Raw genomic sequence first — 230,686 nt, forward strand, 5'->3', positions numbered from 1 at the left:
CAGAAGGACCAGCGGTCGGGAACGTGGGGCGACTGCGGCGATCTGCTGCGGCCACTGGTCCGACCGGGGGAGCATCGTGGCTGGTTAGGGGGTTGAGTTAGGGGGTTCGACCGTAGCTAGCCTGGCCCGGACCTTGCGCCCACAACGGTGTTGCGCACGCTGCGGTGCGCGCCCTTCGACGTGGGCGGAACCGGTCCTCAGGGAGGCTTCGGTGCAGCAACTACTCCAAACGATCATGTCCGATGACGCCGAGCCAGACGACTTCGCGAACGTGGAGATCCCGGAGCACTATCGGGGCGTCGGTGTTCTGGCCGACGAGACCGAGATGTTCGTGGGCGTCGCGTCGGAGGAACGCAGTCCGGCGAAATCCCTGCACCTCCAGTCGGTGGCCACGCCGCAGCCGGGGCCCGGCGAGGTGTTGGTGGCGGTGATGGCCAGCAGCATCAACTACAACACCGTGTGGAGCGCGCTGTTCGAGCCGAGGCCCACCTTCAAGTTCCTCGCCCGCTACGCCCGCGAGATGCCCGAGGCGGCCCATCACGATCAGCCGTTCCACGTGGTGGGTTCCGATCTGTCGGGCGTCGTGCTGCGGACGGGCCCGGGGGTGCGTGGATTCCAGCCGGGGTCGCGGGTCGTGGCCCACTGTCTGTCCGTCGAGTTGTCCTCCTCAGACGGGCACAACGACACGATGCTCGATTCCGATCAGCGGATCTGGGGATACGAGACCAACTACGGGGGCCTGGCCGAGTTGGCGTTGGTCAAGGCCAATCAGCTGATGCCCAAGCCCGACCATCTGAGTTGGGAGGAGGCCGCTGCCTCGCAGCTGGTCAACTCGACGGCCTATCGGCAGCTCGTGTCGCGCAACGGGGCCGACATGAAGCAGGGCGACCTGGTGTTGATCTGGGGTGCGGCGGGTGGTCTGGGCTCGTATGCCACCCAGCTGGTGCTCAATGGCGGTGGCATCCCGGTGTGCGTGGTGTCCAGTCCGGGCAAGGCCGAGCTCGTTCGCTCGATGGGCGCCGAACTGGTCATCGACCGGTCGGCCGAGGGCTACCGCTTCTGGAAGGACCCCGACACCCCCGATCCGAGCGAGTGGCGGCGTTTCGGCAGCCAGATCCGCGAGCTGACCGGCGGCGAGGATCCCGACATCGTCTTCGAGCATCCGGGTCGGGAGACCTTCGGGGCGAGTGTGTACGTGGCGCGGCGCGGCGGCACGATCGTCACCTGCGCCTCCACTTCGGGCTACGAGCACACCTTCGACAACCGCTACCTGTGGATGCATCTCAAGCGCATCGTCGGGACGCACTTCGCCAACTATCGCGAGGCGTGGGAGGCGAATCGGCTCATCCGCCGGGGCATGGTTCATCCCACGTTGTCGCGGGTCTTCCCGCTGGCGGAGGCCGGGCTGGCCGCGGAGGCGGTGTATCGCAACACCCACAGCGGCAAGGTCGGCGTGCTCGGTCTGGCGCCCCGGGAGGGGCTCGGCGTCCGTGACCATGCCCTGCGCGAACGGGTCCTGCCGCAGTTGAACCGCTTCCGGGAGTCCCGTCTCGGGTCGTGATAGCCCGTGATCCGGCCGTCGCCGGTAGTCCCGCGACGCCTCGCTTCGAACTCACCCGCACATGACTGTTCGCCCAGCCGAAGGAGCATCTGTGTCCACCGAAGACATCGCCGGGACCGAGGAGCAGGTTGTCGGCCAGGAGCCGCAGGAGCCTGTCGTGTTCACCGCTCCGAAACCCGCCGAGCAGCTCCATGAGCTCGACTTCCTGCTCGGTGCGTTCCGCGCCGAGTACGCCGAGGTCAGCTTCGATCCGCCGAAGACGGGCGTCTCGTTCTGGACCACCGAGACGGCCATGGACGGCCACGTCTACGAGATGGTGCAGGACGTGCCGGGCCCGGGGATCCTCGCGCGTTGGACGTTCGGTTGGGACACCGTCGGGCAGAACTACTTCACCACCTACTACGACAACTGGGGCAACCACGGCTCCACGCGTTGCCAAGGGTGGGAGGACGGGAAGCTCAACTTCAGCGGCGAGTACTTCGCCTTCGGCAGCAAGTTCGTCTTCAACGAGCAGTTCACCATCGTGGACGCCGACCACTACCGCAAGGAGGGTTCGGTGAAGGAGGGCGACGACTGGCGGCTGCTGGACGTCATCGAGTGCTACCGGATCACCGACCCCGAAGCCTGATCTGCTGCGCGAGCGAAGGGACTGGCGATGTCGGTAGCTGCCCAGGGCCGTGGTGGCGCGGTCGCGGTGATCGGCGTGGCCTGCCGATTGCCCGGAGCGGACGGACCGGAGGCCTTCTGGTCGTTGCTGCGTGACGGCGTCGACGCCATCACCGACACGCCGGAGCAGCGCTGGGACCGCGAGTCCGACCCGGCGGGTGGCCGCCCACCGGGCACCGATCGGGGCGGCTACCTCGATCGGGTCGACGAGTTCGACGCCGCCTTCTTCGGGATCTCGCCGCGCGAGGCCGCCGCCACCGACCCGCAGCAGCGCCTGATGCTCGAACTGACCTGGGAGGCCTTCGAGGACGCGGGCATCCGGCCCGCCGAGCTGCGTGGCGGGCGGGTGGGTGTCTTCACCGGCGCGATCCGCGACGACTACGCCCTGTTGTTGCATCGGCGGGGTCTGTCGGCCGTCACTCCGCACAGCAACACCGGGGTGCAGCGCGGCATCATCGCCAACCGCGTGTCCCATGTGCTCGGGTTCGCCGGTCCCAGTCTCACGGTGGACACGGCGCAGTCCTCGTCGCTGGTGGCCGTGCATCTGGCGGTGGAGAGTCTGCGTCGAGGCGAGTGCAGCACCGCCGTGGCGGGTGGGGTGAACCTCAATCTGGCACCGCAGTCCTCGGTGGCGGGCGCCCGGTTCGGTGGTCTCTCCCCGAGTGGCCGCTGCGCCACCTTCGACGAGTCGGCCGACGGGTATGTGCGCGGCGAGGGTGGCGCGGTCGTGCTGCTCAAGTCGTTGGACCGCGCGTTGGCCGATGGCGACGACGTGTATGCCGTGATCCGGGGCAGCGCGGTCAACAACGACGGGGACACTGACACGCTCACCGCGCCGAGTCGGGCCGCGCAGGCCGAGGTGTTGCGGGAGGCGTATGCGGCGTCCGGGGTGGATCCCGCGGAGGTGCAGTACGTCGAACTGCACGGCACCGGGACCCCGATGGGTGATCCGGTGGAGGCCGCCGCCCTCGGCGAGGTCTTCGCCTCGGTCCGCGAGCCGGGTCGGGCCGTCGTGGTCGGTTCGGTCAAGACCAACATCGGACACCTCGAGGGTGCGGCGGGCATCGCCGGTCTACTCAAGACGGTGCTGGCGATTCGGCACGGCAGCATCCCCGCGAGTCTGAACTTCCATACTCCGAATCCCCGGATCGATCTCGACGGCCTCCGGCTGCGGGTGCAGACCGCGACCGGTGGCTGGACGGATCCCTCGACACCGCTCGTGGCGGGCGTCAGCTCGTTCGGCATGGGCGGCACCAACTGTCACGTCGTCCTCAGTGCGCCGCCCGAGTCGACGACGCAGGCCCCGACGGGGGGTGGTCGGGTCCCGGCGGCCGTTCCCCTGCTGCTGTCCGCGCGGACGCCTGCCGCGTTGGAAGGGCAGGCCGCCCGGCTGCGCGACGCGCTGGCCACGGGCGTGGATCGGCGCGATGCGGCGTTCTCGCTGGCGACCACCCGGACGCACTTCGCGCATCGAGCCGTGTTGCTGGGCGACGAACTCGCCACGGCGGTGCGGGGCGTGGCCGACCAGACGGGCGATCCGGTGTTCGTGTTTCCCGGCCAGGGTTCGCAGTGGGTCGGCATGGGCATCGAGTTGTGGGACAGCGAGCCGGTCTTCGCCGAGATGATGCAGCGCTGCGCCGAGGCGCTCGCCCCCCATGTGGACTGGTCGCTGCGTGCGGTGCTCGCCGATCCGGCGGCTCTGAGTCGCGACGACGTGGTGCAGCCCGCGTTGTGGGCGGTCATGCTCTCGCTCGTCGAGTTGTGGCGTTCGTATGGTGTTCGCCCGGCAGCGGTGGTCGGGCACAGTCAGGGTGAGATCGCCGCAGCCTGCGCGGCGGGCATCCTGTCGCTGGCCGAGGGCGCCATGGTGGTGGCCCGGCGCGGTCGGATCATGCGGGAGCTGGCCGGGATCGGCGGCATGCTCTCGATCGCCGCTCCGGTGGCCGAGGTGCGGCCGTTGCTCGACGACGAACTCGCGGTGGCCGTGCTCAACAGCCCGACCCAGACCGTGGTCAGCGGACCCTGGGAGCCGCTGGAGCGGTTGCGGGCCGCGTGTGGGCAACGGGACTGGCGCACCCGCACGGTGCCGATCGACTATGCCTCGCATTCCTCGGTGGTCGAGCAGATCGAGGAACGGCTCGTCGCCGAGCTCGACGGTCTGAACCCCGCCGACGGGGGGATCCCCCTGCATTCCACGGTGACCGGGCAGGTCGTCGACGGCCGCTCGCTCGACGGCGGCTACTGGTATCGCAATCTGCGTTCGACCGTGCTTTTCGGGCCGACCACCGCGTCGCTCGTGACGGCGGGCCATCGGGTGTTCGTCGAGGTGAGCACCCATCCGGTGTTGACGCTCGCGGTGCAGCAGGCCGGTGACGATCTCACCGTCACCGGCACGCTCGGCCGGGATCACGGTGGGTTGGATCGGTTCCTCGGTTCGGTGGCCGCGCTGCACGTGCGCGGGGTGGACGTCGACTGGACGGCCGCGTTCCGGGGCACCGGGGCGCGCACGGTCCGCCTTCCGACGTACGCCTTCGACCGTCGTCGTCACTGGTTGGCCGACGGCGACGGCCGCGCGACGCCCGCGAGTGCCCCACCGGTGCCGCAGGCCGCGCCGAGTGCCGAACCGGCACCGGTTGCGCAGGGTCTGCTGGAGTTGGTCCTCGGCCAGGCCGCTGCGGTGCTCGGCCATGCGGGCCCGGCCGAGGTCGATCCGTCCGCCACATTCCGCGACCAGGGCGTGGAATCGCACACCTCGGTGGAGCTGCGCAACCGGTTGACCTCGGTCACCGGTCTGCGGCTGCCGTCCTCACTGTTGTTCGACCATCCGACGCCGATTGCTCTCGCCGAGCACCTGCGTGCGCTGTCCGAGGCGCCGCAACCACGGCGGTCCGTGGCCGCCTCGGCGCCCGACACCGACGAGCCGATCGCCATCGTGGCCATGAGCTGCAGGCTGCCCGGCGGTGTGCACACTCCCGAGGCATTCTGGGAGCTGCTCGTCGAGGAACGCGACGCCACCGGCGACTTCCCGAGCGATCGAGGGTGGGATCTCGCCGCGCTGCGCGATGCCCAGCACGGCGAAGCGGGCACCAGCAGCACGGCGCGGGGCGGGTTCCTCGCCGACCCGGCCCGTTTCGACGCGGAGTTCTTCGGTATCTCGCCCCGCGAGGCCCTCGCCATGGATCCGCAGCAGCGGTTGCTGCTGGAGACCTCGTGGGAGGCGTTGGAACGCGGCGGCATCGTCCCGGGAGTTCTGCGCGGCTCGGACACCGGTGTCTTCGTGGGCGTCATGTACCACGATTACGCGGCCCGACTCGACCACACCGACGCGCCGATCGAGGGCTACGCGCTCACCGGCACCGCAGGCAGTGTGGCCTCGGGGCGGCTGGCCTACACCTATGGTCTGCACGGCCCGGCGATCACCGTGGACACGGCCTGTTCGTCGTCGCTGGTGGCCCTGCACCTGGCAGCCCAGTCGCTGCGCGCGGGGGAGTGCTCGTTGGCGCTTGCGGGCGGGGCGACGGTGCTGGCCACTCCCGGCATCTTCGTCGAGTTCAGCAGACAAAACGGGCTTTCGGCCGACGGTAGGTGCCGGTCCTTCGCCGAGGACGCCGACGGCACCGGGTGGAGTGAGGGCGCGGGCATGCTCGTGCTCGAACGGCTCTCCGATGCCCGCCGCAACGGCCATCCCGTTCTGGCGCTCGTGCGGGGCACGGCGGTGAACTCCGACGGCGCCTCCAATGGGCTCACCGCCCCGAACGGTCCCGCTCAGCAACGGGTGATCCGGGCGGCGTTGGACCGCTGTGGGTTGGCCGCGGCCGATGTGGATGTGGTCGAGGCGCATGGCACCGGGACGCGGCTCGGTGATCCGATCGAGGCCGAGGCCCTGCTGCGGACCTACGGCACGGATCGGGGCGGCGCGGAGCCGCTGTGGCTCGGTTCGGTGAAGTCGAATATCGGGCACACCCAGGCCGCGGCGGGCGTGGCGGGCGTCATCAAGATGGCGTTGGCGTTGGAACACGGCATCGTGCCCCGGACCTTGCACGCCGATGAGCCGTCCCGTCACATCGACTGGGACAGCGGGTCCGTGCGGCTCGCCTCCCGATCGGGGTCGTGGCCCGTCGCCGACCGGCCGCGCCGGGCCGGGGTGTCGTCGTTCGGTATCAGCGGAACCAATGCGCACGTCGTCATCGAGCAGGCCCCGCAGGCCACCCCGCTTCAGGCCGGGTCCACTCGGGTCGGTCCGGTGCCGTGGGTGTTGTCGGCGCGGACGCCCGAGGCGTTGCGGGCGTTGGCCCGGAGTCTCGCCGCCGCCCCGGCGGCCGACCCGGTCGAGGTCGGTCGTGCTCTCGCGTCGGCCCGCACCACCGATTTCGAGCATCGAGCCGTGCTCCTCGGTGACCATCTCGACGGGCTGCGTGCGCTCGACGCGGGCACACCCGGTCCGATCACCGGGACGGCTCGCGCCGGTCGGGTCGCGTTCGTGTTCTCCGGGCAGGGCAGCCAGCGCGTCGGCATGGGCCGGGAGCTGTATGTCGGCTATCCGGTGTTCGCGGCCGCTTTCGACGAGGTGTGCGCCGCGTTCGACGGCCTGCTGCCCCTGCCATTGCGCGAGGTCGTCTTCTCCGACGAGGCCGCACTCGACCGCACCGAGTTCACCCAGCCCGCGCTCTTCGCCGTGCAGGTGGCCCTCTACCGGCTCGTCACCTCGTGGGGGGTGACCCCGGATCTCCTGGCGGGTCATTCGATCGGCGAGATCGGGGCCGCCCACGTCGCCGGTGTCCTGAGCCTGGGCGATGCGTGCACGATGGTCGCCGCCCGGGGCAGGCTCATGCAGGGGTTGCCTTCGGGCGGGGCGATGGTGTCGTTGACCGCGCCCGTCGCGCGGGCTCGCGAACTCGTGGCCGAGCACGCCGACGTGGTGGGGATCGCCGCCGTCAACGGTCCGGCCTCGACGGTCGTGGCGGGAGCGGCGGACGCGGTCGAGCAGATCGCGCGGCGCTGGCGCGACGAGGGCGGTAAGGCCAGGCGGCTGCGGGTCGGCCACGCCTTCCACTCGCCGTTGATGGACCCGATGCTCGACGAGTTCGCCGAGGTGCTCGCCGGGCTCGACTTCCACCGACCGACGGTGGAGATCGTCTCGGGCACCCCGGGCGCGGATCCGACCGATCCCGCGCACTGGCTGCGGCATGTGCGCGAGCCCGTGCTGTTCCACGACTCGGTGCGGGAGTTGGAGTCCCGGCGGGTCACCACGTTCCTGGAGATCGGGCCCGACGGCACCCTCAGCTCGATGGCCGAGGGCGCCGGTTGGATTCCGATGCTGCGCTCCGATCGGGCCGAGCCCACGGCGTTGCTGACGGCCTTGGCCGCCGCCTACGTCGAGGGTGTGTCGGTGTCCTGGGCCGCCGGGTTCGGCGCGGGCGCCACCGCGTCGCTGCCCACGTATCCCTTCGCCGACACCCGCTATTGGCCGGTCGCGCCGCTGCTCGACGCGCCGGTGCCACTCGCCGACGCCCACTCCGGCGCGGAGGCAGGCTCCGACGAGGTGCTTCTCACCGGCCGGTTGTCGGCGGCGGACCGGCCCTGGCTGCTCGATCACGTCGTCGAGGGCACCGCGCTCCTGCCGGGGGCGGGTTTCGTCGAGCTGGCTCTTCGCGCGGGAGCGACGGCGGGGTTGGACACGGTGGCCGCGTTGACGGTGCACGCGCCGCTGCCGGTCACCGCCGACCGGCCGGTGCCGATCCAGCTGCGCCTCGGTGGAGGCGACGCCACCGGTGCGCGGCGGCTGACCATCTCGGCCCGGGACACCGTCGGCGACTGGACCAGGCATGCGAGCGGGGTGCTCACCGCTGCGGACGCACCGGCCGTCGCCACCCCGACGGCGTGGCCGCCCGCCGACGCGATACCGCTCGACATCGCGGGGATCCACGAGCGGCTCGACGCGATCGGACACCGATACGGCCCCGCCTTCCGGGGGCTGCGCGGGCTGTGGCGTGCCGAGGACGGCTCGCTGTTGGCCGAGGTGTCCTTGCCTGCGGAACTGCGCACCGAGGCTTCCGGATATGTGCTGCACCCGGCGTTGTTGGACGCGCTGCTGCCCGCGCTCGACGCGGGCCTGCCGTCGGCTCCGGAGGCCGGTCCGCTGCTGCCGGTCGACTGGACGGGTGTCAGTGTCACGGCTCACTCCGCGACCATGTTGCGCGCGCGACTGTCCGAGGTCGGCGGTGGCTACGCCATCACGGCCACCGATGAGGCCGGGCTGCCGGTGATCGCCGTCGAGTCGTTGACCCGGAGCACGGTGGGCCCGGTGACCCTCGGCGAGCGTGATCTGTACGTCGTCGAGGCGGTCCCCGTGACGCTGCCTTCGGCGCGGGACCGCGAGGTGCCGGTGCTGGACCTGCGCGATCGAACCGAGGTGCACGCGGCGACGCACACGGCCTTGGCCGCTCTACAGCGACACCTCGCAGGCGAGGGCGTCGCCGTGGTGCTGACCGGCGACGATGTGGCCGGGGCGGCCGTTCGAGGGCTGGTCCGCTCCGCGCAGACCGAGAATCCGGGGCGGTTGGTGTCGGTGTCGACCGACGGCCCGGTGGATCTCGGCGCGGTGCTGGCCAGCGGTGAACCCGAGGTGCACGTCCTCGGTGGTGTGGTGACGGTTCCGCGCCTACGACCCGCAGGCGGCGCCCCCGGCGGTGCGGCCGGGTTCGGTCCCGACGGCCGGGTGTTGTTGACCGGGGGCACCGGTGGCCTCGGGGCGTTGCTGGCCCGGCACCTGGTCATCGCGCACGGCGTCCGAGATCTGGTGCTGCTGGGGAGAAGCGGGCCGCCGGCGGCGGGCGTCGCGGACTTGGTCGCCGACCTGGCGGCCCTCGGGGCGACGGTCACCGTGGTGGCGGCGGACGCGGCCGAGCACGCGGCACTGGCCGCCGTGCTCGACCAATGGCCGCCTACGGCCGTGGTGCACGCGGCGGGCGTGCTCGACGACGGTGTCATCGAATCCCTGACACCCCAACGCCTCGACATCGTGCTGCGAGCCAAGACCGATGCGGCCCACAACCTGCACGAGGCGACCGCAGACCTGGACCTCACGGCGTTCGTGCTGTTCTCCTCGATCTCCGGTTCGGTCGGGCTGGCCGGACAGGGCAACTACGCCGCCGCCAACGCGAGCCTGGACGCCCTCGCGAGGACCCGCCGGACACAGGGTCTGCCCGCCACCTCGCTGGCCTGGGGTCTCTGGGCGCAGCCCACCGGCATGGGCGGCACGCTGGCCGAGGCCGACCGGGCCCGGTTCGCCCGCATCGGGATCTCGCCGCTGCAGGCCGCCGAGGGCCTGGCGCTCTTCGATGCGGCGCTGCGCCGGAACGAACCGGTGTTGGTGCCGGTACGGCTGGACGCGGCCGCGATCTCCGTCGACGAGCCGCCTGCGGTACTCCGGGGGTTGCGCCGTGCACCGGTGCGTCGAGCGGCGAGCACCGCCGGTGCCGCCGATTCCGCCGGGTCGCTGGCCGATCGGCTCGCCGCCCTGCCCGAGGAGCAGCGATCCGAGGCCGTGAGGGACCTGGTGCGCGGCCAGGCTGCAGCGGTTCTCGGTCTGGCGGGCGCTCGATCCGTCGATCCGGAACGGGCGTTCCGCGAGAGCGGCTTCGACTCGTTGACCTCGGTGGAACTGCGTAACCGCCTCGCTGCCGTGCTCGGCGTGCGACTGCCCACCGCCATCCTCTTCGACCACCCGACTCCGGCGCGGCTCGGCGCCCGACTCGTCGAGCTGCTCGCAGGCGAGGACGCCACCCGGGAACGCCCCGCAGCCACCACCTCCGACGCCGGGCAGGCAGGCGAGGACCCGGTGGTCATCGTGGCCATGGCCTGCCGGTTCCCCGGGGATGTGCGCACGCCCGAACAACTGTGGGAGGTGGTCGCGGACGGGCGGGACGTCATTACTCGATTCCCCACCGATCGCACGGGGAATCCGGCCTTGGTCGACGCCACCCTGGCAACCCCGGGCAGCACCTACACCGACCGAGGCGGTTTCGTCACCGAGGCCGACCGCTTCGACGCCGACTTCTTCGGGATCAGCCCCCGTGAGGCCCTGGCCCTGGATCCGCAACAGCGACTGTTACTCGAAGTGGCCTGGGAGGCCGTCGAACGCGGTGGGATCGCGCCCGCCTCGCTGCGGGGCAGCGACACGGGTGTCTTCGTCGGCTCCTCCTTCACCGACTACGGCACGCTGATCGACTCGGCGGCGGCTCGTGAGGCCGGGGGATATGCCCTGACCGGTGGTCTGGCCAGCGTCGCCTCCGGTCGGCTCGCTTACACCTTCGGTTTCGAGGGCCCGGCCGTCTCCGTCGACACGGCCTGCTCCACCTCCTTGGTGGCCATGCACCTGGCAGCCCGCTCGCTGCGCGCGGGGGAGTGTTCGCTGGCTTTGGCCGGTGGTGTCACCGTGCTCGCCACCGGACAGGTCCTCGCCGAGTTCTCCAGTCTTCGTGCGCTGGCCACCGACGGTCGCTGTCGGCCCTTCAGCGCCGACGCCGCCGGATTCGGCATGGCCGAGGGTGCGGGCGTGCTGGTACTCGAACGGCTCTCCGACGCCCGTCGCAACGGGCATCCGGTGCTGGCCGTGCTGCGGGGTAGCGCGATCAACTCCGATGGAGCGTCCAACGGGTTGACTGCGCCGAACGGACCCGCTCAGGAGCGGGTCGTGCGGGCCGCGCTCGCCGACGCGGGCCTGGCGCCGTCCGAGGTGGACGCCGTCGAGGCACACGGCACCGGCACGACCCTGGGCGATCCCATCGAGGCACAGTCCCTGCTGGCCACCTACGGCGTGAACCGTTCCGAACCGCTGTGGCTCGGGTCGATCAAGGGCAACATCGGCCACACCCAGGCCGCGGCGGGTGTTGCGGGCGTCATCAAGATGGTCGAGGCCATCCGGCACGGTGTACTGCCCCGCTCGCTGTACGCCGAGAATCCCACCCCGCACGTCGATTGGGACAGCGGCGCGGTGCGGCTGCTGGATACCGAGCGGCCGTGGGAACCCGGCAGGCCACGTCGGGTCGGCGTCTCCTCGTTCGGGATCAGTGGCACCAATGCCCACGTCGTCATCGAGCAGCCGCCTGCCGCCGACCTCGACCGCGAGCAGCGGGCGGATCCGGGGGTGTTGCGTTCCTCGCTGGTCGCCCTTCCGCTGTCGGCCCGGTCCAGAGACGCCCTGCGTGCCCATGCCGAGCGGATCGCGGGCACCCTGGCGCCTGCGGAGGTCGCCGTGGCCGATGTGGCCCGCGCGCTGGGTACACGGCAGGACTGGGAGCACCGGGCCGTGCTGGTTGCCGACGACTCGACCGACGCCGCGACCGCGTTGTCCGACTTCTCCGACGAACTCGTGACCGCAACGGCCCTCGGCGATGCCCGCGCCATCTGGGTCTTCCCCGGCCAGGGCGCCCAATGGCGGGGCATGGCCCGAGAACTACTCGACGCCTCGCCGGTGTTCGCGCAGCGGATGCGTGACTGCGCCGAGGCCCTGCGGCCGTATGTCGACTGGGATCTGGCCGCCGAAGTGGACGGACCGCTGGACCGGGTCGACGTGCTGCAGCCGGTGTCCTGGGCGGTGATGGTCTCGCTCGCCGCCGTGTGGCGGAGCGCGGGCGTGCGACCCGCGGGTGTCGTCGGGCACAGCCAGGGCGAGATCGCGGCCGCCGTCGTGTCGGGGGCGCTCAGGCTGGACGATGGTGCGCGCATCGTGGCCCTGCGCAGCGCACTCATCCGCGACCGGCTCTCCGGCCTCGGCGGGATGGTCTCGGTGGCGTTGCCCGTGGACGAGACCACCGCCTTACTCGCACCCTGGTCCGACACGGTGTCGGTGGCCGCGATCAACGGGCCCAGGGCGACGGTGGTCGCGGGTGCCCCCGACGCCCTTCGCGCGCTGGTCGCCGAATGTGAGCGCCGCGAAATCCGGGCCCGCCGCATCGACGTCGACTACGCCTCGCATTCGTCGCAGGTCGGACTGATCGAGGACGAGCTGCGCACCGCGCTGGCCGACCTCGCCCCGCGACCCGCGCAGGTGCCGTTCTTCTCGACCACCCGGCCGGGGCGGCTCGACACCACCGAGCTGACGGCGGGCTACTGGTACACCAACCTGCGGGAATCCGTCCATTTCGGACCCGTGGTCGCCACGCTGCTCGACGCGGGATACGGGGTTTTCACCGAGATCAGCACCCATCCCGTGCTGGTGCCCGCCATCCGCGATCTCATCGAGGACGGCGAGTACACGGCCCATGTCTCGGGCACCCTGCGGCGGGACGAGGGCGGAGATCGGCGGTTGCTCACCTCCATCGCCGAGGCGTGGGCGCACGGGGTGGCCGTCGACTGGGCGGCGCTGCGACCGGCGGGCAGACGGATCGTGCTGCCCACCTATCCGTTCCAAGGAAGGCGGTTCTGGCCCGAGGGTCCCACCGAGACCGACCGGGTGGGCTCGCAGCTGTGGCGGGCCGTGGACACGGGCGACATCGCGGGTTTCGCGGCGGCCTTGGGTCGGCCCGCCGACACCCAGGTGGCGAACACCCTCGAGGTTCTCGGGGCCTGGCGGCATCGTGCGGCGGACTCGTGGCGCTACGAGGTCGAATGGCAGCCGTGGCACGCGCCCTCGGCTCCCGCACTCGACGGAACCTGGCTGGTGGTCGGGCCCGCAGCCACCGGGATCGACGCGTTGCGCGAGCGGATCGAGGCGGCGGGCGGCGCGGTTCGAACCGTCGTCGAGGACGGCGGAACGCCCTTGGTCGAACGCGTTCGCGCGGCGGGACCGGCGGCCGGAATCCTGGTGCTGCTCGACGAATCCGAGCCCGAACAGGCGCTCGGCACGATCCAAGCCGTGTTGGCTGCCGGCGGCGGGCCGCTGTGGTGTGTCACCCGCAACGCCGTCGCCGTCGAACCCGGCGATCCCGTTCGGCCCGCCCAGGCGGCCTGTTGGGGCCTGGGCCGGGTGGTCGGCCTGGAACATCCGGATTCCTGGGGCGGGATCGTCGACCTGCCGGCCACCGACTCGACGCGCTGCCTGGATCTGCTCTGTGCCGTGCTCGCGCGGCCCGGCGCCGAACAGGAACTGGCCGTACGCCAGACGGGCGTGACCGTGCGGCGTCTCGTGCCCGCGCGGCCTCGGCCTGCGGGCACGCCGTGGCGGCCGTACGGCACGGTCCTGGTGACCGGCGGCACCGGTGGTCTTGCCCGCAGGGTGAGCCGCACGCTCGCCGAAGCGGGCGCGCAGCGACTGCTGCTGGTGGGCCGTCGGGGCGCCGACTCGGCCGGTGTGTCCGAACTGGTCGCCGAACTCGCGGGCATCGGCACCGCCGTCGAGGTGCTCGCCGCCGATCTGGCCGACCGCGACGCGGTGGCCGGGCTGCTCGCGGCGGCCGATCGCGGTGGTCCGCCCCTCACGGCCGTCGTGCATGCCGCCGGGGTGAGCCGCGATGAGCCGATCGCCACCCTGGACCAGAAGCACTGGGCGCAGGTCTACGCCGGGAAGGCCGACGGGGCCCGACACCTCGACGAACTACTCGGCGATCGGGAACTCGACGCCTTCGTGCTCTTCTCCTCCGGCGCGGCGATCTGGGGCGGGGCGGGCCAGGGTGCGTATGCGGCGGGCAACGCCTACCTCGACGGGCTCGCCGCGTACCGGCGTTCCCGAGGCCGGACGGCCACCTCGGTGGCCTGGGGCAGTTGGGACGGCGGTGGCATGGTCGACGCCGCCACCCGGGAACGGCTGGCCCGACAGGGTGTGCGACCGATGGACCCGACCGCCGCGGTCGGCGCCCTGCTGGCGGCCGTGGCATCCGACGAGACGGCCGTGACCGTCACGGACATGGACTGGTCGGTGTTCGCCGATCTCTACTCGGTCGCTCGCCATCGCCCGCTGCTCGACGCCCTTCCCGGAATCACACCCTCGGGTGGGGGCGCGGCGGTCGAGGACGCCGCGCTGCGCGATCGGCTCACCGGGTTGACCGGTCGCGACCGGGAGCGGGCGGTCCTGGAGATCGTGCTGGCCGTCACCGCGCGGACCCTCGGACACGCCGATTCCGACGCCGTCACCGCGACCCGCCCCTTCAAGGACCTCGGAATCGACTCGTTGACGGCCGTCGAACTGCGCAATCGGTTGGGCGGGGCGACCGGGCTGAGCCTGCCCGCGACCCTGGTGTTCGATCGGCCCACGCCGTTGGCCGTCGCCGGTCTGGTGCTCGAACGGGTCGACGGAACCGGCGATGCCGAACCGGAACGGGTCATCGCCGCTGCCGCGCCCGCCGCCGATGATCCGGTGGTCGTCGTCGGCATGGCCTGCCGCTACCCGGGAGCGGCCGACTCGCCCGAGCAGCTGTGGGACGCGCTGGCCGCGGGCGTCGACGCCATCGGCGCGTTGCCCACCGATCGTGGCTGGGATTCCGCGATCGAGCTGGGTGGTGCCGCGCCCGTCGGCGGGTTCATCGACGCGGCGGCCTTCGACGCGGCGTTCTTCGGTATCTCGCCGCGTGAGGCCGTCGCCACCGACCCGCAGCAACGACTGATCCTGGAAACCTCATGGGAGGCGCTGGAGCGGGCCGGCATCGACGTGCACTCGTTGCGCGGCAGTGCAACCGGGGTCTTCGTCGGGGCGGGCGCGCACGACTACGAACACCTGGTCAACGCGACGGGCGAGGGCAAGGACTACGCGTTGACCGGCGCGGCCGCCAGCGTGCTGTCCGGCCGGATCGCCTACAGCCTGGGTTTGGAAGGCCCCGCGATCACGGTCGACACGGCGTGTTCGTCCTCGTTGGTCGGTATGCACCTGGCCATGCAGGCCCTGCGTAGCGGCGAATGCGACCTGGCGTTGGCGGGCGGGGTGGCGGTGATGGCGACCCCGTTCGCGTTCGAGGCGTTCGCCCGGCAGCGCGGGTTGGCCGCCGATGGTCGGTGTAAGTCCTTCGCCGATGCCGCCGATGGGACGGGTTGGGGCGAGGGCGTCGGTGTCGTGGTGTTGGAACGCCTGTCGGACGCGCGGCGTCACGGCCACCGGATCTTGGCCGTGCTGGCGGGTTCGGCGATCAACCAGGACGGCGCATCGAACGGGTTGACGGCCCCGAACGGCCCCTCCCAGCAGCGGGTGATCCGGGCCGCGCTGGCCAACGCCGGTCTGTCGCCTGCGGACGTCGACGTCGTCGAGGCTCACGGCACCGGTACTCGGCTGGGTGATCCGATCGAAGCGCAGGCCGTGCTGGCCACCTACGGTCAGCCACGTTCGACGCCGTTGTTGCTGGGTTCGGTGAAGTCGAATCTGGGCCACACCCAGGCGGCCGCGGGCGTGGCCGGGGTCATCAAGATGGTCCTGGCCCTGCAACACGGCCTGGTACCCGCCACCCTGCACGTCGACGATCCCAGCCACGAGGTCGACTGGTCCTCGGGCGCGGTCGAGCTGGTGACCTCGACCCGGCAGTGGCCTGCGGTGGATCGGCCGCGTCGAGCCGGGGTGTCCTCGTTCGGCATCAGCGGCACCAACGCGCATCTCATCATCGAGCAGGCTCCCGCGTTCGAGGCACCGGAGCCCGCAGCAGGTGGCCCGTTGTTGCTGACGACCTCGGCCCGCAGCTCCGCCGGGCTGGCCGCCCAGATCGGCCGACTCGACCGGTGGCTTGCCGAGCACCCCGACCTCTCCGAGTCCGATGTGGCCTGGTCGTTGGCCACGGGCCGCGCGGCCCTGGAACACCGGGCGTTCTCAACCGGCGCGGGCTGGCAGACCGGCGGCCCGGTGTCCTCGGGCGCGGTGGCGGTGTTGTTCACCGGTCAGGGCTCGCAGCACGAGCAGATGGGTTCGCATCCGCTGCTCGTCGAGGAATACGACCGGGTGAAGGCCCTGTTCGACCCGGCGGTGTTCGGCGGAGACCTCGACTCGACCGGCGTTGCGCAACCCGCCGTGTTCGCTTTGCAGATCTCTTTGTGGAAGTTGTGGCAGTCCTGGGGATTACGGCCCGACCGCCTTATCGGCCACTCCGTGGGGGAACTCGCCGCCGCCGTGGTCGCCGGGGTGTGGTCCTTGGAGGACGCCTGCCGCGTAGTGGCAGCGCGAGCCCGATTGATGCAGGCCCTACCCGCAGGCGGGGCGATGCTCGCGGTGGACCGACCGGTCGACGAGGTGCCCGACGGTATCGCCATCGCCGCCGTCAACAGTCCGACCTCCACGGTGCTGTCCGGACCGGAGAACGAGATCGAGGCCATCGCCGCGACCCTGAAGAAGTCCGGCGCAAGGGTCAAGCGTCTCAAGGTCTCGCACGCCTTCCACTCCGCCCTGATGGAACCGATGCTGACCGAGTTCGCCGCCGTGCTGGAGACCGTCGCCCTTCATCCACCGGAGATCCCGATCATCACCACGAGCGGCGCGGGCGGCGAGATCGACACTCCGCAGTACTGGGTCGACCAGGTCCGCGCCACCGTCCGCTTCGCCGACGCGGTACGCACCGCCGTGGCAGACGGCGTGGACACCTTCCTGGAACTCGGACCCGACGCGGCACTCGCCCCCATGACACTGGAGACCGCGCCCGACGTCGTCGCGATCCCGGTCCAACGCAGGGATCGAGAGCAGCTCCTCGACGCCCTCGGCCGGATGTGGCAGCGCGGCCTGGACCCCGACTGGACCACGATCCTGCCCCGAGGCGCCCAGATCGACCTGCCCACCTACGCCTTCCACCACCTGCGCTACTGGCCTGGACCCGCCCGACCCACCGGCAACCTGAGCTCGGCGGGCCTGCACGACACCGGCCATCCGATCCTGCAGGCCTGCGTTCCCGCCGCCGACGGCGATCGCACCGTCTTCACCGGTGTCCTCTCCTCGGCGACCCACCCGTGGATCGCCGACCATCGGGTCTTGGACACGGTGTTGTTCCCCGGCACCGGTTTCGTCGAACTGGCCCTCACCGCAGGCGCCGCGCTGGCAGTCCCCCGCCTCGTCGAGCTGACCCTCAGCGTTCCGCTGGTCCTGCTCGGCGAGGCACGGCACCGCATCCAGGTAGTGCTCGGCGCGGCGGACGAGCAGGGCGAACGAGTTCTAACGATCTTCTCCGCCCCCGAGAACGAGACCACGGGCTGGACCACGCATGCGACCGGCCGCCTCGGCCCGGCGACGTCACCCGTCGCGGCAGTGTCCTGGCCGCCCAGTGCCCCCGAGCTCTCCGTGGCCGATTTCTACTCGATGCTCACCGAGGCGGGCTTCGACTACGGGACCGCTTTCCAGGGACTCACCCGAGCCTGGCGCGGCACCGGCCAGGTCTTCGCCGAGATCACCCTCGACGCCCAGACCGACATCGACGGCTACGCCCTGCACCCCGGTCTGTTCGACGCCGCCCTGCACGCGATGGGGCTGCTTCGCGACGCCGCGCCCGCGACCCGGCTGCCCTTCGCCTGGCACGGCGTCCAAGTGCACGCCACCGGCGCCCGGACCCTGCGTGTCGTGCTCAGCGAACAGAACGACGGGTCCGTCGCGCTGCTCGCCGCCGACGGCGAGGGCTCGATCGTGGCCGAGATCGACGAACTCGTCCTGCGTCCGGTGGGCCGCGAGCAATTGGCCCCCACGCCCACGAGCATCGACGATGCCCTGTTCGAGATCGACTGGCAGCCGGTGGACGTCGCCGCCCCGCGCCACCCGACCGGTGTCTGCGCGGTGCTCGGCGCCGCCGTGCCCGGCCTGGTCGATCGACTGCGCCGCCACGCCACGGTCACCGAGCACGCGCGGCTCGCCGACATCGGTGCTCCCGACACGGTGTTCGCCTGCGCCCCACCGGCGTCAGACGATCCCGCCGTCGCCGCGCACATCGCGTCCGCCTGGGCGCTCAGCCTGCTGCGCGACTGGTTGGCCGCCGATCGACTGGCCAACAGCCGTCTGGTCCTGTTGATCCGCAGCGGTCTGGCCCACGCAACGCTCGCCGGACTGGTGCGCACGGCGCAGACCGAGAACCCCGACCGAATCCTGCTGGTGCACCTCGATGACGAGACACCGCCCGTCGATTCCCTGGCCACCGACGAACCCGAGATCCTGGTGCGCGGCGGCAAGACCTACCGGCGGCGGCTGGTCCGGTCCCGTCCGCCGCTGTCGCGGCCCGCAGGGCACTGGCGGCTCACCTCGGGCGAGCGGGGCTCGCTCGCCGATCTACGCCTCACCCCGGACGTCGAGGAGTCCACCCCGCTCACGCCGGGTCGGGTTCGGATCGCGGTGCGCGCCGCCGGACTCAACTTCCGCGACGTGCTGATGGCGGTGAATCTGTACCCGGGCGCGGGGGAGATGGGCATCGAGGCCGCGGGCGTGGTCGCCGAGATCGCCGAGGACGTCACCACCCTGGCGGTGGGCGACCGGGTGTTCGGCATGGTCGACGGCGCGTTCGGCGACCGGGCGACCGCCGATGTCCGTGCGCTGACTCGAATCCCCGCCGGCTGGTCCGACGAGCTGGCCGCCGCCACACCGATCGCCTTCCTCACCGCCTGGTACGCCCTCGTCGACGTGGCCGCCGTCCAACCCGGCGAACGCGTCCTCATCCACGCGGCCGCAGGCGGGGTCGGCACCGCGGCCGTGCAGGTCGCGCGGCTGCTCGGCGCCGAGGTCTTCGGCACGGCCAGCCCCGCCAAACACGATCGGCTCCGCGCGGCCGGTCTGGACGCCGACCACATCTGCTCATCGCGCGCCCTCGACTTCGCGGCCGAGATCCTGGCCGCGACCGCAGGCCACGGCGTCGACGTGGTCCTCAACTCGCTGACCGGCGAGTTCATCGACGCCTCACTGGCCACCCTGCCGCGTGGCGGCCGGTTCGTGGAGATCGGCAAGACCGACCTGCGTGACGCCACCGCCATCGCCGACGCACACCCGGGAATCCGCTACACCCACTTCGATCTGGGTACCGCCGGGCTCGACCGGGTCGCCGAGATGCTGGGCGAGCTGGTCGTCCACTTCGACAGCGGTGCGCTCGTCCCGCCGCCGCACACGGTCTGGGATGTCACCCGCGCCCCCGACGCCTTCCGCGCGGTGAGCCAGGCCGCCATCGTGGGTAAGGCGGTACTGCGGGTCGGCCCGCTGTTCGAACCCGACGAGACCGTGCTCATCACCGGCGGCGCCGGTTCCCTGGGCAGGTTGATCGCCGGTCATCTCGTGCGTCGACACGGCGTCCGCCGTCTCACGCTCGTCGGCCGCAGCGCCGAACCCGGTCCCGAGGTGGACGAGCTGCGCGCCCAGCTGGCCGAGTGGGGTGCCGAGATCACCGTGACCGCCTGCGATGTGGCCGACCCGGTCGATCTCGAACGTCTACTGAAAGCGCAGACGCGCCTCACCGGTGTCGTCCACGCGGCAGGGGTGGTGGCAGACGGCGTGGTGGGCGCGCTCGACGAGGCCCGTCTCGCGCTGGTTCTGCGCCCCAAGGTCGACGGTGCCTGGAACCTGCACCGACTCACGAGCGGACTCAAGATGTTCGCGCTGTTCTCCTCCGCCTCGGCGGCGTTCGGGAACGCAGGTCAGGGCAACTACGCGGCGGCCAACGCCTTCCTCGACGCACTCGCCGAGCAGCGACGGGCCCACGGGCTGCCCGCCGTCTCACTCGCGTGGGGCCCCTGGGAGCAGACCGGCGGCATGACCTCGGCGTTGAGTGCCGACGACCACCGGCGGATGCGCAGACTCGGCGTCGAACGGCTCACCACCGAGACCGGCCTGGAGCTGTTCGATGCGGGAATCGCCGCCGAGACACCGGTTCTCGTCACGACCAGACTCGATCTCGCCGACCTGCGGCGCCGCGAGGAGGACGTCCACCCACTGCTGCGGGCCCTGGTGCCGCCCGCCCGACGTCAGGCCTCGGCGACACCCGCCGCGACCGAGGGCGGCTGGGCGGATCGCCTGACCGGTCTGTCCCCGGCCGACCAGACGCTACTGCTCGTCGACCTGGTGCGCGCCGAGGCCGCCGCCGTCCTCGGCCATGCCTCGCGCACCGACGTCGAACCCACCCAGGCTTTCAGCGAACAGGGCTTCGACTCGCTCACCGCGGTCGAACTACGCAACCGACTGCGCTCTATCACCGGCATCGCACTGCCACCCACCGTGGTCTTCGACGAGCCCACCCCACAGGCCCTCGCCGCCCACCTGCTCGCACGGCTGGCCCCCGCCGAACAGGACCCGGCCGAGGCCCTGCTGCGCGGACTCGCGGCACTGGAACCCGCGGTGGAGGCCGTCACCTCGGCGGGCGGCGACCACGGCGCGGTGACCGAGCGTCTACGGCGGATGCTGCACCGCCTGCAGGTCGTGAGCGCCGCGCACGCCGACCAGGAGCAGTCGGATCTCGAGGGTGCCAGTACCGACGAGGTACTGGCGTTCATCGACAGCGAGTTCGGCGATCTGGCCGAGGACGGAGCCGACTAGACCGTGGTCATCGACGAACGAGTTCCCGGCTGCCCGCCGATGCGATCCACCGTGGGCGGCCCGAACACGAGCACCGACGAAGTCCTCGCCTGTCGCGACAGCGAGTGCGGCGAGTTCGCAGAGAACGGAGCGGAATAACGTGGCCACTGACGAGCGCGTCGCGCAGTACCTCAAGAAGGTCACCGCCGATCTGCAGCGGACTCGCCAGAAGCTGCGCGAGTTGGAGTCGGCGAACAGCGAGCCGATAGCGATCGTGGCGATGTCCTGCCGCTATCCGGGAAGCGTCGGTTCTCCCGAGCAACTCTGGGAGTTGCTCGCCGACCAACGTGACCCGCTCCAGCCGTTCCCGACCGATCGAGGGTGGGACAGCGGGCGACTCGGCCCCGAGGTCACCCGCCGGGGCGGCTTCCTCGACAACGCAGGCGACTTCGACGCGGGCTTCTTCGGCATCAGCCCCCGCGAGGCTTTGGCGATGGACCCGCAGCAGCGGCTCTTGCTGGAGACCGCCTGGGAGGCGGTGGAGCGCGCGGGCATCGACCCGGCCGCTCTGCGCGGCAGCGATACCGGCGTGTTCGTCGGACTCGCCGACCAGCACTACGGGCCGCGTGACGCGGCGGCAGGCGACGAGGTCATCGGCAACCTGTTGACCGGCACCACCAACAGCGTGGCCTCCGGCAGGCTCGCCTACGTACTCGGCACCGAGGGCCCAGCGCTGTCGATCGACACCGCGTGCTCGTCGTCGCTGGTCGCCCTGCACCTGGCCATCCAGGCGCTCCGAGGCGGCGAGTGCTCCGCCGCGTTGGTCGGCGGCGCCGCCGTGATGGCCAACCCCGATCTCTACGTCGAGTTCGCCGAGCAACAGGGCCTGGCCGCCGACGCCCGGTGCAAGTCGTTCGCGGCGGCGGCCGACGGCACCGGATGGGGCGAGGGGGTCGCCATGCTGCTTGTGCAGCGGCTCTCGACGGCTCGGGCCGCAGGCAACCCGGTGCTGGCGGTGGTACGCGGCAGCGCGATCAACTCCGACGGCATCTCCAACGGGCTCACCGCCCCGAACGGACCCTCCCAACAGCGACTCATCCGGCAGGCCTTGGAGGACGCGCAGCTGAGCGCGGGACAGGTCGACGCCGTCGAGGCACACGGCACCGGCACCCGGCTGGGCGACCCGGTCGAGGCACAGGCCCTGCTCGCCACCTACGGGCAGGACCGCGACCAGCCGTTGCTGCTCGGCTCGATCAAGTCGAACATCGGCCACACCCAGGCGGCTGCAGGCCTGGCCGGTGTGATCAAGATGGTGCTGGCCCTGGGCCACGGGCGGTTACCGGCGACCCGGCACGTCGACGCGCCCACCCCACAGGTGGACTGGACGACCGGCAGTGTCGAGCTGACCACCGAGGCCCGTGACTGGCCCGAGACCGGGCGCCCGCGCCGGGGCGCGGTCTCCGCGTTCGGCATCAGCGGCACCAACGCGCATGTCATCCTCGAACAGGCCCCCACCCGACCCGACGACGAACCCGCGAGCCCGGTGGAGCGCCCGGTTCGTGCGCTGTTGCTCTCCGCCCGCGACGACGGGGCACTGCGCGCCCAAGGCGCCCTGATCGAGTCCTACGCCCGAACCCACCCCGACCACGATCTCAGCAGCGCGCTGGCCACCACCCGGGCCCGCCTGACACACCGGGCGGTGGTGGTCGGAGCCGACGACGAGAGCCTGCTGACCGGGCTGCGGTCGGTCGCCGACGGCGAGCCTGACCCGGCCGTGGTCCGTGGCCGTACCAGGGCACCGGGCAGACTCGCCTTCCTGTTCAGCGGCCAGGGCAGCCAACGCCCGGGAATGGCGGCCGGCCTGCGGGCCGCGTATCCGGTCTTCGCCGAGGCCTTCGACGAGATCGCGGGTCATTTCGATGCGCTGCTGCCGCAACCGCTGGCCGAGGTGATCGACGACCCGGAGCTGCTCGACCGCACCCGCTACACCCAGCCCGCGTTGTTCGCGGTCGAGGTCGCGCTGTGCCGGTTGCTGGCCTCCTGGGACGTCGTGCCGGATGTCCTGCTCGGCCACTCCATCGGCGAGATCGCCGCCGCCCACGTCGCAGGCGTGTTCTCCCTCGCCGACGCGTGCCGACTGGTTGCCGCGCGCGGTCGGTTGATGGACGAGCTGCCCGACGGCGGGGCGATGGCCGCTGTGGAGATCCCCGAGGGCGAACTGCCCGCGCTGCTGGCCGAGACCGGCTGCGACGTGGAGATCGCCGCGGTCAACGGGCCGTCCTCGTTGGTCGTGGCCGGGGACGTGGACTCGGTGGCGGCGGTCGTGGCCGCCTGCATCGGCCGGGGTGGGCGGGCGCGGCGACTGCCGGTCAGTCACGCGTTCCACTCCGCCCGGATGGAGCCGATGCTCGAGCGATTCCGCGAGGTCGCCGCCACGATCGCGTACTCGGCGCCGACCCGGACCATCGTCTCCGATCTCACCGGCAGCCCGGTCAGCGCCGCCGAGATCGGTACCCCCGACTACTGGGTGCGGCAGGTGCGCCAGACGGTGCGCTTCGCCGAGGGAATGGGCAGGCTCGCCGCCGACGGTGTCACCGGGTATCTGGAGATCGGGCCCGGCGGTCTCACCCCGATGGCCTTGGAGAACCTGGCGGAGGCCGACACCCCCGCCGCCGTGGCCGTCACCCTGCGCCGTGACCAGCCCGAGCCCGAATCGCTGCTCACCGCCCTTGCCGAGCTCTACGTCGCGGGCACCCCGATCGGCTGGGATCGCATCGTCGCCGCTCCGGGGGCGCCTCGACTGGACCTGCCCACCTATCCGTTCCAGCGGGAGCGGTACTGGCTGAACAGCGGCACCGAGACCAGCAGGCCTGCCGTGATCGCCGCCGCCCCACGTCGATCGGGTCGTCCGGAGCACCCGCTTGCCGGACTCGACGCCGAGGAACTGACCCACCGGCTGTTGGCGGGGGTCCGCTCGGCCGCCGCGGCAGCGCTGGGACACCGCGACCGATCGGCGATCGCCGCCGACCAGGCCTTCGTCGAGCTGGGCATGGATTCGCTGGCCTCGGTTCGGCTGCGCGACATGTTGGTGCAGGACACCGGATTGGCCCTGCCCGCCACCCTGGTCTTCGACCATCCCACGCCTGCGGCGGTGGTGGCCTTCCTACGCGAGGAACTGCTCGGCGGGGCACAGCGGGTCGTCACCCGTCGTCGAGCCGCCGCCGACGACGATCCGGTCGTCATCGTGGGCATGTCCTGCCGTTTTCCCGGTGGGGTCCGCAACGCCGAGGACCTGTGGCGGTTGCTGAGCGAGGGAACCGACGCGGTGGGTCGTTTCCCGACCGACCGAGGCTGGGACACCTCCACACTCGGCGACGACGTCGCTCGGCTGGGTGGCTTCCTCGATTCGGTCGCCGACTTCGATGCCGGTTTCTTCGGGATCTCGCCGCGCGAGGCACTCGGCATGGACCCGCAGCAGCGACTCCTGCTCGAGACCGCGTGGGAGGCCTTGGAACACGCGGGCATCGACGCGGCCGATCTGCGTGGCAGCCGAACCGGGGTGTTCGCCGGGGTCGCGGGTTCCGACTACGCCGATCTGCTGACCGGGGTCACCGAGGCCGAGGGCTACGTGATGACCGGTACCTCGACCAGTGTCGTCTCCGGTCGACTCTCCTATGTGCTGGGTCTGGAGGGCCCGTCCGTCACCGTCGACACCGCCTGCTCGTCCTCGCTGGTCGCGCTGCACATGGCCGCGCGAGCGCTGGGCGAGGGCGAATGCGACCTCGCGCTCGCCTCCGGCGTGACGGTGATGTCCACGCCTGCGGGGATCTCGCTGGTCTCCCAGGTGGGTGCCCTGGCGGGCGATGGACGGTGCAAGGCGTTCGGCGCGGACGCCGACGGCACCGGTTGGGGCGAGGGCGTCGGCGTGGTCGTCCTGCAACGCCGCTCCGAGGCGCTGCGGGCGGGCAACCCGATCCTGGCCACGGTCGCGGGCACCGCGATCAACTCCGACGGCGCCTCCAACGGGCTCACCGCCCCGAACGGACCCTCCCAACAGCGGGTGATCCGCGACGCCCTGGCCGACGCGGGCCTCGACCCGGCCGACGTCGACCTGTTGGAGGCCCATGGCACCGGCACCGCGCTGGGCGATCCGATCGAGGCGCACGCACTGCAGGCGACCTACGGTGCCGACCGCACCGAACCGCTGTGGTTGGGCTCGCTGAAGTCCAACATCGCGCACACCATGGCGGCCGCCGGAATCGCAGGCGTGATCAAGTCCGTGCTCGCGCTGCGACACGCCAGGATGCCCCGGACCCTGCATGCCGAGGAGCCCAGCACGAAGATCGACTGGTCGGCGGGCACGCTGCGGCTGCTCACCGAGGAACGCGCATGGCCCGACCCGGGGCGCCCCCGCCGCGCTGCGGTGTCGGCGTTCGGGATGTCCGGCACCAACGCGCACGTGATCCTCGCCGAGGCCGATCCCGTCGAACCGTCGGAGGCCCCGGCCGATTCCCCGGACACCGACTCGGGTGCGCTGCCGCTGGCGTTGTCCGGCCGGACACCCGAGGCGCTACAGGCACAGGCCGTCGGGCTGGCCGCATATCTGGACCGGCGGCCGGACGTGAACCTGCCCGCGGTGGCGCGCACCCTGCTGCGGCGCACCGCTTTCGAACACCGGTCGGTGGTGATCGGCCAGGATCGTCACCGCCTGCTCGACGGGGTACGCGCGGTCGCCGAGGGCCGCCCGCACGACGATGTGGTCACCGAACCTGCCAAGGCGTTCGACCGTGGCCCGGTCTGGGTCTTCCCCGGCTACGGCGCCCAGTGGGACGGCATGGCGGTCGAACTCCTGGACACCGCGCCGGTGTTCGCGGCCCGCTGGGCCGAGTGCGACGCCGCGTTCGCCGCGCAGCTGGGGTGGTCCATCACCGACGTGGCGCGGGGCGCGGCGGCACCCGAGGACGTCTCGGAGATCCTGGTCAACCAGGCGTTGCTGTTCTCCACCATGGTGTCGCTGGCCGAGTTGTGGCGCTCCTACGGGATCACGCCCGCCGCCGTCATCGGTAGTTCGCAGGGCGAGGTCGCGGCGGCCTGCGTCGCCGGAGTGCTCTCGTTGTCGGACTGCGTGACGATCCTGGCCCGCCGAGTCTGGCGGGCGGTGGCGCTGAGCAGGCCCAGTGGTCTGGCCACGTTGGCGGCGTCGGTCACCGAGGTCGAATCCTGGACCGCCCGTTTCGAGGGCGTGGAGATCGGCGTCGTGAACAGCCCCCAGGCGGTCACCGTCAGCGGCGATCAACAGGCCATCGAGGAGTTGGTGGCCGAGGCCCGCGAGAACGGGGTGCGGGCGAAGCTGATGGCCGCCACCTATGCCTCGCACTCGGCCCACATGGAGCCCCTGCGCGATGACCTGCTCGTCGACCTCGCCGAGGTCACCCCGCTGACCGGGACGGTCCCGTTCTTCTCGACGGTCACCGTGGACTGGACACAGCCGGGTGAGGTGGACGGCGAGTACTGGTATCGCAACATGCGCGAGCGGGTGCAGCTCGCCCCCGCCGTCACCGCCCTGCTCGACCAGGGCTTCCGGGCGTTCCTCGAGGTGAGTGCGCATCCGCTGCTCGTCGGGCCGATCAACGAGACGGCGGAGGCATCCGATGTGGCCGCCACGGTCGTCGGGAGTCTGCGCCGCGACGAGGGCGGCCTGCGTCGGATCCTGACCTCGCTGGCCAGGTTGCACGCCGAGGGCGTGCGCGCCGATCTCGGCCGGTCCTTCGACGGCGGCGGCCATCTCGACGACCTGCCGAGCTATGCGTTCCAGCGCCGCCGGTTCTGGCCTGCCGAGACCGATCGGCCGCGTGGCACCGGGGATCCCGCCGACGACCGGTTCTGGCAGGCGGTCACCGATCACGACGTCGACACCCTCGCCGCGACGCTCGGGATGACCGAGAAGTCCGGTTTGGACACCGTCGTTCCGGCGTTGGCCGACTGGCACCGCAACCGCAGCGAGCGGGCCCAACTGGATTCCTGGCTGTACCGCGTCGACTGGGCGCCGCTGCCTGCCGCGCCGCCCGGCCGTCTCACCGGCACCTGGTTGGTGCTGGTCTCCGATGGACACGGCTGCCCTGCAGCGGTGGACATCGTCGCGGATCGGGCGGACCGCGCGATCGTGGTGCCGGTTCCCGAGCCGGGCACCGACACCGGTGCCGACGCGGCCGAACTGGGCGAGAGCATCCGGGCCTCGGTCGGCGCCGACCCGCTGGCCGGGGTGCTCTGTCTGACCGGGCTCGACGAGCGGCCGGTGACCGCCTACCCCGACACGACCCGGGGTGCGGCCGCGCTGCTGGTCGTCGTCCGGGCCCTCGATGCCGCGGCGCAGACGGCGCCGCTCTGGTGCGCCACCTCCGGTGCCGTGGCGGTCGAGGCGACCGACGGCCCCGCCGCCCCACTGCAGGCGATCGTCTGGGGACTGGGCCGCTGCATCGGCTTGGAGAAGCCCAAGACCTGGGGCGGGCTGCTCGACCTGCCAGCCGAGTGGGACGAGTCCACCGCCGCGCTGGCCGCTGGCACCCTGATCGGGACCGATGGCGAGGATCAGGTCGCCATCCGCGCCGAGGGTCGCTACACCAGCCGGGTGCACCGGGCGCCGGACCTCGCCGCCACCCCCGGGTGGAGCGCTGCGGGCGCGACCGTGTTGATCACCGGCGGCACCGGCGCGCTCGGTAGCCAGGTTGCGCGATTCCTCGCCGATCAGGGCGCCCGCCGAATCATCCTGACCAGCAGGCGCGGCGCTGCTGCGCCCGGCGCGGCGGAACTCCTCGCCGAGGTCCGCGACATCGGCGCCGAGGCCGTCGTCCTCCCCTGCGATACCGCCGACCGGGCCTCGGTCGCGGCGATGCTGCGCGAGGCCCAAGGCGACGGTGTGCTGATCGACGCGGTCATCCACGCGGCCGGGGTCGGCGACGGTGGACCGATCGAGGAGGCCGAGGTCCAACAGCTCGCCCGAGTCTCGGCGGGCAAGGTCACCGGCATCGTCAACCTGGAGGCCGAACTCGACCCCGGCCAACTCCGGGCCGTCGTGTACTTCTCCTCCGGCGTCGCGGTGTGGGGCGCCGGTGACCACGGTGTCTACGCGGGTGCCAACGCCTATCTCGACGCGCGGGCCGCGCAGCGCACCGCCGAAGGCGTGCCGACCTGGTCGATCGCCTGGGGTCCGTGGGCGGGCGAGGCGGGCATGGTCTCCGTCGAGGCCTACGACACGCTGCGCCGCACCGGTCTACCGGTGATGGACCCGGAGGCCACCGTCCGAGCCCTGGGCCGGGTGCTCACCGGCGACGGGGGAGCGCTGCTGGTCGTCGAGGTGAACTGGTCGAACTTCATCTCCGTGTTCACCGCCCAACGGCCGAGCGCGCTGTTGGCCGATCTCACCGGTGCGCTACCGACGGATGCCGCGCCGAAGACCGGTTCCGGGCTGGCCGCGAAACTGGAGGGACTGGATCCGCAGGCCCGTACGGAGGCCGTGCGCGACGTCGTTCACCAGCAGGTGGCCACGGTGCTCGGGCACACCGACAAGAACGCCGTCGACTCCGGACGTGCCTTCTTCGACATCGGATTCGACTCGCTGACCGCCGTCGAGCTGCGCGACCGGCTCGTCGCCGCCATCGGGGTGCCCCTGCAGAGCACGCTGATCTTCAACTACCCGAGCGTCGACGAGCTCACCCGCTACCTCGACGAGGAGGTGCTCACCACCCGGTCCGCACCGGCCGAGCCGACCATCATCCGGGCGGCCGTCGCCGACCAGTCGGATCCGATCGTCATCGTGGGCATGAGCTGTCGCTTCCCCGGCGGCATCGACACCCCGGAACGGATGTGGGAGGCACTGGAGGCGGGCTCCGACATGGTTGCCGGGCTGCCGGAGAACCGTGGCTGGCCACTCGGCACGCTCTACGATCCCGACCCCGACACCCCGCGCAAGACCTATATCGAGCGCGGCGCCTTCCTCTACGACGCCACCGAGTTCGACCCCCGGTTCTTCGGGATCTCGCCGCGCGAGGCGGCCACGATGGACCCGCAGCACCGGGTGCTGCTGGAGACCTCCTGGGAGGCCTTCGAACGCAGTGGGATCGACCCGCATTCGCTGCGCGGCACCCGGACCGGCGTCTACCTGGGTATGACGCACCAGTTCTACGGCGAACGGGTCCGCGCTGCAGGACCCGAACTGGAGGGCTACCTGGTCACCGGGGGCGCCGCCGCCGTGGGCTCCGGGCGGATCTCCTATGTGCTCGGCCTGGAGGGACCGTCCATCACGGTCGACACCGCCTGCTCCTCCTCGCTGGTCACGCTGCACATGGCGGCCCAGGCACTGCGGGCGGGCGAATGCGACCTGGCGATCAACGCCGGGGTGGCCGTGATGTCCGACCCGACGTCACTCCTGGTCTTCAGCAGGCAGCGCGGCCTGGCCCGAGACGGCCACTGCAAGGCCTTCGACGCCGCAGCGGACGGATTCGCGCTGGGGGAGGGCGCCGGAGTGATCGTGATGGAACGGCTCTCCGACGCGCGCGCCAACGGCCACCGGGTATTGGCGACGGTGCTGGGCTCGGCGATCAACCAGGATGGCGCGTCCAACGGCCTGACCGCCCCCAGCGGTCCGTCCCAGCAGCGGGTGATCCGCGCCGCGCTCGCCAACGCGGGGCTGGGCACCGCCGATGTCGACCTCATCGAGGCACACGGCACCGGAACCAAACTCGGCGACCCGATCGAGGCGGACGCGCTGCTGGCCACCCACGGGCAGGGCCGCACCGAACCGGCGTGGCTGGGTTCCTTCAAATCCAACGTGGGCCACACCCAGGCCGCCGCAGGCGTGGCAGGCGTCATCAAATCCGTGCTGGCCATGCGCCATGCGGTGATGCCACAGACCCTGCACGTCGAGGAGCCCACGCCGCACGTCGACTGGACCGCGGGGCAGGTGCGACTGCTCACCGAGGCACGCCCCTGGCCGCAGGGTGCACGGCCGAGGCGGGCGGCGGTGTCGGGCTTCGGCATCAGCGGCACGAACGCCCACGTGATCCTCGAGGAGGCCCCGCCCGAGGAACCCGACGCCCGCGAGAGCATCGCGGCGGTGCCGACGCCGATCGTGCTCTCCGGCCGCAATCCGGAAGCGCTGCGGGCCCAGGCCGGTCGACTACGCGACCTGCTCGCCGAGCCCGACGCGCTGCCGTTGGACGTCGGCTACTCCACGGTCACCACCCGCAGCGTCTTCGAGCACCGACGCGTCGTCACCGGCCACGACGCCGAACAGCTCGTCGAGGAGCTGTCCAGGGTGGCCGCCGAGGTCGGGCCCGAACTACCGGATGCGGCGGGCCGCGTCGCGTTCCTGTTCACCGGGCAGGGTGCGCAACGCCCCGGAATGGGTTCGGCGCTGTACCGGGCGTTCCCGGTGTTCGCCGAGGCCCTCGACGAGGTGTGCGCCGAACTGGACGGTCTGCTCGGCCGTTCACTGCGGGAGATCCTGTTCGAGGGCTCCGACGACCTGCATCGCACCGAGTTCACCCAGCCCGCGCTGTTCGCCTACGAGGTCGCCCTGTTCGCCCTGGTCCGCTCCTGGGGTTTGACGCCGGATGTCCTGGCAGGGCATTCCATCGGCGAGGTGGCGGCCGCGTACTGCGCCGGGCTGTGGTCGCTGCCCGACGCGTGTGCCGTGGTCGCCGCGCGGGGCAGACTGATGCACGCGATCACGGCGCCGGGGGCGATGGCGGCGATCGGCACCACCGAGGACGAGGTCCGGGCCGCGTTGGAGGCGGACGCCGAGGCCGTCGACATCGCGGCCGTCAACGGCCCCCGGTCGGTCGTGATCTCCGGCGACGCCGACCGGGTATCGGTGCTCGGCGAGAAGTTCGCCGCCTCGGGTATCCGTGTCAAACGACTGCAGGTCTCACACGCCTTCCATTCGCCGCTGATGGAGCCCATGCTCGACGACTTCGCCCGGGTGCTGTCCGAAGTCACCTTCAGCACACCGACGATGGACCTGGTCAGCGGCTTGACCGGCCGGGCGGCGGTCGAGGAGGTCCGCACGGTCGAGTACTGGGTGCGACACGTCCGGCACGCCGTCCGTTTCGCCGACGTGGTCGCCACCCTGACCACGGCAGGCACCGGGGCGTTCGTGGAGATCGGGCCGGACGGCGTCCTCACCGGAATGACCGCCAACTGCCTGCCCGACGACACCACCGCCGTGGTGACCGCGACCCAACACCGCGAGCGCGAGGAGACCATCACCCTGATCGCCGCGTTGGGCGGGCTCTACTCCCGAGGCGTCGACGTCGACTGGGCGGCCTATTTCGCCGGTACGGGTGCTCGCCGAACCGACCTGCCCACTTACCCGTTCCAACGCCAGAGCTACTGGCTGCACACCGCGATCCCGGGCGTCGACGACACGCCGGACGACCGTGGCGCGTTGTACGAACTGCGGTGGACCCCGGTCCCCGAGGCGCCCGCGGTCCCGTCGGTGTCGGCAGCCGAGGTGGTCCGCGTCGACCTGCCCGCCTTCGACGGTGATACGGGCCTGGCCACCCGGACGGCCGTGCTGGACGCGCTGACCAGGGTGCGGACGCTGCTCACCGACGAGGAACAGCTCGACAAGCGCGTCGTGGTGTGCACCGAACAGGCCGTCGCCATCGGCGACGAGCCGATCGACCCGGTCCGCGCGGCGGCGCGTGGCCTGTTGCTGTCCGCGCAGTTGGAGAACCCGGGACGGCTGATCCTGGTCGACACCGACGATCCCGAGGACCTGGATCCGGGGGTGCTCCGGGCCGACGAACCACAGCAGGCGGTGCGCGCAGGCGCGGTGCTGCTACCGAGACTCACCCGACTTCCCGCCACCCGCCCGGCGCCCGAGACGACGACGGGACCCGCGCCGGAGGGCACCGTGCTGATCACCGGCGCGACGGGGGCACTCGGTGCACGGCTGGCGGTCCACCTAGCTCGGACCGGTCGCGCCGCCCGGCTCCTACTCCTCAGCCGCAGCGGCCCGACCGCGCCCAATGCCGACGGGCTGCTGGCCGAGTTGGCCGCCACCGGGGTCCCCGCCGACCTGGTTGCGGCGGATGTCGCCGACCGGGCGCGGCTGGACGAGCTACTGGCCGCGATTCCCGCCGAGCAGCCGCTGACCTCGGTGATCCATGTGGCCGGTGTCAACGACGACGCCCCGTTCACCCATCTCGCCGCCGAGCAGGTGACCAACGTCCTGCGTTCCAAGACCGACGCCGCATTGGCGCTGCACGATGCGACCGCCCATCTCGAACCGAGGCGTTTCATCCTCTTCTCCTCGGCGGTCGGCTCCCTCGGTAGCGCCGGACAGTCCAACTACGCCGCCGCCAACGCCTCACTGGACGCGCTGGCGGTGCACCGCCGAGCAAACGGACTGCCTGCGACGTCGCTGGGTTGGGGCCTGTGGGAGACCGACGACGGGATGGCCGGACAGCTCCGCGAGGTGGACAAGCTTCGGGTGACCCGAGCCGGAATGCTGGCCCTGAGCCCCGAGGAGGGCATGGAGCTGTTCGACCTCGCGTGGGACAGCGACGCCCCGGTGCTGCTGCCGCTGCGCATGGATCCGACGACGATGGCGGACAACGCCGCAGCGGGCACCCTGGCGCCCGTGCTGCGTTCGCTCGTGCCCGCGAGCGCTCTGGCGGCGACCCCCGCCGCCCCGACGGCCACCGCCGATCCGGCGCCGGGGTGGGCGGCCCTGCCCGCCGCCGACCGGCGCAGGCAACTGTTGGAACTGGTTCGACAGCGGGCCGGGGTGGTGCTCAACCTGCCCACCGAGGAATTCCAGGACAGCAAGAGGCTGTTCCGGGACTTCGGTTTCGACTCGCTCACCGGGGTCGAACTGCGCAACGCGGTCTCCTCGGCGGTCGGCGTGCCGCTGTCGGCGGCGATGGTCTTCGACCACCCCACACCGGACGAGCTGGTCGACCACATCGAGGACGAGATCCTGCGGCGGGCGGCACCGACGGCGTTGCCGATTCTGGCCCAGCTCGACCAGCTGGAGGCCGCCGTGGCCGAGCTCGACCCGTCCGAGGGCGTCCGCCAAGAGGTCGAATCACGGCTGCGGGACCTGGTCGCAGCCTGGAGCGCCACCCCGGCCGCCACCGTCGCGGCCGAGACGGACCCCGACACCGGAACCGTCGATGACCGGCTCGCCGACGCCAGCGACGACGACATCCTCGCCTTCATCCGTAACGAGTTCGGCAAGCAGTGACGTGTATGAGCTCGACGAGCGGGAGTGAAACCGATGGCCACTGACAACGAACTCCGGGACGCCCTCAAGTGGGTCACCGCGGACCTGCACAAGTCGAAGCGGCGGATCAGCGAGCTGGAGTCGCAGCACGACGAACCGGTGGCCATCGTCGGCATGGCCTGCCGTCTGCCGGGCGGGGTGCGCTCTCCGGAGGACCTCTGGAACCTGGTGCACACCGGTACAGACGCGATCGGCGAGTTCCCGGCCGACCGTGGCTGGCCCCTCGACGAGCTCTATCACCCCGACCCGGACAACCCCGGTACCTGCTACACCCGCGAGGGCGGCTTCCTCTACGACGTCGCCGACTTCGATCCGGAGTTCTTCGGTATCTCCCCGCGCGAGGCCACCGGGATGGACCCGCAGCAGCGTCAGCTGTTGGAGGCGTCCTGGGAGGTCCTCGAACGGGCGGGCATCGACATCGCCGGTCTGCGAGGCAGCCGCACCGGTGTCTTCGCGGGCATCTCCCAGCAGGATTACGCGCTGCTGCTGAACGCAGCACCGGGCGGCATGGACGGACACGCGACCACCGGCACGTCCAACAGCGTGGTCTCCGGGCGGATCTCCTATGTGCTCGGTCTGGAGGGACCGTCCATCACGGTCGACACCGCCTGCTCGTCCTCGTTGGTGGCGCTGCACCTCGCCGTGCGAGCGCTACGCAGCGGGGAATGCGACCTGGCGTTGGCGGGCGGGGTCACCGTCATGTCCAGCACCGCAGCGCTGGTCACGCTGTCGCGGCAGCGGGCCCTCGCCCCGGACGGCCGTTCCAAGGCATTCAGCGACGACGCCAACGGCACCGGCTGGGGCGAGGGCGTCTCGGTGCTGGCGGTGGAACGGCTGTCCGACGCGCAGCGCAACGGGCACCCGATCGTCGGGATCATCCGGGGCACCGCCGTGAACTCCGACGGCGCCTCGAACGGCTTGACCGCGCCGAACGGACCGTCGCAGCAACGCGTCATCCGAGCCGCCCTGGCCGACGCCAAGGTCGCCGCGGGCGACATCGACGTGGTCGAGGCGCACGGCACCGGAACCTCTCTCGGCGACCCGATCGAGGCCGACGCGCTGTTGGCCACCTACGGACGGACCCGAGGACCGGACCGGGCACTGTGGCTGGGCTCCATCAAATCCAACATCGGCCACACCCAGGCCGCAGCGGGCATCGCGGGTGTGATCAAGATGGTGCAGGCGATGCGGCACCAGACGATGCCGCGCACCCTGCACGCGGAACGACCCTCCACCTTCGTGGACTGGTCGGCGGGCACGGTGCGATTGCTGCAGTCCGAACGGGACTGGCCCTCCGACGGGCGGCCGCGCCGAGCCGGGGTGTCGTCCTTCGGGATCAGCGGCACCAACGCGCATGTGATCGTCGAACAGGCTCCCGTCGCCGAGGAACCGGCGGCGGCCGTTGTCCCGGCGGAGGAGATCGGCGCGACGCTGCCGTGGGTGCTGTCCGCGCGCTCGGAGCCCGCGCTGCGCGGCCAGGCCCGGCGACTGCTCGCCCACCTCGCAGACCGGCCGGAGCTCTCGGCTGCCGACGTCGGCCTGTCGCTGGCGACCACCCGAACCGCACTGGAACATCGGGTCGCCCTGCTCGGCGGTGACCGGGACGAACTGTCCACCCGACTGACCGCCTTCGCCGAGGACACCGCAGATCAGGACGCCGACGTCATCGAGGCCGCCGCCACGCCGGGCCCGGTGGTGTTCGTCTTCGGCGGACAGGGTGGCCAGTGGCCGGAGATGGCCCATGGATTACTGGCGGAGTCCCCGGTCTTCGCGGCCGAGGCGGCCCGCTGCGCCGAGGTGCTCGCCGAGTTCCTGGACTGGGATGTGCTCGACGTGCTGCGTGGCGCGCCGGATGCGCCGTCGATGAGCCGGACCGATGTGATCCAGCCCGTGCTGTTCACGCTCATGGTCAGCCTGGCCGCCCTGTGGCGCAGCGCCGGGGTCCACCCGGCCGCGGTGGTGGGTCATTCCCAGGGCGAGATCGTCGCCGCGTACGTGGCGGGCGGGATCAGTCTGCGCGACGCCGCACGGGTGGTCGCGTTGCGCAGCAAGGCGATGAGCCTGGTGGACGGCCGGATGGCCTCGGTGGTGTTGAGCGCCGAGGACACCCGGGCCAGGTTGGCCCGCTACGAGGGCCTGCTGTCGTTGGCCGCGGTCAACGGGCCGAGCTCCTCCACGGTGGGCGGGGACCCCGAGGCGTGCCGGGAGTTCGTCGCCGAATGCGAGCGAGACGGCATCCGGGCCCGCATCATCACCGGTGTCGCCACCGCAGGCCACTCCGTGTTGCTCGACCCGTTGCGGGACGGGATGTTGGAGACCCTGGCCCCGGTCCAGCCGATGACCGGCACCATCCCGTTCTACTCGACGCTGACCGGCGCGGTGATCGACACCGCGACCCTGGACGCCGACTACTGGTACCGCAACGCCCGACACACCGTGTTGTTCGAGCCCACCGCCCGGACGCTGCTGGCCGACGGGCACACGGTGTTCCTGGAGATCTCGCCGCATCCGATGCTCGCCGTGCCGGTCCGGGAGATCATCGAGGACACCGGCCACGCCGCGTCGGCCACCGGCACCCTGGTCCGTGGCTGCGGTGGGATGAGTCAGTTCCGCCGTGCGTTGGCGCGTGTGTTCGTCCACGGCGGCACCGTCGACCTCTCGGGGCTGTTCCCCGGCGGCGACCGCGTCGAACTGCCGACGTACGCCTTCCAGCACCAGCACCTCTGGGCCACGATCCACGCCGGTACCGGCGACGCGGGGGCGCTGGGCCTGCGGTCCCTCGACCACCCCGTACTCGGGGGCGCGATGGTGCTCGCCGACGGCGACGGTGTGGTGCTCACCGGGCGACTCGATCTGTCCCGCCAACCGTGGTTGGCCGACCACCCGGTCGGCGACCGGATCCTGTTCCCTGGCACCGGTCTGCTCGACCTCGCCGTGTTGGCGGGCGATCAGGTCGGCTGCGCCCAGGTGGACGAGCTGACCCTGCAGGTGCCGATGGTGCTGCCGACCACGGGTGGACTGGTCGTCCAGGTCCGGGTGGAGGCGCAGGCCTCGGACGGCGCCCGCGAGTTCGGTATCTACAGCCGCCTGCGGGACGAGACCACCGAACTGGGCTGGACCCGACACGCCTCCGGTGTGCTGGCACAGCCGACGAACGCACCCGGGGTGGACGGGCTGACCGCGTGGCCGCCCGCAGGGTTGGACGAGGTCGACGGCGCGGCGCACTACGAGCGGATGGCCGCCGCCGGTTACGGCTACGGCCCGCTCTTCCAGGGGCTACGGCGGCTGTGGCAGGGCGACGGCGAGGTGTACGCGGAGGCGGCCCTGCCGGAGGCCGCGCATTCCGACGCGGGTCGCTTCGGTCTGCATCCCGCGCTGCTCGACTCGGCGCTGCATGCCTCGTTCGTGCTCGGCGACGGCCAGGACGACGTCCGGCTGCCCTTCTCCTGGCGAGGGGTCCGCCTGCACGCGGGCGGCGCCACCCTGATCCGGATCCGCATGACGTTGACCGGCCCGGATTCGGTCTCGATCGAGGTCGCCGACACCACCGGCGAGCCGGTGCTGACCGCCGAGAACCTCGTGGTCCGGCCCCTGGGCAAGGGCGACGTGGTCCCCGCCCGCGACGAGGCGCTGCACCAGGTGCGCTGGCCGGAGTTGGCGACACCCATCGAGCAGACACCGGTCGCCAGGGCGGTGCTACGTGTCGAGGGCCCGCAGTTGCCCGACGGCGTGCTTCCCGGAGCGGCCGTCGCCACCGGACTCGATGACCTGGCTGCGGTGTTCGAGGGCGTGGGAACGCCTGCGGACGTGGTGGTCGCGGCGGGCGGCGACGAGTCGTGGCCGCCGGTGCTGGCCGCTCTGGACCTGTTGAAGAGCTGGCTGGCCGATCGCCGCTTCGATGATGCGCGTCTGGTGTTCGTCACCACCGCAGCGGTCGGCGTGGAACCGGAGTCGACGGTCACCGACCTGTCGGGCTCCGGTGTGTGGGGGCTGCTGCGCTCGGCCCAATCCGAGCACCCGGGCCGATTCGCGATCGTCGATGTGGACGACACGGCCGACTCCTGGACACAGCTGCCCTCGGCGCTGGCCACCGGGGAGGTGCAGGTCGCGGTCCGAGGTGGGGTGCTGCGGGTTCCTCGACTCGGACGCTGGGACCGCGCGGGCGTGATGCTGCCGCCGCCCGGCGAGGCGGCCTGGCGGGTCGGAAACCGCCAGCCGGGCACCATCGAGGGCTTGGAACTGGAGCCGTACCCGGAGGTGCTCGGCGCACTGACCGAGGGCGAGATCCGTGTCGACATTCGGGCCGCAGGCCTGAACTTCAAGGACGTCGTCGTCGCGTTGAACCTGGTCCCCGGCCTGTCCGGGCTCGGTGGCGAGGTCGCGGGCGTGGTCGGCGCCGTCGGACCGGGGGTGACCCGGTTCGCGGTGGGCGACCGGGTGATGGGCATGACCGCCGAGTCGCTCGGTCCGGTCGGGATCACCGACGAGCGGCTTCTCGCGCCGATGCCCGCGGGATGGACCTTCGAGGAGGCGGCGTCGGTTCCGGTCGCCTTCCTCACCGCGTACATGGGACTGGTCGACCTCGCCCAGGTCCAGCCGGGCGAGCGACTCCTCGTACACGCGGCGGCGGGCGGTGTCGGCACCGCCGCGGTGCAACTCGCCCGCCACCTCGGGTTGGAGGTCTATGCCACCGCGAGCCCGGCCAAGCAACACCGGCTCCGGGACTGGGGAATCCCCGACGACCGGATCGCCAACTCCCGCACCCTGGACTTCGAGGACGCCTTCCGGGCGGCCAGCGGTGGCGCCGGTGTCGACGTGGTCCTGGACTGTCTGGCAGGCGAGTTCGTCGACGCCGGTCTGCGGCTGCTCTCCCCGGGCGGCCGATTCCTGGAGATGGGTAAGACCGACAAACGCGACGCCGAGCAGGTCGCCCGCGACTATCCGGGTGTCCGGTACCGGGTCTACGACCTGATGGAGGCCGGTCGAGACCGGCTCGGTGAGATGCTGACCGAGATCGCCGCACTCATCGAACAGGGCGAGATCCGCCCGCCCACGGTGAACGTCTTCGACGTCCGGCGGGCTCGGACCGCATTCCGCTCCCTGAGCCAGGCCGCGCTGATCGGCAAAGCGGTGCTGAGCGTGCCGAAGCCGCTCGATCCGGCCGGGACCGTGCTGGTCACCGGCGGTCTGGGCATGCTCGGTGCGTTGCTCGCCCGCCACCTGGTCGCCGAGTACGGCGTCCGCCACCTGGTGCTGACCGGCAGACGTGGTCCCGAGACGCCCGGGGCAGCCGAGCTGGTCGCCGACCTCGCCGCGCAGGGCGCCCAGGCCACGGTCGTGGCCTGTGATGTCACCGATCGGGAGGCGGTGACGCACCTGGTGCGGGCCGTGCCCGAGGCCCATCCGCTGACCGGCGTGGTGCACACCGCAGGTGCGCTCGAGGACGGCCTGATCGAGACGCTGACCGTCGAGCAGACCGTCCGCGTGCTGCGGGCCAAGGTGGACAGTGCGCTGGTGCTCGACGAACTGACCAGGGACCTCGATCTGGCGATCTTCGTGCTGTTCTCCTCGTTGGCGGGCACGATGGGCGGGCCGGGGCAGGGCAACTACGCGGCGGCCAACGCGATGCTCGACGGGCTCGCTCAACGTCGCCGTGCCACCGGTCGGGCCGCGGTATCGCTGGCCTGGGGTTTCTGGTCGCAACGCAGTGAGATGTCCGCGCACCTCAGCGACGGGGACCTGGCCCGTTTCAGTCGGGGCGGCGCGCACCTGATCTCCGAGGAAGAGGGTCTGGGCCTGTTCGACGCGGCGCTGCGCACCGGCCTGCCCACACTCGCCCCCGCACCCTTCGACACCGCGGCCTTGGCCGCGCAGGGCGACGCGTTGTCGCCGATCCTGCGTGGCCTGGTCCGCCCGGTGACCCGACGTCGAGTCAGCGCCGGTCCCGGCGACGCCGACGGGCCCTCGCTACGTGACCGGTTGACGCCGCTGACCGTGCCCGAGCGCGATCGGGTGCTGCTCACCCTGGTGCGGACGAACGTGGCCACCGTGCTCGGGCACTCCGACCCGGAGTCGGTGCGTCCTGCGGGCACGTTCCAGGAGTTGGGTTTCGACTCGCTGACCGGTGTCGAATTCCGCAATCGACTCTCCACCGCCACCGGGCTGCGGCTGCCGGTGACGTTGGTGTTCGACCATCCCACCCCGCAGAAACTCGCCCGCTATCTGCTCGGCGAACTGCTCGGCATCGACGCCCCCACCCCGGAGCCCGAGCCGAGCGCTGCGACCCAACGCTCGGCGGACGCCGCGACCGACCCGCTGGTCATCGTCGGCATGGCCTGCCGCTATCCCGGCGGGGCGGACACCCCGGAGAAGCTGTGGCAGCTCCTCGTCGACGAACGCGATGCCATCTCCGCGATGCCCACCGATCGCGGCTGGCCCGAGCAGACCGCGGGTGGCCAGCGCTTCGAGGGCGGTTTCCTCACCGACGTCGCCTCGTTCGACGCCGGATTCTTCGGGATCACCCCGCGCGAGGCGATCACCATGGATCCCCAGCAGCGATTGATGTTGGAGGCTGTCTGGGAGGGCATCGAGCGGATGGGCACCGACGCCCATACCTTGCGCGGCAGCCGGACCGGTGTGTTCATCGGCGCCTCCACCCAGGGCTACTCGGCGCTGTTCGATTCGGATTCCGAGGTGATGGCCGGCTACGGCGTCACGGGCCTGTCGGCCAGCGTGGTCTCCGGCCGCATCGCCTACGCCCTGGGGCTGGAGGGACCGGCGATCACGGTCGACACCGCCTGCTCCTCCTCCCTGGTGGCCTTGCACAACGCCGCGAACGCGCTCCGAGACCGGGAATGCGACCTGGCCGTCGCGGGCGGTGCGGCGATCATCTCCAGCCCGTTCCTCTTCGACGACTTCGCCAGGCAGGGCGGCTTGGCCGAGGACAACCGCTGCAAGGCGTTCGCGGCCGGAGCCGATGGCACCGCTTGGGCCGAGGGCGTCGGCGTCGTCATCCTCGAACGGTTGTCGGACGCCCGCCGCAACGGGCACCCCGTGCTCGCCGTGCTGCGGGGCACCGCCATCAACTCCGATGGCGCGTCCAACGGGCTCACCGCGCCGAACGGCGCAGCACAGCGCCGGGTCATCCAGGCCGCCTTGGATCGCGCCGGATTGGATCCGTCCGAGGTGGACCTCATCGAGGCCCACGGCACCGGAACCCGCCTCGGCGACCCGATCGAGGCCCACGCCGTGCTCGACGTCTACGGCGGTGAACGCGAGACGCCCGTCCGGTTGGGGTCGTTGAAGTCCAACATCGGGCACGCGCAGGCGGCGGCAGGGGTCAGCGGGGTGATCAAGGCGGTATTGGCGCTGCAACACGGCTTCATGCCTCGTTCGCTGCATCTGGACGAACCCTCGCCGGACGTCGATTGGACGCGGGGTCGGGTCCACCTGCTCGCCACCGGCGAGACCTGGCCCGAACTCGGCCGTCCCCGGCGCGCGGCGGTGTCCTCGTTCGGTATCAGTGGCACCAACGCCCACCTCATCCTGGAGCAGGCACCCGAGGCCGGTCAGGCGGAGCGCGGCGCGCCGCTGCCGATGCCATGGCTGCTCTCCGGCGGCACCCGACAGGCACTCGCCCAGCAGGCGGGTCGCCTGCACGACCGCCTCGCCGCCGACCCGGAACTCGACCTCGTCGACGTGGCCTATTCACTGGGCACGACCCGCGCCGCACTCGACCATCGGGCCGCCCTACCGGTCACCGACCGCCAATCGGCCCTCGCCGGGCTGGCCGAGCTACGGGACGGCGGTGGTCGGGTCCGGGAGGCCGTCGATGGCGGTCTCGCGATCCTCTTCACCGGGCAGGGCGCCCAACGCGCGGAGATGGGACTCGGCCTGTACCAACGCTTCCCGGCCTACGCCTCGGCCTTCGACGAGGTGTGTCGCCACCTCGACGAACAGCTGGATCGCCCGCTGCGCGAGGCAATCGGCGACGCCGACCTGCTCGACCGCACCGGCTACACCCAACCGGCGCTGTTCGCCGTCGAGGTGGCGCTCTTCCGGCTGCTGCAGAGCGGGGGCATCCGTCCCGACTTCCTCCTCGGCCATTCGATCGGGCAGGTCACGGCCGCGCACGTCGCCGGGGTGTTGAGCCTGCCGGACGCCTGCAGGCTGGTGGCGGCCCGAGGCGCGCTCATGCAGGCCCTGCCTGCGGGCGGCGGGATGCTGGCCGTGGCACTGCCCGAATCGGAGACCGGCGCGCTGTTGGGCGCGGGTGTCTCGGTCGCGGCCGTCAACGCACCCGATGCCACGGTGCTGGCCGGACCGGAGTCCGAACTGGAGCGGATCGCGGAGACACTCGCGGGCCGAGGCATCAGGGTCCGTCGCCTCGCCGTCAGCCATGCATTCCACTCGGCTCTCATGGAGCCGATGCTCGCCCCGTTCGCCGATGTCGTGGCCGAGCTGACCTTCGAGGCGCCGGAGCTACCGATCGTCAGCGACCTCACCGGCGAGGTCGTCACGGCGCAGGAGATCACCGACCCGGCCTACTGGGTCCGGCATGCCCGCGAGTCCGTCCGATTCGCGGCAGGCATCGAGACGCTGCTGCACTCCGGCGTGCGGACCTTCCTGGAACTGGGCCCCACCGCAGTACTGACCCCGATGGTCACCGGCTGCCTGGACGCGACCGACACCGAGGCCGAGTGCCTGCCGATGCTCAGCCGCGAGGGCGACGAACCCGCGCTGCTGCTCGCCGCCGTGGCCGCCGCCCACGGCCGGGGCGTCACGGTCTCCTGGCCTGCGGTGCTGGCCGACGACGGTTCACGGCGCGTCGACCTGCCGACGTACGCCTTCCAACGGGCCAGGTACTGGCCGGAACCGCGCTGGACCGAGGACACGGGTCTGCCGGGCACCGGTCACCCGCTGCTGCCCGCGACGCTGCCCACCCCGGCGGGCGAGGTGCTCTTCGCGGGGGAGCTGTCGCGCGACCGGCAGACCTGGCTCGCCGACCACCGTGTGCAGGAGACGGTCATCTTTCCCGGCGCCGGATTCGTCGAGTTGGCCACCTGGGCAGGAGCCCGACTCGGCAAACCCGCCCTCGCCGAGTTGGAGCTGCACAACCCGCTTCCGCTGCCCGCCGAGAGTGGACTGCGGGTGCAGGTCGCGGTCGCCGACGACGGCCGGGTGTCCATCCATTCCAGCGAAGACGGCCAGTCCTGGGCCCAACACGCCGAGGGGCGTCTGGACGAGCAGTCGTCCCCGCCCGTCGGCGGATTCGAATCCTGGCCGCCCGTGGACTCGGTGCCCATCGAGATCGCGGCGTCCTTCTACGACGACATGGTGGCCGCCGGGTTCGGCTATGGACCGACCTTCCGAGGGCTCACGGCTGCTTGGCGGCATGGCACGGACGTCCTCGCCGAGGTCACCCTGCCGTCTTCCTCGGTGATCGGCTACGGCCTGCATCCGGCGCTGCTCGACGCGGCGCTGCACGCACTGGCCTTCCGACCGGGAGCCTCGGCGCAGAGCAGGCCGAAACTGCCCTTCGCCTTCACCGACGTGAGTGTCTGGCGCACCGGGGCGACGGCGCTGCGCGTGCGGATTAGTGAGACCGGCCCGGATACCGTCACGGTCGAGGCTTTCGACGTCGACGGCGCCCCGGTGGCCAGGATCGGCTCGCTCGTCCTGCGGGAGACCACCGGGGTACGCCGCCGCGACGACCTCTACCGCACCGAATGGGTGCCCGCACCCGTCACCGATGCGGGCGCCGTGCTACCCAAGGCCGTCCACGTCCTGCTCGAACCCGCCGCGGATCGGCTCGACCCGGCGGGCACCCACGAGCTGGTCGGTCGGCTGCTGCAGACCGTGCGCGACTTCGTCACCCAGCCCGACGACGGCACCCGGCTGGTGGTGCGCACGGTCGACGCCACCGCCGAGAAGCCGGATCTGGCGCATGCGGCGGCGTGGGGCGTGCTGTGCTCCGCTCAGCTCGAACACCCCGACCGGGTCGTGCTGGTCGACACGACGCCGGGGGAGTCCGCCGACGCGGTCCAGATCGGACTGCGGCTTGCCCAGTTCCACGGGGAGACCCAGGTTCGATTGCGCGACGGCCAGGTCTGGGTGCCCCGCCTCGCCCGGTTGACCACCGAGCCGGCCAGCTCGTTGTGGCCGCACAGCGGAACCGTGCTGATCACCGGGGCGACGGGGATGCTCGGCTCGCTGTTCGCCCGGCATCTGGTGGCGGAACACGGTGTACGCGATCTGCTGCTGCTCAGCCGCACGGGCAGGCAGGCCCCCGGCGCCGAGGCGCTCACCCGTGAACTCGACGAACTCGGCGCCACCGTCGACTGGGCCGCCTGCGATGTGTCCGACCGCCAGGCACTGCGCACCGTCCTCGACGCCATACCCGCGCATCGCCCGCTACGCGGCGTGCTGCACGTGGCGGGCGTGGTCGACGACGGGGTCATCACCTCGCTTACCCCGGAACAGGTCGATCGCGTGCTGCGGGTGAAGGCCGATGCCACCCACCACCTGCATGAACTCACCGAGAACGCCGATCTCGACGCCTTCGTGGTGTTCTCCTCGGCCGCAGGCACCTTCGGTTCGGCGGGACAGGCCAACTACGCGGCCGGAAACGCCTACGCCGACGCCCTGTGCCGCCACCGGCGATCGGCAGGCAGGCCCGCGATCTCCTTGGCCTGGGGCCCCTGGGAGGAGGACGGCGGGATGACTGCGGCGCTCACCGACACCGACCGCAAACGCATCGCCCGAGCCGGGCTGCTCGCCTTCAACCCCGAGACCGGCGTCGAGGTCTTCGACCGGGCCGTGTCCGCCGAGGACGCCACCGTGGTTCCGATGCGGATCGACACCAAGGCCCTGTCCGGCCGGTCCGGCGACACCACCGTCCCCGTGTTGCTGCGTTCGCTCGCCGCGCCGAAGGCCGCGCAGGCGGCGGCTCCGGCCGAGGATCTCGCGCGGCGACTCGCACCCCTATCGCAGGCGGACAGATTGGCCGCACTCATCGAGTTGGTGCGCACCGAGGCCAGCGCGGTGGCCGGTCTGCCACCGGGTACGGGCATCGCACCCACCAAGGCCTTCACCACGGCGGGATTCGATTCGCTGATGGCCGTCGAGATGCGCAACCGGCTGGTCGACCGGACGGGTGTCCGGCTGCCTGCGACGCTCATCTTCGACTATCCGACCACCGCCGACCTGGCGGGCCGCCTGGTCACCGAGCTGGATCTGGCAACGCCGGAGACGATCGATCCGGTGGCGGTCGCGTTGGACGACCTGGAACGTGCCTGGCAGGCCGGGACGGCAGGGGAGGGCGACCGGGCGTTGGCCAGTCGCCTGCGAGTGCTGCTCGCCCGCGTCGAACGCGGCGGTGCCACGGCCACCACCGACGCAACGGAGGTCGACGACCTCGGTTCGGCCGATGCGGCCGAGCTGCTCGATCTGATCAGCGACGAGTTCGGTATCCGCTGACCCCGGGGTCGGGCCACTCCGATCGCAGGGGTGGCCGCCCGGGCTTTACGGGGGTCTGCGCAGCAGCGCCGACCTTAGCCTCGATGCGACACGCCAACCGTCGCGCCCGCCCGGCCACCGGCGGGCGCGATGACCGATGCCACCGGAAATTGGAGCGTCCATGGATTCTGCGGCGGGCTCGGAGGTCTCCGTCACCGAAGCGATCAGCGCGCTTCGGGCGTCCCTGCTGGAGAATCAGCGGCTGCGTAAGCAGAACCAGGAGTTGTTGGCCTCGGCGGCCGAGCCGATCGCCGTGGTCGGGATGGCGGGTCGCTATCCCTCGGGGGCCAACGACCTCGACGGGTTATGGCGACTGCTGCTCGACGAGACCGACGCCATGACCGAGCCGCCCACCAATCGCGGCTGGGAGTTGTGGAACTCCAGCATCGACGGGGTCGGCGCGTTCCTGGACGACATCGCAGGCTTCGACGCGGCGTTCTTCGGCATCTCTCCGCGCGAGGCGGCCTCGATGGACCCGCAGCAGCGGGTGTTGCTCGAAGCGGCCTGGTCGGCATTGGAGAACGCCGCGATCGTGCCGTCCTCGTTGCGGGGCAGCCGAACCGGTGTCTTCGTCGGCGGCACTCCCCAGGAGTACGGCGCGCTGCTCGCCCGCTCGCCCGAGCTCACCGACGGATACGGCGTCACCGGGGTTCCCGCCAGCGTGCTCTCCGGTCGCATCTCCTTCGCGCTCGGGCTGGAAGGACCCGCCGTCACGGTCGACACGGCCTGTTCGTCCTCCCTGGTCGCCCTACATCTGGCGATTCAGGCTCTGCGCAACGAGGAATGCGACCTGGCGTTGGGCGCGGGCGTGTTGCTGCTCTCCTCCCCGGCCATCTGGGACGAGTTCGCCCGCCAACGCGGCCTAGCGGGCGACGGCCGGTGCAAGTCGTTCGCCGACTCGGCCGACGGGACGGGGTGGGGCGAGGGCGTCGGTGTCCTGGTGTTGGAGCGGTTGTCCGACGCACAGCGCAACGGCCATCGGGTGTTGGCACTGCTCCGAGGCTCGGCGGTCAATTCCGATGGTGCGTCCAACGGATTGACCGCCCCGAACGGTCCGTCCCAGCAGCGGGTGATCCGGGCCGCGCTGGCCAACGCCGGCCTGTCGCCTTCGGACGTCGACATGGTGGAGGCCCACGGCACCGGCACTCGGCTGGGTGATCCGATCGAGGCGCAGGCGCTGCTCGCCACCTATGGGCAGGATCGCGAGCGGCCGCTGCTTCTCGGCTCGATCAAATCGAACATCGGGCACCTCCAAGCGGCGGCCGGGGTCACCAGCGTCATCAAGGCGATCCTGGCGTTGCGGCACGGCATGGTCCCGGCGTCGCTGCACATCGAGACACCGAGCAGCCAGGTCGACTGGGCGGCGGGTTCCGTCGAGCTGGTCACCTCGGCCCGGCCGTTGCCTGCGACCGGCAGGCCGTGGCGGGCCGGGGTGTCGTCCTTCGGAATCAGTGGCACGAACGCCCATGTGGTCGTGGAACAGGCACCCGCCGTCGAGCAGGCAGACCCCAGCCCGGAGGTGGCCGGGTTGCCGTTGCTGGTGTCGGCTCGCTCCGAGGCCGCATTGGACGGTCAGATCGCCCGACTCGACCGGTGGCTCGCCGATCATCCCGACACGCCTGCCGCCGATGTCGCGTGGTCGTTGGCCACGACGAGAGCGGTCCTCGACCATCGGGCATTCCTGCTCGACGGGGCGTGGCAGCGCGGGACCGTGCTGTCGGGCGCGGTGGCGGTGTTGTTCACCGGTCAGGGTTCGCAGCACGAGCAGATGGGTTCGCATCCGCTGCTCGTCGAGGAATACGACCGGGTGAAGGCCCTGTTCGACCCTTCGCTGTTCGACGGCGACCTCGACTCGACCGGGGTCGCGCAACCCGCCGTGTTCGCTTTGCAGATCGCACTGTGGAAACTGTGGCAGTCCTGGGGATTACGCCCGGATCGGTTGATCGGCCATTCGGTGGGGGAGCTCGCGGCGGCCGTGGTGGCCGGGGTGTGGTCGCTGGAGGACGCCTGCCGGGTCGTGGCAGCGCGGGCCCGGTTGATGCAGGCATTGCCCGCAGGCGGCGCGATGCTCGCGGTCGACCGGCCGGTAGAGGGAGTGCCGGACACCGTCTCGATCGCGGCGGTGAACTCGCCGACCTCGACGGTGCTGTCCGGGCCCGAGGACGAGATCGAGGCCATCGCCGTCGAACTCCGTGCCGCAGGTGCCCGGGTCAAGCGCCTCAAGGTCTCGCACGCCTTCCACTCCGCCCTGATGGAACCGATGCTCGCCGACTTCGCGAGTGTGTTGGAAACGGTCGTCTTTCATCCGCCCCGGATCCCGATCATCACTACCAGCGGTGCAGGCGGTGAGATCGACACTCCGCAGTACTGGGTCGACCAGGTCCGCGCCACCGTCCGCTTCGCCGACGCCATCGGCACCGCAGTCGAGCAGGGCGTGGACACCTTCCTGGAACTCGGACCCGACGCGGTGCTGACGCCGCTGGCCCTGGAGACCGAGGGCACCGTCACCGCGATCTCCGCCCAGCACCGGGATCGCGACCTGCTATTCGACGCCCTCGGTCGGATGTGGCAGCGCGGTCTGGACCCGGACTGGACCACGATCCTGCCCCGAGGCGCCCACGTCGACCTGCCCACCTACGCCTTCCACCACGAGTCCTACTGGGTGCACCCCACCGTCGAGGAGGAGTCCGCCGATCCCGCCGACGCCGAGCTGTGGCGGGCCATCGAGTCCGGGGACGTGGCCGCGCTCGCCGCCGAACTGGACCTGCCCGATCACTCCCTCGACACCGTCGTCCCCGCCCTCACCGCCTGGCGTGCCCGCCGCAGGCAACGCGCCGAGAGCGACGCCTGGCGCTACCGGCTCGTCTGGAGGCCCGTCGCGACCACGGACGGCACCGAGCCGACCGGCCGCTGGTTGATCGTGGTGCCCGAGGACGTCGACGCCTCGCCCGTTGTCGCGGCACTGACCGGCGCCGAGGTCGACATCCTGGTCGCCACCGGCGACTGGGCCGACCGGCTGGCCACCCACCCCGACGTCGACGCGGTGCTGTCGCTGCTCGCCTTCGACGAGCGCCCGCATCCCACGTACCCCGAGATCACCAACGGTCTCGTCGACACGCTCGAACTGATCAAGACCATGGCGGCGCGGCTGCCCGCCACGGCACGCTGGATCATGACGCGCGGTTGCCACGATCGCCCCGCGCAGGCCGCAGTCTGGGGTCTCGGCCATGTCGCGGGCCTCGAACACTCCGCCCCCGGCGGCCTGATCGACTGCGCCGACACCGCATTCCTGCCGCACCTGCCCGCCGCCCTGTCCAGCGGCGAGGATCAGGCGCGGCTGACCGAGACCGGAGTGCTCGGCCGTCGGATGATCCATGCACCGCTGGCCGAAGCAGGCCCCGCCCGACCGTGGACCCCCCACGGCACAGTCCTCATCACGGGCGGAACCGGAGGGATCGGCGCCCATCTGGCCCGGTGGGCCGTGGCCAACGGCGCCGAGGGCCTGGTGCTGACCAGTCGCCGAGGCCTCGCGGCCCGAGGGGCCGAAGACCTACGCGACGAACTGAACGCCGCCGGGGTCGCCGTGACGATCGCGACCTGCGATGTGGCCGACCGGAACGCCGTGGCCGAGGTGCTCGCAGACATCCCCGCCGAGCGGCCGCTCACCGCCGTGCTGCACGCGGCAGGGGTGGCCCGACACACCGAGTTGTCCGCGTTGGACGTCGACGAGTTGGCCGACGTGCTGCGCGGCAAGACCTTGGGCGCCCGGTGGCTCGACGAGCTGACCGCCGACCTGCCGCTCGATGCGTTCGTCCTCTTCTCCTCGGGTGCCGCCGCGTGGGGCGGAGCCACCCAGGGCGCCTATGCGGCAGCCAACAGCTATCTCGACACCCTGGCCACCGCCCGGCGGAACCGAGGACTGCCCGCCACCTCGATCGCCTGGGGCGCCTGGCAATCCGACGGCATGGCCGAGGGCGCGGCCAGGGAACTGATCCAGCGACTAGGCCTGCGCCTCATGGAACCGGGACCGGCCATCGCCGCGCTGCGGGCCGCCGTCGAACACGGGGACGGCACGCTTGCCGTCGCCGACATCGACTGGTCGCTCTTCGCCCCGGGCTACCTGTTGAGCCGCCGTCGCCCGCTCATCATGGACATCCCCGAGGTCGCCGACGCCCTCGCCGAGGTTCATACCGACATCGACACCGATTCCGGCCTGCGCGCCGAACTGGCGGGCTTCGCCCCGGCAGACCGACACCGACGGTTGATCGAGGTGGTCCGCTCGGCCGCGGCCACCGTCCTACGCCACGGATCGGCCGAGGCCATCGACGTCCGACGCCCCTTTCACGAACTGGGCTTCGACTCGCTCACAGCGGTCGAGATGCGCAATCAGGTGGCCGCCGCCACCGGCATCCGGCTGCCCGCCACACTCGTCTTCGATCACCCGAGCGTGCAGGAACTCGCCGCCCATCTCGACGAGCAGCTGGGTGGCGCCGCTGCGCAGCCCGTCGCCGTGGCCCCGACGGCGCGTACCACCGACGACCCGATCGTCATCGTAGGCATGGCCTGCCGTTATCCCGGGCAGGTGCGCAGTCCCGAAGACCTGTGGAAGCTGGTCTGCGACGGCGTCGACGCCATCGGATACGCGCCCGAGGACCGGGGGTGGAGCAGCGACGGCCGGGACTTCACCGGTTCGGGTGGGTTCCTCGCCGAGGCGGGCGACTTCGACGCCGCGTTCTTCGACATCTCGCCCCGCGAGGCGGTCTCGATGGACCCGCAACAGCGGCTGCTCCTCGAAACCGCGTGGGAGGCGGTCGAACGCGCAGGCATCGACCCGGCCTCGCTGCGCGGCAGCCGCACCGGTGTCTTCGTGGGCGGTGCCGTGCAGGAGTACGCCACCCTGCTGGTCAACTCGGCCGAGGGCGCGGGCGGTTACACCATGACCAGCTCCTCGGGCAGCGTGCTCTCCGGCCGGATCTCCTATGCGCTGGGCCTGGAGGGGCCGGCCGTCACGGTCGACACCGCCTGCTCGTCCTCGCTGGTCACCCTGCATCTGGCGGCGCAGGCGCTCCGGGCGGGGGAGTGCGACCTCGCCCTGGCAGGCGGCGTCACCGTGATGACCACGCCGGGAATCTTCCAGGAGTTCGGCAGACAGGGTGGGCTCTCCTCCGACGGTCGGTGCAGGTCGTTCGCCGACACCGCCGACGGCACCGGATGGGGCGAGGGAGTGGGCCTGCTCGCCGTGCAGCGCCTGAGCGACGCCCGCCGCGACGGACACCGGGTGTTGGCTGTGGTCGCCGGTTCGGCGATCAACCAGGACGGCGCCTCGAACGGTCTGACCGCGCCCAACGGCCCGTCGCAACAGCGGGTCATCCGAGCGGCCCTCGCCGACGCCGGCCTGACGGCCGCCGAGGTGGACGTGGTGGAGGCACACGGAACCGGCACCCGATTGGGCGACCCGATCGAGGCGCAGGCCGTACTGGCCACCTACGGCACGCACCGCGATCGGCCCCTGCTCCTCGGATCGATCAAATCGAATATCGGACACACCCAGGCGGCGGCGGGCGTGGCCGGAATCATCAAGATGGTGCTGGCGATTCGGCACGGCCAGGTTCCTGCGACGCTGCACGTGGACGAGCCGAGCCGCCAGGTGGACTGGACGACGGGCCAGGTCGCGCTGCTCACCTCGGGACAGGACTGGCCCGCCGTGGACCGGCCGCGCCGGGCCGGGGTGTCATCCTTCGGGATCAGCGGTACGAACGCCCACGTGATCATCGAGCAACCACCGGCGGCCGAGCCGGTACCCGAGCCTGCACCGGCGAGCGCGCCGCTGGTGGTCTCGGCACGGACCGAGACCGCCCTGCATGCCCAGACCGAAGGTCTGACCCGATGGTTGGCGGCGAACCCGGACACCTCCCCGCGTGGTGTCGCCTGGTCGTTGGCGACGGCACGCGCGGCCCTCGATCACCGGGCATTCCTGCTCGACGGCGGATGGCAGCACGGGGAGGTGCGGCCCGGTTCGGTGGCGGTGTTGTTCACCGGTCAGGGTTCGCAGCACGAGCAGATGGGTTCGCATCCGCTGCTCGTCGAGGAATACGACCGGGTGAAGGCCCTGTTCGACCCTTCGCTGTTCGACGGCGACCTCGACTCGACCGGGGTCGCGCAACCCGCCGTGTTCGCTTTGCAGATCGCTTTGTGGAAACTGTGGCAGTCCTGGGGATTACGGCCCGACCGCCTTATCGGCCACTCCGTGGGGGAACTCGCCGCCGCCGTGGTCGCCGGGGTGTGGTCGCTGGAGGACGCCTGCCGGGTCGTGGCAGCGCGGGCCCGGTTGATGCAGGCATTGCCCGCAGGCGGGGCGATGCTCGCGGTCGACCGACCGGTGGACGAGGTGCCCGACACGCTCTCGGTCGCGGCGGTGAACTCGCCGACCTCGACGGTGCTGTCCGGACCCGAGGTCGAGATCGAGGCCATCGCCGTCGAACTCCGTGCCGCAGGTGCCCGGGTCAAGCGCCTCAAGGTCTCGCACGCCTTCCACTCCGCCCTGATGGAACCGATGCTGGCCGAGTTCGCGGCGGCACTGCGGGACATCGAGTTCAACGCTCCGCGGATCCCGATCATCACCACCAGCGGGGCCGGTGGCGAGATCACCAGCCCGCAGTACTGGGTCGACCAGGTCCGCGCCACCGTCCGCTTCGCCGACGCGGTGCGCACCGCCGTGGCAGACGGCGTGGACACCTTCCTGGAACTCGGACCCGATGCGGCGCTCGCTCCGATGACACTGGAGACCGCCCCGGACGCCGTCGCGATTCCCGCGCTGCGCAAGGGACACGATCAACTCGACACCGCGCTCGGCCGGATGTGGCTGGCGGGCTTCGACCCGGACTGGACCGCGATCCTGCCCCGAGGCACCCACGTCGACCTACCCACCTATCCCTTCCAACACGAGCGCTACTGGGTCACCCCCGCACCGGGCGCAGCCTCGGACAACGGTCCCGATGCCGAGCTGTGGCAGACCATCGAGTCCGGGGACGTGGCCGCCCTCGCCGCCGAACTGGACCTGCCCGATCACTCCCTCGACACCGTCGTCCCCGCCCTCGCCGCCTGGCGCGCCCGCAGACAGGAACGCGCCGTCACCGACGGCTGGCGCTACCGGATCAGCTGGAAACCCGTGGCGCTCCCGCGTTCCCCACGGCTGACCGGCCGCTGGCTGATCGTGGTCCCCGAAGGCGTCGACCACTCGGCCGTGGCACAAGCCCTGATCGAGGCGGAGGTCCGCACCCTCGTCGCGACCGGTGACTGGACCGAACACCTCGACGCCGATGTCGTCCTGTCGCTCCTCGCCCTCGACGAACGACCCCATCCCGACCATCCCGAGCTGACCCGAGGCCTGGTCGACACCCTGCTGCTCGAACAGGCGATGCGCCGCACCGAATCGCCCGCAACCCGATGGTTGTTCACCCGAGGCGCCGACCTCGACCCCCGGCAGGCCGCGATCCACGGTCTCGGCCAGGTCGCGAGCCTCGAACACCCGCAGGGTTGGGGCGGCCTGATCGACTGCGCCGACGACACCGGACTGCGTTACCTCACGGCCGCCCTCGCCAGCGGTGAAGACCAACTACGCCTCACCGCCGATGGCGTCCTCTCTCGACGGCTGCGCCGCGCCCAACCCGAGCACGCCGAATCCTGGATGCCGAGGGGCACCGTCCTCATCACGGGCGGCACCGGCGGTCTCGGAGCGCACCTCGCCCGCTGGGCGGCCTCCCACGGCGCCGATCGGCTCGTCCTCACCAGTAGACAGGGCATCGCCACACCGGGCGCCGAGGCATTGCGCGCGGAACTCGGCGCAACCGGGGTGGCCGTCACGGTCGCCGCCTGTGACGTCGCCGATCGTTCGGCACTGGCCGAGTTGCTTGCTACCGACCCGCCCGACGCGATCCTGCACGCCGCAGGCGTCGCCCCCTACGAGGACCTGAGCGGCATCGGACCGGCGGAGCTAGCAGCGGCCATGCGCGGCAAGGCGATCGGCGCCCGCTGGCTCGACGAGCTGACGGCCGAACTCCCGCTGGACGCGTTCGTGCTGTTCTCCTCCGGCGCGGCCGCCTGGGGTGGCGCCACCCAGGGTGCCTACGCGGCGGCCAATGCCTACCTCGATGCGCTCGCCGTCGCCCGACATGCCCGCGGCCTCCCCGCGACCTCGATCGCCTGGGGAGGTTGGGATGGGCCCGGCATGAGCGCCGCCGCCGATCACGCCGCCCTGGCCCGGCGCGGTCTGCGCCTGATGGATCCGGCCCTGGCCCTGACCGTGCTGGCCCGCACCGTCGCGGCGGGCGATTCGCAGCTGGTCGTGACCGATATGGACTGGTCGAAGTTCGCGCCCGGTTACGCCATGGCCCGCCGCCGCCCGCTCATCGAGGACATCGCCGAGGCGGCCGAGGCACTGGCCGAGACATCCGACGGCGTGGCGGGTGCGGGCGACGAGCTACGCGATCGGCTCGCCCCGCTGGGTGCGGCCGATCGCCGCGACCGGCTCACCGAGCTGATCCGCATCGAGGCCGCCGAGGTGCTCGGTCACCAGGACGCGACCGGTGTTCCGGCAGGAAGGCCCTTTCAAGAGCTCGGCTTCGACTCGCTGACCGCCGTCGAGTTGCGCAACCGCATCGCGCGGGTCACCGGCTTGCGTCCGTCCGCCACCATGGTGTTCGACCACCCGAATCCGACCGCGCTGGCCGACTTCCTGCTCGCAGAGTTGTTCGGGGCCGACCCGATCGAATCCGCATCGGCCGTGGCCGCGCCGGTGACCGACGACCCGATCGTCATCGTGGGCATGGCCTGCCGTTATCCCGGCGGCGTGCGCTCCCCGGACGATCTGTGGCGGCTCGTGGCGGCGGAACGCGACGCCATCGGCCCGGTGCCCACCGACCGAGGCTGGCAGACCGGCGCCGACACCGAGGGCGGTTTCCTACACGACGTGGCCTCGTTCGACGCGGCGTTCTTCGGCATCTCGCCTCGCGAGGCACTCGCCATGGACCCGCAACAGCGGCTGCTCCTCGAAACCGCCTACGAGGCACTGGAATCCGTCGGCACCGACCCGGCGACGTTGCGCGGCAGCCGGACCGGCGTCTTCGTGGGCGGCACCGTCCAGGAGTACGCCCCGCTGCTGGTCAACTCGCCGGAGGGCAACAGCGGATACACCGCGACGGGTGCCTCGTCGAGCGTGATGTCCGGTCGGATCAATTATGTGTTCGGCTTCGAGGGGCCCGCCGTCACGGTCGACACCGCCTGTTCGTCCTCGCTGGTCTCGATGCACCTGGCCGCGCAAGCGTTGCGTGCGGGGGAGTGCGATCGGGCACTCGCGGGCGGGGTGGCGGTGATGGCCACTCCGGGGGCCTTCGCCGAGTTCGGCAAGCAGGGCGCCATCGCGGGCGACGGCCGCTGCAAGGCATTCTCCGATGGCGCCGACGGCACCGGCTGGGCCGAGGGCGTCGGCCTACTCGTGCTGGAGCGCCGCTCCGAGGCCGAACGCCACGGCCACCCGATTCTGGCCGTGGTGTGTGGTTCGGCCACCAACTCCGATGGTGCGTCCAACGGCCTCACCGCACCGAACGGTCCCTCGCAACAGCGCGTCATTCGCGCCGCGCTGCGCAGCGCGGGCCTGGCGCCGTCCGAGGTGGACGCCGTCGAGGCACACGGCACCGGCACGACCCTGGGCGATCCGATCGAGGCGCAGGCGGTTCTGGCGACCTACGGACAGGACCGTGTCGAACCGCTCTACCTCGGCTCGATCAAATCGAACATCGGCCACTCGCAGCATGCGGCGGGCATCGCCGGGGTCATCAAGATGGTCCAGGCCATGCGCCATGGCATCCTGCCCGCGACGCTGTACGCGGCCGAGCCGACCAGTCAGGTCGACTGGTCGGCGGGTGCGGTCAGCCTGCTCGCGCAGTCACGGCCCTGGCCCGAGGCCGACCGGCCGCGTCGGGCCGCCGTCTCGGGCTTCGGAATGAGCGGCACCAACGCCCACGTCATCCTCGAACAGCCCGCCACCGTCCCCGCAACGGACGACGCGGTGCCCGGTGGTCCGCTGCCGTTCGTGCTCGGCGCCCACTCCGGGGAAGCCCTGACCGAGATGGCCGCGACACTGGCCGCCACGCCGTGGACACCCGCCGACCTGGCCGCCACCCTGGCGACGTCCGGGCGTTCGGGCCTGTCTCATCGCGCGGTGCTGACGGCCCAGAGCGCCGAGGAGTTGACCGCCGGGCTGCGGTCGCTCGCACAGGGTGAGCCCCGGCCCGAGCTGGTGCGCGGCGTGTCGACCGAACAGGGCCGCGTCACCTTCGTCTTCCCCGGACAGGGCGCGCAATGGCAGGGCATGGGCCGCGAGCTGTGGGCCACCGCGCCGGTGTTCGCCGAGTCGATGCAGCGGTGCGCGCAAGCCCTCGAACCGTACGTCGATTGGACCCTGCGGGAGATGGTCGACGGCGGCCCCGGCGAGGCCGTCGACGTCGTGCAACCGGTCTCCTGGGCCGTGATGGTGTCGTTGGCCGCGCTCTGGCGGGCGGCAGGCGTCGAACCCGACGCCGTGGTGGGCCATTCGCAGGGCGAGATCGCGGCGGCGGTCGTGGCGGGCGCGCTCACCCTCGACGAGGGCGCCCGCATCGTGGCGCTGCGCAGCAGACTGATCGGTGCGACGCTCTCCGGCCACGGCGGTATGGTCTCGGTCGCCCTCGACGAGGCATCCGTGGCCGAGCGCATCGCACGGTGGGACGGGCGCATCTCGTTGGCCGCGGTCAACAGCCCGGAGTCCTCGGTGGTGGCGGGCGAGCCCGAGGCATTGCGGGAATTCCTCGACGGTTGTGTCGAGGAGGGCATCCGGGCTCGACGCATCGCCGTGGACTACGCCTCGCACACCGCGCAGGTCGACGCGCTCGACGCCGATATCACCGAGGCGCTGGCCGGGCTCGCCCCGGTCACCGCGCCGATCACCTTGTGCTCCAGCGTCACCGGCGACATCCTGGACACGGCCGAACTCGACGGCGCCTACTGGTCACGCAACCTGCGGTCCACCGTGCGTTTCGGCGACGCCGTCGAAACGCTGACCGACGCGGGGCACACCGTCTTCATCGAGGTCAGCTCGCATCCGGTGCTGGCGATGGCGGTGGACGCGACCGCGTCCGCCCGGGAGGTCCCGATCACCGCGACCGGTTCCCTGCGCCGCGACGACGGCGGCATCGATCGGTTCACCCTCGCCTTGGCCGAGGCCTGGGTTGCGGGGGTGGCCGTCGACTGGCCCGCCGTACTGCCCGCCCGACGTCGGGTCGCGCTGCCGCCCTACCCGTTCCAACGCCGCCGCTTCTGGCTCGACTCCACCCTGACCGCCGCGCGGAACGCCGATCCGGTGGACGAGCGATTCTGGACGCTCGTCGAATCGCACTCCCTGGCGGCCGAACTGGACATGCCCGCCGACACCCCGCTGTCGGAGTTCCTGCCCGCGCTCGCCGGGTGGCGGGAACGCGGGCGGCGCAACACGGCCGCCGATGCCTGGCGCTACCGCCTGCGGTGGAAGGCCCTGCCGCACACCGGGCCCGGGCTGCTCGCTGGCACCTGGCTCGTCGTGGGAACGGCCGCAGGCCCGGACATCACCCAGGCCATCGAGGCCGCAGGGGCGAGGGCGCTCAACGAGCCGACCGACGAGGCGGGCTCGATCAGCGGCATCATCGTGGCGCCCACCGACGCGCGGGACACGGTGGCGCTCACCCAGACGCTCGACGCGATCGACCCGACCGCACCGCGCTGGTATCTCACCCGCGACGCCGCCGACCGTCCGGACCAAGCGCAGATCCGATCCATCGCCCAGATCGCGGGCCTGGAACAACCTCGGACCTACGGTGGCATCGTCGACATCGGACCCGGTGGTGCGCACCGGCTGGCTGCCGCGCTGACCGCAGGCCAGGACGAGGTGCGCGTCACCGAGGCCGGGCTGTTCGCCCGCAGGCTCACCCGCGCCCCGCTCGGCGGCGCACCGGCCTCGCGCAGCTGGCGGCCGAGCGGCACCGTCCTCATCACCGGTGGCACCGGCGGTATCGGCGCGTCCCTCGCCCGCTGGGCGGCCGATCGGGGTGCCGAGCACATCCTCCTGGTCGGCCGTCGCGGCGATCAGGCACCGGGCGCCGCCGAACTGCGCGAGGAACTCGTCGCCCTCGGCGTCCACGCGACCGTGGCGGCCTGCGACCTGGCCGATCGCGATGCGGTGGCGGCCCTGCTCGCAGGCATCCCCGCCGAGTATCCGCTCACCGCGATCCTGCACGCCGCAGGCATCGGGGGCGGATACGCCGAGCTGTCCGACCTCGACCCGGCCGACTTGGCGGCCACCGCAGCAGGAAAGGCCGATGGAGCCCGACATCTCGACGAACTCACTGCGGACCACGACCTCGACGCGTTCGTCCTGTTCTCCTCCGGCGCCGCTGTCTGGGGAAGCGCCGGTCAGGCCGCCTACGCCTCGGCCAACGGCTACCTGGACGGACTCGCCGCCGCCCGACGGTCTCAGGGGCGGACCGCCACCTGTATCGCCTGGGGCGCCTGGGGATCCGGCGGCATGCTCGACGCCGACCGCGCGGCAGGCGAGCGCTTGGCGCGCCTCGGCGTGCGTCTGATGGATCCGGCGCCCGCGATCGCAGCGATGGTGCAGGCCGTCGAGCACGACGAGACCAGCCTGACCGTGGCGGACCTCGATTGGGAGCGGTTCGCGCCCGGCTACACGATGTCGCGACGGCGCACCCTCATCGACGACATTCCCGAGGCCACCGAGGCCCTCGACGACGACGCGGCACCCACCGAGGCATCGGGCGTCGGCGCGGATCTGCGTGAGCTGCTGGCCGGGCTGACCGACTTCGAGCAGCGCACCACCCTCATCGAGGTGTTGCGCGGTGAGATCGCCGCCGTCCTCGGCCACGACGATCCCGCCGAGATCCGGGAGGACCGCCCGTTCACCGACCTCGGGTTCGACTCGCTCACCGCGATGGAACTGCGCAACCGGCTCACCGCCCGCACCGGCAACCGAATGCGAGCCACCCTCGTCTTCGACTTCCCGACCACCGAGGCACTCGCCGACCACGTCCTGTCCACCATGGACCTCCAGCAGACCGCCCCCCGCCGCGAACTCGCCGATGCCACCGAGATCGGCCACGAACTGGACCGGATCGAACGAGCCCTGCCCGCCCTCGGCGCCGGACCCGAATCCGACGCGCTCCGCGACCGATTGCGCAGGCTCATCGCCGTGCTCGGCACCGACACCACCGACCTCGACGACGCCACCGACGACGAGCTGTTCGACCTCATCGACCGCGACCTCGGGGTGTCCTGACCTGATCGGCGACGACCCTGCCCGACGCACCCAGACAGGAAGAGCCGCATGGCAGACGACGACAAGATCCGGACATACCTGCGGCGGGTCACCGCGGAGCTGCAGCAGACCCGGGTGCGCCTGCAGGAGGCCCAGGACCGCAACCGCGAGCCGCTGGCCATCGTCGGCATGGGCGCCCGCTTCCCCGGCGGCGCGGACACACCCGAGAAACTCTGGCGACTGGTCGTCGACGAGGTCGACACCATGGGCGGCTTCCCCACCGACCGGGGCTGGGACCTCGGCTCGCTGTTCGACCCGGACCCCGACATGCCGGGCAAGACCTACACCGACCAGGGCGCCTTCCTCGCCGACGCCGCCGACTTCGACCCGGCCCCCTTCGGCATCTCCCCTCGGGAGGCCCGCTCGATGGACCCGCAGCAGCGGCTGCTGCTGGAGACCTCGTGGGAGGCGTTGGAGAGCGCGGGCATCGACCCGACCTCGCTGCGCGGCAGCCCCACCGGAGTCTTCGTGGGCGGCAACGCGATCGAGCACACGACGCTGCTGATGAACTCGGCCGAGGACCAGGGCTACGCGCTCACCGGCGGCTCCGGCAGCGTGCTCTCCGGCCGCGTCTCCTACGCGCTGGGCCTGGAAGGGCCCGCGGTCTCCGTCGACACGGCCTGCTCGTCCTCGCTGGTCGCCCTGCATCTGGCGATGCAATCGCTACGACAGGGCGACTGCACCCTCGCGTTCGCGGCCGGGGCGGGCATCCTCTCCACGCCGGGCGCCTTCGTCACCCTCGCCCGGCAACGCGGACTCGCCGCCGACGGCCGTTGCAAGGCGTTCTCCGCCGACGCCGACGGGATCGGGTGGGGCGAGGGTGTCGGCGTCGTGTTGATCGAACGACTCTCCGACGCCGTCGCGAACGGCCACCCCGTGCTCGCGGTCATCCGGGGCAGCGCCGTCAACCAGGACGGCGCGTCCAACGGCATCTCCGCGCCCAACGGGCCGTCCCAGGAGCGGGTCATCACTGCCGCGCTCGCCAACGCGGGGCTGCGCTCGGACGAGGTCGACGTCGTCGAGGCGCACGGCACCGGTACCTCGCTGGGCGACCCCATCGAGGCACAGGCCCTACTCGCCACCTATGGCCGGGACCGCGCCGAACCGCTGTGGCTCGGCTCGATCAAGACCAACATCGGACATACCCAGGTGGTCTCCGGCATCGTGGGCGTCATCAAGATGGCGCTGGCCCTGCAGCACCGTCGGATGCCCAAGACGCTGCACGTCGGCGAACCCACCCGTGAGGTCGACTGGACCTCGGGCAACATCCGACTGCTCACCGAGGCCCGCGACTGGCCCGACCCCGGCCGACCCCGCCGCGCCGGGGTCTCCTCCTTCGGGCTCAGCGGCACCAATGCCCACGTCATCCTCGAAGAGGCGCCGCAGGCCCCCGCCGAGCAACCCCGGAACAGCAAGGACGACCGGGCAGTACTGCCCTGGGTGCTCTCGGCCGCCTCCGCCTCGGCCCTGAGCGAGAACGCGCGCAGGCTCGCCGCCCAGGTGGCCGAACATCCGGAGCACGACACCACCGATATCGGTCTGTCGCTGGCGACCACCCGCGCGGCCCTCGAACATCGCGCCGTCGTCATCGGCTCGGACCGGGCGGAACTGACCGCAGCACTCGACGCCGTCGCCGCAGGCCGAGCCGACCCGGCCGTGGTGCGCGGCTCGGCCGGTCGCCCCAAGGTCGCGTTCGTCTTTCCCGGACAGGGCTCGCAATGGGCCGGGATGGGGCGGGAACTCTGGGCTACCTCCCCGGTCTTCGCGGCCTCGATGCAACGCTGTGAGGAAGCCCTGGCGCCCTACGTCGACTGGTCGCTGCGCGAGGTGATCGAGCGCGACGACTTCACCGACGTCCGCGTGCTCCAGCCCGCCACCTTCGCCATCGTCGTCTCGCTCGCCGAACTGTGGCGCTCCTACGGCATCGAACCCGGCGCCGTCATCGGACACTCGCAGGGCGAGATCGCCGCCGCCGTCGTGGCCGGTGCCCTGTCGTTGACCGAAGGCGCGCGCATCATCGCCCTCCGCAGTCGACTGATCGAGAAGCTGATGGTGGGCCACGGTCGTCTCGCCTCGGTGGCGTTGTCGCACGCCGAGGCGAGACGCCGGATCGAACCCTGGTCGGGCAGGCTCTGGATCGGCGGAGTCAACGGTCCGAGCTCCGTCGTCGTGTCCGGTGCGGCCGCCGCCTTGGACGAATTCCTGGCCGGCTGTGCCGCCGAGGAGATCCGTGCACGCGTCGTCGCCACCTTCGGCTCGCACAGCCCGATGGTCGACGTCATCCGCGACGAGTTCCTCGACGGGCTCCGCGATCTGAGTCCGACTCGATCCTCCGTCGGGTTCTTCTCCACCGTCACCGGCGGGCGTCTGGACACCGCGACGATGGACGCCGAGTACTGGTTCCGGAACCTACGCGAACCCGTCGAGTTCGAGGCCACCACGACCGAACTGATGCGCCGAGGCTTCGACGTCTTCATCGAGATCGGGCCCCATCCGGTCATGGCCGTTCCACTGCAACAGATCGCCGACGCCGCGGACCGGCCCGCCACCGTGCTCGGCTCATTGCGACGCGACGACGGCGGCCAACGCCGCATCCTGACCTCACTCGGTGAGGCCTTCACCGCAGGCGTCGCCGTGCGTTGGAGCCAGCTGTACCCGGGCGGGCGCCGGGTCTCGCTGCCCACCTATGCCTTCGACCGCCGTAGCTTCTGGCTCGACCAGACCAGTCTGGTCGCCGCCCCCGACCCCACCACGGCCTCGTTCTGGGCCGCCGTCGACAACGCCGACCTCGACGCCCTCTCGGCCGAACTGGGCCTGCCCGACTCGGCGCTCGTCGAGGTCGTCCCGGCGCTGTCGGCCTGGCGACGACGCGGCAGAAGCCAGGCCACCATCGACGGTTGGCGCTACCGCATCGACTGGCAGCCCGTCCCCGTCCGCGAGGGCGTCGTCCTGACCGGCACCTGGCTTGTCGTGGCACCCGAGGGCGTCGACTGCACAGCCATCACCGAGGCCATGACCGGCGCCGAACCGATCGTGCTCACCGTGCCCGCCGACGCCACCAGGCAAAGCCTCGCCGAAGCACTGCGCGAGCACACCGAACCGGCAGGCGTCCTCTCCTTGCTGGGCCTGGCCGAGGGACCGCACCCACAGCACGAGGGCGTGCCGCTGGCCGCCGCCGCGACACTGCTACTGGCCCAAGCCCTCGACGATGCGGGCATCACCGCGCCGCGCAGACTGCTCACCCGGGGTGCGACCGAGACCGGCGAGGCCGCGCAGACCTGGGCCCTGGCCCAGATCACCGGACTCGAAGCGCCCGCCACCTGGGGCGGCGTCATCGACCTCGACCACGACTGGGCGGCCGAACACCTCGCCGACGCGCTCACCAGCGACCAGGATCAGCTGCGACTCGGGCCCGACGGCCTGCGCACCCGTCGGCTGGTCCGGGCCCCGCTCACCCCGGCGAACCCGATCCGCGAGTGGACACCACGAGGCACGGTGCTCATCACCGGCGGCACCGGCGGAATCGGCGCCCACCTCGCCCGCTGGGCTGCCGAACACGGCGCCGAACACCTCGTCCTGGTGAGCCGTCGTGGCATGGACGCTCCCGGCGCCGAAACGCTGCGGGACGAACTCCTCGCCCTCGGCGTGGCGGTCACGGTCACCGCCTGCGACATCACCGATCGCGCCGCCCTCGCCGAGGTGCTCGCCGCCATCCCGGCGGAGCTACCCCTCACCGCCGTGCTGCACACCGCAGGCGCCACCCTCGGCTACGTCGAGATCAAGGACACCACGACCGCCGACCTGGCCACAGCGGCAGGCGGCAAGGTACTCGGGGCACGCCACCTCGACGAGTTGACCGCCGAGATACCCCTGGACGCGTTCGTGCTGTTCTCCTCCGGTGCCTCGGCATGGGGCAGCATCGGCAGCGCCGCGTACGGATCGGCCAACGGATACCTCGACGGTCTCGCGGCTCAACGCCGCGCCCGAGGCTTGCCCGCCACCGCGATCGCCTGGGGCGCGTGGCGAGACAGCGGAATGGCAGGCGGTGACACCGCCGAGGTACTCGGCCGACTCGGCTTCAGCATGATGGACCCCGACCTCGCCACCACGATACTCAGCCAGGCCGTCGCACACGCCGAGACCGGACTGATCGTCGCCGAACTCGACTGGGAACGCTTCGCACCCAGCTATGCGATGTCCCGCCGCCGACCATTCCTCGACGGCGTGCCCGAGGCCGTGCGGGCCCTGCGTGGCTCCGCCCCCGACGAGACCGAGGTCTCCGGGCTGCGATCCGAGCTCGCCGGATGCTCCGCCGCGCGCCGTCGCGAGATCCTCACCGAACTCGTGCGTACCGAGGCGGCAGCGGTACTGCAGCTCGCCACACCGCAGGACATCGCTGTCGCCAAGCCGTTCCAACTGCTCGGCTTCGACTCGCTCACCGCCATGGAGCTGCGCAACCGGCTGCAGACCGCCACCGGACTCGCCCTGCCCGCCACCCTGCTCTTCGACCACCCGACCACCCGTGAGCTGGTGTCCTGGTTGGACACCCGCCTCGGCGGGCTGGTCGAGGACACGCCACGAGCGGCCCCGCAACCGGTCGAGGCCGACGAGCCGATCGCCATCGTCGGCATGGCCTGCCGTTTCCCCGGCGGCGTCACCGACCCCGACCGGCTGTGGGACCTGCTGACCGGCGGCGTGGATGCCATGGCCGGATTCCCCCAGGACCGTGGCTGGCCCACGGAGCAGCCGGACTCCGCGCTGAGATTCGTCGAGCGCGGCGCCTTCCTCTACGACGCGGGCGACTTCGACGCCGAGTTCTTCGAGATCTCGCCGCGCGAGGCGGCCGCGACCGACCCGCAGCAGCGCATCCTGCTCGAAACCGCTTGGGAGACGCTGGAACGCGCAGGCATCGACCCCTGGTCGCTACGGGGCAGCAGCACCGGCGTGTTCGTGGGCGCCACCACCCAGGAGTACACGGCACTCACCATGAACTCGCCCGCCGCCATGAGCGCGGGCTACTCGCTCACCGGCACCTCGGCCAGCGTCATGTCCGGCCGGATCTCCTATGCCCTCGGTTTGGAAGGGCCCGCCGTCACGGTCGACACGGCCTGCTCCTCGTCACTGGTGAGCCTGCATCTGGCCGCGCAGGCGCTACGCAACGGCGAATGCGATCTCGCGCTGGCGGGCGGCGTCACGGTGATGGCCACCCCCGGCGTCTTCATGGAGTTCACCCGGCAGGGCGGCCTCGCGGGCGACGGTCGGTGCAAATCCTTCGCCGATGAGGCCGACGGCACCGGCTGGGGTGAGGGCGTCGGCCTCGTCGCGCTGCAACGGCTCTCCGAAGCTCGCCGAGAAGGCCGCACCATCCTGGCCGTGGTGGCCGGTTCGGCCGTCAACCAGGACGGTGCGTCCAACGGACTCACCGCCCCGAGCGGACCCTCGCAACAGCGCGTCATCCGCGCGGCCCTGGCCACCGCTGGACTGACGCCCGCCGAGGTGGACGTCGTCGAAGCACACGGCACGGGCACCAGGCTGGGCGACCCGATCGAGGCGCAGGCGCTGCTCGCCACCTACGGCGCGGACCGCCCCTCGGATCGGCCGCTGTTACTGGGCTCCATCAAATCCAACATCGGGCACACCCAGTACGCCGCAGGCATCGCGGGGGTCATCAAGACGATCCTCGCCCTACGGCACGGCATCGTGCCCGCCACCCTGCACGCCGAGCACCCCACAACTCAGGTCGACTGGACAGCCGGAGCCGTGGAACTGGTGACCTCGGCGCGAAGCTGGCCCACCACGGGCCGACCGCGCCGGGCAGGCGTGTCGTCCTTCGGCATGAGCGGCACCAACGCCCACCTGATCCTCGAACAATCCACCGATGCCCCCGCGACCTCGACGGCGGACGCTGTCGGCCCGCTCGTGGTGTCCGCGCGATCGGCGAACGGCCTCACCGCGCAGACCGAACGGATCGACGACTGGCTCGACGACAATCCCGATGCACCGGCCGCCGACGTCGTGTGGTCACTGGCGACCGGCCGAGCCGGTTTGGAACATCGGGCGTTCCGGTCGGCGGACGCGGACTGGCAGCGCGGCACCGTATCGCCGGGCGGGTTCGGTGTTCTGTTCACCGGGCAGGGCTCACAGCATCCGGACATGGGTTCGCACCCGCTGATCGCGCCGGAGTACGCACGCGTGCGGGCGCTGTTCGACCCAGAGACCTTCGACGGCGACCCGGACTCGACCGGCGTCGCCCAACCCGCCGTGTTCGCGCTGCAGATCGCGCTGTGGAAGTTGTGGGAATCCTGGGGTCTTCGCCCCGACCGGCTGATCGGACACTCGGTGGGTGAATTCGCCGCCGCCGTCGCCGCCGGAGTGTGGTCCCTGGAAGACGCGTGTCGGATCGTCGCCGCCCGTGCCCGGCTGATGCAGGCCCTACCTGCGGGCGGGGCGATGCTGGCCGTGGACCGCCCGGTGCCGGAGGTGCCCGCGAGCATCGCGATCGCTGCCGTCAACAGCCCCACCTCGACCGTCCTGTCCGGACCGGCCGTCGAGCTCGACGCACTGGCCGATCGGCTGCGTGCGGCGGGCGCCCGGGTGAAACGGCTGCCGGTCTCGCACGCCTTCCACTCGGCGCTGATGGAACCCATGCTGGCCGACTTCGCGGCGGTGCTGGAAACGGTCGAGTTCCACCCGCCGCGGTTGTCGATCATCGCCACCAGCGGGGCGGGCGGCGACATCGGCACCCCCGGATACTGGGTCGACCAGATCCGGGCCACGGTGTGCTTCGCCGACGCGGTCCACACGGCCGTCACCGAGGGCGTGGACACCTTCCTGGAACTCGGACCGGACGCCGTGCTCACCCAGATGGTCTTGGAGACCGACGAGACCATCACCGCCATTCCGGCTCAACGCGGCGATCACGACCAACTGCACGAGGCCCTGGGCCGGATGTGGCTGCGTGGCTTCGAACCAACCTGGCCCGCGATCCTGCCGCGTAGCGCCCGCGCGGACCTGCCCACCTATCCCTTCCAGCACCGGACGTACTGGCTCGATGCGCCGCCCGCCGTCCGACTTCCCGCCGGTATGCGCGCAGGCGACCACCGCTTTCTCACCGCCGAATTTCCCTTGGCGGACGCCGACGTGCACCTGCTCACCGGTGTCCTCGACCCACGGACGACGCCATGGCTGCGCGACCACGTGCTGGCCGACACCCCGATCCTGCCCGGCACCGCCTTCGTCGACCTGGCTCTGCACGCGGCTACCCGGACCGGCCACGACGCCGTCACCGACCTGGTCGTGCACACGCCACTCGTCCTGGCCACGGCGGCCGATCTGCAGGCGCGGGTCACCCGGCCGTCCGCGCAAGGCCGTGCCGAGTTGACCATCCACTCCCGCCCGACCGGTGCGGCCACCGACGAACCGTGGACCCTGCACGCCACGGGCTCCCTCGGCGACTCCCCGCAGGCAGACCGGCCCGACGGGCAGCCCTGGCCACCGGCGGAGGCCACGGAGGTCTCGCTGGCCACCTTCTACTCCGGTCTCGTCGAGGGCGGCATCGACTACGGGGACACCTTCCACGGCCTTCGACGGCTCTGGCAGCGCGGCGGCGATCTCTTCGCCGAGGTCGAACTCCCCGCCGGACACACCGCCGACGGCCACGTCGTGCATCCGGCACTGGCGGACGCGGCGCTGCAACCGCTGGCCCTGGGCTTGCTGGGGGAGGGGCTGCCCGACCGCGAATCGGTGCACGGACTTCCCTTCAGTTGGTCGGACGTCCGCTGGTACGGCAGCACCACGGCCGAGACCGTGCGCGTGCGACTGACCCCCGAGGGACGCGACGCGGTCCGCGTCCTGATCACCGACTCCGCCGAGACACCGCTGCTCTCCATCGGCAGCGTGACCCTCCGGCCGCCCGCGCAAGCCATCGCCGCCGCGCCGCTCTATGAACTCTCCTGGCCGCCCGCACCCGCGATCGAGACGACCACCGGCTCCTGGGCCGTCCTCGGCCTCGACCCGTGGGGACTCGGCATCGAGCAGCTCGACGACCTCGCCGGTCGGATACCCCGCAACCTGGTGCTCTGCGCGGATGGCACCGGTGAACTGCCTGCCGCCGCCCACCACCTCACGCGCCGGATCACCGAGACGCTGCGCCCGTTGCTGGCCGACGAACGCCTGCGCGGCACCCGCGTGGTCGTGCTGACCCGGCACGCGGTCGGCATCGACGGGCAGCCCGTGCGCGACCTCGCCGCCGCCGCCGGGTGGGGCCTCGTGCGCGCCGTGCAATCGGAGTATCCGGGTCAGGTCGCGTTGGTGGACCTCGACGACTCGCCCGCCTCGGCGCGACTGTTGTCCACCATGGACCTCGATGGGGAGCCGCAGCTCGCCATTCGCGAGGGCGTCGCGCACGTCCCCCGGCTGGCGCGGATCGACCGCGCGCCCGGAATCGATCCGCGCCCGACGACACGGTTCGACCCCGACCGAACCGTGCTGATCACCGGAGCCAGCGGCGCCCTCGCCGGTCTGGTGGCCCGACATCTGGTGCAGGCGCACGGTGTGCGGCGGCTTCTGCTGACCTCACGCCGAGGCGCCCAGGCACCGCGCTCGGTCGAGTTGGCCGCCGAACTCGCCGAGTCGGGTGCCCGAGTCGACGTCGTCTCCTGCGATGTCGCCGACCGAGCGGCGCTCTCCGCTCTGCTCGCCGACATCGACGACGCCGCGCCGCTGGGTGCGGTCGTGCACACGGCGGGCCTGGTGTCCGATGGGCTGTTCGAGACCTTGACGCCCGAGCGGCTCGGGGACGTGCTGCGTCCCAAGGTCGATGCAGGCTGGCTGTTGCACGAGCTGACCCGCGAGTCGGACCTGTCCGCGTTCGTGCTGTTCTCCTCGGCCGCCGGGGTGCTCGGCAGCGCGGGACAGAGCAACTATGCGGCGGCCAACGCCTTCCTCGACGGACTCGCCGCGCATCGACACGCCTCAGGGCTACCCGCGCTCGCCCTCGACTGGGGGTGGTGGGACCTCGACGGTGGCATGGCTGCGGAACTGGACGATCAGAACCGCGGCCGCATGACCGGCGCCGGCCTGCTGCCTTTCGATGCAGCGCGGGGGATGGCCGCCTTCGATGCGGCCTGCGCCATCGGCGACCGCCCCGTGCTGGTGCCGATCCGACTCAATCCCGTCGCGGCCGACCCGGCCGCCCCGATGCCGCCGGTCCTGCGTGCGTTGGCCCGGTCGACGCCGCGCCCAACCACGATGGACAACACCGCCGAGGACCTACGGCGGCTCGAACCTCTCGAACGGTTCGCGGCGGTACTCAGCCTGGTGCAGCGGCTCACGGCGGGCGTCCTCGGACATCGGGCTCCCGAGGACATCGACCCGGGTCGCGCCTTCGGTGAGCTGGGCTTCGATTCGCTCACCTCCGTGGAGCTGCGCAATCTCTTGAACGGCGCGCTCGGTCTGCGACTGCCCGCCACGGTGATCTTCGACCATCCGACGGTGGCCGAGCTTGCGCAGGTCGTCGACGGAACACTCGCCGATACCGAGGTCGATCCAACACCCGAGCCGACTGCCGAGTCGGCGGTCGACGATTCCTCGGTGCTCGACAGCGTCGAGGTGCTCTACCGGCGCGCGCTGGAGGCCGGGCTCTACGAGGCGAGCGAGAAGATCCTGTCGAACACGGCCGTGCTGCGCCGCTCGTTCTCGGAGGACGACGACCAGGTTCCCGGCCCCAAGCCGGTGCGCCTGGGCACCGGCGACGGACAGCTGCCGATCATCGGGCTCCCGTCGACCTCGGCATGGTCCAGCGACCAGGAGATGGTGGCCGTGGCAGGCGGACTGCGCAATCAGCACGACGTGTGGTCGATCATGGCCCCCGGTTTCGTGGCCGGTGAGCGCGTCGCCGACGGAATCGACGCACTGACCGCGTACTACGAGCGGCAGATCCGCACCATCGCGGGCGACAGGCCGTTCGCGCTGGCCGGCCGCTCCTCGGGCGGGTCGGTGGCCTATGCCGTGGCACAACGGCTGGAGGCCGCCGGGATGCCGGTGCAGGCGGTGATCCTGCTGGACACCTATCTCAGCGGCACCGAGCAGACGAAGTACATCATGCCGGTGATGGAGTCCAAGACGCTCGAACTGGAGAAGAAGTTCGGCCGGATGACCGGCGTGCGACTGACAGCCATGGCCGCGTACTTCATGATGTTCGAACTCTGGCAGCCTACGCCGCTCAAGGCACGGGTGTTGCTGGTGCGGGCGAGCGAGGCGGTCGGCCACGATCCGAGTCAGGGCGGGCAACTGCCCGGCGAGGAGTGGCAGACGGTATGGCCGGTCCCCATCGACATCGTCGATGTACCCGGTGACCACTACAGCATGATCGAGGAACACCGAGACGTGACCACCGCCGCCATCCACGACTGGCTCATCGACTCGTAACGCGGGCGGAGTCGCTTCCGTCGGCAGCGGGGGACCAGACAGGCGTCCGGTGGGCCACGAGCGCACCGGGCGCCGTGTCCTTGTTGGACCGAAGGCACGGTGCGGACGGGGTGACCTGTGTGTTCTCCCCGCGCGCACCCGGCGATTTGACATTGTCTATGTAGTGACTGTTAACTATCAAACATGACGGCAGGCAACGGCTTGCCGATCGACTTCGAAGTCCGCACGCACCGCAGCACGGCCGAGCGCTGCAGGCACCCCTGCGGTCGGCTTCATCTCCCGGATAACCGCACCAGTGTCAGAGATCTTTTTTTACGAACTTGATAGTGCCTACTCACTATCTAGAGGCGGTTCGGCCGCACGAGACCACACCCGATGCGGCACCGCCAAGCCCGATCGCTCGGAGAAGGAGGCACGCGATGAGTGACGGGTCTGCTCTGGTTGGCAGGCAATCCCACCTCGCACCGGTTCGCCGGACACCTTCTCGGCGCCGACCATCCGACCAAACCGTTTTTCGAATAACCGAAACAGAAAGCGGAGGAAACACCGATGATCTACCACTGCATTCGATTCACCATCAAGCCCGGCGTTCCAAAGGAGACGGTCGACGCCATCATCTCGGGAATGAGCGCACAGAACGCCGATACGGCGACGTCGTTGTTCGGACGTGATTTCGGCGGCGACTACGAATACGGCGCCGTCTCTCTCGTCGCGGACATCGAGACCTACGAGAAGATGATGAACTCCCCGGCGCACCTGGCGGTCGACCGGATGGGCCTGCCGCTGATCGAGAGGTTCGCGTCGTTCGACATCACCGACGACCTCGACCCGGAGCTGGGCGCGAAGATCACCGCCGTCCACCAGCGCCGATTCGACGCCAATCCCGACATCGTCGAATTGGTCTCCAACCTCGCAGAATACCGGGGAAGCGCCGCTCCCGGAAAGCACGCGAGCTGATTCATAAAACGACGCGAGGCGATTCGCTCGTGCCGTTGAGCAGTGTGCCGGTGGACCTGCGAAACGCCTCGCGTCGGATAGACAGCCGATCAACTCGATGGCTACCGAGTCGCAACCACGAATTGCGGTGAAGGAACACTCATGACTGATCGATTCGACGCCGACGCGATCGTCGTCGGCAGCGGGTTCGGCGGTGCCGTGGCCGCAGCCCGTCTCGCGCAGGCAGGCTTCTCGGTCATCGTCCTGGAACGCGGCCGACGCTGGGGACTCGGCGATTTCCCCCGCGCCCCCGAACTGACCGACGGTTGGTTATGGGACCTCGACCGAGGCCTCTACGACATACGCTGGCTCGACAGCATGGGCAGCGTTCAGGCGGCAGGCTGGGGCGGCGGATCACTCGTCTACGCGAACGTGTTCGCGCGGCCCTTCGAACAGACCTTGGACGAACGCTGGCCCGCTCACCTCCGCCGTGAAGAACTCGATCCCTACTACGACCTCGCCGCGCACATGCTCGGCGTCTCGCCCGTCGGCAAGGACCCGCGTACCGGCAAGATCCCGCCCCGCACCGACCTCATGGAGCAGCTCCTCGAGGGCACGGATCGGGACGAGGCCACCGTGCGGCCCAACCTGGCCGTGACCTTTGGCGACCCGGACACCTGGAAGCCGAACATCCACGGGGTCGCCCGCCGGGGATGCGCCTTCGTCGGCGAATGCGTCATTGGTTGCAACCACGGGGCGAAGAACACCCTCGACTACACCTACCTCGCCGTCGCGGAGCAGGCCGGGGCGCGGGCCGTCACGGATGCGCAGGTCACCCGCATCGAACACCTCGGAGAGAGCTACCGGATACACGTCTCGACGCCCTCCGATCCGGAGGCGGCCGAGCGCACCTGGGTCGCGCCCAAGGTCGTGCTCGCCGCAGGGGCGGTGGCCACCAACGAACTCCTGCTCCGCTCCCGCGACGTGCATCGCACGCTGCCCGGTCTCTCCCGGCAACTGGGCAAGGGCTTCTCCGGAAACGGGGATTTCCTCACCCTGGCCGAGCTTCGAGGCAAGCGGCCCGACATGACGACCGGACCCACCATCACCACCAACACCGTGTTGGACGTGCCCGAGGGCAGGCGTCCGGTGTGGTACCAGGTCCAGGACGGCGCGTTCCCGCCGCCGCTGAACGCCCTGTTCGACTCGATTCTGCCCGCCAGGCGGGCGCGCGACTGGTGGCAGCGCAGCGTGCGGCACACCGAGCCGCGTCAAACCTTCACCGTGCTCGCGATGGGGAAGGACTCGGGCAAGGGGACGTTACGGCTGGACACCAGGGGCGATGCCACGTTGGCCTGGAACAACCGATGGCAGGCTCAGCTGTATCGGTCCCAGACGCGGGTGGGCCCGTTCGTGGCCCGACTTCTCGACGCCCGGCTGTACAACCCGTTCACCTGGTCCCTGCTGCGCCGCACCATCACCGTTCACCCGCTGGGCGGGGTGCGGTCCGGCCGCGACGCCGCCACCGGGGTCGTCGACGCGGCGGGGGAGGCGCACGGTTATCCGGGCCTGTTCGTCATGGACGGCTCGGTGATCCCCGCAGCGACCGGGGTGAATCCCTCCGCGACGATCCTGGCCGCCGCGGAACGCTCGATGGAGACGATGATCCGCCGGTCGGGGCGGATCGGCTGGCGGGCACCCGAGTGGGAATCGGTAATACCCGCCGAGGTCCCCGAGGACGGCGCCTATCTGTCCCAGGCCAAGCTGCACGCCGCGACCAAGGGCGATGGCCTGATCTTCGCGGAGCAGATGGCCACCGACGCCCGCGAACACCCGCGAATGGTGTTGTCCCTGCACGCCGAGATCCCGGGCATCGACCCATTCCTCGCCGATGGTGCGCACACCGTGCAGCTGCGGGGGCTGGTCGACATCGATGACGTCGCCACCCAGATGGACATCTCGGGAACGCTGTCGTTGTTCCCGGTCGGCAGGCGCGAGGCGATGGTCTATTCGCTGCGTTTCGACGACGACCGGGGACGCCCGTGGCAACTCTCGGGCACCAAGACCGTCCGCTCCCGCAACCCCGTGGACCTGCTGTCCGGGCTGACCATGCTGCGTACCGAGGTCTCCCCGGTCGACGCAGAACCGGACGAGGTCCAGCGTTTCGTGCTCACCATCGGAACGCGCGACCTGGCCCGGCTCGGCAGGTCGATCCGGGGGAGAGCGTTCACCCGCTCCCGCCGCCTGCGCGCCGCCAGCCGTTTCGTGTCGTTCTTCGCGATCTCCGCGCTGCGGCGGCGCACTCGGTGAACGACCACTAGCGCCACCGCTTCGAAGCGGCGGCCGCGACGGGCCGCGACGACACCGGCCGGCCCGCCCTGGCTTCATCCCAGCACCGACACACCTATCGCGATCGACCCATGTCCAGATATCGACGAATCGACCGGAGGATCACCATGACCGACTCCACCACCACAGCCGAGGCCGTCGACACCTCGGCGGAGGTGCCCGGCCCCGGCCCGATCGACAGTCGAGGCCCGTATCTGAGCTTCGCCTTCGCCTTCGTGTTCGGGCATGGCGCCTTCGCCGTGAGCGCAGGCGTCGACCCACTGCTGGCCTTGCCGAGCTGGGTGCCGTTCACCCTGCTCGCGATCGGCATCGTGCCCGGGGTGGCAGGCTCGCTCATCGGGGCCCGGTTCGCTCAGGTCGGCGCGGGCAAAGACGTCGTCGCCAGTGAGAAGATGGTCGGCAGCGCCTGGGGCACCGGCTTCATCGCACTCATCCTCGCGATCAGCGGCCTGACCAGTACGGTCGAATTGCCGACCGAGATTCAGAATGTCCTGTATCCGACCGGTGCGGCCTTCGTCGTCGGTCTGATCAACATCGCCGAGGGCGCGGTGCGGCGTAACGTCCTGCACCACAGCCTCGGTAGCTGGCTGGCACTGATCTCCACCGCTGCGCTCTTCCTCACCGGCGCGGGCCCGTTCTGGGTGCTCGCGCTTGCGGGCGGCGGTGCCTACGCCCTCGCCGCGGTCCTCGAAGGACGCAGGCTCGCCCGACTGCGCTGACCCATTCTCGTCGCGCCTGCGAAAGCCGAACGCGGTGGCCTCGCGGGCCACCGCGTTTCGCTGGAATTCACCGATCCCGCAAGGGGACCAGTGATCCGTGCACTGTTATTCCTGATTCACCCCCCGACAACAGAATTCTGTTGGGCGAGGCGCAGGGGATCAGACGATCATTAGTGCACGGCCATGATCAAATGTGCGGTCGAGATCGATCTCCGTTATTGGATCCGATCGGCGACCTCGATCAAGGACAGGTGTCGAGCATTCCCGAGAGAGCGGCCTGCTCGTCATCGGTGATGGTCAGGTCGTAGCGGGTCTTCACCTCGGTCCAGTGCACGGCGTAGGTGCAGTGATAGCCGGTCGCCGGGGGAACCCAGTCGGCCGGTGTCTGGTCTCCCTTGGACCTATTGGACCGTGCCGAGACCGCAAACAGTTGCGGAGCCTCCAGATCATTGGCGAACTGCCTGCGTCGGGCTGTATCCCATTCGTCCGCGCCGGAGCGCCATGCTGCGGCGAGCGGGACCATGTGATCGATGTCCACACCGGATGCGGGGCTGACCTCGACGTCGTCGTAGACCGACCACCAGGTCCCGGTCACCGCGCGACACTCCTGGTCGACCTCGACGTCGCTGCCGTCGCGGATCAACACCAGCTCGCGGGTGTTGCAACGATCGCCCCAGGAGATCCAGTGTGGGAAGAGTTCTCGGGAATAGCCGTCCATCGGTCCTTCCGGTGCGACCGTCAACGTGGCGAGTTGTTCACGGGCCACTTCCTCGGACACCGGCCAATCAGCAGGAGGAATAGGCGGAACCGGTGCTGCGGGGTCAACAGTGGAAGGCGAGATCAACAATGACAGGGCTGCGGCTAACGCTGCACCATAAGCACCCAACATGACAGACCTTTCGACGAGGACAAGGGCGATGTCGTGGCGTGCATACCGATGGGAACAGTCTGTGGGCGCCTCGGGTCTATTCATTTCGATCCCACCCGATTGATCGACCGGATAACACTCCGATGCCCTAATTGCGGTCCCAGCTGCGCGCTGGTTGCGCCGAATGCGCTGATGACCGAGTCGTCGTAGCCGTGTTCATGCCTGTGCAGTCGTCGAACTCGGTGCGTCGGAGACGGGGGTCAGGGCTCCGTCGTCCGGCCATCGTGCTGGGCCCGGTCGATGTCTGAACCGCCGTTCATCCGCAGCCGAGCCACCGGCCGAAATACCAGAGAGACGCGGAATGGTCTAGACCCTTGTCGCGGCTCCGGGATACTGCCATGCTCGATGTGCTCGGATATCCGGCCTGGAATAGGAGCGCCCATGCATGCCCTTCCGCCTTTCTCCCGCCGCCGGTTACTGAGCACCGCGGGGGTTCTCGGGGCCGCAGCAGCATTCGGCGTGCCCGCTCCCGCCGCCGTCGCGGCTTCCCCCGGGACCGGCGTCCGACCCATCGATTGGCAGAGCCTGGGGTCCTATCCGGGGTCGGACGCGGCCGGAACACGGATCCGGACCATTCTGGCGGGCAGCTCCCGCTATCTGGTCGGTCCCTGGTATGCGGGCAGGTACACGCGTTATCTACCGGACGGCTACATCGACCTCCAGGGGACCGATGAGCGGGCGATCAGGTTGCCCGCCATGGCCGCCGTGGCCACCACCACCGCGTTGATCACCGACACCTACGATCCCCGGACGCTGTCTGCGGCCAACGCCACCATCCGAACCCACAATCTCGTCCGGACCCTCGCCGCCCGCCACCGAGCCAATAACGACGACACCGCGACGAGGTGGGGCAGTGGTTGGCAGACCGCACTGTGGGCCTTCTACACCGCCTTGGCGGGCTGGCTGTTCTGGGACGAACTGGACGACACCGAACGCGATCACCTCGCCGCGATGCTGGCCTGGGAGGCCGACCGACTGACCACCGGAAACGATGTCCACCTCGTCGGCACAAGCGGTGCGGAGCTCTACATGACTCGCCGCGATGGCACCGTTGTCTCGCCGGGAGACAGCAAGGCGGAGGAGAACAGCTGGAGCGCGGCCGCACTCTCCCTGGCCGAGGTGATGATGCCTCGGCATCGCAATATCGCGCGATGGCGACGTCGGAACGTGGAACTGCTGTTGGCAGGTGCGGCCTGCCCGGCAGATCTCACGAGCAACGAGACGATCAACGGCATTCGGCTGTCGACCTGGTTGCAGGGCACGAACATCGAGGACGACGGCACCCTGCAGAATCACGCTCGGCTGCATCCGCTCTACATGGTCTCGTTCGATCAGAGCCTCTATCAGGGCTTCGTCTTCGGCCTGGCGCGGCGAGCCGCCCCGAGGGCCGCACTGCACAACATCAATCGGACGTACTCCGCCCTGGTAGACAAGCAGTTCCCGCTACCGGACGGGGGCAGCACTCCGATCTACCGGCCCGGCTCGGCCGAGATCTACTACCCGGAGGGCAACGACTGGGGCACCCATTTCCCGTTCTACTTCGGGAATTTCGACCTGCTGGTCGCTCTCACCGGCCAGGACACCGGAATCGACCCGGCAGCGTCGGAGTGGGAACGACTGCACAACGAGGACCAGCTCGCACTCATGTCGCGCTTCACCGATGGCCGCACCTACGACGCGAACTCGGAGAACACCTACTACGGCCGCGAACACCGCATCGGCGTCATGGCCGCCCAGGCGTATCTGACCCTGTTCCTAGCCCGCAACACGACCGGGAATCTGCTGCGCTGGCGGTAGAGCAGCCGGGGCATCGGCGGCGCGCTGCGCCACCGGTGTCCCAACGACCCGCACCGGAGAGCCTCTCCCATCGAATCGCGGGAAGAATGGTGGGTAACGGCTGTCAACACCAGGTGGGGGCCAACCATGGAAGCCCTACGGACCCTCGCTGCGACTACCCCCATCGTTTTCACGTGGTCGTGGCTCTCGGACAACCTGTTGACGGTCGGGGCGTCCCTCACTTTCGCAATGCTAGGCGTCTTGTTCGTCCTGGCGGCGGTGATCGTCGTCGTAGCTTTGCGCGGCTTGGCCTGCCCGTTCTCCTCGCGACGACGAGGACCCTTGTGACGCCCTATTCGATGTATCGAGGCAGGATCGATCTCCGGTGAGACGGTGATTCTCGCGGGCGTGATCGGCGTCTACCCCAGCCGACCAGTACCGATGGAATGTCGTCGCGAGCATCGATACCCGAGCTGATGCACCTGCCTCCGAGCGAGCCAGTGGAGCGGGCACCTACTCCGTTGACGCGTATCCGATCCTCGGCGAACCGCGCAGAATGACCGTAAGGACCTGGAGACCCAGCCCGACCATCGGTCCGCGTTCTCAGGGCGTCACCCGCTACTCGTTCTCCGTACTCCACGCGACGAGGGGATGCAGGACCCGCATCAGGCTCTTCCCGCGTTCGGTGGGTCGATAGCTGATCTGCACCGGGGTGGTCGGCACCACGATGCGCTCGATCAGCCGGCGCGCCTCGAGTTCGCGAAGACGCTGCGACAACAGCTGATTGGAGATCCCCGGGATACGCGCGCGATATTCGACGAATCGGCGGGCGCCCCGCAGCCCTGCCAGAAGCACCGCAGCGGTCCATTTCTTACCGACGGCCTCGACCGAACGTTGGAAGCTGCGGCATACCTCCTCGTCGATGTGCTCGAAATCGGCGTCGGCACGTTGGGCCGCGAGGGAGGCAAAAGACCCGTCGATCGGTTGGGAGCCGCTCATCAGCCCAGAATAGTAGAGCGAGTCATTTTTGATGATCAGGTCACGTCACACTTGGTGTCGCCGTCCGATGCTGGGCAGCCTGGGGCCCATGACCAACTCGCCTACCCGTGACGACCTGCGGTGAACGACGGACGACGACCGAACACCCGGTTGCGCCCCGCCTGCGGTGCCGCTTCGACGAAACCGATCCGGCCGAAGCAGCTCGATGACGCGGCGCCGCGCTGGCTGCGTGCGGTGGGCGACCAGCCCGGCGTGGCGGGGTCTCCTGACGAGCCGCGCGCCGGGACCCCGATCTCGGCCTCCCCGCCACGATTGTTCGGCCGCCACGCCGAGACCACGGCGCTCGATGCGCTCCTCGACCAAGCCCGCGCGGGAATCGGTGATGCGCTCGTGCTCTGGGGTGAGCCTGGAATCGGTAAGACCGCCCTGGTCCAACACGTCCACCACCGGGCCGGGGAGTTCGTCCGGCTGAGCCACCGGGCCGCCCGAGCCGAGTCCGAACTGGACTTCGCGGGGCTGCACGGGCTCCTACGGCCGGTCTCGAAACACTTCGAGTCCTTGGCCGCGCCACAGGCGGCGGCGCTTCGCAGCGCCGCCGGATCGAGCAGCGAGCCGACGAATCCGCTCGTGGTCGGAGCGGCCGTGCTGTCGCTGCTCTGCAGGCTCGCCGACAAGCGGCCCGTTCTCGTCACCGTGGATGACGGACAGTGGCTCGACGACGCCACGGCGCGGTGTCTGGGCATCGTCGCCCGACGGTTGCACCCACACCCCGTGGTGATCGTGCTCGCCGACCAGCACGACCCGGCCGCCCGCCGCTGGGAAGGCCTGCCGGAGCTGCGGGTCGACGGGCTCACCGACGCGAGCGCCCGGCAACTCCTGGCGGCGGTGGCCGCTCCCACCGACGAGGTGGCGGTGGCCGACATGGTGGCGAAGGCGGGCGGCAACCCGCTGGCACTACGGGAGTCGGCCGGGATCTGCGAGAGCGCCGAGGACGACGAACATCGGATTCGCGGCCGGACACCCATCGGGCCGCGAATGCGACGGGCCTTCCGCGCCGCACTCGACGCGCTCAGCGCCCCCGCGCAACTGCTGATCGTGCTTGCAGCCGCCGAATGCGACGGCGACCGCCGCACGGTGCAGCGCGCGGGCCGGGCTTTGGGAGCTCACGACGCCTGGGACGAGGCGATCGACACCGGACTGCTGCAGGTGGGGGACGACCAGATCGAATTCCGCCACCCGATCGTGCGCGGAGCCGTGTATGCGGGCAGTGGCGCCGAGATACGACGTCGGGTGCACCGGGCACTGGCCGAGGCGATGTCGGACGAGTCCCCACACCACGCCTGGCACCTCGCCGAGGTCGCCGACGACCGCGACGAGCAGATCGCGACCCTGCTCGAACGGACCGCGGCCCACTCCCTGCTTCGCGGAGCCACCTCGGCTGCGGCTCGCGAGCTGCGGCGGGCCGCCGAACTCTCGTCCCTACCCATCGACGTGTCGAAACGGCTCGCCGATGCGGCGCGAGCCGCCTGGGACGCCGGGTGGCCGGCGCTCTCGGAACGACTGCTCGACGACGCGGAACGGCTGGCCCCCGGCGACCACATCGCCCGCCGCAGCCGAGGTCTGCGCGGACTCCTGGAGATCGCCAGGGGACGACCGGATCGCGCCTACCACTATCTGACCATCGACATGGACCGCGTGACGGACCCGGGCACGGCGCTGGAGCTGGGCACGATGGCCCTGCGCGCGAGCTGGTCCGCCGCCCGCGACGACCTTCAGGCCGCCGCGCTCACCAGGCTGCTCGAACTCGACGTCGACGGCCGGGCCGGCTGGGCAGCCCTGCTCGCCTGGTGGCGCGATACCGATCGGCCAGCGGTGCCGCCGACATCGGCGATCGCGACCGACGTCCCCGATGCGACCGTCACGGCTCGAACGGCGGTCTCCCGCCTGCTGCCGCCGACCTACCTCGGACACGCCTGGGGCCTCGACGAACCGATGGGCGAGGCCTTGCGTCGTCGAACCCCGGATCTACGGCGACGCGACGAACGTGCCCGGCTCGCCGTGGTGTTGGCCGAGACGGCCGTTCTGGAGAACTTCGCCGGGAACTGGGCGGCGGCCGAATCCTCGGCCGGCGAAGGACTGGGATTGGCCGAACAGGTCGGCACCGACCACATCGCCGCCCAATGCCGCAACAGCCTCGGTTGGCTTGCCGCAGCACGCGGCGAGGAGGACCTCGTCGCCGAGGCGGGAGCCCGAGTGCTGCAGGGGTCCCTCGCGCAGGGCGTGCGCTCGCTGACCGCGGCCGCCTACTGGAACCGGGGCATGGCATCGCTGTTCCAGGGGCGTCCGGAGGAGGCGCTGGCGAGCCTGATCCGATTGACCGAACCGGGACACGCCGCGGCACACCCGACCTTCGCCCTGCTGGCCTCGCTCGACATCGCCGAGGCCGCCGTTTACGTCGGCAGGCACGATCTCGCCGAGAAACGAGCCCGAGAGCTGCATACCTGGGCGCGACGCACCAAGGCATCGTGGGCGGACTCCGCCGCACAACTCATCCGCGCCCTGCTCGGCGGCCCCCATGTCGAGAGCGCCTTCCTCGCCGCCCTCGACATGCCCGGTGCTCGATCACATCCGCTGTTCTATGCCCGTGCGCAGCTGTTCTACGGCGAATGGCTACGCCGGGGCCGCCGACGCACCACGGCCCGTGCTCGACTCGGTGAGGCCCGCGCGCTGTTCGACGGCCTCGGCGCCGAACCGCTGCGTCGCCGAGCACAGCGCGAACTGGAGCTCACCGGACCACCGGGAAGCCGCAGGGCGCCGGACATCGCCGAGTTCTCTCGACTCACCGCCCAGGAACAACGGGTCGCCCGGCTGGCCGCCGAACAACTGACGAATCGAGAGATCGCGGCCCGACTGCGCATCAGCCACCGCACCGTCGGTCACCACCTCGGCAATGTGTTCGCCAAACTCGGTATCAACGAGCGAGTGCAACTTCGGCACACCCACGCGGGCCACGAGCGGTGAATTCATGGGTCCTCATGCGCATTCGACCCGAACGACTACATCGTGCCTGGCTCACGCCACGGGGCTCGGCCGGCTCGTCGCGTCCGGCGCGGCGTTGGTGCCGGCTGAACTGGTCGAACCCGTAGTAGGGATGGGCTGGCGGAAGAGCGCGATTCCCTACCGGCATCCGACCATGCGGCTGGGGCCGACACCACGGTGGCGGTGCGATCGGAGTTCGAGGCACCACCCCGTCGCACCGCCCACGATGGTCGTGCTCTTATCAGTTGGGCATCAGGTCTGGAAGGCGGGCGGGTTCTCCCCACGCAACCGGTAGTCCGGGCGCGGGCGTTCCAGCCGGATCGACTCCAACACCGTGTAGGCGTGGTATTTGGTCTGGGTGGAGACGCCGGCCAACCGCTCCCACCACAGCCTGCCGTCGCTGGTCTTCTTCTCCAGGACGTGTCGGGTCGTGTGGTTGGCCATGGAGTTGATCCAGTTCTCCACGCCGACGAAGGTCCGAAGATCACCCGCGCCAGCCAGGATATCAACCAGTGCGTCGGAGCGGCCGAAACGCTCCACCGCCGCCGTCGCCCCTTCGAGGATGTCGGCGAAGTACTCCACACACAGCTTCACCTGCTCGCGGGTGCCGTAGTGCATGTGATGTCCGCCGACGAAGAAGTCGAAGTCGTACTCGAGGATCTGAGCGTGCGCCTCATACCACCCGGTGATGTTCTGCGAGGCGTCACAGTGCATGAAGGTCGCGCTACCCGGGCTCAGGATGTCGACCGCCGTGAGGACCTTCTGCTGCGGCGCGTAGATGAAGATGTTGCCCGGGCAGTGATTCTCGCCCTTATAGGACAACTCCAACCGCGCACCGCCCACCTCGAGGACGAACTCGGTGTCGAAGACCGTCGTCGGCACGGGACGCTTCGGATCCGGGAACCGCTCCAGGAGTTCCTTGGTGATGCGGTGGGCGATGATCTCGACATCCGGGCCGAAGACCGAGGCCGCTCCGATGTGGTCGGAGTGCCAATGGCTGTAGATCACATGGGTCACCGGTAGATCGGTGACCTCCTCGATCGCTGCCAGCATGTTCTCGCCCAGCGTCGGCGGCGCGTCGATGGCGATCACGCCTGCCTCGGTCACCACGAATGCGGCGTCGTAACCGGCGCTGGTGACCCAGTGGAAACCGCCACGCAGTTCCTCGGTGTGGTAGCCGAACCTCTGGAAGCGCTCGCTCTGTAGATAAGCCGGGTAGTACTCCTCGGGGTCCACCGGATCGTCGGCCCCGGCACGGGGGAACCCGTAGTGGTCGATTGCGTAGAAACCCGGCGAATCATCGACATTGATGGACTTTTGATCGTCATGACACATCGACGAGCTACCTCTCGTTATTCTCTGATAACCAGAATCGGTGCGGATTACGAATTCGAAAGCAATGGGGATTCCGCATCAGGTGAAACGCAGAACCGCCTTGATGGCGCCACCGGAACCCGCGGCGTCGAACGCGGCGTTGACGTCGGAGAAATCGTAGAAGGACAGCAGGCGGTCGATCGGGAACCGACCCGCTCGATAGAGCTGCGCGAGTTCGTTGATCAGCAGCGGCGAGAGGGCATCGCCCTGGATGATGCCCTGCAGGCTCTGTCCGACCTGGAGTCGACCGGCGTCGATCATCGCGCCGCCGCCCTCGTGGAACGCCACGAAGCCGAACCGGCCCAGGTTCGCCAACGCGCCGACGCCGGCGTCGAGGTTCTCCTTGCGGCCGCTCGTATCGAGGGCGTACTCGAATCCGCGTCCCTCGATCGCCCGCAGCGCGGCCGTCAGATCCTCGATCCGGGTTGGGTCGACGACGTGCGTGGCGCCCAGCTCCCGAGCCAATTCCAGCCTGCCCGCGTCAACGTCGACTGCGACGATCGTGGCCGCACCGGCGACGTGAGCAGCCATGACGGCTGCCAGCCCGACCGCCCCCACTCCGAACACCAAAAACGACGCGCCCATCGGGACGGCGAGCGCCGTGAACACCGCCCCGGCGCCGGTCTGCAAACCGCAACCCAGCGGTGCCAAGGTCTCCAAGGGCAGGTCGGCGGGAACCTTGATCGTGTTGCGTTGGTGGGCGAGAGCGTGGGTCGCGAAGGATGACTGGCCGAAGAAATGGCCGCGCGGCTCAACCCCGTCGGCGACGTGCAGCGCATTCGAGCCGTCCAGTCGCGCGCCCGCGAAGTTCGTCGCCCAGGCCTCGTCGCAGTAGGCCGGGTGGGAGGACACGCACGGCTTGCAGCGGCCGCATGAGTGATAGGACAGGACGACGTGGTCGCCTGGCTCGACGGAGGTGACCGCGGCCCCCACCCGCTCGACCACTCCCGCACCCTCGTGCCCCAGCACCACCGGCAGTGGAGTCGGCATCCGCTGCGCCCGCACCTGGGCGTCGGTCGCGCAGATCCCGGCCGCGACCATGCGCACGAGAACCTCGTCGGGACGTGGTTCCTCGATCTCGATGTCGCGGAATTGGAACGGCCCGTCCTGCGCCTCGACAACGGCGGCCCGCGCGAACGTGCTCATGCGGTGGCCTTCCGAGAAGCGCCGTCGGCGCTATGACGACAGAGGACAGAAGACATCGACGACTCCCTGATCGGGTTACGGGCCAGGCAGGCCCATCAGCGAGCCGCAACCTATGTCCGCCGATCACTCGCGCGGATCGGTTGCCGTATCGGTCGTGACCGGGTGCGGAGCGAAGAATTGGTGGGGGAGTCAATGGGGGGTTCGGCTTGGTTCCGCACGGAGTCGACGGTGCCGTGAAGCGGCGTCTCGGTACCGGCCGATCGACTCGCAGGGATGCGGCGTGTTCCCCGTCCGGATGTGGAAAACTCGCGTTGCGATGACGACAGCGCTGAGGGACGGCGACCGCAGAATGCAGGACCGGTGAGCGACGAGCACGTCGCGCGCATCGACGTGTCGCGCCTTCCTGAAGACCTCGTGGCGTTGATCGACCGCCTCGGGACGGGGGATCGGCTGCTCATCGCCCGGGACGGCGATGTGATCGCGACGATCTCGTCCACCACAGCGTCGATCGAGGATGACGCCGGCCCCGTACCTGCGGACGAGGCCGTCTGCGAACCTGCCATGGATTTCGGCGACGTGCTGGTGGTCGCCACCGCGATGAAACTGTCCGCTTCGGCGAGGGCGTCGCTGTCCGCCCAGCTCGGCCCGGACTACATCGTGCTGGACATGCACGCGGCACCGAGAACGGCAGATGTGCTGCTCGTACCGCCCGTCAGCCCACAGCTGATCGCAAGCCTGCGCACCGTCTATCCCAAGGCGCGGGTCGTCGTCGCCGAGATCGAGGACCGCGAACTCGGGATCACTTACCAGGGCCCGGTCCGACGCATGCTGGACGCCGGAGCGCAGACCTACCTGATGTCGACCACCATCCCCCGGCTGGCCGAACAGCTCGACCACGCGATCACACAGTCACAGCAGCTCAGCCTGGGAAACACCGCCCGGCTGGAGATCGAAGCGGAACGGGATCCTCGGGTCAATTCGAAGAACCACACTGATCGACCGTTTGCGTGAGAACGAGTTTCGGCGTGGAACGAATTCTCAGCATGGGTCGTCGATGAGCAGGCCCCCGAACCGTGAAGGTATCCGTGTTCGGTGCAGGCGGAAGTCGTCGGTCAGCGCGACGATGGTTCGATGATCAGGAAACGAGGCAACGATCTCGGCGGGTTCCTGCGCAGCAGGCGGGAACGCCTCACCCCAGCAGAGGCGGGCATTGAGCCCGGTATCACCCACCGGCGAGTCTCCGGGCTGCGCCGGGGAGAGTTGGCCGAGCTAGCCGGGGTCAGCGTCGGGTACTACACCCGGCTTGAACAGGGCGTCAGCACCAGCGCTTCCGGCGCCGTCGTCGACGCGCTGGCCATGGCGCTGCGGCTCGAGCCCGCCGAGCACGAACACCTGCGGATCCTCGCCTCGCCGCGACGACCGGTTCGTCTCCGATCCAGCAGAAGCACCCTGAGGCCTTCGATTCGTGTCCTGCTCGCGACCATGTCCGCGATACCGGCGGTCGTGATCGATCACCGTTCCGATGTCCTCGCGTGGAACAGGCTCGGTCATGCCCTGCTGGCGGGGCATGTCGATTTCGATGCCCCGGACAGCCGGGTCCGGCCGAACATCGCCCGCATGTTGTTCCTCGACCCGCACCACCGCGCGTTATACCGCGACTGGCAGGCCAAGGCACAGGTCACCGTTGCGGCGCTGCACCAGGCGATAGCGCGGCATCCGGCTGATCCGGAACTTGAACGTCTCATCGGTCGGCTCGCCGTCGACAGCCCGGAGTTCGCGCGAATGTGGGTTCGCCGTCCGGTCCGTGCCTGCTCGTACTACCTACGTCAACTCGACCACCCGGTTGTCGGACAAGTGACCTTGTCGAACGAGACAGTCACCCTTCCCGACGATGACCAACAGATAGGGCTGTTCTATGCGCAACCCGGTACCGCTGATGCCGATGCGCTCACCCTGCTGGCGCAGGGCCTCGAACTGCACCCCGTCGGGCCGGAAACCGCAGCACAGAAGGAGAACGCACAGTGAGGATCGTCGTTATTGGTGGCGCAGGCACTATCGGGCGACGATTGGTCCCGGCCCTCCGATCACGACACCACGACGTGGTGGTGGCCGGACGCACCTCCGGTGACGTGCACGTCGATCTGAGCGCGCCCGCGACGATCGACGCCATGTACCGCGAGATCGGGGCGGTCGACGCCGTCGTGAGCATCGCGGCACACGGGGCACTCGACGAGTTCGCCACCCTGACTGCGACGGCGCTGCACGAGAACATGCGGGCCAAGTTCTTCGGGCAGGTAGATCTAGTCCTCACCGGTCAGCGCTATTGCGCGGAACGCGCCTCCTTCACCCTGACGTCAGGCATTTTCGCCGACCAGGCATGGCCGCATGTCACCGGCGGAGGCGTCATCAGCGGCGGTCTGCACAGCTTCACGCTGTCGGCCGCGATCGAGCTACCGCGAGGTATGCGGATCAACACCGTGAGCCCCACGATGATCGGTGACTCCGTCGATGCGTTCGCCGAACACTTCCCCGGTATGCGGCCGGTGCCCATGAACGAGCTCATCGACCACTACCTCGATTGCGTCGAAGGCGACAGCACCGGCCGGGTCATTCGTGCGTACGGCTGATCAAGGTGGGCAGCACCGAGGTAGGCGACTACCTGGGACTCCGCTCTCGATCGGCGGTAGCGCGAATCCGCGGCGGTCGAATTGGCCATCCACCCACTCGATGCCTCGCTCTGGACAGCAGCCGTTCTGCCCGCTCAGAGCAACCGCCCGGGCACCGCAGGCATCATGCGATCAGGACCGGCAGGCCATTCAGGCGCCGCTGCTCCCAATCCGCATGCACGCGCGCGGCGTCGTCGAAGGGGTAACGAGCGATGTCGAGGTCACTGAAAATGCCGGAACGGATCACATCCCACAACTCAGCGGTGGCAACCGCGACTGCCTGGCCGCGTACATATTCTGGTGCCCCGCCGCTGCGGACCTCGACCTGCCGCTGCGCGAGACCGAAACCGGTCGGCGACGGCTGTCCCGATGCCGCGCCGATCGCGGCGATCACCCCACCCTTACGCACGCTCGCGGCAGCCAGTGCGAACGTCGCCTGCCCGACGAGGTCGTAAACGACGTCCACGCCTGCTGGTGCGATGTCTTTGATCTTCGCGTCGAGGTGCGGGTCGTGGGAGGGAAAGGCGTGGGTGGCAGCGGCAGCGACCTTCGGGAGCTTGTTCGACGATCCCGCGACACCGATCACTGTCGCACCCAGCGACGTGGCCCAGCGCGAGATCATCGAGCCGACGCTTCCCGAGGCGCCCAACACCAGCACCGTGTCCGCAGACTTGAGGTGGTGCATGGCCCGCAAGCCCATCCAGGCGGTCAGGCCCTTGGCCAGAAACGTGGCAGCTACCTCGTTCGAGATGTCGGCAGGAAGTCGGATAAGCGACGCAGCCGAGACCACCCGCTCCGTCGCATAAGCACCCTCGACGAAGAAGTACGCAACACGGTCGCCCGTCGATACGCCAGCAACGCCGGGCCCGACCTCGGTGACTGTTCCGGCAGCTTCGAAGCCGAGGACCGCAGGTAGCTGAACCGGATAGAGGCCCGTGCGGGCCATCATGTCGACGTAATTGACTCCGATGGCGTCCTGGATGATCTTGACCTCGCCGGTGCCCGGTTTACCCACTTCAGCCGCGACGGTCTCCAGGGCCGATGGGCCGCCGTGCGAGCGGATGCTGATCGTTCTGGTCACGGGGTTCTCTCTTCGGGTCGTGTGCGGCCGCCCATGACGGGGAGCAGCCGCGGACTTACTCGGCGAGTCCTCGTCGGCACCTGTTGCTCCCTGTTCCCGCCCTGGCATTGCGCCCTATGCAACCAGCCGAGCCGCGTTGAGCGAATCGGTCATGCAATCGGCAAGGGGCCGCGCGGTGATCTACTTGGGGTCGTGATCGGCGATCGTGCTTCGGGGGGATTTTCATACGCAGATCACCGGGAACGTTCTCCCAATGACGGCCCGCTGCCAGCTTCGTGACTCCTTCCGGCTAACCGATCGACCATTGCTCCGCTGCCGCACGTGCTGCGACGAACCTGGCGTAGACCCCATCGCGAGCGAGGAGTTCCTCGTGCCGTCCGTTTGCGGTGATCCTGCCGCTCTCCAACACCAGGATCTGGTCCGCAGATCGAACGGTGTTCATGTTGTGGGCGATGACCAGTACGCTTCCCGACCCGGCGAGCACCGTCATAGCGCGATGAACGATGTGGACGTTCTCCGGATCGAGCGCTGCGGTCGCCTCGTCCATGATGGTGACGGGCGCGGCCTTGATGACGGCTCGCGCGATCGACACCCGTTGGCGCTGGCCACCCGACAGCCGCCGTCCCCCCTCGCCTACCTGGGTCGCGATCCCCTCGGGGAAGGTGTCTTCGAGATCCGCCAAGCCAGCGAGCTCCAAGGCCCGCGCGAGCTCTGCTTCGGTGGCATCGGGACGGCCGATCCGAACATTGTCCTCGATGGAACCATCGAAGAGATACACGTCTTGGAACACGATGGAGAGCCGGGCGTAGAGCTGTTCCGGTGACAGCTCCCGCACGTCCCTGCCGTCGATACGAATCACGCCGGACCGAACATCCCAGAACCGTGCCAGCAGTCGAGCAATGGTGGTCTTCCCTGAGCCGCTCGCTCCCACCAGCGCCGTCAGCCCACGAGGAGGTAGCGCGAACGTGAGATCGTCGAGAACCGGTGCTCGGTCGTCGTAGGCGAAACCGACCTTGTCGACGGTGACGATGGCGTCCGCCCTGGTGATCGGTGGGCCCGGGTCGACCGGTTCGCGGACCGGCAACGGGTCGGTTTCGAGGATATTGCGAACCCGCGCGAGTCTGCCCGCGTTCAGCTGCACGGCGGTGCCGAGTTCCGCGCCGGAGGCGCCGATCGATGTCAATCGTGCGGCGACGATCACGAATCCCAGGAACGTGCCCGCAGCCAGATCACCACCGGTGACGAGGACGGCGCCTGCGGCGATCAAGGCGCTGAAGGCGAGTTGCACGGTGAACGAGAAGGCCACCAGTCCCGGGATAACCGCCGCCATGGACTTTCTTCCCGCAGCACCGGCATCGACCAACGCCCGATCCAGCTCATTCGATTGATCATCTGCGGTGGTCCGTAGGACCTGCTGGGCGCGTGCGTACTCCAGAACCAGAGTGGCAGCTCGATCGCTTGCCGCATGCCGTTCCTCATCGGCTCGCTTGACCCGCTCGCGCGCGACTCGGGAGACCGCAGCCGCGATCGTGCTGCCCAGGAGCAACACGCCAGCAAGGCGCCAGTCCACCGTGAGGAGTGTGATCGCGGCGGCGGCTGGAGTCACGACTGCGGTGATCAGCGGGCGCAGCAGGATAGCGGGGTAGGACATCAGCGCGGGGACGCCGGTGGTATTGACCTCGACCAGGTGCCCCGCCTTCGAGCGGGTGAAGAAGCCGAGCGGCAGGGTCGCGATGTGTTCGGCGAGCAATTGGTGCAGAGCTCGTGCGGTCTCGCTGCCGACTCTGAATGCGATCTCCTGCGACGCGGACTGAACGGCGATGTACAGGGCGCACAGGAGGGCGAGCGCGACCAACCAGGGAATGCTCGTCGCAGGATCCGGCGAGAGAAGAGCCTCGAAGAAGGGCACGCACAAGGCGAGCGTGATCCCTTGCAGGGCCGCTGCGATAACCAGCCAGCCAGCCAGTTCGCGTAGTTGGCGGGCTTCTCTCGGCCGCATCAGACCGACCAACATCGTGAACATCAGTGTGACTCCTTGGCTGGCTGTTGTGCGTCCCACATCCTGCGGTAACCGCCTTCGGCGGCGATCAGCTCGGAGTGGGTGCCGCGTTCGACGAGAACACCGTCGTTCAGGACCAGGATCTGGTCGGCCTTGGTGATGGTCGTCAGATGATGAGCGATGATCACCACCGTGCGACCTCGGACGAGCGCACTCACTCCGGCCTGGATCTCGGCCTGTGTCTCCGGGTCGGCAGCGGCGGTGGGCTCGTCGAGGACGACGATCGGTGTGTCCAATAGGAGTGCCCTGGCGATGGAGAGCCGTTGTGCCTCGCCGCCGGAGAACTCGACGTCCTTGCCGATGACCGAGTCATACCCCAGCGGAGTCGCCAGCACACGATCGTGGACCGATGCCGCACGAGCAGCTGCGTGCATGGTCTCGTCATCGACCGGGCGCCCGCTCGTCAGATAGTCCCGGACGCTGCGGGAGAGGAGCACGACGTCCTGGAAGACGAAGGACACCGTGCGGTACAAGGACTCCGCAGTGAACTGTCGGACATCGACGCCCCCGATGCTGATGGTTCCGTTCTGTGGATCGTGAAAACGCGCGATGAGGGCGGCCATGGTGGACTTCCCCGCACCGGATGGCCCGACCAACGCGGTCATCGCCCCGGGGACGAACTCGACCGTCAATCCCTTGAGAACAGGCTGATCTGGCGAATAGCCGAAGGTGACCTGATCGAATCGCAACCGGTTGTCGGCCGGCTTCACTCTGCCGTCTCCCCACAGTGTGGGCTCTCGATCGAGCACTGCGGTGATCGACTGTGCCGCTGCGGCACCGGTACGGATGGCCTGCAGCCGTGGGCCGATGACGGCGATGGGTGCGCTGATCGCGGGGCCGATGAGTGCGAGGGCGAGAACCGAGCTCGCCGATGCCCAGCCCGCCATGATGGCGAGCGCGGCAACGCCCGCGAACGCTGTCAACGTGACAGCGGGAGCGACCACCATCCACGAGGCGGTGGTCGCCGCTGAGGTGGACGAGGACCACGCGCGGAAGAAGTCGTGGAATCGGTCGGCCGATCGGGCGAACGCCTCCTGCGCGCCTCGGGCCCGGCCGAAGGCCTTGATCACCGGGACTCCGTGGACGTATTCCACGATCGCGGAGTTGATGTCGCCTTGGGCTTTGGCGTAGACGGCGAAGTTCGCACCCGAACCACGCATCGCATGTAGGAACAAGGTGGTTCCGGCAACCAGTGGCAGCAGCGCCAGGATGGCGAACCGCCAGTCGATCCCGAACAGCACCACCAGGCCCGTCACCGGAGTGATCACCACGGACGTCACATCGAGCACGGTGTGCGCGACGAGGTAGTGGATGGCTCCGACGTCATCGTGCACCACCTTCTTGAGTCGCCCGGTTCCCTCCTTGGTGAAAGAGCTCAGAGGTTGTCGGGAGAACGCGGTGATGAGTCGTCGTTGCACGTCGAGCTGAACGGCGCTGTCGGCGAGATGGGACAACCAGCTGGCGAGTGATGCGAAGAGGACTCCCGCGATGGCGGACACGACGGCGATGGCGATCGGCATGCCCGCACCCCCGGTGGAACCGGTGATCCAGGCGCCGCCGAACTGCACGAGTGCCGCCAGGGGCACCACGACGGCGGCGGAGGCCAATGCCTGAGCGACCAAGGCGGCGAGCAGTAACCCTCGAACAGGGCGGACGAGGCGGAAGAGAGGATGTCGTGTCACGTCAGTCGGCTTTCGGCGAGATGGAGGGAACGGGACGCGTGAGCGGCGACGCGATCGCTGTGTGTGATGAGCACGACGGTCAGCCCGAGACGGGCGCGGATTCCGTCGAGTGTGTCGAGTACGTGAGCCTCGGTCGCCTCGTCGAGTGAGGCCGTCACCTCATCGCAGATCAACACCTCCGGGCAGGAGGCGAGTGCTCTGATCAGATTCACCCGCTGCCGCTGCCCGCCGCTCAACTGGCCGGGCGTGCGCTCGGCGACATCGGGTGGCAAGCCCACAGCGGCCAGCAGGTCTGGTTCCTCCATCGGGGACAGACCGTGGCGAAGTGCTGCGACGCGGGCCCGATGCAGTGTTCGAGAGACTCGTTCCCACGGTGCGAGGGCGGCCTGGGAATCCTGCTCGACGTAGGACACCGCGATCCGAGCGCTACCTTGTCGGGCGGTGACGGGCCACGGGATGGGCCGACCATCGAGGGCGAGCACGCCGGAGCGCGGTCGTTGCAGCCCTGCGAGGCAGCGGGCGAGACTGCTCTTGCCTGCGCCCGATTCGCCACGGATGGCGAGGCATTCGCCGCGGCCCACGGAGAAGGAGCCGTCGACCAGAAGCTCACGGGAACCGTAGGCGATGGTGATCTCGTTCGCGGTGAGGGCCGCAACGGTGTCACGCCGGCTCGGTGCGCGTTCCTGGGGACGGCACCGCCGGCGAGGAGCCGGCACGATGCGACCGTCGGAGACATGCTCGACCCGATGGGCGAGTCCGGTGAGGAAGTCGGCGTCGTGGCTGACCACGACGATCGACATCGGGTCGATCGCGGTGCCCAGCACGGTCGCCAACTCGCGTGCAGTCGCCGCGCCGACGTTGCTGGTGGGCTCATCGAGCAGAAGAAGCCTCGGCCGAGGCAGCAGTGCGGCGGCCAGCGCGACCCGTTGGGCCTGTCCGCCGGAGAGTTCGGCCGGGCGAGAGCGGAGCAGCCGTGGGGGCAGTCGGACCGAGTCGAGGACTCGGTCGATCTCTTCGGCGCGGTGTGTCCGGGACAAGGCTGGCCGAGTGCGACGCAGAACCTGATCGAGATGCCAGCGCACCCGGTGAGCCGGGTTGAGTGCACCGGCCGCGTCCTGCGGAAGGTAGGTGACCTGCAGACCGCGCAGGGCTCGTCGGCCTTCGGAACTGAACGGATCCGCACCGCATACTCGGACGGTGCCCGCAGTCTGCCGCACGCCGGGCGTCAGTCGACCGATCATGGTGTGCAGAAGTGTTGTCTTTCCGGCCCCCGAGGGTCCGCTCAAGCCCACTATCTCGGCGGGACCGACTCGAAGGGTCACGGAGTCCACAATGGGCCGGTCGGCGGCGTGCACGCTGAGCTCGTCGATCTCCACGATGGTCATGCGCCCGCCGCCGCACCGATATCGGCGCCCGTACGGGCGGAGAGGCGATCGATGAGCAGCGTGAAGCCGAGGGCCAGCGCGATGATCAGCGCGGCGGGAACCAGAACGGGGAGCGGATTGATCCCGACACCCACGACGTTCTCGCGGACCATCCGGCCCCAGTTCGCCGCAGGCGCACCTGCGGTGAGGCCGAGGAATCCCGCTGTGGCCGCGAGCTGGACCGCCGCGACGAACCGCACCCCGGCATCGGCCCACATGGCCTCGGTGATTCCCGGCAGGATGTCGTGGCGAAGGCGTTGCAGGACACTGTCTCCTCGTGCCCGGGCAACTCTGGCGAACGCCGTCTCGTAGACCTGACGGGTCGCCTCGCGCAGGACACGGACCGAGAAGGGCGTGGTGACGGCCACGATCGCGACCACCACCACGAGGTCGTTTCCGGGGGTGCCCGAAGCGAGCAGCAGCAGGATGAACAGTGGAGGCAGCGCGGAGAGTCCGTCGAGTATCCGCAGCGGCACGGCACTCCACCGCCGGGTGGTCATGCCGGTTACCGCACCGAGCAGAACACCGACGACACTCACGGTGGCGGTGGCGGTGAGTGCCTGCATGATGAGCGTCTGTCCGCCCGCAGCGACTCGGGCGAGGGTGTCGCGGCCGAGGAAGTCGGTTCCCAGCGGGTGTGCGCCGGATGCCGCTGCGAACGGGGGCCCCTGCACCTCCGTCGCCGATCCCAGCGGCAACAGCGGCGCGAGTAGACCGAAGAGCACCACCGCGAACAGGGCGACGGCGATACCGCGCCTGCCGGTCCTCATGAGGTCCCGCCCGAAGCCGACGGCCTGGCCAGCACGCGAGCGCCGAGATCGCCCAACAGCAGGATCAGCAGGGTGCAGCTGCTCAGCGCCAGACTCAATCCTGCGACGACGGGCACGTCGCGAGTGCCCACCGCCTGGGTGAGTTCGAATCCGATGCCGGGATAGTTGAACAACGTCTCGACGACGATCCCCCCACCGAGTAACCCGGCCGCCATGATCGCGAGTGCCTGGACCCCGGGGCCCAGGGCGTTCGGCAGGACATGCGCCACGGCCAGCCGGAGGCCGCGTGCGCCGTTGAGTTGGGCGTTCTCGATGTAGGGGGCGCGCATGACACCGATCACGCTCGAACGCACGAGCCGCGTGGTGCCGCCGAGACCGCCGAGCACCAACGCCGCAGTGGGCAGCACGAGGAGTTCGGGGTGCTGCCAGGCGAAGTCACCCAGCGGGAGCAGGGATACAGCGGGAAAAAGTCCCAACACGGTGGCGAACACGGTGAGCAGCAGCGTTGCGAGGAGGAAGTCCGGTGTGGCGATCAGGCTCATCGTGGCTGTGGTGAGCGCACGGTCGAGTCTGCCGCCCACCCGCATCCCGGACAGGAGTCCGACCGTCACCGACACCACGGCGATCAGCACTATGGCGACCGTGACCAGGGTGAGTGTGTTCGCCAACCGGGGAAGGAGGATCTCGCTCACCGGCCTGCCGGTGACCATGGAATCGCCGAGGTCGCCGCGCAGCGCCGCGCCCACCCATTCCAGGTAACGGTCGAGGGCAGGCCGGTCGAGGCCGAGCGCATCCCGCACGGCCTCGCGTTCGGCCTCGGTCGCATCGCTTCCCGAGAGCACCCCGACCGCGTCGCCGGGCAGAATCTCGGTCGCCCAGAACACGACGACCGACAGGACGCCCAGCGTGATGACCGCGATGGCCAGCCTGCCCGCGATGAACCTCGGCATACCGGACATCCTCATGGGGACAGACGTGCGATCGTCAGATCCGGGAACTGTTGGGCTCGCACGCCGCTCACCGTGTCGATGGCCGCGTCGATACCGGGCACGAAGACCGGTCCGATCTGGTTCCCGTTCTCCCACAACAGCTGTTGTGCCTCGTGCGAGGCGGCCAGTCGTTGCTCTGCCGTTGCACCACCGCGCGCGGTGATGACCAGGGCGTCGACATCGGGCAGCACCCCGGGCGTGTGGTTCGGTTCGAACAACGCGGGCGGGTTGTACCCGACGGCGAAGGGGAGTGCGGAATAGGCTTCGTAGTCCGCGAACAACTGGCCTGCGGGCAGCTCGCGGAGGGTGGCATCAACCCCGATCGCCTTGAGGTTCTCGACGATCAGCGTGCCGGTCTCCACCATTCCCGGCATCTCCGGGCCGACCGTCAACTCGACGCTCATGCCACTCTGCCCGGCTTGCTCCAGCAGGTCCCGCGCCGTATCCGGGTCGTAGGCACGCTGTTCGAGTTCCGAATGGTAGGTCGGGAAGCCGAGCGCGGGGACGTCGTTTCCGAGGTATGCCCGGCCGTAGTAGACGTTGTCGATGATGGACTGCCGGTTGATGGCGAGCTTGAACGCCTGCCGTACCCGGACATCGGCGAACGGTTCGAAGCTCGGGTTCATCACGAACCGGAGATAGGAGGCGTAGGGCAGCTCTGCGGTCGTCACGACGATGCCGTCGGTGCCATCGAGGTTCTGCGCGACGCCGGTGCTGATGCCGCTGACGAAGTCGGCCTGCCCACCGGTGAGTGCAGCGACCCTGGCGTTGTCGTCGGCGATCGAGAGCAGCTGGATCTCGTCCAGTGTCGGCTCGTCGCCGATGGCTGCCCCGAAGTAGTCGGGGTTGCGGGTCAGGAGAGTCTCCCGCCCGGCCTCGAACTGCGTGATGACGAACGGGCCGCACGAAGGGGTGTCGGTCGTGAACTCCGTGGTACCGGCCTTGATCGCCAGCATGCTCTGGCACAGCAGCAGCCGACCGTCCGCGATCGGGTGCAGCGTGGGCAGTGTCAGTGTGCGATCGTCTTCGACCACCGCGTTGTCGAGGTCGAAGTCACGCCCGACGATCTGTGTGAACGGCAAGCCTTGGAGCAGTGCAGGCGCACGCAACGAATAGAGGATGTCCTCGGCGGACAGCATCGAGCCGTCGGTGAAAGCAATGTTCGGACGCACCCGCAGCGTGTACGTCATCAGGTCGTCGCTGATCTCGATGGACTCCAACGCGCCGTACCGCACCCCGTCCGGTTGGTCGACGTCGATCGTGCCGAGAGCGGCATGAACCAGCCGGGCACGGACGAAGTCCAGTGCGGTGGGTCCGACCAGATAGTTCAACGTCTCACCCGCGCCGCCGCCGGTGAATGCCGCGCGTAAGCGCCCAGTGGTCTGGGCTGGTGCGGCCGTGCCGCAACCGGCGAGTCCGGTTGCGATGACGGCGGCCGTGAAGGCACCCAGGCCGAGAAAACGACGACGATCAAGTTCCACCACGAGACGGCCCTTACCTGTTCGGCGCGCGGCTCAACCGGTTCGGGAGGAACGGGACCGCGCGTACTATACGCCGTAGACTAGACATTGACGAAAATGATTGTCAATTTAGGGGAGTGCATGCCTGCTGCCGGCCTGGACCGAGATGCCGTTGTCGGGGCCGCGCTCGACATCGCGGCCGAGGGTGGTTTCGCGGCGATGTCGATGCGTGTGCTGGCGGAACGACTCTCGGTGACGCCCATGGCGATCTACCGCTATGTCGCCAACCGGGAGGCACTCAACCGGTTCGTCGCCGACGAGGCGGGCAAGCTCATCCAGCCACGTCTGGACCCCGACGCCGTCTGGCATCGCAACGCCCGCGAATGGGCGCGCGCACAGCGCAGCGGACTTCGCCGCTTCCCCGGCCTGGCCGCCTGGTTGACGGCGAACGGACCGGCAGGCGAACAGGCCTACCGACTGCTCGACGATCTGGCGGGAAGCATGCTGAAAGCGGGTTTCGACGACGAGACCGCAGCCCGTACCTGTTCGATGATCATGAGCTGGGTGTTCTCCCGCGTCAGCGTCGAAGACGCAGCGGACGCACGCGCGTCGCAAGCCATACCGAGCAGAGCGCGAGCATTCGTGTCCGGACTGGCCGCCATCGACGGCGATCGGTACCCGGCGGCATCGCGAATCGGGGACCGCTTCTTCACCCTCAGCATGGACACCGTCTTCGAGAGCGGACTGGATGCCCTGCTCACCGGCTGTGCCGCCGGCGCGAACGGGTCGCTCGAGTTACCGGGGAACAGATCGTCGACGGCCGATGAGCGATGACCTACACCCCGCTTCGATCGCGGCCGACGTGGTGCCCCTTGATCAGAAAGCGTTGATCTCAAAGGAGAGATGATGCCGATCAGTCCGGATTCTGGGAGACAGCCGAGCGAGAACCCCACCGAGAAGGGCCCGCCTACCGAAGCGAACCGGAGGCGTGCCGACCGCACGCCCACCGGGTTCACCGCCGATTTACGGGGTTCGCTCCTCGATCTCGGCATTGCCCTGCTCATCACCGCATCCGTTTTCGTCTTCCTCTACCTGCGGGTACGCGCTGGCCGCTCGGACACGGTGTCGGTGATCTCCTACATGGCCGACGCCGACCGGTACTGGGTCTATTTCCTCAGCCAGGCCTTCGGCTGGTCCGCGCTGCTCTGGGCCTATTTGGCGGTCGTCCTCGGACTTCTCGTCTCGGGCCCCAAACCCGGCTGGCTGCGGTGGCGGACACCCAGGATCGAACGTCTGCATCGCACCACCAGTCTCAGCGTGCTCAGTCTGATGGCGGCCCACGCGCTGCTGTACGCCGTTCAGGTGGTTCGCGACCGAGCGGCTGAAGCATGGGGAGACCGCGTGTTCGGTGCTTTCGTCCGTGCCTTCGTGCCGGGCGGACACGACGGCAGCACCGGATGGATCGCGATGCCGATCGGACAGGCGGCGTTCTACCTCGCGATCCCGCTGGGCCTGGCCTATTACTTTCGAAGGCGAATCGGTTCCAGGGCCTGGCGGATCCTGCACCGATTCATCATCGTCGTCTACGCACTCAGCGTGTGGCACACGCTGCTCTACAGCACCAATGTCTGGTACGAGGGCTGGCCGCGCACGGTGTTGTGGTTGCTCCAGGTTCCGATCGTGCTTCTCCTGCTGTGGCGGTTGATCCAGCCTGCCCGGCGAGGCGAGCGGCTCGACATGACGGCGGAGCAGACGGGACTGCTGCCGCACTGGCTGCGGCTGGCGGGACGAATCTCGGTGGCTGTCATCGCCGTGTTGCTGATCGTGGTCGCCGTGACCGGCAGAGACGGTGGTCGACTCCGACCGGAGCACGGGGGAGAGGTGCATGACCACGCCGATCCGCATGAACACGAGAGCGCGGGATGACGACAGCGCGGGCGGTGACGGCGGGCCACTCCGGCGGCCTGGCGACCGCCCGGCATGATCACGACCGCCGCCGTTGACCGCCCGCGTTGGGGAAGGATGAGCGCCCAACGGCATCGTCGATCAGACGCCCCGCGCCGTCCTTCCCTTCCCCGGTCGGTATCAGTCCGCCGTCAACTCGATGGCCGCCGCCGGGCATCGCTCAACTGCTTAGCGGACGGCATCGAGCTCGGTCGCGGGCGGGGCGGTAGTGCGAAGAGCGACCAGCCCGTCGTCCGGTCCCTGGTCGAACACGACAGGTGCGGTGAGCACGCACTGTCCCGCGCCGACACACCGATCGGGGTGAGCGAGGACGCGCATCCGATACCTCCATTTCTCGGCGAAGCGGATCGAATAGCTGCGGCAGTCAGCCGCGAGACCGAAGTGCTCTCTTGTCGACCTTGCCGAGCGGAGTCAGCGGCAGCTGTTCGATCGCGACCACTCGGTCCGGTGCCTTGTACGCCGCGAGGCCGTGCTGCCGAAGGAAGGCCGCGAGTTCTCGCGCAGTCGGCGCGTCGCGGGCACAGACGACGAAGGCCACGGAACGCTCGCCGAGTTCGTCGTCATCCTCGGCGACCACGGCCGCCGACACGATCCCGGGATACCCGAGCAGACACTCTTCGACCTCCGTGGCATCGATCTTCTCTCCGCCCCGGTTGATCTGGTCCTTGACCCTCCCCACGACGGTCAGATGTCCGCTCGGTAGGCGCTTGACGAGGTCTCCCGTTCGATAGAAGCCGTTCTCGGTGAAGTGGGTGACGGCGTGCTCCGGCGACCGGTAGTACCCGCGCAAGGTGTAGGGGCCGCGTGTCAGCAGCTCGCCGGTCTCGCCGTCGGGAAGCGGATTCCCCTGATCGTCTACGACGAGAACCTCGTCCTCCGGAGAGATCGGCCGCCCCTGCGTGGAGCAGACGATGTCCTCGGGGTCATCGAGGGCGGTGAGATTGAGCAGGCCTTCGGCCATGCCGAACACCTGTTGGAGGCGGCATCCCAAGGTGGGCCCGATGCCACGTGCGATGTCGTCGGGGAGCCGGGCCGCTCCCACCTGGAGTACCCGAAGACTCGATAGGTCGGGCGTGCTCTCCGTGTACTCCTTCAGCCAGTACGGCACGAGCGGAGGGGTGACCGCCGTGATCGTGACCCGTTCTCGCTCGATCAGGGTGAAGACGGTGTCGGGACTCGGGTTCGGGGCCAGGACGACGGTCCCACCGGCTTGGAGGGTTCCGAGGATGCCGGGACAGCTCATGGTGAAGTTGAAGGCGATCGGCAGCACGGCGAGATAGACGCTGTCCGAGGTCAGCTCGGAGATGTTCGCGGCGGCCCGAGCGTTGTAGGCGTAGTCCTGATGGGTCCTCGGAATGAGTTTGGGCGTGCCCGTCGTACCGCCGGAGAGAAGGAGTAGCGCCAAGTCCTCGGGCGCCGGACGTGCGAGTTCTGCGATGGCGGGTGCCGTGTCGTCGTGGAGGGCGTCGAACGGGACGAAGTCCGGGCGAGCGCCCACGTCGCCCACGACGATCACCTGACCCAGGGACGGGTGCTCCGCCTTCATCTCGGCGGCGAGTTCGCGGTGGTCGAATCGTGCGTGGCGGGCGGGGATCACGTAGGCGACTGCTTCGGTGAGCCGAATCAGGTGAGAGATCTCGTGTCTGCGATGACCGGGCATGGCGTGGACGGGGACGGCCCCGAGTCGCTGCAACGCGAACCAGCCGAGGACGAACTCCGCGATATTGGGCAGCTGCAGGACGACCCGGTCGCCTTGGCGCAATCCGAGTCGGCTCAGCGATCGAGCGAGGATGTCCACCTCGGACTCCAGTTCGCGGTAGGTCCATCGACGATCACCGTCGACCAGCGCCACCGCCGCCGGATGCCGGGTCGCCCCCTCCCTCGGAAGTTCGCCGAGGACCTCGTCGCGCCAGTGACCGAGCGACCGGTAATGCCGTGCGAACCGCTCGGGCCACTGTGGACGGTCCGCCTCCGTTGGTCGCAGCACCGTGGATGAGATCTTCGCCATCCTTGCTCCTCTGCATTGCCCTGATGGGTGGTGTAGACGGCGGCGAGTGCCTACAGTGAGCTTAGGTGAAAGTGGTTTTCATTTCTATCTAGCCCTTTCGTGTCCGATCGGCGACCGATGGCGACTCAGGAATCACGCTCGGTGAACCCCTGAGCGGTGCCCCGCGCCTCGTCGATCGAGCGATGAGTGAAGGAGGCGATCAACGCCAGTGACTCAGTCATCCCGATCGGCCCAGGCGTCGCTGACCGAGGCGGACGTCCGGGTCTCCGCATCGACGACCATCGGCGTGCCTGCCGCGGACATCGGACTCGACGTCGACCTGTTCGAGCTGGGCTTGGACTCGCTCGGTCTCATCCGGCTCACGGCCGACTGGCGCAGGCGCGGACTGAAGGTGAGCTTCGAAGACCTCGCCGAGACCGCGACCCTGCGCGATTGGCTGCGCATCCTCACGGCCGCAGCAGCGAAGAACACCGACACGGCATCCGGCACCTCGGCGGCCCGCAAGAGCTCGACGCCGGCAGAAGACCGCCACGTCGCAGCAGACGCCTTTCCGCTGGGCGCCATGCAGCACGCCTACTGGATCGGTCGCCAGGACGGCCAACCGCTCGGGGGAGTGGGCGCGCACTTCTACGCCGAGATGGACGGCGCGGGAGTGGACCCGCAGCGACTCGGTCGAGCCGTCGCGGCCCTCCGCCGCAGGCACGAGATGTTGCGGATCGCGGTGCAGGACGACGGATGGCAACGTGTCCTGCCTCCGGACGACGGCGATCCGGTGGTGATCCACGATCTGACGGCGGCCTCCCCGCATGAGGTGTCCACGGCGCTGGCTCGGCTTCGTCACCGCTACACCCATCGACGCATGGACGTCGAGAATGGCGAGGTACTCGAGGTCGCCCTCACCCTGCTTCCCGACGGTGCGACCCGACTGCACATCGACCTCGACATGGTCGCCGCCGACGCCGCCAGCATGCGCGTCCTGCTCGGCGACCTCCGCACGCTCTATGCCGAACCGGAAGCGCCACTGCCGCAGCTCCACGACTCCTACCAGGACTATCTCCGGCGGAGTCAGGGCGACCGCGCCGCCGACCGCGCCGAGTCACGAGACTGGTGGCAAGGAAGGTTGGACACACTCGGGGCGGCACCCGATCTCCCCACCGTCGTCGATCCGCTGAGCCGCGAATCCTCCTCGCCCCGCTACCACCGGACGATCCGCCTGCATCACCAGCTGACATCCGAACGCACTCGATTGCTTCTCCATCGCGCCCGCCGCCACGGACTGACACCGACCGCCGTGTTGGCGACCGCCTTCGCCGAGACCGTGGGCGCGTGGAGCGCCGAACCCCGGTTCCTGCTCAATCTCCCACTGTTCCACCGCGACCTGAGCACTCCCGAGGTCGAACTACTCGTGGGGGACTTCAGCAGTTCGATCCTGCTCGATGTCGATCTCACCGGCGAACGGTTCTTCGTCGACGTAGCGCACGACATCACCGCCCGACTTCGCTCCGCCATCGCGCACGGCTCCTATCCCGGTGTCGAGGTCCTGCGGGACCTCTCCCGGGTCGCAGGCGGGACCCCGGTGTTGGCCCCGGTGGTCTATACCAGTGCGCTGGGGCTCGGGGAGGTCTACGACCGCGCGGTACGCGACACCTTCGGTGAACCCGTCTGGATCATCTCGCAGGGCCCGCAGGTCTGGCTCGATGCGCAGGTCACCGAATTCGACGGCGGGATCCTGCTGAACTGGGACGTCAGGGAGGACCTGTTCGAGCCGGGCGTCCCCGCAGCGGCCTTCGCCGCGTATCGAGACCTCGTCGAGAAGCTCCTCGACGACGAGCAGGCCTGGTGGCGTTCGACGGCCCCGCAGCTTCCCGCAGAGCAGCTGCGGGTTCGTCAACAGGTCAACGCCACGGACGCCCCCCTCGTCGGGGATCGGCTGCATGAGGGTTTTCACCGTGCCGCCGATCGTCACCCGGAACACATCGCCCTGGTGGCCGCCGGTGAAACGGTCACCTATGGAGAGCTGGCGCGACGCGCAGGCCAGGTAACCGCACTGCTGGCGTCCCGAGGAGTCCGTCCGGGGGACTCGGTTGCGGTCAGTCTGGGTCGCGGGGTAGGTCAGGTAGCCGCCGTGCTGGGCGTGCTCGGCGCGGGAGCGACCTACGTCCCGATCGGGGTGGAACAACCCGTCGAACGAGCGCACCGGGTCGCGGAGGCAGCCCGGGTCGTCGCGGTACTCACCGAGCTCGATGACATCGGGCGCCATGGCGGGACCGCCGAGACCGCGATCCCCCTTGTACTGCAGGCTGATGCGACCGGACTCGACCCCGTGCCGCCGATCCTCGACCAACCCGTCGACTCGATCGCCTACGTCATCTTCACCTCCGGCTCGACCGGATCGCCCAAAGGCGTCGAGGTCTCACATGGTGCCGCGATGAACACGATCGCGGCGCTCAATGCGCGTTTCGACGTACGACAGAACGATCGTGGCCTGGCCTTGGCGGAGCTGGATTTCGACATGTCGGTGTACGACCTCTTCGCACCGCTGTCGGCGGGCGCATCGGTCGTCCTGATCGACGAGGACGCGCGCCGCGACGCCACCTATTGGATCCGGCTGGTCCAAGAACTCGGTGTCACACTGATCAACTGCGTGCCCGCGCTGCTGGACATGCTGCTGACGGCCGCCGAAGCCGATCCCGACGGGCTGGGCGATTCACTGCGACTGGTGCTGCTCGGCGGTGACTGGGTGGGGCTGGATCAACCCGGCAGGCTACGCGCGTTGCGTCCTGAAGCGAGGTTCGTCGCCCTCGGCGGGATGACCGAGGCCGCGATCCACTCCACGATCATGGAGGTGGCGGACGTAGATCCGGCGTGGACGTCGATTCCCTGGGGCGTGCCGCTGCCCAACGTGCGGGCCCGCGTCGCCGACCACCGAGGCCGGGACTGCCCGGACTGGGTACCGGGGGAGCTGTGGATCAGCGGTGCGGGCCTGGCTGCGGGCTACCGAGGAGACCCCGAGCGCACCGAGCAGAAATTCGTCGAACACGAGGGCCGCCGCTGGTATCGCACCGGTGACCGGGCACGCTACCGCGCCGACGGCCTACTGGAATTCCTCGGGCGAACCGATCACCAGATCAAATTCAGAGGCCATCGCATCGAACTGGGAGAGATCGAGGCCGCCGCCGTCGAACGAGCCGACATCGCCTCCTGCGTTGCGCTGGTCACCGGGCAACCTCGGCGGCTAGCCCTGGTGGCGGCGCGCCAGCGGGACCACGCACCGTCGGAGGCCGAGCTTCACGACACCCTGAGCCGAGCCCTGCCCCCGTACATGGTCCCCAGTCAGGTGGTGATCGTCGACGAGCTTCCGCTGACCCGTAATGGAAAGCCCGACCGACGACGAGCCGCCGAGCTGGCCACCATGGCAACAGCACCGACCGACTCGCGGCACGAACCACCGACGGGGTGGGCGGAGGTGGTGCTCGCACAGGCATGGACCGAGGTTCTCGGCGTGGCCGACATCGGACGCGACGACGATTTCTTCGTTCTCGGCGGTGACTCGCTGCTGGCGACGCGCGTGATCGTCGCCTTACGCCGCCGTGGAGTGGGCGGCGCGCGGGTCGGCAGATTGTTCGCCGAGCCTCGCCTGGCGGATTTCGCCACGACCCTCTCCCGGACCGAGTCTCGAGAGCAGGGGATACGCCACGGCGACCTCGCACGCAGACACGAGCCCTTTCCCGCCACGGACGTGCAACGCGCCTTCTGGATCGGCCGGGACGACCGGTTGCCGCTCGGCGGGGTCGGCACGTACCACTACAGCGAGTTCGACGACGTCGACGTCGATCTCGAACGGATGCAGCGCGCTTGGCGTGTCTTGGTCGGTCGGCACGAGATGCTGCGCGCGGTCTTCGACGAGGACGGGCGGCAACGCATTCTCGCCGAGGTGCCCGACTTCACCATCCCGGTCACCGAGGTGACGGACCCCCACGCCGCCGAGCCGGTGTTGGCTCGGCTACGAGCGGAATCGTCCCATCGCAGGCTGGATGTGACCCGCTGGCCGTTGTTCGACCTCCGCGCCGTGCGCTACCCGAAGGACGGTCGGATGCGGACCCGGCTCGCGATCGGACTGGACTACCTGGTGCTCGATGGGGCGTCGATCATCCTGCTCTACGGCGAACTCGACCGGCTCTACGCGTCTCCCGACACCCCACTGCCGCCTATCGAGGTTTCCTTTCGGGACTACGTGCTCCAGGTGGTTCCGGAGAAGAAGGTGGTCGAGCGGGCCCAGGAGTACTGGCTGCGAAGACTCGACGAACTCCCGCCCGCCCCCGCGCTGCCGCTGGCGGCGGATCCCGCCACGATCGACCGGCCATGGTTCACCCGTCGGAGCCGTCCCCTGCCTGCCGCGCGATGGTCGGCCCTGCGGGAGAAGGCGCGCAGCCACGGGTTGACGCCCTCCTCGGTACTGCTGGCCTGCTACGTCGAGGTCCTCGCTGCCTGGAGTGAAACTCCGGGTGTCACCGTGAACCTGACCCTGTTCAACCGGCTGCCGGTCCACCCGCACATCGATCGTGTTGTCGGGGACTTCACCTCCGTGTCCTTGATCGGCCATCGTCCCCGGCCGAACGAGACCTGGGCGGAGACCGCCCATCGGGTGCAGCGCGTGATGAGCGAAGACCTCGACCATCGTGAGGCATCGGCTATCTGGCTGCTCCAGGAACTGGCCAGGCGCACCGGCACCGTCGACGCGGCCATGCCGGTGGTGTTCAGCAGCTCGGTCGGGGTCGGCGACCGGGACGTCAAGGACCTCTCCGACGCCTTCCCGGCCAAGCTGTGGGGCATCTCGCAGACACCGCAGGTGCTGCTGGACAACCAGATCACCGAGGCCGACGGTGGGGTGCTGGTCAGTTGGGACGCCGTCGAGGAACTGTTCCGCGATGGTGTCTTGGACGCCATGTTCGAGTCGTACGTCCGCATGCTGGATTGGCTCGTCGATCACGACTGGACCGGCTCGCCCCCCATCGTGCCTGCGAGTGAAACGGACCGGGGCGGCTCCGTTCCCGCCGCCTCGCGGGGTGCCGAGGCCGATGGCCTCATGCACGAGGATCTCCTGCGTCGATGCGGCGAGGATCCCGAGCGTGTCGCTCTGTTGTGGCCGACCGGCTCGATGACCTACGGCCGGTTGCTCGAACGGGTAGGTCGGGTCGCAGCCGGGTTGGTCGATCGAGGTGTTCGTCCAGGTGACACCGTCGGCATCGCACTCGGCGCGGGACCGGAACAGGTTGTCGCCGCCATCGCGACCTTGTACGCGGGCGCTGTCTACCTGGCTGTCGATCCGAGCAGAGCTTCGAGAGAGCAGACCCGGTGGTATCACGAGGCCGATGTCGTTCTCGTGATCGCGACGGAGGCGGCCCGCCCCGGCCGAGACGATGGCATACCCCAGATCGGTATGTCGGCACTCGAAAGCCAGTCTGCGTTGCCCACCGCGGTGCCGCGAGATCGCACGGATACCGCCTATCACGTCGTCTCGTCGTCACCAGACGGCGAACCGAGTCTGCTCTCCGTCAGTCATCTGACCGCGGGCAGCACCATCCGCGATCTGCGGACGCGCTTCGCCATCGACCAGGACGATCGTGTCCTCGCCGTCGCAGGCCTGGAAACCGATCTCTCGGTCTTCGACGTCTTCGGTCTGCTCGGTGCGGGCGGGGCACTCATCGTGCCCGACGATCAGGAACGAAATGACCCGGCCGCGTTGGCCCGCCTCGCAGGCCGACATCGCGCGACCGTGTGGAACGGGACCCCATCGCAGCTCGATCTGTTACTGGCCGAGATCGAGTCGGGCACCGCCGAACCGACGTCGTTGAGACAACTCCGGTTGGCGGTGGTCTCGCAGGAACGGGTGAGTCGTGACCTGCCACACCGACTGCGGCGGCAGGCCGACCCACACCTGCGGTTCGTGGCGCTCGGAGCCGGTGCGTTCGGATTGCTCGCCCGTGTAGCGGAGTTCGACGCGGCAACGGAGAGCCAGAGCTCGGTCTCCGATGGCGCGCCGCTGGCCGGGCGCAGGCTCCGCGTGGTCGACGCCGATGGCCGTGATCGCCCCGACTGGGTCGTCGGGGAACTCTGGACCGGCGGGCTCATCGCCTGCGCGGGCGACCGGCAGGCAGCGTCGACGAGCACGGACCTGTTCGTCGATGTGGATGGACGACGATGGCACCGCACGGGAACCCGAGCGCGTCACCTGCCGGATGGCGGTCTTGAGTTCCTCGGTGACGCGTCGCGCAGGGTCGACGTCGGAGGGCGCGGCGTCGAGCTGGACGAAGTCGAGGCTGCGGCGGAATCGCATCCACAGATCGTGCGCGCGGTGGTCGCCAATCCCGCAGCTCAGAGCGACGGCAGGCCGCAGCTCATCGCACTGATTCGCGGCCCGCGGCCGGACGACCTCGGCCGTCACCTAGCCGATCGGCTCCCTCCTCATGCGACGCCCACCAGGATCACCTACGTCGACGCCTTGCCCCTCACCTCGGCGGGCACCGTCGACCACGACGCGCTGTCGGACATCGTCTCCGCCGACGACGGACTCGCCGGTCTGCCGGCCGGAGAGATCGAAACCCGCATCGCCGAGATCTGGTCAGAGATCCTGGGCGCCGGCGTCACGGACCGGTACATCAGCTTCTTCAGCGCGGGCGGGGACAGCCTGTCGGCGTTGCGCCTGGTCGCAGCGGTCAGCACGGCCTTCGGCGTGGACCTCTCGGTCCGAGCATTCCTCACCGCCTCCACCCTCTCCGACCTGACGCTGCAGGTCGAGAGCGCGGGCGGAACCTCTGTCCCGGAAGAAAGCGGAGTCATATGAACGTCCGTCAGATCGTGGCGACTCTGGAGAAGGAAGGCATCCGACTTTGGGAGGAGGACGGGGCGCTTCGATTCCGCGCCCCGCAGGGCACGCTGACCGAGGAACGGCGGGCCCTGTTGCGGACCAACCGTGACGCGGTGCTGGCCCACCTGATCGACCGACGGGAAGCGACCCAGCTGGTTCCGGACTTGGCCGCCGGGAACGAACCTTTCCCGCTGACCGATATCCAAGCGGCCTACCTCGTGGGACGAGGCAGCGCCTACGGTTACGGCGGCGTGGCCTGCCACGTCTACGTCGAGCTCTCCTATCCGGCCGACACGGACCCCGACCGAGTGAACTCGGCCTGGTGGGAGGTGGTGCGTAGACACGACATGCTCCGGGCGGTCGTGCACCCTGATGGTTTCCAAGAGGTGCTGTCGGAGATGGCGGAGCCTCCGGTGCCGACCGCCGACCTGCGCGGTTCGACGGCCGCCGAGGTGGACCGGGGCATCGCCCGGATTCGGAGTGAACTCGCCGCCCGAGTACCTCGTACGGACCGACCGCCGTTGTTCGTGCTGCGAATGACCCGCTCGGACGACGAACTCGTCCTGCACCTGTCGATCGATCAGCTCATCGTCGACTACGCCAGCCTGATGATCGTCCTCGCCGAGATGGAGGACGTCTACCACGGCCGCCCGCTCGCTCCGCTGACAATCGGATTCCGCGACTACGTGCTGGCCCGGCGCAAGCAGACGCTCACCGGCGATTACGACCGACATCGCGACTACTGGCTGCGGCGACTCGCCGAGCTGCCCGGCCCTCCCGACCTGCCGGTCGCCACCGACCCCGACGGGGCACGCAGCTTCCGCCGGTATGAGGTCGTGCTGGGGGAGCACCAACGGAAGGCCTTCGAAGCCAATGCCACGGCGAACGGAACCACTGCATCCGCGGCGGCGCTGACCGCCTACGCCGAGGTCGTCGGCCGGTGGAGCCGCAATCCCGAGTTCATGCTCAACGTTCCCACCTTCACTCGCCTGCCACTGCACACCGAGGTCGACCAACTGGTCGGCGATTTCACCGACGTGGAACTGCTCGCCGTGGATCTGCGACCGAGGCAGACCTTCGCCGAACGCTCCAGAACGCTGGGCGCGAACCTACTGGAGGACCTGTCGCATTCGCTGTTCACCGGGAGCCGGGTCCTCGCGGAACTGAACCGCGCACGCGGTGCCGACACGGTACTGATGCCGGTGGTGTTCACCAGCACCCTCGGTTCCGCTACGACCCGGCAGCCAACGGGTCGAATCCGGCACGCACGGACGCAGACACCACAGGTCTGGCTCGACTGCCAGGTGATGGACCGCGCTGGTGAACTGGCACTGAGCTGGGACGTGCGCGAGGGGGTGCTCGCGGAGAACACCGCCGCGCATCTCTTCGACGCCTTCGTCGAGTTGATATCCACCCTGGCCGCCGATGACACCGCGTGGCGCACACCCGCCGCGATCGAACTTCCAGCCCAGACGCGTGCCGTTCGCGAACAGCCCCCCGTCGCCGTCGTGCCTCCACCGAGGGCGTTGTTGCAGGACGCCGTGCTGGCTACGGCTGCTCGACTGCCGGACGAGATCGCCGTGGTCGATCGAGGGCGCCGGATGACCTATCGGGAGCTGATCCGACAGGCGACGGGCGTGGCCAGGACACTCGCGGCCGCAGGCGTCGAACCGGGCGACCTCGTCGTGATCACCATGGAAAAGGGCTGGGAACAGGTCGCCGGGGTCCTCGGGACGCTGCTCGCGGGCGCCGCCTACCTGCCGGTGGACACCACACAGCCGCAGCGGCGTCGCGAGGCGATCCTGAACGACGCCAAGGCGAAGGCGGTCCTTACCCAGTCCTGGTTGATGGGTGACTGTGCCTGGCCAGAGCACGTCACGTCCCTTCCCGTGGACGGCATTCCCGCGACGGACGGCCCGCCGCCCGAGATCCACGTGGATGTCGACGCACTGGCATACGTGATCTACACGTCGGGTTCGACGGGAGCTCCCAAGGGCGTGATGATCAGCCATGCGGCTGCGGTGAACACCGTGGCGGACATCAACCGGCGGTTCGACGTCCAGGAGGGTGACCGGGTATTCGCGTTGGCGCAACTCGGTTTCGATCTGTCCGTCTACGACGTGTTCGGTCCGCTGTCGGTGGGCGCGACGATCGTGTTGCCCGATCCAGCGCGACGTGGGGATCCCTCCAGTTGGGTCGAGATCCTGCGCACGGACGGCGTCACGATCTGGAACTCGGTGCCGGGGCAGTTGCAGATGGTGACCGACTATCTCCGAACGGACGATCCGCCACTGCCGTCGTTGCGACTGGCCATGTTGTCGGGCGATTGGATTCCCCTGACCTTGCCGGAGGCGATATGGAGATGGGCGCCCGATCTGAAGATCCACAGTCTCGGGGGTGCCACGGAGGCATCCATCTGGTCGATCCATCATCCCGTCGACCGAGTCGACCCCGCCTGGCGCAGCGTGCCCTACGGCAAGCCACTGTCCAACCAAGGCTTTCATGTCCTCGATCACGCGATGCGGCCGTGCCCCGACTTCGTCGTCGGTGAGCTCTACATCAGCGGCGTCGGACTGGCGAAGGGCTATCTGGGCGATGCGCAGCGCACCGAGTCCCGCTTCATACCCCATCCCGACACCGGAGAACGGCTCTACCGGACCGGTGACCTCGGGCGGTTCCACCCGGACGGCGTGATCGAGTTCCTCGGGCGCGAGGACCAGCAGGTCAAGATCCGGGGCTATCGGATCGAACTCGGCGAGGTCCAGGCGGCACTGGACTCCTTGCCCTCGGTCGGCTCCAGTGCCGTGGTCGTCGCAGGAGGTCGGGGCGACGCGGGCACCACCTCACCCCGGGTGCTGACCGCCTTCGTCGAGCCCGCGCACCGTGCGACGCCCCTGCCGATCCCGGATGGGCTGCCCGCTGTGTTGGCCGAGGCTATGGACGGCGCGGTACAGGAAGTGGATCTGACCGCGCTGACGTCGTTCCGCACGGCGATGGGCGAGGCCGCACTGTCCTCGATCGCCGACGCACTGACCGCGGCCTTCGTCGGGGATGCGACTCGAACCGCCGAGCAGGTCTGTTCGATGCTCGATGTCGCCCCCGCCCAGCACAGACTGGTTCGACGTTGGCTGCGTGGTCTCGTCGGAGCAGGCAGGTTGAGTCGGGACGCGGCGGGCGCCTATCACGACCTGGTGGTCCACGGACCGCAGCACACCGCACAAGCCTGGTCGCAGGCCGCCGAACTCGAGAAGTCCGCAGGATGGAGCGCGGAACTCTTCGCCGCAGTCCGGCACTGCGCCGAGGATCTACCTCGGCTGATCAGCGGGCGGACAGACCCGATGAGCCTGATGTCGGCCGCCGCCGGTCCCGACGCGCTGACCGCGGCGTACACGGGAAACACCGCAGCAAGAACCCTGCACGAGGTTCTGACGGCCTTCGTCGCCGAGATCGCCGGCAACCACCGGGCCGACGGACCGCTGCGCATCATGGAGGTCGGTCTGCGTGGTGGTGGCGCCGCCGCGCGCCTGGTGCCCGCACTCGCCGGGCAGGACCTCGAATACCTGGCCACGGACGTCTCGGCGCACAACCGGGCGGCGGCTGCCGAGCTGCACTCCGAGGACGCCAGGGTGCGTTGCGCGGCCTTCGACCCTGCCACAGACCCTCGTGCTCAAGGGTTTCCACCGAACTCCGTGGACGTGCTCGTCTGTATCGGGGTGCTCGACAATCTTCCCGATGTCGGTGCTGCGTTGGCCAATCTACGTGCGCTCGTAACACCTGGCGGCTGGTTGGTGCTCATGCAGAACATCGACGACGACGATCACGCGTTGCGTGTCTCGACCGAGCTGCTCCCCGAACACGCGGGCCCCTTCTCCGACGTGCGTGCGGCGGAGGAACAGTCCTTCCTGCGCGCCGCGCAATGGACCGAACTGCTCGGTGCCCAGGGTGACCGGGTGATCGCCGAGCTTCCCGCCTCAGCGACCACGGCGGCGGTCTTCGGACAGCGGCTCTTCGTGGTGCAGCCCAAGCCCGACCGGGAACCCGTCTCCGTGGTCGAGCTGACTCGGCGAGCGGAGGAGCTGCTTCCCGAGTACTCGGTTCCCAGCCGATGGGAGGTGCTGGACGCCCTGCCACTGACGGTGAACGGAAAACTCGACCGGACCCGACTGGAGAACTGGGCCGAAGCCTCGGACCAGCAGTCCGCCGTCGCCGAATCCGCCGCGCCGCAGGACGAACTGGAGCGTGCACTCGCCGCGCTGTGGGCCGAACTACTGGAACGTGATCAGGTGGGTCGCGATGACGACCTGTTCGCCCTGGGCGGGGACTCGCTGCTGGTGGCCCGGATCGTCGGGCGCCTTCGGGATGGCGTGACCACCGAGGACGGCCGGGAGACCCTGGAGTGGGACCTCGAATGGGAGGTGGTCCTTCGGCACCTGCTGCGCAGGCCGACGGTTGCGGGACTGGCCGCCTACCTGCGTGGCGTGGCAGAGGAAGGTGCGGCCGACGGGAATCGCGAGGTCTCCCCGATCGTCGTGCTGGAGGAGGGCACCGAAGCGGTCACCGTGCTGGTACACGCGGGCACCGGCATCCTCTTGCCGTACCGGCCCCTGATCACGGAGTTCCGCACACAGTCCTCCGGGCGAAACGGCCTGCTCGGATTGGAGATCCCGGAGCTGGACGACTTCCTCAACGCCGATCCGAACGGACTGATCGATCGACTCTCCGCCCGGTATGCGCAGGCGCTGCTCGATGCCGGTCATACCCGCTTCGACATCGTCGGTTACTGCGTGGGTGGTGTCATCGCCACCGAGGTGGCGCGGGCCCTGTCGGAGGCGGGCGCCGAAGTGCGGAGTCTCACCGTCATCAGCAGTCACAGTCCGACGTTCCGCCTGGACGACGAGCTTCTGTCGGAATACTCGTTCGGTCTGATGATGGGCATCGATCTGGCGGCGGTCGGCTTTCCCGAGGATCAAGCCCGGGTCGGGGCGGCGGTCGGCGCCGTACTCGAGCAGTCGCCCGAGGCTGTGCTCGACGGTGCCATCGCCGATCTCGAAGGGGAGTACGCGGATATCGCGGCGGCGTTCACGGCCATGGAGGCGTTGCCGAGGATGCGACGGGTCGCCTTGATGTGCGAGGCACTCCCGCCAGAGCTGGCGGGCACCTATCAGCCCGAGGGCCTGCTGCGCGCGCTGCGCACCTACCAGCAGAGCACCTTCGCGCTGAGCAGGCATCACGCCGAGCCGTACGCCGGAGACATCACCTTCCTTCGGCACAACGGCTCCTACCCGTTCCCCGGCAGCGCGGAGACCATCACCGACCACTGGGCGAAGATCTGCCTCGGCGAACTGACCAGTCGGGACATCCCCGGCCAGCACTTCACCTGTATGACCGGCGACCACGTCTCGACGGTCTTCGGGCACCTGAGTGAACTCATCGAAGGAACCACATCGTGATCGCAGTACTCGGTGCATCCGGCGCAGTGGGGAGGCATGTCGTCGCCGCACTCATCGAAGCCGGCGTCGGTCCACTGCGCCTCGGCGCCCGCAGACCTACCGCCATCATGGTCGGAAAGACCGCCCCCGGCACGCAACTCATGGCCGTCGACGTCACCGATCCCACAGCACTGGCCGAATTCTGCGCGGGGGCCGATCTGGTCGTCAACTGTGCAGGTCCCGGTTATCGATTGGCGGAGACGGCCGCCAAGGCCGCATTACACGCCGGAGCCGACTACGTCGATGCACTCGGCGACGAAGTCGCCATCGCACCGGCCGAGGCACGGGCCGCCGACCGAACAGTGGTCCTGTCGGCCGGGACAGTCCCCGGGCTCTCCGTGCTGGTGCCGCGCCTCCTTGCCGAGTCCGCTGTCGCCGCGCAGTCGAAGGCGACCCGGCTCGTGGCCTACGCGGGTGGGTTGGAGATGGTCACCACGACGGTCGCCGCCGACATCCTGTCCTCGTTGAACGTCGGCGGTTCCCACGGTGAGCCGTTCGGATATCCCCTGGCGGCCTGGCGACACGGCCGTCGAGAGGCTCGGGTGCTGCGTTCCGACGAGAACGCCGAGGTGCCGTTCTACCCGACCCGGGTAGCGGTGCAGCCCCTGCTCACCGCTGAGATCGAACGGCTCGCTGCGAGCCTCGGGCTGACCGAGGCCGATTGGTACAACGTCTACCCGGGCCAACAGGTTCGAGCCTTGTTCACCACGCTACCGACCCTGCCGACGTCTACTAGCCAGCAGCGTTCGGAGATCGTCTCCAGGATCATCCGGGCGGCTGCGATCGACCTGGCGGGGGTGGAGCCCTATTACCGGATGGTCTTCACCCTGTCCGGGCCCGACTGGTCTCGCACCGCAGTGGTTCGCACCGAGGACAGCTATCGGCTCACCGCCGAAGTACTGGTGATCGCCGCACGCGCGGTTCTGGACGGGCGCATCGAGACAGGTATCCACCTGGCTGGTGATGTACTGCGGCCGGGGGAGGTCGTCGCCGAGATCGAGCGACGCGGAGCCGCCGGATACGCCGTGATCCAGAGTTCCGTCGACCCCGGATCACCGATGGACGGCGGTTTCGAGGACGGTGAACTGTGAGCACACCATCGGCAGGTCGCCTGCGCACCGTGGTGTGCGGTACGAATTTCGGTCGTTTCTACATCGATGCCGTGCGGGCGCATCCCGGCTTCGACCTCGCGGGCATCCTCACGACCGGCAGCCGGTACTCCCAAGAGATGGCCGCGCGCCTCGGTGTGCCGTGCTACACGAGCGTCGACGAACTTCCAGCCGACGTGGACGCCGCCTGCGTCGTTGTTCCGTCCGCAGTAATGGGCGGTGGCGGTTCGGAACTGGGGCGGGCCCTGCTGGAACGGGGCGTGCATGTGCTACAGGAACACCCCGTGCACCCGGACGAGCTCGCGGCCTCGCTGCGGTCGGCCCGAGCGAACAAGCGCCAGTACCGGGTCAATACCCACTACCCGCACGTGGAGCCGGTACGACGATTCATCGAGGCGGCGGGGGAGCTTCGGCGTAGACAGCAGGTGCTCTTCGTCGATGCCGCTTCCCCGGTTCATGTCCTGGCGCCGATGGTGGACATCCTGGCTCGGGCGCTGGGCGGCGTGCGGCCCTGGCGGTTGGGGGATCCTGCGTCGGTTGCCGACGAGGTCCGTGCGGCCGCAGGCGGCGTGGTGCCGGTGCACAGCCTGCACGGCGTCATCGCGGGAATACCGCTCACCCTGCGCGTCCAGAACCAACTGCATCCCGGCGATCGGGACAATCACGCGTTGTTCTGGCATCGCATCACCATCGGCACCCAGGGCGGGGTATTGACCCTTGCCGACACACACGGGCCGGTGCTCTGGAATCCGCGACTGCATTCGCCCCGGGATGCCGGGCACCGCCTGATTTTCGAGGCCGGGCCGGGCGCGGAAGCCCTGCGGTTGCCGACGAGTTCCGTCCTCGGCGATCCGGACGAGATTCAGCCGTCCTTCGAGGAGGTCTTCTCCCGACTGTGGCCCTCGGCGGTGGCTGCCGCTCTCACCTCCTTCGCCGAGGCGATCGCGGCGGAGTCCGATCCGTTGCGGACCGCCCAGCACGATCTGGCGGTGTTCGGTATCTGGCGGGACCTGATGGCCCGACTCGGTCCGCCCGAGTTGATTCGACCGCCGACACCGACGCCGCTCGCCGTCGAGGATCTCCGTGTCGTCGGAGCGGGGACACAGGGTCCGATCACAACCCGACCGCGCGGCACCACGGCGGAGAACGGAACACCGGAGCCGGACGGGGCACCTGGCTCGGGCTATTCGGAATCCGCCGAGTTCTTCGACCTGGGCGCCCGCGACCACACTTCGCGTACCGGTCCGGCGGTGGTGGCGGCCCTCGGCGTCATCGACCGGCACGCGGGTCCACTGTTCGACATCGGGGCGGGCACCGGCTTGGTCACCCGTCAGATCGCCAGAGCCCTTCCCGGCTGCCAACTGATCGCGACCGAGCCTGCTGCGGGGATGCGTGCGGTGCTCACCAGCCGGATCGCCGATGATCCCGAGCTGGCCTCTCGAGTGACGGTACTTCCGCACGCCGCACACGAACTCGTGTTGCCGGAGCGGATCAGCGGGGCGGTCGCCTGCGGGGTGCTCGGTCACCTGGACGCGGCAGCCCGGCGGGCTCTGCTGCGGAGCATCGCGGCTCGTCTTGCTCCCGGTGCCCCGCTGGTCGTCGAGCTTATGGGGTTCCACACGCCGATCTCGATGCCGCGGACTCGGCTTCGGCACGCCATGCTGGGCGGTCTGCGGTACGAGTGGTGGATGGCCGGTGAGCCTTCGGGAGCGGATCGGATGCGCCTCGATACCACGTGGCGGGTGTTCGATGGGGAGGAGCTGATCCGAGAATCCCACGATCATTACCACTGGTATCCGGTGGATCTGCCGAGGATCGCTGAGGAGAGCGGATTGATTCTAGAGTCGGTGCCATCGCCGCATGACAAGGCCGTTCCGCACCTGGGCCTGTTGCGAGGTGCGGAACAACCCTGCGTCACCACGTGACGAGTACCCGTTCCGGCCCGAAGGCGATTCCATCGTTTCGGAACCGGACGGAATGCAGGGGAACTGCGGCGCGTAAGGTCGGAATGCGATCTAGCAGGGTACCGATGGCGATTGCCAATTCCAGGCGCGCGATGTTCTGCCCGACACACTGGTGAATACCGAAGCTGAAGGCGACGTGCTGTCTTCCCCGGCGATCGAGATCAATCCTCTCGGGGTCGGGGAACACTGCTGGATCGTGATCGGCGGCGGCTAAAAGCGGGATGATTCCATCACCTGCCGGAATCACCTGATCGCCGACCTGGAGGTCTTCGGTGGCAATTCGAAGGGCGATCGAGTCGCCGACGGAGAGTACTCGGAGAAGTTCCTCCACGGCATCTGGCACCCGGGACGGATTCTGCTGCAACTCGGTGATGAGCTCGGGTTGATTCAGCAGTGCCAACACACTCAACGCGATCTGGTTGGTGGTCGTCTCCCAGCCCGCCACGACCAGGATCGCGACCGTGGTGATCAGCTCCGCCCTGCTCGCCAGCCCCGGGTGCAACTGCTCCTTGATCAGCGTGCTCAACAGGTCTTCTCCGAGATCTTGCTCCCGGTCGGTGATCAGACCGTCCAACACGTCGGACAGGGCGGCGATCCCGTCGCTGGCGCCTTGCGCAGTACTGGCCCCACCACCGAAGACACCCGATCCGAGCGCGCCGGTGATGCGTCGGAACCAGGGATCGGCCCGTCTGACCCCGATCAACTCGCACATCACGGTGGTCGACACGGTGTGGGCATAGTGCGTGACCAGGTCTATCGGGGGACCGGCTGCGAGTAGTTCATCGATGCGCTCGTCAACGATCCGCTGGATGCTCCTGCGCATGCGACGTGCTTTGCGAACCGTCATCTCGGCGAGCAGCATCCGACGGAACCGCGTGTGCTCTGGCGGGTCCATGCGAATGAACGGCCGCGTCCGTGCGCCCACCTCCTGCTCGCCATCCACGAGGGCCGGGTAATTCGGGTTACGGACGTCGGCACTGACGCGCCGGTCCGCCAGAATCGCCCGGACATCGTGATAGCCGGTGATCACCCAAGCCTGCCTACCGGTGGGCAGTCGTACTCGTGATGCCGCGCCCTCCCTTCGTAGGTCGGCGTATGCCTGGGGCGCCGAGAACGGACAGTCGCGAATGGCGGGAAACGTGTGTAGGGCGTCACTGGTCGGGCGAATATCAGTCATAGAAGTCGATTCCTTCGTGTGGAGATACGTTCACCATACGTCTTACCGATGGCGACCTGCAGTGTGCGCGTCAGACGATTTATCGCATCTCCGTATTGCGATGTGTTCATAACTGCCGTTGTGTTCTTCGATACCTTTGATCGGTCGGTTCGCCGTGCAACCATCTATTGATTCGCGGCGCGTCGGTCGGCGGCCCGACAGCGCTGTCGTCGAGTAACAGCGGATGGGAATGGAATGGAAACGAATCATCGTGATCCTCGGCGCTGGTTGCGCAGACCGGCGGCGCAGACCGGTGCAAGCATCCGGCTGATCTGCCTGCCGCATGCAGGTGGCGCGGCCTCGTCGTTCCGCCCTTGGCAACATCTGTTGCAACCCGAGATCGAGCCCGTGACCATGCAGTACCCCGGGCGTGAGGACCGGTTCGGCGATCGTCTGATCGACACGATGGACGTCCTCGTCGCGGAGATCGTGGACGTCCTCGAAACCATGCTCACCCAGCCGTACGCCCTGTTCGGACACAGTATGGGCAGCGCGGTGGCCTACGAGATCGCCGTGGAGGCACGTCGCCGAGGACTGCGGGCGCCAGTACGGCTGATCGCCTCGGGCAGGCCATCGCCGCACCACGCGGTGATCAGCGACGTGCACCGTCAGGACGATGCCTCGCTGGCTGCCGAACTCGTGCGACTCGGTGGCACCCCGCGAGAGGTGATGGCCGATGACGAGCTGCGGGCTGCGGTGCTGCGCTACGTGCGCAACGACTACCGGCTGATCGAGACCTATCGGCCCTCCGTCGTCGAACCGCTCTCCTGCCCGGTGAGTGTGCTGATCGGCTCAGGCGATCCCGAATGCGGTGAACCGGCTGCGACGACCTGGCGGAGCACGACCTCGGAGGCGGTGTCCGTCGTCGTGTTCGAGGGCGACCACTTCTTCCTCGTCCCGCAGCGCAGCCGAGTCGCTGCGGTCATCGGCCGTGAACTGGGTTTCGCGGAGGCCCGAGACACCCGTACCTGGCCCAGCACCCCCTAGTTCTACGAAAGAGGACACGTCATGGTCGCCGACTACTACACCACTTCCGCCGAGTTCTACGAGATGGTCGCGATGCGACACGTGCGAACGAGCGCGGGGCCGCTGAAGACGGCCCTGTCCGGAGTTCGGCCTGCGCACGGCCCCGTCGTCGAGGTGGGCGCGGGAACCGGACGGATCACGGCTGTGATCGCCGAGGCGCTGCCGACGGCGTCGATCATCGCGACCGAGCCGTCGACTCCGATGCGAGCGATGCTGACGAGCCGGGTGTTCGGTGACGCCGACCTCCGGTCCCGCGTCACCGTTCTCGCCGATCCAGTACAGCTGCTTCGTCTACCCGACAGCATCAGCGCCGTCGTGATCTTCGGGGTCGTCGGCCATCTGACCGAGACCGAACGGAGGCTGATGTGGCGACGATTGAGTGAACGACTGCCCACGGGCGCCCCGATCATCGTGGAACTGATGGGCACGGGCACCCCTCGGGTCGTCCCACCGTTCCGCATGTTGCGGGAGACCATGGGCGAGCAGACCTACGAGTGGTGGACCGAGGCCGAACCGCTGCGGGATGACGTGATGCGATGGCGAACCTCGTGGAAGATCTTCCGAGACGGTGATCTGGTCCGCAGCACCCATGACGAGTACGACTGGGAGAACCTGAGCCTCGATCGGCTCGCGGCGGAAGCCGGGATGAACAGCAGATTGATCAGCGCGGCAGGTGTTCCCGGCTCTCCCGAGATCGGCATGCTCATCCGCTGACCTCGGTACCCAGCCCGCGGCTGTCGCATCGCTGTCGACGTCGGACTCGACCAGAGGGTGCCGAGTCCGACGTCCTCGCTGGTGGAGAGAGGTTGTCGCGGCAAATCGGTCAGGCGGGGACGAGGAAGGGAAGCACACTGTCCAGCTTCTCGCGGGTCTCCTCAAACTCGCGATCGGGAGTGGAGCCCGCCACGATGCCTGCGCCCGCTCGCAGCCAGGCCTGTCCGTCCTCCTGGTAGACGGCTCGCAGTACGAGGGCGGCGTCCAGATCTCCCGCCGAGGACGCGGTGACGATCGCACCGGAGTAGAGACCCCTCGGTTCGTCGAGTCGCAGGATGGCGTCGAGCGAGTCCGGCTTCGGAATGCCAGAGGCGGTGATCGCGGGGAAGAGCACGGAGAAGGCATCCCAGGCGCTGTTGCCTGGCGCGAGACGTCCTCGGACCGTGGAAGCCAGATGTTGGACGCTGCCACGCTCGGAGACGCTCATGAAGTCGGAGACGGAGGTGGAATTCGGATCGCACACCGAGTTCATCTCGGTGAGGGCCGCGCGCACGGAGACCGCGTGTTCGTAGATCTCCTTCGGGTCGGATTCCAGATCCGCTCTCGCGGTGGCGTTCCGGGCATCATCTGGCCCGAAGGCCCTGGTTCCCGCCAGCGGATTGGTGACGACGTTGCGTTGCTCGTCGACGGTGACGACGAGTTCGGGGCTGAAGCCCGCACAGCGCACGCCGTCGAGGTCGAGCAGGAAGGATCGGGCGGGGGAGTTGCCTCGACGTCCCGCCACATAGGTGGCGGGGAAGTCGACAGAGAAGGGCAGTCGTACCACCCGGGACAGGATCACCTTCTGGTAGAGGCCACGCCTAATCTCCTCGATTGCAGTGCGAACCCGGGCCCGGTAGGACGCCGCGTCTGCCTCCGCGTTTACCGAACCGCCGCCATTGCCGGATGTGGCAGGTGTGGCCCGCAGTTGCGACAGCTCGGCGAGAACCCGTTCGGTCGCGGCGATGTCCATCCCCTCGACGGTCGTCCCGGCAGGAGTGCAACGGACCTCGGTCCGGGGAATCATCAGACGTGCGAGTCTTCGGGGTGGTGCCTCGGGCGCCGGAGGGTCGATGTGGACGGCCGAGGCGAAATCGAATCCGACCCAACCGTAGGCCCGCCACTCGGGGTATCCCAATGAATCGAGGGCGTTCCGTAATGCCTGTCCCGGGTGGCCCCGGTAGGCGTGTGACACCGGTTCGCCACCCGCATGGTGGATCGTGATTCGATCGCTGTCGAGCGCGATGCTGCTCAGCACCCCGCCTGCGAACGTCCATTCGTCGTTGCGTTCATAGCCGACGTACTCGGAGAAGAGCCCCGACCGGGCGAGCCCGGCCGTCAGTGCGACGGGGTCGAGGGACGTCTCGACGACGTCCTGGATGTGATGGGTCACTCCGGCTCCTAGTGAGGGACATCGATACCGACAGCCCTGTTCTGGATGCGCCCGTGGCGCGTCCGAGAGCTATCGGAACGGTGTCGTGGGACCGCCCGCCGGGCGGCTGGCGCCGGAGACGGGGCACGGCGAGGGTCTGCAGGGTCGTGTCCGAGAGGAATCAACAAAAGATAATGATTCTCATTTTCATTCCGTTGAACCGCTTCGTCAACCGCTTCTGATGTGATCAGCCGCACGCTCGCGCCCTCGGGGCGGGCCGATCACCGCACGTTGCGGCGACGGTCGGCGGGCGGTTCCCGTCCGGTGAAGGCGAGCAGAGTGCTGACGGAGTCGCTCGATACGGCCGTCGTTCCGGTCGGCACGAACGCCGACGGCTCGCGTTCGGCTCCAGCGAACGGGCTCGGGCCGCGTACGGGTGGTCACACCCGGGAGCCGCGCCGGAGTTCCGAGTCAGTCCAGCGGGCCACGGTCGATCGTGTACATCGCAAGCTCGGATGGTCCGGTCCTCGCTGTTCGCAAGCCGCGCGCTGCGACCTCGGCGCGGAGGGTGTCCTCGTCCAGCACCCACCAGTCGTAGTGGACTCGATGTTCGGCCTGGATCTCCTCGTCGTGGTAGACGCGGTAGGTCATCTGCCAGGTGACGCTGTCGGGCCCCGAGATCTCGGCTCGGCCGGTGCCTTCGTAGCGACGCCTGCCGACTCGAGCGGAAATGGGCGCCGTTTCCGGAACGGACTCGGGCCTGGCGGGCGGTTGGAGGTTGAGCACCACGCGACCTTCGGTGGCAAGCCGCTCGGCGAGGAGGTCCCACAGTCTGCCCCGGTCGGTCGGGGTGAGATGGCCGATCATGTTGATCGCGACCATGGCCGAGAAGGTCTCGGGCAACGACGGTGCCTCCAGCGGGCCTCGATCGATCACCGTCACCCTGTCTCGTAGTCGTGGCGACGCCGCGACGGCGGACAGCAGGATGCTCCGCAACGTGCGTGCTGGTTCGAAAGCCCAGATCTCCGCATCGGGCAGGGCCGCATCGATGGGGGCCAGCGCCCGTCCGCTACCGGCCCCGAGGTCCAGCACCGGCCCGGTGCTGGCGTCGACGCCGTCCAGTGCGTCCTTCAGCGCAGGCTCGAGGAACTCCCAGTGCGGGGCGATCAGCAGGTCGAGGAATTCGCCGGATACCTCGTACTCGTCACCGGGGGATCGTTGCTCGCTCGGCATCGACGTCATGTCCTTCCTCGGCTGTCACAGGACATCGAGGCTACATGAAAATGATTACCATAATCTACTAGCGGCGGGTGCATCGCCATCCAGCTCTGTCCCCGGGGGCTCGGCCTCACGTCGGCGCAGGTGTTGTCGGTCGCTGGATCGGTGGTGCGCTATCCGTGGGCGGTTACGGCGGGTCGGAAGCCGCGCTGATCACTGTCGAAACATGTGCAGACCGATCACGGACGCTGATCAGGCGAGATGGTCCGGAGGTTCCCACCGGACCATCTCGTTCATCGCAGGTTCATCTGACCGTGCGCAACTACTGGTCTGATGCCTAAGGTAGTGGAATCGCACCTTCTTCATCGGCGGATGATGCCGTGCTGGTTTTAGCCAGCGCGATCCGGACGGCATCCGGATCATGCAACTTCCAGGAAGGCATACGGATCGCGCTCGACTCCGACCCGATCGGAGTGAGGAGCTCGCATCGGCGCAGCTGGCGCCGAAGATGACGTGCAGGATCGGCAGCGCCGGTATTGCCTCGGTCAATCAGCACCGGGCGGGCGATCCCATCCTCATGTGTGAGTACCGCGTCAACGGCGTATCCGTTCATGCTGCAACTGAGCTCGATGCCCACACCGGGAATGGCAGTTGCCACCTCATAGAGCCGTTGGCCGAGGTCATCGGAGGCGTGCGCGAGGCTCGATCCTGCGTCGGAGGCACGCTCGGCTGCAAGGACGAGTTCGCTGCCTGTTCCGCCGTATCCAGACCAGAATTCCCTGTCCCCGACGACAATGAGGTGGGATCGAGCGCGAGTGATCGCGACATTCCACAAATTGAGCTGCTGGTTCACCCAACTCACAGCGCCGGGCTTCATCCCCGGTCCGGCCACCAGCGAGAGGACCATGGCATCTCGCTCACCACCTTGGAACGTGTGCACGGTGCCCACACGGACCCGTTCCTCGGCGCGTAGCACGCGCATGAGCTCGGTCTGTTGCGCCTTGAAAGGTGTGACCACGCCGATCGTGGCGTCCTGGGGGAGATGCTCGAGAAGATAGTCGACACACTTGCGCACTATCAGGACTTCTTCGCGGTTGATCCATGAGCCACCATTTTGAGGGCGCTCCGATTTGCCGGAGGCCTGCGCCCAGGTCACAGCGGGCCGGTTTACAACGGGCCTGCCTCGGATATCGGTCAGTACGGCGAGCGCTCCACCGTAGAAGAGTTCGTTTGAGATGGCGGCGATATCGGGGTGGCAGCGGTAATGCTCGTCGAGCAAGAGACTGCCGCGATGAGAGCTCTCCGCAGCGTGGAAAGCGGAGTGTCGACGAAAAGCGAGCCTGTGCTGTTCGAGGAAGGCAGAACTGATGCCAGCGCGGCGCCGGATAGTGCTCTCACGCTGAGATGTTAGCGATGTGATGTGTGCCAATTGCATGACGTCGCCGATGATCAGAGCCCTTCGGGCACGAAACAGCAGCGGAATGATTTGTGGGATGGAGCATTGGCTCGCCTCATCGATGATCACAAGATCGAACAGAGCGGGGTCGGTAGGGAACCGTCGGGCGGACAGACTTGTTGTTGCCCAAGCGCGGACATGGGGCACGGCTCGACGTCGTGCTGCCCAATCTGACGAATTCCCTGTGCTGGCCTGCAACAAGGCTTGGATGGCGGGCTTCCCCGTATTGACCGCCGTGATCAATGCGGCTTTCCAGGTCGCAAGAGAGGTGTCCTGAATGGCTGCATCGGTGGCACTGACCGCCCCGGTGAGCACATCGTCCGTGGGGGCGGTATCCGCGTCAGCGCGGAGACGGAGCCAAGCGATTTGCGAAGCTGCGAATGAGGCCAGCGACTGGCAGCTCGCTCGGGTGTCAGTGTTGGCGTCGATGCCGAATCGTCGCAGCAGACGGGTGCGGCGCCACTCGCCGAGAAAGCGAGCCTGTTCGAGTTGTCGAGCTCGCCTTTCCCATTTAGACAGCCTCGAACCGAGGCGTTCAGTGAGGGCATTTGTTGAGCAGCCGAGGATCTCCGAGTAACGCTCTCGATCCTTCGCCGCTGTTCTCAGCGAGGACTCCATTTTTGCTTTTCGGGCGAGCTCTTGGCGGACTCCACTGTGCTCACGGTGCGTTCGCTTGTGTTCCGCGGTTGCCGTTGCGACATTGATATTCGATGGCGTCGATTTCAGCAGGCGTTGCAACGCATCTGTCTCATACTGTCGATAGTTAATGGGGCTCGATGAACCGGTTCGTACGACGCTGTCTGGTAGAAGTCGATTGCAGCGTTGCCAGACTTCGTCGACTGCTTGGTTGTTGGTCGAAGCGATGAGCACTGACTGTTTGTGGGACATGGCCGTTGCAATGGTGTTGGCCACGAGTTGACTTTTGCCAGTCCCCGGTGGCCCCGTAGCCACGGTGATCGGTTGGGTCATCGCTGCCTGAAGCACATCGACCTGCGCTTCGTTGGCGGGGAGTGGGGTGACGGGAAGCACTGGCTCTGCGGGGATTCCATTGCGTGAGCCGGGTAGCAACGCCCCCAACGCAGTGTCGGGGATCTTCGCGTGGTGCTGCGCGATGTATTCGAGATCTTTGAGTAGCTGCGTGCTCGCGCCGCCGCTGGGAGCGTGCCGGATCAGAACTGCGGCGTTGCGGGCGCCATGGCCAGGTGAGTTGGTGTCTATACGAGACTCAAGGAAATCGGGGTGGAGTTCTTGTACACAAGGAAGTTCGAAGTCTTGCATAACCAGGTTGCGCGCGTCTCGTGCGAGCAACCCATGCTGACCCGCATGCCAGGTCGGTTGATAGGTCTCGCCAAGATGCGCTGCGGCTTCTTCACCTAAGTGGTCCGTGGCCAGCCCTGGGTGCGGGATTACCGGACCGAACGGCCGGAAGCGCGGCGGGGCGCCATCTTCACCACCGACGATCTCGACGCGACGTATCAACAGCGGTGCGAAACGAGGCGCTGGCCATGCTTTTCCGGTACGCGGCTTATTGAGCACCACAGCCGGATACCCCGCCCATAGTTCATCGGTCTCATTCGTCGAAGCGACGAAATCCTGTGCTTCCGGCGGGACTTCGGCGGTGCCATGCTCGTCTAGGTGGCCCGAGATGATCTGTTCTTCTCCAGGCAGACAGACGTAACTCTGGCCATTTTCTGACACCGGCAGATACGGCATGGCCGCGCTCTCTTCCAGCACGCAACCCCGGTAGTAGTCAACCAGGTTCTGCCAGGTGACCGGTCGTTTGGGAACGTCGGCGTCCTTGCTGGTGTCGGTGCGCGTCCGATCCCGAGGACGCTCCGCAGGCGGCGCGTGCCGGAGGGAGGCCAGCTCCGGTGCTTTTCCGACCGGGCAGGATGCGATCACGACGCGATCGTTCACACCGAAAGCCGACCGCGTGGGAATCTGTCCCTTGCGGCCGCGAAGTTTCCTGGTGACGTGGTCACCGAGGTCTTCTACCGATACGGTCCCGGAGCCGTCTTTGCTTGCCTGGCCGGTGCGCAGTGCTTCGACCACCGCGCCGGTGAACACCGATGGTGCAGGCTCGTCTGCCGTGCCAGCTCCAGAGAAGGATTCCTCCAGCGGGCCCGAGGAGCTAAGAACATAGACACCGTGGCTGTTCAGGGGTGCCTGCGTCGCCTGCGGCGCGGACTTGGCGATTCCCCGCGAAGGGTCGCTTGTGCGCAAGCCCATCACGAACCCGCCGCTGAGGCAGCAGTCCAGCATCGCGATCTTATGCGCTGCCCAGCATTGTTCGAGTTGTTCGTTGACGAAGCCAGCGCCAAGCCCGGTCTCCGCGAGTCGATCGAGGTCCGTGTCGGTGGCGACGAAGTAGAATTCTCCGGTCGTCTGAATCGCTCGCTCTCCATGACCGGAGAAGTAGAGCAAAGCCAGCTCGTCCTGTTCACAGCTTTCAAGGAATTCGGATATCTCGATGCGCAGGTCATTGGCGGTGAGATCACCGACAACCTTGACGGATTCGAAGCCTCCGATGTTGCGGTGGTCCAGAACCTGCTTGAGCTGCCAGGTGTCAGCTCGTGTCGAAGGCAGGGCCGGGAACCGGGGGTCCTGGTAGTTCTCGGTGTGGATCAGCAGGGCTCGTCGTCGTGTCACTCGCCGACTCATGCGTCGTCTCCGAACTTCTCCATGAATTCCCGAGCGAGTTCTTGTTGGGCAGCATCGGGCTTGCCGGTGATTTCGAGAGTGGTATCGCCTCTGGTGATGCGTACCGTCCGATGTCGCTCCCGCGCGCACCACTGCGTGATCAACGTCGTGAGAGAACGGACGGCAACAGCCGAGGACCCCAAGATCACCACCAGCATCGGATCGATAAGGCCGCCGCTCTTGCTACCTGGCGTCGGATCATCGGTCGGCATGAAGTCGACCGTGAGCCCATCCCATTGGGCAAGATCATCCCGAAGTGAGCGGGTCCAGCGCTCTTTTCGCAGGGGGTCGCTACCTGCGACAACTTCGACCCGATAGGTGGTCGCGCCTTCAACCATATAACCCTCTCGATCGTCTCGCAGAGCAAGATCGATGGCGAGGGTAGAACGGTCAGACCGGTTCGCTGCGGGTATCTGTCCGGTTACGCCCGGAAGGAGTACTGCTGTCTAATTCGGGTACGACCGCTCGGAATTTGTGTTAGTCGATAGACACCGCGATCACCCCGCGCCCCCTGCAGCTATCGGCGTAACGGGGTAGTCGCTTCGCCGCCGGTGCCATTCCGGGTCGTGGCCGTGGGCCTGTAGGTGGGTCATCAACGTCGGGGAGACCGGTTGCCAGCTGGTCGTCTCGCCTTTCTCGCGTAGGAAGATCAGGCACTGCGTCGGACCCGGACCTGAGGCCGTAGGGCCAGGGCGCCACCTCGGCGGCAGGCGGTTTCGATATGAAGTCGCAGGAGCAAGGTGTCCAGAGCTGGATCGTTGCCGGTGGTGGCCGCAGTGTGGTTGATTTCGGCAAGGCGGGTGTCGGCAACCGCCCTGCGGGTGGTGGGCAGCCGCCGAGGTTTCGCGACCTTGAGCGCCGGGTTGTCAGCCCGAGTGATCAATCCGTCGTCTTCGGCGTGGCGGTAGAGGCATCGCAGGGCGGCGATCAGATGTTCCCCGGCGCCTCGTCCGCCTCGGGCGTTGCGGCGGGGGACGACCTCGGCTCTGATCCGTGTGACGAGTTCTTTGATCTCCGACGGTGTCGGCTCGTCGAGCTGACGTTCACCCCAATACCGCAGGATCCAATTCCAGTAGGAGCCGTACACCCGGCGGGTGCCGTCGGTGACGGCGGCCGAGACCACGGGAATGTACTCGGCGAACGTCGGCACCACCGGCCGATCCGCCGGTGCCGCCAACAAGTCCTCAGGTGACAGACCGAGACGGGTCAGCAACAGCCGGGCGGCGTCCATCTCAGTCGACGAGGCCGCGTCCGACGCAGCGGAAGTAGTCATCCGAGGTCACCACCGGACAACACCACATGAGGGACCACGAGCAGATCGTCCAGCACTGACGGCGGGTACACGATCAGACGATCCCCAACAGGATCAGCTGCCAACAACACCCGATCGCCAGCAACCAAGCCCACCCGATGCCGGATCACCGCAGGAAGACGAAGATGCCCCTGAACAGTGATCAACAACACGGCCGACGCTGAGCGCTCGACGACCACCAACCCATCGCGGGCGCACAGCTCTATCCGTGTGCCCGCAACCCAACCCAACGCACGCAGAACAGAGCGATCAGCAACACGGCCTCGGCTATCCACCGCACCCATCGCGTACACCGAAGTGCCACTCCGGGGCACCGGAACAACCGGCAACGGAAGCGAGCGACGGATTCGGGACGCCGCAGAATGAGAGTCAGCAGAAACGACACTCGACACCGGAGAAACGAGATTCACCGGGCCGATCACAGCCCCATTCACGACGAACACCCCCGCCGAAAACGGCGAGGGTGCGCCTTACAAACCACAACACCGTGCCTGAGCGTACTCAAACACTGAACACAAAACTGTGGCATAGATGCCACAAAACTGTGTCCGAGGGGGGACTTGCACACTAACCACACGCCTCCTACTTGCTGAAGCAGGTTGAAGCTAAAGGGTTTTCGCTGTTCCGTCCGTTCCGGCGCGACGACACCTGGGACACCTCTGGTCGGACAGGCGGGCCTGCACTATGTACCGCGGAAACGGGATCCGGGGACGGGTCTGCGGGTGTCCCAGTGCGCACCCAAGTCGGCTCTGACCGTAATTCATGGCCGCAGACGTCGGCCGCGGCTACGTGTCCCGCAGTGTGACATGGAAACCTACTGCAGTGTCACGATCTCTTGATCGTTCGAAAATAACGATATCTTCAGTATTCAAGTGAAATAAAGACTATGTGGGAATCCAAGCATGTGGCGCGGTGCTGCCGTCACGGAGATTCTGCAGACGCCACCAGGCGCGCGGGCTAGGCGGCTTCGCGGGCGGTGGTTGCGAGGTCAGCGGCTACGGCGATCCGACGCGGATCGAGACCCCATCGGCCACCGTCGGAACAGGCGATCATCTTCGGCAGGCAAACCTCGGTCGATGCGAGGTCGAGGAGTATGACCCGAACGCGCACCGGTAAGTTCCAGACATCCGGAACGGTATGTGGTGCTGTCGATCGCCGGACATGTTCCCATAGTCGGCTCAAGGCGACCCCGTCGCATAGTGCGTCCCGATCACGTCCGGGTGTCGGTCTTGGTAGGCGGGTCCTCCGCAGATCTGGTCGATCGTAGAGTCGGGGTTCTGTTTCGATCATTATGATCGCGTGAGGAATTGTTGATCTCGTGTGCGAGGGGGTGGCTTCGGTGGCCAGCGGTGGCGCGACGCCGGGGCCTGGTCGGGTTCGGCGCTGGTTCCAGTCGAGGCCATCGCCGTATCCGTGGGAGCAGGAGGGCCTCGACCACGTCCGGCGCCTCATGCCCGACACCGAGCCGTTCCGTGGCTGGGCGACGTTCTCGTTCACCGCGTCCTCGGGGCGGATCAATGAGTGCGATCTGTTCGTGGCGACGCCGGGCGGCCTGTATTTGGTCGAGCTCAAGGGGCACCCCGGCAGGGTGATCAACAGCGGCGACACCTGGAGGTTCCGCGACCAGGGCGCGTCGTTCTCCAGCACACTGCGCAACCCGCTGCATCTGACGGACATGAAGTGCAAGGATCTGCGCTCCCGGTTGGACTGGGCTTTGCGCAAGCGCGGTCACCAAACGGAGAAGACGCCGTGGATCCAGCCCGCGATATTCCTGACCGCCGAGAATCTGCGCTCCGAGCTCGACGAGGTGCAGGCCGAGCACGTCTACGCTCGCTCCGAGGAGTCGAGGCTGCCGGAGATCTGGCGGGATCTGCTGGCGAAGCCACCGAAGCACGAGAAGCAGCGGGTCCAGCCCCAGTTCTCGCGGCTGCTGCCGGACCTGTTCCAGCAGATCGGGATCAGTGCGTCCACGGCACACCTGCGTTTCGGCAACGACTGGACTCTGGAGCCAGCGAAGCTCGACGCGGGCAACACGTGGGAGGACCGGCTCGCGCAGCGGTCCGAGCCGGTCAAGGAAGAGGGCCGAGTCCGGATCTACCTCACTGCGCAGCAGGCCGGTGACCAGCAGCGTCAGTCGGTGGAGCGGGCCGCGAAGCGCGAGTATCAGGTGCTGCAGGGCATCCATCACCGCGGCATCGCGCAGGCCGTGCAGTTCGCCGACCACGGCGGTTCCCCGGCGATCCTGTTCCGCCACAGGCACACGGACCTGCGGCTGGATTCGTATCTCGACCTGTTCGGCGAGTCGCTGAGTGTGGAAACGCGGCTGGAGCTGGTGAGGCAGCTCGCGGAGGCCGTGCAGTACGCGCACCAGCGGTCGCTGTATCACCGTGCGCTGTCGGCCCGGTCGGTGTATGTGTCGGCGCGTGACGACGGGTCGCAGCCGGTCGCGCGGATCATCGACTGGCAGACTGCCGCCCGCGATTTCGACACCACTGCCGGTGTGTCGTCGATGGGTAACAGCATGGTGTCGGGCGAGCACCTGGCGCACTCCTCGGAGGTGTATCTCGCGCCGGACTTCGACACGCTCTACTCCGACCCAATCGAGCTGGACGTGTTCGGTCTCGGAGCGCTGGCGTATTTGCTGCTCACCGGTAGCCCGCCGGCAACGGCGCGCAGCGTGTTGCTGGACCGGCTCGGCGAGAACCAGGGGCTGCGGCCGTCTGCGGTGGCCGACGGCGTCTCTGACGAGCTCGACGATCTCGTGTTCGACGCGACTCGACCGGATCCGCTGGACCGGCTGCTGTCGGCCGACGACTTCCTCAAACGCCTGGACGACGCCGAGAAGGAGTCGGTGCCAGACGTCGTCGCGGCCCCGGACGCGGATCCCCTGGAGGCGTCGGCGGGGCAGGTCGTCGACGGTGAGTGGGATGTCGTGCGCGTGCTGGGCAGCGGCGCTACCGCCCGTGCGCTGCTGGTGTCGCGGCTGGACGAATTCGCCGACGGGGAGCCGAGACCCGAGTACCGGGTGTTCAAGGTCGCCCTCGACGAGGACAAGGCCACCCAACTGCGGGCAGAGGCCGAGGCGCTGACGAAGGTCGGCGGCGGTGTGGTCGTGAAGCTGCTGAACCCGGTGCGGCACCTGGCCGGGCGCACGGTGCTGGAACTGGAGTTCGCAGGGGGCGCCGATCCGGGCGGGCGGACGCTGGGCGAGGTCATCCGCGACGAGGGCAAGCTGACCTACCACAACCTCGAACGCTACGGCCGCGACCTGTTCACCGCCTTGGACGCGCTCGCGGCGCACGGGGTGTGGCACCGGGACATCAAGCCCGACAACCTCGGGGTGTTCCGTCGAGCGGACCGCTCCACGCAGCTGAAACTGTTCGACTTCTCCCTCGCGGCGGTCTCCGACCGCGATGTCAAGGCGGGCACCCGCAGTTATCTCGACCCGTTCTTGGGTATGCCCCGCCGCCCGGAGTACGACGGCCACGCCGAGCGCTACGCCGCCGCGATGACCCTGCACGAGATGGCCTCCGGGCGCCTGCCGGAGTGGGGCGACGGGATGGCCCATCCGCAACACCTCGACGACGAGACACCGATCTTCGCCGCAGACCTGTTCGACCCGGACCTGCGCGAGCCGTTGACCGCTTTCTTCCGCACCGCCCTGCACCGCGACACCGACCAGCGCTTCGAGAACCTCAAGCGGATGGCCGACGCGTGGTGGAAAGTCTTCCAGACCGCCGACCGCACGCCGCCGCTGACCACCCCGGGCACTGTCGAAGGCGACCTCGAGGCCGAGCTGGCCGACGACGAGCTTGAAGCGCTTCGCGACGCGGCCGCGAAGAACGCCACCCGCGACACCCCCCTGGATGCGGCAGGGCTGTCGCCACGCGCGCTGTCGGTCGCGAGCGTGTTCGACGTGTTCACCGTCGGCGAGCTGCTTCGGGTGCCCGCGCACCAGATTTCGAAGGCACGCGGCCAGGGGCGACGCGCCAAGAACGAACTCCAGCGCCGCTACCGCCAGTGGAGCAGGAAACTTGGCGCCGAGCACGAACGCCCGAGGATCGAGGGCGCGTCCCCGACGATCGACGACCTCGCCACGCTGCTCACCAGCCTCGCCGCCGAGCAGCGCCGCACCAAGGCCGCGGGTGCGATCCCGCTGCTACTCGGCCTGCCGGGTGAGAACGGCGTGCCGGAGTCGTGGTTGACCCAGACCGAGGTCGCCAAGCGGCTCGGCGTCACCCCGGCCGCCATCTCGACGAAGCAGCGCAACGCGGTCGGCGAGTGGGCCGCCGATGCGCATGTCACTGCGGTCCGTGACGAGCTCGTGGACCTGCTCACCGAGTCCGGCCGCGTGATGACCGCCGACGAGCTGGCCGCCGCACTGCGCGCCCGGCGCGGCTCAATCGAGCCCGACCCGGCACGCGTGCGGGCCATGGCTCGGGCCGTCGTCCGTGCGGCGGTGGAAACAGAGAAGGCGCCGGTCGACGACGCCGAACCCAGGTTGAACATGCTGCGCCGCAACGAGAAGGTACTCATCGCGCTGGAGACGATGCCGGGCTCCTCGGACCCGGACGCGGCCGAACTCGCCGACTTCGCGATGCACCTCGGCGAGTGCGCCGACGAGCTGGTGCGCACGGAGCCGCTGCCCGGACGCGCCGTCGTGCTGCGCGACTTGCGTGCGATCACCCCACCGGACGGCCTTGCGGCCCAGGCGGACACCCGTCTCGTCGAACTGGCGGCGGCGATGTCGCGGCACGCGGCCGCGTCCCCGCGTCAGGAGCTGTATCCGACGGACCTGGACCTGGTGCGGGCACTGCGGATCTCGCAGGCGCCAGCCGGGGTCCGCGAAGTCGGCATCACGGTCGAGGGCCTGATCGCCAAGGTCAGGGCCCGGTTCCCGCTGCTCGACCTCGACGAGGACATCACCCACGTCCGCTTGGAAGAGTCGCTGAACGCGGCGGGGTTCCGGCTCGTGTTCGACACCGCGAAGGCTCGGTTCGTGCCGCCCGCGCCCGACGTGTCGCGGAGCGTGAGCAGCTCGTTCACGTCGATCGCGAGCACGAAGCAACCCAGCGCATCGGCCGTCGCAGCCCAAGCCCGCCTCGACAGCGCGGTGCAGCGGGGCGGGTTCGTGGCGCTGACACTGCGCGGGGTGCACCTGCCGGGCGCAGCCGAATCGATCGCGGCGGCGTTCCCGGTGAAGCCGGTGCACGTCGACTCGCTGTTCCTCGCGGCGTTCCGTGACCTGGTCAAGAAGTACGACGAGGACTGGGATACCTTTCGCGCGCTCGACACCGAGTTCGGCGCGACCGGTCGCCTGTCGCCCGGTTTCGCGTCGTTCGTCGAGGTCGCGTGGGACACCGTGGCCGAGGACCTCAACGGCCGCGACCCGAAATCGGTGCTGTTCCTGCACCACGCGAGCCTGCTCGGCCGCTACTACGAACGCGGCGGCCGGGACCTGCTGACGAACCTGCAGAACGCGGCCCGACGCGCCGACGACCGCCCGCACGGGCTGTGGCTGCTGTGCCCAGGCGAGTCGGCGAGCGACACACCGCGGCTCGAACAGCACATCGTCGAGGTGTTGGGGGAGTCGGAGCGCGCTGTGCTCGATGGCACCTACTTGTCCAGATTGGCTGCGGGCGAGGGCACCGCGTGAAGGAGACGGCAGTGACCGAACAGACGACCCGCGGTCTCGACCTGTCAGCGCTGGTCAAGGACCTGCGCGCCCAGGTCTCTACGCTGGAAAACGATCTGCGGGCCCGCGCGGGCGCGGTTGAGGAGTTCGACACGAGACTACGCGCGGAGTACGCGAAGGCCTGCGAGGCCGGACGCACCGCAGCGGCCTATCAGTCCTGGTTGGACGATCGCGTCACGCAGATCGCGGCGGCGTGGGTGCTGGGCACGGTGTTCGTGCGGTTCTGCGAGGACAACAGCCTGATTCCGGGCCCGTTCCTGACCGGTCCCGGGGAGCGGTTCGGGGAAGCCGAGGACCGGCACGAGGCGCACTTTAAGCAGCGGCCTCAGGACAACGACCGCGACTGGATCGTCACGGCTTTCCGCGCCCTCGCCGATGCGCACCCGACTGCAGCCGGACTGTTCGACGCTGACCACAACCCACTGTGGGAGGTCACGCCGTCGTTCGAAGCCGCCACCGAGCTAATCCGGTTCTGGCGCCGCCGCGACGCCGACGGGCACGTGCGTTACGACTTCACCGACCCGGAGCTGGATACCCGTTTTCTCGGCGACCTGTACCAGGACCTGTCGGAGAACGCCCGCAAGACATTCGCGCTGCTCCAGACACCGGAGTTCGTCGAGGAGTTCATCCTCGACCTCACCCTTGAACCAGCCGTCGAGGAGTTCGGGCTGGAGGGCCTGCGCACCATTGACCCCGCTTGCGGATCGGGGCACTTCCTGCTCGGGATCTTCCACCGGCTCCTCGACAAATGGCGCGCGGCCGAGCCCGGCACCGACCGCTGGGAACTGATCCGCCGGTCCCTCGATTCCGTCCACGGCTGCGACAAGAACCCGTTCGCTGTGTCCATCGCCCGGTTCCGGCTGCTGGTCGCGGCACTGAAAGCGGCCGAGGAGTCCAGGTTGGACAGAGCTGCGACGTTCCCGATCCACGTGGCTGTCGGGGACTCCCTGATCCACGGCAAGGACGTGCCCGGCACGCAGCTCACGACCGACTCGCTGGAGCACACGTACGAGCCCGAGGACGTCTACGACTACGTGCGCGCCTGCGAGCTGCTGACCAAGGGCTCCTACCACGTGGTCGTCGGGAATCCTCCGTACATCACGGTGAAGGACAGGAAGGAGAACGAGAAGTACCGCACGAGCGCGGATTACAGGGCAGTGTGCTCGGGGAAGTACGCACTGTCGGTGCCGTTCGCGAAGCGGCTGTTCGACCTCGCGGTCAAGGCGCCCGGCTCGGAGCGCCGGGCCGGGTACGTCGGGCAGATCACCGCGAACTCGTTCATGAAGCGCGAGTTCGGCAAGAAGCTCATCCAAGACTACTTCGCCCAGAAGATCCACCTCACCCACGTGATCGACACCTCCGGCGCCTACATCCCCGGACACGGAACGCCGACGGTGATTCTGGTGGGGCGGAACCACTTTCCGCGCATCAACGACCCGATCCGGGCGGTACTCGGGGTTCGTGGTGAGCCGAGCCAGCCGGAGGTTCCGGCCGAGGGACTGGTGTGGTCGGCGATCGTCGAGCAAGTCGGCAAGCCGGGTAGTGAATCTGAATGGATTTCGGTCGCGGATTCTGAGCGGAATCAGTTCTCGCTGTTTCCATGGATGCTGAGCGGTGGCGGTGCAGTAGATCTTTCGCGTCATCTTGAAAGCGTGGCTGGAAAGCGGCTGCGTCGATTGCTTTCGCGCGCGATTGGGTTCGCGAGCTTCCCTGGTCGCGACGAGGTTTTCTTTCTATCAGAACCTTGGTTTCGGCACAACGAGACGAAGGATTCTATGTGTCGACCCTTGGTAGTTGGTGAGAATATTCGAGATTGGCGGGAAAATTCGGAAAGTCCCGCGCTCGTGCCCTACGATCAGAAACATGAGCCCGTGGATTTCGATCTCGAATCGTCATGGGGGCGCTATCTCTGGTCTATGCGACGGGTTCTAGGGTCCACGACCGGTTTTTCTGGAGAGTCGCGCGACAGTACGGACGCCCCGTGGTGGACGTGGTATCGCTGGGTGGCAGATAGATACCGCCGTGAGGTTGCATTGGTTTTTTCCGATGTTGCGACTCATAATCATTTCGCGTTGGATCGAGGGGGAAATGCATTTAACCAGCATGCCCCCATGGTTCATATGGCCAACGAGGCGACCGAGGACGAGCATCTGGCGTTGTTGGGGGTGTTGAACTCGTCGGCGGCGTGTTTCTGGCTCAAGCAGGTCAGTCACAACAAGGGCAATGAGGGCTATCAATCCGGCATCAAGACCGAGATGTGGGAACGTTTCTACGAGTTCACCGGCACGAAACTCCAGGATTTCCCGCTGCCGCAACAGCTTCCAACCGAACTCGGTCGCAAACTTGACTCGCTGGCGCGGGCTCTGTCGGCGGTGACGCCGTCGTCGATCGCGGCCGAGTCGGTGCCGACCCGAGAACGGCTCGACACGGCCCGCGCGGGTCACGACAGCATCCGCGCCCGGATGATCGCGCTGCAGGAGGAGCTGGACTGGACCGTTTACCACTCCTACGGACTGCCCAACGACGCGGAACTCGCCGGTGTGCGTGCGGAGTCGTTCGACGACGTGCCGGATGTGCGGCTGGGGGAGCGTGCGTTCGAGATCGTCCTCGCGCGCAAGGTGGCGGCCGGTCAGGCCGAGACAGCGTGGTTCGAGCGCCACGGCTCGACGCCGATCACGGAGATCCCGGATCGCTGGCCGTCCTGGTATCGCGACATCGTGCAGCGCCGGGTCGAGATGATCGAGACGCGGCGTGATATCGCGTTGATCGAGCGTCCGGAGTGCAAACGCCGCTGGTCGGAGACCCCGTGGGACAAACGTGAGGCCGAAGCGCTCGAAACGTGGCTGCTGGACCGGTGCGAGCGGCGGGACCTGTGGTTCGCGTTGCGGGAGGGGCTCGAACAGCCACGCACGCTGACGATCCACCAGCTCGCCGACGCCGTCGGCCGGGATGCCGATGTGCGGTCGGTCGCGAGCCTCTACGCACGCGATCATCTCGGCAAGCCAGACCTGTCGGTGGCGCAGGTGCTCGACAAGGTGGTCGCCAGCCAGCATGTGCCCTACCTCGCCGCACTGCGCTACAAGGATTCCGGTCTACGCAAACGCGCCCAGTGGGAAGAAGTCTGGGAACTCCAGCGTCAGGAAGACAAGACAGGCGAGCGGCTGCCGATCCCGGTCCCGCCCAAATACACCTCCGCGGACTTCCGCAAGGGCTCTTACTGGTCGCAGCGCGGCAAACTCGACGTGCCGAAGGAACGCTTCGTTTCGTATCCGGACGCCTCGCCCGGAGCCGACGGATCGCTGCTGCTGGGCTGGGCGGGCTGGGACCACCGGGACCAGGCCCAGGCCCTGGTGAACCTCGTCAACGACCGCACCGATGAGTCCTGGACACCCGAGCAGCTCACGCCCCTGCTGGCCGGGCTCGCCGAACTCATGCCGTGGATCCACCAGTGGCACGGCGAGCACGACGCCGAGTGGGACGGCAATCCGGCGCAGGAGTGCCAGGCGTTCCTCGAGCAACACCGCAACCGCCATCAGCTGACGAACGAGGACCTCTCGGCCTGGCGCCCCGCCACCGGCCGCCGCAGCAAGCAAGGTGACCAGCAATGAGCACGCAGTATCTTCGTGACGTCATCGCCCTCCCGGAGTCGGTGCACTCCGGGGATTTCAAGGTCGAGCTCTCCGGCGGGTTCGGCAAGACCGCCGAGCGGGTCGAGCAGTACGTCGTCACCGACCAGCTTCGGGATGCGTTCCGGCGAGCGCTGTCGATCGTGCGGGCGGCGTTCCGTGACGGCAGCTCGCACGCGGCCTACCTGCACGGGTCGTTCGGTTCCGGTAAGAGCCACTTCCTGACCGTGCTGCACGCCGTCCTCAACAACGACCCGGCCGCCCGCGCCAAACCCGGGCTGCAGCCGGTCATCGCCGAGAACGAGTCGTGGATGTCGGGCAAGCGGTTCCTCATGGTGCCGTACCACTTGGTGGGGGCGAAGGACATCGACGCCGCGTTGCTTGGCGGCTACGTCGACCACGTGCGCCGTGAACTCCCGGACGCGCCGCAGCCCGCTGTCTACCGGTCCGACGCGATGCTCGACGACGCGCGCCGCATCCGGGAGACCGTCGGCGACGAGCAGTTCGCCGCGATGCTCGGTTCCTCGTCGCAGCCGGCCGGTGCCGGTGGTGGCGCCAAGGACGTCAAAGTCATCACCAAGGGCGGGTCGAAGAAACTCTCGTGGGATTCGTCCACCCTGGACGCCGCGTTCGCCGCGCCCCAGGGCAGCGACGAACGTAACGCACTGGTGTCGGCGCTGCTGTCCGGCCCGATGTCGTCGTATAGCAAGAACGTCAGCGGCGACGAGGCCAAGTTCATCCCGCTCGATGACGGGCTGTCGGTCATCTCCCGGCACGCCCGCGACCTCGGCTACGACGGCCTTGTCCTTTTCCTCGACGAACTGATCCTGTGGCTGCAGGCCAAGATGAGCGACCAGGTGTTCGTCAACGAGCAGGTCCAGAAGCTCGTCAAGCTCATCGAGTCCGGCAACGCGGATCGGGCCGTGCCGATCGTGTCGTTCATCTCGCGACAGCGTGACCTCTCGCAACTCGTCGGTGACGACATTGCCGGCAAGGATGTGAAGAACCTCGAAGCGCAGGTGCATTATCTGGCGGAGCGGTTCGACACCGTCACCATCGAGGACTCCAGCCTCCCCGCGATTATCAAGGAGCGCGTGCTGAAGCCGCTTCCCGGCGGGCGGGAAGTCCTCGACGCCGCTTTCGCGTCGATCGAGTCCACCAAGGCCGCCGACCGCGAGACACTCCTGGACGCGGCAGGAGCGACCGGCGCCACCTGGGACGACTTCCGTGCGGTGTACCCGATCTCGCCGGTGCTACTCAACGTGCTCGTCGCGCTGTCCGGGGCGCTGCAGCGCGAACGCACCGGGCTCAAGCTGCTGCAGGAGATGCTGTACCGGCGGCGTGCGGACATGAAGGTCGGTGAGTTGATCCCGCTCGGGGACCTCTGGGACGTGCTCATCGACAATAGCGGGGACGCGTTTACTGACCGGCTCAAGGGCGAAGCCACCGCCGCCCGCCGGTTCTATGACAAGGCCCGCAAACACATCGAAGGGAAATACCCGCCCGAGAGCGCGGACTTCCTCGCCGCAGACCGGATCGTCAAGACGCTGCTGCTCGCCGCTCTGGCGCCGAGCGTGCCCGCGCTGAGCCGGCTCACCGGGGCGCGGCTCAACGCCCTCAACCACGGCTCGATCCGCACCCGCACCGTCTCGCCAGGGTCGAAGGCAGTGCAGATCCTGCGGGACATGCAGGCTGAGTTCGGCGAACTGCGTTCGGAGCATGAGGAGAACCCGGTGTTCCGGCTCGTGCTGTCCGACATGGAAATCGAGCCGCTGCTCGACCAGGTCGACGAGCAGGACTCCCTCGGTGAACGCCGGAAGTGGATCAAGCGGCAGTTGTTCCGGGAGCTCGGAGTCGGCGACGTCGACGACGCAGTCTCGGACCGCGAGGTCGTGTGGCGGGGGACGCGGCGGACCGCCGAGTTTTTGTTCGCCAACGTGCGTGACGAGAACGAGCTGCCCGCCACGGCGTTCGAGCCGAGCGTTCCGGGGCGGATCCGGATCGTGGTGGACTATCCGTTCGACGACGCCGACAAATCCCCGGCCTTCGATGCGGCGCGCGTCAACCAGCTGCGGCGGGACAAGGTCGTCGCCCCGACGGTCGTGTGGCTGCCGCACTTCCTCTCCACGCAGAAGGGGCAGCAGCTCGGCAGGCTGCTCAAGATCCGGTATCTGCTGGACAAGGGTCGGTTGGCGACGTTTGCGGGGACGATGTCCGAGGACTCGCGAATGAAGATGCGGCACCAACTGCAGGCCAACGCCGACAACCTGGAGAGCCAGCTCGTTGCGACCCTGCGCGGCCTCTACGGCATCGCGGGGATCGACGAGAACGCGGTGAGCAAGCGGGTCGGCGACGACGGGCATCTCATGTCGCTGCTGCCCGACCACCAGCCGCGTCCCCTCGCCGGGGCCGGCTTCGAGCAGAACGTACTTGCGATCGCCGACGGGCTGTTCGACCAGCTCCATCCCAAGCACCCGGACTTCGACGTCAACCGCAACCGCAAGGCTGTCACCCTCGGCGAGCTACGGACGGTGTACGGGTGGATCGCGCGGGCCGCCGAAAACGGGGGCCGGGTGGTCGTCGACTCGAAGAATCTGGCTCTGGTGCGGCGGATCGTGCACCCCCTGGGGCTAGGGGAGGTCGCCGACGGGCCGCTCAACCTCCGCTCCGAATGGCGGCGCCGCATCGAGCAGGCCGCCGCGCAGGATGGCGTCACCGGGGACTTCCCAGTCGACAGAATCCGCACCTGGATCAAGAACGCCGGATTCACCGGCATGGACAACGCCGTCATGGGGCTGGTGATCGCGACCTACGCGCTGCAGTCCGACCGGGCGTGGCTGATCAACGGATCACCCCTCGCGGAGCCACCGAGCCTCGACAAGATCGGGCTCGGGCACGCTCTGCGAGCGCAGGAGCTGCCTACGGCCGAGGAGTTCGCCCGGGCCCGTGAGAGGTTGTCGTCGATTTTCGGGGCGACCGTGCCCGACACGTTGTCGGCGCGGAACGTGGCGGCACTGGCCGAGATAGTGCGGTCGAAGGCTCAGGAGACCGAGGAGGCCCTCGCCCAAGTCCGGCACACGCTCGACCGGCATCGGGATGATCTCGGCATCGCCGTCGACGCGGATCGGATCGTGTCCACCCGGGACGCATCCGACCTCGTCGCGCGGGTCGTGCGTGCCGAAGGTCCGACCTCACTCGTACGGGAACTGGTCGGTGCCTCCTACGGCACCACCGACGTCGTGCTCGGGTCGGTGATCGCCTCGGCCGGGCAGCTCGCCTCGGTGTTCAACACCGTCGAATGGCAGCTCGTCACATCAGTGCGGTCCCTGGTCGGCCGGGAAGCACCGATCGGGAACTGCGCGGAACGCCTCATCGACGGACTGCTCGAGACCGCCTCGGCCAGCCAGTGGACCAGGGACCTCGGGCCCGTGCTACAGCAGTTCCGAGGGGCCGCGCTGGACCTCATCCAAGAGGCAATGCGGCTGGACAACCCGCCGCCGACCCCTCCACAGCCGACGACCGGGACGGTAAACCAGGTCACTCCGCCGGAATCAGGCTCCGGTGCCGACGGGGTGAGCGCCAAGCGGGTCAAGGGCAGCGCCGTCGAGTCCCAGCTGCGCGCGCTGCTCGACGCCGTCCAGGACGAGATCCGCGCGCATTCCCAGGCCCACCCCGGCGTCGAGGTCGAGATCACCTGGCGCGTCGTCGGAAACGAGCGTGATCAATGACCGCACCACCCACAGTCGACCGGCGGGTGATCGAGGCGCTGGTCAAGGAACAGCTGCAGTACGCGAAGGATCGGCGGCTGCTGTTGGTCTACGCCCGCTACGACGACCCGGTCACGACCTTCGTGCTCACCGACGAGCGTCGGCGGCGGGTGTACGTCGATGACCAGCACTCAGTGCTGGGGATGGCCGAGGCGTGGCGGCGGCATCTCGACGAGCACGCGTCCGACGACGATGTGCTGGTGCTCACCACGAGCGTGCCCGACGACCAGCTCGGCTGGGACCTGCGGGCGTATGCGGTGAAGCGGTCGGTGCGCGACGTGGACCGGGCGCGGATCGTGGCGCAGCGTTTCGGCGCCAAGGGCGTGGACGCGCGGGTGCGCTCGGAGGAGTGGCTCGTCGACGGCCTCCTTGACGCCGAGCCGGTCGACGGTTGGCCGCGAGCCGGTTCGGTGCTCACTCGCGACCACGCGATCCGCGCGCTCATCGGTGCGAGGCTCGGGCTCTCGCTCGACGGGGGGATCGACCCCGGATCGCTGCTGGAATGGTCGCGGACCTCCTCGGCAAGCCGGTTCGCCGAACTCGCGGGGGCTGAGCGGGACGGGATCGCCGCGTGGCTCACCGACGCCGTCGGGAGCGCGGCGACGGTGCTGCTGCGGCTGGTCGATCAGGGCAAGGCGGCCGACGCGATGCCGCTGGGTGTCGTGGCCGCGGTGGCGACCGGGCCGAATCCGCCGGTCGAGGCGGGCCTCGCGCTGGGCGGGTTGCTCGGAGGTGTGCACGGGCCACAGCTGCGGGCGTTCACCGAGGCCGTCCGCGGCACCCTCGAACGCTGGATGGGCCAGATCGAGCATCCGCGACACGGCGACGCGGCACGGCGCCGGGTACTGGAGATCGCCGAGCGGGCCGACGAACTCGCCGCCAGAGCCGGCCTATCCGAGGCCTTGCGGGACGACACGTTCGTGCCCTCGGCGTTCACCGCACGGCTCCGAGCATTGGGAACGGCCGTGTCCGGACCGGGTGCCGCGATCGTCGAGGCCGAGCGGGCGCTGAACGCGGTCGGGGATCACGTGGTCGCGCGGCTGCGCCCAGACCGGGTGCGGGCCGCGGAGATGGCGGTACGGCTGTTGCGCTGGTCGCGCGAGCCCGATGTGGACACGAAGTCCGTGGCCGCGGACATCACGCGCTACGTCACCGACACGGCGTGGGTCGATCGGGGGCTGCAGGCGCTCTGGCACGGCGACCCCAGCGGCGACCTGGTCGTGGGGCAGGCGTATCGGGTGCTGTGGCAAGAGGTGCGGCAGCGGCGGGATCGCCTTGATGAGGGGTTCGCGCAGCGGCTGGCGACGTGGGCGCCGCACGCGAGCGCCGTCGGATCCGACGGCGTGCTGCTGATCGAGCAGGTGCTGCCCGAGGTCGCGGCTCCGGTCGCGCGCCGCGCCGCGCCGCTGATCGTCGTGCTCGACGGAATGAGCGCCGCCATCGCCGCCCGGCTCGGCGAGGAACTCACCGAGTGGACTGAGGTCAGCCCCGAACCGCGGCGGGTCGCGGCCGTCGCGACGATTCCGTCGGTGACACAGATCAGCCGCGCGAGCCTGTTGAGTGCGACCGTCACCGACGGTGGGCAGGACGTCGAGAAGACCGGGTTCGAGAAGTTCTGGCGTGGACGCAAACGTTCCGACGCCCGCCTGTTCCACAAGGCCGAGATCGCCGGTGGCGCTGGCACGTGGTTCTCCCAGGAGCTGTACGAGGCGCTGTCCGTGCCGGAACGGGTCGTCGGGGTCGTGCTTAACACGATCGACGACGCCCTCGACGATGGGAAGGAGGGCGACCGGGCCGAGTGGCGGGTCGACGACGTCACCTACCTTCGCGTGCTGCTCGATTCCGCCCGCTCCTATCAGCGGCCGGTCGTGCTTGTCTCTGACCACGGGCACGTCCTCGACCGTGGCGGGCCGCAGACCCAGGCCAGCAGCGTCGAATCCGCTCGCTGGCGACGCGGAACGCCCGGTGACGGGGAGCTCGCGCTCGCCGGTCCGCGGGTCGTCCCCGGTGCATTGGTGGCGCCGTGGCGGGAGGACATCCGCTACACGCGACGCAAAGCCGGCTATCACGGTGGCGCGTCCCTGGCCGAGATGACGGTGCCGGTGTTGGTGTTGGTGCCGAGTCTGGAATACCTGCCCGATCAGTGGCACGTGGTACCGAGGGAACGCAGCGAACCCGCGTGGTGGAGCGGACGGACCGTCCACGCCGAACCTGAGCCGACACCGGTCGCCGCGCCCACGACAGCTCCAACGAAGAAGGCGGCGAAGAACAAACCCGCGCCCGAGACTGATCTGTTCACTGTGGACCCTTCAGCTGCTGAGGTGGCAGTGCCACCCGTGTCGTTGGGCGAACGCGTCGTTGCCAGCGATGTCTACGAGCGCCAGCGGATACTCGTTCCGCGTGCACCGGAACGGAAGTCGGTCGCCGCGGTCATCGATGCGCTCGTGGCCGCTGACGGCCGCGCCAGCACCACCGCCGTCGTCGCCGTCGCCGGGCGGGCCGCCCGGCGACCCGAGGGCTTCGTGCGCATGATCGAGCGGTTGCTCAATGTCGACGGCTATCCGATCTTGTCCATCGAGGACGGAGGAACCACGGTGCGCCTCGACGTGGCGCTGCTGCAGGTCCAGTTCGGAGTCGAGTCGTGAGCGTGGTCAGCGAAGCAAGGCGCCGCGACGTCATCGACGCGCTTCGACGAGGCACCGTGCCCCAAGCGGGACTGGACCTGCTCGCGGTCGGGCTCGACCGGTTCGCCGCCGCGATGGGCGAGGATCTCGACACCGCTGCCCGAGGCGGCGCGGCCTTTCACGCCGTGCGCGGCGAATACGGCTCTGGCAAGACGTTCTTCTCCCGCTGGCTGGCCGAATCCGCTAAACGACGCGGCATGGCCGCGGCCGAGATCCAAATCTCCGAGACCGAGACCCCGCTGCACCGACTCGAAACCGTATACCGCCGGTTGACCGAACGCCTGACCACCGCCGCGCACCGGCCCAGCGCGCTGCGTGCCGTCGTCGACTCCTGGTTCTACACCCTCGAAGAGCAGATTCTCGACGCGGGCGAGATCGATCCCGATGACACGGCAACGCTCGGTGGGGCCGTCGACGCCCTACTGGAACAGCGGCTCGCCGACGTCGCCCGCACCACCCCCGCGTTCGCCGCAGCCCTGCGCGGCTACCGACAGTCCATGGACACCGGCGACACCGTCACCGCCGAAGCGCTCATCGCCTGGCTGGGCGGGCAGAAGTCCGTTGCCGCCTCCGCCCGCCGGGCAGCCGGGGTGCGCGGGGATCTCGACCACTTCGCCGCACTCGGATTCCTGCAGGGCCTGCTCACCGTGCTGCGCGACTGCGGGCATCCCGGACTGCTGCTGGTGCTCGACGAAACCGAGACCCTCCAGCGCGTGCGCGGGGACGTGCGGGAGAAAGGCCTTAACGCGCTGCGGCAGCTGCTCGACGAGATCGACGCCGGACGCTTCCCCGGCCTGTTCCTGATCTTGACCGGCACGCCAGCGTTCTTCGACGGACGACAGGGTGCGCAGCGCCTGCCGCCGCTGGCGCAGCGGCTGGCGACCGACTTCACCACCGACGCCCGCTTCGACTCGCCCCGCGCGGTCCAGCTGCGACTGCCCGGCTTCGACCTGGATTCACTCGGCGAGCTCGGGAGACGCGTCCGCGACCTCTACGCCGACGGGGCACGGAACCCGGAGCGGGTGCGCTCGAGGGTCGACAATTCCTACGTGGACCTTCTTAGTCGGGCGTTGGCCGGTGAACTCGGTGGGAAGGTCGGCGTCGCGCCGCGGATCTTCCTGCGGAAACTCGTCGCCGACGTGCTCGATCGGGTCGATGAGTTCGACACCTTCGACCCTCGCCGCGACTACACCCTCACCCTCGTGGGCACCGAACTATCCGATGTGGAACGCAACGCGGTGCGCGCCGACGAGATCGACCTGGATCTGTCGTGAGCACCGGCGCGCCGGAACCGTGGGCACGACTGCATCCTGCACTGACGCACCACATCGTCAACACGCTCGGGTGGCGCAGCCTCCGCCCGCTGCAACGCGAGGCCATCGATCCCGTGCTCGACGGCGACGACGCGCTGCTGCTCGCCCCGACCGCGGGCGGCAAGACCGAGGCCGCGTGCTTTCCGCTGCTGTCGGCGATGGAGCATCACGGTTGGTCGGGTGTGTCCGTGCTGTATGTGTGCCCGCTCAAGGCGCTGTTGAACAATCTCCTGCACCGCCTCGAGGACTACACCGCCTGGCTCGGGCGGCGCGTCGGGATCTGGCACGGCGATGTCACCGCCTCGGCCCGCAAACGCCTGCTGCGCGATCCACCCGACATCCTGCTGACCACCCCGGAATCCCTAGAATCGATGCTGGTCAGCACCCACGTCGACCACGCCGCGCTGTTGGGGGACGTGCGGGCGATCGTCGTCGACGAGGTTCACTCCTTCGCCGGAGACGACCGCGGCTGGCATCTCCTTGCTGTGTTGGAACGCATCACGCGGTTGACCGCACGACCGATCCAGCGGGTGGGCTTGTCGGCGACGGTGGGAAACCCGGAGGACCTACAGCACTGGCTTCAGGGCTCCGGGCGGGGTGAACGTCCGGGATCCGTCGTGGCACCGGGAGTCCCGATCGCCAGCGCGGCTGGCAGGCCGGACGTTCCAAACGGAACTGGTGCTCGCGGTCGTGGTCGAGGCGTCGGCTCCATCGAAATGTCCGCTCGTGCCTTGAGCGATGCGGCACGTGCAACCGGCAAAGATGCGCGCGACACCGAGAAGGCGACAGTCTCCAGTGAAACATCCGCAGGCCCAGCCTCCCGCGAGGTTCCCCCCGGCGAGATCGAGCTTGACTACGTCGGCTCCGTCGCGAACGCCGCCACGATCATCGCCTCCCTGCACCGCGGTGAGAAACGCCTCGTGTTCTGCGACTCCCGGCAACTCGTCGAAGAGCTCGGTGCCGCGCTGCGCGGGCGAGGGGTGACGACGTTCCTCTCCCACGCCTCCCTGTCGCTGGACGAACGCCGCCAGGCCGAGGACGCCTTCGCCGACGCCCGCGACTGCGTCATCGTGTCGACGTCCACATTGGAACTGGGCATCGACGTCGGCGACCTCGACCGAGTCATCCAGATCAATGCACCGGCCACGGTCGCGTCGTTCCTGCAGCGCCTCGGCCGCACCGGACGCCGCCCTGGAATCAGCCGCAATTGCCTGTTCCTCGCACTGCGCACCGACGCGCTGCTGTGGTCTGCAGCCCTGCTGCGATTGTGGGGGCGAGGATTTGTCGAGCCGGTAACGGCGCCGCCCGCGCCGCGCCACATCGTCGCGCAGCAGCTACTGGCGCTGTGCCTGCAGAACCACACGATCGGCGAGCACACCTGGCCTCAGGAATGGAACGGACTCGAACCGTTCGACCGCACCGCCGAACCAATCCTGCGTCATCTCATCGACGAGGGATTCGTCGAACGCGACGGGCCGATGCTGTTCATTGGACGCGAAGCTGAACGTCGCTTCGGCCACCGCCACTTCATGGACATGACCGCGGTGTTCACCGCCCCGCCCCAGATCACCGTCCTGGAAGGCCGCCGCGAGATCGGCCACACCGACCCCGCACTGCTGACCGAACACGTCGACGGCCCCCGCCTGCTGCTGCTGGGCGGCCGCAGCTGGAAAGTCACCTGGATCGACTGGAAACGCCGTCGTTGCTACGTCGAACCGGCCGAAGCCGGCGGACGTGCACGCTGGATGACCCCGGGCGTCAGGGGTACCGGATACGAGTTGGCGCGGGCCGCTCGCGAAGTGCTGCTCGGCGCCGATCCACCGGTGGCGCTGACCCAGCGGGCGACCTCGGCGCTCGCGGGCATGCGGGAGAAGCGGTCGAGTGTCGTGACCAAGGATGCCACCGTGATCAGCCGCGACGGCGATGACGTCCGCTGGTGGACATGGGCGGGCTTCCGCACGAACGCGACCCTAGCAGCGAGCCTGAACGGCCTGACCGACGAGCATACGCGGTTCGACGACACGACGATCCGACTGCGCGGCGATCTGACCCACGAGATGTGGCGAGCCGGAATCGAGGCAGCCGAGACCCGGCTCGTGCTGCCGGATGTGAACGAACGCGCGTTGGAAGACCTGAAATTCAGCGAGGCACTCCCGCATAAACTAGCGACCGCGACGCTGGCCGCGCGGCTGGCCGACGAACCCAACGCCCGCACAGTCCTCGGCGAACGAGTCCAGTTCGTCGCCGAGGGGTGAGGTGCTAGGAGCCTCGGACGTCGATCCAGCCGCTGCCCACACAGCGCCACGAGATCAGGTGATGTATAGCGCCCAAGTTTCGTGCTGATCCTCGTGGTCCTGGTGACGCGGCATCCGTTGTCGACGCCGCAAACACCAATCGGCGGAACGTGCCCCGGGGGCGTTTCACGACCGAGCCCGAAGCGGACTATTTCGTCGCCCGCAGGGCGGGCCGACGGAACACTGTGCTGCCGTTGCCGGGCTCGCGGCTTCTTGGCGCTGTTGTCGGCATGGCGCTCGGGCGCACGCCGCGCCCACCCCACCGTCGCGAAGGCCCACCTCTGGGCGGCTCCTGTCGCTGGCCGGCCGGGTCGTGGTCTACGCCAGCGTGATTGTCGCCATACAATGGGCGCTGGTTGCCAGTGAGGTGCACCATGGCGTCTTACTCACCGCACTGACGGTCCCAGCATTGTTCGCCGCCCATAGTCTGGCCCGCGCACTAACGATCACCACGAACTGAGCGCCACCTCAAGAAAACCGGCACTGCCGATAACCCACAAAACGAAAAAGAGGCCGCCGAAAAACGACGACCTCTCAACCGTTGAACACAGAAAACTGTGTCCGAGGGGGGACTTGCGCACTAACCACACGGCTCAACGTGTAGTTTTTTGAAGAAAGCTCAATGTTGTTTCTCTTGCTCTGCGAGAGCAGCGATCGCAGAGCAAGAGAAACAACGAAGAAGCTTCGCGCACTATACCCTACGTTCCTTGCGGCGACCAAGGGTCGATCTAGATTTTATCCAACCCGCGCAGAATTCGAACCGCACTAATGGTTGCTAATTGTTGAACCTTAAGATTACCAATAAGGTCAACTTCATCTTGCAAATCAGCGCCCAGGAAGCTGAGGACGGGTACCCACTCTCCTCCGTCCTCAGTCGCATAATCTCGCCACACCGATGCAACGCGAACGCGGTCATGCACAGCGCGATTGCGAAGCTCGATGGCGTTTCCAATGCACGAGATCTCAAATTTCCATAACTGAATGTCTCCCGCGCCCATGTTCTTCGTGATGTCGTTGAAAATCGATCCTGCCGGGCGGTCAATTTTGCCGCCAGGCTTAATCTTGCGGAGAATCATTCCAAGAACTGCTTCAGTCTCTGATGACTGAACCATAATCATACCGCGCAGTTCATTCATTTCGCGCGCATCCGAGTCGGAACTCCATCCTTGAGGTTCTTCGTCGACTTCTCCGGGATAGAGTTCGTACTCCACTGTCTCCCAAGAGACTGAACATACCCCGAAGGGAGGTTCCTCTACGGCCACCCATGAATCATGACAGTCAGATGCTCCGATGTCTACCTAATTTTTTGCGGTAATTCTTTTGCGCGGTTCGATGGAAGCGCGGTAGTCATATCGCCTAGAATTGAATTGTCATGCAAAATGGCCGCGACATCAGGCATAGGAGCCCTTAATGCTTCAATGCGACTTCGAGGATACTGATTTTCCCCCGGACCCTAGTGGTGCTCGCCTCCTTTAAGAAAGGAACGGTGAATCTTATCCGCCTGCAGCATGTATGATTCGAGGGCATCCGTCACGCGGCTCCAGCTACTTTGGAGGCTGAGACCGCTTCCCAGTGCAAGCTGGAGGTACCCGTCCGGGTGGTCTGATTTTTGCCGTTTGAGCTCGATGACTTCGTACGCCGATATTCCCCGGTCCGCATAAATTGGGTTGGATTGCAAAGCAGGGTGGCGAAGGTTCACCTCTTGTTCTTTGATTACCCTTTGGATGATGGGAAGAATGGTGAGCGCAAGATTATCCAAGTCTTTCCCTTGGCTTGGTGGCATAACAAGAAATATAACCTTCAGTGGAACCATCAAGGGCGACAAGCTGCGCTTTCTGTGGAAAAGTTCGATCAGCTCTTTCCTGACGGATTCATGAAACAGTGATCCCTCGCCGGAAGATTTCGGCAGTCGCGGCAACGGATCTGTAATCATACTCGACAGGAGAAAGGAATCTGAATCATTGTTAAGTGGAGTATGACACCTTGTCATCGCCATCAAAATTTCTTTTAACTGCGGCGCCATTATTGGTTCGATTGATCGGCGCGCACTTCCGGCGATGATCCTGGGATTGAACGTTAGCATCGATGCAACCCGTGCTTCAGCTCCTTGCAGGAAGGCGCTCTGGAATTCAGCTAGGCTAAACTGAGCATGCCAATGGTTTCGTTCCTTCCATCGATTTCTTTCCTCGGGCGATGCGGCGTAATTCAGATCAAGAAGTGGCTCTAAAGTATGGGCTGGAAGCTTCGGAGAGCGCATGGGATCATTCTCTTCCTCCCAGATTTGAGTTCGGCTTTCCAGGATTCGCACTAATTCAAGGTCGGCTACTACGTCTCTGAGTGGACGCGCGAAAATCTGAGTCGATCCTTTGGGTGGAAATCCAGCACTGGTTGATTTCTTTAGTGAAACATAAAGCAGCTTAACCTGCCGGTCATCGCGATAAACGATCCCATCCCGGTTCGGGTAAGGTTCCATGGCTGGCCCGATTAGATCAAGCGTATGCTTGGCAAGTCGTTGTATGGATGGTGGTTCGCGACTTGTGCAATGAAAGTCCAACTCTAGCGCCACGGGCCCGAGTAGCTCGCCGTGCTTGCTCGAATCTAGTTGTGTCATTATGCTGCGCTGCGCTTTAGTTGATCGATATTGCACGCCGCGCTTGCCTTTTTGGTCCGGTTCACCATCAATTTCAACTCGCCTAGAGCGGAGGAACCTTCTCATCCATTTAACCGAAAGACCGTCAGGGCTGTCCCAATATTGATCCACTACGCCTCCGTGTGATCCACATCGAAGGCTATTCTACCAAATGGCAACTCCAGTGCGCTCTTCCGAGGACGATCGTCGAGGTCATTCATAGTTCAATAGATACGTGCTCGGTCGGAGCAGGTGTCCCAGCAGTCCCAGATTTTGCGCTCCCTGTGACTGGAGGAGGCGCCTAGGGCGCGGGACGGCTGCTATTTTCGGATGGCTTACAAGGCCTTGCGGGGAAACGCCTCCGCCACCGGCACACAGTCGCACTCGACGCCACCCCGGCAACGGCTACTCAGCCACGCGACGCAGCGCGCCCGTTGGGCGGCGGGGCTGTCCGGTGGGAGCAGAGGTGCCCACGGGTCCGAGGATCGATCTTCCGGGTTCTTCGCCATCAGCGTCATGCCTCCCACCGAGTAGGGAGAACGCGGCCGGGGTGGGGCGCCGGTACGGCTGTCCCGGCCGCGTTCCGGCGCGCGACGGTTTGAGGCGGGCGCGAATGCCCTCCGTCGGGCGCCTGCTTGACCAGCTGCTTTACAGCCGTGCCAAACTGAAATCATCATTTCGTCAGCTTGCGGTCAGCGGTACGACCGCACGCGGACCTAGTGACGACATCAACGGACCTGGGGTGTGGGGTGGCTCGTGAGCGTGTACCGGACCGTGCTTGAGCAGAAGGTCAAGGAACGACGTCAGTCCGTAGAGGAGTTCGCGGAGTTCGTCGAGACGTTCGCCCGCGAACACGGTGAGCCCGGCACCTTAAGCGCTCGGCACCTGCAACGACTGATCTCCGGCAACCGAGCAGATGGCGCCCCGCTCGGCCCTGTTCGGGCGGTTACGGCCCGCCTCCTCGAACGCATTTTCGGGCTCGACATCGATGTCCTGCTGTCCCCGCCACGGGACACCCTCGGGACGGGCGCCACGGAAGTCGGGACACCCTCTCCTGAAGCGGAACCAGCCTCGGGGACAGCCAGGGAAACAGTCGCACTCGCACCCGCAGCGACATTCGAACACGCCGGGTTGTCCTTTGCGTTCGATTGGCTCGACGCGAATACCGGTTGGCTGCCGCAGACAACTCGTACCAAGGTGGCCGTGCGGATTGAGGAACGCGCGACGCAGGGGGAGGCCGACCGCAGTCGACGCCGTTCAAGGACGGATCGGAGTTCTCTTGCCCAGGGCATCGCGGCCTACTACGACCGTGGGTTGCCGGGACATGACGTCTATCGGGCTCGGTGTGACCATCGGGAGATCGTGACGACTGTTCTCACTCGACCAGAGTGGCTCGATCTCGCGTGTCCGCTGGGGCCGGAGACAGACTTGTTGCGGTTGGACGATGCCAGGTTGAGCACTCCGCCGGTCCACGCTGGCCCACAGCACGCCATCGAGCGATTGGCGGAAGCGGTGGAATCCGGCGTGCGTTTCACCGACCTTCCGCTATACCGGCTGCTCGACATCGACATCCGAGGCGGCAGGATCGCCGGATCACTGGGGCTCGCCTCGTTCGTCGAGTACGCGTTGACGATGGACCTACTCGAACACGAGCTGGTCGATGCTGTCGCTCGGGATGCGACACCGTGGCACGGAACTTTGTCACTGCGGGACCGGTATCTGCCGACCCTCACGGCCGCACTCGACTTCCGTTCTCGCCTCTGTGTGGGCGGAGTGGTCTCGCTGTGTGCCATCGCCCGGCCCACCGACGGCTATCGGCCAGCGGACTACACACTGCTCGTTCAGGAACGCTCCGCCCAAGTGCTCAACGCGGCTCGCCGCCTGGCCGTGATTCCCAAGGGCTTCCACGAGCCGATGACCGACGTTCGTGCGGATGCCCGGCTGGGCGCGACACTCCGACGCGAGATGGAAGAAGAGCTGTTCGGCCGCCGCGATGTCGACAGCACCGGGGGAGGGAATCGGGCCGCCGACCCGATGCACTTCGGACGCCTGTCCGAGCCTATGCGTTGGCTGACCGAGGAACCCGGCAGGCTACAGACGGAATGCACCGGGTTCGGGTTGAATCTGATCAGTGGGAATTATGAGTTCGCGAGTCTGATCGTCATCGATGATGAGGACTTCTGGCGGAAGTACGGCGGTGCGATCGAGGCCAATTGGGAGACGCACGGGCTCCGCCTGTATTCCAGCCTCGATCGTCGCCTGTTGGCTGAATTGATCAGTGACGAATCATGGAGCAACGAGGGGTTGTTCGCTCTGCTGCAAGGTCTTCGACGACTGGGGGAAATCGGTGGTGATCGCGTCGACCTCCCCCGAATAGAATCGTACGGGAAACGGTGATCAGGAAGGGAACGACGGCCAACGGACGGTGATGACCACCGAATCGGCGAGCGCTTCCCACGAGTGATCGATCCCCGGCCCCCACAAGACGTAGTCGCCTTGCCGAGCAAGGGTGACGCTGCCCTCGGTGAGGTCGAGTCGGAATTCTCCCTGGACCATCAACAACAGGGTGGTGCGCTGGTCATCGGCCGTCCACTCGGCGCGTTTGTCGCCTGCCGGGTGGTTGGCCCATTTCACCTCGACGTCTTGGGTCGAGCGGATTCCCTCGGCGGGATCAATGAAGTGGCCGAGCAACCAGCCACGGTTGTCCTGCGTGTCATCGTTGGCGTTTCCGTGTTGCCAGCGAGTGGTCAACTCCGTACCTCCCAGTCGATCGCAGGCAGGTTGACGCGGTCCCCGCCGATCTCTTTCAGTCTGCGAAGGCCCTGCAACAGTGCGAACAGGCCTTCGTTGCTCCACGCTACCGCACCGATCAGTTCGGTGATCAATTGCCGGTCCAGACTCGAATACTGGTGGAGTCCATGCGATTCCCAGTTGGCCTGGATGTCGCCGCCATAGCGCACCCAGAAATCTTCATCGTCGATGACGATCAGACCGGGGAACTCGAAATTGCCGCTGACGAGATTCAGCCCGAATCCCGTGCATTCCATTCGCAGCCTGCCGGGCTCCGTGCTCAACCAGCGCATCGGCTCGGACAGGCGGCTGTGGTGCATCGGGTCCGCTCGCAACTGACTGGTCAGCGTTCCATCGACGTCTTCGCGGCCGAACAGCTCCTCTTCCATCTCGCGGCGGAGCGTCGCGCCCAGTCGGGCATCCGCGCGGATGTCGGTCATCGGCTCGTGGAAGCCCTTAGGAATCACGGCCAGGCGGCGAGCCGCGTTGACGACGTGTCCGGACCGTTCTTGAACGAGCAGCACATAGTCCGCCGGTCCTCGGCGCGGTTCGGCCGGGCGAGCGATCGCGCAGAGAGCGAGTGTGCCGCCAGCACAAAGCCGACCGGCGACGTCGAGCACGGCGGAGGTGTCGGGCAGAAGTCGGTCCCGCAGGGGCAGCGATCCGGGGCCGACTGCACTTCCTACGGCGAGCGCGTCGACTAGCTCGCCTTCCAGCAGGTCCATCGTCAATGCATACTCCACGAACCGGGACAGTCCGAGTGTTCCCGCGACGCGGCCCGTCGCCATATCGATTCCGGTCAGTCGGTACAGCGGCATGTCGGTGAGCCGGATACCCAGGGCGAGCGTCTCCGCCAGCCGTTGGACGGCATGATCAGCTGCCTTGTCATTCAGCGGAGCGCCGATCGTCGAGGCGCTGTCGACTGTGAGCCGGTCGTGCTCGGTCATGAGGGCGGCGCCGAGATCGAGCCAGTCCGGGTGGGTGAGGACGCTCGTCACGGCTTCACCATCGTCCCCGTACCGGGCGGCGTAGCGGCCGTGCCCGCTGCCGCTGTTGCGGTAGTAGCCGCCGAGCGCGTTCGCAATGCCTCGTTGGTCGACCCGGCTGCGGCGACGACCCCGGTTCTGAAGATCGTTCAGGTCGATTGTGGCCAGCCGGGAGGAGACCGCGAGCCGAGCACTGCCGGGTTCCCATCCTGCATGGTCGTCGAGCCAGTCGAAGGCGCCTGCGATGTTCGGGTCTGTGTTCAACCGGGTCACTGCGGCAGGGGAGATCGACGTTAATGCGGTGCTGGCAGAGTCCGATACCGACGGCGAGTTGAGCGCGTCGAATCGCTCCCGCGCAGCCGGTGAGGCCTGTTCCAACATCGTGTCGAGAAGCTGTTGCATCTCCGGTCGTGGGCGGGTCGTCGGCTTCTGATGCCAACCGGCGACAGTGCGAACTGCGATTCCGAGTTGGGCAGCGAATGACTCATTGCTCAGCCGCAGTGCCGCTTGTAATGCACATGCGCGTTCGCCGGTCCAGCCTGTCGTCAGCGCCATCAGCTCATACCCCCGTCAATAGCAGTGTCGTGTTGCTCTGCACTGGTCATGCATCGGAGTTGCACTGTCATCGCATGGTTCTCCACCTGCATTGCCGGTGGAATCAATGGCATGAGAGAGACCCGATTCCCTGGTCCGCGATTCACACCGTTATTTCGAATCGCGGACATGCTCGATCACCGTCGCCAGATCGGTGTGCAGCTCGTCGAGACGCTCGGTGATCTCGGTCAGCCGATCTTCGATGCTCTCCAGTCGCGACCAGACCGTGTCGACCTCGTCGCTCACCGGTTCGTCCACTTCGGACGGTGTACGACCGCGAACCACGGCGTCCAGGTGTTGCGGGTGCCAGCCCAGCGTCACGGACAGGGATTCCAGGGTGCGGGGGCTGCGTCTGCGCTCGACGGTGTGGTGCTGAAGCTCCCGGACGATCGCCTGCGAGACGTGCGAACGCTCCGCGAGTTCTCGTTGTCGCCAACCCAGCTCGTTCACGCGCGCACTAATCGCCTTGGCGACTGCCGCCCAGTCCTCCGACACCTATTCCTCCGCGCTCCGCCTCGGCGCCGAGATTAGTCGCTCCACACCTATTTGCGTGACGACAGGGCGTTGTTCGGGGCGCCGGCGACACAACACGCCCTATTGAGCGCTGAAATCAACACTATGTTGCTGAAATCAATACATCAGGCTTCGTCGAGAGGTTTTCTCATGGCTATTCGTCTGCCCGAATCCGGGCGAGAAACGCACTACACCGTCCGCCAAACCGCATGGATTCTCGGAGTCCATCCCGCCCAGGTCTCGCGTGCCGTTCGGCTCGGCGCGCTGCGTGTCCGGTGGCACGAAGGCAGTCCCCGCATACCGGCGACCGAACTCGTTCGCCTGCTCGGCGAACACGGCTACTCGGCAGCCGGGGGTGACGCCTGATGACTCACGAGCAGTGGGACGGCGTCATCCGCCGCCTAGCCGAGTTCGCCCCCGTGCCCACCGATGTCCTTCGCAACACCGTCGAGCGCGACGGCCTGTGTCTCTCGGAGCACCGCGAAGGCAACCCGCCCGAGTCCGACATCACCGAAAACCCGGACCGCGAGCTGGCCGCGCGCTTCTGTGACGGCTGCTCAGTCCCGGACGAGTGCTTGGCGCTCGAACTCCGTACCGCTGGGGCCGAGACCCACGGCATCTGGGGCGGGCTCGCCGAGGACGACCGGCGCGCGCTGCATCCCGTCTGGACACGACACCGCTTCTCCGACTCCGACGCTTCCGATCACGAAGGGGCATCACTGTCATGACCGCTCTCACCTTGACGCCGATCGAGATCATGGCAGGGCTCGGCGTGCTGATCGCGTTTGCCTCGGTGTGGCGAGCGGGGGCACGACGTGCCCGCGCTGCGGCGGACAAAGCCCAGGCCGGTGGACGCCTGTTGTCGCTCACCGGGCGGGTCTTGTTCAACGCCGGGCTGATCGTCGCCGTTCAGTGGGTGCTGTTGTCCAGCCGAGTTCATGACGGATTGGTGCTGACGGCCTTGGCCGTGCCGGCGCTGTTCGCGGCCTACAGCCTGACCCGCGCATTGACGGTCACCACGAACGACCTGCCTCGCCGTAGGGGTGGTCGTCGATGAAGAGAGCGAAGACGAACGAGACGAGCACCGCTTTGGACCGATCTCCGGCAAGTAGCCCGCCGATCCCGTTGCTCGGGCCACAACGCTCATTGGCCGCTCGGCTGGTGGACCAGTGCCGTCACTCCCGAGTGTTCCGGTCGAGGCGGTTCGGAAGGCAGGCCGTCAAAGATGCCGTGACATGGCTGCTTCGCTCCCCGCTGCGGCTGGCAAGCGCGGTCGGCCGAGGATTGTTGGCCGCGCTACGCGCATGGCGCCGATGGGTTCGAGTGCAGGACTACCGGGACGCGATCGAACAGGCTGAGAAGCTCGCAGAGAAGTTCGTCGAGATCCGCGCGTTGACGCTCTACCGCTGGCGCGTCACCGGGATCACGGCAGTAGCCGCCACCTTTCTTCTCCTCATGGCCCACGTGATCGCCGCGCCACTCGCGATGTGGGGCGCGGTCGGGGCGAGCCTGATCGCCCTGGCGGTGGCCGGACGCCGGAAGGAAGGGGCGACGGGCCGCACACCGGCTCTGGGCGGGCCGCGCACGCTCGCTTGGACGATGGACCCACAGGTGTTGGTCGATGCCTTCCGGGACGCGAAGTTGATCGGCCGAGACGAGTCGCTCCGCTTGGTCGAGCGCGCCACGCACACCGGCGGCGGGTGGTCGATCACCGTCGACCTACCCGCCACCCGCAAAGCGGCCGACGTGATCAAGCATCGGGACGCCCTGGCCTCCGCACTGGCGGTGGACGAAGTGCAGTTGGTCGCCGAGCGGGTGCGCGGCCGAGGCGGACATGCCGGACGGGTGTTCCTCTGGGTGGCCGACGTCGACCCCTACAGCGGTCCGCCGTTCTCCTCCCCGCTCGTTCGCGCGGAGAGCTGGGACGCCTGGCGGCCGGTGCCGTTCGGCCGCGACGCGCGACGGCGGAAGGTCGATCTTCCCTTGGTATGGACGTCGTTGCTGGTCGGTGCGATCCCTCGGCAAGGCAAGACGATGGCGGTGCGCTTGGCCGCAGCCGGATTCATCCTGGATGCCTTCGCCCGGCTGTATGTGTTCGACGGCAAGGGCGGGAAGGACTGGCGGGCGGCCGAGGCCGTCGCCCATCGGTTCGTCTGCGGCGACGACCAGGCGGACGCCGAAGCTGTGCGGGACGGCTTGGTCGAACTCGTGGCGGAGGTTCAGTCCCGATACGCACGCATGGCCGAACTCGACGACGAGACGTGTCCCGAATCGAAGATCACGCCGCAGCTTTCTCGTGATCCCGCCCAGCGGATGCCCATCACGGCCGTGATCTTCGATGAGGTTCAGGTGTTTCTCGACAACCCGACCAAGGTGGCCATCGGGGAGCGGGGAACGACCCTCGGCGAGTACATCGCGGACATGCTGGCCTACCTCGCTCGCAAGGGTCCGGCCGCCGGGATCATCGTGGTGCTCGCGACCCAACGGCCCGATTCCCAGACCATCCCGTCTCGGCTCCGATCGGTGCTGGGCACCCGTTTCGCGCTGCGGGTGATGGACTGGCGGGATTCCAACATCGTGTTGGGCGACCAGATGAACACCCGTGGCTATGACGCTTCCACGCTGCTGCCGAGCCATAAGGGCGTCGGCATCCTGCGGCCGGACGGGGAGACCGACGCGGGTGCGGATGCGGTCGCCCTGACGGTGCGGACCTTCTACCTGACGAACGCCGAGTGGCGGGCTATCTGCGTGCGCGGTCGACTGCTGCGGGAGATCGCCGGAACCTTGTCGGGTTACGCGGCCGGGGAGGACACGACGCGGGCCGTCGACTCGGCGGACGTGGCGGGGGCGCTCAGCGCAGGGCCGGTGAGCTGGAGTGCCGAGCGGCTGCCGGAACCGCTGGGGGCGGTCGTCGAGTTTCTGGGCGAGGAGTTACGCCCCGGCGGCCGTCGCTTCGTTCCGACCGCCGAACTCACCGACGCACTCGACGTGGAGCCGAGTGTGTTCGCCCGGCAGATGGGCGAATTGGGCTGCCGACCGACCCGGCATTACGTCCCGGAAGGCGACGGTGTTCGGCGGGTGCGCGGGTATCTGACGGCAGAGATTCGGGACGCGGTCGCCCGCGTCCGATCTGGTGAAATCAGCTCGACTGGTGACGATGCGGACGGTGCGGCGTGACCGCGCGGACGACGGACGCCGAGGGTAAATCGGTCGTCTCGGTCCAACTTCCCACCGATCTACCAGTGCTGACAACGTCTGTGAGTCGTGTTCTGCTTGCCATACTGGTCGAGTTGACCACGATCCCGGTCCTCGGCGACCGAACTGACGAGGTGATCAGATGACTGTTGAAATCAACAACCCCTGGAAAGTACTGGACGATCTGCTGGGCGTGGAGGTCGTCGAACCGGTGGACGTCGGTATCGGGCCGGTGGCCTTCTACGGCCGGTGCTCCACCGAGGACAACCAAGATCCCGAGACGTCGCACAGCTGGCAGGTCGGTACCGCACGGAAGTTCGTCGAGCCTCTCGGCGGGACGGTGACAGCCGAGTTCTTCGACATCGGCCAATCCCGTTCGGTCCCGTGGGAACGGCGGAGCGACGCGGCTCGCTTACTAGCAGAACTGAAGAACCCGAACCGGGGTTGGTCCGCCGTGGTCGTGGGGGAGGGGACACGCTGCTGGTTCGGCAATCAGTTCTCGTTGATCGCGCCCAAGTTCGCGGCCTATGGCGTTGAACTCTGGGTTCCCGAACTGGGTGGGAAGTTCGACCCGCGCAATCCTTCACACAAGATGCTGATGAGTGTGCTCGGCGGGATGAGCGAGTCAGAGCGGCAGCACGTTCAAGCTCGTGTCCGTGCGGCCATGGATGCACAGGTGCTCAACGAGGGGCGCCATCAGGGCGGTCGAGCCCCGTTCGGTTATGCGGTCGTCGACGCCGGTCCGCATCCGAACCCGCGTAAGGCTGCCGAGGGATACCGGCTGCGGGTACTGGAGATCGACCCGGAAGCGGCCGAGATCGTGCGGCGGATCTTTGCCGAGTATCTCGATGGCAAGGGGGATCGGGCTATCGCGGCAGGGCTGAACCGCGATTCCATCGCCTGCCCCTCGGCACGTAAGCCCGAACAGAACCGGCATCGGCTCGCCGACGGGTGGCAGGCGAGCACGGTGCGCGCGATTCTCGACAACCCCCGCTACACCGGATTCGCCGTGTTCGGACGGTGGACGCGACACGAGACGCTGCTTGATCCCGAGGATGTCGCGGCCGGTCACGTCACCCGGTTCCGGCGGGCGGAACCGGAACAGGTGGTGCGGTCCCGTCGCCCTGCCCATCCCGCAATCGTGTCTGTGGAGGACTTCACGGAAACACAGTTGGCGCGGCGTTCCCGCGCGTCTGGAGGAATGCGCGGCATCGCGAAGCTGGAGCGCACACGGACAACGGGGACACGCCCGTATCTCCTCCGAGGGATGGTGCGGTGCGACATCTGTGGCCGGAAAATGCAGGGCGCGACGATCCGCAAGCATGACACCTACTACCGCTGTCTGGCACGTTCCCTTGCTCCTGGATCGGCTGCATTGGCCGAGCACCCGCGCACGGTCAATCTCCGTGAAGACGAGCTGTTGGAACCGCTTAACGACTGGATCGGCAGACTGTTCGAGCGGCGAAACATCGACCGCACCGTGGCGGCACTGGTTGCCTCCCAGGACGGCGGCGGCATTCCCACTGATCGAGACGCCGCGAAACAGAGACTGGCAGAGGCCGAAAAGAAGTTGCGCCGATTTCATGACGCGATCGCCGCAGGCGTCGATCCGGCTGCGCTGGTCGACCCGATCAACGAAGCACAGTCCCAGCGGGCGACCGCTCGCGCCGAACTCACCGGTACCCGCGCTCCCGGCCTGATCACTGAAGCCGAGGTACGCGCCATGATCGACTCACTGGGGAACGTGGGAGAAGCGCTGTCCGGTGCTGATCCGAACGAACTCGGACAGCTGTATTCAGAACTGCGGCTAAATCTCCGTTACACACAAAAGGAGCGGACTGTGATTGCCACAGTCTCGCCCCGTGTGTTTAACGAACGTGTCCGAGGGGGGACTTGAACCCCCACCTCCTTATCGGAGACTAGCACCTCAAGCTAGCGCGTCTGCCATTCCGCCACTCGGACCAACTTCGGCTTCTGCCGTGCTGATGGGCATAGGTTAGCTGATCGCACCTCGAGTTCCCAAATCGGCCCCCTGAACCTCCCATCGGCGGGGTACCCGGTGGTAGGAAGTGCAGGTGAGCACCCATGCAGACACCAGCGGGCTCGGCGTCGTCGAGGATGACGCGGTCCGGCTGACCAGCGAACTGATCCGGATCGACACCACCAACACCGGTGACCCCGACACGTTGGTGGGGGAGCGTGCTGCGGCGGAGTATGTCGCCGAGCAGCTGGCCGATGTCGGGTACGAGCCGACCTATGTGGAGTCCGGGGATCGTCCGGGGCGCGGCAATGTGTTCGTGCGGCTGCCGGGGGCGGATTCGAGTCGGGGCGCGTTGTTGGTGCACGGGCATCTCGACGTCGTGCCCGCAGACGCCTCCGAATGGTCGGTGCACCCGTTCTCCGGTGCGGTGCAGGACGGGTATGTGTGGGGCCGGGGTGCCGTCGACATGAAGGACATGCTGGGCATGTCGCTCGCGGTGGCTCGCAGGCTCAAGCGGGAGAACATCACGCCGCCGCGCGACATCATCTTCGCGTTCCTCGCCGACGAGGAGGCCGGTGGTCTCCAGGGGTCGCACTGGCTGCAGGCCAACCGCCCGGAGCTGTTCGAGGGCGCTACCGAGGCGATCAGCGAGGTCGGCGGGTTCTCGGTCACCTTCAAGGACGGGGTGCGCAGCTACCTCGTCGAGACTGCGGAGAAGGGCATCGCCTGGCTCAAGCTGACCGTCCGGGCCCGGGCCGGTCACGGGTCGATGATCCACGAGGACAACGCGGTGACCAAGCTCGCCGCAGCGGTGACCCGGCTGGGCAATCACCGGTTCCCGCTGGTGATGACCGACTCGGTGCGGGAGTTCCTGGACGGGGTCGCCGAGCTCACCGGGTGGGACTTCCCCGAGGACGACCTCGATGGCGCGATCGGCAAGCTCGGCGCGATCTCACGGATCGTGGGGGCCACGCTGCGCGACACGGCGAACCCGACGATGCTCTCGGCCGGCTACAAGGCGAATGTGATCCCCTCGGTCGCGGAGGCGACGGTGGACTGCCGCATCCTGCCGGGCAGGCAGGAGGCCTTCGAGCGCGAGTTGGCGGAGGTCCTGGGCCCGGATGTCGAGCGGGAGTGGATCGTGGGCCTGCCGCCCGTGGAGACCACGTTCGACGGGGCGTTGGTGGACGCGATGAGCGCCTCGATCACAGCGGAGGATCCCGGTGCGCAGGTGCTGCCGTACATGCTCTCCGGCGGAACCGATGCGAAGGCCTTCTCGAAGCTGGGCATCCGGTGCTTCGGGTTCGCGCCGCTCAAGCTGCCCGCGGACCTGGACTTCTCCGCGTTGTTCCACGGGGTGGACGAGCGGGTGCCGGTCGACGCGTTGAAGTTCGGCACGCGGGTGCTGAACCGGTTCCTGCTGAACAGCTGATCAGCGCGCTGCCACAGCGCGAGAGGTTGGTCCGGCGGGGCGATTCCCGTCGGACCGGAGCTTGGACCGGTCGTCTCAGGTGTGTAGGCCGGGGATGCCGACGGCGCTGCGTTTGCGGCGCAGCCAGACCTTGCGGGTGCCATCCCCGTAGAGCAGAACGCGGGAGAGTTCCCAGCCCGCGAATTCGGCGTGGATGGCGAGTTGGGTGGCTGCGGCTCGGCGCGAGACGCCGGGCGGCAGTCGAAGCGGTTGATATTCCCAGTCTCCGTCGCTGACGGATTCGTCGTTCACGGATGCACCACCTGAATCCCTTCTCCGGTTGCGGAGCCCACGACCACCGTGCCGGTGTCCTGGTCGATGGCCACGGAGTTCGGTTGCTGCACGCTGGGGAAACGGTGCTTCTCGACGGGATCGCCCGCGGCGATGTCGAAGCCGACCAGCTCGTTGGTCTCGGTCAGGGTGACCCATGCCAGGTCGCGCTGCTCGTCGTAGGCGAGGGCGTAGGGGCCGCCGGGGACGGGGTGCCGCTGGCGGAGCAGGAAGGGATCCGCAGAGAAGACCAGCAGTTCACCGGAGCGGGTCTCGGTGACGATGATCCGATCGAAGCGGTCGACGACGGCGTTGGTGGCGCCTTCCCCTGCGCGCAGCGCCAGGCCGCGCCGGGTCTCGTCCAGGTCGACCTCGACGAGGGAGCTCTGGACCCGGTCGAGCGCGTAGACGATGCCCCCCGCCGTGACGACCGTGGTGGTTCCGTCGAATCCCGGCACCTCGCGGTGCTCGCCGTCGGCCTCGATGATGCCCACGGAGCCATCCGGGTGGGCGATCACGGTGGCCTCCTCGGCGCCCTCGGTGGTCGACACGGCGGCTTCCGCCAGGGCGATCTCCTCGGTGTCGCCGCTGGCAAGGTCGACCTCGACTAGGGCGCCCGCATCAGGGATCAACGCCTGTACGGTGCCCGCCTGCGCGCTTTCCAGCCGAGCCGCTGTCCCGGGAAGGTCGATCTCGTGGGGTGTGGCCTCGAGATCGTCGAGGTCCTGCAGCAACAGTCTGGGTGGATCGGCGACTGCGGCGACCAGGGTGGCCGTCTCCGGGTCGGCGAGCAGGGCGGTGACGGGTGCACCGGCTTCGACGATGTCGCCCGCCGGGCTGTCCTGCCGCACCGGGGAGTCGGCCGGGCCCGCTGCCGCCGAGACTGGTACCGGGTCGTCCCCGACGATCTCTTCGGCCACACCGAAGGAACAGCCTGCCATCAGGGTTGTTCCCGCGGTGAGGGCTGCCACGAGGCGAGTGGTCGCGCCCCTGGTCCGAGTTGGGCGGGACGAGATGGCTGCGGGCTGAGCGGGGTGCATTCGTCCAGCATCCCCCATCGACCGTGGTGCCCGTGGCCCCAGGGTCGCCCGTCCGGGGAAGGCCCGGGGCGTCGAGTGACTGCCCCGGGCCCGTCACCGTGGTATCAGTCGATGCGGTTGACCTGCCCGGTCTCGAGGTCGTAGACGGCGGTGACGATCTGCACGCCGTGACCCTCGACCGCGTCCCGGACGATGTCGGAGCGTTCCAGGAGCATGGCGGCGGTGCGCCGGACCTGGTTCTCGACGCAGGCGGCGAAGAAGGCGTCCGGGTCGGAGTCGGCCGGGGTGGCGCGGACTGCGGCCTCCACGTCGCGGACCAGCGAACTGATGTCGCCCTCGAGGTGGCCCTCGCCGTTGACGGTGTCGATGGCGGCGGCGACTGCGCCGCACTGGGCGTGGCCCAGGATCACGACGAGCGGGGTGCCCACGTGTTCGACGCCGTATTCGATACTGCCGACGACAGCGTCATCGAGTACTTCGCCTGCGGAGCGGATGGTGAACAGGTCACCGAATCCCTGGTCGAAAAGAACTTCCGGTGGGACTCGCGAGTCAGCACAGCCGAGAACGGTCGCGAAGGGGTTCTGTCCTTCGACCAGGGAATCGCGCCAGGATTCGTCCTGATGGGGATGACTCGGCTGCCCCTGGACGAATCGGGCATTTCCCTCAGTGAGTAGTCGCCAGGCTTCCGTGGCATCGGCGGGGTGGCCGGCTGGCGACGTCGTTCCTGGTGGGGAGGTTTGTCCGGATACCGGGGACGCGGCGGCGAAGGACGCCAGCGCTAGCCCGGCGGTGGCGGCCGCTCCTAATCCGAAAAGGCGACGCCGGGACATTCTGGCCGGTTCTTCGACCGGGTTCGTTCCCCCAGATGTATTAACCATGCGAGAACTCTAAACGCTGCTATGTCCGTTCCGTGGAGTAAATGATTCGGACTTCTTGGACAGAGAATCCGAAACAACATGAAAATGCTTTGTGATGCGCATCACCGGGACCGCCTGTCTGTTGGGCGGACGCACAGCACTCGAGCGTGCGGCCGAGTCGACCCTGACAGGAATGGTTACTCGCCGGTAAGGTCTGGCGGGTGCGACTTGGGCTGAACCTTGGGTATTGGGGCATGGGCAACGACCACCAGAACCTGGCGCTGGCGGTCGAGGCCGATCGATTGGGCTACGACGTGGTCTGGGTGGCGGAGGCGTACGGGTCGGACGCGCCCAGCGTGCTCGCCTGGGTCGGCGCGAGAACGGAACGAATCGGACTGGGCAGCGCCGTGATGCAGATCCCGGCGCGTACCCCGGCGGCCACCGCGATGACCGCTGCGACCCTGGACACGCTGTCGCAGGGCAGATTCCGACTGGGCCTGGGCGTCTCCGGTCCGCAGGTGTCCGAGGGATGGCATGGCGTGCGTTTCGCCAAGCCGTTGGGCCGGACCAGGGAATACGTGGACATCGTCCGCACGGCACTGCGCCGCGAGCGACTGAGCTATGCCGGGGAGCACTACCGCCTGCCGCTGCCGGACGGACCCGGTGCGGCCCTGAAGCTCACTGTGCATCCGGTGCGGGAGGAGATCCCGGTCTACCTGGCGAGCATCGGGCCCAAGAACACCGAACTCGCCGGGGAGATCGCCGACGGGTGGCTGGCGGTGTTCTTCTCCCCGGAGCATGCCGGCGAGCAACTCGGTTATCTGGCAGAGGGCAGGCAACGAGTGGGCAAGGATCTCGCCGGTTTCGATATCGCCCCCACCGTCCCGATCTGCCCCGGCGACGACTGGCGAGCGTGCGCGGACGCGATCCGCGGCTATGCGGCGCTGTATGTGGGCGGGATGGGCAGCCGCAAGCAGAACTTCTACAAGGACCTCGTGATCCGGATGGGCTTCGCCGACGCCGCCGAGGAGGTCCAGCGCCGCTACCTGGAACGGGATCACGCCGGAGCCATGGCGGCCCTGCCGGTGGAGTTCCTGGACGCGATCGCGCTGCTCGGTCCGGTCGAGCGGATAGCAGACCGCATGCAGGCGTTCGCGCAGGCGGGGGTCACCACACTGTCTCTCGTTCCGATGCTGCAAGATCCGACGCGGGGAGTCGAAACCCTTCGTCTTGCCGTCGAGGCTCTTGAGCTAGCGGGAGTATGTAAGTGACGTGGATCGAAGCCCTGGTCCTCGGACTGGTCCAGGGGCTCACGGAATTTCTTCCGGTCTCCTCCTCCGGACATCTTCGGATCGTCTCGGAGTTCTTCTTCCAGGAGGACGCAGGCGCCTCCTTCACCGCCGTCACCCAGTTGGGAACCGAGGCGGCGGTGTTGATCTATTTCGCGAAGGACATCGGTCGGCTGTTCATGGTGTGGTTGCGGGGCTTCCGTGATCCCAGCGTGCGCTCGACGCCCGATTACAAGCTGGCCTGGTACGTGATTATCGGCACGATCCCCATCGGCGTGCTGGGCCTGCTCTTCGCCGATCAGATCCGGACGACCGCACGAAACCTGTGGTTGATCGGCACGACGCTCATCGTGTTCGGTGTGTTGTTGGGCCTCGCCGAGTATCTGGGCAGGCAGCGCCGAGAGATGAGCCAATTGACGCTCAAGGACGGGATCATCATGGGCTTCGCCCAGTCGATGGCCTTGATTCCTGGTGTGTCCCGATCCGGCGGCACCATCACCGCGGGTCTGTTCCTCGGTCTGAACCGGCCTACCGCGGTGCGGTTCTCCTTCCTGCTCGCCATTCCGGCAGTGGTGGCATCCGGACTCTCGGAGCTACCCGAGGTGTTCGAGACCGGCGGTCCCGGACTGCAGCCGAGCGGCGCGCAGATGTTGGTCGCCACACTGGTGGCGGGCGCGGTCGGGTACGCGATCATCGCGTGGTTGATGAAGTACGTCGAACGACACAGCGTGTACCTGTTCGTCTGGTATCGGATCGCGTTGGGCCTGTTGGTGTTGGGTCTGCTCTCCTTCGGGGTGATCAGCCCGGTCTGAGTGACATCGCGAGGCAGCGGGGGTCGGCACGGGTCGTGTCGGCCCCCGTTGTCGTCTGTGCGGTGGTGGGTCGGCACGGATGCGCCGTCACCGCCGGTCATTCCGGTAGCGTGATCGGGTCGAGCGAGAGAACGTGCTGGTGAGCGTGGGCGAGAAAGGGAGTCAAGAGCATGTCGACGCAGGATCAGCCGAGGTCGAGTCTCAGCTCGGACGAGGCGATCCGGGCCATGCTGCTGTTGATGCCCCGTGTGGCGGCCCGGCTCAAGCGCATCCCGATCCCCGAGCGCCTGCAATCCTTCAATCTCGCCCCGCGCCATCTCTCCCTGCTGTCCTATCTGTTGTTCGACGGCCCGATGCCGGTCAACCAACTGGCCGCCCGTTTGGAGGTCGCCCCGACCACGGTGAGCCTGATGGTCAGCGACCTGACCGGCCGAGGCGTCCTGGAGCGGCATGCCGACCCCGATGACGGCCGACGGACCATCGTGGCGATCACCCGGGACGAGCAGACGCGAGCGGCCATCGACGGCTGGTTGGCCAACGGGGCGAACGCCTGGCGTTCGGCGTTCGCACCGCTCTCGGCCGAGGACCGGGCGATGTTCGTCAGGACGATCGAGGCCTACGAGCGTGGCACCACCGGCGAGCTGAATTAGGCGTCGTCGCCATCCGAGACCGTTCAGCTCTCGCAGAAGGCTATGCCGAACAACCCGAGCAGCGCAGTCGGATCGGTCGGGGTCTCTCCGGGGTTGTAGGACAGCACGAGGGTTCGGCCGTCCTCGGATTGCACGGCGTAGGTGAGGTAGCCGATGAGTTGCCCGCTGTGCCCACCCAGGGTGACCCCGCAGGGCAGTTCGATCTCCTGGTAGCCGAGTCCGTAGGCGAAGGCGGTTCCGGTGTCGACGGTGGTGCGCATCGCCGCCAGCGTCTCCGCGCTGAGCAGTTCGCCGCCGAGCAAGGCGGTGAGGTAGCGGTCGAGGTCCTCGGCGGTAGAGATCATCTCGCCTGCGGCCCAGTCCAGCGAGGGGTTCATCTCGGTGGCATCGACGGGCTGCCCGTCCACGATGATGTAGCCGCGGGCGTGTGGGTCGGGAAGGCCGGGCTCGATCCCGGGGACGCTGGTGTCGGTAAGGCCTAGCGGCTCGAGGATCCGCTGCTGGACCTCGTGACCGTAGGGTCGACCGGTGATCTGCTCGATGAGCATCGCGGCGATCACGTAGTTGGTGTTGGAGTACTGCCAGCCCTGTTCCCACGGTTCGAAGTACGGCCCGTGATCGACGGCGACCTGGACCAGTTCGGCCGGCTCGTAGGTGTCGAATCGGGCGTCACCGCGCCACCGGTTGGTCGAGAGGTGCTCCTCGTTGGCGTAGTCGTAGATACCGCTGCTGTGGTCGAGGATCTGCCGCACGGTCATCTGGTCGCCATTCGGCACGAGACCGGGCAGATGGGTCTCGATCGGGTCGTCGAGTGCCAACCGCCGTTCGTCGACGAGCTGAAGGGCAACGGTGGCGACGAAGGTCTTGGTGACACTGCCGATTCGGAAGTATCCGAGCGGATCGACCTCGCCGCCCTCGACTCGATCGGCGACCCCGGCCGCGCCGGTCCAGGTCTCGTCGCCGTCGCGGAAACGGACGAGTGCTCCGGTGGCCATATCGCCGTCCACCAGTTGGTCGACGGCCGCCTGCAACCCGGCATCGGATACTCGATCGACCGGCTCGGGTACCGCGCCCGCGTCGGGGCTACCGCAGGCTGCGAGCACGGAGGAGACAAGCAGAATTGCAGGGAGACTGTGCACCTTGGTCATGGGCACAACGCTAGGAATCCAGGTGGCGCTCGACCATGAGGCGGACCGCCGAGCATCGGTGTGTGTTGTGGCAGCGCCGCACTGTGGAGATCCACAGTAGGGCGGCTGCTCGATCCTCCGCTCGGCGCTGACCACACGCTTCCGCGATGGTTTCCTCGGAACCGCTGCGCTCGTTTCCGTGTCGCGGGTGTGGCCCGGCGCACCGAGTAACGGACCGCATCATCAGTAGGCTTTCACCATGGCCACTGTGATCCTGCTTCGGCACGCCAGGTCCACCGCGAACGGAGCGGGCGTGCTCGCCGGGCGCACACCGGGTGTGGGTCTGCACGACATCGGTATCGGACAGGCCACCGAGCTGGTCTCCAGGTTGTCCGATGTCCCCTTGGCCGAGGTGATCACCTCGCCGCTGCAGCGCTGCCACGACACCCTGCGGCCGCTGGTGTCAGAGCGCGGGATCGAGCCGGTGATCGAACCCAGGCTGGCCGAGGTCGATTACGGTGCCTGGACCGGCCGTACCTTGGGTGACCTGGCCAAGGAAGACCTGTGGTCGGTGGTGCAACAACAGCCGTCGGCGGCGGTGTTCCCCGAGGGCGAGGGCCTGGCCCAGGTGCAGGCCCGCTCCGTGGCCGCCATCCGAGAGCACGATCGACGGATCACGGCGGAGCACGGTAGCGACGCGGTCTGGTTGGCGTGCAGCCACGGCGATGTGATCAAGGCGATCCTCGCCGACGCGCTCGGCACCCATCTCGACGGCTTCCAACGCATCGTCGTCGACCCCGCCTCGCTGAGCGTCGTGCGATACACCGCGCTGCGTCCCTTCGTGATCCGCGTCAACGACAACAACGGCGACCTCTCGGCGTTGCTGCCCGCTGAGAAGGCGGATAAACAGGTCGGCGACGAGACCGACGCGGTGATCGGCGGATCGACCGGGCCCTGAGACCCGGAGAAGGCCGCGACGCGCTCGACCTGAATCCCCTCGTTCCTTGAAGCCGCAGATCAGGCCTGCGGAACACGGTGCACCGACAACCCCCGTTGGCCGGCTGCGCGATCCGGGAGCAGGACGTGGTCGTCGTCGTAGTCGCCCGTGTTCTGCTTCCGGTAGGCAATGGCGGGGGTGTCATCGAGGGTCTGCAGCCGTTCGCGTAGTGCCTCGGCGGCCGCCTCGTAGTCCGCCTCGCTCAGGCGGTCGGCGCCGAACACGGCCAGCGGCGGGAGGACCGTGAGGCCTGCGTACCAGAACGTGCCGTGCTGGATGGGAAACAGCAGTTCATCGAGGTCACCGTTGATCCCTCGTGGGCTGAATGCCGATTCGCCGCCGCCCGCCGTAACGATGATCATGGCCCGTTTGCCTGCCAGGGTGCCCGCGCCATAGCGGGCGGTGCGTCCGTTCGGTTCCCGAACGCCATAGGCGAAACCCTTGACGAAGACGCGGTCGAACCAGCCTTTGAGGATCGCGGGCATACCGAACCACCACAGTGGGAACTGGAAGACGATCGTGTCGGCCCAGTCGATCTTCTCGTGTTCACGCCGGATGTCCGCGCTCAAGCCACCCGATTCGTAGGCGCGCTTGGACTCCGCACCCACGACCAGCCGGGTGTCGGGGTCTTGATCGAAGTCGGCGTGGTCGACCACGGCATTCCACCCCATCGCGTACAGGTCCGACTGGCGATGTCGATGTCCGAGGCCGGTGAGTGTGCGTAGGCCTTCATCGCGCAATGCGCCGTTGAGCGAGCGCGCCTCGGGATGGGCATAGATCCACAGAACATTCATGGACTCGTCCTTCTCTCGTCTTCGACCAGCGGATATGCGTCTGACGCGCCTGGTGTTGCCGCGTTTCCGTGGTCGAGCTTGCCGAGCCGTCCACGGTTCGACGAGTGGCCTGATAGCCAACATGTGAAAGAATTCGGCCATGTCGTCTTTCGGTATCACCGGCAGGCATCGGGTCGCGGTCCTGGTACGACCGGGCCTGTTGACCATGGAGCTCGGCGTCGTCCATCGACTGTTCGGCCAGGCTCGCGACGCGGGCGGCGAGTCGCTGTACGAGGTCGTGACCTGCGCACTCGAACCCGGGCAGCTACGGACCGACGCCGATATCACCGTGGCCGTCGCCCACGGCATCGCCGCGCTGACCGAGGCCGACACCGTGATCGTCCCGGCCTCCGATGAGGACTACGACCCAGACGACTGCCGGATCGGTGCACCGTTGGCCTCGGCGATGGCGAGCCTGCGGCCGGGTACCAGGATCGCCTCCATCTGCTCCGGTTCGCGGGTGCTGGCGGCCGCAGGGCTGTTGGACGGCAGACGGGCGACCACCCATTGGCGGTCCGGTGGCCGGTTCCGCGAACTGTTCCCCGCCGTCGAATGGGCCGAGGACGTGCTCTACACCGACGACGGTGACGTCCTCACCGGTGGCGGCGTGGCTGCGGGCATCGATCTCTGCCTGCACATGATCCGCCGCGATCACGGGTCGGCAGTGGCGAACGAGGTCGCCAGAGGGACCGTGGTGGCTCCCCATCGCCCGGGGGGCCAAGCGCAGTTCGGCCGACCGTCGGCTGCGCCGGTGTCGACGTCCTCGTCCACCGGTTCGATCCGGGCGTGGGCCCTCGATCGGCTCGACCAGCCGCTGACGTTGCGGGAGTTGGCTGCGCAGGGCTCGATGAGCGTGCGCACCTTCACTCGCCGGTTCCGGACGGAGGTCGGCGTCTCGCCGGTGCAATGGTTGGGCCGACAGCGCGTCGACCTAGCCCGACGGCTACTCGAGGAGACCGATCTCCCGGTCGATCGGGTCGCACTCGCCTCGGGCTTCGGCACCCCCGCCTCGATGCGCCAGCATTTCCAGGCGGCCCTGGGTGTCTCACCGAGCGGTTACCGCGGCACCTTTCGAGGCAGCCCCGACGTGCCACGGGCCACCGCCTCGGCGCGGTGACCGGGGGAAGCGCCGCCACGGCGGTGCTCGCGGACGGTTCTCACAGCCCCAACCGGGTCACGGCGTTGTCGTCGAGGGGGTTGGCCACGCGAATGTAGCGGTGCACCGTGCGGGGATTGGACCAACGGCCCTGCCGCATGATCTCGCGATCGCCTGCCCCGCCGAGGGCCGCCTGGGTGGCGAAGCCCGCGCGCAATGAATGCCCGCCGAACAGATCGGGATCCAAGCCCGCACGGAGTGCGTAGCGTTTGACCAGGTCGGACACCGCTCGTCCCGACAGCGACTTCTCGGCGATACCGCCGTGGCGGTTGACCGAGGGCAACAGGGGCATAGCGAGGTCGGTGAGTGCCGCTACCGGGGTGAACCGATGGCAGCGGTGGACCTGTTCCGCCGCGTCCGCGTCGGCGAGTAGGGAGCGAACACCGTCTTGGCCGTGCCGTCGATGGGTGTCGATCAGCTCGGTCCAGGCGGCGAAGGCACATACCGGGCAGGTGTGCGGCCTACCACCCCTGGGCAGGACCACCTGCTGCTCGGCGGTGCCCGAGGCGTCGGTCTTGGTGACACCGAGTCGCACGATCAACAGTGGTTCCCCGGTGGCGGGGTCGACTTCGGCGGCGACGTCGGCGAAGGTCAGAGCCGCGAGTTCGCTGCGTCGAAGTGCCCCGGCGAAGCCGACCAGCAGTAGGAGCGTGTCGCGGCGACGGGTCACGCCGCCGGGCCAGTTCGCATCCGGGCGCTCGGCGAGCAGGGCTTCCAAGGTGTGCAGCAGTACCGGGCGCTTGCGGCTCTGTCTGGCTCGTCTGGTTCGGCGGATGCCTCGCAGAGTCAGCCGGACGACATCGGCGCGGGTGGGGGAGGGCAGGCCGTTGGCGGCGTGGACGGCGGCGATGGCTGCGGCTTTGCGATCGAGTGTCGCCGGGCTGTACGCCCATTTCGGCGGGTCGGAACCCGCACGTCGCGCATCGGCCGCCAATGCGAAGTAGACCGAGACATCGACCGGATCGGCGGGCAGCGCTTGTCGTCCCTCGGTGGCACACCATGCGGACCACGCGATCCAGTCGGTGCGGTAGGCGCGCAGCGTGTTCGGCGATTGGGATGCCTCGAGGTAGCGCGACAGGGCGTCGGCCTGCTCGGTGTCGAAGCGGTCGCGGACTGCGGCCACTGCGCCGTGGTCGACCAGGACGCTGCGGTTGGAACGGTGCTGCAGCGCCGCCTGCACTGCGGCGGGCAGCCGGTCCTCGGAGACGGCGTCGGGTCGTTCGGTCACAGGCCTCATGATCCAGCACGCCGCGACGTGGCGACGCTGCGCACCTCCATCGCCACATAGTCTCACTCTTTCCGGTGGGATTCCGGCTGGATATTCTCGCGTCGATTACCTGGAGTCGCGAATTCCCGATAGGGCCTTCCCGTCACGCGAGTCACATCCGAACGAATTCACCACCCGATTCCCGGATGGGTCCTCCGGCACTCACGTGGCATCGAGTTCGTGACGAACAGCGATTTCCATCCAGCGAACGTCAACAAGGCCGCTCTTCCGGCACGTCAGGCCTTTGACCTCTCCTAATGCTTTCCAGAAGATGACGTTCATCAATTCCGTGCACCTAGCACCGCTCGCCTTCATTTGATCTCCACGGGCGGGTTGAATGTGAATTCACCCAGGCCCTGCGCAGAGTGGTAATTCAAGGAGGAGCGATGCGGACGTTCGACCACACCGAAACATCGACCGTCCCCAGCGCCGAGGAGATTCGCGCGGTAGCGGAATTGATCGAGGAACCGGAGAACCCGATCGCGGACCCGCCACTGTTCGAGCCGAAGACGCTTGGCGACTGCATGTTGGTGGTCTCCCACGGTGAGCCCAAGGCACCACGATCCGCCGCGGGATGAGCGCGACGCGAACCCGAGGAAGGAACGAGAACGTGTCCCAGCTCGACACCGAGCAGACCACCCGGGCGAACTTCGCGGCGCTGGCCGATGCACTGGCCGAGAACGTCGTCCGTGCGCTGCGTGGCATGGACGACGCCTACACCCTCAGCGCCGCGGTCGACGTCACCGACGAGAAGGGTGCCCTCGCCGCCGTCCGAGTCCTCGGGGTGGACGCCCTGGCGCCGCACCTGCTGAGCGGGCGACGGCTGGACCGGGCCGATGTCGAACTGGTGCTCGCGGGTTTGCGGGCCTTCCCGTCGCTGAGCCTTGACCGGGAGCTGCCCGCTATTCCCCGGGTACGCGACTGGCTCACGTCTTGGGCGCTAGCCTCGATGGGGGTCGCAGGTCTGGACACCGACTGGCCTGCGGAGATCGGACCCGGCTTCGGTAGACAGCCGGGCTGGGCGTCCTGGTGCACCGTGATGGCCCGGCTCTCCACACTGGCACTGCCCGGGGTGCACTGCCCACTCCACGAGGACGCGCGTCGATTCCCCGCAGACCTCGAACGCGGTATCGCCAGGTCGATTCTGCGCCGCGATCACCGCACCGCCGCCCGGCTCGCCCGATGGCGTGCCTTCGGAGGCGGTGCGAAGTCGGAGCTGTCGCTGACCTCGGTCCTGCGGCATCTGGAACTGGTGGCCGGGAACGATCCGCGAGTGCTGCTGGACGTGGTCGTCGCGACCCGCATGGTGGAGGGAATTCGGCGATGAACAAGGAGTTGGTGGCCCTGGGCCACCACCTGGCCGGTTCGGCATTCGGCTGGCTGAGCGAGGCCGCGCCGCATTTCCGACTCGTCCCGGACCTACCCGCGACCGAGGTCGACATCGGTGACAGCATCAAACCGCTGTCCGAGCTGGCATTGGCGGGATCGTTGGCGGTGCGCGAGGGCGTGGCCGGGAGCCGCGAGGCCCAGATCGCGCCGGAGATCGTCGATTTCGCCTGGCGGGAGTTCGGCTGCGGTTCGCTGCTGCTGGCCATGCAACGTCGAGCCCCCGGCGAGACCTACCCGATGGAGACCTACGCGCCCTTCGCGCGCGCGGGTCGCCGCAACCGGGACCTCGACGAGTTGTTGGTCCACCTCGCCGGGCTGCGGGCCGCCCGAGTACCCGAGCTGATGCCCAACCGACTGCTCGCGGTGGCAGGGGCTCAACGGATCATCGGATTGCCGCAACACATCGACCGGGTGGGCGCGCTGGCTCGCACCTGGCTCGGCGGCCGACCGGAACCGTGGACGATCGACTTCCTCACCGCCTACGCGGTGACCCACACGGTGTTCCACGTGACCGACTGGGGTGCGCACCCGGCGGAACTGCCCGTCCCGCTGCAGAACTATCTGCACCGTTGGCTGCCCGCATGGCTCGAGGTGTACCGAGAGGCACGGCAGTGGGACCTGGTCGGCGAGCTGCTGTTGGTCGATCTCTGCCTGGAGTCGCCGAGCTACCCGGTGTCCTGCTGGACCGACCTGGCCGAGGCGCAGCGGCCCGACGGGCTGCTGCCCTACGGTCCGTTGCCGGCGCCACGCCGGGTGGCGGAGGCGTTCCGGAGTTGCTATCACCCGACGGTCGTAGCCGCGATCGCCGGAACACTCCTGGTCTCGCGGGGCATCACCGCGCTGATCCACACACCGCAGGCCGCAGGCGGGGTCGGAGTCGGGGCATGACTCGCCCTCTGGAGCGACTGAACACCATGCTGCCCGCGTTGCTGCGCGAGTCCCGAGGCGCGTCGCTGGTGTTGGGCACCGTTGTACGGGGTCGACGGTCGGTGATCTGCCATGGTGCGCTCGATCGGGAGGGCAGGCCGCCCGCCGATGCACGCACCCTGTTCGAGCTCGGGGCGGTGACCAAGACGTTCACCGGGCTGCTGCTCGCCGAGATGGTCGAGCGCGGCGAGGTGGGCCTCGACGAACCGATCCGCACCTATCTCCCCACCGAGGTGCGGGTCCCCCGGCGCACCGGACAGATCACGCTCGGACAGCTGGCTTCGCACACCTCCGGGTTGCCTGCGGTACCCCGCAATCTCTCTCGATCTCGGGCCCGCACGCCCAATCCGTTCGAGCGCTACGAACTCGCCGAGTTGTATGCGGGGCTGAGCCGCACCACCCCGCACGGGCGGCCGGGAACGGCCGGGCCGGATTCCGCACTGGGCGTCGGGCTGCTCGGAATCCTGCTCGGAGCGGTCGCAGGGCAGGACTGGCAGCGCTTGGTGGTCGAGCGGGTCTGCCTGCCCTTGGGCTTGACCCAGACCTGCGCGGACGAACGAGAACGACCGGAGCTGCTCAGCGCCATCGGCCATCGGCGAGGCCGGAAGGTGCCACCGTGGCGGATGGGCGCATTGGCAGCGGCAGGTGCGCTCCGTTCCACCCCCTGCGACCTGTTGCGCTACCTCGACGCCCATCTACGGCCGGAGCGCACCCCGCTGGAGCGGGCGTTGTGGCGCAGCCACGAGCCTCGGGGGAGAACCCGGAGCGGTGATCAACGCTGTCTGGACTGGTTGCGACGCATCGACCCGGCCGGCGAGACGGTCTACCTCCATGCCGGTGGTACTACCGGCGCCCTGTCCTTCCTTGCCCTCTGTCCGCGCCGGGGCACCGGGTTGATGCTGGCCGCCGACGTCAACCCCGGCGGGCGGGCCCGGGTCGTCGATCTGGCCTACCGATTGTTCACCGAGATCACCGCGGATGAGGCCGTCCGCCACCGCGAGGCCGAACTCAGGGTCTGGGCCTCGGCTGCGCCCTACTCCGGGCCGTTCGAGATGCCCGCTCTCAGCGGAGTGTTGCTGCCCGAGGCGTAGTAGACGGTGGCGTCGTTCGACGCGGACTTGGCCCGATCACCGGCGGGTGCCGATGACCACGGTGGCGTTGAGTGCCTCGGAGGTCGCCACGCGGGTCGCGAGTCCGTGGTGTTCGAAGGCGTCGACGGCCCGCGACGCCTGTTGCGCGCTGGTCTCGATCAGCAGGGCTCCGGCGGGAGCCAACCACGCCGGGGCGAGGGCGGCTACCCGGCGCAGCATGTCCAGTCCGTCGGCACCGCCGTCGAGAGCATGCCGGGGTTCATGGTCACGAGCCTCCGGCGGCAGGAGTGCCACGGCGTCGGTCGGCACATACGGAACGTTGGCGACGAGGATGTCGACCCCGCCACGCAGAGCATGGGGCAACGACGAGTCCAGATCGCCCTCGTAGACCCGGCCGCCGTTGACGGAGGCCATGTTGCGTCGGGCGCATCGCACCGAGACGGGATCGAGGTCTGCGGCGTGCAACTCCACCGACGGAAGGTCGGCGGCGAGTGCGACCCCGACTGCTCCGGAACCGCAGCACAGGTCCACCACGACCGTTCGACGCGCCCGTGCCTTCGCGGTGTCCACCGAGCCGGGGGTGTCGACGGGGGCCGACTCGATAGCCTGCTCGACGAGGAACTCGGTGCGTCGGCGAGGAACGAAGACACCCGGCTCCACCGCGATGCGCAGGCCGCGGAACTCGGCCCAGCCCAGCACGTACTCCAGCGGCATGCCGTGGGTTCGGCGCCGCACCATGGCGTCGAGTTCATCGTCGTGCTCGGCGGCGGCGATCAACAGGCGTGCTTCGTCCTCGGCGAAGACACAGCCTGCGGCGCGTAGTCGTTCGACGATATCGGTGGCACGGGGCGGTTCAGGGAAGGTCGACATGATGAGCCTTTCGCGATGTCGACGGGTGCGCCCTCACCCACACGGTGTCTGGCGGACCGTGCGGCGATGAGGCGGGAGCATCCGTTCCGAGTCGGCGATGATGACTCACACCTCCTTTCCAGCGGGTCCACTACGTGCGGCGGTCACCCTACTCGCACACTTCCGGCGGCGGAGATCAAGATCGGCTTTTCGGATGCCTGTCGGCTCGGAACGCCCCGGTCCGCGAGGCGGCCCTGCAAGGACATTCCTAGCTGGCTATATTCCCAACATGGAATCTATGCTGGCCGGCATGCGGATCGATATCTCGGTCGGCGAGCTCTCGGTTCCATCGGCACCGACGATCCACCCGACGAGGGAAAGAGGAACCACCATGTCTGACGCTCTGCGCCCGGCGGGCGACAAGTGGGCGCTGCGCTTCGAGCGACGGTTGGCGCACCCGCCCAAGAAGGTGTGGCGCGCGATCACCGAGCCGGCGAACCTGAGCGAGTGGTACCCGCTCACCGTGACCGAACTCGATCCGCGCATCGGCGGAGCGATCCTGTTCCGCGATGAGGAGGGCACCGAGCTTCGTGGTGAGATCACCGAGTTCGAACCGCTGAAGGCCTTCGCGTTCCAGGAATTCGGCGAGCAGGACCGTGTCGACGACCTTCAGCTCGAGCTGCGGCCCGACGCCGACGGCTGTCTGCTGATCTTCACCCACACCTTCGCCGACAAGACCGAAGCAGCGGGAACCGAGACTGGTTGGAACCGTTGTCTCGACGCGCTCGACCAGGCGCTCGACGAACGCGGGTGAGGCACACGCAGCGCCTCGCCTCCCACTCGACGGTTCTGGCGAGTCGCTGCCTCTCGCAGGTGGGAGGGCCCGGCGGCCAAGGCTGCGAGCCGCCGGGCCGGTGAGGAAAACCGATCGACTGGCCGAACTCGGACCGGCTACGGTGTCACACCCCAGGCTGTCCGGAGGAGCCCCCGATGTCGTGCGCAAACCAGCCGGTCGTCGTGCCCGAGGGCTTGGCCCGATTCCATCAGCCTCGCCGAGCCGACGAAGGCGGCCCGGAGTGGATCGCCGCGTTGCCGACGTTGGCCGCCGAGATGCTTCAGCGCTGGCAGCTACGAGTGTCCGGGCCTGCCCGACACGGCATGGTGGCGCTCGTCCTCCCGGTGATCCGCACCGACGGCTCGCAGGCAGCGGTGAAGTTCCAGCCGGTGAACGAGGAGAACATCGGAGAGCCCCTGGGTCTGCGCCGATGGGATGGTGACGGGGCCGTTCGCCTGCTCGATGAGGACACGGCGACGGGCACCCTGCTTCTCGAACGTCTCGACGGCGGCCGTTCCCTGGCCGACGTGCCGGACATCGACACGGCCCTGCGTGTGCTCGCGGACCTGGCCGCCCGACTCAGTTCCGTTGCCGCCCCCGCCGAGCTGCGTACCCTGGCCGACATCGCCGCCGCGATGCTCGCCGACGCCCCCACCGCGGTTCCGAGACTGGCTTCTCCCGACCACCGCGAATTGGTACGTGACTGCGCGGCGGCCGTGGCCGAAGTGATCGACGAGCCCGGCGACCGACTGCTGCATTGGGACCTGCACTACGAGAACGTGCTCGCCGCCCCGGCGGGAAGCGATCGTGAACCGTGGTTGGCGATCGACCCCAAGCCACTGGCCGGTGACCCCGGATTCGAGATCCTTCCCGCGCTGGACAATCGCTGGGATGACATCACGGTCACCGGAGATGTGCCGCGTTCGGTGCTCTGGCGCTTCGACCTGCTGACCGAGGCCATGGGACTCGACCGCAGGCGCGCGGCGGGCTGGACCCTGGGTCGCGTGTTGCAGAATTCTCTCTGGGGCGTCGCCGACGGTTCGACCACGATCACCGACGACCAGACCGCCATCGCAGCCGCCCTGCTGGAGAATCGCCTCTGAACAGGCGATCGGGACGCCGGACTCGCGGAGACGCAACCGCCCGCACCGCCGCCGACTGTGACAACTCGGCCTGTGGAGCTGTCGACCATTACCCGTCTCAGCGCCGCCAACCGGCCCGACCGCGCAAAGATCACTCGTCTGAGCAGCGCGGAGTGCCGGGGTGCGCGCTGAGACTGTGAACATGACAGCCATCCCGGCCCGCACCCCTTCTCCCGAACGCCTCCTCGGCCGGTGGGGGTACCCAGCTCCTGTCGTCGATCCGGCTTATGCGCGCCTGCGGCGCCGAGGCGCCTAGCGAGTCCCCGCTGTCCGGACACACGCAGCGCCGAGGTCACCGCGCCGCAAGAATCCACATCTCGTCAACGTCCCTGGAGGAAAGATGCAGTCCATTCAGTTCGCCGAGTACGGCGGCGCCGACCGGCTGGGACTCGTGGAGGTACCGATCCCCGAACCCGGTCCGGGGCAGGTTCGGGTCGCGGTCCGCTGTGCCGGGGTCAACCCCATCGACTGGAAGCAACGCAGCGGTGCCATGGCCGATGTCGCACCGTTGGATCTACCGCACACTCCGGGCGTCGAGCTGTCCGGCATCGTCGACGCCATCGGCGAGGGCGTCGAGTTCAGGATCGGCCACGAGGTCTTCGGTTGGTCCGACAGTGGTTCCTACGCCGAGTACGCCCTGGCGACGACCGTGGTCACGAAGCCGGAGGACCTCTCCTGGCGCGATGCCGCCACTCTGCCGGTGGCGGGGGAGGCCGCGCTGCGCGTGCTGCGGCTGGGTGCAGGCGCCGGGCAAACCCTGTTGATCCACGGTGCCAGCGGTGGGGTCGGATCGCTGGCGACTCAGCTCGCCGTCGACCAAGGCGCCACCGTCCTCGGCGTCGCAAGCAAGGACAGCGCCGAGTACGTGCGATCCCTCGGCGCCACACCGGTCATCTACGGCGAGGGGCTGGTCGATCAGGTCCGTGAGATCGCGCCGAACGGGGTCGATGCCGTCTTCGATGCCGCCGGGCGCGGAGCCCTGCCGGATTCGGTGACCCTGCGAGGCGGCTCGACGGACCGGATCGTCACGATCGCCGATCCCGCCGCACAGGAGATCGGCATCCCCTTCGATTCCGGTGACCCCGCCGACCACAGCAACGACACGCTGACCCGACTGGCCGACATGGTGGTCGCAGGCAAGCTGCGCATCAAGCACGCGACGAACCTTCCGTTGTCCTACGCGGCACAGGCGCAGCGACTCAGCGAGACCGGACACAGCGGCGGCAAGATCACCCTCGACGTCAATTAGTGGACCGCCGTGCCGGCCTCGGAGCGTTTTCGAGCGGCGAACGCCGAGGTGGGGCGGCGGTGTCGGAGTTCAGTGGGTTCCCCGACACCGGACGCGCCCTACCCGGTGGTCGTCGCAGGCTGCCGGAGGAAGTCCCCCACGACCGACGCGAATTCCGCTGGGGCGTCGTCGTGCACCCAGTGACCGCAGCCGGAGAACTCCCGCAGAACGGTGTCGGGCCTGCGACGAACCATCTCCGAGGCCAGGGAGGTGGGCAGGATGGCACTGTCGAGGCCATGCACCAGCAATGCCGGACAGTGTGATCCGAGCCAGTCCGACCACCAGTCGCCGATCAAGGCCTGCTGCGAGGCCATCATGTCCTCGCGGTCGAAGAGCAACCCCCAACCATCCGGGTGTTCGACCGCGCTCTCCAGGAAGTAACCGGCGTCCGGAATGCCGTGTGCCTCGATGGCTCGACGCAGATCGCCGAGTGTCGCGGTGCGACGCGGCCAGCCCCGCACATCCAGCACCGGATGCGCCACCACAGGCTGCCGGTTGAGCGCGCCACCCTCTTCGACCACGAGCGTGCTGACGAGCTCGGGGTGGCGGGCGGCGAGCCGAAAGGCGAGGACCCCGCCCATCGAGTGGCCCAGCACTGCGACCGGACCGAGATCGAGGTGTCGGAGGAATGCCGCGACATCGGCGAGGTAGGCGTCCGGCTCGAAGTCGTCCGCACGATCGCTGTTGCCGTGTCCACGTAGATCGAGCGCGATCACTCGGAAGCCCTCACCGAGATCTGCGGCCAGCCGAGCGAACATCCGCGCCCGGCCGAAGTGACCGTGCAAGGCCACCAGGGGTGTGCCCGTTCCGCCGAAATCCCAGTAGGCCAGGCGTAAGCCTGCTGCCATGACGTGACGTTGGGTGGGCAGTGTCATCTCGATCTCGCTCCGGTCGGTGATGGTCTCGGTGTCGGCGACGAGCTCGGACGCATACTCCGTGCGGCCCGATCAGCCGTGCCGGTCGAGGATGCCCTCGACGATGCGCAGTACTCGATCACCGACTTGGTCGATGCTGCCGTTCTGTGCACTGACCTGAGCACCCTCGAGCACGAAGGTGATCTCGGCGGTGCATTGTTCGGGGTCGGACACGCCTGCCCCGGTGCACATTCCGAGCAACCGATGCGTTTGGCGGGCCTTGTGCTCCTCGATGACCCTGCGGGCGGGATGGGCCCGGTCCGGCAGCTCGGCGAGGGAGTTGATGAAGGGACAGCCCCGATATGAGATCGCAGGCAGGCTGTCGGCGATGAACCGGGCCAGCGCCATGATCTGTTCGCGAGGACGATCGGGATGTTCGGCCTCGGCACGGTCGAAGGCCGCCTGATAGTCGGCGGCGACGATTCGCAACCACTCCGCCACCAGTGCGTCCTTGGTCTCGAAGTGCCGGTAGATCGCCATCTTGGTGGTCTCGGCCTTGTCGGCGATGGTCTGGACCCCGACGCGGCGAATCCCCTCGCTGTGGAACAGCTCTTCGGCTGCGTCGAGGATGCGTTCCCGAGGAGGAAGTTTCGCGATCCTGCTCGGCCTGCCTGCGGTCGATGCCATGGGTTACTCCGTGCGATCCAGGGTTGCTCGGCCCCACGATACCAGTACGTTCTATGCGATACCGTTGAGTATCGTCCAGAACTAATCGGTACCGGGGAAGTGCGATGCGAGTCTCGGAGTACGTGAACTACGACGCGGTCGGCCTGGCGAGACTGGCCGCCCACGGCGAGGTGACCAACGCCGAACTGGAGGCGGCGGCACACGAAGCAGCGCGGGCGGTCAATCCACAGCTCAACGCCATAGTGGAGACCTGGCCCGCCGATGACCGACCGACCCCGGGAAGCTCACCGCTGTCCGGAGTCCCGTTCCTGATCAAGGACATCGGTGTCGCCATGGCGGGACGGCGGATGGAATTGGGCAGCAGGCTTGCTGCCGGGAACGTAGCCAAGGCCGATTCCGCTCTGATGCGGCGCTTCCGCCGGGCCGGGCTGGTCACCTTCGGCCGTACCGCGACACCAGAACTGGCCTACAGCATCACCACGGAATCCACGCTGTACGGCGCGACCCGGAACCCATGGCACCCGCACCGCAGCGCCGGCGGCTCCAGTGGAGGAGCGGGCGCGGCGGTCGCCGCCGGAGTGGTTCCGATCGCCCATGCCACCGACGCCGCAGGCTCTCTGCGCATCCCCGCCGCCTACACCGGCCTGTTCGGGATGAAGCCCAGCCGAGGCCGCATTTCCGCAGGTCCGGAAGCCGACGAGATCTTCAACGGCTTAGGCGTGCACGGCAGCCTCAGCCGCACCGTCCGCGATAGCGCGGCGTTACTCGACCAGATCCGCGGTCCGGAACCGGGCGACCCCTACTTCGCGCCGCAACCCGCCCGCCCCTACACCGAGGAGATCACGCGTCCACCGGGTGCACTGCGCATCGGTGTCCTACCCCAAGGCTGGGGCGGCCGCCGCACCGCCCCGCCGGTCGCCGACGCGCTCTCGCGCACCGCCCGGTTACTCGAATCCCTCGGTCACCATGTTCACGAGACCACGGCCGAGCTAGGAGTCGGCTGGGAGGAGTTCGTCCTGGCCAACGCCCGCCTGCTGGCGACGAACCTCACCGCCTCGATCGATGCACTCGCCGCCGCCTTCGCTCGCCCCGTCGACGCCTCCACCCTCGAACCGGTGGTCCTCGCGAGCCACCACTACGGGCAGCAGGTGAGCGGGGCCCGGTTCGTCGATGCACTCGCCGTTCGCAACCGCGTCGCCCGCAGCCTGGCCCGACACCTCGACACCTACGACGTGCTGCTCACTCCCACCACACCGGAACTCCCCGTGCCCCTGGGCACCTACGCCGAAGGAGCGGAGACACTCGACGGACTCGGCTGGATCGCGCGGATCCTCGACCGCTCGCCGTTCACCATGGCGTTCAACGTCGCCGGCACCCCCGCTATGTCCGTTCCTCTCACGAACGACGTCGAGACCGGTCTCCCGATCGGCATGCAGTTCGCCGCCGGATACGGCTTGGAGGACCGACTCTTCCGGCTCGCCGCCCAGCTCGAACAGGCAGCGCCGTGGTCGGGCCGAGTCCCGCCCGTGTGGGCAGGAACAGCCGGTGGAGGCGAACGACCGTGAGCCCAGGTCGAGCCCAGGGCTCACCGCCCGCACCGATGTAGGCCGACGACCGCGATCGAGTAGGTGCGACGGCTTTCGGGTAGCCCGGATTAACCAGGCCGCCGCGCGCCGGTGTCGAGCCGCGCGCATCGGCCCGCCCGGGCCTAGTCAGCCGTTGAGTCGACCGAGGGAGGCGCGATGAGCACCATCACGACCAATGACGGTACGACGCTGTTCTACAAGGATTGGGGAGTCGGAACACCGGTCGTCTTCTCACACGGTTGGCCTTTGCACGCCGACGTCTGGGACGACCAGCTCAACCTGGTAGCCGAGGCGGGCTTCCGCGCGATCGCGCACGACCGACGCGGCCACGGTCGATCCGAACAGACCTGGACCGGAAACGACATGGACACCTACGCCGACGATCTCGCCCGGTTGATCGAACAACTCGATCTGCGCGACATCGTCTTGGTCGGCCACTCGACCGGTGGCGGGGAGGTGACCCGCTATATCGGCCGCCACGGCACCGCACGGGTACGCAAAGTCGTACTGCTGGGCGCCGTCCCACCCTTGATGCTGCGAACGGAGGCGAACCCGGAAGGCACCCCGATCAGCGCCTTCGACGACATTCGCGCAGGCATCCGAAAGGACCGCTCACAGTTCTACCGGGATCTAGGCGAACCGTTCTTCGGTGCCAACCGGCCGGGGAACTCGGTGACGCAGGGTGCCAGGGATGCGTTCTGGCTGATGAGCATGCAGGCGGGCATCAAACCGGCGCTCGACTGCGTCGAAGCCTTCTCCGAGACCGACTTCACCGAAGACCTGGCCCGCTTCGACGTTCCCACCCTGATCGTTCACGGCGACGACGACCAGATCGTGCCGATCGATGCCGCGGCCAAGAAGTCCGCCGCGATCGTCCCGGACTCGACTCTCAAGATCTATCCGGGGGCGCCGCACGGCCTGGCAGGCGTCGAAGGATTCAAGGAGACCTTCCATGACGACCTGCTGGAGTTCCTACGGGGCTAGTTCGGACTTTCGCTCGGGCACGCGCGGATTGCTACCACACGTACGTGCATTAACCGAGGGCTGGGCCTGAGTTTCACCCATAAGCGCAGGAGACATGCTTGTCGCCATGCATGACGTGAACATCTGGAGCGAAGAGTTCGGCGCCGAGACGGATACGCCGATCCTCTTGATCATGGGGTCGATGTCCCAGGGCGTCCTGTGGCCGGATGAATTTATCGATCGGCTGGTTGCAGGCGGCCGCCGAGTGATCCGGTACGACCATCGAGACACCGGTAGGTCGGACACCGTCGACTTCACCGCAACGCCGTACACCTGGGACGACATCAAAAACGATGTCTACCGCGTCATGGACGCTCATGGGTTGGACAGCGCACACCTGGTCTGCCACTCGGCGGGAGGAACGCTCGGCCAGTTCATCGCGGTGGAGCGGCCCGAACGGGTGTCCTCGCTGGCGGTCATCGGTTCCTCGCCGCTGGGGGGCGGTGAAGGTGCAGTGCTCATGCGGGCTCTGCTGGGGGAAGCACAGCCTGAGGGCAGTCTGCCCGAACCCTCACCGGAATTCGTGGCCTTCTTCCGCGCGCTGATGACCGCCGCGCCGCCTGCGGACCGATCCGCTCAGATCGACGGAATGGTCGAGGAACAACGTCTGCTCCACGGCACCGGCCTGCCCTTCGACGAGGATGCAGCACGAAAGCTGCAGGAACTGATCCACGACCGGGCCCGCGACCTAACGGCCGTGGCCAATCATCGAATGGCCGCAGCAGCCAAGCCGGACTTCGAACCGGTCGGCGTGTTGAACCAGGTGAAGGCGCGCACGCTGGTCATCGAGGGCAGCCACGAGCCGGTCAAGCCGGGGCACAGCGCGGTCATCGCCGAGCAGATCCCGGGTGCGCGACTGATGATTCTGCAGGGCATGGGCCACACGTTGCCGTCGGAAGTGCACGAAGAACTGGCCGCCGCGATCCTGGAACACACCGCTGGCTGAACAGCGACCTGTCCGCCCTCGGGGCCCGGCGACACGCAGGGCGTTCCCCGCAGCTGGGCCGACGAAGACCCCCGCCAGGTGTTCTGGCGGGGGTCTCGGGTGTTGTTGCTCGGGTGTTTCTTACTGGACGTTGATGCCGCGCTCGGCCAGCCAGGGCTGGGGGTCGAGCTTCTGGCCGCCGACGTTGACCTCGAAGTGCAGGTGCGGTCCGGTGGACTGGCCACGGTTACCGATCGTGGCGATCTGATCCCCGGCCTTGACCTGCTCACCCACACTCGCGGTGAAGGTCTCGACGTGGCCGTAGGTGGTGATCGTGCCGTCGGGTGCCTGGACGCGGACCCACTGGCCGAAGCCGGTGGCCGGCCCGGCGTTGATCACCGTGCCGTCGGTGGCCGAGACCACGGGGGTGCCGATGGGGCCGGCGATGTCGATACCGAAGTGGTTGGTACCCCACCGGGCGCCGTAGCCGGAGGTGAAGGTGCCCTCGGCGGGCTTGACGAACTCCGGACGGTTGGCCTCCGCCTCCGCAGCCGCCTGCTCGGCGACCCGGGCGGAATGGGCCTGGGCCTCACCCGCGAGGGTGTGGAACTGCAGCGTGGGGGCGACGTCGTTGTACAGCGGGGCCATCGCCGCACCGGCGTCCTGCTCGGCGCTGACCTCGACACCCTGCTCGGTCGGCGCCGGGGCCTCGGAGGCTCCCGCGAGCAGCGGCTGGCCGCCCAGCAGGGAGGCACCGGCCAACGCGGTGGCGATCACGGCCTTACCGGCACGACGACGAAGAAACGGGTTACGGGTACGCAGCGTCAAAAGAACTCCAATGAGACTCGGGGGAAGAGAGAATCAACGGCCCGGTCACATCGGCCGGTCGAAGGAACGACCAACCAGCCACCACCACTCTTGAATCGAGGGCGGGCATCTCGCGTGTCTTTCGGGGTGACCCGGCGTGACGTACAAGGCCAACCTAAGCGCCGCTCACCCAACGCCACCACCGGATGTGACCCGCACCGCCACCAGGCACAAACCGGCGCGTAGAACCTCGACGCAGCGTCACCACTCCCCGCCAGACCGCCGCCCACAACGACCAGACCTCGGAGCGCCTCGCACGAAGATCGACCGAGTTAACGGGGCGGGAGAAGGGCCAAGCCCAAGCACGAACCGGCTCAGCGCTGGACACGTCTGAGGAGCAGGGGACCGGAGAGTGACGTGTGACGGGAGCGAGGACCGCCTGAGCGGGAGAAGGACTGGATGCTCCTCAGCCGGCAGACAAGCTCCCGAACAGGAGAGGAGACGGACTGAGCCTCGTCATGGTTTGCCGGATCCAACCGGCTCCGCGACCTTCAATTGAACTGGCAGATCACAGCGCTAGTCCCGCCACGAGCTGCCCCGGGTCGATGCTGGGAAGCGCGGAACTCTTCACCAGGCGCACGCGACGACATGAAGGACCAGCTCGGCACGGGCGTGGATGATCAGCCAAACGGTGCCTCACCAGATCGCCGCCTCGATACGGGCCCCGCCGTCGCGCACACAACTCGAACCTGGTTCTGTGGCGGGACCGCTGACGCAGGTCCACGGCCCAACCTCCACCGGTCCGCCACCGCCGATGCCTGGCGCGGCGCCGTCACCCAGGGCGAGGTAGTACTCCTGCATGATTCGGGTCGCCTCGAAACACGGCACCTCGCCCTGGCGAACCGTCACCTCGGCGGGGTGGTCCGCCGCCGTCATCACGATCGCTTCGCAGACCGTTCCGGGTTCGGCTGCCTCATAGGACAACGAGGCCCATCCCCACAGCATCCGGTGATCCGAGCAACGCATTCGGCCGCACTCGGCCTCGTCGATGGTCACCCGTGATGACACCACTTCGCCGAAGTGCTCTTGGTCGACGAATACGTAATCGATCTTCCTCGGGTTCTGTGACAGATAGGTCCATGGGCCAGAACGTGATCGTTGCGTGCACCCGTCGGCAGCCGTGGGATCATCGCGGCCGCATTCGGATACCTCGCGGAAGATTCCCGTACCCGGCGGCGTCACCTCCGACGAATACAACCTCGACATCAGATCCGGTTCCCCATCGGTCGGCGTCGGCGTGGCGTTGAAGTCGCCCAGCAGGATCGTCGGAAGCATCGGGTCGTCGAGCTGCCATTGCAGGTTCAGGGCGTCGAACTGCGCGGTGAATTCACTGCTATCGCTCGACATATGAGCCACACAGGCACGAACGGTGGTCGGTTCGGCGGTGTAGGCGCAAATCCCTCGGGCGGCCTCATCGAGGGGATCGTCCCCGACGCGATATGACGACGTGTCCGTGTACACCACCGATGTCAACATCGGTTCTCGGACGAGCAACGCCATGCCACCTCGATGTTCGTCGACGGCATCCTCCCGCCCGCGGACATCGGAACACTCCCGTGTCACCCGTTCGCTGTGCTGACCCGGGCCGAACGCGTACTCCATCGGATGACCCAGCTCGCTCAACGCCTCGACTAACAGCGTCACCTGGCTCTCGCAGACCTCTTGGAGTCCCACCACATTCGGGCGCCCTTGCGCGATCTGTGCGCTGAGGAAGTCCACGACCATGTGTCGACCTGGCTCGACCTCGGTGTCGACCTCACCGCGCATGATCCCCAATGCGTTGTAGGTCATGATCGTCATGGTGGTCTCGGGGTCGACCTCGGGATAGTCACCGGGCCGGACTTCTTGTGGCAATGCGGTCTCGTGCGGAGCGGCCGGGTCATCCCGACCCCGGCGGCGTGCAGCCAGCGGCGATGAGCAGCGCGGCGAGGACGAAGAACAGTCCTTTGTGGGGAGTCGCACTGGTCCGTGCCACTTGCCCGGTATGCACCGCAGTCATGAACGCTCCAAGAAGTCACCTTGTGCCACGGCGACGGTACGTCGGTGGAGCTGCCCGGCCGGTTCGATTGCCGCAGCCTCACCTATTCGGCTTCCGGTCGGGCGAACGGCCCTACCAACGCTGGGGCGAGTCGGGGCACCGGACCAGCCCACGACAGGGTCGTGACCTGTGGTTTCCGGCTAGGTCAGCAAAGTGCGCCGACGAGGCAGGCTAGGAACAACAGTGCTGGACGCGAGCGACCGGCTCGGGCGTTATGCCAGGTCAATCAGGCTTACTTGTTTCGTCATAGTTTCGTCAGGCTTCCATCGAGCTTGGCGCAGTGGGGGAGGGTCGAAACGCCGAAGTGGTCGCCGATGACGAGTCCTCATGACTAGCTCTGCGTACCACATCGGCGTTCGGAGAACCGGACCAGATTTTTTGCCGCTGGCGAGACGATCTGGGACCACGAGCCCTTCCATGCTGGTGAGGGCATGGCGTTCTCCGCATTCCCCCGACGGAGCCGCTCTCGATCTGACGGACCCGTCGGGCGAAGCGCGAGGGTCGCCTCGGTGATGCCGGTCCGATCGGGCGATCACGAGAGATCGTAGGGTTCGGGGGAGCGACCGTCCCAGATCTGACGGGATGCCTGTTCCGGGTAGGGCAGGGTCTTCGACTCGGTGTCGAGGACGCGAGTGAGGCGCCAGCCGGGCCGGTGGGCGGACCAGCCCGGGTTGCCGGTGCTGACGAAGCGGACCCATGCATCTTGGAGTTCACGAGAGATTGCGACCGCCTCGGGAGTGGGCTCATCGCCGATGAACTGACTGCAGACGGGGCTGTCCAGTGTGCCGAATGCCAGGGGCACGTCGAGGCTGTGGCAGGCACCCAGGATGCCACCGAGAACCGGGGCAACCCAGCACAGTTCGAACAGATACGAGGTGCCGCCTGCTGCGGCGTTCGCCTCGGCCAGCTTCTGCGACGGCATACGGAAGAGGGCGTCGGAGTAGACCGTCTCCACCAGCTCCTCCGGGCCTGCCTGCGGGAAAGCGGCACGGTAGGCCCGTGCGCCGTCCGGCTGTGGGGCGAGCAGTTCCAGGGCTGCGTGGGCGTCCGCCTCGGTGAAGGTGCCGTACCGCCCGCTCATGACGCTGAAGTAGCGGAATTCATCTCGGGCGTGGCCGACGAGCAGCTCGGTTCCGTTCGCGCGCGCCCCGGTCAGCGCGGACCAAGGCGATTCCGGGAGGACCTCGCCGTCGACGACGGGACACAGCGCGGTGCCGGTCTCCGTGAGGCGTCCCCAGCTCGCCCGGTGCGCGTGGAGGCCGGCGTTGAAGGAGGTGAGCTCGGCCGCCAGGTGCCATGGGTCGATGTCACGCAGGGCCTCTGCGGTGGGGGCCGCCGCGCCGAGCCGGTCCGCGAAAGCCGAGGTGACCTGCCGTGCGAGCGCGGGGGTGCTGTGCATCCCCGGCACCGAGTGGGCGATGGCTCGCCGGAACAGTCCGCGCGCTGACCTCATCGTCAGCAGGGCGGCGACCGAGCCCGCCCCGGCGGACACCCCGCCCACGGTGACCTGGCCGGGGTCGCCTCCAAAGGCGGCGATGTTGCGCTGCACCCACTCCAGCGCCGCGATCTGGTCGAGGAATCCGCGGTTGGGCGGCGCGTCGTCGAGGAATGCGAATCCCTCCGCGCCCACGCGGCAGTTGATGGTCACCACGACGACTCCCGCCACGGCCAGCGCCGCCGGGTCGTACATCGGGTCGCTCGACGCCGCCGCGAGGTAGCCGCCCACGGGGATCCACACCAGCACCGGCAGTCCCGCCGCGCCGGGATCCGGAGTGCCGACGTTGAGCGTCAGCCAGTCGGTGCCCTGCGGGGACACGGCGATCGGCAGGGATAGCGGCACCACGGGGCCGAACTCGACCGCCTGCCTCGTCCCCTCCCAGCGGTGCGGCGGAGCGGGCGCGGCGAACCGGAGCGCTCCGACCGGGGGTTGGGCGTAGGGGATGCCGCGGAACACCGCGTGTCCCTGCCGCCAGCGCCCCTGCACCACGCCTTCCGTGGTCCGTACTTCTGGCTGTTCGGACATGAGAATTCCTCCCTCGAAGCGGAACCCGAGGTTTATAGGTCAACTGTATTATGTCGACTGTATTGTAAAACTACGGATGGGAAGCGACCTTGCCGAAGCAGGTGGATCACCACGGACGCCGCGAAGCGATCGCCCGCGCGCTGTGGCGGGTGGTGGAGCAGCGCGGCATCACACAGTTGACGATGCGCGTGGTGGCGCAGGAGGCGGGCATGTCACTCGGGCAACTGCAGCACTACTTCGCCTCCCGGACCGCCATGCTCTCCTTCGCCATGGACCTGGCATCCGAGCAGACCTCGGCGCGCGTACACCAGCGACTCGAAGAGCTTGGTGACCGCCCGCACCCTCGTGACGTGCTGCGCCTGACGCTCGCGGAAATGCTCCCCCTGCACTCCGACGCGCGCGCGACCAGCCGGATGAGCGCTGCCTACGTCCTGGAGGCGCTGCACGACGAGGCCGTGCACGAGCAGGCGCGCCGCGGCCTCATCCAAGGGCGGGCCCTCGTCGAGCGGCTGGTCCACCAGGCGATCGACGACGGGTACATCGACTCCGGCCGCGACCCAGCGACCGAGACCAACCTGCTTCTCGCTCTCACCGGCTTGACCCCCCTGATCGAACTCGACGTGATCGAGCCCCAGGACGCGATCGCCGCAATCGACGTGCATCTGGACCGGCTGTTCAGGAGTACGTGACCGGCGCCTCTCTTCCGGCCCCGCGTCCATCCGAGCGAGCTCTACGCACCTGTTGGCCGTACAGCTCATTCCGTTTACGTTTTTTAGAAACGTTTCATACGAAACGATATGGTGAGAACGCAGCGTGTCGACACCGGCACTCATCCTGACTACCGATAAGGTTCACTTATCGGTAGTCAGGAAAATGAGCCCATCCGGGCGAGTATTTGATGCGTTTCGTTGAAAACGTTTTAACGCTACGGATACTAGGCTTTGGATCATGACGACTCAGGAAACTTCGGAGGGGTCGATCGCCGCCGGCGATGGGGCGGCCGGCGGCGACGTGACGGACCCGAAAGCGCACGAATGCAATTACCCGGGGTGTCAGCGGCCGGTACGTCGCGCTGGCGGACCGGGAAGGCCCTCGGAGTACTGCGACCTCGCCGAACACACGCGTTGGCGGGCCTGGCGTGAACGTCAGCGGCAAGCGCAGAGTGCTCCGCCAGCGGGAATTAACGTCACCGTGACGAAACAAGCTGGACCGGTTACCGCAGCGAAGATCAGGGCAGATGATCTGCTCACCGAGTTCCGCAGCCTCGCCAACCAGGTTTCGCAGACGATGACCCAGGCGGTCGCCGAACTCAACACGCTGGCCGATCCTGGCGTGGCCGAGGAACAGATCCAGACCGTGCAGGCCGAGGCGGCTCGGCGGATCGCCGAGGCCGAATCCAGTGTTGCCGAGGCCGAACGTCGACGCCGCGCCGCCGAGACCGGTAAAGGCGCTGCGGTCGAGGCGGCGGAGGATGCGGCGACCTCGGCCGAGGCAGCCGAACGGGACGCCGAGGCCGCTCGGGAGGAACTCGCCGCACTGCGGGTCCGAGCCGAGGAATCCATTCGGCAAGCGGCGCTCGACACCGAAGCGGCTCGCAACGAAGCCGAGGTGTCGATCGCCGCTGCTCGACGGCAGGCCGAGGAGCGTATCGAGGGTATTCACGAACAAGCCGTTCGCGACACCGAGAATGCTCGCCGGTCGGCAGCCCAGGAGGTCAGTGATCTCCGTCGCGCCGCGGCCGAGGAGGTCAGTGCGGAACGCTCGGCCCGGGAACATGCCGCCGTCCGCGCCGAACGCGCCGAGGTCTCCGCCCAACGTGCCGAGCAGGCGACCCAGGACGCTCGAGCCGAGCTCGACCGAGTGCGCGCCGAACTCGTCGAGGTGCGACGCGCAGCCGCCCTCGATGTGGAACGTTTGCGCTCGGAAGCCGCCGACCAGCGTGCGGACCTCCTACGCGCCGCCGAGGATGCCCGCGCGGCCGCCGATCAACGGCTGAGTGCGTTGGAGGAGGTGCGCACCCTGGCCTTGGCCCGAGCCGAGAGAGCCGAAGCTCAGGTCGACTCGCTTACCGAACAACTCCGTGCACAGCGTGGCGGCTCCTGACACGGACGTCGACCAATCTCGCCCCGCCAACGCTGGCAAGCGCACCACCAGCGCTAACGTCGGCGATAACCCGGGTGTTGTCCGAGAACAGGTCGTCGAAGTCAACCAGACCCGGTCGTGGTCCGCAGCGGAGGTGCTCGGCCTTCGAGCATCTCCGCCAGGGGTGTTGCGGGGGCGTACGGCTACCCCCTGGATCCCCGACCCTGGCGAACACCACCCAAGGCGGCGTGCACTCGACCGACGAGTCTGCTCGGACTGCCGGGGCGCCCTGCGACCAGGCCCGGTCAGCGAGATCGTCCACGGTCGTCGAGTGATATCCGAACGAATACCCAGATTCGTGCCTGTGCCGGTGCCACCCACGCCGAATAGTGCCGCACCAAGCTTCGTGGAGCGCGAATCCGCAGTGTCACGCCCGGTTGGGCCTCGTGTGCGACGACCTCGGCGGCGGGTCCTGGAGGAACCCTGACGGAGACCCGATCGCGGAACAGGTGCCCGCCGGTGCGCAGTCGGAGGATGCCCTCGCGCTACTCCCGGGCGAGTAGTAGGCCGCGCCTGGCCGGTGTGGAGCCGAAGCCCGCCGGGCCGAGTGCTCGGTGCGCGGTGTTCACGCCGTGGGTGATCGGCGCACGTCACCGAATCAATGGGCCAGCCGGGTCCTCGGCCAGCCACTCTCGGAAGGTCCGAGCGGGGTGTCCGGTGATGCGTTCGATGGAGTTGTTGATGGTGGCCGGGATTCCGACCGACGAGGCCGCCACGTCGATGAGTGTCGTCAGGACTTCTGCCGGCAGCCACGGGGGTCGCCGCGCCAATGCCTCCTCCTTGGTCAGTTCGTCGATCGGTATCTCCATGCCGAAGTGCTCGCCGATGGCGGCGACGACCTCACGTTGGGTGAGTGATTCCGGGCCGGTCAGTACCAATGTCCGGCCTCGGAATCGCTGCCGTGTGAGGAGTTCGGCGGCGACGTCGGCGATGTCCTGGATGTGGATGGGGGAGAAGGCCGCGTCGGGGTGGGCTAGGCCGAGCCGACCGGTGGTGCGGATCTCCTCGGCCCAGTCGCGCCGAGGGTTGGTGGCCAGCCAACTGGGATACAGCACGGTGTGGTCGAGTCCGGATTCCTCGAGCATGCGTTCCACCGTGCGGTGTGCGTGGCCGATACGTGCGTCGAACTCAAGGGGTTCATAGGCAGCCGGGGAGGAGAGGAGGACGGTGTATCGGACTCCCGCGTCGCGGGCCTGCGCCAGGAACGCACTGATATCGCCGAAGGTGGGGTAGAGGAACATCGTGTCGATGTCACTGAGGACGTCTTCGATGTCGTCGGCTGCGGTGAGATCGAGGGCAGCGGTGTCGACACCATTGGGCAGGTCAAGGGTCCTCGGGTCGCGGGCGGTGGCCCGTACCGGATGGCCCGCCGCTGCCAGGGTGTCGACCAGCAGCCGGCCGATGTTGCCTCGTGCCCCGGTGATGAGAGTGGTCATGCCTCTCGCTTCCTGATCTTCTCGAGCTCGAGCAGCTCACTAGAGTTTGCTTTCAAAGCAAACTAGATTTGCGGGCAAAGTTAACCCGTGTGGTGCTCGGTGTCAATCGGTTCCTGCCACGAGAAGGCGGGGCATGTGTGCGCACGATCACGAGCGATACCTGGCCGCAGGCCGGCTACCATGTCTTCTCGTAATTGTGGAGGTGACGCGGGTGACGCCCCGATCGTGGTCTCACGGACCCGACCGCGCAGCCGGTCCGAGGAGCGTGTCCCGTTGCCGCGACCATGAATGTGATCGGCGGGGACACCGCGAACCGCTGCGGGAAGTGGCAGCCACTGACCCCCTGCCACCGATGCGCAGGACGTATCGCCGCGATGAGCTGCGGCGCGGACTCGCGCCGCAGACGCAGCCGATGCTCACCCGACAACTCCGGGAGCTCGATGCCGACGGTGTGTCGTGAACCGCAGGGTGCACGCCGAGGATCGACGGCGTGATCACACAGATGATGACAGGGACAACGAAGTACCGTGTCCCGTCCGCGGACGGATCACCGGCCACCGCTGAACTCGACTCCGAAGACGACCGCAAGGAGACCCACCCGGCATGAATCTCCTCTTTCGGCTGCTGTGGCTGCGCATTCGTTCGCGTCGCTGGCCGAGAACCGACATCTGGGCGGGGACTCGAACCCCTTTCCGGGTCACGCTGACCGATCTCGACCTGCAGATGCACATGAACAACGGCAAGTACCTCTCACTGCTGGACCTGGGCCGTATCGACATGATGAACCGGTCCGGTCTCTGGTCGAAGGTCCTCGCCAAGGGCTGGTACCCGGTGGTGGCAGGCCAGACCATCACCTATCGCAAGTCACTCAAGCTCGGCGAACGCTTCGCCATCCACTCGCGCATCGCGGGTTTCGACGAGCGTGCCGTGTATATCGAGCAGTCCTTCTACTGCGGAACCGACCTCTACGCCCGAGCCACCGTCAAAGCCCGCTTCCTCAAGCGTGCAGGCGGGTCGGTATCGCAGCAGGAACTGGCCGACCTCGTCGGAGGTTTCCCCGAGGACCTGCAGCTGCCGGACTGGATCACCGACTGGTCCGACGCCACGCGCCTGAAGTCGGCACGGTCCGCAGGCTGAGAAGGCGCACCCGCAGCTTCCGCAGTGTGTGAGGGTTCCCGACCCCTGCCGACTGCGGACGGCGACGCCCTCCTCCGACCATCCCGACCGGGGTGGGCGTCGCCGACAGCGGCTCGATCGTCGGCTCGGCAAGCGCCATCGACCCGCCGAGCCGGCGACCTAATCACGACAGCGGCCGATCATGGGTTGTTCCCCGGTAGCGACCATCGAGTGTCCTTGCCGCTAGCACGCCCTCGTCGCCATGGCCGGGCCCGCCGCGCGATCGAACGGGCCTTGCGGCAATCCTGGTCGCACATCGCTCCGACCAGCGAGATCGTCAGGGTAGCCAAGCTCGTGAATTCTCGGCCCGGCGCCGCGTTCGCCCCCTGTAGGCAGTGGACCGAGCCTCTCCGCCACGCAGCTACGTCACCGTGACGAAACAAACTCGGATGGAGGGCCTCCACACCGACGCCCCGCACAGTCTCGATCCACGGACGAGAATTGCGTTTTCAGTGGGCCGGTTCTCACCGAATGCGGCCGAGTCGATCAGTCGCGGGTGTCGCTTTGCGGGTGGACCGGTGGGAAGGGCACGTCGGCGAGAAGCGGCACCAGGACCGATTCCTCGTAGTCGAGGTGTGCCAGGAGCCTCCTCGCCATGCCATCCAGCTCGTCGCGAAAGCGGTGTGGATCGGCGCTGGTGATGTCGCGCAGCAGCGCGACGAGATCCTCCTTGATACGCGCGATGTCCAGGTGTTCCGTACCGAGCCTGTCGAAGGCCTCCCGCAGGTGCGGGTGATACCCGGCCATCACGGGAAAGATGTGGGCGTCCTCGCTGGTGTGGTGGAACTCCAGCGTCCCGCAGAAGGCCAGGCAATGTTGGCGGATCTGCATGCCGAGGCTGGGTACGAATGCGGGGTCCGGGTGTTGCTCTCGCGCGGCGAAGTACGCCTCGGTCTCGGCACGCACCTGACTCAACTGAGCCCGTAGCCAGGCATGAATCTCCAGGATCTTGTCGGCCAGAGTGGTGATCGTCCGGCGTGCCGCCGCCGGTGTCTCCCAGCGTTCCAACACCACGACAGGTAGTTCTCGGGCGGTGTTGGCCTGGTAATCGCCGTATCCGGGCGCTGCGCGCACCACTGCGGCGAATAGTTGGTCCCGCCGGTCGCCCTCGGCGGGGACGGCGATAGCGTCGAACTCCGCATCGCCGAGTTCGACTCGTACCTCGGGATGGGCGAGCAGGTTGTGGTACCAGTCCGGGTGGCGGGGTGCGCCGAGATACGACCCCACGATCAGCAGCAGTCCCTCGTGGTGCACGTACCCGAGCGCAACGGTGTGCTGCTTCTTCGATCGAGCACCCGTGGTCGTCAGCAATAGCAGGTCGCTGTCCGCTAGCGGGCCGCTGATCTTTCCTCCGTTGGCACGGTATTCGTTGATGACGGCGTCGTTGAACGATATGGACATAGGGGAGCTCCGTGAGTAAGCGTGCGCCGCATCGCTGCGGCGTCATGGAAGACAGCACAAGACAGGCGACATCGAGGCACGCGTGACCACCACAGTCACGAACCCGAGGGCTCTCGCCTCACCGGGTACCGCAACCGAGGGCAGCATGGAGACGACGTCGAGTTGGTGCGCCCGCATCGCCCATGGCGGGACGCGCGCGACGGCGCGTTAGATCAGATTCGAGGCACGGAGTGGAGACTCATCACATGACCCCTTGCTGAGCAGGTGTTCGCCAGACTGCCGACCTGCCCACTACTCTCTGGTCGGTGCCCCACGACACGCGGGCTATTAGAGCCCAGGGGCTCGCGAGCTGTCAACGCCGCACCCGTGGCGCAGCTTCACCGTCTGGCTGGTTCCACTCGGCCATTCCGTCGTCCGTCGAGGTCGTGGTGCTGGCGATAGCATGCGCGTCATGGTTGACCCGGCGCTCGCATCGAACACCCGCAGTCGAACGCGCCAGGCCATTCTCAGCGCGGCGTGTTCGGTGCTCGCCCACAACCACACCGCGACGTTGCCCGAGATCGCTGATGCCGCAGGTGTCAGCCGCACGACCTTGCGGCGGTATTTCCCCGATCGGGACAGCCTCATGAATGCCGCGGTGCAGGACTCCCTGGATGCGCTGGAGCGTTCCGTCGACGAAGCGGCGCTCGACCAGGGCCCGCCCTTGGAGGCGATGCGCCGACTGGTGGCGGCCATGGTCGCTGTCGGGGACCGGTTGATGTTCCTCTTCGGTGACGACCGGGTGCTCGAGGGACATGAGGCTCCCGACGATCTCGAGTCACCGGCCGACCCGGTGATCGCCCTGATCGAACGCGGCCAGGCCGAAGGGGTCTTCGACCCGGAGGTGAGTCCCGGCTGGATCCAACGGGTGCTCTGGGGAGTGGTCTACACCGGCTGTGAGGACGCCGACCAGGGAAGGCTGCCCCGACACGGCGTGGCGAGCACCGTGATCCGCACCTTCGAGAACGGGATTCGCGCTCGATAGGGAGTGCCACCGAGGCGGCCGCGCTGTCCCCCGGTTCGGCCGCGACCGCGGGCCTGGCACGATGTCGGGGCGCCGAACAGGCGCCGACCGGCTTCGACGAGAGGAGGAACGGTGCCCGAGACCGATCAGCCGTCGCTGCGTGGAGAGCGGCCGGACCTACTGGCCGACTGCTCCCGCTGCTTCGGATTGTGTTGCGTCGCGCTGCCGTTCAATGCCTCCTCGGACTTCGCGGTCACCAAGGCGGCGGGCACCCCGTGTCACCACCTACGGGAGGACTTCGGCTGCGGAATCCACGCCGATCTACGGCGCGAGGGTTTCGCAGGTTGCACGGTGTTCGATTGCTTCGGCGCAGGTCAGAAGGTCTCCCAGCACACCTTCGGCGGCAAGGACTGGCGTCGAGCGCCACATACCGCAGGGCAGATGTACGCGGTGCTTCCGGTGATGCGACAACTGCACGAGTTGCTGTGGTACCTGACCGAGACGCTGATGATTCCCCAGGTGGAGGACCTGCACGGTGAGCTGCGTGCGCTGCGCGACCGCACCGATCGCCTGACGATGGGCACCTCGGCGGAGTTGCGATCCGTGGATGTCGGTGCCCATCGCGCCGAGGTGAACACGCTGTTGCTACAGGTCAGCGAACGAGTCCGCGCCCGCGTTCCCGGGCGGCGGAAGAATCGTCGGGGCGCCGATCTGATCGGCGCGGATCTGCGCGGCGCAGACCTTCGCGGTGCCAATCTCCGGGGCGCCCTGTTGATCGCGGCCGATCTGACCGACGCGGATCTGCGCGCCGCGGATCTGATCGGCGTCGACTTCCGGGATGCTCGGTTGGGTGGCGCGGACCTGACCGGGAGTATCTTCCTCACCCAGGCACAGCTCAATTCCGCCAAGGGCGACGAGACCACCCGGGTACCTGCGGCATTGACGCGCCCGCAGCACTGGTAGCCATCGGCGCCCGAAGGGCGGATGTTCGTCGACCCGCCCCGGCGACCGACGTTGTCGGTGCATCCTGATCTACTCACCTCGGCCAACGTCGGTGCTGTTCTGCGCGTTCACACCGTTGTTGCGCAGGCAGACGAAGCACCCTGAGGAGAGGATCGAACCGATCATGGCGGAACACCGATCGTCCGAGGTGCGTACCTGGTATGACGATCAGGGCTCCGGAGATCCGTTGCTGTTGCTGCACGGCGGGTTCAGTGACGCGCGGGATTTCGATGGCAATCTCGCGGGCCTGTCCGATCGTTTCCGCGTTCTGCGGCCCGAGCGTCGGGGACACGGGCGCACTCCGGATGCGGAAGGTCCGATCACCTTCGAGGTGATGGCCCAGGACATGATCGACTTCCTCGATTCCGTCGTGGGTGGACCGGCCGACGTGGTCGGCTATAGCGACGGTGCGACGGTGGCGCTGTTGGTCGCCCTGCGGCGCCCCGATCTGGTCCGGCAGTTGGTACTGATCAGCGGTGTCTTCCACCGCGAGGGCTATGCGATCGACATGGACGGCGACGGCGAGATGCCCGAGGAAGTGGTGGCGGCCTACGGTGCCTTGTCCCCAGACGGCGTCGAGCATTTTCCCGTGGTGGCCGAGAAGATCGCGCAGTGCGCCGCCGAGGGGCCGACGTTGTCCGAACCCGAGCTAGCCGGCCTGGCGTGCCGGACGCTGGTCATGACCGGTGATGACGACATCGTGGCGTTGGAGCACCTCCTCGCGTTGTATCGAGCGGTTCCGCGCGCGGAACTGGCCGTGGTACCGGGCACCTCGCACACCTTGCTGCAGGAGAAGCCCGCGTTCTGTACCCGGGTGATCACAGACTTCCTGACCCTCGATCCCGTGCCCACCATGATCCCGATACGCCGTAGCTCCTGACTCGACCGCGCGCCCCGGGGCGTACCGGCCAGCCGATCGTGTTGGTGGGACACGGGATGTTCTACTCGGTGCCTTCGTCGAACAGCGAGGGCGCGTGGTTCCCGTCCTCGACAGCGACCGTGACTAGTCGATGTCGAGGACGGCCTTGCCGTGCAGTCTGCGTTCTCGCAGGGCCGTGATGGCGTCGCCGAATCGACGCCAGCTCCCGCGCCAGGCGACCTGTGGATTCAGTTCCCCGCTGGCGACCCGGGCCGCCAGCCAGGTCAGGTCGGGAGCGAGCCCGAGGCAACCGGCGAGCTGGAATGTCACGATCGACCGGTCGTGGCCGTGCAGGTCCGACAACAGAGCACCGTAGGGGAAGTTCTCGCCGGTCCCGGTGACGTGGCCGACCGCCACCAGCGTTCCACCCGGGCCGAGCCTGGCGAAGGCATCGACCAATTGAGGGCCGCCAACCAGGTCGACCACGCCGTTCACCGGTTCCGTGAACTCCAATGAGCCCGAGACGACCTCGTGGGCACCCAGTGCGCGCAGATCGGCGCCATGTCGGTCCGGATCACCGGTGGCGGCCACGACATGGGCACCACCGAGTCGGGCGAGTTGCACCGCATACCGGCCGACTCCACCGGTGGCGCCGGTCACCAGCACCCGTTTGCCCAGGATCGGGCCCAGGCGGTGCAGGGCACGTAGGGCGCTGGCACCGGCGACGGGGACCGTGCTGATCGCGCCGAGGTCGGACTCCGGTGGCACGACGCCGACGGCTGCGGCATCCACCGCGCGCAACTCGGCCCACGCGCCACCCATTGCCAGCGTGACCACCGAGGTACCGACGGCCGGACCGGAACCGTCGGCGGCAGCCCGCTCGACGACCCCGGCGGCGTCCCAACCGTGCACTCCTCCTTCGGTGGCGGAGGCGAGTTCCGGTCCAACCTCGCCGTGGTTGAGAGAGATCGAGGTCACCCTGATCAGCGCCTGATGATCTGCGGTTTCGGGTTCCGCTGCTTCCCCGAGCCGCAGACCACCGGGAGCGGAGTGGTCGATCAGTAGAGCACGCATGTCGTATCGCCCTTCGCCAACACAATTTGCCACTGAGTGGCACTAGCCTACAGGGGACACTTTATGGCGATCTAGACTGGATGGATGAGCTCTCCGGTACCTGGATCGTCGTCACCGTCCTACGACGACGGAACGCGGGCTGCTATCGCGGGTGCCGAGTTCTCGCTCCGCGAGCGCAAGAAGCTGCGCACCCGCCGCACGCTCGTCGACACCGCCCTGGATCTCTTCACCACTCAGGGCTTCGACAACACGACCCTGGAGAAGTTGTGTGCCGAGGTCGAGATCTCCAAACGGACGTTCTTCCGCAACTTCGCCAGTAAAGAAGACGTTGCGATGATGCCGGTCCAGGCGCTGTGGACCACTTTTCTCGACGTACTCGAATCACACGATCTGCGCGGATCGACGCTGTTGGAGGTGCTGCGCGATGCGTTGCTCGCCGCGCTGGACCGCATGTCCGATCCCGAGTGGGCCGAGCGTGCGGTGCGCTGCCTGCGGCTGGCCGCCGAGACACCGTCGATGGACGCGCATAATCTGCATTTCTGCGAACGGGCCACCCGCTCGGCCATGGAGATCCTGTCCCGACGGATCGAGTCCTCGCGGGTAGCGGACATCCACATTCGACTGGTGTTGGACATCGCGACCGCCGCATCCCAGTACGCACTTCGGGAGTGGTCCACTCGGCCGGGAGAGGCGTCTCGCTCCGAGTTGACTGCCTTCCTCCTTCGGGTCTTCGCAGCGATCCCGACCAGTATCACCATGACGGCCGAGCCTGCCGGGATCTCCGGCTGAGAACCCGACCACTATGCCGAGCACCGAGATTCGAGGACGGGCAAGGCGTATCACGCTCGCCAATCGGCGGCAGCGACCGGGATACTCCCGGCTGCGGTCCAGTGTCGAGTCCGATATGGACGAAGGTTCGCCACCGCGGCCGGCCCGGCGCCGGTAACATCCCCGCCGATGACGATGCACGCGCCCCGATCGGATCCGGCGGGCCGTCGTGGTCCGGTGCAGACCGGCACGGTGTTCTGGGTCGGCCGAAAGGTGCGGTTGCGCCAGATCGTGCCTGCGGATCGTCGCACTCTCACCGGTTTCGACCGGGACTCGGCTCGCAGCGGGTCCGCCCCGCTCGACGGGTATCGACATTGGGCCGCGCATCGAACGTCGGTGCCGGACCCGGGAGACAACTTCCGGTTCGCGATCGAGACGCTGCACAGCCGGATGCTGGTCGGCTCGATGTCCGCGGTCCAGACCGACACTCGATCCGGCCGATTCAGCTACGGAATCGGCATCGGCGCGGCACACCGACGCTGCGGGTATGCGGGTGACGCCATCACCGTGTTACTGAACTTCATGTTCGTCCAGCGGCACTACCGCAAGTGCGAGGTCAGCATCTATGGCGGGAATCTCGCGTCCTTGTCGCTGCACAGCGGGCTCGGTTTCCGGGAGGAGGGCCGCCCTCGAGATACCGAGCTGTTGCGGGGCGAGGTGAGGTATCCGGTGTTGATGGGTATCACGGCGCAGGAGTTCGGAGCCAGACTGGCGGGTGGGTCGGCGGCCTCGGCGGCCGAGACGACTCAGCGCGGGCGACATTGGCGCGTGCGCAAACGCGGGCGGCACCGGCGGGACCACGACCTTCGTTGAGCTCTCGATCTTCGCCTGCGTCCGGCGGCCGACCCCGCTCGCGGGCCATAGCGGCCAGCCGGCCGCCGGCCCGAACCGTGAGGAGGGCCCGCTGGTGCCCCGCCGACACCGTTGCCGGATTGGACAGGGCCCATCGTGGGCAGCCTGATGGCCGAGACTGTGGCGTACGACAGGGGAGTAAGCCATGTTCGAGGACAGCGCGGCGTTCAGCGGGTTCGCGGTGGACGACATGCCCAAGGCCAAACGCTTCTACGGTGAGACCCTGGGTCTGAAACTCACCGATGCACCGGAGTTCGGGCTGGTGAACCTGCACATCGCCGGCGGGCGCGATGTGTTGATCTACCCGACGCGGCATCACGTCCCCGCCGGGTACACGATCTTGAACTTTCCCGTGGCCGACATCGATGCCGCCGTCGACGAGCTGACTCGACGGGGCGTGGTGCTCGAGCGCTACGAGGGCTTCGATCAGGATGACAAGGGCGTGCTCCGTGGTGACGGACCACTGATCGCGTGGTTCAAGGATCCGGCTGGCAACGTCCTGTCGGTGCTGCAGTCGAGCTGAACCGTCGGATGCGCCGCCGGGCGAGAACGAATCGGCGTTCTCACCGCGGTCGTTCGTCGTAGGCGGTGCGAGCTTCGGTGATCTGATCGACGGAGGCCTCCAGCAGCTCGACCAGCCCGTGCAGCCGACCGGCGATGGTGCCGCCCAGCGCGGTGAGGGAGTACTCGACCCTGGCCGGGATGACGGTGACGACCTCCCGACGCACCAGGCCGTCGCGCTCCAGGGCCTGGAGCGTCTGGGCGAGCATCTTCTCGCTCACGCCCTCGACGCGGCGGCGAAGTGCATTGAACCGGTAATCACCCTCGGCCAGGGCGAGCAGGGCGAGGATCGACCACCGGCCGCTCACGTTCTCCAAGGCGGACCGTGAGGTGCAGGCCCTGGCGAACACGTCCGCGACGAGTGCGTCGGTGGGCCCTTCGTCCATGGGCGGGCTGGCGACGCCTGCGGGCGCAATGGGCGAGTCGGGCATAGACCCATCCTACCCACCTTCCACGAAACGGAGGGTACTGTAAAAAAGTTAGTACGGTGCGACGGAGTGCGTCGCGTCGGTCAACCGCGACCGCCAGAGGAGAACCATGACCACCTACGCCGTCACCGGCGCCACCGGGCCATTCGGCAGGCTCGCAATCGGGGCGCTGCGCGCACACGGCGTGCAGCCGGGCGACCTGGTCGCCATCGCCCGCACCCCCGCCAAGGCGGCGGACCTCGCCGAGGCCGGGATCGAGGTCCGCGAGGGCGACTACTCGCGACCGGAGACGCTCCCCGCCGCCCTGGCGGGGGTGGACCGGTTGCTCCTGGTCTCTGGCAGCGAGGTGGGGCAACGCATCGCGCAGCACAAGGCGGTGATCGACGCGGCGCAGGCCGAAGGAGTCTCACACCTGGCCTACACGAGCATCCTGTCGGCGGACACGACGTCGCTGGCGCTCGCGCCGGAACACCGGGAGACCGAGGCGATGATCCGGGCGTCCGGGCTCGCGCACACCATCCTGCGCAATAGCTGGTACATCGAGAATTACACCGCGTCACTGAGCCAGTACCTCGCCGCAGGCGAGATTCTGGGCGCGGGCGGCGCCGGCCGCATCGCGGGCGCCACCCGCGCGGACTACGCGGCGGCCGCAGCGGCCTCCCTGACCGATCCAGGGCCGGACAACGCGGTGTACGAGCTGGGCGGCACGCCGTTCACCCTGGCGGAGCTGGCTGCGACGATCACCGAGGTGACCGGCACGCAGGTCGTCTATCGTGATGTGAGCGTCGATGAGCTCGCGGCGACGTTGCGGTCGGCAGGCTTGGACGCCGACACCGCAGGTTTCGTCGCCAGCCTCGATGGATCGATCGCCGAAGGTGCGCTGGACACCGATAGCGACGACCTGCGTCGGCTGACCGGCAAGGCAGGCACTCCGGTGGCCGACGCGGTGCGCGCGGCGCACGTTGGCGCATCGCAGGCAGCCGAGTAAGGCCGGGCCGGCGGCGGACGGTAGGCAGGAGCGGGCGATTCGCCGCAGCCGTGCCACCGTCCGCCCGGCCCGAGTCTTCGATCCGATCGCACTGCGGGCTCGTCCGGTTCGTCGAGAACACGCAGCCGGGCCCATTCGCAGACTCGCCCTTGACCTCAACATTGGTTCTGGTTCTAGCCTCTGATCGTCGCCACGCGATCTCGCGTTTCGGCGCCGACCGTGTTCGCGCGGACTCCTCCGCTTCGCCGTCATCGGCGACCAGGAAAGGACAGAGGCATGGCTGAGCCCATTCGGCTTGCAGTGATCATCGGGAGCGTTCGCCAGGGCCGCTTCGGCCCGACCGTCGCCGACTGGTTGACCGAACAGGCCACCCACCGGGCGGCGACGAGCATCGATGTCATCGATCTGGCCGACGAGGCGAGTCGCCCTCGCCTCGCCGAGCGCATCGGCGCTGCGGACGCGATCGTCGTCATCACACCGGAGTACAACCACGCCTACCCGGGCCCGCTGAAGGAGGCCATCGACTCCCTCGGCGCGGAGTGGTACGCCAAGGCCGTGGCCTTCGTCTGCTACGGCGGAATCTCCGGCGGCTTGCGCGCCGTCGAACAGCTTAGGTTGGTCTTCGCCGAGCTCAACGCCGTCACCATTCGCGAGACGGTGAGTTTCCACAACGCAGGAAATTGCTTCGACGCCGCAGGTAGGCCGCTGGACACCGCAGCGGTCAACCGAGCGGCAGCCACCATGTTCGACCAGCTCGACTGGTGGGCGAACACCCTACGGCAGGGCAGGTTGGCTCAGCCGATCCCCGCCTGACCATCGCCACGGGACGGCCCCCACCACGGGTCCCGCTCTGCCAGGAAACGTCTGCAATGCCTCGGTAGAGCGGGACCCGCGCTGCGGATCGGGCGAGCAACCAGCCTTCATCAGTCCGCCGGTGCCGGTCGATCAGGCTCAAGGGGGCAACGGGCGCCCAACTCTGCGCGGAGATGCGAATCGATCGATGGTCCGCCGTAATGCATCCGGCCTTGAAGAATCACGACCACGCCGCGTCGGTCTTGCGAGGCAGCACGAAGACCAGGGCCAGCGCGAGCAGCACCAAGGCGATGTTGACCAGCAGCGCCAGTTGTGTGCTGTGCAGATAAGCCTGCGCCCGGCCGGACTGCTCGACCCGCAGCGTTCCGAACAGGACGCTGCTCACCATGGCGATCCCGATCGAACTCCCGAACCGTTGTGCCGTGGACAACAACGCACTCGCGGTCCCCGCCTGAGCAGGCGGCACCGCCGAAAGCACCAGATTCGTGTTGGGGGCGATGAAGAGCCCGTTGCCGATGCCTGCGAGTGCCATCGGGAACACCAAGGTCCAACCATTCGGATCCGGTGTGCCCAGCTTCAACATGAGCAGCGTGGCACTCAAGCCCAGCCCGACCAGTACCGCCGCCACCATCAAGGCGGTGCGGCCGAGTCGCGCGGCGAACCGAGCACTGCCCAGTCCACCGAGGAAGTTCCCCAGGGCGAACGGCATCAAGATCAAACCGGTCTCCAGCGCGTCGTGGCCCAAACCCTCCTGCCACAGCAACGCCAACGAGAAGAACACGCTGGTGAACGCGGCGAAGTAGACCAGGGCCACCAGAGCTCCCGCAGCCAACGCCGGTCTGCGCAGCAACGCGGGGGACAGTATGGGATCGCCCTCACGTTCCTCCGAACGACGTTCCCACCACCACAACGTCCCACCGGCCAGCAACGCCAGTCCGAGACTGACCAGCGGCCACCCCGACCACCCCGCGTGCTGGCCCTCGACCAAGGGCAGCAGCAACGCGGTGATACTCACGAACAGCAGCCCCAGGCCCACCAGATCGGCCCGGCGGGCCTCGCTTCCGTACTTCGGTGCCGGTCTCGGTAGCAGTCGCAGGGCGGCTGGTACCACGATCACCCCGATCGGCACGTTGACCAGGAACACCCACCGCCACCCTTGGGTGCCCAGGCCGTGCACCAACAGCCCACCCACCAGCGGACCGATGGCAGTGGAGATACCGATGACCGCACCGAGCAGCCCGAAAGCCCGTGCGCGGGCTCGACCGGTGTAGGTGAGCTGAATGAGCGCCGCGATGACGGGGAAGAACAGCCCCGCGCCCAAGCCCTGGATCACTCGGAGGAACACCAGCAGCCCCGGCGAGCCCGCCAATCCACACGCCAGGCTCGCAACGGTGAACAGGGTCATTCCCGCGACGAACAACCTGCGGTGGCCGAATCGATCGCTGAGCCGCCCCGCCGGAATCAACACGAGTCCGAAGGACAGGAAGTACCCGGACAGGATCCACGCCAACGCCGTCTCCTCGGCGCCCAGCGCGGTACCGATGTCGGACAGAGCGACGTTGACGATCGTGGTGTCCAGCAAGGCGATGAAGGCGCCGCTGAGAACCACCGCCAGCGTCGGCCACGAACCTCGGTCGGCCAGGGTCTCGGTCGCGGGGCCGATGTGGCTTCCGCTCTCAGCGGATTCGACGCTCTCCCGCTCTGGTTGATCGCCGTTCACAGACCTTCTTCACCTTCGTTCGGGACCGGTCGAACCGATGTGTCATCCGGTCGACGGTGACGCAGCCATGTCGTCGTCGCCACGCGAACCTCCTCGGTCGAGGGGAGTGACCGGGCCGATAGAACACAAAACACCGAAGGCTTCGACCCCGGTCGAGAACGATCGCCGGCGGTCCGCGCAACACGCCAGCCTGATGATCGTGGCACGCGACGGTCGATGATCGCTCGGTTCACCTCGGCGGAGAGTGCTCTGTCCTGGCAGGTCACGCCATGGGTCCCGGGTGGCCTCACCTCGTCGACATCGCAGGCGCGCTAGCGTCGGGCGGTGACCGAACGCCGCCCTATCGCCGAGGTGTTGGCAACGGAACGACTGACGTTGCACCGCCCGGTCGAGGCCGACATCGCCGCGATCCTGCGTATTCACCGCGATCCCCGTACCTGCGTCCACAACCCCTCCGACGGACTGCGCACCATCGAACAGGCCACCCGGCTGTTCCACCGGTGGAACGACCAGTGGAGCCGCTTCGGAATCGGCTATCTGACCGCGCGCGAGCACGGATGCGCGACCGTGCTCGGGTTCTGCGGGGTGAAGGCCATGCTGCTCAAAGACCGTCCGATCCTCAACCTGTTCTATCGGCTGGACCCGGCAGCCTGGGGCCATGGGTACGCAAGCGAGGCCGCCCGGTCGGTGGTCGGCTGGGCCGGACGCCGGCTCCCCGGCCCGCCGATCGTGGCCCGCGTCCGCCCGAGGAACACCGCCTCACAACGAGTCGCCACCAAAGCCGGCCTCACCCGAGCACCAGACCTCGATGGACCCGGTTCGGATGGCATCGACTGGATCTACGTCTCCGAATGGCCCGAATAGCGACCGCGAAACGCCGATCCACCGCAGGCCGCGTGATGACCGCGATGCCGACCACCTACGTGGCCAGCGCCTCGGTCGAACGAGGCTCACCGAATCGTCGCCCGTACCGTCTCGGTGAGCCGGTGTGCCCGGTCGAGCAGGTCGTCCACCCCGGCGACCTCCTCGCGCAACGCCACTTGAGCGCCGAGATCCTCGATATTCGCGAGATCGACCTCCACATTGACCCGGGCGATCGCCGCCGCAGCCCTGGCTGCCTCAGCCGCCGCAGCGACATCGGCGATCACGTCACGATCGCCGACCGACAGCAGTGTCTCCGCCAAGGCAAGGATCTCGGCGACGAGCGCGATGGTGTCCACCGATGGGCGGGCGGCGCCGCTGAGCGCGTGCTGGATCGCATCGCGACGGGCGGCCTTCTCCGCACGGGTGCTGCGGGGATGCGACCGGGCCGCGCCTACCTCACGCGGAGTGTGGACGTCCTGTTCGGCCAGTTCCAACGCTCGCAGTCGCAGGATCTCCGCTTCGGCCAGTGCGGTGCCCACGATCTCGGAGTGCTCGGCGTGCCGATCCCCATCGGTGTAGCGGGCGACCATCGCCAACAACGCGGCCGCCTGGGCGGCGTGCAGACACGCGGCGGCCCCACCATCCGGTGCGGGTGTCCGCGCGGCAAGGTCGTCCAGAAATCCTTCGATCGACTGATCGCGCACCCGCTCGCCCCTTCCTTGCACCACACCATCGATCACCTACCGTATGCGGTCGGCGACGTCACGTGCCGTCGCCATGCCGCTCGACATGATCCGGCGGCCCGGGACCAGGAACAGCCCGCCGGAGACGTTCGTTGCAACCATCGCGAAGAAGACGAACCGGGCACCGGACCCGGTCGGTTTTGGTTCGGCACACGAACCGAGGTCGACTACGCTTCGGTCGGGGAGGCAGGCGATGACCGATACGGTCGAGAACCCGAGCTTGGCCGAGGTACTGGTCCAGTTGAGCCACCTGGTGGATCGGATCTTCCTCGAGGTCAGCCGCAGCCGAGGCCTGACACCCGCCCAGACGAATCTGCTCTGCATCCTGCGTGCCGGGCCGATCGGGATGAGCGACCTGAGCAGGGTCCTGCACCTGGAGAAATCGAGTCTGACCGGGCTGGTCGATCGAGTCGAGCGACGCGGGCTGGTAGCCAGGATTCGAGACACCCACGACCGACGGGTCTTCCAGATCGAGTTGACCGCCCAGGGCCGCCGGGTCGCCACCGAGGCCCACCACGCGGTCACCGACCAATTGGAACGACTCGCGCAGGACATCCCCAGCACGGATCGAAACCTGCTGATCACCGCACTCGGCAGGCTGCTGCCCACGGCGTGACAGCCGGGCACCGGACCCTGTGAAGCAGGACACCCGGTTCGGACGAGCGAACCGTCGGTACCCGGATGAACAATGGCCGATGGCCGCGCAGGACACCGGCGGCGCCAGGTAACCCACCCGTCCGCACCAGGGCGAACACCGGGGGAGACCGCGCAGACGCGGATCCCGACGATCAGTTGGAGCCACGATGAGCACCGACCCACAGCGACCTGCGCCCCACGTCGCCGACACCCACGACGTGATCAGGGTGCACGGCGCGCGGGAGAACAATCTCGACGACATCGACGTCGAGATCCCCAAGCGCAGGTTGACGGTCTTCACCGGTGTCTCCGGGTCCGGGAAGAGCTCGCTGGTCTTCAGCACCATCGCCGCCGAATCCCAGCGCATGATCAACGAGACCTACAGCGCGTTCGTGCAGGGTTTCATGCCGACGCTGGCCCGCCCCGACGTCGACGTGCTCGAAGGGTTGACCACCGCGATCATCGTCGACCAGCAGCGCATGGGCTCCGATCCGCGCTCCACGGTCGGCACCGCCACCGACGCGGGCGCGATGCTGCGCATCCTGTTCAGCCGACTCGGCCAACCACACATCGGATCGCCCCAGGCGTTCTCCTTCAACGTCGCCTCCATCAGCGGCGCAGGCGCGGTGTCCTTCGAACGCGGCGGCAAGACCGTCAAAGAACGCCGCGATTTCAGCGTGATCGGCGGCATGTGCCCGCGCTGCGAGGGCAGGGGCACGGTCTCCGACATCGACCGCACCCAGCTCTACGACGACTCCAAGTCGATCTCCGAGGGTGCTTTCACCATCCCGGGGTGGAAATCCGACAGCTGGTGGACGGTGCGCACCTACGCCGAGTCGGGACTACTCGACGCCGACAAGCCCATCCGCGACTTCACCGAGCAGGAGATGCAGGACTTCCTGTACCGGGAACCGACCAAGGTCAAGGTCGAAGGCGTCAACCTCACCTTCGAAGGATTGATTCCCAAGATCCAGAAGTCGTTCCTGGCCAAGGACAAGGAGGCGATGCAACCGCACATCCGAGCCTTCGTTGAACGCGCGGTCACCTTCACGACCTGCCCCGATTGCGACGGAACCCGGCTCAGCGACACCGCCAGATCCTCGAAGATCCAGGGCATCGACATCGCGGACGCCTCGATGATGCAGATCAGCGACCTCGCCGACTGGACCCGCAAGATCACCGATCCCTCGGTGGGGCCGCTGTTGACGACACTGCAGCAGACACTCGACTCCTTCGTGGAGATCGGCTTGGGCTACCTCTCCCTCAACCGTCCCGCAGGCACGCTCTCGGGCGGCGAATCTCAGCGGGTCAAGATGATCCGGCACCTCGGCTCGGCGCTCACCGACGTCACCTACGTGTTCGACGAACCCACCATCGGACTGCACCCGCACGACATCCAGCGGATGAACGATCTGCTGCTGCGCCTGCGCGACAAGGGCAACACCGTGCTCGTCGTGGAGCACAAACCGGAGACCATCGCCATCGCCGACCACGTCGTCGATCTCGGCCCCGGCGCGGGCACCGCAGGCGGAACCATCTGCTTCGAGGGAACCGTGGCAGGCCTCCGAGACAGCGGCACCAGCACCGGCAGACATCTCGACGACCGTGCCGCACTCAAGGAGACGGTGCGCGAAGCCAGCGGAAAACTCCCGATCCGGGGCGCCGACGCCAACAACCTGCGTGACGTCGACGTGGACATCCCGCTCGGAACACTGGTCGTCATCACCGGCGTCGCGGGCTCCGGAAAGAGCTCGCTGGTACACGGCTCGCTGCCGCAGCTGTCCGAGCAGACCGGGGTGGACGTCGTGTCCATCGACCAGAGCCCGATCCGGGGCTCCCGCCGCAGCAACCCCGCGACCTACACCGGCCTACTCGACCCCATCCGCAAGGCCTTCGCCAAGGCCAACGGCGTCAAGCCCGCCCTGTTCAGCGCCAACTCCGAGGGAGCCTGCCCCAACTGCAACGGCGCAGGCGTCATCTACACCGACCTCGGGATGATGGCGGGCGTGGCCACCACCTGCGAGGAATGCGGCGGCAAGCGGTTCCAGGCCTCGGTACTGGAATACCGGTTCGGCGGCCGCGATATCAGCGAGGTCTTGGCGATGTCGGTGTCCGAGGCCGCGGGCTTCTTCGGTGAGGGCGACGCTCGCACCCCCGCCGCGCAACGCATCCTCGATCGACTCGCCGATGTCGGACTCGGCTACCTCCGACTCGGCCAACCGCTGACCACCCTGTCCGGTGGCGAGCGGCAACGACTCAAGCTGGCCACCCACCTGAGTGAGAAGACCGGCGTCTACGTCCTCGACGAGCCCACCACCGGCCTGCACCTGGCCGACGTCGAACAACTGCTCGCCCTCCTCGACCGACTCGTCGACTCCGGTAAGTCGGTCATCGTCATCGAGCACCACCAGGCCGTCATGGCCCACGCGGACTGGATCATCGACCTCGGCCCCGGGGCGGGTCACGACGGCGGCAAGATCGTCTTCGAGGGCACTCCCGCCGATCTGGTCGCCGATCGTTCCACCCTTACCGGGCAACACCTCGCCGACTACATCCGCACCTGAGATCGAACTGTCGACGACACGTTTCCTGCACAGCCACTAAGTCGAGGTGACAGGCATGAACACCGCCGAACCACAGACAGAGCGACCCCATGCCGACCCACCACGGCTGCGCGCCGACGCAACGGAGAACCGCAACCGCATCCTCGACGTCGCCCGGGCAGCGTTCGCCGAACGCGGCCTCGACGTCCCGATGGCCGCGATCGCCCGACGAGCCGAGGTCGGAGTGGCCACCCTCTACCGCCGGTTCCCCACCAAGGACGCCCTGATCACCGAGGTGTTCGCCGACCAGATCTCGGCGTGCACCTCGGTGATCGACGAGGCACTGGCCGACCCAGACCCCTGGCACGGCTTCCAGAACGCCGTCACGACGATGTGCGAGATGCAGGCCGAGGACCTCGGGCTGACCTCGGCGTTCCTCACCGCCTTCCCCGAGGCGGTCGACTTCGAACGGCAGCGATCACACGTGGAACAGGGCCTCGCGGAACTGGTAAGGCGGGCCCAGGACGACGGGCGACTACGGCCCGACTTCATGGTCTCGGATCTCATCCTGGTGTTCTTGGCCGGCAACGGTGTGGCCACCGGGGCTTCCGAGGCCTCCCGGGCTGCCTCGCGCAGGGTGGTGGCCTACCTGTTGTCGTCGTTCCACACCGATCGCGTCGATCCGCACACCCCGTTGCCGCCCCCCGCGCCACTGGACATCGGGCATATCGCCCGGCTGATCACCAGATAGCCGCCGGCCTGGAGCGAACGCTTTTGGTCACGATGTCGTCGGACGCTTCAGCACGTCGGCGATCCGACCGAATCCTTCTGAGCCGTGTCCCTGCTCGATCGCCCGCACGGCGATGTCTCTGGCGGCCGTGAGGACGCTCGCGTCGATTCCTCGGTTCCGGGAGACATGGATGATGTGGTCCATGCTCGTCGCCACCGAGGCGATCGTGGAGTCCTCTCCGGGGTGGTCACCGGCGTCGGCTTCCTCCGCGAGGGCGTCGATGATGTTCGGGAGGATCCCCGCGATCCCCTTGGCATAGGGGGCCAGTGCGGTGGCGGTGATGCCCTCCGCCTTGGCCAAGGCGAGTGCGTGCACGAAACCGCTCATCGCGCTCCAGAAGAACCCCAGCAGTGCTACGTCGTGTGCGGCTGCCCGACCGGGGTCCGTTCCCAGATGGCTGGAGCCACCGAGGTGTCCCAGCGTGTCCTGCCAACGGGTGAACACCTCGATCGGCCCGCTGTACAGCACACTGGCCGAGGCGCCGCCGATCGTGTCGGTGGGAGTCATGATCGACCCGTCGAGGTAGGCGATGCCCCGCGCGGCGGCCCAATCGGCCATGTCTCGGGCGCGTTCCGGCGAATCGGCGGTGAGGTTGATAAGGGTGCGGCCGTCGAAGGCGTCGGCGGCGGGCGCCAGGATCTCCTGCACCGCGTCGTAGTCGAGGACGCACACGATCACCAACGGGCTGGCCTGGACCGCCTCGGTCACCGAGTCTGCGGCCACTGCTCCTCGGGAGATCAGCTCGTCTGCGCGGCCGGTTGTCCTGTTCCAGACGGTGGTGGGGTGTCCTGCGGCGAGTAGCGCCCCGGCCAGGGCCCGGCCCATCGGACCCAGGCCGAGCACCGAGACGGGAACGTGGTGGTCAGTGATGGTCGAAGTCTCGTTCATGGCGGCGACGGTAGGCTTTGACATCGATGTCAGAGTCGAGCGGAAGTGACCTGGGACACATGCGCATCGGGGAGCTCTCCCGCCGTACGGGAGTCAGCGAGCGGTCGTTGCGGTACTACGAGCAGCAGAATCTGCTGAGCCCGCAGCGACGTCCTAGCGGCTATCGCGAGTTCAGTGAGTCCGATGTCGGCCTGGTACGGCGGATCCGCACGCTGCTGGCGGCCGGGCTGAACACGTCGTTGATCGCCGAGACCCTGCCTTGCCTGGTCGAGGAGGAGGGACAACTCGCGCCGGGCTGCCCCGAGCTGTCGGTGGAACTACTCAGGGAACGCGATCGCATCACCGCGCACATCGAGGAGCTCCAGGCCGCCCGCACGATCCTGACCCGGATCGCCACGGCGATACCCGCCACCGTCTCCGAGGCCGACTCCTCCTCCTCGGAGGTCTGCGGGCCCGGCGGCCAGGGCGGCCGGGTTCGACAGCGTCAACCTCGCCGCAGGGTGGCCTGAGACGGTCGATGCGGGCCGGGCCGCTGTCTGCTCAGGTCGTCAGCGATTGATCGCCGATCACCGAGAGCAACTGTAATTTCTCGTGGCTCTCACTACCGGGGACAGCGGTGTACACCAACAGAGTCTGTGCCTGATCGAGGTCGTGCAGCGTCTGGCAGTGCAGTTCCAACAATCCGACCTCGGGATGCAGGATGCGCTTGGGCCCGGGATAGCGCAGACCGATCTCGTGGCGTTCCCACACCTGGCGGAACTCCGCGCTGGCGGCGGTCAGCGCGGCGAAGATGGCTGCCGCCCTGGAATCCGAGCCGTGTTTGGCGTAGGCCGCTCGAAGCTGCGAGGTGAACACCCGACTGTGCATCGGGTGGTCGGACTCCGGATACGCCCGGCGGGCCGCGTCGCTGGTGAACCAGCGGTAGACCATGGCGCGGTCCAGCCCCTGGAATCGGGTGAGGTCACCGAGCAGCGCGCGGGCCAACCTGGTCTGCAACAAAGCCTCGCCCAGCCCGCTCATCACCTGCGCCGGGGTGTCGTCGAGACGATCCAGCACCCGCCGCACCCCGACGTCGACGTGATCGCTGCGGAGCGCCCGCTGCGGAGCGGTGTGGCCCGCCAGCCGAAACAGGTGATCGCGTTCGTCCAGGGACAGGTGCAGTCCCCGGGCGATCGCGGCCAACATCTGCTCCGACGGGCGGGTGCCCCGACGCTGTTCGAGGCGGCTGTAGTAGTCCACCGACATGCCGCATAACGCCGCGACCTCCTCACGGCGCAGCCCGCTGGTGCGCCGCCGAGGCCCCCGGGGGATACCGACGTCCTCCGGTTGCAGGTCGTTGCGTCGCCGAGTCAGGAAATCGGCCAGCTGGGTGCGGTCCACCAGCACATCCTCTCCGTCTCGCCGCGTCGGGTCGTCCACCTCGGTCACAACCGGGTTCCGCCCGACACCTCGATCCGTTGTCCGTTGATCCACCCGGTGTCCTCGCGCAGGAGCGCGGCGATCACTGCGCCGACCTCGTCGGGTTCACCGACGCGGCCGAGCGCCGTCACCGATGCCAACCCAGCGCGGAGATTCTCGTCGTCGCGCAGCGCCCCGCCTTGGAAATCGGTGCCGATCGGGCCGGGCGCGACGATGTTCGCCGTGATCCGTCTCGGTCCGAGTTCACCGGCGAGGTTCCTCGTCAGTACCTCGACCGCGCCCTTCATCGCCGCATAAGCCGAGTGGTGCCCGCCGACGAACCTCGCCAACCCGGAGGACAGATTGACGATACGACCACCGTCGGCGATCACCGGGAGGAGCCGCTGGGTCAGGAAGAACACTCCTCGGAAGTGCACGTTCAGCAGAGAGTCGAAATCCTCCACGGTGACCTCGGAGAACGGCCCGAACACACCGTTACCCGCGTTGTTGACCAGGAAATCGAGGGTTTCACGGCCCCAGTGCTCGGCCAACAGCGCCCGAACCTGCCCCGCGAACGCATCAAACGTGTCGACCCGCGCGGTGTCCAACGGCAACGCCACCGCACGACGTCCCATCGCCGCCACGGCCTCGACGACCTCCGCTGCCCGGTCCTCGCGGGTCCGGTAGGTGATGATCGAATCGACACCGTCCGCGGCGAGTTTCAACGCCGCACTGCGCCCCAGGCCCCGGCTTCCACCGGTGATGATCGCGATCTTGTTCCGTGCCGCCATGGTGATTCTCTCCTCGAATCCGTGCACCGCTCGCACGTCGTGTCGTGCGAGGGCCTCGGCGCGCTCGCGCCACCGACAACATTCGTGGCCGCGCAGGAGTGGAACAAGGCCGCGCTCATCCAGGGAGTCGGAGTCCCTCCCGACGTGTCGAGGCCCGCTCGGTGCACTGCCACAAGCTCGAAACGCACCGAGCGGCAACCCGTCTTGGCCGATCACCCGCCGTAGAACCCGGCCACCTCGATATCGGCCAGCAGGATCCGATCGGGCGGCGCCGTCGGTGTATCGGCCACGGCCGTCCCGGGGGACCGCAGGACCACCGCCAGCACCGGCTCCTCATCGATGCGCTGAACCAAGGCGTAGAGACAGGCCAACACGTGCACACAGCGCGGTGTGCGCGCCGGACACGAACACCGCACCAACTGTTCCTGCGCGGGCACCGCGACGGGCACCGCATGCCGTCGGAGATCCTCCGCGAGCGAATCCGGTAGGTCACCCGCAGCCAGCCCGGCATGTTGCTCCCGAGCCGCGCCGATGAGCCGGTCCGCCTCCGCCCGCACGGGCGCGGCCCACACTGCCAATTCGATGCGCACCCGCTGCACACCCGACTTGACGAGCACCTCGGCCTCGACCAGGCCCGGCCCGATGGTCAACACGGTGACCGCGTCGTTGCGGACCAGACTGCGCGCTCTGGGCAGCAGGGCGTTGGACGTCGTCACCGAGGTCGTCTCGACGGTGCGCAACCACGCCTTGCCCCAGACGGTGGCACCGTACTCCGCGATCATCAGCCGATCACCCCTTCATCGAGAGTCAGCACCGCGCGCAGGTCCTCGTCGGACAACTCCGCCAACGCGGCCTCACCACCGCCGACGACCCCGGCCAACACCCGCTTCGATTCGTGCATGCGGGCGATGTGGTCCTCGATCGTCCCGGCGGTCACCAAGGTGTGAACCGCCAGCGGTCGATCCCGGCCGATCCGATGTGCACGGTCGGTGGCCTGTTCCTCCACCGCCGGGTTCCACCACCGGTCGTAGTGCACGACGTGACCTGCACGTGTGAGATTGAGCCCGAACCCGGCCGCCCGCAGGCTCAGCAGCAGGACCGGCGGCCCGTTCTCGTCATGTTGGAAACTCCGAACGAGTTCGTCGCGGCGCTCGAGGCTCAACCCGCCGTGCAGGAACGGCACCGTCTCGACGCCCAGCTGCGCGGACAGGTGCGTGGACAACAGCTCACCCATCGCCCGGTACTGGGTGAACACCAACGCCCGATCGTCCTCGTCGACGATCTCCGTCAACATCTCGGTGATTCGATCGAACTTGCCGGAACGACCGGCCAACCCGCGGTCGTCGGGCCGGAACTGGGCGGGGTGGTTGCAGATCTGTTTGAGGGCGGTCAGCAGGGCCAGTACCCGGCCCCGCCTGCCGAATCCGGTGCCCAAACCCTCGTCGAACGCCTCGGACACCGCCTGCCGATACAACCCGGCCTGTTCCTCGGTCAGTGTGCAGGCCACGGTGGCGTACATCTTCGGCGGTAGATCCGCCGCCACCTCCGCCTTGCGCCGACGCAGCACATGCGGCTCGACCAGCGCCGACAGTCGGGCCGCGGCCCGACTCGAACGTCGTTGCTCGATCGGCACCGCGAAGCGCTGCCGAAACCGCCCTCGCGTGCCCAACAACCCCGGGTTGGTGATGTGCAGGATCGCCCACAGTTCATCCAGCCGGTTTTCCACCGGTGTCCCGGTCATCGCGACCCGGACCACCGCAGGCAGATCCGCCGCGGCCTTCGCACCTCTGGTGTCGGGATTCTTCAGCTGTTGAGCCTCGTCGAACACCACGACGTCCCAATCGATGCCCGTCAGCAACGCGACATCCGAACGCAACACGCTGTAGGAGGTCACCACCACCGTCCCGGCAGGCGGTGGGCCAGCGAGCCGACGGCGCGACCCGTGATGGGCGATCACCGGGGTCTCGGGAGCGAACCGCGCCAGCTCGCGACACCAGTTGCCCACCACCGAGGTGGGGGCCACCACCAGGTGAGGTCGAGCACAGCGTCGCGTCGCCAACAGGCAGATCGCCTGCAGTGTCTTGCCCAAACCCATCTCATCGGCGAGGACACCGCCGCCGGGGGAGTCCCGCACGCCGGCATCGACTTCAGCCACCGTCTTCCCGCCCAGGGGCGGGGCCAACGACCGCAACCAGGCAACCCCCTCCACCTGATACGGGCGCAAGGTGGCACGGATGTCGGCCGATTCGAGATCGCCCCGTACCTCGGCCGCCGCCCGGAAACGGCTCAGCACGGCCGCAGCGGTCTCGATCGCAGCCGGATCCACGTCGAGAGCGGCATGCGCGGCGGCGGGCATCCGCGCAGCCAGCTCCGTGAATGCCGCCGGAGCCCCGGCAGCCGGCTCGGCGGTCAGCTGCGCGGCCTCCCGCCAAGACCAGACCGACGCCCCCAACTCCCCGGCGACATCGTCGGCCGGTCGTAGGCTGCGCAATGCGGACAACGAATCGCCCAGGCTGACGAACCGGGCCTGCACCAGCGCGGCGGCGACCGCGCGGGACCCGCCGACTCCGATGGGCACCGCGCACCTGAATCGGCCCTCACGGCCGACAGGCAACCGGTGTGCCGCGAGCACGACTGCCAGATCGGGCACGCCCCACCAGGCGAATGCGCCCTCCGCCGGGACGAACGTGACCTGGACGCGACCGGGCAGATCGGCCGCGCCCAACTCCGGAAGGCGGGTCTGCGGGGGCTCAGACACCGGACGTCACCGCCCGGTGCTCCCGCCACCGAACAGAATGAGCCGAGATCTCCCTGTACGACAAGCCGACTCCTGACCGAGGTTACCCAGGACGATGGCGCACTCGTGTATCGAGCAGCGCCCTGCGGCGGCACAAACTACCAGCGCGAGCCCTCGGTTCTCATCCGTGGAATTCTCGACTTGCCAAAAACCCGGACCCTCTGTCCCACGGCTCCCGATCAGCCACCAGAGGAAACTGACCAGCGGAAACAGCAACCCGACTCAACGGGACCACCTCCGTGATCAACGGTGGAAATCGGCGAATAATTCGTTCTCAGGTGCCGTGTGGTCCGATTCACTTCGAATCTTGGATAGCGGGCACCAGCGGGAATTCAAATCGCCGAGAACCCGACCACCAACGGGAGAACACCCATTCCCGCCGCCCGTGCGATACCGACCCCCGAGAACGGATCCCACGTACGCCCAGAAAGCCCACCGGCCCCCGGGGGCTATGCCACCTCACCCGTCGGCCGACCCCGAACCCCCGACCGAACGCTCCCGATGCCGCAGCACCGCCCTCGCCGTGTCCTCCTCGACCAGGTCGAGATTGACGGCCGCAGCGGCATTCGCCCCCGCCGCAGCCGAACTGATCACCCGCGCCTTGAGATCGACCGCATCGCCCACCGCCCACACCCCGGGCACCGACGTGGCCCCCACCGCATCGACGGGCAGGTAACGGCCCATCAGATGCCCGTCGACCCGCTGCTCGACCGGCTCCACTCCCAAAGCCCCCGCGACGTCGACCCGGGCCATGAACCGGGGCGCCACCGCCAACACCTGCCGGGCGACCACCTCACCCGACCGCAGCCGAACACCGCTGAGCTGGTCGTCCCGGCACTCCACGGCCACGACCTCACCGTCGACCAACCGAATACCCCGCGCGGCGAACCGCTCGCGCTGCTCCTCGTCGAACGCGGGGGAGACGTGCTGGAACAACGTCACGTCGGCGCTCCACTGCCGGAACAACAACGCCTGGTGCGCCGCCATCGGCGAGGTGGCCAGAACGCCGATCGCCTGGTCACGCACCTCCCAACCGTGGCAGTACGGGCAATGCACCACGTCGCGGCCCCAGCGTTGCGCCAGCCCCGCCACCTCCGGCAACTCATCCACTAGCCCGGTCGCCAGCACCAACCGCCGCGCGGACACGACCTCGCCGTCCGACAGCGTGATCCGGAAACGCTGCTCTCCCACACCGTCACCGACGGCCTCGGCCGCGACCGCCTCGCCCGTGATCACCTCGCCCCCATAGCCGACGACCTCGGCCCGCCCGGCCGCCAGCAACTCACCCGGGGCAGTGCCCTCCCGCCCCAGATAGTTGTGCACCCCCGCCGCCGGGGCGTTGCGCGGTTCACCCGCGTCGACCACCAGCACCGAACGACGCGCCCGCGCCAAGGTCGAGGCTCCCGCCAACCCGGCCGCACCGCCACCGATGACCACCACGTCATAGGCGCCCTGCATCACGCGCTCCTCGCTGTCCACATGACGCCGCCCCAACAGCGGCGTCCACGACAACGACCTTCCGCGCCATCAACGGGAAACCACAAAATATTTTGCCGATCTGGCAAAATCCAGTCGCATGGACAACGACGACGCACTCGCGGGTGTCCTCAACACCATCGGGCCCCGACTGCGCAGCCTTCGCCGCAGCCGAGGCATCACGCTGGCCGAGCTCTCCGAGAGCACCGGGATCTCCACCAGCACCCTGTCCCGCCTCGAATCCGGACAACGACGCCCCACCCTGGAACTGCTGCTACTGCTCGCCAGAGCCCACCGCACGACACTGGACGAGCTGGCGCACTTCGCCAAGATCGAAGACCCCCGAGTGCGGCCAAAACCCCGAATCCGCAACGGCGTCACCCTCCTCCCACTCACCGGAAGACCCGCCGGAGTCCACGCATACAAAATGATCTTCCCGGCGGGCCAACCCGCAGGCGAACCCGAACAACTCGTCCACGAGGGCTACGAATGGTCCTACATCCTGTCCGGGAAACTGCGCCTACTCCTCGGCGACCACGACATCCTGCTGACCCCCGGAGAGGTCGTCGAGTTCGACACCCGCCTCCCACACTGGTTCGGCAACCCCGGGCCCGGCCCCTGCGAAGTGCTCAGCATCTTCTCCCCGCAAGGAGAACGACTCCACATCCGCGCCCGATCAGACCCGCACTGAGCAGTACCGACACCGCAGAGCACCAGGGCACTCGGCGTGATCAGCTGGAGAACCGCCAACTCGTCGCGCTGTACTGGGCGCCACGCCCATAGCCGTACACCGTCACCGGGCGGACCTCGAACACCTCGGCGACATTGCCCGACGCCCCGACGAACCGGCCATCCTCGACCCGGAACACCCAGCCGTACTTGCTCTCATAGTCACCGGCCACCACAGCCAGACGGGCCTCATCGGTGACCGACACGGCCCGCCCCTGCACCACCACATCGAAACCCGAACCCATCCGGTTGCACCCGGTGGTCAGCACACACTCCGGATTCGCCGCCAGATTACGGGCCTTGACCTCGTCACCACCGGTGCAGAAGTACAACGCACCATCCCGCCACACCGCGATGAGCGGCGTGACATGCGGCTGGCCGTCGGGGCGCACCGTCGAGATCCAGAAGACCTCCGCCTCCGCCAATGTCTCAAGCACCAGAGACCACGGTTGTGCCGTCGCATCGGGGCTGCTGAATCCCGCGTGCAGCGTTCCCGTCCGGTCCGTGTCCGTCATCGCCGTCCCACCTTCATCGCATCACCAGACAATCGAACGCCTCGAGCGCTCGCCGGGGCGCAGAGCCCCGCGCCAGAACAGACTTCCCCGCGACCACGAATTCATCGGCCCTCGCAGAATCCCGCGATCCCGACGGTCGTTCCCACCCCGGACGCGGTGTGGATATCGTGATGGCTCCGACGCGGGAGAGGACCCCCAGAGTGCGACCGACCGGACAGGTAGAGATCAATTCCCAGGCCGAACTCACCGAACTGATCGGCGAGCCCCTCCAGCGCACGGCGAACAAGGCACGCCCCACCCTGCACGCCCTCGACCGTGACTGGTTGGCCGCCGCGCCCTTCTGCCTCATCGCCACCGCAGACGCCCAAGGCCACTGCGATGTGTCACCCAAAGGCGACCCGCCCGGCTTCACCCTCGTACTCGACGACACCACCATCGCCGTCCCAGACCGCCCCGGAAACCGCCGCGTCGACGGCTTCCACAACATCCTGACCAACCCGCAGGTCGGCCTGATCTACCTCGTCCCGGGCCGAGGCGACACACTGCGCATCAACGGCCGGGCCCGGCTGGTCAGCGACGCCCCCTTCTTCGACGACATGATCGTCAAAGGCAACCGCCCGAGGGTCGCGATGATCGTGGACGTCGAGGAGGTCTTCTACCACTGCTCCAAAGCATTCCTGCGATCACAGCTATGGAAGCCCGAGACCTGGAACCCCGAGTCCATCGCCTCCCGCCCCCGCATCGCCCAGGCCCTGGAACGACCGGAAGACAGCCTCGCCGAACTGGAGGCCTATTACGGCCCCACCTACGCCGAGAAGATGTACGGCTGACCCACCGCAGCCACACACTCTCGATGGCCTAGAGCTGCACACCGACAAGCACAAAAACGCAGGAAACAGCCGGTCGCACCACGCTACGGTCGAGGCCATGCGTCGCCGCCCCCCGTACCCCGACCCCGGGGAACCCGACCTTCGCGGACCAGGCCGATACCTGTGGTGGCTGATCACCGCACATCCCCGCCGAGCCACGGCAGCCGTGCTCTGGAGCACCGTGTGGATGTTGTGCCTCATGCTGCCCGCCTACCTGCTCTCCCGCGCCGTCGACGACGGACTGCGCGCCGGTGACCTCACCGCCTTGAGCTGGTGGACCGCCTCGATCCTGGCGATCACCCTGATCAACGCCCTACTCGGCCTGATGCGGCACCGAACCATGACCCTGCTGCGCATGGACGTCTCCCTGCGCACCGTCCAACTCGTCACCCGCCACACCACCCGACTCGGCGCCGCACTCTCGCGCAAGGTGACCACCGGCGAGGTCGTCACCATCGGAGCCACCGACCTCACCCACATCGGCCACGCCATGACAGCCCTCGGCCCCGGCCTCGGCGCCGTAGCCGCCTACCTGGGCGTCGCAGCCGTCCTGCTGTCCATCTCCCCGCTACTCGCCGTGGTCGTCCTGCTCGGCGTACCCCTGCTGTGTCTGGCCGTCGGACCACTACTGAACAGACTCCAGACGACCCAGACTCGCTACCGCGAACAACAGGGCGCGCTGAGCAACCGAGCGGGCGACATCGTCGCCGGGCTCAGAGTGCTCTGCGGAATCGGCGGCAAAGACGAGTTCGCCCACCGCTACCGCACAGCCTCCGCAGCACTCCAAGCCGAAGGCATGCACGTCAGCGCCGTCAGCAGCTGGATCCAGGCGCTCTCCACCGGGCTGCCGTCGTTGTTCCTCATCGCGGTGACCTGGTTGGCAGCACGCATGGTCATCGCAGGCGAGATCACCGTCGGCGAGATGATCGCCGTCTACGGCTACGTCGCCGCCCTCATCGTCCCCGTCTACTTCCTCATCGAAGGCGCAGGCGACCTCGCCAGCGGACTGGTCGCCTGCCGACGAGTCACCGCTGTCCTCGCCCTCACCCCGCTGGTCGACGATCACCCCGACCCACTACCGGGCCCCACCGAACCCGCCGTCCTTCACGACCCCGAATCAGGAGTGACCATCGCACCGGGCTCCTTCACGGTCCTGGTCACCGCCCGCCGCGACGAGGCCCTCCCCGTCATGGACCGCCTCGCCCGCCGCATCGACTCCGAGAGCACCTGGGGCGACACACCCCTGAACCGGATGTCCCTGACCGAGACCCGCAGCCGCATCCTCCTCGCCGACGACGACGCCTACCTCTTCGCCGGAACCCTGCGCGACATCGTCACCGCAGGCCGGCAACACGACGACGACACCGTCACCGACGCCCTGCACACCGCGGCAGCCGACGACATCCTGCTCGGACTACCGCACGGACTGGACTCCACCGTGCAAACCCAGGGCCGGGATCTGTCCGGCGGCCAACAACAACGCCTCCGCCTGTCCCGTGCCGTCCTCGCCGAACCCGAGGTCCTGCTGCTCGTCGAACCCACCTCCGCAGTCGATGCACACACCGAGGCCGCCATCGCCCGCCGCCTGCACACCGCCCGCACCGGCTCGACCACGCTCGTGGCCACCACCTCACCCCTGATGTTGGACCACGCCGACCAGGTCGTCCTCCTCGACGCAGGACGCGTCCACGCCACCGGCGACCACCGCGACCTCCTCGCCACCAACGCCCACTACCGCAGACTCGTACAACGCGACGACGACCAACAACCGATCACCATCACCCACCCCGAGAAGACACCACACACCGAGGGTGCCGCCCGATGACCACCGGCCCCCGAACCCCCGACGACCCGACCCGGCTCCCCATCGCCGACGCACCCGCCACCCGACGAGCGATCTGGAATCTGCTCGCCCACGACCGACGGGCCATGGCCGTCGTCATCACCCTGACCGGCCTCGCCGCCGCAGCAGGTCTCGCCACTCCGAGACTGGTCGGCGCGATCGTGGACCGCATCGAAGCGGGCACCGACACCACAACGCTGGACCTACTCGGCGTGGCACTGCTCGGCTTCGCGATCGCCCAGTTCCTCCTCAACCGATTCGCCCGCTACGCCGCACACCGCTTCGGCGAACGCATACTGGCCCGCCTGCGCGAACAGTTCGTCCAACGCACCCTCGCACTACCGACCGACGTCGTCGAGAAAGCAGGCCCCGGTGATCTGCTGACCCGCAGCTCCGCCGACGTCGACACCGTCGGCGCAACATTGCGCGACGTCGGTCCCGGCGTGGTGCTGGCCGTCGCGCAGATCCTCTTCGTCCTCGCCGCGATCGCTCTGCTCGACCCGCTACTCGGCCTCTGCGTCTTCGCCGCCACGCCCGCGTTGCTGCTGATCATGCGCTGGTACCTCCGTCGGGCACGCACCGCCTATCTCGCCGAGGGCGCTGCGAACTCGACGATGGCCGAAGCGCTCGCCGCCACCGCGGACGGCGCGGCAACGGTGGAATCCTTCCGGCTTCAGAACCAGCGGATCGACGAGGGCAACCGACAGGTGGCCACCGTCTACAACGCCAGGAAACGCACCCTGTTCCTGCGCAGCGTGCTGTTCCCCGTCATGGATTTCTCCTACGGGATCCCACTGGCCGTCGTTCTGCTCATCGGCGGTCTCCGCCACGTCGAGGGCGCCATCGGCCTCGGCACGGTGATCGCCGCCAGCCTCTACGTGCTCCAACTCAGCGACCCGCTGGACGAACTCCTCGAACACATGGAATTCCTCCAGCGAAGCACCGCAGCCCTCGCCCGCATCGAGGGCGTCGGTGCCGTCACCGAATCCCCACGACCACACCGAACCGCAGCCCCCACCGACGACAGCATCGACGTCGTCGCCGTCCGACACGCCTACCGCGACGACCACGACGTCCTGCACGACGTCGACCTCACGGTGCGGCCGGGGGAGCGCCTGGCACTCGTCGGCCCCTCCGGCGCCGGGAAATCCACTCTCGGCAGACTGCTGGCCGGAATCGACGCACCACGCGCGGGAAGCATCACCGTCGGCGGCGTTCCCATCGCGGAACTGACACCGGATGAACGTCGCCGCCGCGTACTACTGGTGACCCAAGAACACCACGTCTTCCTCGGCACACTGCGCGACAACCTCGCGATCGCCGCACCCCACGCCGACGACGACACGCTCTACGCCGCCCTACACGCAATCGATGCCCACTGGGCCACCGAACTACCCGCAGGTTTGGACACCGAGGTCAACACCACGGCGCTGCGCCTCGATGCAGCCCAATCCCAACAGATCGCGCTGGCCAGAGTGATCCTGGCCGACCCGAACACCGTCATCCTCGACGAGGCCACCGCCATGCTGGACCCCACCACGGCCCGCCACGCCGAACGAGCACTGGCCGCAGTACTGGAAGGACGTACCGTCATCGCCATCGCCCACCGCCTGCACACCGCACACGACGCCGACCGCGTCGCCGTGCTCGAGGCGGGGTCGATCACCGAACTCGGCGACCACGACACGCTGCTGGCCGCCGATGGCGCCTACGCCGCGCTATGGCGCTCCTGGCACGGTGTGGCCGGGACCACCGAGATTTCCTCGGCACCGATCTTGACCTCCACTCGACACGAGCTTTCAGGATGACGCAGCACGCAAGCACATTCCCGGACCGGAGGCTCTCCATGCCGCACGTCATCACCAATCCAACGGAACTGCACGACCCCACCGCATTCGGCTACAGCCATGTCGTCGAGGCACCGACGAGCGGGCTGGTCTTCATCTCCGGCCAATACGCATCCGACGTGCACGGCGACGTCGTCTCCACCGACTTCGCCACCCAGGTCGAGAAGGCATTCGCGAATCTGGGCACCGCACTGGCCGCAGTCGGGCTCGGTTTCGGCGATGTCGTCCGCCTCGGCAGCAACATCGTGGACCACGACGCCGAACGCTTCAACGCACTCCTCCCGGTACTCACCCGCATCTGGGGCGATCGCCCACCGGCGCACACGCTCGTCGGCGTCGCCAAGCTAGCCATGCCAGGCATGCTCTTCGAGGTCGAAGCGACCGCAGTGCGCAGCTGAGGCCGCCCGAGTAGGGGAGTGGGCCCTGCGGAGACACCTCGGGCCCACTCCCGACCCGCGCTAGCCGTCCTGCCGCACCGCAGCGAACACCAAGGAATCACGCCAAGCGCCGCGCACGAACAAGTGCGAGGTCAGCCGCTCCGTGAACCGCATACCGGATTTCTCCAACACCCGAGCCGAGGCAACGTTGCCTGGATGGCAGGTCGCCGAGACCCGCTGCAACCGCAAGGACCCGAACCCGAATTGCAGCAGCAGCGCCGTCGCCTCGGTGGCATAGCCCTGCGACCAGAAATCCCGGTGGAACACAAAGCCGAGCGCGCCATGCCGTCGTTCCACACAGGTGATTCCGATCGACACCGACCCGATAAGTCGATCCGTCCCCGCATGCACAGCGGCAAGGCTGAATTCGACACGCGGCTCATTCGCCGCCTGCGCTACCACACCCGCCATGAATTCGCGCGTATCCGCAACCGTGTTCGGGCCCCAGTCGGTGAACTGCGTGACCAACGGATCACTAGCGAAGGCGTGCACCGCAGCAGCATCGGACGCGAGGAAGTCCCGGAGGATCAACCGGTCACTCGTCGCATGGACCCTCGGTCGTTGGCGCTGCTCAGGCATCGCTGCTCCTCCACCGGCGCGGACCACGGCACCGGACAAACCCGAGAGTGGCCGCCGACATCGTGCATCGAACGTCACAGCCGACACTAATGAGCCACCTCGCCGCGAACAACGCGATTTCAGGCGACACGACGTCGACTGAAACCCACTCCTGCATCGGCGAATGCGGCGCCACCGCCATCTCGATGCCAAGGACGCGAACCTGCGAACCTCACGCCCGAACCGCGTGGGTATGCAAACCATCGAGCACCAGGCCGGTGTGTCTTCGCCACACCGCATTCGCCGCATCGGTCCGACCGATACCCGCCTTCGACCCAGCACCGACCGATCGAGCGCCCTCCACAGAGGGCAACGCGGCATCATCAGCGGAGCCCGGAACCCGACCATCGGTGCCCGCCACCGTGAGCTGCACGATCCGCCCCAACGCGAAGATCAACAACCCGACATCGACCGAGGACACGTCCAGCCGAAGCGTGCCCTGCCGATGCGCCCGATCGACCAGTCCGTCGAGCATCCGATGCAAGGTTTCCAGACGATGCGCGAAACCCGCAGGCGCCGTAGCGGGATAGGACAGACCCTCCAGAACCGCCCGATGCCTGGCCATCACCGCCAAAGTCTGCTCGATGAGCAGCGTGAGACCGAACCACGCATCCTCGGTGGCCGTCGCGATCTCAATGGCCTCGGCCCACTCGGCGAGATCTTTCTCGACCGTCGCCAAGACAAGATCGTCTTTGGTGGGGAAGTGCCGATACAGGGTCGCAATGCCGACATCGGCACGCCGAGCCACCTCCCGAACATCGGCGCTCAAACCCTTGGCCGCGAACACCTCCCGCGCCACCGCAAGGAGTCGGGCACGGTTTCGCGCGGCATCCCACCGCTGGCGACGCGGAGTCTCGGACACCCAAGGCACCCTACACATTCCGGAACATGCGTTCCGGAACAGCCACACCAAACCGGAACGGGCGTTCCGGAACAGCCAGGGGAGTGCCACCACCAGCGAAGATCAACCAACCGGCGGGGCGACCGATGGGGGCACCAGCGGGCACCGCGCCGTGCGCTACCGAAGAACGAAAGAGGAAGACCACGGGGAAAGAAGACCACCGACACCCGAATCCCGCATCCGCAGGCATGGCCCGATGGAGTGCTGTCACGAATGGCAAACGGAACGATCTCCTTGCTGCCACCTACTTTTTCGTGAGTACCCGACTAATAAGTGCGTACTTGAAGAGATCCACTCTCGGGCCCAGTCTGGATAGGCGAAACGTGAACACCACGAAGCGCACACCAATTCGCCGAAGCACCCAGAACCCGGAGCAACCGTGCCTGAATCGACTACCCCCTCAACCGCCACCCCGGTGACCATCATCGGGCTCGGGGCGATGGGCACCGCCCTCGCCAACGCCTTCCTCGACGCCGGACACTCGACCACCGTGTGGAACCGAACCGCCGCGAGAGCCACCGCACTGGCGGCCAGGGGCGCCCATCACGCCGAGACCGTTACCGAGGCCATCGCCGCCAGCCCACTCGTGATCGCGTGCGTGCTGGACTACGACGCCTTCCACGAGACCCTGGCTCCGGCGACCGACGCCCTCGCCGGGCGCGCCCTGGTCAACCTCACCAACGGCACCCCCAAACAAGCCCGCGAAACCGCCTCCTGGGCAGCAGACCACAGGATCGACTACCTCGACGGCGGCATCATGGCGATCCCGCCCGGGATCGCCACCCCGGACAGCTTCATCCTCTACAGCGGCCCGCTGGGCACATTCGAAGCCCACCGGTCCACGTTGGAGGTGCTGGGCGCGGCCAACCACGTCGGCACCGATCACGGCTTGGCGTCGTTACACGACCTTGCCCTGCTCACCGGCATGTACGGCATGTTCGCGGGGATCCTGCAGGCCTTCGCCTTGATCGACTCCGAGGGCATCCCGGCAGGCGACCTGGCACCGATGCTGACCAATTGGCTCACCGGAATGGCACACAGCGTCGCGCACTACGCCCAGCAGATCGACACCGGCGACTACGAAACCGGCGTCGTGTCCAACCTGGCCATGCAGTCCGCAGGTTTCGCCAATCTCGTGCAAGCAGGGGAGGACCAGGGCGTGGACGTCGGATTACTCCGGCCGCTCTTCGAACTCATGCGGCATCAGGTCGCGGCCGGATACGGCAACGGCGACGTCGCCAGCGTGATCGAACTGATCCGGCGCGAAGAACGCCGACAGCCGGCGAAGTCTCCCGGTGCCGACAAGATCACTCGCGCAAGGCGGCCGTAGGCGCTAACGAGATCATCGACCCATTCCTGGTCGCGATCACGCGCGAAGGCTTCGCGGTGGCGCCTGCGGGCGGCGCCGCGCCGTAGCCCGTCGTCGCCTCGGAACGACGGGCTGGCCCGTTCCGTTCACCAGCTGGGCAAAATGCGATCGACGGCCGGGGCGAGGATCGTGTACCGGCGGCTAGGAAACAGTCGAGAGCCCCGCCGTGGAAAGCGGCGGCGTCCACGAAATCGCACCCACCCGTGAACGCCGCCGCCCGCAGGGAAACACACCAGCAGGAATCGGCACACCGCGTCGAGGTACTCGTCGACGGCACTGGTGCTCAGCGGAGGAGCGCTTGCACTGCCTCGCGGGCGCCGATCGTGTCGCCCAGTTCGATAGTCAGCGGACTGGGCGTGCTCGGCGACCGGGGCAGGAAGCATGGGACACGCCGGTCGATGCCTGCAACAGGCGTGGCTGAGCCACTTCCGGAGGAGCCCCACGAACTCACTACTTAACATAATGTACATTATCGGCCAATTGGTTATCCGCAGGTCAGCAAAGGGATCGGGGTGGATTTCTCGGTCGTCATCGCGGTAGCCGCGTTTTCCACGCGCGAGCGGTGCCTACTCGATTTCGGTCGCCGGGACGAGCAGACCGGCGAGGGCGAGGCCTCGTCGGCGCCCAGGTGCGGCAACGAGCAACGCGTCGCTGGACGTGGGCCATTGCGAGCGATTCGACGGCCCAGCTGGCGTCGCCAGCAGATACCCGCAGTCGCCGCAGATTCGTCACGGTGACATATCAGGGACGGCAATCCCGTCAGTTTCGAGTCGGCGACGCGTGCCAGCGGGCGTCGCCCATGGCCACCTGGGCAGCCACCGGCTTTTCGATCCGATGCCCGGCCGGCCCCATCCGATGCGCGCGTCGTCGCCTTACCGCACATGCTTTCGCAGGACATATCGAGATCGGGCTCTAACGGCGGCCGCAATTCTCTACGGCATCTCCCCGCGCCGAAGAATGGCAACACCTGGAACCCGACCCATATTTTTCATGCATAATGTTGATTATGCATGAATGATCATGGTTGATGCCGTTGCCGCGTCAGGCAGGCGTGCCAGCCCGATGCCGCAGGACGAGGCCGTCGACCTGCACTCCGCCCTCGCCGATCGCCGGGCTTCGGTCGCCCCGGGCTCCTACTGATGCGGCATTCCGGCGCCGTGGGATTCGGATTCCGTTGGCACCGCCGTTCCAATGCTCGGAAATGCGGCTCACTCCCCCTCGACCCGAGGAGTTTTCGCATAGACCGCACATCAGGTCGCCCGCGCTCCCCCGTTTCTTCGGGCGCTCATTACCCAACGGTGTGAATAACGGCGGCACACCCGGTGCGGAAGATCAACGACCCTTATTTTTCGCAGGAAGGTAAGACGCGGCACAGCCGTCTACCAGGAAGGATCTGCTCGACGATGTTCCGACATCTCATGAAGTTGCTCGCAACGGTGTTCATGGCAACGACGATGGTCACCGCCGTACCGACCGCATCCGCGCAGCAGGGCCCGGTGACGTGCGGTGTGAGCGGGGAGGCCGGTTTCCAGCCCAGTGTCCTGCTCGTACCGAGGCAGAGCAGACTCACGCTCGATGGCGATGAGGCAGCGTGCATCGACGCCGACGGCGAGGTCGCCGCCGCTTCCTTCCAAGGGATCGCCGACGGCGTCCTGAGCTGCCTGGGCAGCCCGGAAGGCACCTCCGGCCGGGGCCAGATCAGCTGGACACTGGACGACGGCACCGTCGAGACCAGCACGGTGGACTTCGTCTTGGCCGGGACCAGCCTGGCTCACGTCGAGTTGACCGGTTTCGTCATCGCCGGACGCTACGAGGGTGAGCGGTTCACAGCGCAGTTCAACGTCGAGATCATCAACCCCGGAGTGCGTTGCGCAACCTTCCTGGGAGTGGACTCGGCTGGGTACGAGGGAACCTTCAGCATCGGCTGACCTACAGCGATGCGCAGTGTGAGTGCCCGTAGGACCTGTTCGTTAGCCGTGCTCCCGGCTACGGGCGGTGGCACCTGTCGTTGTTGTCCCGGTGTCACCGCCCGCGTGAGAACATCGATCACGGACGTCGCGTGCGCTACGCGGCTGCCGGGCAGGCGACAGGCGTATCGCCTCTCCCTCGGCCTCGCGTCCACCGCCGCGACGCCCGCAGACTCCTTCCCGTGCGATCGGTCTACAAGGAAGCGTCGCGCCGAGAAGACCGGTGGTCAGACGGCTGACGGGTGCTCGGTGGGATGGTCAGTGATCGAGGATCTCGGCAAGGTTGATCTGCACGTGGTCGTCGGTGGACTCCGCGCGGTCGGCGGCCTCCCTCGTCGCTTGTTGCAGGGCGTCGAACTCCTTGGGTCCCAGGACGTGTCCGACGACGGCCCCGGTCTCGGTGTCCTCGATCATGAGGGACACCAGTCCGAACTCGCTATCCGGTGTGATCCACATTTTCGCCTGCATGTGGTCGACGGTACGCGCCTGAATACCGTCGGTCGGGATACGCGACCGCCGTTCGGCCTAGCGGGTGATCACCTGTTCCGCTGTCTCGGGTGCGCTGCGGGGGCGCGTCGAGGGTCGGTGGAGGTGCGCGAGGCGTGGTCGACGGTGTACAAGATCGGCATGCGGTTGCTCGAAGCCCAGGACGCCTTCTTCCTTGCTCGGCGATCCCGAAAAGACTCCCCCCATACGACTGCGGCGTACCGACGAGACCTCGCTGGAATCACGTCTTTGCTGGTGGGAGAGCTGCAGCGAGCGGCGGGCGAGATCGCACTCGGCGAGGTCACCTCCGGTTCGCTGCGGGCCGCCTTCGGCGCGTTCGCGGATTCCCACGCGAAGAGTTCGGTGTTGCGGGCCTGGTCGACCTGGAATCAGTTTCTGACGTTCTGTGTCGCCGAGGCGTTGGTGGCGGGCAACCCGATGGCTGCGGTGGCTCGGCCCCGGACGCCGGCGCTGACGCCCAAGCCGCTGCGGGGCGAGCAGACTCCCGAGGAGCTGCTCACGGCGACCGCGGCAGGCGCGAGTCGAGCCCGTGATCCCTGGCCGGAGCGAGACGTGCTGGTCCTGGCATTGGGCCTGATCACCGGTCTGCGGTCGGCGGAGATGCGGGAGCTGACCCTGGGATCGTTGGTCGGCAGACCGGGAGAGCGGCGGCTTCACGTGCGGGGAAAGGGCAGCCGTGAACGGTCGATTCCCATCGAGGCGCCGATGGAAAAGATCGTGGAGAACTATCTGGTCTCCTGTCGTACCCGGTTTCCGCGTCGAGCCCGTGGTACCTCGGCGCCTTTGCTGCTGGACCGGCGCGGCGACGCGATCGGTCGTGGTGCGCTCGAATACCTGGTGCAGTCGTGTTACCGCTCATCAGGTGTCCACGACCGAGTGCCGGCGGGGGCGAGTCTGCACGCACTGCGACACACCTTCGCCACCCGGCTGGCCGAGGACGGGGCCAACGCCTCCGAAATCATGGCGTTGTTGGGACATGCGAGTCTGGCGACCAGCCAGAACTACATCGAGGCGACCGGCCGTGAGCAACGGTCTGCGGCGGCCGTGAACCGGACGTATCAGGCGTTGGCGCGGCTGACCGAACAGGATTGAACTCGGTCCGTCTGGCCAGCTGTACGGCGATGTTGCGACCTCCGCCGCAGACTGCCGGCCGGGGGCGCCTCGTGGCGGCTCAGCCCGCAGGCGGGATCGCGGGCTGTCCGGTCAGGGCACCCGCCCAGATGCCGGGGTTCTCCACCATGGCGTGGGAGAAGCCGTCTGGGCAGCTCACGACGGCGGTATGGCCCACCGAGGTGAAGCCGGGTCCACTCTGGACGCGACCGCCGAGTTCGACGGCGCGTTGCACCGACTGCACGATGTCCGGGCTGGCGAGGTAGCAGATCCAGCCGACGGCGTGATCGGTAGCGGCGGTGCGGCGTCCCGCGACGGCACGGCCGTCGACCTGGTACACGGCGTTGGCCTGATCGTCGCCGGGGTCGGCGTCCCAGCCCGCGTTTGCGGCCCAGTAGGCGTCGGATCGGGCGGGGTCGGCGGTGACCAGCTCGGCCCAGCAGGGTTCGCCTTCTCGCGGCTCGGGCGCCCACGGTCCGTGGGTGACGCGACCGGTGTCCAGGATGGCGTGCAGGCCGCTTCCGTCGTCGGTAAGGGTCCGCGGTCCTCGGCGTTGGCCGCCGCCGAAGACGATATGCCAGCCTGCTCTCTCCCCCGGTCTCGGTCTGCGGACGTGTGCGGTGCGGCGTTCGCCGACCCAGCAGCTGAAGCGGTCGTTGGCTTGGGCGAGCACGACCCAACCGTGCAGGTCGGCGTGGAACTCCACGGATCTCGCGGGATCGGGGGTGAGCAGTTCGAGGCGACGAACACCCCGTACGGCGGTGGGATTCACGCGGACGTTCTCCTGCGGCATGTCGGGCACGGTCGCCTACCAGCGACGGACCGGTAGATTCTGACAGAGGCGAAGTTCATTCATGTTTGCTTAGTGGGGCAATACTCCGTTCGGCCTCGCCAATAGGTCCGTCAGGGGGGCAGGCCTGCCCAGGTGGAATCCCTGGGCGATCTCCACGCCCAGCTTCATCAACGCCTCGACCTGCGAGGGCCGCTCCACCCATTCGGCGACAGTGGACAACCCCAGCCCGTTGGCGATCTCCATCATCCCGGTGATCAGCACGGCATCGGTCCGACCCTGATCGATGCCCCGAACGAACTCCCCGTCGATCTTGAGCCCGGTCACCGGGAGATGCTTGAGATGCACGAACGATCCGAACCCCGAACCGAAGTCGTCCAGAGTGATCCGGCAACCCGCATCCCGCAGCCGCCGGGACAGATCCCGGGCCGCGTCGAGGTTGGTCATCGCCGCCGTCTCGGTGATCTCGATGCCAAACCTGCCCTGCGCGATGTCGGCTGCGGCCAACCGGTCGAGGACGAAATCACAGAAGTCCTCGTCGTCGAGCGTGCGGGCGGAGACGTTGACGTCCAAACGCAGACCGGGTCCGCGGTGCGTGGCCAGTGCGTCGATGGCCTGCCCCAACACCCATCGATCGATCTCCAGCACCAAGTCCGTGCGCTCGGCGTCCGGCAGGAAATCCGCCGGTCCGATGTAGGGCAGGACGTGGTCCTCCAACCGCAGCAGCAGCTCGTAACCGAGGGTCCGGCCGGTGCGCATGTTGACCATGGGCATCGCGTGCAACGCCAGATGCCCCTTGCTCAACGCCGTCCGCAGCCGTTCCAACACATCGACGCGCTTCGCGGTGTCGGCATAGTGCGCGGGATCGTAGACGGTGACCCGGTTACGGCCCGCCGCCTTCGACGCGTAGAGAGCGAGGTCGGCATTGGCCAGGACGGCCTCCCAGCCGTGCCCCGAACCGAAGGGCGCGACGCCGGTGCTGATGGTGATCCTGATCGTGGCGCCTGCGACGTCTATCGGCACCTCGGCGATGGCCTCGGCCAGACGTTGCGCGAGAACCCTGGCCTGCGCGGCATCGACCTCGGGCATGATCACGGCGAACTCGTCGCCGCCGAGTCTGCCGAGGAACTGCTGGCCCTCCATGTGATCGCGCAGTGTCGCGGCGAGGGTGCACATGACCTGGTCGCCGATCTTGTGTCCACGCAGGTCGTTGACGTCCTTGAAGTTGTCCAAGTCGATCAACAGCAGCGAACCCGTGGTGCTCACCGCGAGCTGGCTCTCCAGCTCCCTGGTCAACGAACGACGATTGGGCAACCCGGTGAGCGGGTCCTCCTCCGCCATCTTGCGCAGTTCGACGTGCACCTGGTGGGCCTGGGTGATGTCGTGCGCACTGCCGACCAGCCGCACCGGAACACCCTGCCGATCGTGGAAGACCTCGCCGAAGCACTCGAAGATCCGATCGGGCGCGTCGGGGTCGGCGTTGAGCGCCCGATGGATGTAGGTGAACGGCTCACCGGTGCGCAGTGCCCGGCTGAGCGTGTGCTTGACCAGCGGCAGGTCCTCCGGGTGGACCAGACCCAGGAACGCCGAGTAGTCAAGCTCGGCATCGGCGGGGTGCCCGGACATCTCTCGCATGCCCTCGGACCACACGACTCGGTCCTCCCCGACGAACCACTCCCAGTTGCCGACCTGCCCCACGATCGGCGAACGGCGGGTGGACTCGTCGGTCCTGATCAGTTCCTGTTCGCGCCACCGCGTGACGTCCATCGCCCGATACAGCAACCGATCGCCGCCCGGCATCCCCAGACAGACGACCTCGATCCATCGTGGTGGCGTGTTCTCCCCCGCGAGCCTGCTCAACCACGGCAGGCCATCGGCGGTCTCGGCGATACCGGGAAGCAACGCGGGCAACGAAACACCGATGCCCTGTTCTTCGGTGACACCGAGGAGACGGGCGAGCGCGGCGTTCAGCCACTCCAGGCGCCCTCGGGCGTCCGCCACACCGAATCCGACGTCCGCGTTCTGCAACACAGCGTGCTGCACGGCCTCGTCGTCCGTCACCCGTTCCTCCCTGGTGCCCACCCTGCTGGAGCAATCGTGGCGTTCGAATGGTGCCGTGGGCAAGCCGCCGTCTGTCCCTCAATCGTCAGCGCAGCCGTTCCAACCGGCGGGCCGTGTCGACGAGCCCGGTGGCCAGCCGGTGCATCTCCTCGGTACCGAGGTCGTCCTCGATACCGGTGAGGACATCCTCCGCAGCGCAACGAAGTTGGAACAAACGATCTTGCAGATCGGTGATCTCCGTGGCGGACAACACGACCGCGTCCTCGGGCAGCCCGCCGCGCTGCACCATGCTGCGACGTTCATAGGCACGTTGTCTACATGCCTGTCCGCAATATCGGCGGGGTCGGCCGGTCCGGCCCGAGGCGGAGAGACGAGCGCCACACCACGTGCAGTGCCGGGGTTCGCGACGAACGATCGGGGGCAGGGAGTCTGCAAGATGCTCCACGGCGACACACGCTAGCGGCCCGT

At 68.1% G+C, this 230,686-nt stretch carries 129 protein-coding genes, 1 tRNA gene and 3 pseudogenes; 77 read left to right on the forward strand and 56 right to left on the reverse strand.

Annotated elements, in window-relative coordinates; genetic code table 11:
- Positions 1 to 235 precede the first annotated feature (235 nt).
- The 10 genes and pseudogenes from ccrA (at position 236) to BKA25_RS12695 (ending at position 72,237) form a co-directional block, all read left to right on the forward strand.
- Positions 236 to 1,561 (forward strand): crotonyl-CoA carboxylase/reductase, encoded by a 1,326-nt coding sequence (gene ccrA / locus BKA25_RS12590; RefSeq protein WP_084643675.1) that lies wholly within the window; start codon positions 236 to 238, stop codon positions 1,559 to 1,561.
- A 91-nt stretch (positions 1,562 to 1,652) separates the two neighbouring features.
- Entirely contained in the window at positions 1,653 to 2,189 is a 537-nt protein-coding gene (locus tag BKA25_RS12595; protein WP_069849609.1) for a DUF1579 domain-containing protein, read from the forward strand.
- Between the two features lie 27 nt (positions 2,190 to 2,216).
- Entirely contained in the window at positions 2,217 to 20,621 is an 18,405-nt protein-coding gene (locus BKA25_RS27320; RefSeq protein WP_216637722.1) for a type I polyketide synthase, read from the forward strand.
- Positions 20,622 to 20,769: 148 nt separating this feature from the next.
- Positions 20,770 to 32,850, forward strand: a pseudogene (locus tag BKA25_RS12665) (type I polyketide synthase); the annotation flags it as partial.
- A gap of 33 nt (positions 32,851 to 32,883) precedes the next feature.
- Positions 32,884 to 44,367, forward strand: a complete 11,484-nt coding sequence (locus BKA25_RS12670; protein ID WP_069849605.1) for a type I polyketide synthase — start codon at positions 32,884 to 32,886, stop codon at positions 44,365 to 44,367.
- Between the two features lie 211 nt (positions 44,368 to 44,578).
- Positions 44,579 to 57,766, forward strand: a pseudogene (locus BKA25_RS27815) (type I polyketide synthase); the annotation flags it as partial.
- Between the two features lie 48 nt (positions 57,767 to 57,814).
- Positions 57,815 to 68,233, forward strand: a pseudogene (locus BKA25_RS12680) (type I polyketide synthase); the annotation flags it as partial.
- A gap of 549 nt (positions 68,234 to 68,782) precedes the next feature.
- Entirely contained in the window at positions 68,783 to 69,190 is a 408-nt protein-coding gene (locus tag BKA25_RS12685) for a Dabb family protein (RefSeq protein ID WP_069849601.1), read from the forward strand.
- Positions 69,191 to 69,331: 141 nt separating this feature from the next.
- Entirely contained in the window at positions 69,332 to 71,479 is a 2,148-nt protein-coding gene (locus BKA25_RS12690; protein WP_069849599.1) for an FAD-dependent oxidoreductase, read from the forward strand.
- A gap of 146 nt (positions 71,480 to 71,625) precedes the next feature.
- The gene (locus tag BKA25_RS12695; protein WP_069853712.1) at positions 71,626 to 72,237 is read left to right on the forward strand and encodes an ABC transporter permease; all 612 of its coding nucleotides are present in this window, start codon (positions 71,626 to 71,628) and stop codon (positions 72,235 to 72,237) included.
- A gap of 241 nt (positions 72,238 to 72,478) precedes the next feature.
- On the opposite strand, the gene BKA25_RS12700 is transcribed toward BKA25_RS12695, so the two are convergent.
- Positions 72,479 to 73,015, reverse strand: a complete 537-nt coding sequence (locus tag BKA25_RS12700; protein WP_236750270.1) for an HNH endonuclease family protein — start codon at positions 73,013 to 73,015, stop codon at positions 72,479 to 72,481.
- 531 nt (positions 73,016 to 73,546) lie between these two features.
- On the opposite strand from BKA25_RS12700, the gene BKA25_RS12705 reads away from it, so the two are divergent.
- Positions 73,547 to 74,962, forward strand: coding sequence for a hypothetical protein (locus BKA25_RS12705; protein ID WP_069849595.1), 1,416 nt, complete (start codon positions 73,547 to 73,549; stop codon positions 74,960 to 74,962).
- 597 nt (positions 74,963 to 75,559) lie between these two features.
- Here BKA25_RS12705 and BKA25_RS12710 read toward each other — a convergent pair.
- Positions 75,560 to 75,940, reverse strand: coding sequence for a winged helix-turn-helix transcriptional regulator (locus tag BKA25_RS12710; RefSeq protein ID WP_069849591.1), 381 nt, complete (start codon positions 75,938 to 75,940; stop codon positions 75,560 to 75,562).
- Between the two features lie 120 nt (positions 75,941 to 76,060).
- On the opposite strand from BKA25_RS12710, the gene BKA25_RS12715 reads away from it, so the two are divergent.
- The gene (locus BKA25_RS12715) at positions 76,061 to 78,961 is read left to right on the forward strand and encodes an AAA family ATPase (RefSeq protein ID WP_216637721.1); all 2,901 of its coding nucleotides are present in this window, start codon (positions 76,061 to 76,063) and stop codon (positions 78,959 to 78,961) included.
- Positions 78,962 to 79,231: 270 nt separating this feature from the next.
- Here the strand turns inward: BKA25_RS12715 and BKA25_RS12720 are convergent, their stop codons facing one another.
- The gene (locus BKA25_RS12720) at positions 79,232 to 80,314 is read right to left on the reverse strand and encodes an MBL fold metallo-hydrolase (protein ID WP_157421083.1); all 1,083 of its coding nucleotides are present in this window, start codon (positions 80,312 to 80,314) and stop codon (positions 79,232 to 79,234) included.
- Between the two features lie 78 nt (positions 80,315 to 80,392).
- Positions 80,393 to 81,499, reverse strand: a complete 1,107-nt coding sequence (locus tag BKA25_RS12725) for an NAD(P)-dependent alcohol dehydrogenase (RefSeq protein ID WP_069849590.1) — start codon at positions 81,497 to 81,499, stop codon at positions 80,393 to 80,395.
- 360 nt (positions 81,500 to 81,859) lie between these two features.
- On the opposite strand from BKA25_RS12725, the gene BKA25_RS12730 reads away from it, so the two are divergent.
- The 3 genes from BKA25_RS12730 to BKA25_RS12740 all read left to right on the forward strand — a co-directional run bounded on the left by BKA25_RS12730 (position 81,860) and on the right by BKA25_RS12740 (position 84,126).
- Positions 81,860 to 82,510 carry a hypothetical protein gene (locus tag BKA25_RS12730; RefSeq protein ID WP_069853709.1) on the forward strand — a complete coding sequence of 217 codons (651 nt, stop codon included), beginning with the start codon at positions 81,860 to 81,862 and terminating at the stop codon, positions 82,508 to 82,510.
- Positions 82,511 to 82,630: 120 nt separating this feature from the next.
- On the forward strand, positions 82,631 to 83,524 hold the full coding sequence (locus BKA25_RS12735; RefSeq protein WP_069853708.1) for a helix-turn-helix transcriptional regulator: 894 nt from the start codon (positions 82,631 to 82,633) through the stop codon (positions 83,522 to 83,524).
- Positions 83,521 to 84,126, forward strand: a complete 606-nt coding sequence (locus BKA25_RS12740; protein WP_069849588.1) for a short chain dehydrogenase — start codon at positions 83,521 to 83,523, stop codon at positions 84,124 to 84,126. The genes BKA25_RS12735 and BKA25_RS12740 overlap by 4 nt, the downstream gene beginning before the upstream one ends.
- A gap of 163 nt (positions 84,127 to 84,289) precedes the next feature.
- Here the strand turns inward: BKA25_RS12740 and BKA25_RS12745 are convergent, their stop codons facing one another.
- The 7 genes from BKA25_RS12745 to BKA25_RS12775 all read right to left on the reverse strand — a co-directional run bounded on the left by BKA25_RS12745 (position 84,290) and on the right by BKA25_RS12775 (position 93,654).
- Positions 84,290 to 85,246, reverse strand: coding sequence for a zinc-binding dehydrogenase (locus BKA25_RS12745; RefSeq protein ID WP_216637720.1), 957 nt, complete (start codon positions 85,244 to 85,246; stop codon positions 84,290 to 84,292).
- A gap of 289 nt (positions 85,247 to 85,535) precedes the next feature.
- Positions 85,536 to 87,269 (reverse strand): ABC transporter ATP-binding protein, encoded by a 1,734-nt coding sequence (locus BKA25_RS12750; protein WP_069849586.1) that lies wholly within the window; start codon positions 87,267 to 87,269, stop codon positions 85,536 to 85,538.
- Positions 87,269 to 88,987: an ABC transporter ATP-binding protein gene (locus BKA25_RS12755; RefSeq protein ID WP_069849584.1), complete on the reverse strand. Its 1,719-nt coding sequence runs from the start codon at positions 88,985 to 88,987 to the stop codon at positions 87,269 to 87,271. Before BKA25_RS12755 ends, BKA25_RS12750 begins: the two co-directional genes overlap by 1 nt.
- Entirely contained in the window at positions 88,984 to 90,372 is a 1,389-nt protein-coding gene (locus BKA25_RS12760) for an ABC transporter ATP-binding protein (protein WP_069849582.1), read from the reverse strand. The genes BKA25_RS12755 and BKA25_RS12760 overlap by 4 nt, the downstream gene beginning before the upstream one ends.
- Entirely contained in the window at positions 90,369 to 91,181 is an 813-nt protein-coding gene (locus BKA25_RS12765; RefSeq protein WP_084643019.1) for an ABC transporter permease, read from the reverse strand. The genes BKA25_RS12760 and BKA25_RS12765 overlap by 4 nt, the downstream gene beginning before the upstream one ends.
- Entirely contained in the window at positions 91,178 to 92,131 is a 954-nt protein-coding gene (locus BKA25_RS12770; RefSeq protein WP_069853706.1) for an ABC transporter permease, read from the reverse strand. Before BKA25_RS12770 ends, BKA25_RS12765 begins: the two co-directional genes overlap by 4 nt.
- A gap of 11 nt (positions 92,132 to 92,142) precedes the next feature.
- Positions 92,143 to 93,654 (reverse strand): ABC transporter substrate-binding protein, encoded by a 1,512-nt coding sequence (locus BKA25_RS12775; RefSeq protein WP_069849580.1) that lies wholly within the window; start codon positions 93,652 to 93,654, stop codon positions 92,143 to 92,145.
- A gap of 117 nt (positions 93,655 to 93,771) precedes the next feature.
- Here BKA25_RS12775 and BKA25_RS12780 point away from each other — a divergent pair, with 117 nt between their 5' ends.
- Together BKA25_RS12780 and BKA25_RS12785 are read left to right on the forward strand one after the other, a co-directional pair.
- Positions 93,772 to 94,464: a TetR/AcrR family transcriptional regulator gene (locus BKA25_RS12780; protein WP_069849578.1), complete on the forward strand. Its 693-nt coding sequence runs from the start codon at positions 93,772 to 93,774 to the stop codon at positions 94,462 to 94,464.
- A gap of 72 nt (positions 94,465 to 94,536) precedes the next feature.
- Entirely contained in the window at positions 94,537 to 95,556 is a 1,020-nt protein-coding gene (locus BKA25_RS12785) for a ferric reductase-like transmembrane domain-containing protein (RefSeq protein ID WP_216637719.1), read from the forward strand.
- A 403-nt stretch (positions 95,557 to 95,959) separates the two neighbouring features.
- Here the strand turns inward: BKA25_RS12785 and BKA25_RS12795 are convergent, their stop codons facing one another.
- Positions 95,960 to 97,603 (reverse strand): (2,3-dihydroxybenzoyl)adenylate synthase, encoded by a 1,644-nt coding sequence (locus BKA25_RS12795; protein ID WP_069849576.1) that lies wholly within the window; start codon positions 97,601 to 97,603, stop codon positions 95,960 to 95,962.
- A 208-nt stretch (positions 97,604 to 97,811) separates the two neighbouring features.
- On the opposite strand from BKA25_RS12795, the gene BKA25_RS12800 reads away from it, so the two are divergent.
- Genes BKA25_RS12800 through BKA25_RS12815 form a run of 4 tightly spaced genes read left to right on the forward strand, consistent with a single transcriptional unit; the run spans position 97,812 to position 112,994 of the window.
- Positions 97,812 to 104,447 (forward strand): non-ribosomal peptide synthetase, encoded by a 6,636-nt coding sequence (locus BKA25_RS12800; RefSeq protein ID WP_236750269.1) that lies wholly within the window; start codon positions 97,812 to 97,814, stop codon positions 104,445 to 104,447.
- Positions 104,444 to 109,921 carry a non-ribosomal peptide synthetase gene (locus BKA25_RS12805; protein ID WP_069849574.1) on the forward strand — a complete coding sequence of 1,826 codons (5,478 nt, stop codon included), beginning with the start codon at positions 104,444 to 104,446 and terminating at the stop codon, positions 109,919 to 109,921. The genes BKA25_RS12800 and BKA25_RS12805 overlap by 4 nt, the downstream gene beginning before the upstream one ends.
- Positions 109,918 to 111,051: an NAD(P)H-binding protein gene (locus tag BKA25_RS12810; protein WP_069849572.1), complete on the forward strand. Its 1,134-nt coding sequence runs from the start codon at positions 109,918 to 109,920 to the stop codon at positions 111,049 to 111,051. The genes BKA25_RS12805 and BKA25_RS12810 overlap by 4 nt, the downstream gene beginning before the upstream one ends.
- A complete protein-coding gene (locus tag BKA25_RS12815) occupies positions 111,048 to 112,994 on the forward strand; it encodes a Gfo/Idh/MocA family oxidoreductase (RefSeq protein WP_069849570.1) in 1,947 nt (648 codons plus the stop codon). The genes BKA25_RS12810 and BKA25_RS12815 overlap by 4 nt, the downstream gene beginning before the upstream one ends.
- On the opposite strand, the gene BKA25_RS12820 is transcribed toward BKA25_RS12815, so the two are convergent.
- Positions 112,984 to 114,210 carry a cytochrome P450 gene (locus BKA25_RS12820; protein ID WP_069849568.1) on the reverse strand — a complete coding sequence of 409 codons (1,227 nt, stop codon included), beginning with the start codon at positions 114,208 to 114,210 and terminating at the stop codon, positions 112,984 to 112,986. The genes BKA25_RS12815 and BKA25_RS12820 overlap by 11 nt on opposite strands.
- A 234-nt stretch (positions 114,211 to 114,444) precedes the next feature.
- Between BKA25_RS12820 and BKA25_RS12825 the strand changes: the two genes are divergently transcribed.
- Positions 114,445 to 115,236, forward strand: coding sequence for a thioesterase II family protein (locus BKA25_RS12825; protein WP_069849563.1), 792 nt, complete (start codon positions 114,445 to 114,447; stop codon positions 115,234 to 115,236).
- 21 nt (positions 115,237 to 115,257) lie between these two features.
- Entirely contained in the window at positions 115,258 to 115,989 is a 732-nt protein-coding gene (locus BKA25_RS12830; protein WP_069849561.1) for a class I SAM-dependent methyltransferase, read from the forward strand.
- Positions 115,990 to 116,098: 109 nt separating this feature from the next.
- Here the strand turns inward: BKA25_RS12830 and BKA25_RS12835 are convergent, their stop codons facing one another.
- From BKA25_RS12835 to BKA25_RS12860, 6 genes are all read right to left on the reverse strand, one after another.
- Positions 116,099 to 117,421, reverse strand: a complete 1,323-nt coding sequence (locus BKA25_RS12835; protein ID WP_069849559.1) for a salicylate synthase — start codon at positions 117,419 to 117,421, stop codon at positions 116,099 to 116,101.
- Positions 117,422 to 117,871: 450 nt separating this feature from the next.
- Positions 117,872 to 118,642 (reverse strand): class I SAM-dependent methyltransferase, encoded by a 771-nt coding sequence (locus BKA25_RS12840; RefSeq protein ID WP_084643014.1) that lies wholly within the window; start codon positions 118,640 to 118,642, stop codon positions 117,872 to 117,874.
- 313 nt (positions 118,643 to 118,955) lie between these two features.
- On the reverse strand, positions 118,956 to 122,723 hold the full coding sequence (locus BKA25_RS12845) for a caspase, EACC1-associated type (RefSeq protein WP_236750268.1): 3,768 nt from the start codon (positions 122,721 to 122,723) through the stop codon (positions 118,956 to 118,958).
- An 8-nt stretch (positions 122,724 to 122,731) separates the two neighbouring features.
- A complete protein-coding gene (locus BKA25_RS12850; RefSeq protein ID WP_069849555.1) occupies positions 122,732 to 123,112 on the reverse strand; it encodes an effector-associated constant component EACC1 in 381 nt (126 codons plus the stop codon).
- Positions 123,113 to 123,423: 311 nt separating this feature from the next.
- Positions 123,424 to 124,047, reverse strand: coding sequence for a site-specific integrase (locus BKA25_RS27825; protein ID WP_236750861.1), 624 nt, complete (start codon positions 124,045 to 124,047; stop codon positions 123,424 to 123,426).
- Positions 124,044 to 124,370 carry a hypothetical protein gene (locus BKA25_RS12860; RefSeq protein ID WP_069849553.1) on the reverse strand — a complete coding sequence of 109 codons (327 nt, stop codon included), beginning with the start codon at positions 124,368 to 124,370 and terminating at the stop codon, positions 124,044 to 124,046. The genes BKA25_RS27825 and BKA25_RS12860 overlap by 4 nt, the downstream gene beginning before the upstream one ends.
- 1,055 nt (positions 124,371 to 125,425) lie before the next feature.
- Here BKA25_RS12860 and pglW point away from each other — a divergent pair.
- Genes pglW through BKA25_RS12890 form a run of 6 tightly spaced genes read left to right on the forward strand, consistent with a single transcriptional unit; the run spans position 125,426 to position 143,426 of the window.
- Entirely contained in the window at positions 125,426 to 129,742 is a 4,317-nt protein-coding gene (gene pglW, locus BKA25_RS12865; RefSeq protein ID WP_236750859.1) for a BREX system serine/threonine kinase PglW, read from the forward strand.
- 11 nt (positions 129,743 to 129,753) lie between these two features.
- Positions 129,754 to 133,389: a BREX-2 system adenine-specific DNA-methyltransferase PglX gene (gene pglX, locus BKA25_RS12870; RefSeq protein ID WP_172803793.1), complete on the forward strand. Its 3,636-nt coding sequence runs from the start codon at positions 129,754 to 129,756 to the stop codon at positions 133,387 to 133,389.
- Complete coding sequence (locus tag BKA25_RS12875; protein ID WP_069849549.1) at positions 133,386 to 137,135, forward strand: DUF6079 family protein; 3,750 nt, start codon at positions 133,386 to 133,388, stop codon at positions 137,133 to 137,135. The genes pglX and BKA25_RS12875 overlap by 4 nt, the downstream gene beginning before the upstream one ends.
- Positions 137,132 to 139,819 (forward strand): BREX-2 system phosphatase PglZ, encoded by a 2,688-nt coding sequence (gene pglZ, locus BKA25_RS12880; RefSeq protein ID WP_069849547.1) that lies wholly within the window; start codon positions 137,132 to 137,134, stop codon positions 139,817 to 139,819. The genes BKA25_RS12875 and pglZ overlap by 4 nt, the downstream gene beginning before the upstream one ends.
- Positions 139,816 to 141,132 carry a BREX system ATP-binding protein BrxD gene (gene brxD / locus BKA25_RS12885; RefSeq protein ID WP_069849545.1) on the forward strand — a complete coding sequence of 439 codons (1,317 nt, stop codon included), beginning with the start codon at positions 139,816 to 139,818 and terminating at the stop codon, positions 141,130 to 141,132. Before pglZ ends, brxD begins: the two co-directional genes overlap by 4 nt.
- Positions 141,129 to 143,426: a DEAD/DEAH box helicase gene (locus BKA25_RS12890; RefSeq protein WP_069849543.1), complete on the forward strand. Its 2,298-nt coding sequence runs from the start codon at positions 141,129 to 141,131 to the stop codon at positions 143,424 to 143,426. The genes brxD and BKA25_RS12890 overlap by 4 nt, the downstream gene beginning before the upstream one ends.
- A 767-nt stretch (positions 143,427 to 144,193) precedes the next feature.
- On the opposite strand, the gene BKA25_RS12895 is transcribed toward BKA25_RS12890, so the two are convergent.
- The gene (locus BKA25_RS12895) at positions 144,194 to 144,676 is read right to left on the reverse strand and encodes a hypothetical protein (RefSeq protein ID WP_157421079.1); all 483 of its coding nucleotides are present in this window, start codon (positions 144,674 to 144,676) and stop codon (positions 144,194 to 144,196) included.
- A 242-nt stretch (positions 144,677 to 144,918) separates the two neighbouring features.
- On the reverse strand, positions 144,919 to 146,226 hold the full coding sequence (locus BKA25_RS12900) for a RusA family crossover junction endodeoxyribonuclease (protein ID WP_157421078.1): 1,308 nt from the start codon (positions 146,224 to 146,226) through the stop codon (positions 144,919 to 144,921).
- A 624-nt stretch (positions 146,227 to 146,850) separates the two neighbouring features.
- On the opposite strand from BKA25_RS12900, the gene BKA25_RS12905 reads away from it, so the two are divergent.
- A complete protein-coding gene (locus BKA25_RS12905; protein WP_069849541.1) occupies positions 146,851 to 148,491 on the forward strand; it encodes a hypothetical protein in 1,641 nt (546 codons plus the stop codon).
- Here the strand turns inward: BKA25_RS12905 and BKA25_RS12910 are convergent, their stop codons facing one another.
- The 3 genes from BKA25_RS12910 to BKA25_RS12920 all read right to left on the reverse strand — a co-directional run bounded on the left by BKA25_RS12910 (position 148,492) and on the right by BKA25_RS12920 (position 150,959).
- Complete coding sequence (locus BKA25_RS12910; RefSeq protein WP_069849539.1) at positions 148,492 to 148,845, reverse strand: signal peptidase I; 354 nt, start codon at positions 148,843 to 148,845, stop codon at positions 148,492 to 148,494.
- The gene (locus BKA25_RS12915) at positions 148,842 to 150,272 is read right to left on the reverse strand and encodes a transcriptional regulator (RefSeq protein WP_311734472.1); all 1,431 of its coding nucleotides are present in this window, start codon (positions 150,270 to 150,272) and stop codon (positions 148,842 to 148,844) included. Before BKA25_RS12915 ends, BKA25_RS12910 begins: the two co-directional genes overlap by 4 nt.
- Before the next feature lie 303 nt (positions 150,273 to 150,575).
- Positions 150,576 to 150,959 carry a hypothetical protein gene (locus tag BKA25_RS12920; protein ID WP_069849535.1) on the reverse strand — a complete coding sequence of 128 codons (384 nt, stop codon included), beginning with the start codon at positions 150,957 to 150,959 and terminating at the stop codon, positions 150,576 to 150,578.
- A gap of 168 nt (positions 150,960 to 151,127) precedes the next feature.
- Between BKA25_RS12920 and BKA25_RS12925 the strand changes: the two genes are divergently transcribed.
- The 5 genes from BKA25_RS12925 to BKA25_RS12945 all read left to right on the forward strand — a co-directional run bounded on the left by BKA25_RS12925 (position 151,128) and on the right by BKA25_RS12945 (position 156,069).
- Complete coding sequence (locus tag BKA25_RS12925; protein ID WP_069849533.1) at positions 151,128 to 151,343, forward strand: hypothetical protein; 216 nt, start codon at positions 151,128 to 151,130, stop codon at positions 151,341 to 151,343.
- Positions 151,343 to 151,705, forward strand: coding sequence for a WhiB family transcriptional regulator (locus BKA25_RS12930; protein ID WP_069849531.1), 363 nt, complete (start codon positions 151,343 to 151,345; stop codon positions 151,703 to 151,705). Before BKA25_RS12925 ends, BKA25_RS12930 begins: the two co-directional genes overlap by 1 nt.
- Positions 151,702 to 152,034 carry a hypothetical protein gene (locus tag BKA25_RS12935; RefSeq protein ID WP_069849529.1) on the forward strand — a complete coding sequence of 111 codons (333 nt, stop codon included), beginning with the start codon at positions 151,702 to 151,704 and terminating at the stop codon, positions 152,032 to 152,034. The genes BKA25_RS12930 and BKA25_RS12935 overlap by 4 nt, the downstream gene beginning before the upstream one ends.
- A gap of 173 nt (positions 152,035 to 152,207) precedes the next feature.
- Positions 152,208 to 154,154 (forward strand): FtsK/SpoIIIE domain-containing protein, encoded by a 1,947-nt coding sequence (locus tag BKA25_RS12940; RefSeq protein ID WP_311734473.1) that lies wholly within the window; start codon positions 152,208 to 152,210, stop codon positions 154,152 to 154,154.
- 160 nt (positions 154,155 to 154,314) lie between these two features.
- Positions 154,315 to 156,069, forward strand: coding sequence for a recombinase family protein (locus BKA25_RS12945; RefSeq protein WP_084643006.1), 1,755 nt, complete (start codon positions 154,315 to 154,317; stop codon positions 156,067 to 156,069).
- On the opposite strand, the gene BKA25_RS12950 is transcribed toward BKA25_RS12945, so the two are convergent.
- Positions 156,051 to 156,134, reverse strand: a tRNA-Leu gene (locus BKA25_RS12950). The two genes, BKA25_RS12945 and BKA25_RS12950, sit on opposite strands and share 19 nt — an antisense overlap.
- 113 nt (positions 156,135 to 156,247) lie before the next feature.
- On the opposite strand from BKA25_RS12950, the gene BKA25_RS12955 reads away from it, so the two are divergent.
- On the forward strand, positions 156,248 to 157,585 hold the full coding sequence (locus BKA25_RS12955) for a M20/M25/M40 family metallo-hydrolase (protein WP_069853701.1): 1,338 nt from the start codon (positions 156,248 to 156,250) through the stop codon (positions 157,583 to 157,585).
- A gap of 75 nt (positions 157,586 to 157,660) precedes the next feature.
- Here BKA25_RS12955 and BKA25_RS27830 read toward each other — a convergent pair whose 3' ends face one another.
- The 3 genes from BKA25_RS27830 to BKA25_RS12970 form a co-directional block, all read right to left on the reverse strand.
- Positions 157,661 to 157,876 carry a DUF5703 family protein gene (locus tag BKA25_RS27830; RefSeq protein WP_069849525.1) on the reverse strand — a complete coding sequence of 72 codons (216 nt, stop codon included), beginning with the start codon at positions 157,874 to 157,876 and terminating at the stop codon, positions 157,661 to 157,663.
- Positions 157,873 to 158,865, reverse strand: a complete 993-nt coding sequence (locus BKA25_RS27835) for a YncE family protein (protein WP_157421076.1) — start codon at positions 158,863 to 158,865, stop codon at positions 157,873 to 157,875. The genes BKA25_RS27830 and BKA25_RS27835 overlap by 4 nt, the downstream gene beginning before the upstream one ends.
- 173 nt (positions 158,866 to 159,038) lie before the next feature.
- Positions 159,039 to 159,812 (reverse strand): carbonic anhydrase, encoded by a 774-nt coding sequence (locus tag BKA25_RS12970; protein WP_084643004.1) that lies wholly within the window; start codon positions 159,810 to 159,812, stop codon positions 159,039 to 159,041.
- Between the two features lie 200 nt (positions 159,813 to 160,012).
- On the opposite strand from BKA25_RS12970, the gene BKA25_RS12975 reads away from it, so the two are divergent.
- The 3 genes from BKA25_RS12975 to BKA25_RS12985 all read left to right on the forward strand — a co-directional run bounded on the left by BKA25_RS12975 (position 160,013) and on the right by BKA25_RS12985 (position 162,542).
- A complete protein-coding gene (locus BKA25_RS12975) occupies positions 160,013 to 161,062 on the forward strand; it encodes an LLM class F420-dependent oxidoreductase (protein WP_069849517.1) in 1,050 nt (349 codons plus the stop codon).
- The gene (locus BKA25_RS12980) at positions 161,059 to 161,892 is read left to right on the forward strand and encodes an undecaprenyl-diphosphate phosphatase (RefSeq protein ID WP_069849515.1); all 834 of its coding nucleotides are present in this window, start codon (positions 161,059 to 161,061) and stop codon (positions 161,890 to 161,892) included. The genes BKA25_RS12975 and BKA25_RS12980 overlap by 4 nt, the downstream gene beginning before the upstream one ends.
- A gap of 170 nt (positions 161,893 to 162,062) precedes the next feature.
- Positions 162,063 to 162,542: a MarR family winged helix-turn-helix transcriptional regulator gene (locus BKA25_RS12985; protein WP_069849513.1), complete on the forward strand. Its 480-nt coding sequence runs from the start codon at positions 162,063 to 162,065 to the stop codon at positions 162,540 to 162,542.
- A gap of 23 nt (positions 162,543 to 162,565) precedes the next feature.
- On the opposite strand, the gene BKA25_RS12990 is transcribed toward BKA25_RS12985, so the two are convergent.
- A complete protein-coding gene (locus BKA25_RS12990) occupies positions 162,566 to 163,690 on the reverse strand; it encodes a serine hydrolase domain-containing protein (protein ID WP_157421075.1) in 1,125 nt (374 codons plus the stop codon).
- 238 nt (positions 163,691 to 163,928) lie between these two features.
- On the opposite strand from BKA25_RS12990, the gene BKA25_RS12995 reads away from it, so the two are divergent.
- Complete coding sequence (locus BKA25_RS12995) at positions 163,929 to 164,627, forward strand: histidine phosphatase family protein (RefSeq protein ID WP_172803792.1); 699 nt, start codon at positions 163,929 to 163,931, stop codon at positions 164,625 to 164,627.
- A gap of 59 nt (positions 164,628 to 164,686) precedes the next feature.
- Here the strand turns inward: BKA25_RS12995 and BKA25_RS13000 are convergent, their stop codons facing one another.
- Positions 164,687 to 165,460 (reverse strand): NAD(P)H-dependent oxidoreductase, encoded by a 774-nt coding sequence (locus BKA25_RS13000; RefSeq protein WP_069849511.1) that lies wholly within the window; start codon positions 165,458 to 165,460, stop codon positions 164,687 to 164,689.
- Positions 165,461 to 165,599: 139 nt separating this feature from the next.
- Here BKA25_RS13000 and BKA25_RS13005 point away from each other — a divergent pair, with 139 nt between their 5' ends.
- Positions 165,600 to 166,616 carry a GlxA family transcriptional regulator gene (locus BKA25_RS13005; RefSeq protein WP_069849509.1) on the forward strand — a complete coding sequence of 339 codons (1,017 nt, stop codon included), beginning with the start codon at positions 165,600 to 165,602 and terminating at the stop codon, positions 166,614 to 166,616.
- Between the two features lie 40 nt (positions 166,617 to 166,656).
- Here BKA25_RS13005 and BKA25_RS13010 read toward each other — a convergent pair whose 3' ends face one another.
- Positions 166,657 to 167,883: a site-specific integrase gene (locus BKA25_RS13010; RefSeq protein WP_236750850.1), complete on the reverse strand. Its 1,227-nt coding sequence runs from the start codon at positions 167,881 to 167,883 to the stop codon at positions 166,657 to 166,659.
- Positions 167,884 to 168,308: 425 nt separating this feature from the next.
- On the opposite strand from BKA25_RS13010, the gene BKA25_RS13015 reads away from it, so the two are divergent.
- From BKA25_RS13015 to BKA25_RS13030, 4 genes are read left to right on the forward strand one after another with little or no spacing between them, the layout of a single operon-like run.
- Positions 168,309 to 168,500 carry a hypothetical protein gene (locus BKA25_RS13015; protein ID WP_069849505.1) on the forward strand — a complete coding sequence of 64 codons (192 nt, stop codon included), beginning with the start codon at positions 168,309 to 168,311 and terminating at the stop codon, positions 168,498 to 168,500.
- A 32-nt stretch (positions 168,501 to 168,532) separates the two neighbouring features.
- Complete coding sequence (locus BKA25_RS13020; protein WP_157421074.1) at positions 168,533 to 169,249, forward strand: hypothetical protein; 717 nt, start codon at positions 168,533 to 168,535, stop codon at positions 169,247 to 169,249.
- Positions 169,246 to 170,199 (forward strand): DUF6895 family protein, encoded by a 954-nt coding sequence (locus BKA25_RS13025; protein ID WP_069849502.1) that lies wholly within the window; start codon positions 169,246 to 169,248, stop codon positions 170,197 to 170,199. The genes BKA25_RS13020 and BKA25_RS13025 overlap by 4 nt, the downstream gene beginning before the upstream one ends.
- Positions 170,196 to 171,329, forward strand: coding sequence for a serine hydrolase domain-containing protein (locus tag BKA25_RS13030; protein WP_069849500.1), 1,134 nt, complete (start codon positions 170,196 to 170,198; stop codon positions 171,327 to 171,329). The genes BKA25_RS13025 and BKA25_RS13030 overlap by 4 nt, the downstream gene beginning before the upstream one ends.
- Before the next feature lie 36 nt (positions 171,330 to 171,365).
- Here the strand turns inward: BKA25_RS13030 and BKA25_RS13035 are convergent, their stop codons facing one another.
- A complete protein-coding gene (locus BKA25_RS13035) occupies positions 171,366 to 172,199 on the reverse strand; it encodes a putative protein N(5)-glutamine methyltransferase (protein ID WP_069849498.1) in 834 nt (277 codons plus the stop codon).
- 370 nt (positions 172,200 to 172,569) lie between these two features.
- On the opposite strand from BKA25_RS13035, the gene BKA25_RS13040 reads away from it, so the two are divergent.
- The 3 genes from BKA25_RS13040 (at position 172,570) to BKA25_RS13050 (ending at position 175,404) form a co-directional block, all read left to right on the forward strand.
- Positions 172,570 to 172,992, forward strand: a complete 423-nt coding sequence (locus tag BKA25_RS13040) for an SRPBCC domain-containing protein (protein WP_069853698.1) — start codon at positions 172,570 to 172,572, stop codon at positions 172,990 to 172,992.
- Between the two features lie 176 nt (positions 172,993 to 173,168).
- Positions 173,169 to 174,116, forward strand: a complete 948-nt coding sequence (locus BKA25_RS13045; RefSeq protein ID WP_069849496.1) for an aminoglycoside phosphotransferase family protein — start codon at positions 173,169 to 173,171, stop codon at positions 174,114 to 174,116.
- A 379-nt stretch (positions 174,117 to 174,495) separates the two neighbouring features.
- Positions 174,496 to 175,404 carry an NADP-dependent oxidoreductase gene (locus BKA25_RS13050; RefSeq protein ID WP_069849494.1) on the forward strand — a complete coding sequence of 303 codons (909 nt, stop codon included), beginning with the start codon at positions 174,496 to 174,498 and terminating at the stop codon, positions 175,402 to 175,404.
- Positions 175,405 to 175,502: 98 nt separating this feature from the next.
- On the opposite strand, the gene BKA25_RS13055 is transcribed toward BKA25_RS13050, so the two are convergent.
- Together BKA25_RS13055 and BKA25_RS13060 are read right to left on the reverse strand one after the other, a co-directional pair.
- A complete protein-coding gene (locus BKA25_RS13055) occupies positions 175,503 to 176,318 on the reverse strand; it encodes an alpha/beta fold hydrolase (protein ID WP_069849493.1) in 816 nt (271 codons plus the stop codon).
- Between the two features lie 72 nt (positions 176,319 to 176,390).
- Positions 176,391 to 176,984 (reverse strand): TetR/AcrR family transcriptional regulator, encoded by a 594-nt coding sequence (locus BKA25_RS13060; RefSeq protein ID WP_069849490.1) that lies wholly within the window; start codon positions 176,982 to 176,984, stop codon positions 176,391 to 176,393.
- A 104-nt stretch (positions 176,985 to 177,088) separates the two neighbouring features.
- Between BKA25_RS13060 and BKA25_RS13065 the strand changes: the two genes are divergently transcribed.
- From BKA25_RS13065 to BKA25_RS13075, 3 genes are all read left to right on the forward strand, one after another.
- A complete protein-coding gene (locus tag BKA25_RS13065) occupies positions 177,089 to 178,549 on the forward strand; it encodes an amidase (RefSeq protein WP_069849488.1) in 1,461 nt (486 codons plus the stop codon).
- A gap of 177 nt (positions 178,550 to 178,726) precedes the next feature.
- A complete protein-coding gene (locus BKA25_RS13070; protein ID WP_069849486.1) occupies positions 178,727 to 179,554 on the forward strand; it encodes an alpha/beta fold hydrolase in 828 nt (275 codons plus the stop codon).
- Between the two features lie 106 nt (positions 179,555 to 179,660).
- The gene (locus BKA25_RS13075) at positions 179,661 to 180,539 is read left to right on the forward strand and encodes an alpha/beta fold hydrolase (protein ID WP_069849484.1); all 879 of its coding nucleotides are present in this window, start codon (positions 179,661 to 179,663) and stop codon (positions 180,537 to 180,539) included.
- Positions 180,540 to 180,659: 120 nt separating this feature from the next.
- Here BKA25_RS13075 and BKA25_RS13080 read toward each other — a convergent pair whose 3' ends face one another.
- The 3 genes from BKA25_RS13080 to BKA25_RS13090 all read right to left on the reverse strand — a co-directional run bounded on the left by BKA25_RS13080 (position 180,660) and on the right by BKA25_RS13090 (position 185,446).
- Positions 180,660 to 181,346, reverse strand: a complete 687-nt coding sequence (locus BKA25_RS13080; RefSeq protein WP_236750847.1) for a M23 family metallopeptidase — start codon at positions 181,344 to 181,346, stop codon at positions 180,660 to 180,662.
- 675 nt (positions 181,347 to 182,021) lie between these two features.
- A complete protein-coding gene (locus BKA25_RS13085) occupies positions 182,022 to 183,176 on the reverse strand; it encodes an endonuclease/exonuclease/phosphatase family protein (RefSeq protein ID WP_172803790.1) in 1,155 nt (384 codons plus the stop codon).
- Positions 183,177 to 183,955: 779 nt separating this feature from the next.
- On the reverse strand, positions 183,956 to 185,446 hold the full coding sequence (locus BKA25_RS13090) for a carboxylesterase/lipase family protein (protein WP_069849480.1): 1,491 nt from the start codon (positions 185,444 to 185,446) through the stop codon (positions 183,956 to 183,958).
- A gap of 89 nt (positions 185,447 to 185,535) precedes the next feature.
- Between BKA25_RS13090 and BKA25_RS13095 the strand changes: the two genes are divergently transcribed.
- Positions 185,536 to 186,135 (forward strand): TetR/AcrR family transcriptional regulator, encoded by a 600-nt coding sequence (locus tag BKA25_RS13095; protein ID WP_069849478.1) that lies wholly within the window; start codon positions 185,536 to 185,538, stop codon positions 186,133 to 186,135.
- A 502-nt stretch (positions 186,136 to 186,637) separates the two neighbouring features.
- The gene (locus BKA25_RS13100) at positions 186,638 to 187,549 is read left to right on the forward strand and encodes a coiled-coil domain-containing protein (RefSeq protein WP_216637833.1); all 912 of its coding nucleotides are present in this window, start codon (positions 186,638 to 186,640) and stop codon (positions 187,547 to 187,549) included.
- Between the two features lie 629 nt (positions 187,550 to 188,178).
- Here BKA25_RS13100 and BKA25_RS13105 read toward each other — a convergent pair.
- On the reverse strand, positions 188,179 to 189,024 hold the full coding sequence (locus BKA25_RS13105; protein ID WP_069849476.1) for an SDR family oxidoreductase: 846 nt from the start codon (positions 189,022 to 189,024) through the stop codon (positions 188,179 to 188,181).
- A 352-nt stretch (positions 189,025 to 189,376) separates the two neighbouring features.
- Between BKA25_RS13105 and BKA25_RS13110 the strand changes: the two genes are divergently transcribed.
- The gene (locus tag BKA25_RS13110; protein WP_172803789.1) at positions 189,377 to 189,484 is read left to right on the forward strand and encodes a winged helix-turn-helix transcriptional regulator; all 108 of its coding nucleotides are present in this window, start codon (positions 189,377 to 189,379) and stop codon (positions 189,482 to 189,484) included.
- Positions 189,485 to 189,627: 143 nt separating this feature from the next.
- On the forward strand, positions 189,628 to 190,161 hold the full coding sequence (locus tag BKA25_RS13115) for an acyl-CoA thioesterase (RefSeq protein WP_069849474.1): 534 nt from the start codon (positions 189,628 to 189,630) through the stop codon (positions 190,159 to 190,161).
- Positions 190,162 to 190,686: 525 nt separating this feature from the next.
- On the opposite strand, the gene BKA25_RS13120 is transcribed toward BKA25_RS13115, so the two are convergent.
- Positions 190,687 to 191,601: a nitroreductase/quinone reductase family protein gene (locus tag BKA25_RS13120; RefSeq protein ID WP_069849472.1), complete on the reverse strand. Its 915-nt coding sequence runs from the start codon at positions 191,599 to 191,601 to the stop codon at positions 190,687 to 190,689.
- Between the two features lie 451 nt (positions 191,602 to 192,052).
- On the opposite strand from BKA25_RS13120, the gene BKA25_RS13125 reads away from it, so the two are divergent.
- The 3 genes from BKA25_RS13125 to BKA25_RS13135 all read left to right on the forward strand — a co-directional run bounded on the left by BKA25_RS13125 (position 192,053) and on the right by BKA25_RS13135 (position 194,486).
- Complete coding sequence (locus tag BKA25_RS13125) at positions 192,053 to 192,625, forward strand: TetR/AcrR family transcriptional regulator (protein WP_069853695.1); 573 nt, start codon at positions 192,053 to 192,055, stop codon at positions 192,623 to 192,625.
- Between the two features lie 111 nt (positions 192,626 to 192,736).
- Positions 192,737 to 193,567 carry a pentapeptide repeat-containing protein gene (locus tag BKA25_RS13130; protein ID WP_069849470.1) on the forward strand — a complete coding sequence of 277 codons (831 nt, stop codon included), beginning with the start codon at positions 192,737 to 192,739 and terminating at the stop codon, positions 193,565 to 193,567.
- 163 nt (positions 193,568 to 193,730) lie between these two features.
- Positions 193,731 to 194,486, forward strand: a complete 756-nt coding sequence (locus BKA25_RS13135; RefSeq protein ID WP_069853694.1) for an alpha/beta fold hydrolase — start codon at positions 193,731 to 193,733, stop codon at positions 194,484 to 194,486.
- A gap of 123 nt (positions 194,487 to 194,609) precedes the next feature.
- On the opposite strand, the gene BKA25_RS13140 is transcribed toward BKA25_RS13135, so the two are convergent.
- Entirely contained in the window at positions 194,610 to 195,539 is a 930-nt protein-coding gene (locus BKA25_RS13140; protein ID WP_069849468.1) for a zinc-binding dehydrogenase, read from the reverse strand.
- 84 nt (positions 195,540 to 195,623) lie between these two features.
- Between BKA25_RS13140 and BKA25_RS13145 the strand changes: the two genes are divergently transcribed.
- The 3 genes from BKA25_RS13145 (at position 195,624) to BKA25_RS13155 (ending at position 197,742) form a co-directional block, all read left to right on the forward strand.
- The gene (locus tag BKA25_RS13145) at positions 195,624 to 196,328 is read left to right on the forward strand and encodes a TetR/AcrR family transcriptional regulator (RefSeq protein WP_069849465.1); all 705 of its coding nucleotides are present in this window, start codon (positions 195,624 to 195,626) and stop codon (positions 196,326 to 196,328) included.
- A gap of 252 nt (positions 196,329 to 196,580) precedes the next feature.
- Positions 196,581 to 197,180, forward strand: coding sequence for a GNAT family N-acetyltransferase (locus BKA25_RS13150; protein WP_069853693.1), 600 nt, complete (start codon positions 196,581 to 196,583; stop codon positions 197,178 to 197,180).
- A gap of 184 nt (positions 197,181 to 197,364) precedes the next feature.
- Complete coding sequence (locus BKA25_RS13155) at positions 197,365 to 197,742, forward strand: VOC family protein (RefSeq protein WP_069849463.1); 378 nt, start codon at positions 197,365 to 197,367, stop codon at positions 197,740 to 197,742.
- Positions 197,743 to 197,782: 40 nt separating this feature from the next.
- Here the strand turns inward: BKA25_RS13155 and BKA25_RS13160 are convergent, their stop codons facing one another.
- Positions 197,783 to 198,166 (reverse strand): winged helix-turn-helix transcriptional regulator, encoded by a 384-nt coding sequence (locus BKA25_RS13160; RefSeq protein WP_069849461.1) that lies wholly within the window; start codon positions 198,164 to 198,166, stop codon positions 197,783 to 197,785.
- A gap of 151 nt (positions 198,167 to 198,317) precedes the next feature.
- On the opposite strand from BKA25_RS13160, the gene BKA25_RS13165 reads away from it, so the two are divergent.
- Positions 198,318 to 199,196 (forward strand): SDR family oxidoreductase, encoded by an 879-nt coding sequence (locus BKA25_RS13165; protein WP_069849459.1) that lies wholly within the window; start codon positions 198,318 to 198,320, stop codon positions 199,194 to 199,196.
- Between the two features lie 276 nt (positions 199,197 to 199,472).
- Entirely contained in the window at positions 199,473 to 200,009 is a 537-nt protein-coding gene (locus BKA25_RS13170) for an NADPH-dependent FMN reductase (RefSeq protein WP_069849458.1), read from the forward strand.
- 220 nt (positions 200,010 to 200,229) lie between these two features.
- On the opposite strand, the gene BKA25_RS13175 is transcribed toward BKA25_RS13170, so the two are convergent.
- Positions 200,230 to 201,729: an MFS transporter gene (locus tag BKA25_RS13175; protein ID WP_084642998.1), complete on the reverse strand. Its 1,500-nt coding sequence runs from the start codon at positions 201,727 to 201,729 to the stop codon at positions 200,230 to 200,232.
- 324 nt (positions 201,730 to 202,053) lie between these two features.
- Here BKA25_RS13175 and BKA25_RS13180 point away from each other — a divergent pair, with 324 nt between their 5' ends.
- Positions 202,054 to 202,593 carry a GNAT family N-acetyltransferase gene (locus tag BKA25_RS13180; RefSeq protein ID WP_069849456.1) on the forward strand — a complete coding sequence of 180 codons (540 nt, stop codon included), beginning with the start codon at positions 202,054 to 202,056 and terminating at the stop codon, positions 202,591 to 202,593.
- Positions 202,594 to 202,679: 86 nt separating this feature from the next.
- Here the strand turns inward: BKA25_RS13180 and BKA25_RS13185 are convergent, their stop codons facing one another.
- Positions 202,680 to 203,297 (reverse strand): cyclodeaminase/cyclohydrolase family protein, encoded by a 618-nt coding sequence (locus BKA25_RS13185; RefSeq protein WP_069849454.1) that lies wholly within the window; start codon positions 203,295 to 203,297, stop codon positions 202,680 to 202,682.
- Positions 203,298 to 203,529: 232 nt separating this feature from the next.
- Here BKA25_RS13185 and BKA25_RS13190 point away from each other — a divergent pair, with 232 nt between their 5' ends.
- The 3 genes from BKA25_RS13190 to BKA25_RS13200 all read left to right on the forward strand — a co-directional run bounded on the left by BKA25_RS13190 (position 203,530) and on the right by BKA25_RS13200 (position 207,266).
- The gene (locus tag BKA25_RS13190) at positions 203,530 to 203,952 is read left to right on the forward strand and encodes a MarR family winged helix-turn-helix transcriptional regulator (RefSeq protein ID WP_069853691.1); all 423 of its coding nucleotides are present in this window, start codon (positions 203,530 to 203,532) and stop codon (positions 203,950 to 203,952) included.
- A gap of 187 nt (positions 203,953 to 204,139) precedes the next feature.
- Positions 204,140 to 206,536 (forward strand): ATP-binding cassette domain-containing protein, encoded by a 2,397-nt coding sequence (locus BKA25_RS13195; RefSeq protein ID WP_069849452.1) that lies wholly within the window; start codon positions 204,140 to 204,142, stop codon positions 206,534 to 206,536.
- 55 nt (positions 206,537 to 206,591) lie between these two features.
- Positions 206,592 to 207,266: a TetR/AcrR family transcriptional regulator gene (locus BKA25_RS13200; RefSeq protein ID WP_069849450.1), complete on the forward strand. Its 675-nt coding sequence runs from the start codon at positions 206,592 to 206,594 to the stop codon at positions 207,264 to 207,266.
- A gap of 27 nt (positions 207,267 to 207,293) precedes the next feature.
- On the opposite strand, the gene BKA25_RS13205 is transcribed toward BKA25_RS13200, so the two are convergent.
- Positions 207,294 to 208,193: an NAD(P)-dependent oxidoreductase gene (locus tag BKA25_RS13205; RefSeq protein ID WP_069849448.1), complete on the reverse strand. Its 900-nt coding sequence runs from the start codon at positions 208,191 to 208,193 to the stop codon at positions 207,294 to 207,296.
- A gap of 26 nt (positions 208,194 to 208,219) precedes the next feature.
- Between BKA25_RS13205 and BKA25_RS13210 the strand changes: the two genes are divergently transcribed.
- Positions 208,220 to 208,702, forward strand: a complete 483-nt coding sequence (locus tag BKA25_RS13210; RefSeq protein ID WP_311734474.1) for a MerR family transcriptional regulator — start codon at positions 208,220 to 208,222, stop codon at positions 208,700 to 208,702.
- A 31-nt stretch (positions 208,703 to 208,733) separates the two neighbouring features.
- On the opposite strand, the gene BKA25_RS13215 is transcribed toward BKA25_RS13210, so the two are convergent.
- The 5 genes from BKA25_RS13215 to BKA25_RS13235 form a co-directional block, all read right to left on the reverse strand.
- Positions 208,734 to 209,621, reverse strand: coding sequence for a helix-turn-helix transcriptional regulator (locus tag BKA25_RS13215; RefSeq protein ID WP_375791853.1), 888 nt, complete (start codon positions 209,619 to 209,621; stop codon positions 208,734 to 208,736).
- Positions 209,618 to 210,382 (reverse strand): SDR family NAD(P)-dependent oxidoreductase, encoded by a 765-nt coding sequence (locus BKA25_RS13220; RefSeq protein ID WP_069853689.1) that lies wholly within the window; start codon positions 210,380 to 210,382, stop codon positions 209,618 to 209,620. Before BKA25_RS13220 ends, BKA25_RS13215 begins: the two co-directional genes overlap by 4 nt.
- Before the next feature lie 212 nt (positions 210,383 to 210,594).
- The gene (locus tag BKA25_RS13225; RefSeq protein ID WP_069849446.1) at positions 210,595 to 211,164 is read right to left on the reverse strand and encodes a hypothetical protein; all 570 of its coding nucleotides are present in this window, start codon (positions 211,162 to 211,164) and stop codon (positions 210,595 to 210,597) included.
- On the reverse strand, positions 211,164 to 213,140 hold the full coding sequence (locus BKA25_RS13230) for a DEAD/DEAH box helicase (RefSeq protein WP_216637832.1): 1,977 nt from the start codon (positions 213,138 to 213,140) through the stop codon (positions 211,164 to 211,166). Before BKA25_RS13230 ends, BKA25_RS13225 begins: the two co-directional genes overlap by 1 nt.
- A gap of 498 nt (positions 213,141 to 213,638) precedes the next feature.
- Positions 213,639 to 214,691 carry an NAD(P)/FAD-dependent oxidoreductase gene (locus BKA25_RS13235; RefSeq protein ID WP_236750845.1) on the reverse strand — a complete coding sequence of 351 codons (1,053 nt, stop codon included), beginning with the start codon at positions 214,689 to 214,691 and terminating at the stop codon, positions 213,639 to 213,641.
- 64 nt (positions 214,692 to 214,755) lie between these two features.
- Between BKA25_RS13235 and BKA25_RS13240 the strand changes: the two genes are divergently transcribed.
- The gene (locus tag BKA25_RS13240; protein ID WP_069849444.1) at positions 214,756 to 215,346 is read left to right on the forward strand and encodes a helix-turn-helix domain-containing protein; all 591 of its coding nucleotides are present in this window, start codon (positions 214,756 to 214,758) and stop codon (positions 215,344 to 215,346) included.
- A 40-nt stretch (positions 215,347 to 215,386) separates the two neighbouring features.
- Here the strand turns inward: BKA25_RS13240 and BKA25_RS13245 are convergent, their stop codons facing one another.
- Positions 215,387 to 215,899 (reverse strand): pyridoxamine 5'-phosphate oxidase family protein, encoded by a 513-nt coding sequence (locus BKA25_RS13245; RefSeq protein WP_069849442.1) that lies wholly within the window; start codon positions 215,897 to 215,899, stop codon positions 215,387 to 215,389.
- A 170-nt stretch (positions 215,900 to 216,069) separates the two neighbouring features.
- Here BKA25_RS13245 and BKA25_RS13250 point away from each other — a divergent pair, with 170 nt between their 5' ends.
- The 4 genes from BKA25_RS13250 (at position 216,070) to BKA25_RS13265 (ending at position 220,856) form a co-directional block, all read left to right on the forward strand.
- Positions 216,070 to 216,729, forward strand: a complete 660-nt coding sequence (locus tag BKA25_RS13250) for a pyridoxamine 5'-phosphate oxidase family protein (protein WP_069853686.1) — start codon at positions 216,070 to 216,072, stop codon at positions 216,727 to 216,729.
- A gap of 97 nt (positions 216,730 to 216,826) precedes the next feature.
- Positions 216,827 to 218,593: an ABC transporter ATP-binding protein gene (locus BKA25_RS13255; protein WP_069849440.1), complete on the forward strand. Its 1,767-nt coding sequence runs from the start codon at positions 216,827 to 216,829 to the stop codon at positions 218,591 to 218,593.
- Positions 218,590 to 220,419: an ABC transporter ATP-binding protein gene (locus BKA25_RS13260; protein ID WP_069849438.1), complete on the forward strand. Its 1,830-nt coding sequence runs from the start codon at positions 218,590 to 218,592 to the stop codon at positions 220,417 to 220,419. The genes BKA25_RS13255 and BKA25_RS13260 overlap by 4 nt, the downstream gene beginning before the upstream one ends.
- Positions 220,416 to 220,856, forward strand: coding sequence for a RidA family protein (locus tag BKA25_RS13265; protein WP_236750841.1), 441 nt, complete (start codon positions 220,416 to 220,418; stop codon positions 220,854 to 220,856). Before BKA25_RS13260 ends, BKA25_RS13265 begins: the two co-directional genes overlap by 4 nt.
- A 60-nt stretch (positions 220,857 to 220,916) precedes the next feature.
- Here BKA25_RS13265 and BKA25_RS13270 read toward each other — a convergent pair whose 3' ends face one another.
- Entirely contained in the window at positions 220,917 to 221,474 is a 558-nt protein-coding gene (locus BKA25_RS13270) for a GNAT family N-acetyltransferase (protein ID WP_069853684.1), read from the reverse strand.
- 211 nt (positions 221,475 to 221,685) lie between these two features.
- Positions 221,686 to 222,375, reverse strand: coding sequence for a TetR/AcrR family transcriptional regulator (locus tag BKA25_RS13275; protein WP_172803788.1), 690 nt, complete (start codon positions 222,373 to 222,375; stop codon positions 221,686 to 221,688).
- 418 nt (positions 222,376 to 222,793) lie between these two features.
- Between BKA25_RS13275 and BKA25_RS13280 the strand changes: the two genes are divergently transcribed.
- The 3 genes from BKA25_RS13280 (at position 222,794) to BKA25_RS13285 (ending at position 225,711) form a co-directional block, all read left to right on the forward strand.
- Positions 222,794 to 223,744, forward strand: coding sequence for an NAD(P)-dependent oxidoreductase (locus BKA25_RS13280; protein WP_236750839.1), 951 nt, complete (start codon positions 222,794 to 222,796; stop codon positions 223,742 to 223,744).
- A 1,053-nt stretch (positions 223,745 to 224,797) separates the two neighbouring features.
- Complete coding sequence (locus BKA25_RS27845; protein WP_257786109.1) at positions 224,798 to 224,923, forward strand: hypothetical protein; 126 nt, start codon at positions 224,798 to 224,800, stop codon at positions 224,921 to 224,923.
- A gap of 263 nt (positions 224,924 to 225,186) precedes the next feature.
- Positions 225,187 to 225,711, forward strand: coding sequence for a hypothetical protein (locus BKA25_RS13285; RefSeq protein ID WP_069849434.1), 525 nt, complete (start codon positions 225,187 to 225,189; stop codon positions 225,709 to 225,711).
- A 297-nt stretch (positions 225,712 to 226,008) separates the two neighbouring features.
- Here BKA25_RS13285 and BKA25_RS13290 read toward each other — a convergent pair whose 3' ends face one another.
- A complete protein-coding gene (locus tag BKA25_RS13290; protein ID WP_093941743.1) occupies positions 226,009 to 226,218 on the reverse strand; it encodes a hypothetical protein in 210 nt (69 codons plus the stop codon).
- Positions 226,219 to 226,377: 159 nt separating this feature from the next.
- On the opposite strand from BKA25_RS13290, the gene BKA25_RS13295 reads away from it, so the two are divergent.
- Positions 226,378 to 227,349, forward strand: a complete 972-nt coding sequence (locus tag BKA25_RS13295; protein ID WP_069853682.1) for a tyrosine-type recombinase/integrase — start codon at positions 226,378 to 226,380, stop codon at positions 227,347 to 227,349.
- 79 nt (positions 227,350 to 227,428) lie between these two features.
- On the opposite strand, the gene BKA25_RS13300 is transcribed toward BKA25_RS13295, so the two are convergent.
- From BKA25_RS13300 to BKA25_RS13310, 3 genes are all read right to left on the reverse strand, one after another.
- Positions 227,429 to 228,160: a VOC family protein gene (locus BKA25_RS13300; RefSeq protein ID WP_069849430.1), complete on the reverse strand. Its 732-nt coding sequence runs from the start codon at positions 228,158 to 228,160 to the stop codon at positions 227,429 to 227,431.
- Between the two features lie 69 nt (positions 228,161 to 228,229).
- Positions 228,230 to 230,218 (reverse strand): putative bifunctional diguanylate cyclase/phosphodiesterase, encoded by a 1,989-nt coding sequence (locus BKA25_RS13305; RefSeq protein ID WP_236750836.1) that lies wholly within the window; start codon positions 230,216 to 230,218, stop codon positions 228,230 to 228,232.
- A gap of 85 nt (positions 230,219 to 230,303) precedes the next feature.
- On the reverse strand, positions 230,304 to 230,663 hold the full coding sequence (locus tag BKA25_RS13310) for a hypothetical protein (RefSeq protein ID WP_084643668.1): 360 nt from the start codon (positions 230,661 to 230,663) through the stop codon (positions 230,304 to 230,306).
- Positions 230,664 to 230,686 lie beyond the last annotated feature (23 nt).

The sequence above is a fragment of the Actinoalloteichus hymeniacidonis genome (assembly GCF_014203365.1).
Lineage (GTDB): Bacteria > Actinomycetota > Actinomycetes > Mycobacteriales > Pseudonocardiaceae > Actinoalloteichus_A > Actinoalloteichus_A hymeniacidonis.

What these genes read in the sequence shown, in the direction of transcription:
- ccrA (WP_084643675.1), top strand. Translation starts at nt 236, where the DNA reads ATGTCCGATGACGCCGAGCCAGACGACTTCGCGAACGTGGAGATCCCG.
- BKA25_RS27320 (WP_216637722.1), top strand. Translation starts at nt 2,217, where the DNA reads ATGTCGGTAGCTGCCCAGGGCCGTGGTGGCGCGGTCGCGGTGATCGGC.
- BKA25_RS12670 (WP_069849605.1), top strand. Translation starts at nt 32,884, where the DNA reads ATGGCCACTGACAACGAACTCCGGGACGCCCTCAAGTGGGTCACCGCG.
- BKA25_RS12685 (WP_069849601.1), top strand. Translation starts at nt 68,783, where the DNA reads ATGATCTACCACTGCATTCGATTCACCATCAAGCCCGGCGTTCCAAAG.
- BKA25_RS12690 (WP_069849599.1), top strand. Translation starts at nt 69,332, where the DNA reads ATGACTGATCGATTCGACGCCGACGCGATCGTCGTCGGCAGCGGGTTC.
- BKA25_RS12695 (WP_069853712.1), top strand. Translation starts at nt 71,626, where the DNA reads ATGACCGACTCCACCACCACAGCCGAGGCCGTCGACACCTCGGCGGAG.
- BKA25_RS12705 (WP_069849595.1), top strand. Translation starts at nt 73,547, where the DNA reads ATGCATGCCCTTCCGCCTTTCTCCCGCCGCCGGTTACTGAGCACCGCG.
- BKA25_RS12710 (WP_069849591.1), bottom strand. Translation starts at nt 75,940, where the DNA reads ATGAGCGGCTCCCAACCGATCGACGGGTCTTTTGCCTCCCTCGCGGCC.
- BKA25_RS12720 (WP_157421083.1), bottom strand. Translation starts at nt 80,314, where the DNA reads ATGTGTCATGACGATCAAAAGTCCATCAATGTCGATGATTCGCCGGGT.
- BKA25_RS12725 (WP_069849590.1), bottom strand. Translation starts at nt 81,499, where the DNA reads ATGAGCACGTTCGCGCGGGCCGCCGTTGTCGAGGCGCAGGACGGGCCG.
- BKA25_RS12735 (WP_069853708.1), top strand. Translation starts at nt 82,631, where the DNA reads ATGATCAGGAAACGAGGCAACGATCTCGGCGGGTTCCTGCGCAGCAGG.
- BKA25_RS12750 (WP_069849586.1), bottom strand. Translation starts at nt 87,269, where the DNA reads ATGTTCACGATGTTGGTCGGTCTGATGCGGCCGAGAGAAGCCCGCCAA.
- BKA25_RS12760 (WP_069849582.1), bottom strand. Translation starts at nt 90,372, where the DNA reads ATGACCATCGTGGAGATCGACGAGCTCAGCGTGCACGCCGCCGACCGG.
- BKA25_RS12765 (WP_084643019.1), bottom strand. Translation starts at nt 91,181, where the DNA reads ATGAGGACCGGCAGGCGCGGTATCGCCGTCGCCCTGTTCGCGGTGGTG.
- BKA25_RS12770 (WP_069853706.1), bottom strand. Translation starts at nt 92,131, where the DNA reads ATGCCGAGGTTCATCGCGGGCAGGCTGGCCATCGCGGTCATCACGCTG.
- BKA25_RS12780 (WP_069849578.1), top strand. Translation starts at nt 93,772, where the DNA reads ATGCCTGCTGCCGGCCTGGACCGAGATGCCGTTGTCGGGGCCGCGCTC.
- BKA25_RS12785 (WP_216637719.1), top strand. Translation starts at nt 94,537, where the DNA reads ATGCCGATCAGTCCGGATTCTGGGAGACAGCCGAGCGAGAACCCCACC.
- BKA25_RS12795 (WP_069849576.1), bottom strand. Translation starts at nt 97,603, where the DNA reads ATGGCGAAGATCTCATCCACGGTGCTGCGACCAACGGAGGCGGACCGT.
- BKA25_RS12805 (WP_069849574.1), top strand. Translation starts at nt 104,444, where the DNA reads ATGAACGTCCGTCAGATCGTGGCGACTCTGGAGAAGGAAGGCATCCGA.
- BKA25_RS12820 (WP_069849568.1), bottom strand. Translation starts at nt 114,210, where the DNA reads ATGACTGATATTCGCCCGACCAGTGACGCCCTACACACGTTTCCCGCC.
- BKA25_RS12825 (WP_069849563.1), top strand. Translation starts at nt 114,445, where the DNA reads ATGGAAACGAATCATCGTGATCCTCGGCGCTGGTTGCGCAGACCGGCG.
- BKA25_RS12830 (WP_069849561.1), top strand. Translation starts at nt 115,258, where the DNA reads ATGGTCGCCGACTACTACACCACTTCCGCCGAGTTCTACGAGATGGTC.
- BKA25_RS12840 (WP_084643014.1), bottom strand. Translation starts at nt 118,642, where the DNA reads ATGACGTCGATGCCGAGCGAGCAACGATCCCCCGGTGACGAGTACGAG.
- BKA25_RS12850 (WP_069849555.1), bottom strand. Translation starts at nt 123,112, where the DNA reads ATGGTTGAAGGCGCGACCACCTATCGGGTCGAAGTTGTCGCAGGTAGC.
- BKA25_RS27825 (WP_236750861.1), bottom strand. Translation starts at nt 124,047, where the DNA reads ATGACTACTTCCGCTGCGTCGGACGCGGCCTCGTCGACTGAGATGGAC.
- BKA25_RS12860 (WP_069849553.1), bottom strand. Translation starts at nt 124,370, where the DNA reads ATGGGTGCGGTGGATAGCCGAGGCCGTGTTGCTGATCGCTCTGTTCTG.
- BKA25_RS12875 (WP_069849549.1), top strand. Translation starts at nt 133,386, where the DNA reads ATGAGCACGCAGTATCTTCGTGACGTCATCGCCCTCCCGGAGTCGGTG.
- pglZ (WP_069849547.1), top strand. Translation starts at nt 137,132, where the DNA reads ATGACCGCACCACCCACAGTCGACCGGCGGGTGATCGAGGCGCTGGTC.
- BKA25_RS12915 (WP_311734472.1), bottom strand. Translation starts at nt 150,272, where the DNA reads ATGCAACAGCTTCTCGACACGATGTTGGAACAGGCCTCACCGGCTGCG.
- BKA25_RS12925 (WP_069849533.1), top strand. Translation starts at nt 151,128, where the DNA reads ATGGCTATTCGTCTGCCCGAATCCGGGCGAGAAACGCACTACACCGTC.
- BKA25_RS12930 (WP_069849531.1), top strand. Translation starts at nt 151,343, where the DNA reads ATGACTCACGAGCAGTGGGACGGCGTCATCCGCCGCCTAGCCGAGTTC.
- BKA25_RS12935 (WP_069849529.1), top strand. Translation starts at nt 151,702, where the DNA reads ATGACCGCTCTCACCTTGACGCCGATCGAGATCATGGCAGGGCTCGGC.
- BKA25_RS12945 (WP_084643006.1), top strand. Translation starts at nt 154,315, where the DNA reads ATGACTGTTGAAATCAACAACCCCTGGAAAGTACTGGACGATCTGCTG.
- BKA25_RS12970 (WP_084643004.1), bottom strand. Translation starts at nt 159,812, where the DNA reads ATGGTTAATACATCTGGGGGAACGAACCCGGTCGAAGAACCGGCCAGA.
- BKA25_RS12985 (WP_069849513.1), top strand. Translation starts at nt 162,063, where the DNA reads ATGTCGACGCAGGATCAGCCGAGGTCGAGTCTCAGCTCGGACGAGGCG.
- BKA25_RS12990 (WP_157421075.1), bottom strand. Translation starts at nt 163,690, where the DNA reads ATGACCAAGGTGCACAGTCTCCCTGCAATTCTGCTTGTCTCCTCCGTG.
- BKA25_RS12995 (WP_172803792.1), top strand. Translation starts at nt 163,929, where the DNA reads ATGGCCACTGTGATCCTGCTTCGGCACGCCAGGTCCACCGCGAACGGA.
- BKA25_RS13000 (WP_069849511.1), bottom strand. Translation starts at nt 165,460, where the DNA reads ATGAATGTTCTGTGGATCTATGCCCATCCCGAGGCGCGCTCGCTCAAC.
- BKA25_RS13005 (WP_069849509.1), top strand. Translation starts at nt 165,600, where the DNA reads ATGTCGTCTTTCGGTATCACCGGCAGGCATCGGGTCGCGGTCCTGGTA.
- BKA25_RS13015 (WP_069849505.1), top strand. Translation starts at nt 168,309, where the DNA reads ATGCGGACGTTCGACCACACCGAAACATCGACCGTCCCCAGCGCCGAG.
- BKA25_RS13025 (WP_069849502.1), top strand. Translation starts at nt 169,246, where the DNA reads ATGAACAAGGAGTTGGTGGCCCTGGGCCACCACCTGGCCGGTTCGGCA.
- BKA25_RS13030 (WP_069849500.1), top strand. Translation starts at nt 170,196, where the DNA reads ATGACTCGCCCTCTGGAGCGACTGAACACCATGCTGCCCGCGTTGCTG.
- BKA25_RS13035 (WP_069849498.1), bottom strand. Translation starts at nt 172,199, where the DNA reads ATGTCGACCTTCCCTGAACCGCCCCGTGCCACCGATATCGTCGAACGA.
- BKA25_RS13040 (WP_069853698.1), top strand. Translation starts at nt 172,570, where the DNA reads ATGTCTGACGCTCTGCGCCCGGCGGGCGACAAGTGGGCGCTGCGCTTC.
- BKA25_RS13045 (WP_069849496.1), top strand. Translation starts at nt 173,169, where the DNA reads ATGTCGTGCGCAAACCAGCCGGTCGTCGTGCCCGAGGGCTTGGCCCGA.
- BKA25_RS13050 (WP_069849494.1), top strand. Translation starts at nt 174,496, where the DNA reads ATGCAGTCCATTCAGTTCGCCGAGTACGGCGGCGCCGACCGGCTGGGA.
- BKA25_RS13055 (WP_069849493.1), bottom strand. Translation starts at nt 176,318, where the DNA reads ATGACACTGCCCACCCAACGTCACGTCATGGCAGCAGGCTTACGCCTG.
- BKA25_RS13060 (WP_069849490.1), bottom strand. Translation starts at nt 176,984, where the DNA reads ATGGCATCGACCGCAGGCAGGCCGAGCAGGATCGCGAAACTTCCTCCT.
- BKA25_RS13065 (WP_069849488.1), top strand. Translation starts at nt 177,089, where the DNA reads ATGCGAGTCTCGGAGTACGTGAACTACGACGCGGTCGGCCTGGCGAGA.
- BKA25_RS13070 (WP_069849486.1), top strand. Translation starts at nt 178,727, where the DNA reads ATGAGCACCATCACGACCAATGACGGTACGACGCTGTTCTACAAGGAT.
- BKA25_RS13075 (WP_069849484.1), top strand. Translation starts at nt 179,661, where the DNA reads ATGCATGACGTGAACATCTGGAGCGAAGAGTTCGGCGCCGAGACGGAT.
- BKA25_RS13085 (WP_172803790.1), bottom strand. Translation starts at nt 183,176, where the DNA reads ATGACCTACAACGCATTGGGGATCATGCGCGGTGAGGTCGACACCGAG.
- BKA25_RS13090 (WP_069849480.1), bottom strand. Translation starts at nt 185,446, where the DNA reads ATGTCCGAACAGCCAGAAGTACGGACCACGGAAGGCGTGGTGCAGGGG.
- BKA25_RS13105 (WP_069849476.1), bottom strand. Translation starts at nt 189,024, where the DNA reads ATGACCACTCTCATCACCGGGGCACGAGGCAACATCGGCCGGCTGCTG.
- BKA25_RS13110 (WP_172803789.1), top strand. Translation starts at nt 189,377, where the DNA reads ATGCGCAGGACGTATCGCCGCGATGAGCTGCGGCGCGGACTCGCGCCG.
- BKA25_RS13115 (WP_069849474.1), top strand. Translation starts at nt 189,628, where the DNA reads ATGAATCTCCTCTTTCGGCTGCTGTGGCTGCGCATTCGTTCGCGTCGC.
- BKA25_RS13120 (WP_069849472.1), bottom strand. Translation starts at nt 191,601, where the DNA reads ATGTCCATATCGTTCAACGACGCCGTCATCAACGAATACCGTGCCAAC.
- BKA25_RS13125 (WP_069853695.1), top strand. Translation starts at nt 192,053, where the DNA reads ATGGTTGACCCGGCGCTCGCATCGAACACCCGCAGTCGAACGCGCCAG.
- BKA25_RS13135 (WP_069853694.1), top strand. Translation starts at nt 193,731, where the DNA reads ATGGCGGAACACCGATCGTCCGAGGTGCGTACCTGGTATGACGATCAG.
- BKA25_RS13140 (WP_069849468.1), bottom strand. Translation starts at nt 195,539, where the DNA reads ATGCGTGCTCTACTGATCGACCACTCCGCTCCCGGTGGTCTGCGGCTC.
- BKA25_RS13145 (WP_069849465.1), top strand. Translation starts at nt 195,624, where the DNA reads ATGAGCTCTCCGGTACCTGGATCGTCGTCACCGTCCTACGACGACGGA.
- BKA25_RS13155 (WP_069849463.1), top strand. Translation starts at nt 197,365, where the DNA reads ATGTTCGAGGACAGCGCGGCGTTCAGCGGGTTCGCGGTGGACGACATG.
- BKA25_RS13160 (WP_069849461.1), bottom strand. Translation starts at nt 198,166, where the DNA reads ATGGACGAAGGGCCCACCGACGCACTCGTCGCGGACGTGTTCGCCAGG.
- BKA25_RS13165 (WP_069849459.1), top strand. Translation starts at nt 198,318, where the DNA reads ATGACCACCTACGCCGTCACCGGCGCCACCGGGCCATTCGGCAGGCTC.
- BKA25_RS13170 (WP_069849458.1), top strand. Translation starts at nt 199,473, where the DNA reads ATGGCTGAGCCCATTCGGCTTGCAGTGATCATCGGGAGCGTTCGCCAG.
- BKA25_RS13190 (WP_069853691.1), top strand. Translation starts at nt 203,530, where the DNA reads ATGACCGATACGGTCGAGAACCCGAGCTTGGCCGAGGTACTGGTCCAG.
- BKA25_RS13195 (WP_069849452.1), top strand. Translation starts at nt 204,140, where the DNA reads ATGAGCACCGACCCACAGCGACCTGCGCCCCACGTCGCCGACACCCAC.
- BKA25_RS13200 (WP_069849450.1), top strand. Translation starts at nt 206,592, where the DNA reads ATGAACACCGCCGAACCACAGACAGAGCGACCCCATGCCGACCCACCA.
- BKA25_RS13205 (WP_069849448.1), bottom strand. Translation starts at nt 208,193, where the DNA reads ATGAACGAGACTTCGACCATCACTGACCACCACGTTCCCGTCTCGGTG.
- BKA25_RS13210 (WP_311734474.1), top strand. Translation starts at nt 208,220, where the DNA reads ATGTCAGAGTCGAGCGGAAGTGACCTGGGACACATGCGCATCGGGGAG.
- BKA25_RS13220 (WP_069853689.1), bottom strand. Translation starts at nt 210,382, where the DNA reads ATGGCGGCACGGAACAAGATCGCGATCATCACCGGTGGAAGCCGGGGC.
- BKA25_RS13225 (WP_069849446.1), bottom strand. Translation starts at nt 211,164, where the DNA reads ATGATCGCGGAGTACGGTGCCACCGTCTGGGGCAAGGCGTGGTTGCGC.
- BKA25_RS13240 (WP_069849444.1), top strand. Translation starts at nt 214,756, where the DNA reads ATGGACAACGACGACGCACTCGCGGGTGTCCTCAACACCATCGGGCCC.
- BKA25_RS13245 (WP_069849442.1), bottom strand. Translation starts at nt 215,899, where the DNA reads ATGACGGACACGGACCGGACGGGAACGCTGCACGCGGGATTCAGCAGC.
- BKA25_RS13250 (WP_069853686.1), top strand. Translation starts at nt 216,070, where the DNA reads ATGGCTCCGACGCGGGAGAGGACCCCCAGAGTGCGACCGACCGGACAG.
- BKA25_RS13255 (WP_069849440.1), top strand. Translation starts at nt 216,827, where the DNA reads ATGCGTCGCCGCCCCCCGTACCCCGACCCCGGGGAACCCGACCTTCGC.
- BKA25_RS13260 (WP_069849438.1), top strand. Translation starts at nt 218,590, where the DNA reads ATGACCACCGGCCCCCGAACCCCCGACGACCCGACCCGGCTCCCCATC.
- BKA25_RS13265 (WP_236750841.1), top strand. Translation starts at nt 220,416, where the DNA reads ATGACGCAGCACGCAAGCACATTCCCGGACCGGAGGCTCTCCATGCCG.
- BKA25_RS13270 (WP_069853684.1), bottom strand. Translation starts at nt 221,474, where the DNA reads ATGCCTGAGCAGCGCCAACGACCGAGGGTCCATGCGACGAGTGACCGG.
- BKA25_RS27845 (WP_257786109.1), top strand. Translation starts at nt 224,798, where the DNA reads ATGATCATGGTTGATGCCGTTGCCGCGTCAGGCAGGCGTGCCAGCCCG.
- BKA25_RS13285 (WP_069849434.1), top strand. Translation starts at nt 225,187, where the DNA reads ATGTTCCGACATCTCATGAAGTTGCTCGCAACGGTGTTCATGGCAACG.
- BKA25_RS13290 (WP_093941743.1), bottom strand. Translation starts at nt 226,218, where the DNA reads ATGCAGGCGAAAATGTGGATCACACCGGATAGCGAGTTCGGACTGGTG.
- BKA25_RS13295 (WP_069853682.1), top strand. Translation starts at nt 226,378, where the DNA reads ATGCGGTTGCTCGAAGCCCAGGACGCCTTCTTCCTTGCTCGGCGATCC.
- BKA25_RS13300 (WP_069849430.1), bottom strand. Translation starts at nt 228,160, where the DNA reads ATGCCGCAGGAGAACGTCCGCGTGAATCCCACCGCCGTACGGGGTGTT.